Here is a 224,099-nt window from a genome sequence, read left to right on the forward strand (position 1 = left end):
TTGCGTGCGGTCATTCCCGGCTGGGAAGGCAATCTGTGGGTCAAGTGGCTGCGCCGCATCGAGGCCGGCGATCAGCCGTGGCAGACCCGCGAGGAGACGTCGAAATATACGGATCTGCTGGCCGATGGAAATTCCCGCAAGCATACATTCGTGATGGATGCGAAATCTGTGGTGACCAATCCGTCGCCGCAGGCGCCATTGAAGCACAAGGGCCGCAATGTGCTGAGCGGGCTCGCGTGGTCCGGGCGCGGCACCGTGAAGCGCGTCGATGTCTCGATGGATGGCGGCCGCAACTGGCAGACCGCGCGCATCGACGGCCCGGTCTTCGACAAATCCGTCGTGCGCTTCTATGCGGATTTCGACTGGAACGGACAGGAGCTGATGATCCAGTCTCGCGCCATCGACTCCACCGGCTACGTGCAGCCGTCGAAGGACGATCTGCGCAAGGTGCGCGGCGTCAATTCGATCTACCACAATAACGGCATTCAGACCTGGCTGGTGCGTTCGGGCGGGGAGACTGAAAATGTCGAAATCGGCTAACGCCCTGACACTAATGCTGGCGGCATGTCTGCTCGGCGGCACGAGTGGGTCAAGCGCTGCCCAGCAGATGGCGGGCCGCGAGATAGCGAAGCCCGCCGCGAAGCTCGGGCTGGGGCGGGCGGCCACGGCTGAAGAAATAGCGGCCTGGGACACCGACGTGCGGCCGGACGGGCGAGGTCTTCCGGTCGGCAAGGGCACCGTGAAGCAGGGCGACGATCTGTTTCAGGAAAAGTGCGCGTCCTGTCACGGCGAGTTCGGGCAGGGCGTCGGTCGATGGCCGGTGCTTGCCGGCGGCGCGGGGACATTGAAGGCGGACCGGCCGGACAAGACCGTCGGTTCGTTCTGGCCCGATCTGTCCACCGTGTTTGACTACATCAAGCGCGCGATGCCCTATGGTAACGCGCAGTCGCTGACCAATGACGAGGTCTATGCGCTAACGGCCTATATTCTCAGCATGAACGATATCGTCAAAGACGAGACATTCGAACTCAACGAGAAGAACTTCACGTCGATCAAGATGCCGAATGCTGCAGCATTTTTCGAGGACGACCGCGAGACGTCCGAGAAGCAGTTCTGGAACAAGAACCCGTGCATGAAGGATTGCCGGCCGGCACCGAAGGTGATCGGGCGGGCCATGGCAATCGACGTCACGCCTGACGGCAAGTCCGGCCCCAAGGTCGAATAGTGCGACGGCATTCTTGACTTGCCGCCCTCGCAGACACGCCACGACAATCACCACAATCGAGGTTTGACCAGGATGACGTTCCGCTTTCCGCTGCTCGCTTTGTCGCTCGCACTGATGACAACTGATACCATGGCGCTGGATGTTGCAGCCGGGGAGAAGTCCTTCAACAAGTGCCGCGCCTGTCATCAGGTCGGTGAGACCGCGAAGAACACCGTGGGGCCGATCCTGAACGGTCTGTTCGGGCGCAAGTCCGGCACTGTCGCGGGCTATAACTATTCCGACGCCAACAAGAATTCCGGCCTGACCTGGGATGACGCGGTATTCACCGACTATATCAAGGACCCGAAGGGCAATATCCCCGGCACCAAGATGAGCTTTGCCGGCATCAAGAACGAGCAGGAGATCAAGGATCTCGCCGCGTTCCTGAAGCAGTTCGCGGCGGACGGCAAGAAGGGCAGCTAAAGCGCTGCCGCATTTTAGGAGAGCAGCTCGCTTGATATGATCCGGACGAAATCGTTGCAGTTTTCGCTAGATGCTGCTGATCGGCAGACTGGAGATCGCATCAAGGGTGGCGTCCTGATCTCCCAATAACCATGCTCAGAATGTTGGATGATTGGCCCACGGTACGCTGGGCATCCGATGAGTGGATGATCCAACATTTCAATTGTTGGCACGACTCTTGCTGATCCCAATAAGGAGATAGGACGGCTAGCGAGAGTGAATCTTGAAAAACGTGTTGATCCATAGAGCGAGACATTGGTGTGTGAACATCTGGCGCGAAATCAGGGATTCCTTGAAACACGTACCGATGCACTAACCCGATGCCGACCGTGCGCCGCATGTCATCCGGGCCGACTTTTTCGGCCGGTTTCGATTGGTCGCCTCGCACATTTTTACCCAGCGACGGACGACGCCGCCTTCGGGCTTTTCACCTACGGCAAGAGCAACCTCTGAACCATACTGAAATCCGTCGAACCGCATAGGTTCTTTTGATTTCTGCAATGAGGCAGGTCTCTCTAAGGTTCAATTTGCGGATGCGCTGCGCCGATGCGTAGCTGCATGCGCCCTGTTGGCGAAGGGTTGAGCATCTGGGATCACCCGACGTCGCTCGTTCGTTGGTATTTTCTCCCGGTTCGGTCTTGCCTCTCAAGAATACCCGATTGCCCTCCAGACAGATGAAAGCGCGGCCATGACGTCTCCAGTTGTCTATTTCCTCAATGGTCCCAATGCCAATCTTTATGGGCTGGACAAAAGCGGCACCTATGGCCGCGAAAGTTTCGTCTCGATCAAGAAGCGCTGCGAGGATCATGCGGCTTCGCTCGGCTTGACCGTTGATTTCCGCCAATCCAACCACGAGGGCGTTCTGGTTGACTGGATTCAGGAGGCGAGGGAGAGGGCCGAGGGGATCGTCATCAATGCCGCCGGTCTCACTTACTCATCGGTACCCATTCTCGATGCGTTGCTCGCTTTCGAGGGACCGATCATCGAGGCGCATATGAGCAATATCTGGAAGCGCGAGCCGTTCCGCCATCACTCCTATGTGTCGCGCGCGGCGACCGGCGTGATCGCCGGGCTCGGCGCGCTGGGCTATGAACTGGCATTGACGGCGGTATCGCGCCTGATCGCCGAAAAGGCCGCGCAATGACATCGGAGGTGATGGCATTCTACAGCGTCCTCGATGACTTCAAAACGTGGCGTGCGGCGCTGGCCGCGGAGGGGATCGATCTTCGTCAGCCTGACGATATTTCGGATCCAGCCAGCGTGCGGCACGCGCTGGTGTGGAAGCCTCCGCATGGGTTTTTCTCGCGCTACCCAAATCTCGGGCTCGTCGTCAATCTCGGCGCCGGCGTGGATGCGCTGGTCGGACGCGACGATCTCCCGGACGTGCCGATCACGCGCCTGTCCGATTCAAAAATGGCGCGGATGATGGCCGGATACGTGCTGTGTGCCGTGATCCGTTATGCGCGGGACATTCCGGCCTTCGAGCGCGCCCAGCGCCAGCATCGCTGGCATTATATTCATCCACGCGATCCAGAGACCATCACTGTCGGCGTACTCGGCCTCGGCGAACTCGGCCTGACCGCAGCGATGGAATGCGCGCGACAGGGCTATCGCGTGCGCGGCTGGTCCAACTCCTTGAAGTCGGTGGAGGGCATCGAGACATCGGCCGGCCTGTCTGCGTTGCCGGATATCCTGGGCGATAGCGACATTCTCGTCTGCATGTTGCCTCAGACGCCGCAAACAAGCGGGTTGCTGAATGCCGAGCGCCTGGCGCAGATGAAGCGTGGCGCGGTCTTCATCAATGTCTCGCGCGGCAGCATCGTCGATGAGCCGGCGCTGATCGAGGCGTTACGTTCTGGCCATATCGCGGAAGCGACGCTGGATGTTTTCGCTACCGAGCCACTGCCGCCGGCGAGTCCGCTCTGGGCGATGGACAATGTTCTGATCACGCCGCATCTCGCATCGGTGGCGCTGCCGGGTTCCGCGGCACAGCAGATCGGCGAGAATGTACGCCGGCTGCGGTCCGGGCAGGAGTTGCTAAGCCGCGTCGATCCGCGCCGGGGCTATTGAGCCCGGCGCGAATTGGCCGCCAACAGCAAAGGCGTCGCGCGCGTAGTCGGCGAATGTCTGTACCGCCGGTCGCAGCGCGTGGCGCTTCAGACGCAGCGCCATCACATGCGTGGCCGGCAGTTTTTCGGTGATGGGCACTACGGCGACGCGGCTGCCATCATAGCCGATGGTGGTGCGCGGCACGGCATTGTGGATCGAATATCCCTGGCCATTTCCGATCAGTCCGCGGATCAGCTCGAATGATCGGGTCCGGAAGGAAATGCGTGGCTCGATACCGGATGCCGTAAACAGGCTGGCGAAGTAATCGCGTGAATGCGGCAGGTCCAGCAGGATGAACGGCTCGTCGCGCATTTCGGTCAGGCTGATCGACGACCGGTTTGCCAAAGGGTGATCTGCCGACAGCACGATATAGGGCGGCAGCTCGCAGAATTTCTCACCGACGATCTCGTCAGGGACGGCAAAGGAATAGGACAGCGCGAGTTCGGTCCGTCCAGAGACCAGCCCGTCGATGATCTCCTGCTGGTCGCCTTCCTCAAGTTTTACCGAGATGCCCGGCTGCCGTTCGCGAAAGCCGGACAGCAGCCCCGGCATGAAGCGTGTGGCGAGGGTCGAGAAGCTGCCGACCACGATTTCGCCGTGCAGCGTGCTGCCAAGCGATTGGGCGCTCTGGGCAAAATCGCGCGCATGCGCGAGCAGCAATCTCGCGTCGTTTACCAGCCGCTGGCCGGCGGGGGAGAGGGTCACGCCCTTGGCGAGATGGCGAATGAAGATCTGGACGCCGAGTTCAGCCTCCAGCTGGCTGAGTGCGGCCGAAATCGAGGGCTGCGACACGTTCAGGCGCTTGGCGGCTTCTGTCACGCTGCCCGCATCGGCCGTCTCAACCACATAACGCAGGGCCCGGAGCGAGAACCTCATCGTGTTTTCCTATGCATCTCCAAACATAAAAATATTTTCCTTATGATAGGCCCTTCGGCACCCTGTCGTCCAGTCGAACAGGAGCCGATCAATGATCCGCACGGGTGAAGAATACAAACAGGGCATTCGCGATGGCCGCGAGGTCTGGATCGATGGCGAGCGCGTCAAGGACGTGACCACGCACCCGGCGCTGAAGCCGATCATCGACGTCAAGGCCCGGATGTATGACATGGCGCGTGAGGAACGTTACGCCGCCGACCTCACTTACGTTGAAGACAACGAGACACATTCGGTCTTCTACAAGCCACCGACGGAACAGAAGGACTGGCACGACAAGATCAAGGCCGTCGATCACGTCATGAAGGACATCGGCGGCGTGGTCACCCGCGTCGGCGATGAGACCATCGGCGAGATGTGGTCGCTGACCGACGGGCGCGACGTGCTGGCCGAGATCGACCCGCGCTTCGCCGCCAATATCGATCATCACATTCGTGCCGTGATCGAGAAGGACATCTTCCACGTCTCGGCCAACACCGATCCGAAGGGCGACCGTTCGCTGCCGCCGCAGCAGCAGGATCCGGACCTGATGGTTCACGTCACCCGTGAAACCGATGCCGGCATCATCATTCGCGGCGCGAAATACGAGACCGCGGCGGCCTATGCCGATCAGGCCTATCTGAAGCCGACCGTCGGCGCCTGGGCCAATGAGAAGCTGTCCGACTATGCGGTGGGCTGCATCGTCAAGATGGGTGCGCCGGGCGTGAAACATATCTGCCGCGGCGGCTTCGCCAATCGCAGCAGCGCCAATGCCAAGGACTATCCGCTTGCCAATCGCTTCGATGAGGTCGAGGCGCTGGTGGTGTTCGACGACGTGCTGATCCCGTGGGAAGACGTGTTCTTCTATCGCCATACACGCGCTGCGCAGTTCGTGCGTTCGACGCTGCATCGCTATTCGGCGTTCCCCTACGTGCTGCGTCTGCTCTACACCGCCGACATGATGATCGGCGCGGCGATGTGGAACGCCAAGCAGACCGGTCTCGACAAGCTGCAGTCGGTGCGCGAGAAGCTCGCCGATCTCGTCTGCTACCGCGAAGGCATCAACGCGCATCTCACGGCCTCGATCGCCATGGCGGAGAAGAGCCCGGGCGGCCTTTTGATGCCGCAGCAGTCTATGCTCTATGCCGGCCGCGTGTTCGCCTGTTCGCAGCTTCCGGTGATGATGCATATCGCGCGCGAACTGTGCGGCGGCCAGATCTGCATCACCCCGAATGCCGATGCCTTCGAGGCCGAGGGATCAGGCAAGTGGCTGAACAAGTTCTATTCGCTGAACGACCAGTGGCAGGCCGACGATCGCCGCAAACTGCTCGCCTTCGCGCGCGATCTCTTGAACTCCGACTATGCCGGTCATCGCCTGACCTTCGTGCAGTTCGCACAGGCGCCGCACTTCAATCATCTGGCGGCGGTCTATAACAGCTTCGACTTTGCGGGGCCGCTGGATTTCGTGAAGAAGTCGGCGGGTCTGTCAGATCGCATCGATGGAGCGAAGTCGTGAGCGCTGCGGCGCATCCCTTGGTCGAGGTCGATATCTTCCGCGATGCCATGCGGATGACGGCCTCGGGCGTGGCAGTGGTGACAACAGATGGCGAGGCGGGCCGCGCGGGCGTTACGGTGTCGTCGCTGTGTTCGCTGTCAATGGAGCCGCCATCGGTTGTATTCAGCGTTCACCGCGACAATCGCCATCTCGAAAAGCTGCTGGCCAATGGCGTGTTCGTCGCCAACATTCTGTCCGATGTGCAGGAGCGTATTGCCAACAGCTTCGCCGGGTTGATCCCTGAACTGCGCGACAACCGTTTTCTTGCCGGTGACTGGTCGGAGTTGCTGACCGGCGCGCCTGCGCTCGATGGCGCGTTATGCAATTTCGATTGCCGTGTCGCCAGCGTGTTCGATTTCGGCTCGCATCGCATCGTCGCGGGCGAGGTGCTGAACGTTCGCAACCAAGCTGCGCTGCCCCTGATCTTCTCCGATCGCACATTCCGTCGTCTCGCCGCCTGAGGATCTGCTCCATGACCACCCATCAGCGTTTTCGCAAGTTCAACACCAAGGAAGCCTATCCCGAGCAGTCGCTCGACAACGATGTCTGCATGGTCGTGCGCGCCAACAACACCGTTTATGTGCGCGGCCAGACGGCCATGGATCTCGACGGCAAGATCGTCGGTATCGGCGATGCCGCTGCGCAGACCGAGAATGCCATGACATGCGCCAAGGTGCTGCTTGAAGAGGCAGGCTCCAAGCTCGAGGACGTGGTGAAGATCGTCATCTACATCACAGATCGCGCCTATCGCGAGCCGGTCTATCGCGTCGTCGGCAAATGGCTGAAGGGCGTCTATCCGGTTTCGACGGGGATTATCGTTCAGGGCCTCGCCAAGCCTGAATACCTGATGGAAATCGACATCATCGCGGAAATTCCGGCGTAACGACGCGTTTTTCGCCGGCACTACAGAGATCAATCGGACGTTTGTGGCTTCATCCTTCGCATGATCGATGAGTGCGGATGCGCGCGCCCGTCCGGCGGAAATTCTTGAGGTAAATCAATCGTCTGGCACGATGCTTGCTTTTCTTTCTGGGTCATAATCCTTGTGAGGTTTCGAGATGAAGCGCGCCTTGAAGTTTACTGCATTGATGTTGCTGTCGACGCTCGCGATCGGCGGGCAGGCATCCGCCCAGGAGAAGCTGGTGGTCAGCACCTGGGGTGGAAGTTTCCGCGATCTGATCGATGAAGCGATCGCCAAGAAATTCACCGCCGACACCGGCGTGAAGGTCGAATACATCACCGGCGGCACCATCGACCGCCTCAATCAGGCCAAGCTCGCTGCTGCCAAGCCCGAGAGCGACGTTACCTTCACGACGGCCCATGTCGGCTGGCTCTATGCCAACGACAATCTGTTCGAGAAGCTCGACATGGCGAAGATCCCGAATGCCAGCCATCTGGTCGAACAGGCCAAGATCAGCCCGTATCACATCGGCGCCTGGGCCTATGTCTACACGATCGGCTATCTGCCCGATCAGTTGCCGAAGGGCGTGAGCTTCGAAAGCTGGGAAGGTCTATGGAATCCCGCGCTCAAGGGCATGATCTCGTCGCCCGATTTCGATCCGAGCCATGTGATGGTCGTTGCGGCCAAGCTGTCCGGTGGCGATGCAGCGAATTGGGAAGTCGGCGAAGCCAAGATGAAGGCGCTGAAGCCGAACTACAAGGCGTTCTACACCAATGACGCCAACAGCCAGCAGCTGTTCGCGACGGGTGAGACCCCGGTGCAGGTCGTGCTGTCAATGAACGCCTATTACATGCAGGCCCAGGGCGTGCCGATCAAACTGGCGATTCCGAAGGAAGGCGCCGTGCTCGGCGTCGATACGATGGGCATCACCAAGGGCTCGACCAAGGCGGAGCTGGCCTACAAGTTCATCAACACCGCGCTTGATCCGGAAGTGCAGGCGAAGATCGCCGAACTGAAGAAGGGCAGCCCGGTGGTGGACAACGCCAAGGTCAAGCCCGAGATCGCAGCACTGCCGGGCGTGTTTACGACCGCGGATCAGTGGGCGAAGCAGACGCTGGTGATCGACGCCAAGCTGCGTGCCGAGAAGACCGGTATCTGGCGCAAGTGGTTCACCGAAAACATCATGGCTCCATAAACGAGTCCCGGTCGCGATCCGGTTGATACCGCCGGGTCGCGATCGATGACGTCACGTTCGCCCACTTCGAGTTTGTCCATGAACACACGTCCATTTCTCGGATGGTTTGTCTCGCCGGCCGGCCTCGTCGCTGTGGGCCTGATCGCGGCGATGCTGGCTGTCTTTCAGTACAGCGTGCGGGCCTATATTCCCGGAACGCTCGAAGTCGGCGGGTTCACCTGGGCCAATTTCGAAGCCATGCTGCGGCCGCTTTACGCCCTGGCATTCTGGAACACGGTGCTGATCTGTTTTGAAACGGCGGTGTTCACGCTGCTTCTTGCCTATCCGCTGGCCTATGCGTTGACGCGCACCACCAGTTCCGCGCTGCGCTCCTTCATCCTGATCGTGTCGGTCACGCCGCTGTTTCTCGGCGAGGTGGTGCGGACCTATTCCTGGATGATCGTGCTCGGCAATAACGGCTTCCTGAACACGCTGCTGCTCAAGCTCGGCCTGGTGGACCGCCCGTTACGCATGATGTTTACCTCGGGCGGCGTGATCGCGGCACTGGTGCATGTGACCATGCCGATCATGGTCATCATGCTGGCCGCGGCGCTGTCGCATATCGACCGCAATTACGAGAAAGCCGCCGAAAGTCTCGGCGCTGGCCCGATCCGAATCTTCATGACCATCACGCTGCCGCTGTCGATGCCCGGCATCGTTGCCGGCTTCTCGACCGCCTTTGCCTGGACCTTCAGCGCGTTTGCGACGCCGCAGCTGATCGGCGGCGGCCGCGTCGCCACCGTATCGACGCTGATCTATCAGCTCGGCTTCTCGTCGTTCAATTTCCCCTTCGCCGCCAGTCTCTCCATCATTGGCCTCGCGCTGTCGTTGGCCGTGATCGCGCTGCTGAAGAAAGCCGCGAGCCCGCTCGAACGTATGGCGGGCACCACATGAAACGCTCACCTGCAACCCTTGCGCTGCGCTGGTCGGGCCGCGTCCTCGTCGCTGCTATCCTGCTGTTCGTACTGCTGCCGGGCGTCGTCGTGGCGATTTCGGCTTTCAACGATCGCGCGATCCTGCAATTTCCGCCGCAGTCCTGGTCGCTGCGCTGGTTCTACCGCGCCTTCTCCTATGCCGATTTCGCCAAAGGTTTTTGGAATGGCCTGACCGTGACGGTCTGGGCATCCAGCATCGCGGTCGTCGTGGGATCGGCCTTTGCCTTTGCCATTCATCGCTACAAATTCGCGCTCAGGGATTTTCTTGAAGGCATTTTGCTGTCGCCGCTGATCATCCCGCATTACACCGTCGGTCTTGGCATTCTCATCCTCGCCTCGCAGACCGGGATTGGACGCGGCTTTCCGCTCGTCGTCTTCGCCCATGTGGTGATGGTGTTGCCCTTCGTGATGCGCAGCACTTACATCTCGCTGGAAAATCTCGACACGCGCTTGGAGCTGGCCGCGTCCAGTCTCGGTGCCACGCCGCTGCGGATCCTGTTCACGGTGACGATCCCGCTGTTGATTCCGGGCTTGCTCAGCGGCTGGCTGTTCGCGGCGATCCTGTCCTTCAACGAATTCACGGCGACTTTGTTCGTCAGCAGCCAGGCCACGCAGACGCTGCCGGTCGCCATGTATAATTACGTCCGCGAATTCGCCGATCCCACATTGGCCGCACTCTCGGTCATCTACATCGTCGTGACGGCGACTTTGCTCACGATCGCAAATTCCTTCCTGGGCCTCGGGAAAATCCTGAATGTTGATGCGCACTGATCCAATGACGGCACACACGCCAGCCGCGGCGAGCGACAATATCCGCCCGGCGGTGCAGCTGGACGGCGTCACCAAGCGCTTCGGCGATTCCATGGCGCTGCATGAGGCCTGGCTGAAGATCCGGCCGAGCGAGTTCATGACTCTGCTGGGCCCATCCGGCTGCGGAAAGACGACGCTGCTCAATCTGGTTGCCGGCTTCCTCGAAGCCGATAATGGCGAGATCTTCATCGACGGCGATCTGGTCACGGAGACGCCCGCGCATATGCGTGAGATCGGCATCGTGTTCCAGAACTATGCGCTGTTCCCGCATATGAGCGTCGCCAAGAACGTCGGTTACGGATTGAAGACCCGCGGCGTCGACAAGAAAGAGATCGCGCGCCGCGTCGATGAGGCGCTGGCGCTGGTCAAGCTGTCAGGCTTTGCCGATCGCAAGCCCAAGCAGTTGTCCGGCGGCCAGCAGCAGCGCGTCGCGCTTGCGCGGGCGCTGGTGATCAAACCGAAGGTGCTGCTGCTCGACGAGCCGTTCTCAGCGCTCGACAAGAATCTCCGCGGCTCGATGCAGGTCGAGCTCAAGCAGATCCAGCGCGAGCTCGGCGTCACCACGATCTTCGTGACGCATGATCAGGGCGAGGCGCTGTCGATGTCGGATCGTATCGCCGTGATGTCGGCCGGGCGCATCCGCCAGATCGCGGCACCCGACGATATCTATCGCCGGCCTGCCGATCGCTTCGTCGCGTCCTTTGTCGGCGATGCCAATATCCTCAACGGGCGCCTTGTCGAGAAGCGCGGCGATGTCGCGGTCGTTTCGGTCGGCGACATCAGCGCCGACGTTCCTGCGGCGCCGATTGCCGCGCTTTCGATCGGCGATGCCGTGGATGTCTTCGTGCGGCCGGAGCATCTCGCCGTCACGGCGCGTGGCGCTTCGGGATCGCTGCCCGGCACTGTGACGACGCAGGTGTTTCAGGGCGGCCATGTCGATCTCTATATCGACGCGCCTGGCAGTGCGCGTGAGCGCATCCTGCTGCGTTCGCCGGGCATTGCGGCACTGTCGTCCTGTCCGGTCGGAGCCGAGATCGGATTGACCATCGGCTCCGACGATATCGTGGCGTTTCCGCCAGGCGAGGCGGCGTGAGGCGGCCGCGTCTAGAACGACGGCGCGGCGCCCGGATTCATCGCGCGCGCGACATAGTCCTTCTGCTGCGGCCGATAGCGCTCCCACAGCGCGCGGAGTTCACCGATCGGAGCGTCGTGCCAGTCGACACGCAGGTCGACCACCGGCCAGTCGAAGCGATCCGCCACATGCAGCCCGGCCGCGTGCTCGTCGTCGGTCTCGCCGCCCGCATCGAGGCCGGCTTCCAGCGCCGACATCAGCCGCTCCGCCAGCGGTTGCCCCGCCGTAGCTTCGAACTTTGCGATCATCACGCTCGGGACTTTTTCATCGACCAGCAGATTGCCCATCGCGAGACAACCATGGCCCTGCGCAATGCCAACGATCGGCAGCGCCTGCGCGCCGGAATGCCACGCCACCTGGCCGTAGCGATCGATCACACCGACCTGCCGCCATGCGGGCTGCGGCGTGCCGATCGTGAGATTGTTGAGGACGGCGCCGGCGCCGAGGCCCTGACGCAACAGTGCGAGGCCGGTCGGGCCGAGCGACGGATCAGTGACATTCTGCGACACCACGAGACCGAGCGGCCCCACCCAGGCGCAGCGCGCCGGCACGGCAATGCTCGACGACGTGATGGCAATGCCGAACGCGCCGGTCTCCGGACAACGTGCCGAGATGGAATAGGTCATCGTGATGCTCCCGCAATCGTAAAAGTATTTGGAGTATAGATGATCGATCGAATAGCTCAAATACTTTGCGAGCTGATCAGTATTGAAAGTATAAGTTCAAATTCGAACCTCGATATCATCGCATATATCGAGCGGATACTAGCGTCGGCGGGCGTGTCTTCGCGCCGCGTGCCGTCGCCTGATGGCTGCAAGGCCTCGCTGCTCGCGACTATCGGTCCCGTGGATCGTCCTGGCGTGGTCCTGTCAGCGCATACGGATGTGGTGCCGGTGGACGGGCAGGCCTGGACCGTGCCGCCATTCGCAGGCGTGGTCCGCGATGAGCGCGTCTATGGTCGCGGTGCGACCGACATGAAGGGCTTTCTCGCCGTCGTTCTCGCTGCCGTGCCGCGTTTGAAGCAGGCCGCAACCGCTGCGCCCGTGCATCTGGCGTTTTCCTATGATGAGGAAGTGGGATGCCGCGGTGCGCCTGATCTTGTGGACGCGCTCGTGCAGTCCGTTGCAATGCCTGCACTCGCCATCATCGGCGAGCCCACCACGATGCGCGTCGTTCGCGCGCACAAGGGCAAGATCGCGCGCCGCCTGACAGTAACAGGCCGCACCGGTCATTCGGCGATGCCGCATCGTGCGGCCAATGCGGTCGATGCGGGCGTTGCGATCGCGCATGCGCTGCGTGGCTTCGCTGATGAGGAAGTCGCGCGCGGCGGCGATGCGGCATTCGATCCGCCATACACGACCATTCACGTTGGCTCGCTGCATGGCGGCAGCATGGTCAATCTGGTGCCGGAACGGGCCGTGCTGGAATACGAGATCCGCACCATGCCAGGCCGTGACGCGGGCGAGATTCTTGCGCGGGTCGATGAGGTGGTCGCGCGCGAGCGTGATCGGCTGCGCGCCAGTGCGCCGGAGGCTGACATCGTCTCCGAGGAACTGTCGGCCTATCCCGGGCTCGATACTGCTGCCGATGCCTCCATGACGCGTCTGGTCGCAGAAATGGCAGGCGATACGCAACCCGCAACCACAGTCGCCTTCGGCACTGAGGCCGGCCTCTATGCAGAGGCCGGCATCCCGACGCTGGTCTGCGGACCCGGCGACATGGCCCGCGGCCACAAGGCTGATGAATGGATCGGTTTCGACGAGCTCGCGGCTGCGAACGCGATGATGGACAGGCTGGCGGATTTGCCGCGTCGGCCGAGTGAAGAGTGGATACGCGTATCATGAAGAACGAAGTGTCGACGATCATGTCGACCATGCAGGCGATCATCGCAGCGCAAGCAGGCGGTCCTGACGTTCTGGCGCAAGTCGAACGACCGGTGCCGGTGCCCGGTCCTGGCGAAGTGCTGATCGAAGTCGCCGCCGCAGGCGTCAATCGCCCGGACCTGATGCAGCGAAGCGGTGCCGTGCCGCTGCCGCCGGGTGTCACTGACGTGCTCGGTCTCGAAGTCGCCGGCCGCGTGATCGGTGGCGACGCGGCCTTACAGGGGCAGACGGTGATGGCGCTGGTGAAGGGCGGCGGCTATGCGCGCTATTGCATCGCCAAGGCGTCGCATTGTCTTGCGGTGCCCGAGGGGCTGACGATGGAGCAGGCGGCGGCATTGCCCGAAGCGCTGTTCACCGTCTGGCACAATCTGTTCGAGCGCGGCCGGTTGTCGAAGGGCGAGACCGTGCTGGTGCATGGCGGTGCCAGTGGTATCGGCACCATTGCGATCCGCTTGGCCATCGCGCGCGGCGCGACGGCCATCGCGACTGTGGGCAGCGATGCCAAGAAGAAGGCGGTGGAAGCGCTTGGCGCCATCGCAATCAACTATCGTACCGACGACTTCGTTGTCGCAGCGCGCGACACCACAAGCGGGCGGGGTGTCGATGTTGTGCTCGACATCGTCGGCGGTTCCTATGTGGCGCGCAATCTCGATGCCCTCGCGCCGGGCGGGCGCCATGTCAGCCTGTCCTTCATGGAAGGCGGCGTGGTGCCGATCGATCTCGGTTTGGTGATGCGGAAGGGATTGTATCTGACGTCGTCGACGCTGCGGCCGAAGTCCGATGAGGAGAAGACCGCAATCGCTGCCGCGCTCCGTGCCGAGGTGCTGCCGCTGGTGGCATCCGGCGAGGTGAGGCCGCTGATCTGGCGGACGCTGCCGCTCGGTGAGGCTGCGCAGGCCCATCGCATTCTGGAAGCCAATGAAAATATCGGCAAGGTCCTGCTGCTGCCGGCTGGCGCCGCCGCATGAGCAGCGATGTCGAGCGCAAAAGCCGCATATCGATACAGGAGCAGTCCCATGGCGACGACTAAACCCTCTCTCAAGCTGACACATGAAGGCGCGCTCAAAGCGCTGGTGGGTGCCGTCGCCAAGGCAGAAGAGTTGGGCGTGGCGCAGAACATCACGATCGTCGACGACGGCGGCAATCTGCTGGCGTTCGTCCGGATGGACGGCGCCAAATTGCTGTCGCGGGAAACATCGATTTCCAAGGCCATTACGGCCGCGTCGCATCGGCAGCCGACATCGCGGCTCAATCCCGCCGACGAGATCAAGCTGGCCATCGCAGGCGGCGGCCGCCTCACCAATCTCGAAGGCGGACTGCCCATCGTGATTGCAGGCCAGTGCGTCGGCGCGGTCGGCGTTGGATCGGGCACCGGCGCGCAGGATGTCGAAGTCGCGCGGGCCGCGCTGGCAGCCATCGACGCGGAGGATCAGAAGCCATGAGCAACAAGATCGAACTGTTTTATGCGCCGACATCGCCTTATGTGCGCAAGGTGATGGCCTGCGCCATCGAACTGGGGTTGGCCGATCGCATCGTGTGGCTGCCGAGTGCGGCGCATCCGCTCAAGCGGGACGCGCGGATCGCAAGTTTCAATCCGCTGGCCAAGGTGCCGGCGGCGAAGCTGGCGGATGGCACGCTGCTGTTCGACAGCCGGGTGATCTGCGAATATCTCGACGACCTCGGACACGGTTCGCTGTTTCCGCGCGGCGCGGAGCGCTGGCAGGTGCTCACGGAGCAGGCGCTCGGAGACGGCCTGCTCGATGCTGCGCTGCTCACGCGCTATGAGAATACCTGCCGTAGCGACGAGATCAGATCGGCGGAGTGGATCGATGGTCAGATGACCAAGATCGCTGCGTCCCTAGACCAGATGGAAAACGACGTCGCAGTGTTTGGCACTCGCGTCAGCATCGGCAGCCTCACCATCGCCTGCGCGCTCGGCTATCTGGATTTTCGTTTTGCATCATTCGACTGGCGCAGCTCGCGGCCGGCCCTGACCGACTGGTTCGCAGCCGTGTCGGAGCGGCCGTCACTGCGAGATACGTTTCCGGCCGAGGGGTAATTCTGTCGTCAGCTTTCAGCCTCGACCCAGTTCAGCGTCATCCGCATCGCATGGCTGTGCCGGGCTTCGATCAACCACTGTTCTTCGCGATAGCAGATCGAGCGCAGCAGGCTCTCGATGGCGAAGGAGGCGAAGAACCGCGGCGTAATTTGCTCGACCTCGATGGGGCCGAGCGGAAAAGCGACGATCGACGCCGCCTTGAGGTGGCTGTCGTTGGGACGTGGTTCTGAGGCGCGCAGCAGATTGAGCGTCTCTATGGCAATGGTTTTCTGACCGGGCATCGGGGCATTCTGCCGAAAAACCTTACGCTGCCAGCGAGTGCTTAATTTTTCGTGGAACCGGGCGTCGCGCGGCTCAGGCGGCCAGATGAAAATCAGAAATTTGCACGCGATTTCGGCCCGCCGCCTTGGCCTGGTAGAGCGCAGCATCTGCTCGGCTAAGCAATGCCTGCAGCGTTTCAGGCTCGGCTGACCGGATCGCGATGCCCACGCTGACCGTGGCGTGGATAACACCGGCGGAAGTCGGGAACGTCTTAGTTTCGAGCGTCGATCGGATACGCTCGGCAACAGCGGCTGCTGCTTTTGGGCTCGACGCGGATAGGACAATGCAGAATTCCTCGCCGCCCAGACGCGCGGCAACGTCTTCGGCGCGAATGTTCGAGAAGATCACTTCAGCAAAGGCCCGCAGCACGCGGTCGCCGGCGGCGTGGCCGAACCGATCGTTGATCGTTTTGAAGTGATCGAGATCCATCACCAGAATTGCAGTGTTGGATGCTGTCTCCGTTACCCTTTCGCCAAACAGCGCGCGCCGATTGAGCAGGCCGGTCAAAGGATCGGTCATGGCATCGGATTTATGCCGGTTCGACGTCCGGATCTGGTTGATTGTCAGTGACAGCGCACCGATCCCGGTCAGACCGACGATCACCATCAGTGAATTGAACTGTTCTGCCCAATTCATCGGTCGATCGGTCAGCACGAATTGCCCGGTACGCAAGAGTTCGGCACCGCAAGCCACGAACGATGCGGCCGTGACGAGATAGAGTAGCGCATTTGCGACCATCAGCAGCGGTGCTTCGGCGCGCGCGTGCCAATATTGCGCAGCCGAGAGCGCAACGAGAAGGCCCGTGCCAAAATTCGCGGCCATCGTGCCGACGCCGGTGTAACCAAGCGCAAAGCCGATGATCATCGGAACGAGCCCTGCCGTGGTGACGAGGGCGGCGCGAATCCAGTGGGCCTCATTCGAGCAGAATTGCGTGGTGCCCGCATAGATCACCCCGAAGCCGACAAGCAGCAATACGAATGCAGCGAGCTGTAGCCTCGAATCATACTGCTCGAAGCCTGCATAGATGATGACGGCAACGACCGTGGTCGCGAGACCGATCGACCAAGTCAGCAGATAGGTCTCGGATCGCGCGACGAGCCAGGTGGCGAGCAATGTGAGCGCGAGCGCCGCGCTCGAGAGTCCGATCGCTGCGAAGATGGAGGACTGATCTAGCAACATGATGTCCGAACGCGGTGTAATTTATTTGATGCGCAATAAGCAGCACCCACTTACCACCGATCGCGGTCGGGGCCACCCATTTTGTATGGTGAGCAAAGCGTTACCAGGCCTGTGGACGGGATATCCGGAGATCGTCGTAAGGCCGTTTTTTGCGACGATTTGTGCCGGAACGAGACGCAGCGACCGGCGTTTTCCTGCAGGGCGTTACAGAGGGTTGAACATGAAAAAAATTCTGGCAACGGCAGCAGCCGCATTGATGATCGCGAGTTTCACGGCGACGGCGGCGTCTGCGAAGAAAGTCCATCGTGGCTACAAGGCGCACCACGGATATTACGGGGCCTATGGCCAGATGCGAGGTCCCGCAATCTTTCGTGGCAATGCGGCGATGAGCGGCAATCACGGCAATTCTGCCTATGGCAGCAACTCGCTCGGCCATATCAAGGGCGGCAATATCGGGGGCGGCAAGTAGCGCGGCATTACATTGGGGAAGGCGAGATCGATCGTTTCAATGCGACCGATCTGGTTAACGTCTTTCTGATGGGTTGGTGGTAATTGGCTATACCGCAACTTACAGTTCAGGTTTGTCATGCTCCCGGATGGCCGTTATTCGGCGTGGTTTCGTATTCCCGAGAAGGAAGGTATGGGGATTATCACGCTCGCTGATGGTCGATTGTCGGGCGGCGATACGGTGATCGCCTATAGCGGTTCCTATATCCAGAACGGCGATGCTTTCACGGCGACGATTGCGACCCGCCGGCATGCGGACGGCCAGCCAACGATCTTCGGCATCGACGAGGTCGAGATTGATCTGGTCGGGACATCCAAGACCACGACGGCGTCCTGCAGAGGTGTCGTCAAGCAACGCCCCGGCGTGCCGTTTGAGGTCGTGCTGGTGCGCATGGAAGGCTAGCCTCCGGTCTATTCGCGCAACTCGTATTGATGTCGCAACAGCTGAACCATGTCCTGGACCCGCTGGCGCCAGGCACGCGCGTCAGGCACCGCGCCGGCGGCCGGCGTGATGCGCAACATGGCGTTCCATGGGCGCGTGCCATAGACGACCACTTCGAAGCCGGCTGTCGGACAGCCATCGATACCCCTTAGCGCGCGCAGGATCACATCCGCGATTTCCGACCGGCCAAGCGTGCGGGTGCTCTCGACCGCAAGTTGCGGCTCCAGCGATGCCGCTGGATTCTCCTCTGCGACGACCGGATCGAAACCGTCTCTGGTGTCCGCGTCTGGCTCAGGCCTGATCGGTTCGGGATCGCCTGGCCTCCTCATGAGTCGTTCGACCAGACCGAGCAGGCCTCGATCGCGTTCGGGCGTCTCTTTCACATCAACGGTCCAATATCAGCGGCGACACGTGATTTCACATCCTCCGCGGGGTGTTGTCGATGGGCTTCGCGGTCATTGCGGTGCACAAATGCGCTGCGGGTTGGCTTTGTCGCAAAAGTTTCATCCGCGGCCTATAGTGGGGCGTCACGCATTCCCCTCAGACTTCTATGCGCCGGCCTTAAAGCCTGCGTCAGGATGGAGACGATCGCCGTGAAACCGTTCCGCTTGGTATTTGCTCTGTCCGCGCTGGCGCTCGCCGCCCTATCGCAGCCCGCCCGTGCTGCGGATGTCATCTGCTACAACTGTCCGCCGGAATGGGCCGACTGGGCGTCGATGATCAAGGCCGTGAAGACCGACCTCAGCATCGAGATGCCGCATGACAACAAGAATTCCGGCCAGGCGCTGGCGCAGATCCTCGCCGAGAAGGCCAATCCGGTCGGCGATATCGGCTATTTTGGCGTCACTTTCGGTATGAAGGCCAAGGCGCAGGATGCACTCGAACCCTACAAGCCTGCCGGCTGGGATCAGGTCGATGCCGGCCTGAAGGATTCCGAAGGCTACTGGACCACGATCCATTCCGGCACGCTCGGCTTCTTCGTCAACAAGGATGCCCTCGCTGGCAAGCCGGTGCCGAAGTGCTGGAAGGATCTCGCCAAGCCCGACTACAAGGGCATGGTCGGCTATCTCGATCCGACGTCTGCCGCCGTCGGCTATGTCGGCGCTGTTGCGGTCAATCTCGCCCTCGGCGGCACCGACCAGAATTTCGATCCGGCCATCGCCTTCTTCAAGGAGCTGAAGAAGAACGACGCGATCGTGCCGAAGCAGACATCCTATGCCCGCGTCGTCTCCGGCGAGATGCCGATCCTGCTGGATTATGATTTCAATGCCTATCGCGCCAAGTATTCCGAGAAGGGCAGTTTCGAATTCGTCATTCCCTGCGAAGGCTCGGTCGTGTTCCCCTATGTGGTCGGTCTCGTGAAGAACGCGCCGCACAAGGACAAGGCCAAGAAGGTCATGGATTATCTCCTGTCCGACAAGGGCCAGGCGATCTGGACCAACGCCTACCTCCGTCCGGCCCGCAAGATCGACCTGCCGGAAGCCGTGAAGGCCAAGTTCCTGCCGGACAGCGAATATGCCCGCGCCAAGAGCGTGGACTGGGGCAAGATGGAGCTGGCGCAGAAAGGCTTCAGCGACCGCTATCTCGCCGAAGTCCGTTGATGCACAATGGTGCCCCGGCGGGGGCAGGGGCACCATAATTTCATGTCGCATCGTAATTTCATCTGGATCTGCCTGCTGCCGCTCGTGGTGGTGACAGCAGCCTTCTTCCTCTTGCCGATGGCGCAATTGCTCGCCGTCGGTGCCGGTGGATCGCGCGGCGTGTCCGCCTATCTCGCGATCATTACAGAACCGCGCTATCGTGCCACGCTGATCAATACGGTCGTACTCGCTGCGGCGACGACCATCGCCACGCTGGTGATTGCCACCATCGCGGGCCTGTTTCTGCAGCGGCATCGCTTCCCCGGCCGCGCCGTGCTGATCGCGATGCTGACATTTCCGCTGGCATTTCCCGGCGTCGTGGTCGGCTTTCTCATCATTCTCCTTGCAGGACGTCAGGGCCTGATCGGCGCCATCACCGCCGCGGTGACGGGCGAGAAAGTCGTATTCGCTTATTCGATCTTCGGTCTGTTTCTCGGCTATCTCTATTTCTCGATTCCGCGCGTGATCCTCACGGTGATGGCCGCGGTGCAGAAGCTCGATATCGGATTGGAGGAGGCAGCGCGTTCGCTCGGTGCGAGCCCGTGGGCGGTCCAGCGCGACGTGGTACTGCCGGCGCTCGGGCCGGCTTTCGTAGCCTCGGGCGCGATTGCCTTCGCGACGGCGATGGGGGCGTTCGGGACAGCCTTCACGCTTGCGACCAACATCGATGTGCTGCCAATGCTGATCTATACCGAGTTCACATTGGCGGCGAATTTTGCGATCTCGGCGGCGCTGTCGATCGGACTCGGCGTGATCGCCTGGGCAATCCTCGCGCTGGCCCGCTCAATGAGCGGCGGCGCTGTCGCGGCGGCGGGGTAAGCCGATGCGCGATCGCCTGATTTTCGCTGGCCAGCTCGGCTTCACACTGCTCGTCGCGGCGTTCCTCGTCGTGCCTGTTGTGCTGTCGATTTCCGCTGGCGTCACCGTCAATTACTTCCGTGGCATCCAGTCGGGCGTCACCCTGCAATGGGTGGTACAGGTCTGGAACCTCTATGCCGGTGAAATCGGGCTGTCGTTTCTGATCGCCTTCGCGACCCTGGCGGTGACGCTGGTTGTCGGCGTGCCCGCGGCTTATGGGTTACACGTGAAGAGCGGTAGGTTGTCGCGCGTGATCGAGGAGATCATCACGCTGCCGCTGGCAATCCCTGGCCTGGCCATCGCGCTGGCGCTGCTGCTCACCTATGGCGGTTTCGGTGGCTTCAGGCAGTCGTGGGTCTTCATCCTTACTGGCCACGTGATCTTCACCATGCCCTTCATGGTGCGCTCGGTGATGGCGGTGTTCGCTTCGGTGGACATTAAGACGCTGGACGAGGGCGCTGCCTCGCTCGGCGCCTCGCCATGGACGCGGTTTTGCAATGTCATCGTGCCGAACGCCATGCCCGGCATTCTCGCCGGATCGCTGATGGTGGTGACGCTGTCGCTCGGCGAATTCAACCTGACCTGGATGCTGCACACGCCGCTCACCAAGACGCTGCCGGTCGGCCTCGCCGATAGTTACGCGTCGATGCGGCTGGAAGTGGCATCGGCCTACACACTGATCTTTTTCATCATGATTGTGCCTCTTCTGGTGGCGATGCAGATGTTTGCCGAGAAGGGCGAAAAGAAATGAGCGGGATCGCAGGCCACGGTGCGGCCGTCCATATCGAGAACTGCGGCAAGACCTTTCCGGACGGTACGCAGGCTCTGGCGCCGGCTTCGCTGGATATCGTCAGTGGTGAGACGCTGGTGCTGCTCGGTCCTTCCGGTTGCGGCAAGACCACCATGCTGCGGATCATCGCCGGGCTGGAGACGCCTGATGCGGGTGGCCGTGTGTTGTTCGACACAACCGACATGACCGCGGTGCCAATCGAGCAGCGCCATGTCGGCATGGTGTTCCAGTCCTATGCGCTGTTTCCCAACATGACCGTGGCCGAGAATATCGGCTACGGGCTGAAGATTCGCGGCGTCGACAAGGCCGCGCGCGCGGCGCGTGTCGCCGAGATGGTGGCGCTGACCAATATCGGCGGGCTCGAAAACCGCCGTATCGATCAATTATCTGGCGGCCAGCGTCAGCGCGTTGCGCTGGCGCGCGCGGTGGCCGTGCGTCCACGTGTGCTGCTGCTGGATGAGCCATTGACGGCGCTTGATGCGTCGCTGCGCGACCGGCTGCGCAGTGAACTCAACAACCTGCTGCGTTCACTCGGGATCACCGCGATCTATGTGACTCACGATCAGGCCGAAGCGATGGAGCTCGGCGACCGTATCGTTGTCATGCGCAAGGGCGCCATCGCCCAGATCGGAACGCCGCGAGAGATCTACTTTGCTCCCCAGAATCGCTTCGTCGCCGAATTCGTCGGTGCGGCCAATATCGTCGAAGGGCCGGTGGCGAGCGGTCGGCTGACGCTGCCTGGTGGCTGGCTGGCGCTCGATGATGCCGCCGACAACGCTGCGGCAGTGGCGATGATCCGGCCAGAGACCATCGGAATTGTCGCCGAGGCGGATGCTTTCCTGCGCGGCATGGTTGAAAGCGTCGCCTTTATCGGTGATCGCCAGCGCCTCGTGGTGACGGGTGCGGCGAACAAGCCGTTGACGGTGGACGCGCCGAACACCATCAATGTGCGTGCAGGGGAGCGCGTCGGCCTGTCGGTCACGCCTCAAGCGGTTCGCGTGTTGCCGAAAGAAGACTGATGTCGAAGCCCACCATCATCGCGCAGATCTCCGATCTGCATATCAAGGCGCCGGGCGAGCTGGCCTATGGCAAGGTCGACACGGCCAAGGCGCTGGAGCGCTGTGTGGCCGAGCTGAACGCACTCGATCCGCGGCCCGATCTCGTCGTCATCTCCGGCGATCTCGTGGATACGCCGACGCCCGGCGAATACGAGTATCTGTGGCGACTGCTGGCGCCGCTCAAGATCCCGTTCATCGGTGTTCCCGGTAATCACGACGCCCGCGACATGATGCGCGCGGCATTTCCCGATTGGGCCTATGCCAAGTCGTCGGGCCCGCTCGATCAGGCGCGGACGGTTGGCCCGCTCGATATCATCCTGCTGGACTCGCATGTTTCGGGCAAGCCGCGCGGCACGCTGGAAGCGGCAACGCTGGAGTGGCTGGATGCCACGCTGGCATCATCGCGCGAGCGGCCGGCATTGTTGTTCCTGCATCATCCGCCGTTCCGCACGGGCATCACCCATATGGACGTGCAGGACCTGTTCAACGCGGATGAGCTCGCTGCCATCGTCCGCAGGCATCCGCGCGTGCGCATCGTCGCCGCCGGCCACGTCCATCGCGCGACACTGACGACATTCGCCGGGACGGTTGCGACCATTTGCCCGGCGCCGAACCATGCGGTCGATCTCGACATCGCCGAATTGCGTCCGCCGTCCTTCCGTGTCGAGCCGCCGGCTTTCCACCTGCATGTCTGGTTTCCGGATGGCGAGGAGGGCGGCCATCTGGTCACGCATCAGGTGCCGATCGGCGACTTCGACGGCCCGCATCCGTTCTTCGGCGCGGATGGGAAGTTGCTCTGAGCTAGACCAGCGCGTTGGCCGCGATCAGGCTGCGATAGAATTCGGCTGACAGCTTCGGCGTTCGTTTCTGCGTCGCGAAGTCGACGTGATACAGCCCGAAGCGTTTTTCATAGCCATCCGACCACTCGAAATTATCCATCAGGCTCCAGTGGAAATACCCCCTTACGGGGATGCCTTCCGACGTCGCGCGCTGCAGATGCGTGAGATAGTTCCTGAGATACATGACGCGGTCGAGGTCGTGGATCTTGCCGTCACCGGCCGGCCGGTCGGCGGCCGATGTACCGTTCTCGCTGATATAGATCTGCTTGACGTTCCAGACCTTGGCGACATTGCGGGGCGCCCAATACAGCGCCTCCGGCCCGATCCGCAGCCAGTCCGAATCCATGCGCGGGAACGAGGTCGGGAACGGCACCAGCGCGAAGCCGTGCTGATCGCCACTCGCTACCACATAATATTGCGGCATGTAGACGTTGAGACCGACGAAATCGACGGGGGAAGAAATGATCTTCAGTTCTTCGGCGGTGAAGCTCGGCGCATTCTTGCCGGCATAGGCCAGGAATGCATCGGTGTATCTGCCTTCGAGGATGACGGTCATGTAGCCGCCATTCATCTCGCGCGTTGCGATTTCGGCTGCGCGGATATTGGCAGGCGTCTCGATGGCCGGGACGCAGGATGCGACATTCTCGGCAACGCCGACCTTGGTGTCAGCGCGTCCATTGGCGCGGATCGCCTGCACAGCCATGCCGTGGCCCAGTGCGACGTGATGGCGAACCTGGTTGAGCTGCGGCTGTGGCAGCTTCAGGCCGGGCGCGAGCTCGACCGGGCCGTGGCCATAGCCGAAATCCACGAAGGTCCCGCATTCATTGATGGTGAAGATGTTCTTGACGCGGTCGGTAATACGTTGCGCCACATGGGCGGCATAATCACCAAACGCCTTCGATGTATCTGGCGACGCCCAGCCGCCGACGCGGTCCTGCAGCGCCTGCGGCAGATCCCAGTGATACAGCGTGGCGTATGGCTCGATGCCATTGGCCAATAGCTCGTCGATGAGGCGGTTGTAGAAATCCAGCCCTTGCGGATTGGGCGTGCCCACGCCGGTCGGAAATACGCGCGACCATGACATGGAGAAGCGATAGGCCTTCCCGCCCAGCGCCTTCATCAGTTGGACGTCTTCCTTGTAGCGATGGAAATGATCCACCGCGTGGTCGCCGTTGCCGCCGCCGCGGATCTTGCTCGGTGTGTGCGAATAGCTATCCCAGATGGAGGGGCCGCGGCCTTCGGCCGCGACGGCACCCTCGATCTGATAGGCCGACGTTGCGGTGCCCCAGACGAAATCCGCCGGAAAACGCCGGTCGTTGGCAAGCATTGCCGGTGTGGCCGAGACTGTTTGAGCTTCGGCCTGCGCAGTCGGGACGGCGAGGCCGGCGGCGAGCGCGCCGGCCGCTCCGGTAAAATCGCGGCGCGTGAAACGATGGGACACCGGTACTCCCTGCTATCTGCAGATGTGACGATCAATCGTCATGCGGTTCATGATAGTTCTCTGCGCCGCCTTTCCAATAGCCCGATGCCTTGACCCATGCCTTGGGATGCTGGCGCTCGTCGACGAGAATCTTGCGGAGGCGCTTGGCGACTTCGGATTCCGCGGCGATGAAGGCGTAGCCGTCTCCAACGGGAAGTTTGAGGTTGCGCAGAGCATCTTCCATCAGGGTGGTCGATCCGGCGCTGTGCTGGCCTCGATGCAGCCAGTTGATCGTGACGGAGGCCTTCGCTGCGAAGACCTGCTCCTCGGCGGCGTCGGCGACTTCTGCGATCACGATGGCCCGCGTGGCAGGACGCAGTTCTTCAAGTCGGCGGCCGATGGCGGGCAGGGCAGTTTCGTCGCCGATCAGCAGGTACCAGTCGAAGTCGTCCGGCACCACGAACGAGCCGCGCGGGCCGCCAATACCGACTTTATCGCCTGGCTTCGCTTCGGCGGCCCAGGTCGTGGCAGGTCCCGCATCATGAATGGCGAAATCGAGGTCGAGTTCTTTCGCGGTTTCGTCATAACGCCGCGGCGTGTAGTCCCGCGCGATTGGCCGCGTGCTCTCATCGACCAGCACACGGCCTTCGCTGAAGACGGGCATCAAGGGCTCGGCTTCGCCGGGGCGCGGGAAGAACACCTTGACGTGGTTGTCATAGGACGCACTCACGAAGCCTTCGAGGTCGTCACCGGTGAGGGTGATGCGCTTCATGTACGGCGTCACCGACGTCACGCGCTTGACGGTCAGCAGACGGCGCTTCAGCTCGTGGCGAACGCGCGTGATGCGATGAAGATCGTTGGAAATGGTGTCTGAAGATGTGTCGGTCATGTGGATTCCCGGGGAATCCAGATCGGCCTGTTTGACGCGATGTCGCGCAGGTCGAGCCTGGATCAGGTTCGATCGGCGCGTTGGTTCACGTTAACGCTTACGTGCGGCCTCGCCGAGACAGCAATCACGGCAGAGGTAGCGAAACGTCCTTTTACGTGCAAGCCCGGGATTGTCGCACGTGCTGCACGATGGCGTGAGGCCGGAAGCCTTCTAAACTGGCTGACGTCACCGCATGGACATTGCGGCCTTTCCGGGGGAGAACCGTTTCCGGATATGGCGGCGTGGCCCCGAAATCATTGGACGAGATAGACCTGATGAGCACTGAAGCAAAGTCTGCCACGCGCGTGGCCATTGTTGGCCTTGGCCCGATCGGCCGCAAGGTGGCGGAAGCCCTGGACCGCGGCATCGACGGTCTGGTTCTGGCGGCGATCGCCGTGCAGAATCCGGAGAAGCATCAGGCGTTCCTGTCCGGTCTCGGCAAGGCGCCGCCGGTGCTGCCCATCGCAGGCCTCGTGGATGTCGCCGATATCGTGATCGAATGTGCGCCGGCCAAGCTGCTGCCCGAAATCGTCAAGCCGTTCGTCAGCAAGGGCAAGACCGCGATCGTGCTGAGCGCTGGAGCGCTGTTGTTCAATGAGGATCTCGTCGCGCTGGCCAAGCAGAATGGCGGTCAGATCGTAGTGCCGACTGGCGCCCTGATCGGGCTCGATGCGGTGACCGCAGCGGCCGAAGGCAAGATCAATTCGGTGAGGATGGTGACGCGCAAGCCGGTGAAGGGTCTCGCCGGCGCGCCCTATATCGTCGAGAACAAGATCGACATCGAGAGCATCACCGAACCGATGAAGATTTTCGAGGGCACGGCGCGCGAAGCCGCCAAGGGCTTTCCCGCCAATCTCAATGTCGCCGTCGCGCTGTCGCTTGCGGGCGCGGGGCCTGATGCCACGACGCTGGAAATCTGGGCCGATCCGGCGCTGACCCGCAACGTCCATCGTGTCGAGGTGGATTCGGATTCCGCACGGTTCTCGATGCAGATCGAAAACATCCCGTCAGAGAACCCGAAGACCGGCCGCATCACCGCGCTGTCGGTGATCGCCTATCTGCGCAAGCAGCGCGCGGCGCTGCGCGTCGGAACGTAAGGCCTACTTGCTGCTCTCGGCTTGATGCGCAGGGGCTATCTGCTGCGCAGTCTCGATTCCCTGGGTCCGGGCGATCCTGGCGAGTTCGCAGCCTTCGCAGTAGCGGCGATCCTTGTAGTCGATCCAGTTATGGGCGAAGACGCGCTCATTCGGGATGTCGTAGCGGGCCTGCAACACGCGGACCAGCACGCGCCAAGCCGCGATCTGGGCATCGGTGGGCGGCTTGCGGACATTCGGATAGTTGCCGACGAACTCGACCCCGATGGACGAGTCATTGTCGATCTGCTGATAGGTCCCGCTGTTGTCGATATACTTGTTGTCGTTGCGGTTGCCGCGGTTGAGATGGTTCGGCACCGCCCATTCGGGCGTCGACCAGTAAACCGTGCCGTCGGTCTCGATCCAGATGGCGACGCCGCGACGATCGGGTTTCTGCATCTGCGCGACGGCGTTACGCCAGGCGGAGCCGACCGCGCCTTCCGACTGATGCACGACGATGTTGCGCCATTCACGGGCGTGGCGGAGATCGGCCCATGGCCTCAGCCAGACCATGTTGAGACCGGGAATGTCGGGGGTACCGCGGGAGCGGGCGGCGATCTCGAAGTTTGACAGCGTCTGGGCGGTCGCCGGTGTGGCGATCGCGTACAAAACCAGCAATAGCCCGACGACCCGACCTCTCATGTCCCTCGTTTCCGAAGGCGTCTCATAACGCCTCCGGAAAGCGTAACCGAGCCGCGCTGGGAGTCAAATCCGCGGTTCGGTATGATTGTCGCGCTATGGCGGCCTGCGCGCGTAGGTTGCGCTCAGTTGAAGTATTCGGGCAGGGTGAAGCCGGCATAGAACTTGTCGTTGCGGATCGCGGTCTTGAACGTGTCCGATTGATAGGCCGCAACGATGTCCTTCGCCCACGGCGCCTCGGCATTGCCCCGGCGGACGGCCACGACATTGGTGTAGGGCTTGGTCATCTTTTCCAGTGCGAAGGCCTCGGTCAGCTTCAGCCCGCTATAGATCGCGAAATTGCCCTGCACGGCGGCGAAATCGGCATCGCCGAGGGCGCGCGGCGCCTGCGCGTTCTCGAGCGGCACGATCTTGATGCTCTTTGGATTCTTGATCACGTCGAGCTCTGTGACATCGACGGGGTTGTTGTCCTTGATCTCGATCCAGCCGAGATCACGCAGGATCCAGAGTGCGCGCTGCAGGTTCACGGGATCATTGGGAACCACCACGGTGGCGCCGGCCTTCACGGCATCGGACGTCTTGTGCTTGGTCGAATAGAGACCCATCGGCGGCGTCGGCACCGTGATGATGCCGGTCAGGTCGGTCTTCTGGCGCTGGTTATAGCTGTCGAGGAACACCGTATGCTGCATCACATTGGCGTCGATGTCGTTCTTGAACACTGCGGTGTTGGCTTCCAGGCCGGTGGAGAATTCATAGTATTTGACGGTGTAGCCCTTCTTTTTCAGCTCGGGCTCGACGCCCTTCTTGAAGCCGTCGATATAGGGGCCGGGCACGAACCCGACCTTCAGTTCAGGCTTGGTGGCGGACTGCGCATCGGCATGCTCGCCAAAGGAGACGAGTGCGAGCATCGTGGCGGCGATGACGGAGAGGGCGGTCTTCATTGTCGTTGTCTTTCAGGGAATGTCAGAATGGGATTATTTCGGCGCCCAGATCTTCACGTCGCTGGCATCGACCTTCACGGGGATGAGCTTTTCGTTGAAGAAGGCGTCGGCGATGATCTGCTGCTCGGACAGGCCGGCTTTGGTGACGGCGCCGACCTTGTAGGAGCGGTGGCTGTTGGCTTCCTCGACGGTGGCGGCGTCGATGCCCCACAGGCTTGAGAGGAGCTTGGCGGCTTCCTTCGGCTCGGTCTTGGCCCATTTGCCGGTTTCATCGAGCTTCTTGAAAATGACGTTCAGGACATCGCCGCGCTTGTCGGCATAGGCGGCCGACGACAGGTAGTAGCGCTTGTAGCTGGCAAGGCCGTTGCTGCCATCGGCAAGCACGCGGGCGTTGGACTGGCGCTGTGCGCTGGTGAGGAACGGGTCCCATGCCACCCAGGCATCGACATTGCCGCCGACAAAGGCGATTCGGCCATCCGCAGGCGGCAGATAGGCCGGCTGGATGTCCTTGAAGGTGAGGCCGGCTTTGCTCAGCGCGGCGAGCAGCAGGAAGTGGCTGCCGGCGCCTTTGGTGACCGCGACCTTCTTGCCCTTGAGGTCCGCCACGGTCTTCAGCGGCGACTCCGCCTGGACCACGATCGCCTGCGCGGCAGGCGAGGCGGCTTCCTCGGCGATGTAAGCGAGCTTGGCGCCGGCGGCCTGCGCGAACAGCGGCACGGTGTCGGCGACATCGGCGCCGAAATCGACATTGTTGGTGTTGATAGCCTCGAGCAGCGGCAGGCCGCTCGTGAATTCATGCCAGCTGATCTTCACGCCGAGCGGCGCGAGCGCCTTCTCCAATTCGCCATTGGTCTTCAGCACGGCGATCAGCGTCGACGACTTCTGATAGCCGATGCGCACCGCGTCCGGTGTCTGCGCGCAGGCGAAGGAGACCGACAGCATGGAGGCTACGGCGGCCAGTTGCAGCGCCCGGGTGTGCCGGAACACGAAGCGTTCGATGAAGCGGGCGATGTGGATCGGAAGCATGTTGGCACTGCTTTGCTGATGATGTTTCGTGAGCAGCAAAGGTGCGAGAGCGGCTCGTTTCCGTCAATGAAATGGCCAACTGTAGTTCCGGGCGCGGCGATGCAGGCATGCTGCGATGGCCTTGTTGTGCAGCGGAAACGTTCTCTGCATGCCTTCAGGGTGGCTCCGGAAGAGCAGGTTATTTCCCCGCGGCGGAGATGAAGCTGCTCCGGGAGCCGACGTCAGGATTGCAAAACTTGCAGACTGCCCGCGACCTTTGAAAGCACAATCTTCGCAATCGCGCGTAGCGTTTGACCATCACGCCCTTGCATCCCCCGGGCGCAAATGGAGCAACAGCGCATGTCCTATTCCCGACGATCCGTGGTCGCAGGTCTCTCCGCAGCCTTGTTGCTGTCCGCCGGGCTCACCGCATCGCCGGTGACTGCGCAGGAGCTGAAGGAAATCCGCATCGGCTTTCAGAAGGCCGGCATCTTCCCGGCCGTGAAGCAGCGCGCGACGCTCGAAAAGGTGTTCAAGGAAAAGGGCATCAGCGTGCGCTGGGTCGAGTTCCAGTTCGGGCCGCCGATCCTCGAAGCGATCAATACCGGCAATGTCGACTTCGGCTATGCCGGCGACGCGCCGCCGATCTTCGCGCAGGCTGCGCGTGCCAATCTCGTCTATATCGCCGCCATCCCGTCGCGGGGCTACAATCAGGGCATCGTCGTTCCCGACAATTCGCCGATCAAGACGCTCGCCGATCTCAAGGGCAAGAAGGTCGGCTTCGGCAAGGGATCGAGCGCGCATAACACCATCATTGCTGCGCTGGAGAAGGCCGGATTGACCTATGCGGATATCACGCCGGTCTATCTCGGCCCCGCCGACGCGGTGGCGGCATTCGCCGGTGGCAATATCGACGCGTGGTCGATCTGGGATCCGTATCTCGCGCTCGCCGAGGGCAAACAGGCGCGGGTGATTGCCTTCTCCAAGGATGTGCAGGATTCGATTTCGTTCTTTCTCGCCAACAAGGATTTCACCACCAGACACCCGGACATCGTCGCGCTGTTCAACAAGACCTTTGCCGATGAAGGGAAATGGGCCGAGGCCAATCGGCCGGAGGTCGCAACGAAGCTTCAGGAGGCGACCGGCGTCGACAAGGCGGCGACCACGCGCGCCGTCGAACGGTCGAACTACACGGTGGTGCCGATCAATGACCGGATCATTGCCACCCAGCAGGAAACGGCGGATCGCTTCCACAAGCTCGGCCTGATCCCCAAGGCGATCAACGTGAAGGACATCGTCTGGACCTGGACCCCGGGCTCCTGAGCTCCCGAAAACTCGCCGGGAGACGATTAGCGCTGTCACCAGCCGTCTCCCGGCACTCTTTTGCTCCCGCAGGCCATTGAAACCGCTGGATTTTCCTCATTTGTGCAGTGCGGTTGAAATAATGCCCGAAATCAGTAGGTTGCAGCCACGGCGCCCGCGACACGCAGGCCGGCCCCGTGCTTCACAACTGCGCAGAAACGTCATTCAATGAACGCTCCCCTGTCCAAGCCGACCGGAGCGCCCGTGCCAGTTCTCGATCCGCAAGATCCTGGCCAACAAGGGCGTGCCATCATCTCCTTCGATGGCGTCAGCAAGATCTTCCCGTCGCGGAAGGATTCCGCCGAGGTGAAGGCGGTCGACACGATCGACCTCGTGGTGCCCGAAGGCGCCATTGTCGGCGTGATCGGCAAGAGCGGCGCCGGCAAGTCGACGCTGATCCGCCTGATCAACGGACTTGAACAGCCGACCCACGGCAAGGTCACCGTCGACGGCCTCGACATCGGATCGCTGGATGAGAAGGCGCTGCGTCAGGCGCGCCGCTCCATCGGCATGATCTTCCAGCATTTCAACCTGCTGTCGTCGCGCACCGCCTTCGACAATATCGCGCTGCCGCTGGAGATCGCCGGCACGCCGCGCAACCAGATCAAGGGCATCGTCGAGCCGCTGCTCGACATGGTTGGTCTCGCCGACAAGCGCGACCGTTATCCCGCCGAACTCTCAGGCGGCCAGAAGCAGCGCGTCGGCATCGCACGCGCGCTTGCCACCAAGCCGAAGGTGCTGCTGTCGGACGAGGCGACCTCCGCGCTCGATCCCGAGACCACCGCTCAGATCATCGCGCTGCTCAAGCAGATCAATGCGGATCTCAACCTGACCATTCTCTTCATTACCCACGAAATGTCGGTGGTGAAGAAGCTCGCGCAGCGCGTCGCCGTGATGGAAGGCGGCCAGATCATCGAGCAGGGCACCACCTACGAGATTTTCTCGAAGCCCACACATGCGACGACCAAGCGCTTCGTCGGCGAGGTCACCGGCGGCAATGTGCCGGAATGGCTGCAGGCCAAGCTGCTTGCGGACTATGCGCCCGGCCGTCAGGCCGTGATCCGCATCGCCTTCACCGGCGCCGATGCGGACGAGCCGGTACTGTCGCGGCTGACGCGCGCCTATGGTGTGGATTTCAACATCATGCATGGCCAGATCGAATATGTTGCCGATCATCCGTTCGGCACGCTGATCGCCTCCGTCGCGGCCGAGCCGGAATTGCAGGCGAAGCTGATCGCCGATCTCACCGCGACCCGCAACACCGTGGAGCATCTCGGCTATGTCGCCTGAACTGATCAACATGATCCTGTGGTCGACGCTGGACACGCTCACCATGGTGGCGCTGGCTGGCATTTTCGGCACGCTGGCCGGATTGCCGCTCGGCATCTTCCTGGCGACCAGCCGGGCCGGTGAGCTGTTCCCGGCGCCGAACGTCAATCGGCTGCTTGGTCTCGTCGTCAATGCCACGCGCTCGACGCCCTTCATCATTCTCGTCGTCGCCATCGTGCCGCTGACGCGCCTGATCGCCGGCACCTCCATCGGCACCAGCGCCGCCGTGGTGCCGCTCACCATCGCGGCGACGCCGTTCATCGCCAGGGTCATCGAAGGCGCCATCCGCGAAGTCGATCAGGGCCTGGTCGAAGCCGCACGTGCCTTTGGCGCCAGTCCGCTGCAGATCGTCTGGAAGGTCTTGTTGCCTGAAGCGATGCCGGCGGTGACGCTGGCGCTCACGCTCGCGACCGTCAGCCTGATCGGTTATTCCGCCATGGTCGGCGCCGTCGGCGGCGGCGGGCTCGGCGATCTCGGTATCCGCTACGGCTATCAGCGCTTCATGCCGGAAGTCATGGCGACGGTCGTCGCCGTGCTGATCTGTCTCGTGCAGGGCGTGCAGAGCCTTGGCGACTTCATCTCGCGCCGCCTCGACAAGCGCACGCGACATTCCTGAGCATCTCGCTCGCGTCAGCGGGCCCGCTCACACTCGTTTACTCACAATGGAAAACACAATGTCTCTTCGTCGTTACTTTCTCTCCATCCTCGCTTTCGCCGCGCTCACCGGCGCTGCGTCAGCCGAGACCATCAAGGTCGGCGTGACGCCGGGTCCGCATGCGCAGGTGCTGGAAGCCGCCAAGGCCGTCGCCGCCAAGAAGGGCCTCGACATCCAGATCGTCGAATTCTCCGATTACGTCGTGCCGAATGCGGCGCTGGAAGCCGGCGACTTGCAGGCCAATTCGTTCCAGCATCAGCCCTATCTCGACAACCAGGTGGCCGATCGCAAATACAAGATCGTCGCTGTCGGCAACACCATCAACTTCCCGATGGGCATCTATTCGAAGAAGGTGAAGACCTGGGACGAGGTCAAGTCCGGCGCCACGCTGGCGATCCCGAACGATCCGACCAATGGCGGCCGCGTGCTGATCCTGCTGCGCGACAAGGGCATCATCAAGCTGAAGGACGGCGTCGGCTTCAAGCCGACCTTGCTCGATATCACCGACAATCCGAAGAAGCTGAAGATCACCGAGGTCGATGCCGCGCAGCTGCCGCGCACGCTGCCTGACGTCGACGTCGCCGGGATCAACACCAATTACGCGACCCAGGCCGGTCTCGATCCGGTGAAGGACGCGATCCTGCGCGAGGACCCGAAGGGTCCTTACGCCAACATCATCGCCGTGCGCACCGCCGACAAGGACAAGCCCTGGGTGAAGACGCTGGTGGAAAGCTATCAGTCGCCAGAAGTGAAGGACTTCATCGAGAAGACCTTCAAGGGCTCGGTCCTCGCGACCTGGTAAGGTCCTTCTTTTCCCTCCCCCTTGCGGGGAGGGTGGCCGGCCGCTTGGCCGGTCGGGTGGGGGTGCCACAAGCGGCGCCCTCACGTGGGGGGCAATCCCCACCCCGGCCTCCGCTTCGCTCGGCCGACCCTCCCCGCCTAGCGAAGCTTCGCTTCGCGCGGGGGGAGGGATATTTCTGGCGCCGTCGCGCCATCGCATCTCCAAAATTTCAAAGAGTCACGCGCTCGCATTCTCGCGGCGCCAATGGCGTCCGAGTTTTGCGCATTCCTTCCCACCCTCAATCGAGAGGGCGTGCGGAACGCCGGGTGCCCGTTGCACCCTTGGGCCTGATGCGATGCGGTCTTCCGCAATCTATAGAGTGCATCAGGACTTTCGGACGCGCTGGGCGAAGTGCCCGGCGTTCCGCCTGCGGTGTTTTTTCGGTTGCCTGCACATCTGCCTTGGCGAACGGCCCCATCACCAAAATTAGTGTCCCAGGGCGGAGGGACAGGGTAGCCTCAAGCACTTAAGCCGGACGCGTTTCAATTTGGTCGTCCGTCACACTGTCCAGGGATCTTTCCATCTCAAGGTCGGCCGTCTCCTTGCCAGTGGCAGTGCTGGCGCAGACCCGTCCTGCCCGAAGACAGACGTTACCCATGAACCGCGTGACGCCGCATCTCCGGCGTCCACCGCATCCAGCCCCGCGAACGTGACGATCGCGCTCGCCCCTCTCATCGAGGCTGGACGAGGGGGAATATAATCATGGTAGGGATGTTGTCAATGGCAGATAGGAAAAAATGTTTGATTGCCCCACACTCGTCATTCCGGGGCGGGACCGGCGCCGCAGGCGACGGGACCGAGCCCGGAATCCCAGCATGTTCAGCGCTAAACACTCCGGGATTCCGGGCTCAGTCCGGCCCGCTTCGCGGTCCGTCCTGCCCCGGAATGACAAAGAGGGCGGCCCGGCATTGACGGCCGGCCTACAGCCGGACATCCCATTTCCACACGCCATCCCCTTGAAATCAAACCGCAATCCGCGTGTCGCAGCGGGCAGGGGATGCGACCTCACATGAGGTTGAGACCCGCCGCGCAACGTGTTACCTGACGCGGCACGCGGGTATAGCTCAATGGTAGAGCAGCAGCCTTCCAAGCTGAATACGAGGGTTCGATTCCCTCTACCCGCTCCAATTCAACAACGGGTATATCTCCTACAATTCAGCGTGTTATGTGGTGCCCGGACTCCGCCAAGAGTCTCTGAAAGCTAGACGCCCATTTTTCTCGGACGCTCCTCGGGCGCATTTTTCAAGTGAGCCATCGATCCGCTTCGTGATCTCAGCAGAGAAGAAGATTTCGAGGAAGTGGGCTGCTGTAGGCGCGCGATATTGCTTCTGATTTTTGTGACCTAGCGGGCGCTGAGAATGGTGATCTGAATCTAGGATTCCTCACAGGCCGCTACTGGAGGCATCGTGTCGCACACAATAAACATTGATCCTCCACCACAACCACCCGGACAAGTGTTTGCGCTGGCCACCCCGGATCACATGCTTCACAAGCTTTATTGGGAAATCAAGCAGCTTGAGATGTCACTTGGCACCGAGCATAAGCTCGCGTTCGCCCACGCGCCTGCTTATCATGCCTTCAATTGTGCGATTACGGCTTGGCATCTTAGCGACTGGTCTTGGGAAAGTTCTGATGTCGAGCGGCGCGCGCTAATCGCATCGCATCTTAGTTTTTCTTTGAGCGCGTCAACAAAAGGGTCGCTTGAAATCTTTCAAGCCGCACTCCGCGGTCGGCACCGCTCGCTCCATTTGTGTTGGCAGATAGCGACCGGCTCAAAGCACATGAATATTCGTAAGCCGGATCCCGAGGTAAAGGCTGAAGGAGGATGGCAGCCGCAGTCGATGGCTGGCCGCATGCAAGCCGGGCAACCATTGGGCCTGTATCTCTATCGCTTGAGTGTAATCGACGATGGGGCGGCACGCGAAGCGCTGGACGTCTTTCGCGAGGCCTTCAAGTGCTGGGAAGATGAGCTCGGTTGTTGGGGCTTTATTGAGGGCCGTCCAGTTTACGGTGTCCTACCACGCGACATTCCCTAATTTGGCGGACGCTAGTCCTAGCGCCATCCCCCGATCAAAGTGATCGTTACCAGCGCGAGTGCAAACAGTAGAACGATAGCGAGATTGCCTTCAGCTGCAGCCTCCAAAACGAATGGGATGCGCACTTTCAGTTTGGGTTTGTTTGCCATGTCTCGACTGCGAAATGGTGGGTTCGTGCGGACGATGCCCGGTCCATCGCCGTTGCGCACGTACAATCGCGTGCAACGCTCACTCTCTAGGTTCACCTAGTGGACGCAGTTTGCCATCCTTGTCGAACCATTTTGCATGAACGTCTCGTTCCTGCTCAAACTCTCCTGGCCCAAACCAGCGCTTGACGGTACTTGGCGCTACTCCAAGCGCTTCACCAATAATCTTGAATGTGGGATTGACGCCTCGCGCCATAAGCTGTCCAGCTATCAGTCCAGCGTTTTGTTTTTTCTGCCGGATTTCTCCTTCTTTCTCGTAATGCAAGTTGGATCCACCCAGCTGCTCCCGCATAAGAACGATGAGGTCACGTGGAATCATCAGGTTATCATTCCAGCTGAGTGCATCGAGTGAGCAGCAGATCATCCAATCGATCAGCTTTTCTGGGATAGCTAGCCCACGTCGGATCAGGTGAGTTTCGCCATCGGCGGCGATCTCCCGTGCCTCGATGATCTTCTCCATGAGCCGAAGAGCCATTTCGCTGATCGCGTCCTGATCAGCATCAAGGATACCTCCGAGCAATTCGGGATCGATGCCGTATTTAGCTAGTTCTTCGCGCATGTAGAACATCGACTCGAACCCGCCGATCGTGCTGACCTCGATCTCAGCCTCCGGATTTCGGCGCCGAAGCCTCACGTAATTCTCTATCGTACTGTCTGCCTTGTATTCCTTCGTGATCTCGTTGAAACCGCCACCTTCGTTTGATCCGAAGTTCCGAGACATCCCAAGTCCTCTCACATGCCAAGGTCCGCTCAAGGGCAATCGCTAGTCTAATCCGAATGGGTGGCATCACACACGTCTCGATAGCTTGCCGTCAGTCCCTATCCGGTCAATAACCGCCGCCTGTTGCCCAAAGCGAGCCCAATACCCCATGACAGACCCCCGTTATTTCCCCGCCGCCAGCGCCTGGGACAAAATCGATCCGCGCGCCGCCGGCTACGCGCCGGACAAGCTCGCAGCAGCCGTGGCATTCGCGCAGGCCAATGAAACGCCTTGGCCGCGCGGGTTCTATTACGAGGACGGCCGCTACGCGCCGAATGTGGACTGGAATGAGGTCGGGCCATGGAGTGCCGTGCTCGGTCCGGTGCGTGAGCGCGGCGGCTCTGCGGGCATGGTGCTGCAAAATGGGCGCGTGCTGGCGTCGTGGGGCGAGACCGCGCGGGCGGATATGACCTTCTCCATCGCTAAGAGCTATCTCGCCGTGCTGGCGGGCCTCGCAGTGGATGACGGGCTGATCGGGGATATCGACGAGCCCGTGGGCAGGCGCGTGCCCGGTCCGCTATTTGCGGATGCGCATAACGCCAAGATCACCTGGCGGCATCTGCTGGAGCAGACCAGCGAATGGCGCGGCGAGCTGTTCGGCAAGCCGGACCAGATCGATCACAACCGTCTGGTCGCGCCGAATGCCGACAACAGCCGCAAGGGCGAGCTGCGCGAACTGCAAACGCCGGGCAGCTTCTACGAATATAACGATGTGCGCGTGAACCTGCTGTCGCTCTGCCTGCTGCATCTGTTCAAGCACCCGCTGCCGGAGGTGCTGCGTGCGCGCATCATGGATCCGATCGGCGCGTCCAGGGACTGGGAGTGGATCGGCTATGACAATTCCTTCGTCGAGATCGACGGTCAGCGGATGCAGTCGGTGCCGGGCGGCGGCCATTGGGGTGGTGGCATGTTCATCGGCGCGGAGGACCATGCGCGCTTCGGCCTGCTCATGGCGCGCGGCGGCGACTGGAATGGAAAGCGGCTGCTGTCGCAGGCCTGGGTCGACGCGATGTGGACGCAGTCGTCACAGCAGCCGAATTACGGCTTCCTGTGGTGGCTGAACCGCGGGCCGCATGCCAACAAGAATGCGCCGGACACGGCGGTCTATGCGCTTGGTGCCGGCGGCAACATGATCTGGATCGATCGCGACGCGGAGATGATCGCGGTGACGCGGTGGCTGCCCAGCGCGAAGGCGCCGGAGTTCATCCGGCAGTTGATCGCGGCGCGCATCTAGGGCGTTTTCGTTCGGACGTGGAGCTTTCAAGCTTCCACCTTGGCGGTGCCGCGCAAGGGAGGCAACGCAGGCAGGGCGTTGCGGGATAGCGCATTCTTCCGCTTCCGGATGAGCCGCTGCTCGGCTTCCGCGTCGCTTTATCTCAAGCCGATTCCGGTCGTGAGATAAACGGCGATCAGGAAGGCGCAACCTGCCAGTGGCAGGGCAATCAAACGTAAAATTTGTGCTTCCGAAATCATCTGAGGCACCTATGTCGGCAGCTTCGATGGGAAGATGGCAGTTTATGCTTAATGCGCGGTAAATAGCTCTCCGGCCAGTCGTTGCGTCCGGCATCGAGCAGGGCCCGTATCAACCCGTCATCTCGTCCAGCAGTGCCTACGCCAGTCCCTTCTGCGCATCCGGCAACTGATCGCGGCGCGGATCTAGGACGCTCCCATTCAGAACGCAGACGTCGCCTCCCATGCAACGGATTGCACGGGGCCGCGTTGGCATGCACAGGGAGGCACCAGCATGAATGTTCGCAAGCCAGCGGAGCGGGCTCCGGAAGGTCCGGGCGAAAAGCCGGACCCGCTCACGATTCTCGGAGATCACCCCGCTCCGGAGGATCAGTTCGGCGGCGGCGACATCTGCTCACCGGAGGCAGAGCCTCCGACCGACGACGACAAACCGCTCGACTGATCCCCCGGCAATGCGCGCTTCGCGCGGGCTACATCGGCGGCACGATGCCGTTGGTGCCGGCGACCACGTTGCCGGTGGTGAGCGTTCCGTCATCCGCCTTCTGCGACGGCACGAACACCGTCATGCCGGGCTTCAGGTCAGCCTGCGCGGCAGCCGCAAAGGTCACGACCGTGGTGTCATCCGCGACCGAGATGGTCTTTTCCTTGCCGTGAAAGGTCACAGTGATGTTGCGGCCGTCGACGTCCTTGACGGCGTTGGTGACGGTGGCGTTGGTCATGGTGCTGTTCGGCTTCAGATCCCAGGGATAGCTGCCTTCGCCGGTGCCCTTCATGCCGGCCGGGAAGATCAGGACTTCGAGGGCGCCGTCGCCGCCGCGCGACTTGGGCAGCGAGGCGATGCCGACGAAGTCGCCGGGCTTGATGTCATTGAGCGAGGCCTTGGCCACGCCGGTGACTTTCCAGTTGTCGTTCAGCTTGATCGCGGTCGAATTGCCCTCGCGGGTTTTGACCGTCAGCTTCGCGCCGTCGACACTCTCGACCGTGCCGCGCACGCGAACCGTCTCGGCTGCGCTTGCGGCGGAAATGGTGGCTGCACTCAGCAGGGCAATGCCTAGCCCGGTGATTACAGCAGAAAACGCTCTCATATTTCGTCCTTTCACGTAACGCTCTGGCTTGGTGCCGATAGCGTTACGTTCGGGGATCGCGATGATTACGTGGGCGAGGATCACGGTGCGGTGATCGGGAACACAGGGGCGCGCTTGCAGCCTCATTCCAGGTGCCAGGTGATTATCGGAACGATTTTGTCTTGCGCTGCTTGCTGAGGTCGGAGAGGTTCGAACTATGACCATCCTGTCAAAGAAGGCTGCGCTGCTCATCCTTGCTGCCGTCGCCGAACTCGCGCTCGCTGACGCGGCATCTGCCCGAGGCGGTGGCAGCAGCTTCATGAACTCGCCGGGCTACCAGCGCCGGCTGCAGGAATCGCGCGGCTACGTCACAAACCAATCGGGCTCACTCGTGTCGCAGCCGGCTGCGCCTGCGCCAGTCCAGCACTCACGCAAATCGCGGCGCCGATAGCCGGCGGCGGGGAGGGCGTCAGCCCCTGGATATGAACGTAGAGTCGCGCCACGAAGGGACAAAAATACTCATCGACAATGTCGGCTGGGTTGGTCGTGAGCGAGGTCGCGCATTCGCCATCACGAGCCGGTATGGCGCTTCGCTTCCGGCGCAGACCCATCGATGGTCCCCATCTCATCCAGCAAGGCCTGCGCCAATCCCTTCTGCGCATCCGGCAGCCCGCGATTGCGTGCGGCCTGCTCCAGCGCGAAGGTCGCTTCCATGTGAATGCGGAAATGTGCGGCGTTCTGCTCGACGCCGGTGCCCTCGGGTACATCGCCGAACACCACGTCGTGGCAGCGCGCCACCGAACGTGACGTGAAGGCGCGGCAGGTCAGTGGGCGGACCTCATAGACCGTGCAGCGATTGTCCGATCCGAGCAGCGCGCAGCGCATGCGAAGTTTCATGACGTCGGCAGCATCGCGTGCGGCAGCCGCGGCAACTTCGAGGCGGGTGCGGAGTGCCGTCTGTTCGTCCGGCGTGAAATGCGCGGCGATATGTTTGGCCATCACAGTCGCGGTGCCGGGCGGCACCTGGACATAGAGATGACAGCAGGCGGCGCAGCCGCTGGTGCAGGCATTGCCCGGCTGGTTCGGGATGTTGTCGCGAAAACTTGCGGTGGCGGCGTCCGCAATGGCGGTCGCATCGCGGGCGGCGTCTGCGATGCTGCCGGCCTGTTCGAAGGCGACGCCATAGGCGGCGCGCAGATTGCCGAAGATGCCCTCATAGCGGCCGGACAGCGAGCGCATCAGCGTGCCCACTTCCGCGATATTGTCCGACACGAAGTCGATGGCGTCCTGTGCGCTCATGCTGGGGTCCCGATCCGCTCCCGGAATACGCTGCGAATCGCGGGGGCGTCACGCGCAATCTGGGACGGGAACCGGGCTTTACCGTTCAGGCGCGCGCTTTCGCTTTGGCCGGTTCCTTCTGCGCGGCCTTGGCCGGTTTCCCCGTCAGCGCCACGACCGCGACCGCGACCACGCGGTCGGTGATCGCCTGCACATCGTTGAGGTCGCACAATCCGTCGGACATGCGCGTCAGGCGTTCGCTGTCGCGGATGGTCTGGTGCGCCATGGCCAGCGCGAAATGCAGCGCCCAAAAGATATCGGCGGGATCCTGATCGGGCAGGGATCGGCGCAATCCCGCGGCGAAGCGCTTGAGGTGATCGACCTCGCGGTTCTTGATCTTGCGGATCGGCGGCACGGATTCGATCGAGGCGCGGATCATGAAGCGCGCGGCGTCCGAGCGCTGTTTCTCGGGGCCGAGGCAGCCGCGCAGCGTCGGGCCGACGAGGGCGGCGAAGATCGCATGGATGTCGGCGCGGCCGTCGCCGGCTTCCTCCGCCGCCTTCAATTCGCGCAGGCGCTCGCGATTGGTGGCGAGGCTGCGCGTCACGAACAGTTCGGCGATCAATTCGTCCTTGCTGCCGAAATGATAATTCACCGCCGCGAGATTGACGTCCGCTGCGGCGACGATGTCACGCATGGTCACATCCGCAAAGCCGCGTTCGGCATAGAGCCGTTCGGCTGCGGTGATGATCGCCGTCCGTGTGTGGTCTGCTGCCATGCGATCGTCCTGTCAAAACGGTCCTTTTGCAACATGGCCCCATGCAAGCGGCGCGGATCGGGGTCATTGCATTTCAAACGCGTGTATGAAACTATCGTTTGAGCGTCGGGAAATGTCAATGTGCGCCTGATGGCATATTGCATCTGCTCAACGCCATCGCCCCCGCGCGGATCTGTGCCGCATCAGCAGAGACAAATTTGCTCTTGCGGTGATCCAGCGACGGGACAACAGTGCCGCCAACAATTCTAAAAAACGCGAGGATCGCCCCATGGATTTCAATATGTCGGACCGCCAGCGCGAATGGCTCGAGCGCGTGTCCTCCTTCATGACCAAGCATGTCCGCCCCGCCGTGCCGATCTATCGTCAGCAGGACGAAGCGGGCGAGCGCTGGAAGGTGATCCCGATCGTCGAGGACTTGAAGAAGAAGGCGAAGGCCGAAGGCCTGTGGAACATGTTCATGCCGCCGTCGTCGCATGAAGACGACGAATTCCACGGCGCGGGACTGAGCAATCTGGAATATGCGCTGCTCGCCGAACAGATGGGCCATATCGGCTGGGCCTCGGAAGTGTTCAACTGCTCGGCGCCTGACACCGGCAATATGGAAGTGTTCATGCGCTATGGCTCGAAAGAGCATAAGCAGAAGTGGCTGAAGCCGCTGATGAACGGCGAGATACGCTCCGCCTTCCTGATGACCGAGCCGGATGTCGCATCGTCGGACGCGACCAATATCGAGACCTCGATCAAGCGCGACGGCGACGAATACGTCATCAACGGCACCAAGTGGTGGTCGTCGGGCATGGGCGATCCGCGCTGCGCCGTGATGATCGTGATGGGCAAAACCGATCCGAGCGCGGCGAAGCACCAGCAGCAGTCGCAGATCCTGGTGCCGCGCGATGCCAAGGGTGTGACGATCGAGAAGATGCTGCCGGTGTTCGGCTTTGACGATGCACCGCACGGCCACGCGCGGGTGAAGCTGGACAATGTCCGCGTGCCCGCCAGCAATATCCTGCTCGGCGAAGGGCGCGGCTTCGAGATCGCGCAGGGCCGTCTCGGTCCGGGCCGCATCCATCACTGCATGCGCACCATCGGCAAGGCCGAGGAAGCGCTGGAGAAGATGGTGCGCCGGCTGTCGTCGCGCACCGCCTTCGGCAAGAAGATCATCGAATATTCGATCTGGGAGCAGCGCATTGCTGAAGCCCGCACCGATATCGAGATGAACCGTCTGCTCTGCCTCAAGGCCGCCGACATGATGGACAAGGTCGGCAACAAGACCGCCCAGCTCGAAATCGCGATGATCAAGGTCTCCGGCCCCAACATGGCGCTGAAGATCATCGACAATGCGATCCAGGCTTACGGCGCCGCCGGCGTGTCCGACGATGCGGGTCTCGCCCGTGACTATGCGTCGATGCGCACCATGCGTCTCGCCGACGGTCCGGACGAGGTGCACAACCGTGCCATTGCGCGGCTCGAACTGCGCAAGTATGCCAATGAGGCAAAGCACTAAGAAACGCTAAGCGGAGACTGACGTGACCGATGGTGTGAAGCGCGACGACGAGTATAACGGCACGAGGCCTGTGGAGGAGCGGCATCGCTTCGACGAGATGAGCCTCGAGGCCTGGATGCGCGAGCATGTGGAAGGCTATGAGGGGCCGCTGACCGTCCTGCAGTTCAAGGGCGGACAAAGCAACCCGACCTATCGGCTGAATACGCCGAAGCAATCCTACGTGATGCGGCGCAAGCCGTTCGGCAAGCTTCTGCCATCGGCGCACGCCGTCGATCGCGAATACAAGGTGATCGCGGCGCTCGGCAAGCAAGGCTTCCCGGTCGCCAAGGCCTACGCACTCTGCACCGATGACAATGTCATCGGTTCGGCGTTCTACATCATGTCGATGGAAGACGGCCGGATCTTCTGGGATCCGGCGCTGCCGACGGTGCCGAAGGAAGATCGCCGCGCGATCTTCACGGCGAAGATCGAGACGCTGGCGCAACTGCACAGCTACGATCCCGAAAAAATCGGGCTCGGCGACTTCGGCCGTCCCGGTAATTACTTTTCCCGTCAGGTCGATCGCTGGACCAAGCAGTACCGCGCCTCCGAGACGCAATTGATTCCGGAAATGGAGCGGCTGATCGAATGGTTGCCGACCTCCGTGCCGGAGCAGGAGCGTGTGTCGGTGGTGCATGGCGACTATCGCATCGACAACATGGTGTTCCATACGACGCAGCCGAAGGTGCAGGCGGTGCTCGACTGGGAGTTGTCGACATTGGGCGATCCGATGGCCGACTTCACTTATCTTTTGATGCAGTGGATCATGCCGGGCCTCGACGGGCTCGACTTCAAGGCGCTCAACATCCCGACCATGGACGAGGCCGCCAAGATCTATTGCGACAAGGCCGGCCGCAAGAGCGTGCCCGATCTCAACTGGTACTATTGCTACAACCTGTTCCGGCTCACCGGCATTCTGCAGGGTATTGCCGGTCGTGTTCGCGATGGCACCGCGTCGTCAGCCAAGGCGATGGAGTCTGCCAAGCGCACCGTGCCGCTGGCGCAGGCGTCGTGGAAATACGCACAGCTCGCGGGCGCGAAATAAACGATTGAAGAGGCGCGACCGACTGGGGATCGCGCCTCTTTCATGATCGCTTCAGAGATGCCCCGCTAAGAGGGCCGGCCGCAGCAAGTGCTGCTGCGTCGATCGACCTGGAAACGCACTTGTCTCTCTCTCCCAGTCTTCGCGGCAGCGTGCTGATGGCCATAGCCATGGCCGGCTTCAGCCTCAACGACGCGCTCACGAAATTCCTGACGCTGCACATGAACTTCGGCCAGGTGATGCTGGTGCGCGGTCTGTTCGCCGTCGTGCTGATCGGCGCGCTCGCCACCCAGCGGAAGGCCCTGCGTCCGCTGCGCATCCTGTTCGTGCCGTCTGTAGCACTGCGCGTATTCGGCGAGATCGGCGGCACCGTGACTTTTCTGGCGTCGCTCGCACATCTGCCCCTTGCGAATGTATCGTCGATCTTTCAATCGCTGCCACTCGCGATCACGCTCGGTGCGGCACTCATCTTCGGTGAGCAGGTGGGCTGGCGGCGCTGGCTGGCGATCGCCGCGGGCTTCGTCGGCGTTCTCATTGTGGTCCGTCCCGGCATGGAGGGATTCAACCAGTTTTCGCTGCTGGCGCTGTTGTCGGTCGCGTTCTGTACCGTGCGCGATCTCGCGACCAAGCGCATTCCGACCGAAATCCCTTCACTGTTCGTCACGTTTTTGACGACGATCGTCGTGACGATCGTTGGCGCTATCCTGCTCGTTCCGCTGGGCGGCTGGACACCGCCATCGAACGGCGCGTTGGCGCTGTTATTGCTCGCCGCTGTGCTGGTGCTGATTGGATATCAGTGTGTGATCCTGGCACTGCGCGCCGGCGATATCTCCGCTGTTGCGCCGTTCCGGTACTCGCAACTGCTGTGGGCCATGTTGCTTGGCTACCTCGTGTTCGGCGATGTGCCGGACGGCCCGATGGTTCTCGGTGCGTCGGTGATCGTGCTGTCCGGTCTTTATGCGTTCCATCGCGAGCGGGTTCGCAACCGGTTGCCGGCGGCCAGTGCGCCGAGCATGCCGCCGGATGGGTTGTAGGGCGATCACAGCGGATCCTCAGGATGGGGGTCGCTCCACTCGGCTGTCAGCGCCGGGCCCAGCGCGCAGTGAATGGCAGGGACGCGCGGGTCGTCTGGCTCGCGTTTCTGTTTTGGTGCACACGAGGCGCAATCATTTGGCCTGAGTCTTGCTCTGTTCGGAGCCTGTCCGCTCTGACCGTAACTCACCCAGGATCGTCTTGCCTCTCTCTCCCAATCTGCGCGGCAGCCTGCTGATGGCTGTGTCCATGGCAACTTTCAGCGTCAACGACGCGATCGCCAAATTTCTGACCGTGCAGATGCATTTCAGCCAGGTGATGATGCTGCGCGGGCTGTTCGCCAGCGTCATGATCGGTGCGCTGGCGGTGCATCAGGGCGCGCTACGGCCGCTGCGGCTGCTGTTCGTGCCGTCGGTGGCGCTGCGCATCTCCGGGGAGATCGGCGGCTCGGCGCTGTTCCTGGTCGCGGTGAGCGCGCTGCCGCTCGCCAATGTGACCGCCATCGTTCAATCGCTGCCGCTGGTGATGACCTGCGGCGCCGTGCTGATCCTGGGCGAGCCGGTGGGGTGGCGCCGATGGTTGGCGATTGCCGCGGGCTTCATTGGCGTGCTGATCATCGTGCGGCCGGGCGCCGAGGGGTACAGCCAGTTCACGTTGGTGGCGCTGCTGTCGGTGTTGTTCTACGCCACGCGCGATCTCGTCACCAAACGCATTCCGGCCGAAATTCCCACGCTGTTCGTCACCTTTCTCACCGCCGTTGCGGTGACGCTGGCAGGGGCAGTGTTCACTCTGCTGCACGGGGACTGGACTGCGCTATCGTTTCATTCGCTCGCTTTGCTGGCGCTGGCGGCGGTGATGACGTTGATCGGATTCCAGTGCGTCATCCTCGCGCTGCGCGTCGGCGATGTCTCGTCGGTCGCGCCGATGCGTTATTCGCAGATGCTCTACGCGATGCTGCTGGGCTATCTGGTCTTCGGTGATGTGCCCGACGCCATGATGGTGCTCGGCGCGAGCGTGATCGTGCTGTCCGGCATCTACACATTCCACCGCGAGCGCGTGCGCGACCGTTTGCTGGCGACGAATTCATCGAACGCTCCGCCTGACGGATTGTAACTGTCTGCGTTATTTCTTGACCGCTATCCGATACGCAGCGATGGCATGGCGCCGCAATCATAGGTAGCGTTCTATGGGGACGCATTGAGCGCGGCGGTGGGGAAATGCAAACGCATGCGATGGCCGAGACCGATCCGGCTGACGAGACGTCGTTGCGCTATATGGGCTGGCGGATTGTTGCCGCTCTGTGTCTGGTCCAGATCTCGATCTTCGGTTTCGGCCTGTACGGGCAGGGCATCTATGTCGCCGAACTCCGCCGCCTCAACGATTGGCCGACCGGGTTAATCGCAACGGGAAGTACGCTCTGCCTCGTACTGGGCTCCCTGCTATCGATGTTCGTCAGCGATCTGTTGCGCTGGATCGGGCCGCGCAGCCTGGTCCTCGCGGGTATCGCCGCGCTTGCGACAGGTCTTGTATTGCTGGCATCGGCGGACTCCCTGCTGCATCTCTATGCGGGCTTTGTCGTGCTCGCGCTGGCCTGGGTCGGCCTCGGGACGATCACCGCTGCGGCGATCGTCGGTGCGTGGTTCGACCGCAAGCGCGGCCTGGCGATCAGTCTCACCTTCACCGGGGCGACGTTCAGTGGCATCTTGTTGATGCCCGGTCTGGTCCTGCTGGTCGAAGCGACCGGATTTCGTCACGCGCTGGATATCGCCGCCGCCGTGTTGGCGATCGTGCTCGTGCCGGTCGTGGCAATCATGGTTCGATTCCCGCGCGCAGGGGAACGGCGGATTGCCGAAGCTGTGCATGCGGCTCCGCCATTGTCACGTGCAGACCTCCTGCGCGATCCCGGGTTCTGGAGCTTGACCGCACCATTCGCGTTCGCGATCCTGGTGCAGGTTGCGTTCATCGTGCATCAGATATCGATCCTGACGCCGGTAATCGGATTTCAGTCGGCGGGCGGCGCGGTCTCGCTCACAACGGCCATGTCGCTGGTCGGGCGCATTACGCTTGGTCTCGTTGCCGACCGCGTCGACCCACGCCGCGCTGCCGCGGTATCGATCTTCAGCCAGGCTGCGGCACTGAGCGTATTGGGATTCTCGACCAGCACGACCGGGCTATTCCTTGCCTGTGCGGTGTTCGGCTTTTCGATGGGCAATCTGATCACGCTGCCGGCGCTAATCGTTCAGCGCGAATTCCCGTCGAACGCGTTCAGCGTTGTGCTCGGGCTGTCCATCGGGATTGCCGGCGTGATCAATGCCTGTGGGCCGGCAACCATGGGGCTTCTGCGCGACCTTACGGGCGGCTACGCGACACCGATTTTCATCGGCGTCGCCATTCAGGTGGCCTCGGCGCTTGCCGTATTGGCCGCACCGCGAGGAGGCCATGCAGCAGTTGTTCTGGATCGCAGGATGAGTTGAGCGAAGCCAAACCCATCCCGCGTTCCGTCTTAGATTGGTTTGCCCGCGTAAGGCATCGACGCCGTGAGGCCGCCGTCCACCGGGATCGCCTGGCCATTCACATAGGACGCTTCGTCGCTCGCCAGAAACAATCCCATCGCCGCGAGTTCATGCGGCTGGCCGGCGCGCTTCAGCGGATTGAGCTGGCCGATCTTGCCCTGCGTGCCGCGCTCCTTGGCATTGTCGAAGATCGGCTTGGTCATGCCGGTCTCGATCAGGCCGGGGCACACCGCATTGATGCGCACGCCGGTGCCGGAGAGCGAATAGGCCGTGGTCTGCACCAGGCTGATGACGCCGGCCTTGCTCGACGCATAGGGATGGCCGGAGGCGCCGGACTTCAGGCCTGCGACAGAGGCGGTGAGGACGATGGAGCCGTGCCCCTGTTTCACCATATGCGGCATGGAATGCTTGATTGCGAGGAACGGCCCGATCAGATTGATGCGCAGGATCTCCTGCCATTGCTCGACGGTCTGCTCCAGCAGCGGCACGAGGCCGCCTGATATGCCGGCATTGGCCCAGATCGCGTCGAGCTTGCCGTATTTTGAAAGCGCCTTTTCGACATAGGCCTTCACGTCGCTCTCGGAACCGGCATCCGCCGTGATCGCTTCAATGGTGCCGCCGGCATCGCTCACAAGTTTGGCGGTCTCATGCACGCTCTCGCTGCGGTCGACGATGATGAGCTTGGCGCCTTCCAGCGAGAACAATTGCGCTGCGGCGCGGCCGATGCCGCTGCCTGCGCCGGTGATGATGACGGATTTGCCTGCGAGGCGGCCCATAACTCTCTCCCTGTATGTTTTTTGTGCGGCGTGCCGCCATATGGAATTCAATGATGCGTGCCAAGCTGCGAAGATGCTTGAGGCGCTTCGCGCTCTGACGTAGGACGGATGAAACAGTATTGAAGGGTGGTCACGATGTCCAACGCCGAGAAACCGTTCGTGGCGCAGCATACAGTCCCTCAAGGTGTGACGGCGACGCGGTGGTGGTGGGTGCGACACGCCCCGGTGCGGAGTGACGGCGGCAATATCTACGGCCAGAAGGACATGGACTGCGACTGCAGCGACCGCGTGGTGTTCGATGCGGTCGGCAAGATCCTGCCACGCAATGCTGTCTGGGTCGCCAGCAATCTCAAGCGCACGCATCAGACGGCGAGTGCGATCTGGGCCGCAGGATTTCCGAAGCCCGACGCGATGCCGCATGAAGCGGATTTCGCCGAACAGCATCTCGGCGACTGGCAGGGCATGAACCGCGCGGCGTTCTTCGCCAGCCGTCCCATCAATGTCGGCAGCTACTGGTTCGCGCCCATCGATGAACCATCGCCGAATGGCGAAAGCTTCATGGACCTCTACAACCGCGTGCGCCGTGGCATCGAGCGCATCAATGTCGAGCACGCCGGCAAGGATATTATTGCAGTGGCGCATGGCGGCACGATCAAGGCGGCCATCGGCCTTGCGCTCAACGATCAGCCGGATCGCGGTCTCGCTTTCACCATCGACAACTGCTCGGTCACGCGGCTCGATCATCTCGCTAGCGACGGCCATAGTGGCTGGCGCATCCCGATGGTCAACCAGCAGCCATGGATCGCCGATCCCTCGCATGCGGCGATGCATCAGCCGGCGGGGCCGGAAGTGACGCCGACGAAACTAGCTTAGTCATAGCCGTCATTGCGAGGAGCCTCTTGGCGACGAAGCAATCCAGTTCTTTTCGTCAACAAGAAGGACTGGATTGCTTCGTCGCTTCGCTCCTCGCAATGACGGAGGAAAACTCAAACAGAAAAAACTAGGGAGAAACACACATGAACCTGTTCGACATGACCGGAAAAGTTGCCGTCATCACCGGCTCGACGCGCGGCATCGGCCGCGCCATTGCCGAGCGCATGGCCGAGCACGGCGCCAAGGTGGTGATCTCGTCGCGCAAGCAGGACGTCTGCGACGAGGTGGCGAAGGAGGTCAACGCGCAGTTCGGCGCGGGGACGTCGGTGGCGATCGCCGCGAATATCTCCAGCAAGGAAAACCTGCAGAACCTCGTCGACGAAAGCAAGAAGGCTTTCGGCAAGATCGACGTGCTGGTGTGTAACGCTGCGTCGAATCCGTATTACGGGCCGCTGGCCGGCATTTCCGACGATCAGTTCCGCAAGATTCTCGACAACAACATCGTCGCCAACAACTGGCTGACCAGCATGGTCGTGCCGGACATGATCGAACGCAAGGATGGCTCGGTGATCATCGTGTCGTCGATCGGCGGGTTGAAGGGTTCGACGATCCTGGGCGCCTATGCGATCTCGAAAGCCGCCGACATGCAGCTCGCGCGCAATCTCGCCTGCGAATACGGCAAGTTCAATGTCCGTGTGAACTGCATCGCGCCCGGCCTCATCAAGACCGACTTTGCGAAAGCGCTGTGGGACAATCCGGAGAACCTCAAGGCCTCCACCGCACGCTCGCCGCTGCTGCGCATCGGCATCCCCGATGAAATCGCAGGCGCTGCAGTGTTCCTGGGATCTGCAGCCGGGAATTTCATGACCGGCCAGACCATGGTGATCGACGGCGGCGCGACGATTAGCTGAGATCAATCTCGTCATTCCGGGGCGAGGACGTCGCCGAAGGCGGCGGCCGCGAACCCGGAACCTCGACGTGGGAGTCTCCGTCGGTGTCAGGCCATTTCGAGATTCCGGGTTCGCGTCCGGCTTGCGCCGGCCGCGCCCCGGAATGACGAGTTTTTCTTGCTTACTCCACCGCCGCGTAGACGAGACTCCGGATCAGCGTCCTGAAATATTCCCGCTGGCCGGGTCCCTGCGACATGAACACCGCAAACAGTTCTTCCTGCGGATCGATCCAGAAGAACGTGCCGGCGACGCCGCTCCAGAAGAACTGGCCCTTCGATCCCGCATAGGGCGCGTGACCATCGTCCGTGCGCACGGCGAAGCCGAGGCCGAAGCTGTGGCCGGGCGGGACGAGATGTGTCTCCAGCTTCACGTTGGGGCTGAGGTGATTGGACGCCATCAGGTGCAGCGTGCGGCTGCCGATCACGCGGTTGCCGTCCAGCGTGCCGCCGTTCAGCAGCATCTGGCAGAAGCGCGCATAGTCCATCGTCTTTGACACGAGGCCGCCGCCGCCGGATTCCATCTTTGGAATCTCCAGCGGATCAAACAGCGCGACTTTCTCGCCGGTCCAGGGATCGGTGGGGAAGGGGTGCGCGATGCGATCCTTGTTGGATGTCGCTGTGTGGAAGCCGGTCTCGGCCATCTGCAGCGGCGCCAGAATGTTGTCGGTGAGATAGGAGCCCAGCGACTTGCCGGACACGACCTCGATGACGCGGCCGAGAATGTCCGTGGAGCGGCTGTAATTCCATTCGGTGCCGGGCTGGCAGATCAGCGGCAGACCCGCGACGATCTTGGCATGTTCTTCATTGGTGATGTCGCGATTGCGCAGATTCGACTTCTGGTACATCCGCTGCACCATGCCGTTGCCGGTGATCTCATAGGAGATGCCCGACGTGTGCCGCAGCAGGTCCTGGATCGTGATCGGGCGCAGCGGCAGCGCCAGTTCGAGCGCGCCGTTGCGCTCGACGCCGACCTTGGTGTCGGCGAATGCGGGGATGTATTTGGCGAGGGGGTCGTTGAGCAGGATATGGCCGTTCTCGACCAGCTGCATGATGCCCAATGACACGATCGGCTTGGTCATCGAGAAGATGCGGAACAGACTATCGCGCGACATCGCAGTCCCGCCGTCTGGAGTCTGCTTGCCGAAGGCCTCGAAATAGCCGATCTGGCCGCGGCGGGAGACCAGCATGGTGACGCCCGGCGTGGTGCCCTTGTCGATCTCGCGCTTGAACGCGTCCGACATGATTTGAAGACGGTTTGATGACAATCCCAGCGTTTCCGGCCGGGCCTGCGGCAGCTCGGGGGTCTCGAGGGAAATGGCGTGTTTTGCGGCAGTTTGGGCGTTCATGTGGGCTCCCGATAGTGCTTTGATTGATCTTGTCATTTGCCGGCTTACATAGGGGGCTCGCCGGCATGGTTGGACGAGCTTGGCCCAGAAGTTCGGGCTTGAACAGGGCCGTTTTCCCTTGTAACCAGCCGCCGGTTTGGTGCTGCGCACGGGCGTGGCTTAACAGGTGGATCTATGGCCAAAGCAAAATTTGAACGTAACAAGCCGCACTGCAATATTGGTACGATCGGTCACGTTGACCACGGCAAGACGTCGCTGACGGCGGCGATCACGAAGGTGCTGGCAGAGACGGGTGGTGCCACGTTCACCGCTTACGACCAGATCGACAAGGCGCCCGAGGAAAAGGCCCGCGGCATCACCATTTCGACGGCACACGTCGAATACGAGACCGCCAACCGCCACTACGCCCACGTCGATTGCCCCGGCCACGCCGACTATGTGAAGAACATGATCACCGGCGCCGCGCAGATGGACGGTGGCATTCTGGTCGTGTCGGCCGCTGACGGCCCGATGCCGCAGACCCGCGAGCACATCCTGCTGGCCCGCCAGGTCGGCGTGCCCGCGCTGGTCGTGTTCCTGAACAAGTGCGACATGGTCGACGATCCGGAACTGCTCGAGCTCGTGGAAATGGAAGTCCGCGAACTTCTCTCGAAGTACGACTTCCCGGGCGACGACATTCCGATCATCAAGGGTTCGGCGCTGGCCGCTCTCGAAAACTCGGATCAGAAGCTCGGTCACGACGCCATTCTCGAACTGATGAAGAATGTCGACAGCTACATCCCGCAGCCTGAGCGTCCGGTTGACCAGCCGTTCCTGATGCCGGTGGAAGACGTGTTCTCGATCTCGGGCCGCGGCACCGTTGTCACCGGCCGCGTCGAGCGCGGCATCGTCAAGGTCGGCGAGGAAATCGAAATCGTCGGCATCCGCGCCACGCAGAAGACGATCTGCACCGGCGTTGAAATGTTCCGCAAGCTCTTGGATCAGGGGCAGGCCGGCGACAACATCGGCGCGCTGCTGCGCGGCACCAAGCGTGAAGACGTCGAGCGCGGCCAGGTGCTGTGCAAGCCGGGTTCGGTAAAGCCGCACACCAAGTTCAAGGCCGAGGCTTACATCCTCACCAAGGAAGAGGGTGGCCGTCACACGCCGTTCTTCACCAACTACCGTCCGCAGTTCTACTTCCGCACCACCGACGTGACCGGTGTTGTGCATCTGCCGGAAGGCACCGAAATGGTGATGCCGGGCGACAACATCGCCATGGAAGTGCACCTGATCGTGCCGATCGCCATGGAAGAAAAGCTGCGCTTCGCCATCCGTGAAGGCGGCCGCACCGTCGGTGCAGGCGTGGTGGCCTCGATCATCGAGTAATGTGGTTGCGGGCTCTCTTTGCAGTGCTCGCAGTCATGGCACTATCCGCGTGGTCGACGTCTGTCGGCCACGCGGCATGCCCCGAGCGCCCTGCTTGTGAGGGCTGCGGGTGCAAGGGCGGTCCCGGCTATCGAGGGCCGGACCAAAAATGCGTCGGCTTCAAAAATCTCGATAAGGTCTGCGGCACCCCGCCGACACGTTGCGTCTTTGAAAACGCCCCCGGTACTGGCCTGAATCGTGAATGCGCGATGCCAGCCAAACGGTTGCCGGCAGATGCCGCAAAATAATCGGGTTTAAGGGGTGGTGTTCGCTTCGCCTCTTGCAAATCAGGCGTCGCATATGCTTCAAACGGCGCGGAAATGACGGTGCGCCGTTTTCCTGTAGGGGTGTAGCTCAGTTGGTAGAGTACCGGTCTCCAAAACCGGTTGTCGTAGGTTCGAGCCCTACCGCCCCTGCCATTTTATCAATGACTTAGCGGCCTTCCGCGCCGCCTGATCCGTCCACTGCCACCGGATTGCCACCGGCAAGCGGGTCCATCCGTTCTATCTCTGTGCTTTTGCTCAGCGCGGCCTCGATCGCCAGGGCCGCCTTGTCGTCGGTTTGTGGCATCAGGTGGCCGTAAATGTTCAGAGTGACCGTCGGCGAGCTGTGGCCGAGCCGTCGGCTGATCGTCAGGATATCGACGCCGGCCGCGATCAGTTGGCTGGCGTGGGTATGCCGCAGGCTGTGGAAGGTGGCCGCGACCTTGGCGGCCGCGGTAACCTTCATCCAAGTCTGCGAAGCGGTCTGCGGGAGCCGGGGCTCGCCGTCGAGGTCACAGAACACCAGCGACTTCGGGGGAGCCTTTCCGACGCCCAGCCGCAGCCGGATTTCCTGCTGAGCCTTCCAATGTGCCCGCATGTCATTCACGGACGAAACGGGCAGGGTGATGGTCCGGCGACCTCGCCGGGTCTTGGGTTCCTTGAAACGGAGCCCGGCCTTCGTCTGCTCCAGTGAGCGGGCGACGGTCACCCGGCCATTATCGAGGTCCAGATCCTGCCAGCGGAGGGCTAGGAGCTCACCGCGGCGCAAGCCGGTGGCCAGAGCCAGCCTTGCAATCGGATTGATCCAGCCCTCCCGCGCTGCCTCCATGACGGCCTTGAGCTGTTCGACGGTGAGGATATCGACCTCTTCGTCCTCAACCCGCGGCGGCTTGACGCGGGAAGCGACGTTTGTGCTCAGCAGATCCCAATCGACAGCCTGCGTCAGGGCCTGATGCAGAACCCGGTGGACGTGGCCGATTGTGCGCGGGGCGAGCTTCGCTGCCAGCTTGCCGTACAGCTCGACAAAATGCACCGCTCGTAGCTTTTGCAGGCGGACGGCTCCGAGGTGCGGCACGACGTGCAGGCGCATCAGCTCCTCGTACCGCTCGGCCGTTTTGGGCGAGACGTTCGATTTGCACCAGTCCTTATCCCAGCGGGTCAGGAATTCAGCAACGGTGAGCCGAGTGGGGTCGACCTGTTCGCCTGCGGCCGCGGCCGTCACGAGCCTTGCCAACTCGATCGCGGCCTCACGCTTCGTTCCCTTGAAGCTGGCATAGCGGGTCTTGCGCAGGCCATCGGCTCCGGTGCCGACATCGTATTTCAGCTCCCAAGATCGTTCGCCGCGCTTGCGGATGTGGCCAGTCATTCGTCGCCCTCGAATTTGAACTTAAGCTCGCCCGAACGCACGAGGCCGGTTGCAATCTGACCTTTGAGAGCCTCGATCACGAGGGCCTTCTCGTTGGGGGACTGATCAGGCATTCCCTCGATGAGCGTCATCGTCACCTTTAAAAGCGCGGTCCGATAACAGTCTTGGTCACCCATCCAGTCTTTCGGCGTCCAGTCCGCGTGTCCATTTGCAGAAGCTGCCCGCTCGCCAGCGAACCAAAACGACGACGTCAGTAGAGTGCCAAGTCGCCGGATATCCATTCCTCCAAATTCGCTCTCTTCCTGAAAAGACCTCGTGAGCCGAAATTCGATCTCCTCACTTACCGAGCGCCCGGAAGCCGCCGCAGCGGCCTGCAATTGGCCATCTAGCTGATCACGGACCCGAAACGTCCGATTCTTCGAAAGGCGTTCGTCCTTGTGACGGCTCGGACGTCCGGCTGGTTTATCGTCGTTAGTCACAGCTAGTACCTCATAATACGTTATGCACGGTATATCTCGTGCAAATGGGTTGCGGCAAGAGAACAAATCGCATACTCGTCGATTTATTCGCACGGTAAACTCCGTGCATAATCGGAGAGCTATGATGAACAGCGAACTTGAAGCGCTCTTGTCGAGGCCGACCGCGTCTGTCCCGGACGTTGGCCGCATTTGCTTCGGCTTGGCTCGAAACGCGTCCTATGCCGCGGTGCAGCGCGGCGACATTCCAAGCATACGGATCGGTGGAAAAATCACTGTCCCGACAGCGCCCCTCCGCAAGATGCTTGGCATTGAGGCCGCCTAATGTCTGGGCTCGTAGTGCCATTCCCGGCCGCGCGTAGGCGCTCGCTGGTGTGGAGCATCGGCCGACGCGCCCTGGAGCTCGGTGGTGATACGGGTGAGCGCCATATTGGCCGATCGTTGGAACTGCAAGCTGCGGTGATGCGCCGAAAGGGCATTGCTCCGGAGCTCGTGGCCAGAGACCTCTCTGCACTCGATGCCGCTGTTCGTAACCTGATGTGGGCAGCGAGTCCCCAGCCGCGTGAGAGGCGCTGATGGCGGCAAAACCCAACCGGGCTCCGAAGCATTATCGGATTTTGTGGGGCATCATGGCAGACCCGCAACTGTCTGCCTCAGCTAAGTGCTGTGCGGTTGCACTGCTTTTGAAGTTCCGCAATTCGGAAACAGAGCTCTGCAATCCTAGTTTCGATACGTTAGCGAGGGCCGTCGGCCGGAGCCGTCGGTCCGCCATCGATGCGATCGCAGAGCTTAAATCAGGAGACGATCCTTGGCTCAGCGTGAAGAGTACGAAGGGCGGCGCGAAAGCGAACACCAACAATTTCCATTTCTCATCCGCGCGGTTAACCGGTGAAGCGCGCTGCACTCCTACCGGTGCAGCAGACTTCACCGGTGAAGTAGAAGGTCAGAGGGGTGAAGCGGACCGCTCGGTACGGGTGAAGCGCGCTGCACACGAACTATCTATTGAACCATCTAATAACTATAGCACCGAAGCGCAGCGCTCTGAAGGGAGCGCGCTTCCGGCTTGGGCAAAGCCAGCGGGGAACGGCAAATACTTTGTCGAGGTCGAGAGCCCCGGTGGCGACCTGATCCGGCGCTACCACAAGGTAATCGAAAAGCCGCTGCCGATCGTCAGCCCACGGCAGAACGCTTTCATTGTTCCCTACGTGACGCCGCCAGGCTCAGCACCGGTGGTAGCATGACAGCGGCATTCAACCTAGATCACCGCCCGACCGATTGGCGCAGCGGCCTGTTGCAGCTCGAGCAGCGGGCGGAGGGGGGAGGTTTCGTCTCAACAGAGTTCGGCGCTCAGGCCGGCGCCTTAGCTCCGCGCGCAATGAGAGCAAAATCTAAAGGGGGGTATCGGGTTTTTGACGCTCTAACCAAGGGCAAGTGTCTGGTTAGTAGTCGATATTCGTTCTGTTTGAATTCGAAAACAATCAAACATTTCGCACGGCGCGTCGCGGCGGGACGCGTCGGAGTCGCTAAGTCGGGTGGGCGATCAGGTGTCTGACGTGTGGGAGAAAAAGCGCTCCGACGCGAAAGAACGAATGCGTCGGTTCAGGCAGCGCAATGCAGATGGCCGCCATGTGCGCATGGTCATGGTCGAGGTTGATGTCGATGTCTTGGTCGAAGGCCGCTGGCTCGGTGGCTGGGATGCGGAGGACGAGGCGAAGATCCGTGCCGCCGCGCAGGCCGCCTTCAACGCGCGACTGCCCAAGATGTGACGCGTAACAGCTGTCTTGTTTGGTGTCTGTACTGTGACGATCGAGAGTGCTCGCGAAGGAGTTTTACGATGCGCCACCCGCTTCTCGATGAAGGTGATCGGTTGCTTCGAACGCTGGACAACAAGCAGCGGCAACGCGCTGAACGCGAAAATAGTTTCGTCGTCATCAGTCTCGATCTCGGAGACAGCAAGGCGGGTCATGATCGCGTTCAGACCAGGCGGATACCTCGCTCTCGCGCCCGCGAGCTTGGGTTTGACGTCTGATATGGGACGACCTTCTATGCTCAAAGCACCGGTGACGCAAAAGGCCGAAATCTTCGAACTACCGCTCCAGGCTGCGATCGACGTTGCTGGGAGCGTCGGTCAGGGTGTTCGGTCATGACGGGCTTTTCGTTTGGTAAGCCATGGACGCTGACTACCGAGGCCGATCGGAGCAAGGCTCGCGAAAGCGCGCGGGTATCAAGCATTGATATGTCGTCGCCGTTCGAGCACAAGCGCTTGAAGGAAATGTATGACGATAAGCAGGCCGTATCTCTGGCATTTGTCGAAGCGATCATCGTGGACGATGTGGAAGCGCTGCGCCAGAAGCTGGCTTCTCCTGGGAAAGCTAATAGCGCAGATCAACCTGTTCTGGTCAGCCAAGCCACGTTCGCGTCTTTGAAGCACCTGCTCGCCCATCTTTGGTACACCGGTTCAGTTGTGCGCGATTTCAATCGAGAACAGCGACAATTGCTGGAGGAACGCGTCGCCAAACTGGAAGCCCGCCCGGTGTTTGAAGATGCTGGCGTGTGGGATCGAGACAAGATCTACCTTGCGGGGCAGGGCGTCACCAGTGACGGCAGTTTCTGGATTTGCAAACGGCCATCTGCGCCGGGTGAAAGGCCAGGTGCCAGTGATGCGTTCAGGCTAGCGGTCAAGCGCGGGAAGGATGCTCGCCAATGAGCATTGTTTCGAAAAGACCCAACAAAGCCTCGGAGTTTGTGACGACCACCTGCGAAGGTCAGCAAGGCGACCAGGGCGCCGGAGTGGTAACTCTCCGACTCCGCGGTGCTATCGGAAAGACCGATGCCATTTCGGTAAAGCAGGTTCTTCCGATTATCGACCAAGCTCGCTCCGCCAGGCGACTACATCTCGTTATCGATTCCGAAGGTGGCAAGGTTGATGAAGCCGAGGCGATCTACGCCTTGCTCCGATCTATTCCTGTGCCGATCAGCGCCGAGGTGAATATGAAGTGCTGGTCTGCAGCGATTATGCTACTTCTCGCGGCGGATTTTCGATGGGCGCGCCACAACGCCAGCCTATTGATCCATCGGACGAGGGCCATTCCACGCGACGTGCTCGGTGATAACTACGTCACGGCTCCCCAGCTCATCGATCAGGCACAGAAGCTTTATGCCAGCGATGAACGCGAGGTCGAGTTTCTGGCTATCCGGACAGGATACAGCCGCGCGTGGTTCGCCCGCGAACAGTCGAACGAAGATCTACTCAGGGACGATGCCGCGCTGCGCTGCGGGCTTCTCCATGCGATCGAAGGCCGAGACCCCTTCACGATGGAGAATCTTGCCCTGTTCGATCGCCTGACGACGGAGGCGCCACTTCCCAGCGAATGTCTGCTCGCCAACTATCGGGCCGCCGAGCGAGTGGCCGCAATGCCTGGAGCTTCTCATGCCTGATCAGAGCAACATCGTCTCCAGTGCCGACCTTCAAGTTTATAGGGCACGAGCCACCGCGATGCGAGCAATTGAAGCTGCCGAAGAACGGTTCGTGCGGTGCGTGACGAGGCGTGGCGCATTGACCCCGTATCAAGCCGAGCTCGCTATCCGGGATCAGCGGCCAGCAGTTATGGAGGCCCTGGACGATGCGTTGGATGAGCTCCGATCTACGATCACCAGCAGCGCTGGCGCCCCGGGGGAGGGTGAGATCCTTGTCGAGTGAGTTGGCTAGGACCGGCGCTTCTCTCACGCACAGATTTTTTCCTGACTGGATAAACGAAGGGTGCGTACCGCATGACGTTTGTAGAAAATCCTTCTATCGACTGGTCTAAGATTGCCGCCGATTATGCCGAAAACATTATATCGAACAGAGCCATAGCACGCGCGCACGGCCTCACCGAGGGTGCCATTCGTCGCCGGGCAAAGGCAGAGAACTGGAGCCGGGTACGTCGTAATGGTGACGTGTGCGTACCCGGGCGAATGACCCTGCGTACCTGGGCAACTGCGATCGCTGCCGCTGTTCGCTGCCCCTCCGACCGGATCTGTGTTTCGAACGACAATCCCCGCGTGACGCGCAGTTGAGGTGTGACTCCCGGTCCTTAGCTGCGCTCGAGCAATAGACCGACCGCGCACTGAACTCACGGCGGACGTGACGCGTAACGCACCCCGCAAGCGCGCATCGATAATGTCTCCTATCGCAGTTCTCGCGACCACCGATGTACTGGCGCGGATCAAGGAGAACGATGTGCAGCAGAAAACTCTAATTTGCCTGGCGGCGATATCCCTCGCCGCCGTCGCCTTCGCATTTATCGCGGGGCCCAAGCCGTGCACCGGAAATTATCTGCAGGATAAAATCGTCTGCAACATGCTGGAGAACCAGGAATGAGGCGCCATCACATAATTACGCTGGCGTGGCTGGCGATTTCATCGCCGGCGATTGCCGCCCAAGGCTCCGGCTGCCTGCCAACGACCGGGCAAGTCTCCGGCCTATCGATGACTCAGAAAATCAACGACGCGATGGCAGCCGTCACGTCGTTCTTCTCAGGCGCGTCGCCGCCGGCAACCGATTGTACCGGCGTCCCGGTCAAGGGGCAGGGTTGGCTCGACACGTCGGTGACGCCAAATGTCGAGCGGCGTTATGACGGCACCAATTGGGTCGCGGTCGGCGCGATCGACAGCGTCAATCACGTTTGGTCGCCGCCCGTCGGCGGCGGATCGGCGGCGGTGACCGCGGCGTCGACGACCGATATCTGCGCCGCTCCCGCTGCGCTGCAGACGATCAGCGGCACCACGACGATCACAAGCTTTGGGGCGGCCTGTCCTGCCGGTGTGACAAAGAAGCTACTGTTCAGCGCAGCAACGCCGATCACCTATAACGCCACGTCAATGATCTTGCCTGGCCAGCGCGACTACACCGCGTCCGCCGGCGATATGGCCGATGCCCTGCATCTGGGATCCGGCAATTGGCGCGTTGCGATCTCGCGCATTGATGGCAGCAGCGTGATCAATACGGCCATTCCGCTTGGGACCGCGATCTATGGTGCGTATGGTGCACCGCCTGCAAAGACAGTTTACGGAATTGGCCAGGCTCTTTCGAGGGCGACGTATCCCGACTATTTCGCCGCCGTGACGCGGACGCAGACTGGCACGCTGACGTCGGGGAATAATACGATCACCTCCGTGGCGAACACGTCGGGGCTCGGTGTCGGCATGCCGATCGAGGGCACGGGCATTCCATCCGGGACGACGATCGCGAGTGTGACATCTTCGACGATCGTTATGTCATCCCCGAACACAGCGACGGTGACTGGTTCGCAAACGGTGCGGGCTTTCATTGCCGGATACGGCGCGGGAGGTGATAGCACGACGGTGGGTGTTCAGGACTGCCGCGGTCGCATGATGGCCGGCCGGGACGATATGGGAGGCACTGCCGTCAACAGGATGACGGCGTCGTACTTCGGCGCGGGAAATCGGATCAATGCGAGCGGCGGCGTCGAAGGTTACATGATACCGCAGTCCGCACTGCCAAACGTCAATTTGCCGTTGGTGGGTACAAGTGGTGGGCAGTACTTCTTGGACTCCTTTCCATCGCAACTACTTTATCGGTTTGCCGACGTAAATTATCAGGGCGGAGGATCAGCCACTAACCTGTCTGGCGCGATGAACGCGACAGCACTTAGCGTGACGATTCCAAATCCGACCGGCAATACCCGCCTGAACGGCAATGTGCCCCAGACCGGCACGTCGAATATTCAGCCTACTGTCATCGCTGAATGCGTCGTGGCGGTTCTACCCTGACGGAGGACTGCAGCACACTATCGATCGCCAAGAGCATCGGCGATTCTTTTTAGCTCCATTGCGATGGCCTCACCCGCGCCTGGGGGGCCGTCGGATTTCTCGTAGTTAAGTCCAAGTCGGTCGAGTGCTGCGCCGGATTTTCTATGGGCTGCAGCAAGCTCCAATATCGCAAACGCAACGGCGAAAGCGCCGTCTCCCGCTCTGGCCTTTTCCTCGAAATAATCTGCTGTTTGTTTGACCATGGTGCCTCCGATTTTCCAATCACGCGCCGGTACTAAACTGTCAGCCGTAGCGTCTCATCACCTTATAAATCTTGTTCGACATCGCACCGGACTTGAAATACCGGCCTTCGGCCCATTTCCTAAACTTGGGCTCGTTTTCCATTTGTGGCGCGAAACGCTCCGCAGTCCTGATGCCTTCTTCACGGAGTAAGTCGCGGTGCACATTGAATTGAAACAAAGACTCTTCTGCTGAGTAGCCAAGCATGACCTGTTGCAGGATGGCGCGCTCCGCTTCATTCGTCGCGTTTTCAGGGGCAATGGTCACGAAGCCGGTAACGAATGAATGATCGGTCGCGCGCATACAGAAAAATGAACTAAGAAGAACGATGCTGAACCGCGCAAAATCGCGCTGGTATACGTCAACATCGTATTGCCGATGATCGAACTTGACGCCCTTTCCGGCTATCAAGCAAAAGACGATCGCGGTGAAGTAATCTGAATCGTATTGGGAGACGTCGACTACGTTGCTCGCCTTCTTTGGGTCGTAGACTGGACTATTCAAATTGGAATAGCGCTTTACGAACAACGGGGCGAACCGTCTTGAACGTAGTGCGCTTGTGACATGGTACGCATCCTTCTTCTCGCCGGTGGCGAGTATTTGATTAAAATGGAGTTGATTGTACTCAGCGCTCTCCTCGCTTGGATGCACGGAGAATTTTTGCTGCGCGATGCGAACGTTGTGATGTACTGAGCTTCCCGTAGACTCGGGCACCGAGCCAGCATCCCTTAGCTTGTTCCCGACGCCTTGCATGGTGACAATAAGTCGTCCGGAGACATGCTCCCGTACAGACAGAAACACGCGCGGTTTCCCGGATACCGTCATCGCAAATCGTGTGGAAGCTGGTGATGGCATGATCTGTCTTGTCCTCTACACGGATGGCCCGACTGCATTCGGTTCGAACGATGACTGTGAGCGCGTAACGTCAGAAATTTAGCGCCCCTTCTTTGGTGTAGCACCGTGGCGATGGTGCATTATCGCTACCGACAGTCTTGATCACCGCCAGCCCATTTAATTACCGAATACAGCCACTGGTTTTGGCCAATGCTATTTCCAGCGCGCACCGTCATGCGGGAGCCGGTCGCCATCTTTTCTATCCGGGCGGTGACGTAGTAGTTTCGAACGCCCCAGTTGATCATTGACACGGACAGCTCAGCGTACCCCAGATCCGGGTACAATTCTGCGTCGACGGCCATCGACGCATAGGCGCTCACATTGCCCGCCAGACATCGTTTTGCCGTGGACGACACCCTCCGATAAATTTCTTGGTAGTTCTCCGAATAGGTCTGCACCGTCGGCGCGACCTTGGCATCTAGATCCGCTGGCGTCGTTGAGCAACCGGCCAGAACAAGCATCAGCAGCGAAAGCAAAACCCTGCGCACCTTATCCCCCGTATCTTTTAGAAGCGCATCCAAGCGCAACAGCAGGTCGAGGTTGCGATCTTGCCGGGATTTGAAGAAAAGTTCACCAAGCTTCGTTGGGAGCAATAACCCGCCGCCAATAAAACCGCCGGCCCCGGCGATAAGCGACGGCCATATCGCGTCCCAAATTGCTTGCATGGAAATCAACCTCTGGGGTTTACGCTGCTTCCAACGACTTCGCGTAGAAATCGAAAAGCTGAGCGCTCGTTAGCGCGTTGTTGATCTTCACTAAATGTCTCTGCGTCTGTTGTCTCGCGGCCGCATACAGAAACGAGGAAAGTTGATCAATCACAGTTTCTCTGTCGCTATCTGACATGTGAAGAGCGGTTCCGAAGCATCGCGTGAGGCCTAAAGGCTTTTTGGACTTAAGCAGCTGCATATTTTGGTCATGATAAGCGAAACCTAAGAAGACCACTTGTTCGGCGCTGTGTACCGCCGACCGCATCTTGCCTAGCAGATCGCCTTCCTCGATGCGCTCGGTGTATGTCTTGATGCCCTTCGCCAGCTTGAAATAGTCAGCCTGGTTGTAGGGGTGCGCTCCATAAGGAACGTCTGCTAGATCGGCTACTGTTCCGTATGGATGAATGAGATTGATACCGCTAACGATCGAAATGGCATCATCTCTGCTTATTCCATATAGAGGCGGCAAGGCATTGATGAGAAAATGCTCGATAGCGCGATCATAGTTGAAAACGATGAATGTGATGTTCTCAAAAATCGAGTGGACATTCTCAAGCGCTGGTCCACGCGCGAGGATGCGCATGAACTTTACTAGCCAAGTGTCGGTCACGGCTGACACCCGCATAACGTTATTGGCATTTGTGGGATCTATATAAAGCAGGCTCGACTTCTCGGCCGATATGATCGAGCTGATTATCGCCGCCTTACCAAACGTGACAACGGCCTCATTGCTATTATGTATGTTTAGGAAGTCGTCGATTGAGCTCGAGAGCGGCAGCCCGTTTCTGATAAGCCTCGCCGCGCTATAGTAGGCATCAGTTTCACCGGAAAAGCGTCGTTGCATTTGGCTAAAAAGTTCATTGTCGCCAGTTGTTTCCAAGCGACCGTAGTTGACGGTAAATGCTAACTTTGCAGCCGATAATATCGGCTAAACCGCGACCGACTGGAAATCCGATTTCCGCACTCGCGCCGGCTCCTACAACGAAAACTGTCTTGCGTCGAAGCATTGTCAATCCAAGTGTAACGGGAGCGGGAGAGCAGCGGAACGTTAGCCATCGAAGCTATTGGTGAAGAACGGCCCACCAAATTAGTCCCGCAATTATGTAGACAAATATCAAAACTCTCCAGGGATGGCGCGCACGCGGTATTGCCGCTTGCTTCGGATCGCCGTCTGGGATTGCATCTTCGCCCGAAGCACGAAAGCGGTGTGAGACACTCAGGCCGGTGCCCGGGTTGCCTACCGTTACAGTGTTGCCCGCCGTGCCTGTCGTAAAGCCCAGCCCTTTCACGCCGATGCGCACGCTCGCGCTCTTCTTGCCAATGTTTAGTCTGAGACCGGGGGCGATCGAGAAACTCTTTCTGAAACGGATTGCCATGTTAGCCCCTTGCAGACAGTCACCGATCTCTGCGAACGATTTCCCGGTAACGCTTGCGGCTAAGCGGAGGGTAGCCATAAACCCAACGTGCCGAATTTAGAAACTCTCTGGCGCGCTCGTCATGACAAGCTCCAGCCTGCGCTTTCAAAACGGGGCTGCGATAATGGCAAATCTCGAAGCCCTCTCTTACGCCATTGGGATCTCCCTTTTCAGAGAACTCCTTCATTCGATCGCTTCCTCGGCATTCGGCCACCCGGAACGGGTCGGCAGCGCACGCGTCGCGACAGTACAGCATGTTGGTTCTCACGTCGGACAACATACGGTCGGTGCATCTGGCGTGAGCAGCGAGAGTAGAGGCAACTAACAATGCTAAAGCCGCGAATATCCGTTTCATGGTAATGATCCTACGGTGGTCAGATGACATTGATCGACAAGCGCGAGCGATGACGAACCCGCCCACAAAATAGAGCATGCTCGATGAGTGCTCCGAGACTTCGCGCAATACTGCGTTTGGACGGGAGTGGGGCGCTACTTTCGCTTGGAAGGCTTAGCCGCGGGCTTTGCCGGCTTCCCATCAGCGTGAGCCAAGACCGCGCCAGCCAGACGCTTTGTGTCACGTCCTGCATTTGGGTCGCGCAGCTTCTGAGCGGCGAGCTTTTCGATGCCTGGCGAATGATCCCGCGGTCCCTTAACGTTTGCCATGCTTCCCTCCCCATTATTTGAGGCATCAGAGCGCAACCAGAGCGGGAGAGCAAGGGGCAAACCTTATTAGGTGAGGCTGGCTTCTCCACTCGAATGAGTGAGGAGGGAGGCTACCGCTTTGTGGGCCGTTTCGGAGATGGCGCCAGGTCGCGTCGTCATTGCCTGTCGACTCGTACTCGCAAACAAACTTTCCGTTTGCGAAAAGTTTTTTAATCGCCATCGGACTCCCTAGATCCAAATGCTGGCGATTTGCATAGCGGTTCCTGCAATGACCGCGGCGAGTGCGAGGTAGCCATAAACAGCGTAGCGGGCTTCGAGTCGCTTCTCATCCTCGTCGATGGCATCTGTGATAATGTAAGTCACTCCCCCGGTTTTGATCTTGAAAGGCATGCCGTATCGAAAAAGCGTGATCACGCCGATAAGTGCGATCAAGATCCCAATTGTGTTTAGAGCTTGCGCCGACATACAATTATCATTCGTTTCAAAGCTGTAGCGCTGCGTTTGCGCAGCTAAATCATTTTGCAAAAGCCCCTTTTGCAAGCTCTAAAACTGCACGGAGTTTCGATGTGGTCTCTTGGTCGAAGAGCTTGTCGGCTTGAGGATCGGCACAGCTCTCAGCGAGGTACCAACCAATCTCCTTCTTTGAAGGGGCCGCTTTGCCTATACGTTCAGCAATGGCAGCTTTTGATCCAGCGGAAATGAGTGACTCGAGCTTCGCGCCGATAAAAGTCTCACCTACGGATTTCAAAGTTATGACGTTTTGATCGCCAAGGAACCACTCTTTGCTGTACCGCTCCTTCGCCTGACGGCCAGCGACATCATCATCCAGCAGAATTAAAAACCGTTCTCCTCTTCCGAGCATAGAGCTGATCAACGGGCCCGACGCGCCAGCGCCCACTCCTGGCATCAGTGAGAATGGGTAGCTCTCCTTGGGACCGTACACCGATTTCAGAGCGTAATAGTCAGTTATGCCTTCAACTATTAGGAACGGAGATGATCCAACTATCTCTGGCGTGATGTACTCGAGCTGTTCAATAACCGGCTGGAAATAGCTGACCCGATTTGGGTTATTTGAAACGAAGGCGCGATAGGGAGTTGCAACCACATTCGTCGGTTTCGTGACAAGTCCAAAAGTGTCGTCACCATCATGGTCGATTGCTGTATTCTCGACAATGTACGCGCCAGATAGCCAGTGCGGGTTGATCATGTGATGGCTGTGTGTCGAGTAAACGATCTTGTTCTCGCCGAGCGTGATTCGGCCAAAGCTCTTGAGCAGCTCCGCTTGCGCCTTAGCGTGAAGATTCGCAGCTGGTTCATCGAAAACGAAAACCGTGCTTCGGGAAGCCTGCCGCTTAAACGTTGTGAAAAGTAAGAAAGAGAAGAACCATCGAAATCCTAGTGATCGCTCGTTGATAGCGTATTTCGATGCACCGTCCGAGATTCGGAACGTGGCGTAGGGCAGATTCTGTTTCTCAGTGTCGATGTGCCATTCGACACTTATGCTTTTCGCCGATATTTTTCGACCGAATACGTTCTCCCAACTTCCGAGCACCTCGCGAGTCACGGCATCGGACAACTTTTGAAATACAGCGTCGATTGGTGCCTTACTCGGGCCACTCCAAAGCACAGACCACCAGTTAGCGGTCGCGTCCTTCGTCCGGAAAGCCTCGATGCGATCGCAAACGTGCGTTTCTAATGAAAGATTCTCATTTAAACTATTTAGAACGTCCTGAATGACCTCTCGATAATACCGATTAACAGGTAGCTCTTTTTCGTGAGCCTTGAGGTAAATCTTTTCGGGGAGATCAACGAGGAAGGTCGGGAAATAAGCTACGCGCGGGAAACGGTCTTCTATCGCATCTACGACCGCCAACCACACGTTAAGCTCTTCTTTTATCGGCGGGCTATCTGCCTCGTACTTCTTAAATTTTCTCGCGCTCTTCAGTTTGGCGTTGACCGTGAATCCCCACAAATTCATTGCCTTGGAAACGACGCTGTCCTGAAAGGTGTAGGTGCGCGTGACGTTCAATTTTCGCGGCAAAGACGATGGGTCGATAGTGACACCCTTTTTGTCCAACTCGCGCTCGACGTGCAGAATATCGTCGTCGAACAGATCGAACGTGGACACTATTTCGATGGTCCCGGTAAAGTTTGCTTTTCGGTGAATGGGAATTAGCGCTTCAACGCCGCGCGGAACGGATCCCTTGAAAAGGCTAGAAACCGCGTTGTCGCCACCAGCGGCATAAGAAAGGGCTTCGAGGATTGTTGTCTTGCCACTTTCATTGAGTCCGACGAGCGTCAAAACGGGGGTAGCTGAGCGGTTTGCGAAATGTAGTTCGACTTTGGCCGCGCCTTTAAAATTTCGAATGGAGAACCCTGAAATCGCAGCCATGACACCCCGCCGATTGATCGATGAGATATGGAAGCGCAACCGGAGGGCGAGGGCAACGAGACTTTAGCCGTCAACCGCGGTTACCCCCGGCTGCGCGCTTAGGCACCCCCGATCGGGAGTTGATTTATTAACCGAACAGGTGGAGCATGTTCGTGGGTGTGGAAACCCGGACCAGTGACTACCCGCAATCCATGTAAGGATCAGTGCACTCGCTTGCAGGCGAGGGCCGCGGATATGGGGCCTTTGTAGGCTCCAACGGGCACGCTTGGCGGCGTGGCTCCGATCGGCACGATATTGGCCGGGGGTGAGCGCGCTGTCCAGAGGGGTGACCCTTAAAACCGCTCTACCTGTCTCACTGGCAGGTTTCCACCCCCCGGCTGCCGGCCCGATGCCGGTGACGGCTGTGGAAAGCCGAAACCAGTGAGCCAAACCCATGAACCAAGCCTCAAGACAGGCCATAGACGCCATCAGTGCGTCGCCGGCCATCCGACTGCGCTACACTATCGCCGCCGCTAAAGCTCCCAGGCGTCCGGCGCAGCCCGTCCCGCCCGCCGTCGGCGGCGAGACCCAGACGCTACCGCTCCCCCCATCATCGTACTACGCGGCCGCAGCAGGGGACCCAAGGGCCGTGCTGATGCGTCTCCGGGAAGAGGCCGCCAGCGAAATCGACCGCCTCCTGGAGTTTCTCGACGCCACGGAGGGTGACGCTGACCTCGAGCCGGATCTCGGTTTCTATAACGCCCGACATTATGCCTGCGACGCCGAGGCCGATGACGCGGAAGCGGAGCCGTCCCTTTGTGGGCTGACCGCAGATCGCCGCTTCGCAACCGACAGCGGCTTCTGGACCGCCGATCGGGAGATGGAATGTGAGGACGAAGGCGCGCAGTGCGACGACGAGGGAGTCACCCAATGATCGATCAGCAGAAAGGTGGAATAGGTCGCCGAGGCTTCCTGGGCCGCGCCGCAGCTGCGTTGGCCGTCGGGGCGGGGGCCAATGTCGCGGCCATCGCCACCACACGTCCTACGCCTGCTGTGGCGGCTCCTTCCGAGGATCATAAGGTTGTCGACATCGGGCGGCGCCTCAACTCGGCGATAATGACCTATCGACAGGCGCATGACCGATACATCTCGGCGCGCGCCGAAGCACAGCGGCTTTGCCCAGCGGTGCCAGAAGAGATCGTCCGGCCCAATAACTGGCAAGATCGGCGAATGTTTGCAGGCTGCGCTGAAGAGGAAACCGACGTCGAAGGGAAGCGGCTGCCTCTCAAATTGGAGGATTGCGACGACGGGCTGAAACGCTCACCGCCGCCACGCTGGCTGATCCGCGCCGACAAACTGGAGGAGGCGATCAACGATGGCCAGATACATGCGCCGCTCCGATCTAAGCTGGGGCGACATCTCCGGAAGGTTGTTATTCCAGCGGCACGCAAATATGACGCGGAGCGTGAGGCCGCGATTGAAGCATCAGGTCTCGCCGCCAGCAGCACTGCTGCATATTGGGCCGGCCACGAACTGGAGAAGCTGGCTTACGAGGCGGTCGAAGCCCAGCCCAAGACGCTCAGTGGAGTAGTCATCATCGCTCAGGTGTTGGGGGGCTACGCCATCGCCGAGCACGCGCCTTACATGCATGGTTATCCCGGCAGATCAGCGCAGATTGTTGGTGTGTCACTGGCTCGGTCGCTGATGCGTGTTACCGAAGAGACATCTGTGCCGAGAATCCTTCTTTGAGGTTCTCGCGATAGCTTTACCTCAAGCGGAACTGTAATGCGTACCGCCAGCTGGTAGACGAAACGACAGACCCGCCGGAGCGACCCGGCGGGTTTTCTGCTTATTACTTGGGGGCAGGAACAAGCCGACCAGCACTTTTTATTATTTCAGGATACATTCGAATAATTGAGTACGGTCGGACGCCAGCGCTAAAGCTATTCCTGTGTTCAAGGGCGTACTCTTCAGTTAGCCTTCTCACAATCCACTTCGCTTCTGGGGTGCCAGGCTCTGATGGTAGGTTTGGCAGAGGCGTCAAAGACTGCTGCACCATTTGAGCGGTTAGCGCATTGATATGCGCTAGGTGAACCGTCCTCTGATAGTCATCTGCGTAAAGTGGAACTTGCCACGGAGACCCGCCTCCATCCAGCTTCTTCAAAAGCCTTCCTAGCGCATCGTGAAAGCTAGGGTTTACTGGTAGGTCAAATCGCTGCTGGTGCGCCACTGCGAGGGGAAACAAAGCGACCATCTCGATCTTCAGTTGGCTTTTCCAGACTGTGACCACGCTACGAATGATGTCGTAGGTTTGCTCGATGTCACGAAGGGGGAGATTAAAATAGTAGAAGCCGTCGGCAAGAAAATGGCTGAGTTCTGCCGTCGGCGGTAGTGATACTTTGGCGGCGTTGATAGGGGATCGCACGAGTAGTTCGTCAATGAATGCCTGCCTTGGTGTCTTCTCGAACGAATACGTGCGGTTAAAGAATCGCGCAAGGTAGCCTTCGCTATTGAAGCCAGCGCCGTAAACTGCGCCAACGGAATGACTGAGCTGGCGCGTATCGGTTGCCACCACGAAGACGACTTGATCAATATCGAAGAGGTGCTTGATGCGCTCCAACAGCGCAATAGCAAATGGAGGACGACAGCGATCGAGCTCGTCGATCAAGACGAATAGGGGGAGCGCTTGTCCTTTGTCCTTCGCTACCTTGAGGAATTCTCCAAGATTGCCCCGAAACTTCGAGATGGTCCTTTTTCCCTCACGAAACGATTCAAGCAATCTCTTGCCCTGTGCGCCCACCATTTCGCCGAGTGATTTTGACGCGTCGTCTATTGCCTTGTCCGCTCCCGAAGCTGGACCGTCGGTCACGATCGTTGCGATTTCATCAACCCCAGCGCCGAGCAGCTTTTTGGCCAGCACAACCGTGGCGCCTTTTGCAGCGGCAACGGCGATCGCACCGCCCGTTTCTTTGGTCGTTTGCCAGCGCGACCGAGCAGTCTTTTCGCGTTTCACAAGCGGGGCAACGGCTTCATCCATGGCGTCCATGACGGCCAGCAGAGGATCTTCCGCGTGATCGTCCTGCCAAGCGTTGACCTGGGCGACAAGATATCCGTCCGCTTTCAGCATTTGCCCGAAACGCGAAAGGAAGAAGGACTTGCCCTGTCCCCAATCGGCGTCGATGTTCAGCACGTAGGATGCTGTGAGGCCGGCCAAGCGACGTTCTTCGATGCGGCCGAGCAGAAAGTCCCTTAGGAAAGTGGCGTCGGCAAATCTACCGAGGCGGTCGTCTCCCCAGATCAAATCATCTGGGTCCGGTGTCGCTTCCTGCGCAGTCATAATGCCCCCGTTTCACGTCAGTGAAGCACAGAGGGCAACCTGGGGGAATATGCGACGTCCGGCCTTCTGGTGGCATTTGGAAGTTGAAACTCTAAGCGTCTCTGCTAATTTCGTGGACGGTCGGTCGTGCATTAGCACCGTGCAGAGAAACCTGCAGCGCGAGCTCTCTGTTTGGAGCCAAGAACCAGTCCCGCGGGACTGCCTGCCACACGCGAGAGAGCGTGTGCAGTCGAGTCCGCACCTCCTCTCGCAACACAACAGATGACTCGGTGAGAGAAGGAAGACCTATGCCACGAACTGATAGCAAGGAAATCGACCGCCTCAACGGATATAGCCATGGATACGGTGATCATCCGAAACGCGATCGGTGTCCGTTCGACTTCAAGAAGAATCCTGAAGCCCACACGGCCTACTGGGAGGGCTGGGCCGCAGCCGATGCCGATGCAGCAAAGGAAAGCCAAGGTTAGCACGACTGTGCCACCGCAATTGCCACCGGACGGTTGATTACGGGGTAATACAGGGAGGGATGGCGCATGGCGCGCCATCCCTAATATGTGAACGAAATCAGACGAGTGGGTATTTGTAGGCACGACGAGGTACAGCCTTCATCGCCCTCCAAAACCGGTTGTCGTAGGTTCGAGCCCTACCGCCCCTGCCATTTTAAGTATTTGAAATATCGATAAATTCTGGCCTGGGGCGTTTTTCAGGCGGGCCTCCGATTGCCGCTTCAGCTGAACTGCCGCTTTTGCGGCGCTGCCACCACGCGGTCGCGGCCGGTATCCTTGGCTCTGTAGAGCGCAAGGTCGGCGCGCGCCAAAATGTCTTCCGGCGTATCGTTGGGCCTGATGGCGCTGATCCCGGCGGATATCGTCAGAGTCAGATCCTGCGCAATCGCTGACCAATTCAGTTCCGTGATCAGGCTGCGCAATCGATCCAGCGTCTGGATCGCAAGATCAATATCGGTGTCTGGCAGGATCAGCAGAAACTCCTCGCCGCCCTGACGGCCGAACCTGTCGATGGTGCGGATATTGGCGAAGACCGAGATGGCGAAGGCGCGCAGCACTTCATCGCCCACTGGATGTCCGAAGTGATCATTGATCCTCTTGAAGTGATCGAGATCGATGATCGCGATGCAGCAGGTTGTGGCGTTGCGCTGGGCCTTGGCGATCTCGTCGTTCAGGCACTTCATGATGTAGCGCCGGTTCAATGCGCCGGTGAGTTCGTCAAGTTGCGCCAGTTCCTCGATCCGCGCATTGGCGGCCGCGAGGTCGTTGCTGCGGCGATACAGCAGTTCGCGCATCGAGCTACCGTAGAGGCCAGCGCTGGCGCAGCGGCCAAGCGCGCTGACGAAACAGACCAGCGCCAGAGCGCGCTCGGTCGCGGTGGCCATGGGAATGCCGATCGGCTTGTCGGTCATCAGAAAAAGCAGTGCGAGGCCCAGCGTTGCAGCGGACCAGACGATGCCGGTCTGGCGCGCGCTCATGCGCAGTGCGGCGAAGCCGAGCACGACGAAAATGATGGAGATGAAGTAGAAGCCGATCTGCGGCACGAGATAGATCGCGCCGATCTGGACGATGATGCTGACGATGGAGAGGGGGACCGTGAGGTACGGGTCCTTGAAACGGTCGTTGACCTGGATCTCCGAGAGATAGGCAGCAATGCCGACCACAGCGAGCCTGATGGCCAGATACACGACCCCCGTCGCCACGGTGGTCACGCCGATCACGGCGTAGAGCAGCAGGATCGCCGCATCGATCAGATAGCTCGACGCCTGCGCGATATAGGCGGTCCGGCGCCGCGCGATCCGCAATGCCGAATCCTTGCGGAGGTCCCTCGTGGAGGCGTCGGTTCCCTCGGATAAGGTGGTGATGCTGGTCATTCGTTGATGCCCGTCGCATTGCCGATCAAACAAGCAATCTGCCGATCAAAACATTTAGGTCTGCTAATACATCCACTTACTGGAGTACCTGGGTAGCTTCTCGCGTTTTAGTCTGGCCGCGGGGTTAATGGAATCTGACGATCCGCGGGGCAATTTGCGCAATAGGCTGATGGCCATGTCCGACATCGGCTTGGCCAATCATGCGCGATCGTGCTGCTCCCCGCGTTTCCGTTGCGCTGCGTCCCTGCGGCGTGCGGTCGCGGCGATGAACCTGGCTTGCCGCGCGCGCGACACACCCGTTGGGAATTCAGCCGGAAGTCGAGAATGAAATTACTTGTGACGTTCGTCGTGGGGGCCACGACGTTGCTGGTGTCGTCCTTTGGACATTTGTCATTGGGTCATGGCGCTCATGCCGCCGATCTGCTCTGGCAGGTGGAAAGTCCATTTCGCTTCTTCAAGAATGCCGCATCCTTCGCGATGTATGAGCGCGGCTATCCCGCTGCGCGCAATGAATTGGTGCTGCCGCCTGCCGATGTGGTGTGGCGCACCGAGCGGCGGCTGAACGATCCCGATTGCCGCGACATGACCAGCCCGACCAGTTGCGCCGACACCGCGCGGGCGCGCTACGATCGCTCGCGTCTCGGCTGGGCGTCGCAGACCATCGACGCCGTCTGCTACGACAGCCGGCAAGGCCGCTATCTCGCGAGTTGCGACCGGCGTTATTCGTGGGGCACGGCCAAGGAAGATTACGTGCTGCCGGATGCGCATACGGTGCTGATCCGGCTGTCGCCCGAGCGCATTGCCGAAGCCGGCGCATATGATTGCGTCTGGAGCTGGACGCCGCGGCGGCCGGGCAGCAGGACCGAGACCAGCACGCAATCCTGCGCGACGCCGCTCAAGATCACGCGCCTGCCTTATGCCGTCGATCGCAATCTGTCCGGTGCATCGGTCCAGGTCAAATTGCCCGACGGTCGAACGTTGAACGACCCGCAGGTCGTCGTTGAGGATCTGTTCATCGTGGCGCTCGGCGATTCCTTTGCCTCGGGCGAGAGCAATCCAGACGTTCCGGTGACATTCAGCGCTGTGCGCGAGATGGTCTACGATCCAACCCTGATGCGCGAGGAGATGGCGACGCGCAGCACCAGCAAATCTCTGCAGAAATTGACCCCCGCTGCCCCGGCAGGAAGTTTCGACTACAAGAACCTGCCGCGGCGCAAGCTCGCCGATGAGGAGCAGGAGCTCTATTTCCCGCTCGCTTCGGCCCAGTTCGACAAGGCGTTCAACGCTGCCAATCCGCGCTGGCTCAGCCCCGATTGCCACCGCTCGCAATACGGCTATCCGTTTCGCGTCGGGCTGCAGCTCAGTTTGGAAAATCCGCATCGGTCGATCACGCTGGTCAGCCTTGCTTGTACCGGCTCCGAGGTGACCGAAGGTCTGTTCCTCGAGAAGAAGGCGCGCGAGGGGGCCGGCAACGCGATGGTGCGTTCGCAGCTCGATCAACTCGCCGATCTGATCTGCAAAAGCCCCGCGGGTCGCACGCAGCGTGCGACCTACAATCTGCCGACCTATGCCAGCGGCAGCGTGCAGGTCGCCAATATGCCGGTGACAAAATCCTGGTGTGCGCCGAATGAGCGCAAGCGGCCGATCGACACACTGCTGCTGTCGATTGGCGGCAACGATGTCGGCTTCTCGCCGCTGATGGTCTATGCGATGACCGAGTCCGCCGGCGATCTGGCACCGATCGCGAACCTGCTCGGCAAGCAGATCCGGTTCTCGCCTGATGTGTCGCGCGCTTACATGGAGCAGCTCGACGAGCGCATGGTGGCGCTCCGCGATGCCTTGCGCGACGGCTTTGGCGTGGCGCCCGCGAAGGTGTTGCAGACGGCTTACGAGCCGATCCAGTTCGACGAGACAGGAGCCTTGTGCGGCGCGCAGCCGACGCTCGGCCTCGACGTCCACAAGAAGCTGGTGCTGTCGCGCGAGCGGCTGGGCGAGACGGTGAGCTTTCTGAACGATTTCTTCGCCCGGACCGCTTGCATCACCAACGGACGGGGCGGGGGCTGCCCGGCGCTGGCCACCGGCGCCGGAACCGGCTTCCAGCTCATCACCGATCACCAGAGCGAATTCGCCAAACGCGGGCTCTGTGCGCGCGATCCGAAGCGGCCGCAGGCGGACGGCGAGGCGATGGCGATGCCGCGGCGCTGGATCGGCAAGGAGGAGTTTACGCCGTATTCCCCGGCGGCCTATTTGCCCTATGCGTCCCGCTGGCGCCTGTTCCGGACCCCGAATGACGCGTTTCTGACCGCAAACGTCCATTCGCCGGGCTTTACCCAGTTCGACATCCTGCAGCCGGTCTATGCGGCCATGTATAGCGGCGCGGTGCATCCCACCGCAGAGGGCCACGCCATCGTCGCCGATCATGTCGTTCGGCACGTCCGTGCTGCGGTCGGCAAACCGTCGCCGGGGGTGGGCGGACGCTGATCCAGGTGGTATCCGGTGGCGGGAAGGGTTCCCACCCGTCCGGCCCGGATACCTTGACCTTTGGTCCGGTCCGAAGTAGGAAGCTGCACTCGCTGTCGGCCCGGTGACCGGATATCCGACGCGGCAAATCCCCGAACGAACGAGCCCGCTTGGCGGCTCATCCTTGAATAAAGGGTTGGGCGCAAGAGGGCTGTTCGGATTCTGAAACCAATTCAATCGTCTCACGACGGATGCGGATCACATAACGATGGCGTTCAGCCCGTTCAAATTCCTGCAGGAAGTGCGCACCGAGACCAACAAGGTCACGTGGCCCTCGCGACGCGAGACGACCATCACGACCATCATGGTTTTCGTCATGGTGGCGCTGTCGTCGATCTTCTTTTTTGCGGCGGATCAGGTCATCCGCTACCTCGTCGCCTTTTTGCTCACGATGCACTGACGGAACAGAATTATGAGCATGCGCTGGTACATCGTTCACGCCTATTCGAATTTCGAAAAGAAGGTGATGGAGTCGATCAAGGAACAGGCCAAGCAGCGTGGCCTGGAAGACCTGTTCGAACAGATCCTGGTTCCGGTCGAGAAGGTCACCGAAATACGTCGCGGTCGCAAGATGGACGACGAGCGCAAGTTCTTCCCGGGCTACGTGCTGGTGAAGATGCAGCTCACCGACGAAGCGTTTCATCTGATCAAGAACACCCCGAAGGTCACGGGCTTCCTCGGCGCGGAAAACAAGCCGATGCCGATTTCGGAAGCCGAAGCGATGCGCATTCTGCACCAGGTGCAGGAAGGCGTGGAGCGCCCGAAGGCGTCGGTGTCGTTCGAGATCGGCGAGAACGTGAAGGTGGCCGATGGTCCGTTCGCGTCGTTCTCCGGCGTCGTCGAGGAAATCGACGAAGCACGCTCGCGCGTGAAGGTCGCAGTGTCGATCTTCGGCCGCGCCACGCCGGTCGAACTGGAATTCGGTCAGGTCGAAAAGGTCTGATCGCAATAGCGTGAGGTTCGCCTCGCGTTTCTAAGGCCGTGGGAGGAAGAGGGCGGTTGCCAACCGCTTGTCGACCGAACCACGAAACCTGAAACAGCCGGTCGATGACCGGCACAACAGGAGTGACACATGGCAAAGAAAGTGACCGGATACCTGAAGCTTCAGGTGCCGGCCGGTGCGGCGAACCCTTCGCCCCCGATCGGTCCCGCGCTTGGTCAGCGCGGTTTGAACATCATGGAATTCTGCAAAGCGTTTAACGCGCAGACGCAGAAGGAAGAAAAGAACACCCCAATCCCGGTGGTGATCACGATCTACGCCGATCGTTCGTTCACCTTCGCCCTCAAGACCCCCCCGATGTCCTTCTTCATCAAGAAGGCCGCCAAGCTCACCTCCGGCTCCAAGCTGCCGGGTCGTGACAAGGCCGGCGCGGTGACCAAAGCGCAGGTGCGCGAGATCGCCGAAGCGAAGATGAAGGATCTGAATTGCGACACCATTGAATCGGCCATGAAGATGGTTGAGGGCTCTGCCCGTTCGATGGGTGTCGAGGTCGCGGGGTAAACGGTCATGGCAATTGGAAAACGTTTGAAGAAGGCCCGTGAGGGCATCGACCGCGAGAAGCTCTATCCGGTCGCCGAGGCCATCAAGATGGTCAAGGAACGCGCCAAGTCGAAGTTCGATGAGACCATCGAAATTTCGCTGAACCTCGGCGTCGATCCGCGTCATGCCGACCAGATGGTCCGTGGCGTCGTCACTTTGCCGAACGGCACCGGCCGCACCCTGCGCGTCGGCGTGTTCGCCCGTGGCCCGAAGGCTGAAGAAGCCAAGGCTGCCGGTGCAGACGTCGTCGGTGCAGAAGACCTGTTCGAGAAGGTCCAGGCCGGTCAGATCGATTTCGATCGCTGTATCGCAACCCCCGACATGATGCCGCTGGTCGGTCGCCTTGGTAAGGTGCTCGGTCCGCGCGGCATGATGCCGAACCCGAAGATCGGCACCGTGACCATGGACGTCACCGGCGCAGTCAAGGGTGCCAAGGGCGGTTCGGTCGAGTTCCGCGTCGAGAAGGCCGGCATCGTGCAGGCTGGTATCGGCAAGGCATCTTTCTCGGAAGAGAAGCTCGTCGAAAACATCAAGGCTCTGGTCGACGCCGTCTCCAAGGCGAAGCCGGCTGGCGCCAAGGGCACCTATCTGCAGCGCGTTGCTGTGTCTTCGACCATGGGCCCCGGCGTCAAGGTTGAGACGGGCACCGTGCTCGGCTAAGCCGGAACAAGGCTTGCAAGAAACCAGGGCGGAATCGGGCAACCGGTTCCGCCCTTTCTTTTGTCTTCCGCTCTTTGACCCAGCAGGAATGTCACGATGGCCGAGAAGGTTCTGATCTATTCGCGTTTCCCGAAGTCCCAGATGGTGCGTATCGGCGAGCACTTCGACCTACTAGACGCTGCAGGCAAGCCACCGCTGCAGACCTTTTCCGCTGACCAACTGAAAGACGTGCGCGCGCTGATCACCGCGGGCGGTCAGGTGCTCAAGGCAGACGTGATGGACATGATGCCGGCGCTCGGCGCCATCATCTGCTACGGCACCGGCTATGACGGCGTCGATTTCAAGGCCGCGGCCGAGCGCAAGATCGTGGTCGGCAACAGCCCCGGCGCAAATGCGGCTTCGGTGGCCGACCTCGCGCTGACCCTCATGCTTGCGGTGACGCGGCGTCTGCTGCCGGCGGATCAGTATCTGCGCGAAGGCGGCTGGTCCTCCGCAAAGCCGTCGCCGCTGATGTCGCCGCAGCCCGGCAATCCCGGTCGCAAGGTCGGCGTCTACGGCATGGGCGAGATCGGCCGCAAGATCGCATCGCGCGTCGCGGCCTTCGAATGCGACGTCGCCTATCACAGCCGCAGCAAGCATGATGTGCCGTATCGCTATGAGCCCAGCCTCGAAGCGCTGGTCGAATGGTGCGACGTGCTGATGATCGCCGTGCGGGCAGGGGGCGATACCAACCGCATCATCGATGCCGCGATGCTGAAGAAGCTCGGCGCCAATGGTGTCGTCGTGAACATCTCGCGCGGCTCGGTGATCGATCAGGCCGCGCTGACAGCGGCGCTGACGGACAAGACCATCGCCGGCGCCGGCCTCGACGTGTTCGAGAAGGAGCCCCACGCGCCCGACGCACTCACGGCTTTGCCGAATGTCGTGCTGACGCCGCATATCGGCGGCCACACGCTCGATTCGCACACGGCGATGCAGGACTGCGTCATTGCCAATCTCGACGCGTTTTACGCGGGCAAGGGGCTGCCCTATGCGGTGGCGGTTTAGGGCAGCTATTCGGTGATCTGGAAACTGGTGAACAGGTCAACCACGCTCTGAGGCGCGTTGTCGTTGAAGAATAGCTTCAGATTCCGGTCGGTCTCCGCAGCAACAGACGCGCTGCGGGGAAAGAGGTCGGTTTCATACGCGATGAGCGCGGCTTCAACATTTTCCGGATTGGCGGCAAGTGCCCGTCCGAGTTCGGCGCCGTCATACATTGCGAGATTGGCGCCTTCGCCGGCGAATGGTGACATCAGGTGCGCCGCATCGCCGAGCAGTGTTACCCCCGGTACGCGCTCCCATCGGTGTTCGATCGGCAGCGCATAGATCGGGCGAAGCACAGGGGCGGCCTCACTGTTGGCGATGAGCGCTGTCAGTTCCGGAGCCCAGTCCTCGAATTCCGCGGCGATGCGGGCGAGGGCACTCGTCCGGTCGGAGAAATCGATGCGGGCAATCCAGTCCTCCGGCCTGTTCAGGGCCACGTAGCCTTGCAGTGTTCCATCGGCGTGTCGGTGCGCAAAGATTCCCTGGCCCGGCGCAATCGCCATCAGTGTGCCCCCGCCAACCGCTTCCGCGCTGGCCTTGTGGCGGGTGTCGGCGTCGAAAAGAAACGTCTCGATGAATGACGTGCCGACATAGGCCGGTTTCTCCCCGGAGAGGAGCGGGCGAACGCGTGACCAGGCGCCGTCGGCACCTATGAGGAGATCGGTCGTGACCGTTGAGCCATGGGAGAAAGTCAGTGCGTGCCGCCCGCCGCCGAGCGGAGACGCCGCTGCAAGTTTATGTCCCCAGCGGATCGTGTCGGCAGGAAGGGAATCGAGCAGAATCTGGCGAAGCTCTCCTCGATCCACCTCAGGTCGACCGCCGTTGCCCATGTCGGGCCTGTCAAACAGCAGCTTGCCGTCCTTGTCGCGTATCCGCTTGGCGTCGGCACCGACGACGATGATGTCGCGGAAAGCTTCGAACAATCCCGCAGCCTTGAGTGCGAGCTGCCCGTTGTATTCGTGAATATCGAGCAGGCCTCCTTGTGCTCGCGAGTCGGCCGAGGCTTCAGCTTCATAGATCGTCGCTGCGATACCGTGAACATGGAGCACGCGGGCAAGCGTCAGGCCGCCGAGCCCCGCGCCGACAATCGCCACATGAGTATTCATCTCGCCACCTTCGCAGTCGCAGGCTGTCCCGGGACATTCCCCAAGACCTGGAATGGAACGTCATTCCATTCTATTGGAACGTCGTTCCATTTATGTCAAGGTGGGGACATGGCCAAGAAAACTCGCAGTAGCCCACGACGCGAAGACTCGCTCTCCCGGGATCGCATCATCGAAGCGTCGATCGCGATCCTGGACGGCAGCGGGGAAGATGGTCTGACATTCCGTGCCCTGTCGGAGCGGCTCGCCACGGGTCCCGGGGCTATTTATTGGCACGTGCCCAACAAGGGCGATCTGCTGACTGCCGCCTGCGACGCCATCATCGCCCGCGCGATGAACGCGCCCCTGGTCGGCGCGACGCCTCAGGCCATCATTCGCACCCTCGCGCTGGGCATGTTTGACGCGATCGACGCGCATCCGTGGGTTGGGTCGGCGCTCACACGCGCTCCCGGGCAGTTACCCATGGTGCGAATACTCGAACGCATCGGCCGGCAGGTGAGCGCCCTTGGCGTGCCTGACGAGGAACAGTGGGCGACGGTGGGTGCGTTGCTGAACTACATCCTCGGCGTCGGTGCGCAGAACGCGGCCAATGGGCAGCTCGGCCGGACGCGAGGAATCGACAGGTCTGACTTTCTGGACGCGGTCGCAACCACCTGGTCTCAGCTCGATCCGGACGCGTATGCATTCACCCGCAGCATGGCTGCACATTTGCGGGGGCACGACGACCGCAGGGACTTTCTCGCCGGAATCGATCTCATCCTGAGCGGCATCGAAGCGTCGCGGCGCCTCTGAAAAGCTGACGACTGGTCTGAAGAGCCGTTTCGCAAGAACCAATTTCGTTCCCGCGCGGTACAAAAATAATTGAATGGGTTATTCCGCAATGCGGATGTAGATGTCGGCTGTTTAGAACAACTCGAATGTAGGCGTACATTCGACGACATAGGACATCAGCGATGGCTGCGTTCACTCTCAAGATCAACGGTCAGGCCCGTCAGGTCGACGTCGATCCCAACACACCTCTGCTCTGGGCAATTCGAGATGGGGCCGGTCTCACCGGCACCAAATATGGCTGCGGGGTCGCGCAATGCGGCGCCTGCACGGTCTATGTGGACGGCCAGACCGTCCGCTCGTGTTCAATGCCCGTCTCGGCCATCGGCACCAGCGAAATCACCACCATCGAAGGGCTCAACTCCAAGGAAGCCAAGGCAGTGCAGGCCGCCTGGGTCGCGCTTGACGTGCCGCAATGTGGCTACTGTCAATCCGGCCAGGTGATGAGCGCCACCGCGCTGCTTAGCGTCAATCCGACCCCCACCGACAACGATATCGATCTGGCGATGAACGGCAACATCTGCCGCTGCGCCACCTATGTCCGCATCCGCGCCGCCATTCATGGCGCCGCCAAATCTCTGGAGGGTTGAGCCATGACCGTTCATGACACCAAACTCTCCCGTCGTACGCTGCTCAAGGGCAGCGCTGGCCTCGTGCTCGGCGCCTATGTTGCGCGCGCCGACAAGCTGTTTGCGCAGGCGGCGGCAAAGCCGTCGGTCAATATCGCGCCGAACACCTTCCTGATCATCAAGCCCGACAGCACCGTCACGGTGCTGTGCAAGGGCATCGAATTCGGGCAGGGGCCGTTCACCGGCATGGCGACGTTGGTCGCCGAAGAACTCGACGCGGACTGGGCGCAGATGCGTGCCGATCACGCGCCGTCAAATCCGCAGCTCTACAAGAATCTGGCGTTCGGCATGCAGGGCACCGGTGGCTCGACCGCCATCGCCAATTCCTACATCCAGATGCGCCAGGTCGGCGCCGCCGCGCGCCAGATGCTGGTCGCGGCTGCTGCCGATGCGTGGCAGGTGCCGGCGGGCGAGATCACTGTCGATAACGGTGTGATCAAACATGCGTCTGGCCATGAAGGTCGCTTCGGCGAATTCGCCGACAAGGCGATGGCCATGCCGGTGCCGGCTGATCCGAAACTGAAGGATCCGTCGCAGTTCAGGTTGATCGGCAAGGAAGGCGTCGTGAAACGCCTCGACAGCGCCGACAAGACCAATGGCAAGGCCTTCTACACGCTCGATATCAACGAACCGGACATGCTCACGGTGGTCGTGGCGCGTTCGCCGAAATTCGGCGGCAAGGTCGCGTCATTCGATGCGACGGCTGCGAAAGCCGTGGCTGGTGTCGTCGACGTCAAGCAGGTGTCGAATGGCGTCGCTGTCTACGCCAAGGGTTTCTGGCCCGCGAAGATGGGCCGCGAAGCGCTGAAGATCACCTGGGACGACAGCAAGGCGGAGAAGCGTGGCAGCGCCGAACTGCTGCAGCAATTCCGCGGCCTGTCGAAGACGGCCGGCAAGCTCGTCAAGGCCGAGGGCAAGTTCGAAGAGTCGATGGCCAAAGGTGGCCGCGTGATCGAGGTTGAATACGTCTTCCCGTATCTGGCCCATGCCGCGATGGAGCCGCTCAACGCCTATCTGAAATGGGACGGCGACACCGCCTATGCGCGCTATGGCTGCCAGTTTCCGACGCCTGACCATATGGCGATCTCCAAGGTGCTCGGGCTGCCGATCGAGAAGGTCAAGATCGACGTTCTTCTGGCCGGCGGCAGCTTCGGCCGCCGCGCCCAGCAGAGCACGCATCAGGCCATCGAGCTCGCCGAAGTCGCGAAAGCGATCGGACCGGGCAAGCCGGTCAAGCTGGTGTGGACGCGCGAGGACGATATGCGCGGCGGCTACTATCGGCCGTATTGCATCCACCGTATGCGCGGTGCGGTGCGCGACGGCAAGATCGAAGCCTGGAGCGACACCATCGTCAGCCAGTCCATCATGAAGGGCTCCTTCTTCGAGTCCATGATGTTCAAGGACGGCCTCGACCCGACGTCCTATGAAGGCTCGAACGAAATCCCGTACGACGTCGAGAACTTCCGCTGCGACATGCATCAGGTCGATGTCGGCGTGCCCGTGTTGTGGTGGCGCTCGGTGGGCCACACCCACACGGGTTATGTCGTCGAAGCCTTTGTCGATGAACTGCTCGAGGCCGCCGGCAAGGATCCGATCGAAGGCCGGCTTGAACTCCTGAGCAAGAAACCGCGCCATGCGGGCGCGCTGAAGGCCGTCGCCGAACTCGCCGACTGGAAGAACTACAAGGTGCCGGCAGGCCGCGCGCGCGGCGTTGCGGTGGTCGAGAGCTTCAACACCTTCGTTGCGCAGGTCGTCGAACTGTCCATGACCGACGACGGTCCGAAGGTGCACAAGGTGTGGTGCGCGGTGGATTGCGGCGTCGCCGTGAACCCCGACATCATCCGCGCACAGATGGAAGGTGGCATCGGCTTCGGCCTCGGTCACATCCTCTATGCGGAACAGACGCTGGATGCCGGCGCGCCGGTGTCCGGCAATTTCGATACCTATCGTTCGCTGCGCATCAACGAGATGCCGGAGATCGAGGTGGTGATCGTGAAATCGACCGAGAAGCCATCAGGCGTCGGCGAACCCGGCGTGCCTCCGCTCGGGCCTGCCGTTGCCAACGCGCTGGCGAAACTCGGAGTGGGAAGACCGCGGCAGTTGCCGATCGTACCAGGAGCCTCAGCATGAGCTTGTTTAAGAACTCGATGTTGGCGCTGGTCGCCGGCGGCCTCGCGGCGGGTCTCCTCGCATTCGCGGAGCCGAGCTTCCAGGAGGCCGATGCAGCGGTCAGCAATCCGACCAAGCTGCAGTCGGTTTCGGGCTTCGCCAAGATCAAGAACAAGAACGAGCGTGCGGTGGCGTTGTTTACGGAGGCCGGCAAGGTCATCCAGTCGCCGCGCTGCATGAACTGCCATCCGGCCACCGAACGCCCGACCCAGACCGACCGCATGCGGCCGCATATCCCGCTGGTCGTGCGCGGCGAGGGCGGTGTCGGCGCAGCCGGTGGTCTCGCTTGCGCCACCTGCCACCACGAGAACAACTTCGATGCCGCCAACGTCCCTGGCAATCCGAAGTGGGCGCTGGCGCCCATCGAGATGGCCTGGCAGGGCAAGACGCTTGGCCAGATCTGCACCCAGATCAAGGACAAGGAGCGCAATGGCGGCAAGGACATGGCCGCGCTTGTGAAGCACATGGCCGAAGACGAACTGGTCGGCTGGGGCTGGCATCCCGGTGGCAACCGGACCCCGGCGCCGGGCACCCAGAAGCAGTTCGGTGAGCTGATCAAGGCCTGGGCCGATGCGGGAGCGGCCTGCCCGAAGGGGTGATGCAATCAAAAGTGGAGCCGGTTCAGCCGGTTCCACTTTTGCGCTCTGGGTGCCCTGAACGGCTCCCCTTGCAGAAAAGATGCCACATCGGCATTTCGCGCTTGGCAACACGAAAAAGACTCGTTAAACAACCGTTTCCGGGCGTGCTGGCTGGTAGCTGGCGCGTCTGTGTTCGCACTCCGACAACCCACATCGCAGGAGACTTTTCCTTTCAGGCTGTCCATACGGATCGCTCGACGGGGATGGGACGCGCGACGCGGATTTGAGGAAGGCGGGCAGGGGTCACCAATAGGCCGGATGATGGCTTATCGATGATCCTGAATCCTGTCCGAGACTGCTGGCGCCTTAGATAAACGCAAGTTTCATCAACGGCTTAATCGTAAAACTTGATGCAGCCAGCATAGACGGGTGAAGACTGGATTTCGCCAATGTCGTTTTGTGCGACATGACGCGTATTTGGTTCGAACCTCGACACCCCGCGCCAATGCTGGTTCGCCAGGACGGTTCGGGAGGGCAGGCTATCATATCGTCTCGCCCGACGTGTCTTTAGACCATGTGTTTTAACGAGCATGGGTCTTGAGGTCAGGTTCAGGTGGGACGGTGGGTGTAACCCGGCGGTCCTATCTCGATAGAGGCCGCCAACCGGAGAGAGCTTGCTGTGGAAAGAGCGGCTAAAAAGGACGCGGTCGACGCGCTGAACGGGGTCTTCAAGACCACCAGCGTTGCGGTTGTCGCCCATTATTCCGGCCTCACCGTTGCCCAGATGCAGAACCTGCGTTCGCAGATGAAGCTGGCTGGCGCCTCGGTGAAGGTCTCGAAGAACCGTCTCGCCAAAATTGCTCTTGAAGGCACGGATGTTGCTGCCATCGGTTCCCTGTTGAAGGGCCCGACTGTGATCGCCACTTCGGACGATCCGGTAGCTGCGCCGAAGGTTGCCGTCGAATTTGCCAAGGCGAACGAGAAGTTCGTCATCCTTGGCGGCTCGATGGGTAAAACCGTCCTGAACGTCGACAGCGTCAAGGCCTTGGCCGCGCTGCCCTCGCTCGACGAGCTGCGCGCGAAGATCCTCGGCCTCCTTGTGGCGCCGGCGACCAAGATCGCTCAGCTCTCGACAGCTCCCGCGGCGAAGCTCGCGCGTGTTGTTCAGGCCTATGCCTCAAAGAGCGAAGCGGCCTGACGCCCTTCGCATTCAAACCCTGGTTCGAACCAAATACGCTTAAGGAAATAGACAATGGCTGACCTACAGAAAATCGTTGACGATCTCTCGAGCCTGACCGTGCTCGAAGCTGCCGACCTCGCCAAGATGCTCGAAGAAAAGTGGGGCGTTTCGGCTGCTGCTGCTGTTGCAGTTGCTGGTCCGGCTGCTGGCGGCGGCGGTGCTGCTGCTGCTGAAGAAAAGACCGAGTTCACTGTCGTCCTGGCTTCGGCCGGCGACAAGAAGATCGAAGTCATCAAGGAAGTCCGTGCGATCACGGGTCTTGGCCTCAAGGAAGCCAAGGACCTGGTCGAAGGCGCTCCGAAGCCCGTCAAGGAAGGCGTTGCTAAGGACGAAGCCGAGAAGATCAAGGGTCAGCTCGAGAAGGCTGGCGCGAAGGTCGAACTCAAGTAAGACCCTTTATGGGTTCCATCTGGAGGGCGGCCATTTGGTCGCCCTCTGGGCCGGAACCCGATGGACTACACAGGAATGTGTGGGGATGCGCTGGGAACCACCCTCGAATCTCCATGATTGCCATCCCATATCGGGACGGCAGCACGAAAAGCACGGTCTGACAGCGGAAACGGCGACGTTTCCGGTTAAGCCGTTGGGAGATGGGCAATTTTCGGGCTTTTCGGTCCGTAGCTAGACGGTTTGGACGGGCGAGATGCAGTCGGGCATCGCGCACGTCGTTTTGCGTTCTGCGATTCAAATGCTCGGGAGAGGGATTTTGTTCCTCACATTGGGCGCTGAATTCGGAACGTTCTTGGAAATTCAACCCGGAGGCGATGGCAGTCGCGCTCTGGAAGGTTCGCCCCTTTCGGGCGACGCAATGAGAGGCCACGATGGGTCAGCAGACGTTCACAGGTCGCAAGCGCGTTCGCAAGTTCTTCGGTCATATTAAAGAAGTCGCAGAGATGCCGAACCTCATCGAGGTTCAGAAGGCGTCCTACGACCAGTTCCTGATGGTCGATGAGCCGACCGGCGGTCGCCTCGACGAAGGTCTGCAGGCTGTTTTCCGTTCGGTGTTTCCGATCTCGGATTTCTCGGGCACCTCGATGCTGGAATTCGTGCGCTACGAATTCGAGCCGCCGAAATATGACGTCGATGAGTGCCGCCAGCGCGGCATGACCTATGCTGCGCCGCTGAAGGTGACGCTGCGCCTGATCGTGTTCGATATCGACGAAGAAACCGGCGCCAAGTCCGTCAAGGACATCAAGGAGCAGGACGTGTACATGGGCGATATCCCGCTCATGACCATGAACGGCACCTTCGTCGTCAACGGCACCGAGCGCGTCATCGTCTCGCAGATGCATCGTTCGCCGGGCGTGTTCTTCGATCACGACAAGGGCAAGACCCATTCGTCGGGCAAGCTGCTGTTCGCCGCCCGCGTGATCCCGTATCGCGGTTCCTGGCTGGACATCGAGTTCGACGCCAAGGACATCGTGTTCGCGCGTATCGACCGTCGCCGCAAGATTCCGGTGACGTCGCTGATGTTTGCGCTGGGTCTGGACGGCGAGGAAATCCTCTCGACGTTCTACAAGAAGATCCAGTTCAAGAAGATCAAGGAAGGCTGGCGCGTTCCGTTCGACGCCACCCGTTTCCGTGGCTACTCCACCGTCAACGACCTGATCGATGCCGACACCGGCAAGGTCGTGCTCGAAGCCGGCAAGAAGCTCACTGTGCGCGCTGCCCGTCAGCTTGCAGAGAAGGGCCTCAAGGCGCTGCGTCTGACCGACGAAGAGTTGGTCGGCAACTATCTCGCCGAGGACCTTGTCAACGTGAAGACCGGTGAAATCTACGCCGAAGCCGGCGAGGAAATCACGGAGAAGTCGCTGAAGGCGCTGAACGAGGAGGGCTACAAGGAACTCCCGCTGCTCGACATCGACCACGTCAATATCGGTGCCTATATCCGCAACACGCTCTCGGCAGACAAGAACCTGACGCGTGAAGACGCGCTGTTCGACATCTATCGCGTGATGCGTCCGGGCGAGCCGCCGACGCTCGAATCCGCGCAGAACATGTTCCAGTCGCTGTTCTTCGACAGTGAGCGTTATGATCTCTCGGCCGTGGGCCGCGTGAAGATGAACATGCGCCTCGAACTCGACGCGCCGGACACTCATCGCACGCTGCGCAAGGAAGACATCCTCGCCGTCATCAAGACGCTGGTGGACCTGCGCGACGGCAAGGGCGAAATCGACGACATCGACCATCTCGGCAACCGCCGTGTGCGTTCGGTCGGCGAGCTGATGGAAAATCAGTATCGTGTCGGCCTGCTGCGCATGGAGCGCGCCATCAAGGAACGTATGTCGTCCGTCGACATCGACACCGTGATGCCGCAGGACTTGATCAACGCGAAGCCCGCGGCTGCCGCGGTGCGCGAGTTCTTCGGTTCGTCGCAGCTGTCGCAGTTCATGGACCAGACCAACCCGCTCTCGGAAATCACCCATAAGCGTCGTCTTTCGGCGCTTGGCCCCGGTGGTCTGACCCGCGAGCGCGCCGGCTTCGAAGTCCGCGACGTCCATCCGACCCACTACGGCCGTATCTGCCCGATTGAGACGCCGGAAGGCCCGAACATCGGTCTGATCAACTCGCTCGCCACCTTCGCGCGCGTCAACAAGTACGGTTTCGTCGAGACCCCTTACCGCAAGGTCAAGGACGGTCGCGTCACCGATGAAGTCGTGTACCTCAGCGCGATGGAAGAGGGCCGCTACTCGGTCGCGCAGGCGAACGTGTCGCTCGACGCCAAGGGCAAGTTCACCGAAGACATGATCATCTGCCGTCATGCCGGCGACGTGTTGCCGCTGCCGGCCGACAAGGTCGACTACATGGACGTGTCGCCGAAGCAGCTCGTTTCGGTCGCTGCGGCGCTGATCCCGTTCCTCGAGAACGACGACGCCAACCGCGCGCTGATGGGCTCGAACATGCAGCGTCAGGCCGTGCCTCTGGTGCGCGCTGAAGCGCCGTTCGTCGGTACCGGCATGGAAGCCGTCGTGGCCCGCGACTCCGGTGCTGCGATCGCTGCCCGCCGTTCGGGTGTCATCGACCAGATCGACGCAACCCGCGTGGTTATCCGCGCGACAGAAGATCTCGATCCGACCAAGTCGGGCGTCGATATCTATCGCCTGATGAAGTACCAGCGTTCGAACCAGTCGACCTGTATCAACCAGCGTCCGTTGGTGAAGGTTGGCGACGTCATTCGCAAGGGCGACATCATTGCCGACGGTCCGTCGACCGATCTCGGTGAACTCGCACTCGGCCGTAACGTGCTCGTCGCGTTCATGCCGTGGAATGGCTACAACTTCGAAGACTCGATCCTCCTCTCGGAGCGGATCGTGAAGGAAGACGTCTTCACCTCGATCCACATCGAGGAATTCGAAGTCATGGCCCGCGACACCAAGCTCGGTCCTGAGGAAATCACCCGCGACATTCCGAACGTGTCGGAAGAAGCGCTGAAGAACCTCGACGAAGCCGGCATCGTCTATATCGGCGCTGAAGTCCGCGCCGGCGACATCCTGGTCGGCAAGATCACGCCGAAGGGCGAAAGCCCGATGACGCCGGAAGAAAAGCTTCTGCGCGCCATCTTCGGTGAGAAGGCGTCGGACGTTCGCGACACCTCGCTCCGCGTGCCTCCGGGCGTGCAGGGCACGATCGTCGAAGTCCGCGTATTCAACCGGCACGGCGTCGACAAGGACGAACGTGCTCTGGCGATCGAGCGGGAAGAAATCGAACGTCTCGCCAAGGACCGTGACGACGAACAGGCCATCCTGGATCGTAACGTCTACGGCCGTCTGGCTGATCTTCTGGAGAACAAGGTCGGCATCGCCGGTCCGAAGGGCTTCAAGAAGGACGGCAAGATCACGCGCGCCGTGCTCGACGAAAATCCGCGGTCGCAGTGGTGGATGTTCGCCACCGCGAACGACAAGCTGATGACCGAAATCGAAGCGATGCGGAAGCAGTACGACGAATCGAAGAAGGGCCTTGAACAGCGCTTCCTCGACAAGGTCGAGAAGCTGCAGCGTGGCGACGAACTGCCGCCAGGCGTGATGAAGATGGTCAAGGTCTTCGTCGCGGTGAAGCGCAAGATCCAGCCCGGCGACAAGATGGCCGGACGTCACGGCAACAAGGGCGTGGTGTCGAAGATCGTTCCGATCGAAGACATGCCGTTCCTTGAAGACGGTACGCATGCGGACATCGTGCTGAACCCGCTCGGCGTGCCGTCGCGCATGAACGTCGGTCAGATCTTGGAGACGCATCTTGGCTGGGCCTGCGCAGGCATGGGCAAGAAGATCGGTCAGACCATCGACGCCTACTACCAGAAGCAGGATCTGAAGCCGCTGCGCGACACCCTGAAGAAGGTTTACGGCGAAGACGAAGTCATCAAGTCGCTGAACGACACCGAGCTGCTTGAACTGGCGCGTAACCTGAAGCCCGGCGTGCCGATTGCGACGCCGGTGTTCGACGGTGCGAAGGAAGCCGACATCGAAGAGATGTTGAAGATGGCTGGCTTCGACGCGTCCGGTCAGTCCACCGTCTATGACGGCCGGACCGGCGACCAGTTCGATCGCAAGGTGACTGTGGGCTACATCTACATGCTCAAGCTTCACCATCTCGTGGACGACAAGATCCACGCGCGTTCGATCGGTCCGTACTCGCTCGTCACGCAGCAGCCGCTGGGTGGTAAGGCGCAGTTCGGCGGTCAGCGCTTCGGTGAAATGGAAGTGTGGGCGCTCGAGGCTTATGGCGCGGCGTACACGCTCCAGGAAATGCTGACGGTGAAGTCGGACGACGTCGCGGGCCGTACCAAGGTCTACGAGGCGATCGTGCGCGGCGACGACACGTTCGAGGCCGGTATTCCGGAATCGTTCAACGTGCTGGTCAAGGAAATGCGCTCGCTCGGCCTCAACGTCGACCTGCACAATTCCAAGCTGCCGGGGCCGACCTCCGAAGCTGCCGAGTAAGAACAAGCGTTACGCCCGGCCTGATGGCCGGGCGTCCGCACCCAGCCGGGACGTGGGGCAGGGTGTGTGGTCTAAAGAATTTCGAATTTGCTGCTGATGGCGATCGGCACGCGAGGAGAAGACGATGAACCAAGAAATTATGAATCTCTTCAATCCGACGACTCCGGCTCAGGTCTTCGACCAGATCCGGATCTCGATTGCGTCCCCGGAGAAGATTCTGTCGTGGTCCTACGGCGAGATCAAGAAGCCGGAAACCATCAATTACCGTACCTTCAAGCCCGAGCGCGACGGCCTGTTCTGCGCCCGTATCTTCGGGCCCATCAAGGATTACGAGTGCTTGTGCGGTAAGTACAAGCGCATGAAGTACAAGGGCATCATCTGCGAGAAGTGCTCGGTCGAAGTGACCTTGTCGCGCGTCAGACGCGAGCGCATGGGTCATATCGAACTGGCCGCTCCGGTTGCGCACATCTGGTTCCTGAAGTCGCTGCCGTCGCGCATCGGCCAGTTGCTGGACATGACGCTCAAGGATCTCGAGCGCATCCTGTATTTCGAATACTATGTCGTTCTCGAGCCGGGTCTCACCGCGCTCAAGGACCGTCAGCTGCTGTCTGAAGAAGAATATCTGAAGGCGCAGGACGAATACGGCCAGGACTCGTTCACCGCGATGATCGGTGCCGAGGCGATCCGTGAACTGTTGAAGGGTCTGGAGCTTGAGAAGCTCGACGAGCAGCTGCGCGTCGAGATGAAGGAGACCGAATCCGACATCAAGCACAAGAAGCTCGCCAAGCGCCTGAAGATCGTCGAGGCCTTCCGCTATTCCGGCAACAAGCCGGAATGGATGATCCTCACGGTGGTGCCGGTGATCCCGCCGGATCTGCGTCCGCTGGTGCCGCTCGATGGCGGCCGCTTCGCGACGTCGGATCTGAACGATCTGTATCGCCGCGTCATCAACCGTAACAACCGCTTGAAGCGTCTGATGGAGCTCCGCGCGCCGGACATCATCATCCGCAACGAAAAGCGCATGCTGCAGGAGGCCGTCGACGCACTGTTCGACAACGGCCGCCGTGGCCGTGTCATCACCGGCGCCAACAAGCGTCCGCTGAAGTCGCTGGCCGACATGCTGAAGGGCAAGCAGGGTCGTTTCCGTCAGAACCTGCTCGGCAAGCGCGTCGACTATTCGGGCCGTTCGGTCATCGTCGTCGGTCCGGAACTGCGTCTGCATCAGTGCGGCCTGCCGAAGAAGATGGCGCTCGAACTGTTCAAGCCGTTCATCTATTCGCGTCTCGACGCCAAGGGTCTGTCCACCACGGTGAAGCAGGCGAAGAAGCTCGTTGAAAAAGAACGTCCCGAGGTCTGGGACATTCTCGACGAGGTCATTCGCGAGCATCCCGTACTGCTGAACCGCGCGCCGACGCTGCATCGTCTGGGCATCCAGGCGTTCGAGCCGGTGTTGATCGAAGGCAAGGCGATCCAGCTGCATCCGCTGGTCTGTTCGGCCTTCAACGCCGACTTCGACGGTGACCAGATGGCCGTGCACGTTCCGCTGTCGCTCGAAGCGCAGCTGGAAGCGCGCGTCCTGATGATGTCGACCAACAACATCCTGCATCCCGCGAACGGTCAGCCAATCATCGTGCCGTCGCAGGACATCGTGCTGGGTCTGTACTACCTGTCGACCATGCGTGCGGGTCTCCCGGGCGAAAACAAGCTGTATCGTGAGATGGCGGAGATCGAGCATGCGCTGCATGCGAAGGTCATCCACCTCCACACCAAGATCAAATACAGCTGGTCCGGTCTCGACGCGGACGGCAAGCCGGTCACGCGCATGGTGGAAACCACTGCCGGTCGTGCGATGCTCGGTCAGGTTCTGCCGAAGTCGCCGAAGATGCCCTTCGACGTCATCAACAAGCTGATGACCAAGAAGGAAATCTCGGGCGTCATCGATCAGGTCTATCGTCACTGCGGTCAGAAAGAGACCGTGATCTTCTGCGATCGCATCATGGCGCTCGGCTTCTACAACGCGTTCAAGGCCGGCATCTCGTTCGGCAAGGACGACATGGTCGTGCCGGGTTCGAAGTGGAAGATCGTCGACGCCACCCGTGCGTTCGCGAAGGACTTCGAACAGCAGTACAATGACGGTCTGATCACCCACGGTGAGAAGTACAACAAGGTCGTCGACGCCTGGTCGAAGGCGGGTGAAGAAGTCGCCAAGGAGATGATGAAAGAAATCTCCTCGGTGAAGAGGAATGCGGCGGGTGAAGAAGCCCAGATCAACTCGATCTACATGATGGCGCATTCCGGTGCCCGTGGTTCGCCGGCCCAGATGCGTCAGCTCGGTGGTATGCGCGGCCTGATGGCCAAGCCGTCGGGCGAGATCATCGAAACGCCGATCATCTCGAACTTCAAGGAAGGTCTGTCGGTTCTCGAATACTTCAACTCGACCCACGGCGCTCGTAAGGGCCTCGCGGACACCGCGTTGAAGACCGCGAACTCGGGCTATCTGACCCGCCGTCTCGTCGACGTGGCGCAGGACTGCATCATCACGCAGACCGATTGCGGCACCAATCTCGGCATCAAGATGCGCGCCATCATCGACTCCGGCTCGGTGGTCGCATCGCTGGCGTCGCGTATCCTCGGTCGTTCGGCCTGCGAAGACATTCGCGATCCCGCGACCAACAAGGTGTTGATCAAGCGCAACACGCTGATGGAAGAGAAGGACGTCGATCTTCTCCAGCAGGCCGGCATCCAGGAAGTGAAGATCCGTTCGGCTCTCACTTGCGAACTGGTCAACGGCATCTGCGGCACCTGCTACGGCCGCGATCTGGCCCGCGGCACGCCCGTCAACCACGGTGAGGCCGTCGGCGTCATCGCGGCGCAGTCGATCGGTGAGCCTGGCACGCAGCTGACGATGCGTACCTTCCACATCGGCGGCGCGGCGCAGCTCAACGAGCAGTCGGTGATCGAGTCGAACTTCGACGGCAAGATCACGATCAAGAACGAGAACATCGCCAAGAACGGCGAAGGCCACATGGTTGCAATGGTGCGCAACATGGTCATCGCCATCTCTGACGCCGATGGCACCGAGCGTGCGACGTACCGTATCCAGTACGGTGCTCGCGTTCACGTGGCCAACGGCGACATGATCAAGCGTGGCCAGCGTATCGCGGAATGGGATCCGTATTCCCGTCCGCTGCTGACCGAAGTCGACGGCACGATCGGGTTTGAGGACCTGATCGACGGCCAGTCGATTACGGAAACGCTGGACGAGTCCACCGGTATCGCCAAGCGCGTCGTTACCGATTGGCGTTCGTCGCGTGGCGGTGCGGACTTGCGTCCGGCTATCGTCATCAAGGGCAAGGACGGCAAGGTCCTCAAGCTCGCACGTGGCGGCGACGCCCGTTACATGCTGTCGCCCGACGCCATTCTGTCGGTCGACGTCGATGCCAAGGTGACCTCGGGCGACATTCTTGCCCGTGTCTCGATGGAAAGCGCGAAGACGCGTGACATCACCGGCGGTCTGCCGCGGGTGGCCGAACTGTTCGAGGCGCGCAAGCCGAAGGACGCGGCGATCATCGCGGAAATCGGCGGCACCATCCGCTTTGGACGCGACTACAAGAACAAGCGTCGCATCTCGATCGAGCCGCTCGACAAGAACGAGGAGACCCGCGAGTACCTCATTCCGAAGGGCAAGCAGATCCATCTGCAGGACGGCGACATCGTCGAGAAGGGCGATTACATCGTCGAAGGCAATCCGGCGCCGCACGACATTCTGGCGATCAAGGGCATCGAGGAACTCGCTGCCTATCTGGTCAACGAAATCCAGGAAGTTTACCGGTTGCAGGGCGTGCTCATCAACGACAAGCACATCGAAGTGATTGTCCGTCAGATGCTGCAGAAGGTCGAGATCACCGATCAGGGCGAGACCGACATGATCTCGGGCGAGCAGATCGACAAGATCGAGTTCGACGCGCTGAATCTGAAGGCGAAGGAAGAAGGCAAGAAGATCGCGACCGGAAACCCTGTGCTGCTGGGCATCACCAAGGCCAGCTTGCAGACCCGTTCGTTCTTCTCGGCAGCGTCGTTCCAGGAGACCACGCGCGTGCTCACCGAAGCTGCCGTCAACGGCAAGGTGGACCCGCTCGAAGGCCTCAAGGAAAACGTCATTGTCGGCCGCCTGATCCCGGCCGGTACCGGCGCCTCGATGGCGAAGATCCGCGAAGTCGCAATGAAGCGCGACAAGATGATCCTCGACGAGCGCGAGAAGCAGGCGGCGATCGTGCCGTCGGCTCCGGCAGAAGAACCGCTGATGCTGCCGTCGGCCGAGTAATCGGGCCGGGCAGACTTAAGAAACGAAAGGGCCGGCGCAAGCTGGCCCTTTCTCGTTTTGATCTGTTCATTCGGTTGGAAACGGAGAGCGGTCAGATGACATGCGATATTCGGCCGGCTCAAGCCGGCGATGCGGCAGATATCAGCCGCGTCATCATCCGTGCGCTGCGCGAAACCAATGCGAAGGATTACACGCCCGATATCATCGCACGCGTTGAACTCAGTTTCAGCTCCGCGGCTGTCGAACGATTGATCGACCAGCGCGAGGTGTTCGTTGCCGAGATGGACAATCGTGTTGTCGGCACGGCGAGCCTGGATGGGCACGCCCTGCGGACCATGTTCGTCTTGCCGGACGTGCAAGGGCGCGGCATCGGCCGTTTGCTGGTGCAGCGGATCGAGAGGGTCGCCCGCGAACGACAGCTTGCGATTCTGACGGTTCCGGCGACGGTCACCGCAGAGGCTTTTTACGCGAGACTGGGCTTCACGGCCGTTCGCGAGGCCTATCACGGTGAGGAGCGGACCATCGTTATGGAGCGTGTCTTGTCGCCGACCAACTGACCTGCCACTGCAGATCACATCAATGCCATGGAAAAGGCCGGCGAAAGCCGGCTTTTTTCGCGTCTGACGTGTGTTGCGGCGCACTACATGCTTTTGTTCATCTTTCCTTCAGCTGAAAAATGTTTTCACTTGGAGGGGGTTAGCGCGAGTCGACGGGGTCGACGGGCCAGCCTTGCAGCGTCAGCGGATTCCGCTTTGGCTGGGAATACGTTACATCGACCGTTGCCGGATATTGCCGCCGGCAAACACGACGCGTGAAAGAAACCTATGCTTGATCTAGCAATTGTTGGTGGTGGTCCAGGCGGCCTGATGAGCGCCTGGTATCTCAAGAAGAAGCTCGGCGATCTCTGTCGTGTCACCATCTACGAGGCGTCCGACCGCGTCGGCGGCAAGATTCTCACGCGCAAGTTCGATACAGCGCCAGCCATGTACGAAGCTGGCGTTGCGGAAATCTACGATTACTCGATGACCGGGCCGGATCCGCTGCGCGAGCTGATCCAGCATTTCGGCCTGCAGACCATCCCTATGGATGCCGAGCAGGTGCAGCTGGACGGCGAGCTGCTCAACGACGTGCCGGGCATGCGCAAGAAATACGGCCCGAAGACCGCAGCCGCCATTGAAGCTTTCCGCAAGAAGTGCGCGAGCATGGTGTCGCCGATCGAATATTACGAAGGCGTCGGTTCGCACGACAACGAACACCCCTGGGCATGGATAAATGCCGAGGAGCTGCTTGATAAGGAAGTCAGCGATCCCATTGCCAAGCGCTTCCTGAAGGTGATGGCGCGCTCCGACATCGCGACCGAGACGCACAACACCAACGGCCTCAATGCGCTGAAGAACTTCGTGATGGATGTCGATGGCTATATCGGGCTCTATTCGATCCAGAACGGCAACGAGCAGCTGATCTCCTGCCTGCAGTCGGAAGTCGATGCCGACATCCGGCTGAATCACCGTGTGCTCAAGGTCGGCAAGACCGAGCAGGGCCGCTATCAGCTCGACATGATGAACGGCAAGGGGCCGGACACCCGCGATTTCGATCTCGTGGTGATGTGCCTGCCGCATTCATGGCTGGCGACCATGCGCTGGGACGGCGAGCAGCTGCGCAAGTCGATGGTCAAGCATGTCTCTTACTTCGACCGCCCGGCCCATTATCTGCGGATATCGCTGCTGTTCGATACGCCGTTCTGGGGCGAGCAGATTTCCGGCGCCTGGTTCATGTCCGAAGCCTTCGGCGGCTGCTGTGTCTATAACGAGGGCGCGCGCCACGATGTCGGCAAGCACGGTGTGCTGAACTGGCTGGTGCCAGGCTCCGACGCGCTGGCCTTTGCCAATCTCACAGATGATGAGTTGATCGATGCCGCGCTGAAGTCGTTGCCGGCCTCGTTTGGCGATGCGCGTGCGCATCTGCTGGAAGGCAAGATTCATCGCTGGCTCTCGTCGGTCAACGCGATCCCCGGCGGCATGCCGGTGCGCGACGTCATGACCAATCACCGGCCGGAGCCCAAGGAGCACCCGGGTCTCGTCGTGGTCGGCGATTATCTGTTCGACTCGACGCTGAACGGTCTGCTCGACTCCTCGGATGCCGCCACCGACATCATCCTCACCGAGATGATGCGCCTGCGCCGCGCGCAGGGTCAGAATGGCACGACGATCTCCGACAAGATCGATCGCGACTATTTCCAGAACTATCGCGGCGTCGGTCCCTACAGCGAGGTCTGGAGCCAGTTTACCGACCCGGCCTATCTGACAAATCTCATCAAGATCGTCTGGGGCCGCGCCAAGGGCTACAAGCTGCTGGTCGCCGGCTCGGCATCAGGCGAACTGGTCGGCGCGCTACGTGCCAGGGGGATCGACGCCTGGGGTGTCGAGAACAACAAGGCAATCCACGCCAGGACGCCGAAGGCGTTGCAGAAGTTCAACAAGCTCGGCTCGATCACCGATCTGCCGTTCAAGGCCGGGCAGTTCGATTTCGTGTTCGAGACCAGCCTGTGTCACGTGAGCGACAAGCAGGTGGTGACGGCCGTGCAGGAGCTCAACCGCGTCGTGAAGACCGGCCTCGTCTTCGGCTCGGTCACATCAGACATGGCGCCGGCGGTGATCGATCGCTACGACCTGCTGCGCGGCGTCAAGAAGCTCGGCACCTGGTGGGAGTGGTCGGAACTGTTCTTCGGCAACGGCTTCGACCTGTCGATGCATCGCCGCGACTGCACCGAGGCGGTGTGGGAAGCCACATTGGCCGCCGGCAAGGGACCGGGCCACTGGTATGCCGACGCGGACAGCCTGCGTTACTCGTTCTTCGACAAGGTCGATGCCGAGGATTGATCTTTGGCATCCGCCCTCGGTTGCTTTGCCGAGGACATTCTGATCGCATAGGATCATTGCCGTGGCTGTCCGGGCCGCTTCATTGATTCTTGCGGTCGAAGGACCGTGCAGCAACGGTTCGTTCCATGGCGTCGAAGCCACCTCCAAAGCCTCCATCTGACGACAAGAACGCGGCCGAGCCGGCCACGCCGCTCGATGACAAGTTCGCGCTCCCGGTTGGCGCTGCCGCCGCTTCGGTTCCCAGCACGAAACCGCCGGCTGTCGAGAAGACGGCAAAAGCCAAGCCTGCCGTCGATGATGACGACGAGGATGAAGACGACGAGCTCGATGACGATGATGACGAGGAACTCGTCGTCTTCACCGCGCGCGAGGCCGCCGGCGCATTCGGAACGGTCTATCGTTTCACGCGGCCATTGCTCGGCAAGTACCGCAAACTGCTTGGTTTCGTTGGCTTCGGCGTTCTGGTCGAGACGCTGTTCAACGTCATCATGCCGCTCAGCCTCAAATATCTGATCGACGACGCGCTCGGCGAGGAAGATTTCGACGCGCTGTTCAAGATCCTGTCGGTGCTGGCCGTCGCCGGCATTGTCACGTCTATCGTTGCGATCTGGTATGAGCGCTGGGACGCTAAACTGGCTGCCTCGATCATCACGGACGTCCGCTCGCGTCTGTTCGATCACGTGCAGGATCTGCCGTCGGCCTATTTCGCCCGCACCAAGCGCGGCGAGATCCTGTCACGCTTCTCGATCGATCTGTCGTCTTTCGAGACGGCCATCAAGAGTTTCGCCAACAGCGCATTGCTGCCGTTCCTCGAACTGATCGCCGGCATCGGGCTGATGCTGTATCTGAACTGGCAGCTTGCCGCTGTCGCGCTATTGATTTTCCCGATCACACTGATCGGCCCGCGCATCCTGACGCCGAAGGCCGTGCAGGCCAATTACGACCAGAAGCTCAGCGAAGCTTCAGTGCTCGGCATGGTGCAGGAGAACATCGCGGCACAGGCGGTGATCAAGGCCTTCAGCCTGCAGCGCCGTACCATGGGCTGGTTCCGGCTGCGCAACAACGAAACGCGCGACAGGATCGCGGCGGCGACCTTCCTGTCGACCATGGTCGAGCGCTCGGTCACCGTCTCGGTATTGCTGCTGCATTTGGTGGTTCTGGCGATCGGCGCCTATCTCGCCACCAAGGGCCAGATCACCGTCGGCACCTTTGTCACCTTCGAAAGCGCGTTCTGGGAGGTGTCCTACAACATCGCCCATGTGATGCACTTTATCCCGGTGTCGATCCAGGCAGCGGCCGCCGTGCGGCACATGGAGGAGATGCTCGACGAGCCCACCCGCGGTGCCGACAAGCCTGGCTCGCCGGAGCTGCCGCGCATCGTCAACGACATCACGTTCGATCGCGTCTCGTTCAAGTATGAGAACAGCCAGCAGCCGGTGCTGGACAATCTCAGCCTCAAGATCAATGTCGGCAAGACCGTCGCCATTGTCGGCCCGTCCGGTTCCGGCAAGAGCACGTTGCTGAACCTGATCCTGCGGCTCTATATGCCGGACGAGGGCAGGGTGACCATTGACGGCGTCGATATCCGCAAGATCACGCGCGAGTCCCTGCGCGGCCACATGGCCGTGGTGTTCCAGGAGAACATGCTGTTCAACATGTCGATCCGCGAGAACATCCGGCTCGGCAAGGAAGGCGCCACCGACGAGGAAGTCGAGCAGGCGGCGCGCAAGGCCGAGATCCATCGCTACATCATGAGCCTGCCGGACAAATACGATACGCAGGTCGGCGAGCGCGGCGATACGCTATCCGGCGGCCAACGCCAGCGCATTGCGATCGCGCGGGCCGTCGTCCGCAATCCGTCGGTGCTTCTGTTGGATGAGGCGACATCCGCCCTCGACCAGACAACCGAGGCGGCGCTCAACAAGACGCTGTTCAAACTCGCCAAGGGCCGCACCCTGATTTCGTCGACGCACCGGCTGGCCGCCGTGGTGGATATGGACGAAATCATCGTCATCAATGGCGGCAAGGCGATCGAGCGTGGCTCGCACAAGGAGCTGCTGGCGCTGAACGGTACCTATCGCCAGCTTTGGGACGACCAGCGGCACAGGTCATCTGCCAGCGACGATGATGATGACGAGGATGACGACGACGAGTGAGCGCATCTGAAGATGTGTGAGGCGATCATCCCGCCGTTCGCAGCAAGCCTGCCGTGAGCTGGCGGAAAGCCTCGACAGCTTTCGTAAGGACCGCGTGGGGATCGTCGGCGGCAGCGATCCAGAGCGCGGCGTTGAGCGCGGCGCCATTGATCAGACGGGCCGCCGCTTCGGCATCGACAGGCTTGACCGTTCCATCGTCGATCAGCCGTTGAATGGCCTGTGTTGTCGTGCGCAGACACGCCGTCTGGTTCGGCCATTGTGAGGGATCGCCGAGCACGGCGGGGCCATCCAGCAGCATGATGCGCTGAATCTCCGGCTCGAGGGACATTTCGATATAGGCGACGCCCTCGTTGAGAAACCCGTCCCATGCGGTGTCCGCCTGACCGCGGGCAGCGCGCATGCGCGCCAACATTTCTGCGTCGATCTGGTCGATGACGGCCTGCAGCAAACCCTTCTTGTCGCCGAAGTTGTGATAGAGCGCGCCCCGCGTCAGGCCGGCTTCGGCGGTCAGATCGTCCATCGATGCCGCCGCATAGCCTTTGGCGGCGAAAGCCGTCCGGGCCGCCCGGATGAGTTTGGCCCGGGTTTCCTCCACCATTTCCGCTCGTCGTCTCGCGACCACTGTCATCTCCGCAAAGTAACATACGCGCTGTATGCGTATTGACATACGAGGCGTATGCCTGAATATCCTGACATACGGGACGTATATAATCTTTGAACAGGACTGACACCATGACCAAACGCGACGCGATTTTCCCGGCCGGCCGGCAGGCGCTTTACGAGATCAACCGGTATTCGGCGGCGATACGATCGGGCGACCTCTTGTTTGTCTCCGGCCAGGTTGGCAGCCGGGAAGACGGGTCGCCGGAGCCGGTCTTCGAAAAGCAGGTCCAGCTGGCATTCGATAACCTCGCGGCCGTGCTGAAGGCTGCAGGTTGCACATTCGACGACGTGGTCGACGTCACCACCTTCCACACCGACCCGGCCACCCAGTTCGCGGCGGTCAATGCCGTCCGATTGGCCGTGATTGGCGAGCCGCCTTACCCGAATTGGACCGCGGTCGGGGTCAACTGGCTGGCGGGCTTCGATTTCGAGATCAAGGTCATCGCACGCGTCCCTGTATCCGCCTGATTGGCTGGTCGCGAGTGTCGGGTGGGGTGGGCTGTGTCCCTCTCCATTCGACCTCCGGTAATATTTGCTGCTGATCGATGCTGGCCCGGTGTGTCGATTCGGGACGCGATACGATTTGCATCGGATGCGAGTCGGCGGGGCAGGGCGCAAAAAATCCGCAACCCAGGCGATTCTCTTTCATCAAACTGCAACGAATCCGAGTCGCGGATTCTTTCGTGGATGACATGGCGGGCATCGAAATCGCGTATGTTCTGTCATGATCCACATGCTAGAAGATGCAGTGCGAGAAGCGTTTCTTTCATCGCGCTTTGTTGTTGACTTGGGTATCCCCTGCGGATACAACCCGGCCATTCAACGACAGGCGGTGAGCTTCGCCAGTGTCGGAACGGATCACCCGGTCGGCTTTTCGGAGCTGATTGGGCACCAACCTCGACCAAGAAGCTCAAACGCTGTCGCTATATCAAGGCAATGCCAAAACGACGTTTGTCTCCTGAGAGACTTCTCTCTTGAGATTAAATTCGAATGCATGACCTCGGTGCAGACCTAAAGACGTAAGTCTGGCGGTCATGATCGCGGTCCTCTGTGGCGTTAAGCGCTTTCCGTTCAGCAATGAATGGTTGGCGTGATTTCGTTTTGCGTGAAGCTTTTCACGTGATGCGAACCGTGGGGCAGGTTGCTCCGATGTGATTTTGAGGAAGCCGTTACGGCTTCGAGCGAACTAAAGGGTGAAGGCTGACATGCCGACGATCAACCAGCTGATCGCTACTCCGCGCGCAATTCAGAAGTCGCGCAAGAAGGTTCCTGCGCTGCAGCAGTCGCCGCAGAAGCGCGGCGTTTGCACGCGCGTCTACACGACGACTCCGAAGAAGCCGAACTCGGCGCTTCGTAAGGTTGCCAAGGTGCGTCTGACCAATGGCTTCGAGGTCATCGGTTACATTCCGGGTGAAGGTCATAACCTTCAGGAGCACTCCGTGGTCATGATCCGCGGCGGTCGCGTCAAGGATTTGCCCGGCGTGCGTTACCACATTCTCCGCGGCGTGCTGGATACCCAGGGCGTCAAGAACCGTAAGCAGCGTCGTTCGAAGTACGGCGCGAAGCGTCCGAAGTAAGCCGGGGTCTGATCGATGTCTCGTCGCCATTCTGCTGAAAAGCGTGAAGTTAACCCGGATCCGAAGTTCGGGAACGTCATCGTCACCAAGTTTATGAATTCGATCATGTATGACGGCAAGAAGTCTGCCGCCGAAACCATCGTTTACGGTGCTTTCGAAATGATCGAAGCGAAGACCAAGCAGGGTCCGCTCGGCGTGTTCGAGCAGGCTCTGGAAAATGTGATGCCGACGATCGAAGTTCGTTCGCGTCGCGTCGGTGGCGCTACCTATCAGGTGCCGGTTGAAGTCCGCAGCATTCGGCGCCAGGCGCTGGGCATTCGCTGGCTGATCACCGCTGCACGCGCTCGCAACGAGAAGACCATGACCGAGCGTCTCTCGGCTGAGCTGCTTGATGCGTCGAACAACCGTGGTAACGCCGTGAAGAAGCGGGAAGACGTGCACAAGATGGCGGAAGCCAATCGCGCATTCTCGCACTATCGCTGGTAACGGCGAAACTCCGGAATTTAAGGAACATCCCATGCCTCGCGTACATGCCATTGAGGACTACCGTAACTTCGGTATCATGGCGCATATCGATGCCGGTAAGACGACAACGACCGAGCGCATCCTCTATTACACCGGCAAGAGCCACAAAATCGGCGAAGTGCACGAAGGTGCCGCGACGATGGATTGGATGGAGCAGGAGCAGGAGCGTGGCATCACCATCACGTCCGCTGCCACCACTGCATTCTGGAACGGCCATCGCCTGAACATCATCGACACCCCCGGCCACGTCGACTTCACGATTGAAGTCGAGCGTTCGCTGCGCGTGCTCGACGGCGCCGTGTGCGTTCTCGACTCCAACCAGGGCGTCGAGCCGCAGACCGAAACCGTCTGGCGTCAGGGCGACAAGTACAAGGTTCCGCGGATCGTTTTCGCGAACAAGATGGATAAGACCGGCGCTGACTTCTACAAGTGCCTGCAGGACATCATCGACCGTCTCGGCGCGAAGCCCGTTGCGATCCAGCTGCCGATCGGCGCTGAGAACGACTTCGTCGGCATGGTCGATCTCGTGATCATGAAGGCCTATATCTGGAACAACGAGGCCCTCGGCGCGAAGTACGAGACCGTCGACATTCCGGCTGACCTGGTCGAGAAGGCCAAGGAATATCGCGAGAAGCTGCTCGAAGCCGCCGTCGAGCTCGACGATGAGGCGATGACTGCTTACCTCGACGGCACCGAGCCGGACGAGGCGACCCTCAAGCGTCTGATCCGTAAGGCCGTGCTGACTGGCGCGTTCTACCCGGTTCTCTGCGGCTCGGCCTTCAAGAACAAGGGCGTGCAGCCTTTGCTCGACGCGGTTGTCGATTATCTGCCGTCGCCGGTTGACGTTCCTGCCATCAAGGGCACGGACGAAGACGGCAACGAGATCCTCCGCAAGGCGGACGACAAGGAGCCGCTGGCTCTGCTCGCATTCAAGATCATGGACGATCCGTTCGTCGGCACCATCACGTTCTGCCGCATCTATTCGGGTGTTCTGCAGAGCGGCACCGGTGTCGTGAATTCGACCCGTGAGAAGAAAGAACGTATCGGCCGCATGCTGTTGATGCATGCGAACAACCGCGAAGACATCAAGGAAGCCTTTGCCGGCGACATCGTCGCTCTGGCTGGCCTCAAGGAAGCCCGCACCGGTGACACGCTTTGCGATCCGGACAAGCAGGTCATTCTCGAGCGCATGGAATTCCCGGAGCCGGTGATCGAAATCGCGATCGAGCCGAAGTCCAAGGCCGACCAGGAAAAGCTGGGCGTCGCTCTGGCGAAGCTCGCTGCAGAAGATCCGTCGTTCCGCGTGTCGACCGACCACGAGTCCGGCCAGACCATCCTGAAGGGCATGGGCGAACTCCATCTCGACATCAAGGTCGACATTCTGCGTCGTACCTACAAGGTCGATGCGAATATCGGCGCACCGCAGGTGGCGTTCCGTGAGAAGATCACCAAGCGCGCTGAAGTCGACTACACCCATAAGAAGCAGACCGGTGGTACCGGCCAGTTCGCCCGCGTCAAGTTCGTGGTCGAGCCGGGCGAGCCGGGTTCGGGCTTCGTGTTCGAATCCAAGGTCGTCGGTGGTTCGGTTCCGAAGGAATACATCCCCGGCGTCGAAAAGGGTCTCAACAGCGTCATGACCTCGGGCGTGGTCGCGGGCTTCCCCGTGGTCGACGTTCATGTCCAGCTGGTTGACGGCGCCTATCACGACGTCGACTCGTCGGCACTGGCCTTCGAAATTGCTTCGCGCGCGGCACTCCGCGACGCGCTGCAGAAGGGCAAGTCCGTTCTGCTCGAGCCGATCATGAAGGTCGAATGCGTGACCCCGGAAGACTACACCGGTTCGGTCATCGGCGACTTGAACTCGCGGCGCGGTCAGATCCAGGGTCAGGACATGCGCGGCAACGCCAACGTCATCAACGCGATGGTGCCGCTCATGAACATGTTCGGTTACGTGAACACGCTGCGCTCGATGAGCCAGGGTCGTGCAACGTTCTCGATGTCATTCGATCACTACGCGGAAGCGCCGGCCAATGTGTCGGCAGAAGTCCAGAAGAAGTTTGCCTGATTGTCGTTAGCGACAGTTGACGACTAAACGGAGAGAGTCATGGCCAAAGCAAAATTTGAACGTAACAAGCCGCACTGCAATATTGGTACGATCGGTCACGTTGACCACGGCAAGACGTCGCTGACGGCGGCGATCACGAAGGTGCTGGCAGAGACGGGCGGTGCCACGTTCACCGCTTACGACCAGATCGACAAGGCGCCGGAAGAGAAGGCCCGCGGCATCACCATTTCGACCGCGCACGTCGAATACGAGACCGCCAACCGCCACTACGCCCACGTCGACTGCCCTGGCCACGCCGACTATGTGAAGAACATGATCACCGGCGCCGCGCAGATGGACGGTGGCATCCTGGTCGTGTCGGCCGCCGACGGCCCGATGCCGCAGACCCGCGAGCACATCCTGCTCGCCCGCCAGGTCGGCGTGCCCGCGTTGGTCGTGTTCCTGAACAAGTGCGACATGGTCGACGATCCGGAACTGCTCGAACTGGTCGAGATGGAAGTGCGCGAACTGCTCTCGAAGTACGACTTCCCGGGCGACGACATTCCGATCATCAAGGGTTCGGCGCTGGCCGCTCTCGAAAACTCGGACCAGAAGCTCGGTCACGACGCCATTCTCGAACTGATGAAGAACGTCGACAGCTACATCCCGCAGCCGGAGCGTCCGGTTGACCAGCCGTTCCTGATGCCGGTGGAAGACGTGTTCTCGATCTCGGGCCGCGGCACCGTTGTCACCGGCCGCGTCGAGCGCGGCATCGTCAAGGTCGGCGAGGAAATCGAAATCGTCGGCATCCGCGCCACGCAGAAGACGATCTGCACCGGCGTTGAAATGTTCCGCAAGCTCTTGGATCAGGGGCAGGCCGGCGACAACATCGGCGCGCTGCTGCGCGGCACCAAGCGTGAAGACGTCGAGCGCGGCCAGGTGCTGTGCAAGCCGGGTTCGGTAAAGCCGCACACCAAGTTCAAGGCCGAGGCTTACATCCTCACCAAGGAAGAGGGTGGCCGTCACACGCCGTTCTTCACCAACTACCGTCCGCAGTTCTACTTCCGCACCACCGACGTGACCGGTGTTGTGCATCTGCCGGAAGGCACCGAAATGGTGATGCCGGGCGACAACATCGCCATGGAAGTGCACCTGATCGTGCCGATCGCCATGGAAGAAAAGCTGCGCTTCGCCATCCGTGAAGGCGGCCGCACCGTCGGTGCAGGCGTCGTCGCTAGCATCATCGAGTAAGGACGCGAACAGGAAGTCGTGAGTAGCGGGTCTCGCTACTCGCTACTCGCAACAACCATTCGCTTTCAAAGAAAGACACGGCAATGAACGGCCAGAATATCCGCATTCGTCTCAAGGCGTTCGATCATCGTATCCTCGATGCTTCGACCCGTGAGATCGTAAGCACCGCGAAGCGCACGGGTGCACAGGTCCGTGGACCCATCCCGCTGCCGACGCGCATCGAGAAGTTCACGGTCAACCGTTCGCCGCACGTCGACAAGAAGAGCCGCGAGCAGTTCGAGATGCGCACCCATAAGCGTCTTCTCGATATCGTCGATCCGACCCCGCAGACAGTCGATGCTTTGATGAAGCTCGACCTGGCCGCCGGTGTCGACGTCGAGATCAAGCTCTAAGTATTTAGGTCCCGTCCGGTCAAACGGACAGAAAGAACAGGAAGCACGCCGATGCGCTCCGGAGTGATCGCACAAAAGGTCGGGATGACCCGGGTCTTCACAGACGCCGGTGAACATATCCCTGTGACCGTGCTCAAGCTGGGTAACTGCCAGGTGGTTGGCCACCTCACCAGCGAGAAGAACGGTTACGTCGCGCTGCAGCTCGGATCGGGCTCGCGCAAGACCGTGTATTTGCCCAAGGCTGAACGCGGCCAGTTCGCGGTCGCCAAGGTTGAACCCAAGCGGAAGGTCGCGGAATTCCGCGTGTCGGAAGACGCGCTGATCCCGGTCGGCGCCGAGATCCAGGCAGACCACTTCGTGGTTGGCCAGTTCGTCGATGTCACCGGCACCTCGGTCGGTAAGGGCTTCGCCGGTGGTATGAAGCGCTGGAATTTCGGCGGTCTTCGCGCCACGCACGGTGTGTCGGTTTCGCATCGTTCGATCGGTTCGACCGGTGGTCGTCAGGATCCCGGCAAGACCTTCAAGAACAAGAAGATGCCCGGTCACATGGGTGTCGATCGTATCACCACGCTCAACCTGCGCGTCGTGCAGCTTGATGTCGAGCGCGGCCTGATCCTCGTCGAAGGTGCCGTTCCCGGCTCCAAGGGCGGTTGGATTTCGGTTCGCGATGCGGTGAAGAAGGCTTTGCCGAAGGACGCGCCGAAGCCCGGCAAGTTCAAGCTGGCAGGAGAGGGTGCGACCGTTGAAGCACCTGCGGCCGAGCAGGAAGGAGCGTGAGATGAAACTGAACGTCACCACGCTTGAGGGCAAGGACGCCGGCTCGATCGAGCTGTCGGATGCCATCTTCGGTCTCGATCCGCGCGCCGATATCATCCAGCGTTGCGTCAACTGGCAGCTCGCAAAGCGCCAGTCGGGCAACCACAAGGCCAAGGGCCGCGCCGAAATCTGGCGCACCGGCAAGAAGATGTACAAGCAGAAGGGCACCGGCGGTGCTCGTCACGGTTCGGCTCGCGTTCCGCAGTTCCGCGGCGGCGGTCGTGCCTTCGGTCCGGTCGTTCGCTCCCATGCGTTCGATCTACCGAAGAAGGTCCGTGCACTCGCGCTGAAGCATGCTCTGTCGGCGAAGGCCAAGGACGGCGGCTTGATCGTGATCGAGAACGCCAACCTGGAAGCCGCCAAGACCAAGGCTCTGCTCGGTCACTTCTCGGGTCTCGGCCTGACCAATGCGCTGATCATCGACGGCGCCGAGGTTCATGTCGGTTTCGCTCAGGCGGCCCGTAACATTCCGAACATCGACGTGCTGCCGATCCAGGGCATCAACGTCTATGACATTCTGCGTCGTCAGAAGCTGGTTCTGACCAAGGCGGCGCTTGATGCGTTGGAGGCGCGCTTCAAATGAAGAATATCGACCCGCGCCATTACGACGTGATCGTCGCCCCTGTGGTGACGGAAAAGGCCACTGTCGCTTCTGAATTCAACAAGGTTGTTTTCAAGGTCGACGGCAAGGCCACCAAGCCGCAGATCAAGGAAGCCGTCGAAAAGCTGTTCGACGTCAAGGTAAAGAGCGTGAACACGCTGGTTCGCAAGGGCAAGACGAAGATCTTCCGTGGCAACCTCGGTTCACAGTCGAACGTCAAGCGTGCGATCGTGACCCTCGAAGAGGGCCACCGCATCGACGTTACGACCGGACTGTAAGGGCGATCAACGATGGCACTTAAGACATTCAACCCAACGACACCCGGCCAGCGTCAGCTGGTCATGGTGGATCGTTCCGCGCTGTACAAGGGCAAGCCTGTCAAGGCTCTGACCGAAGGCAAGCACTCGGCTGGCGGTCGTAACAACACCGGTCGCATCACGGTGCGCTTCCGTGGCGGTGGCCACAAGAAGTCCTATCGTATCGTCGACTTCAAGCGTTCCAAGGTCGACGTTCCGGCCGTGGTCGAGCGTCTGGAATACGATCCGAACCGCACCGCGTTCATCGCGCTGATCAAGTACACCGATGGCGAGCAGGCTTATATCCTGGCGCCGCAGCGTCTGGCCGTTGGCGATACCGTCATCGCCGGCAGCTATGTCGACGTGAAGCCGGGCAATGTCATGCCGCTCGGCAACATGCCGATCGGCACGATCATCCACAACGTCGAGATGAAGATCGGGAAGGGCGGCCAGATCGCTCGTTCCGCCGGCACCTATGCCCAGCTCGTCGGTCGTGACCATGATTACGTGATCATCCGTCTGAACTCGGGCGAACAGCGCCTGGTTCACGGTCGTTGCACCGCCACCATCGGCGCTGTGTCGAACCCGGATCACATGAACATCTCGATCGGCAAGGCCGGTCGTACCCGCTGGCTCGGCTGGCGTCCGCACAACCGCGGCGTCGTCATGAACCCGATCGACCATCCGCACGGTGGTGGTGAAGGTCGTACCTCGGGTGGTCGTCACCCGGTTACGCCCTGGGGCAAGCCGACCAAGGGCAAGAAGACCCGGTCGAACAAGTCGACCAACAAGTTCATTCTCATCAGCCGCCACAAGCGGAAGAAGTAAGGATCGCCGGACATGGTTCGTTCAGTCTGGAAAGGCCCGTTCGTCGAGGGTTCGCTGCTCAAGAAGGCAGATGCCGCTCGTTCGTCTGGTCGTCATGATGTGATCAAGATCTGGAGCCGTCGCTCGACGATCTTGCCGCAGTTCGTGGGTCTCACCTTCGGCGTTTACAACGGCCAGAAGCATGTACCTGTCGCTGTGAACGAGGAAATGGTTGGTCACAAGTTCGGCGAGTTCTCGCCGACCCGTACCTTCCATGGCCACGCCGGCGACAAGAAAGCCAAGAAGGGCTGAGGACTAAGTCATGAGCAAGCCAAAGCGCGAACGGAGCCTCCCGGATAACGAGGCCAAGGCGATCGCCCGCATGTTGCGCGTGAGCCCGCAGAAGCTGAACCTGGTTGCGCAGATGATCCGCGGCCGCAAGGCTTCGGCTGCACTCGCCGACCTGCAGTTCTCGCGCAAGCGGATCGCGGTCGACGTGAAGAAGTGCCTGGAATCGGCGATCGCTAACGCCGAGAACAACCATGACCTCGACGTTGACGCACTGATCGTCTCCGAGGCGCATGTCGGCAAGGGCATCGTGATGAAGCGTTTCAGTCCGCGCGGCCGTGGCCGTTCGGGCCGTATCTTTAAACCGTTTGCGCAGCTGACGATTGTCGTTCGTCAGGTCGAAGCAGAAGCAGCAGCGTAAGCAGGCGCAGGAGAATAAGATGGGTCAGAAGATCAATCCAATCGGTCTGCGTCTTGGCATCAACCGTACGTGGGATTCACGTTGGTATGCCGGCAAGAACGAATACGGCAAGTTGTTGCACGAAGACGTCAAGATCCGCGAGATCCTGCACAAGGAGCTCAAGCAGGCTGCCGTCGCCAAGATCATCATCGAGCGCCCGCACAAGAAGTGCCGCGTGACCATTCAGTCGGCTCGTCCGGGTGTTGTCATCGGCAAGAAGGGCGCCGACATCGACAAGCTTCGCAAGAAGGTTGCCGATATCACCTCGTCGGACGTGGTGATCAACATCGTCGAAATCCGCAAGCCGGAGCTCGATGCGACCCTGGTCGCCGAGTCGATCGCGCAGCAGCTCGAGCGCCGCGTTGCGTTCCGCCGTGCGATGAAGCGGGCAGTGCAGTCGGCCATGCGTCTGGGCGCCGAAGGCATTCGTATCAACTGCTCGGGTCGTCTGGGCGGTGCGGAAATCGCGCGTATGGAATGGTATCGCGAAGGTCGCGTGCCGCTGCACACGCTGCGTGCGGATATCGATTACGGCGTAGCCACCGCGTTCACGACGTTCGGCACCTGCGGCGTCAAGGTCTGGATCTTCAAGGGCGAAATCCTCGAGCACGATCCGATGGCTCAGGACAAGCGCATGGCCGAGGGTGACAATTCCCGGCCGCGTCGCGACGCTGCTTGAGCGTTTAATTAGAAGGTTTGAGGGCGTAAGCCATGATGCAACCAAAGAAGACCAAGTTCCGGAAGGCGCATAAGGGCCGGATCCACGGCGTTGCGACTTCGGGCGCCACGCTGGCTTTCGGTCAGTTCGGCCTGAAGGCAATGGCGCCGGAACGTCTGACCGCGCGTCAGATCGAAGCTGCCCGTCGCGCGCTGACCCGTCACATGAAGCGTGCCGGCCGCGTCTGGATCCGCGTGTTCCCGGATCTCCCGGTTTCGAAGAAGCCCGCTGAAGTCCGAATGGGCTCCGGCAAGGGTACCCCGGAACTGTGGGTTGCGCGCGTCAAGCCAGGCCGAGTGATCTTCGAGATCGACGGTGTCACCACGCAGATTGCCAAGGAAGCGATGACCCTCGCTGCCGCCAAGCTGCCGATCAAGACGCGTTTCGTTACGCGCATTGCGGAGTAGAGCCATGGCCGAAATGAAAACCAGCGATATCCGCGCAATGAGCCCCGATCAGATGGACGACGCCGTCCTCAATCTGAAGAAGGAGCGTTTCAACCTGCGCTTCCAGCGCGCCACCGGGCAGCTGGAAAACACCTCTCGCCTTCGTGAGGCGCGTCGTGATATTGCACGAATCAAGACCATCGCCGCGCAGAAGCGCGACGGTAAGTCGAAGTAAGGGGCCGAACATGCCGAAACGTACTCTGCAGGGCGTGGTCGTCAGCGACAAGCAAGCCAAGACGGTTGTTGTTCGCGTTGACCGTCGCTTTACGCACCCGATCTACAAGAAGACCATTCGCCGTTCGAAAAATTACCATGCCCACGACGAGAACAACGAGTTCAAGCCGGGCGACATGGTGTGGATCGAAGAGAGCAAGCCGATGTCGAAGCTGAAGCACTGGACGGTTGTCCGGGGCGAACAGAAGAAGACTGCCTAAAAATCGCGCATTAGCGCATAAACAGAGGACGAGGTGCATCAATGATTCAGATGCAGACCAACCTCGACGTGGCCGATAATTCAGGCGCACGCCGTGTCATGTGCATTAAGGTGATTGGTGGATCCAAGCGCCGTTATGCATCCGTTGGCGACGTAATTGTCGTATCGATCAAGGAAGCCATCCCACGTGGGAAGGTGAAGAAGGGCGACGTCATGAAGGCGGTCGTCGTGCGCGTCCGCAAGGACATTCGCCGCCCGGATGGCTCTGTCATCCGCTTCGATCGCAACGCTGCCGTGCTGATCAACAATCAGTCCGAGCCGATCGGTACCCGTATCTTCGGGCCCGTGCCGCGTGAGCTGCGCGCCAAGAACCACATGAAGATCATCTCGCTTGCGCCGGAGGTGCTGTAATGGCTGCCAAAATTCGCAAGGGTGACAAGGTCATCGTGCTGAACGGTCGCGACAAGGGCCGTACCGGCGAAGTGTTTGAAGTGCGCCCGACCGAGGGCAAGGCGCTGGTTCGCGGCGTCAACCTGGTCAAGCGTCACCAGAAGCAGACCCAGGCACAGGAAGGCGGCATCATCTCGAAAGAGGCGCCGATCCAACTGTCCAACATCGCGATCGTCGGCAAGGACGGCAAGCCGACTCGCGTTGGTTTCAAGATCCAGGCTGATGGCACCAAGGTGCGCATCGCCAAGCGTTCGGGAGCAGAGATCGATGTCTGAGACCGTCTACATTCCGCGCCTGCGCGTCGAATACGACAAGTCCATTCGTGCCAAGCTGACTGAACAGTTCGGCTACGAAAACGTCATGCAGGTTCCGCGCCTCGACAAGATCGTCCTGAACATGGGCGTTGGCGAAGCTGTGAACGACCGCAAGAAGGCCGAAACCGCTGCCAGCGACCTGTCGCTGATCGCCGGTCAGAAGGCCATCGTGACCTATTCGCGCGTTGCTATCGCGACCTTCAAGCTGCGTGAAAACCAGCCGATCGGCGCCAAGGTGACTCTCCGCAAGACGAAGATGTACGAGTTCATCGATCGTCTGGTGAACGTCGCTCTGCCGCGCGTGCGAGATTTCCGTGGCCTGAACGCCAAGAGCTTCGACGGCCGTGGCAACTACTCGCTCGGTCTCAAAGAGCACATCATTTTCCCGGAAATCGATTTCGACAAGGCCGGGGATACGCCGCTGGGCATGGACATCACGGTGTGCACCACTGCGCGCACCGACGACGAGGCCCGCGCTTTGTTGACCGCTTTCAATTTCCCGTTCCGGCAGTGAGTAGCTGAAAAGCTTCTCAAACGCGGTAACCCAGGAGCCAAGCATGGCAAAGAAGAGTTCGATCGAGAAGAACAACCGTCGGAAGAAGATGTCCGCGAACGCTGCGCCGAAGCGCGCGCGTCTCAAGGCCATCATCGCCGACAAGACCAAGCCGATGGAAGAGCGGTTCGCCGCAACGCTGAAGCTCGCCGAGCTTCCGCGCAATTCATCGCCCGTTCGGATCATGAACCGTTGCGAAATCACCGGTCGTCCGCATTCGGTCTATCGTATCAACAAGCTCAGCCGTATCGCGCTGCGTGAATTGGGCTCGAAGGGCCTGGTTCCCGGGCTCGTGAAGTCCAGCTGGTAAGGGGGGCGGAACATGTCGACCCACGATCCAATCAGCGATCTCATCACCCGTATCCGCAATGCGCAGATGCGTACCAAGTCCAAGGTTTCGACCCCGGGCTCCAAGATGCGCGCCAACGTGCTCGAAGTGCTGAAGAACGAAGGCTACATCCGTGGCTTCGCCAGCGTCGAGCATTCGTCGGGCCGCTCGGAACTCGAGATCGAACTCAAGTATTTCGATGGCGAACCGGTCATCCGCGAAATCGAGCGTGTTTCGAAGCCAGGACGTCGCGTTTACGTCTCGGTGAAGAACCTGCCGCGCGTGAAGAACGGCCTCGGTATCTCCGTTTTGTCGACGCCCAAGGGAATTATGGCCGACCACGACGCGCGCGACGCGAATGTGGGCGGTGAAGTTCTCTTCACGGTGTTCTGAGGAAGGATCAGTCATGTCACGAGTTGGCAAGAAGCCAGTGGCGGTGACCGCGGGAGTTACCGCGTCCGTCGAAGGCCAGACCGTCAAGATGAAGGGCCCCAAGGGCGCTCTTCAGTTCGTCGTGCACGACGACGTGGTGGTGAAGATGGAAGAGGGCGCAATCAAGGTTGCTCCTCGCGTCGAAACCAACCGCGCCCGTGCACTGTACGGTACCGCTCGCGCGCAGATCGCGAATCTGCTCGAAGGCGTTACCAAGGGTTTCGAGAAGAAGCTCGAGATCACCGGCGTCGGTTATCGTGCGGCCCTGCAGGGCAAGAACCTGCAGCTGGCGCTCGGTTACAGCCACGATGTCGTCTACGCGATCCCGGAAGGCATCACCATCACGGTGCCGAAGCCGACCGAGATCAACGTCGCCGGCAACGACTCGCAGCGCGTCGGTCAGGTAGCAGCGGAGATCCGCAGCTATCGTCCGCCAGAGCCTTATAAGGGCAAGGGCGTACGTTATTCCGACGAGTTTATCTTCCGCAAGGAAGGCAAGAAGAAGTAACGGAGCCGGTCATGTCGAAACTCAAGATTACGAATGCCCGGCGCAAGCAACGCGTGCGGCTCTCGCTCCGCCGGACTGCCAATGGCCGTCCGCGCCTGTCGATCTTCCGCTCGTCGAAGCACATCTACGCGCAGGTCATCGACGACCTGAAGGGCGAGACGCTCGCTTCCGCGTCGTCGCTGGAGAAGGCGATGCGCGAAACCGGCAAGACCGGTGCGGACGTCGATGCGGCGCAGGCTGTCGGCAAGCTGCTGGCAGAGCGCGCGGTCAAGAATGGCGTCAAGGAAGTGGTGTTCGACCGTGGTCAGTATCTGTACCACGGCCGCGTCAAGGCGCTGGCAGATGCAGCTCGCGAAGGCGGGCTCAGCTTCTAAGCGATTTCACTTTCGTTGATTTGCAAGTTGCAGATTTGAACGGACACAGGGTTAGAAGCGAAAGCTTCGCAAGGATTGGAAAACACCATGGCAGGTGAACGCGAACGCGGCGGACGCGACCGGGGCCCCCGGGAAGAGCGTGATAGTGAGTTCGTCGACAAGCTCGTCCACATCAATCGTGTGGCGAAGGTCGTCAAGGGCGGTAAGCGCTTCGGCTTTGCAGCTCTGGTCGTCATTGGCGATCAGAAGGGCAGGGTCGGATTCGGTCACGGTAAGGCCCGTGAAGTTCCGGAAGCAATCCGCAAGGCAACCGAGTCGGCCAAGCGCAACCTGACGCGCGTCGCTCTGCGCGAAGGTCGCACGCTGCATCACGACATCGCTGGCCGTCATGGCGCGGGTCGCGTGTATCTGCGTGCTGCTCCGGCTGGTACCGGCATCATCGCCGGCGGTCCGATGCGCGCTGTGTTCGAAACGCTGGGTATCCAGGACGTGGTGGCCAAGTCGATCGGTTCGTCGAATCCCTACAACATGGTTCGCGCCACTTTCGACGCGCTGAAGCATCAGGATTCGCCGCGTTCGGTTGCTGCTCGCCGCAACATCAAGGTGTCCACCCTGCAGTCGCGCCGCGTTGGCGGTGACGCCGAGCTGGTTGCCGAATAACAGGCATGATTCGGAAAAGTGGATCTCCACTTTTCTGATAAGGATCACGCCCTCTAAAAAGACTTTTTGGAGTTATCACGATGGCCAAGGCCGCAAAGATGATCAAGGTCGAGCAGGTCGCCAGCGCAATTCGCCGGCACCACTCGCAGCGTTCTACGCTGATCGGCCTCAAGCTCAACAAGATCGGTCGCGTCAGCGAATTGCAGGACACCCCTGAAGTTCGCGGCATGATCACCAAAGTGCAGCACCTCGTCCGCGTGGTCGAGGATAAGTAAGTTCACGTCGTCTCACTGCGGCCGCCAGGTTGCCGCAGGGATGACACTGTTGACCTTCGAGGTCCGGATCTGCCGGTAAGCCTCGGGAAGACAGGGCGAAACAGGGAAAAGAACGATGAAGCTCAGCGATATCGCCGATAACGCCGGCTCCCGTAAGAAGCGTATGCGCGTCGGCCGTGGCATCGGCTCCGGCAAGGGCAAGACCGCGGGCCGCGGCGGCAAGGGCCAGACCGCGCGTTCAGGCGTCCGCATCAAGGGCTTCGAGGGCGGCCAGATGCCGTTGCATCGTCGTCTGCCGAAGCGCGGCTTCAATAACATCTTCCGTCTCGATTACGCCGAGATCAACCTGGACCGCCTCCAGGACGCGATCGATGCGAAGACCATCGACATCAAGGCCGTGATCAACGCTGAATCGCTGGTGAAGGCTGGCGTTCTGCGCCGCTCGAAGGCTGGTGTGCGTGTTCTCGGCCGTGGCGAGATCAAGGCCAAGATCAACATCGAAGTGCACGGCGCCACCAAGACGGCGATCGAAGCCATCGAGAAGGCTGGCGGTTCGGTGAAGATCATCGCGCCGAAGAAGGCCGACGGCGAAGCTGCGTAACATCTGCGGCATCGCCTGCGTCTGTGGGCGGCCTTGCGTGATGTGGCAGTAGATTTTATCAATGCCGAGCACCAAATAATGTCCGGCCTCCGCTGCATGCCCCGCTCTTTCGGGGCATGATGGCGAAAGGGGCGCGGGAGAAAGCCAAACATGGTCTCTGCAGCAGAGCAATTAGCAGCAAACCTCAACTTTTCGGCCCTCGGCAAGGCCGATGAACTGAAGAAGCGCATCTGGTTCACACTGGGTGCGCTGCTTGTTTATCGGCTCGGCACCTATATTCCGCTGCCCGGCATCGATCCGGCCGCGTGGGAGCAGGTGTTCAAGCAGCAGGCCGGCGGCATCCTCGGCATGTTCAACATGTTCGCGGGCGGCGGCATCAACCGCATGGCGATTTTTGCGCTGAACATCATGCCGTATATTTCGGCATCGATTATCATTCAGCTGCTGACCACCGTGTCGCCCCAGCTCGAAGCTCTCAAGAAAGAGGGTGAGGCGGGCCGCAAGACGCTGAACCAGTATACCCGTTACCTGACTGTCATCCTCGCTGCATTCCAGTCCTATGCCATTGCGGCGGGTCTGCAGGGCGCAGGCAATGTCGTCAGCGAGCCCGGCATGTTCTTCCTGATCTCGACCTCGGTCACGCTGACCGGCGGCACGATGTTCCTGATGTGGCTGGGTGAGCAGATCACCTCGCGCGGCATCGGCAACGGCATCTCGCTGATCATTCTGGCCGGCATCGTGGCAGAGCTCCCGTCGGCGATCGCCAATATGCTCGAACTGGGTCGTCAGGGCGCACTGTCGACCGGTCTGATCCTGGTCGTCATCGTGATGGCCGTGGTCGTGATCGCCTTCATCGTGTTCATGGAGCGCGCCCAGCGCCGCCTGCTGATCCAGTATCCGAAGCGCCAGGTCGGCAACAAGATGTTCGAGGGCCAGTCCTCGCATCTGCCGCTGAAGCTCAACACCTCAGGCGTGATCCCGCCGATCTTCGCGTCATCGCTGCTGTTGCTGCCGGCGACCATCGCAAGCTTCAACGCAGGCAAGGGGCCGGAGTGGTTCCAGTGGCTGACCACGCAGCTCAGCCATGGTCGTCCGCTGTTCCTGATCATGTATGTGTCGCTGATCGTGTTCTTCGCGTTCTTCTATACGGCGATCGTGTTCAACCCGACCGAGACTGCCGACAATCTGAAGAAGCATGGCGGCTTCATCCCAGGCATTCGCCCGGGTGAGCGGACCGCGGAATACATCGACTATGTGCTCTCGCGCATCACTGTGCTCGGCGCTGCCTATCTCGCCGTGGTCTGCTTGATCCCCGAGATCCTGATTTCCTACGCCTCGGTGCCGTTCTACTTCGGCGGCACGTCGCTGCTGATCGTGGTCAGTGTCACCATGGATACTGTGGCGCAGGTGCAGGGCTATCTGCTGGCGCACCAGTATGAAGGTTTGATCCGCAAGTCGAAGCTGAGGGGCCGGCGCAAATGAGGTTGATTCTTCTCGGGCCGCCGGGGGCGGGCAAGGGAACTCAGGCACATCGTCTTGTCGAGCGTCACAACATCGTTCAGCTGTCCACCGGTGACATGCTGCGTGCTGCCGTGGCCGCCGAGACCGAAGTTGGCCTCAAGGCCAAGGACATCATGGCCGCTGGTGGCCTGGTGCCCGATGATATTGTGATCGGGATCATCTCGGATCGCATCGAGCTGCCGGATGCCGCCAACGGCTTCATCCTGGACGGCTTCCCGCGTACCGTGCCGCAGGCCGAAGCGCTGGATGCGCTGCTGAAGTCCAAGGGGCTTCATCTCGATGCTGCCGTTGAGCTCCGCGTCAATGAGAGCGCGCTGTTGCAGCGTGTCGAAGCCCGTGTCGCGCAGATGATGGAGCGCGGCGAGACCGTGCGCATCGACGATACGCCGGAAGTACTTTCGAAGCGCCTGGCGAGCTACCGCACGTCGACCGAGCCGCTGGTGCATTATTATTCGGAGAAGCGGAAGCTGGTGACCATCGATGGCATGATGACCATCGAAGAGGTAACCGCTGAGATCAACCGCGTGCTGGCAGCGATTCTCGCCGCCGATGAGTCGGCGAAGAAGCCGGCCCGCAAGCCCGCCAAGAAGGCTGCTGCCGCCAAGCGTGGATCTGCTCCGGCCAAGAAAGCGGCCAAATCGGCCAAAAAAGCTGTGAAGGCCGTCAAGAAGGCCAAGAAGGCGCCGGTAAAGGTCGCCAAGAAGGCAAAGGCGGCCAAGAAAGCCGTAAAGAAGACTGTCAAGAAAACGGTCAAAAAGGCGGTAAAAACAGCCAAAAAGGCTGTAAAATCGGCTTCGAAGGCCAAAATCAGCAAGTCGGCCAAAAAGCCGGCCAAGAAGGCCGGTAAAGTGGCCAAGAAAGCCGGCAAAAAGCGCGTCAAACGCTAGAGCAGGTTGACGAAACGAAGTCGAATACTTTAATAAGGCCCTCATCCAGTCGGAAGATTCCAACGATGCCGGGCCCCACTGAAATCCAGGGGACGGGCGTCGTGTTCGCGTTTGTGAATACCCGCCCGACAAATGATGATAATGCCGGTTCGTGATGGACTGGTGACAGGAGAGAAGTTGTGGCCCGTATCGCCGGTGTAAACATCCCGACCAACAAGCGCGTGCTGATCGCGCTGCAGTACATTCATGGCATCGGCCAGAAGAACGCCGCCGATATCATCGAGAAGGTAAAGATCACTCCGGAACGCCGCGTCAATCAGCTCAGCGACGCGGAAGTTCTGCAGATCCGCGAAGTCATCGACCGCGACTATCTGGTCGAGGGCGATCTTCGTCGTGAGACGGGCATGAACATCAAGCGTCTGATGGACCTCGGCTGCTATCGCGGCCTGCGTCATCGTCGCGGTCTGCCGGTTCGTGGCCAGCGCACGCATACCAATGCGCGTACCCGCAAGGGTCCGGCCAAGTCGATCGCCGGCAAGAAGAAGTAAGCTTTCGAATACGAGTTTGCGGAAGCGGATGATCATCCGCTTCTGCAATTATTTTTTGGTGTAGCCGCTGGCATTACGGCGGCGTTGAGATCCTCAGAAAGGTTAGAGATGGCAAAGGAAGCCGGACGTATTCGTCGCCGCGAGCGCAAGAACATTGCATCGGGCATCGCGCACGTGAATTCGTCGTTCAACAACACGACCATCACCATCACCGACGCGCAGGGCAACACGATTGCCTGGTCGTCGGCTGGCACGATGGGCTTCAAGGGCTCGCGCAAGTCGACCCCGTACGCAGCGCAGGTTGCTGCTGAAGACGTGTCGAAGAAGGCGCAGGAACACGGCATGCGCACGCTGGAAGTCGAAGTCGGCGGTCCGGGTTCGGGTCGTGAATCGGCTCTCCGCGCTCTGCAGGCCGCGGGCTTCACGGTCACCTCGATCCGCGACGTGACCTCGATCCCGCATAACGGTTGCCGCCCGCGCAAGCGTCGGCGCGTTTGATACTTTTTGATCGCGGGTGGCTCGGCTGCCCGCGATCGCTTTTGCGATGCGACTTACGCGGACTGATCCGCGATCTCCAACGCCAGTGAGTTTGATGGCATGGGTGACACAGTGACGATCCAGAAAAATTGGCAAGAACTTATCCGGCCGAACAAGCTGCAGGTAACCCCTGGCAGCGATCCAACCCGTTTTGCGACCCTGGTCGCCGAACCGCTCGAGCGTGGTTTCGGCCAGACCCTCGGTAACGCACTCCGCCGCATCCTGCTGTCCTCGCTGCAGGGCGCTGCCGTGCAGTCGGTGCACATCGACGGCGTGCTGCATGAATTCTCCTCGATTGCCGGCGTGCGTGAAGACGTCACCGACATCGTGCTGAACGTGAAGGACATCTCGATCAAGATGCTGGGCGAAGGCCCGAAGCGCATGGTCGTGAAGAAGCAGGGCCCGGGCGTCGTGACCGCCGGCGACATTCAGACTGTCGGCGATGTGACCGTTCTCAATCCCGACCTGCAGATCTGCACCCTCGACGAGGGCGCCGAGATCCGCATGGAATTTACCGTTGCCGGCGGCAAGGGCTACGTCGCTGCCGAGCATAACCGTCCGGAAGACGCGCCGATCGGCCTGATCCCGATCGACAGCCTGTACTCGCCGGTTCGCAAGGTGTCGTACAAGGTCGAGAACACCCGTGAGGGCCAGATCCTCGATTACGACAAGCTGACGATGACCATCGAGACCAACGGCGCGCTGACGCCGGATGACGCGGTCGCTTACGCCGCGCGCATCCTGCAGGACCAGCTCAACGTGTTCGTGAACTTCGAAGAGCCCCGCAAGGAAGTTGCTCAGGAAGTCATTCCGGATCTCGCTTTCAACCCGGCTTTCCTCAAGAAGGTCGACGAACTCGAGCTCTCGGTGCGTTCGGCAAACTGCCTGAAGAACGACAACATCGTTTACATCGGCGACCTCGTTCAGAAGTCGGAAGCAGAAATGCTCCGCACTCCGAACTTCGGCCGCAAGTCGCTGAACGAAATCAAGGAAGTGCTCGCCCAGATGGGTCTGCACCTCGGTATGGAAGTGCCCGGTTGGCCGCCGGAAAATATCGACGAGTTGGCCAAGCGCTTCGAAGATCACTACTAAGCATCACGAGCGGCGTGGCCGGGTTGTCCCGGCCATGTCGTTATGGGCGAACGCAGGCAGCCCACCTGCAACATGATGTCCGACGAACCGTCGCGGCAAACTGAAATATAAGGAATATTCCAATGCGTCACGGCAAGGTTCATCGCAAGCTCAACCGCACCGCAGAACATCGCAAGGCGATGTTCGCCAACATGTGCGCGTCGCTGATCAAGCACGAGCAGATCATCACCACGCTTCCGAAGGCCAAGGAGCTCCGCCCGATCGTGGAGAAGCTCGTCACCCTCGGCAAGAAGGGCGGCCTCCACATGCGCCGCCAGGCTATCAGCGAGATGAAGGACCAGGATCAGGTTCGCAAGCTGTTCGACGTGCTGGCCAAGCGCTACGCTGATCGTCAGGGTGGCTACACCCGCATCATCAAGGCCGGCTTCCGCTACGGCGACAACGCCCCGATGGCTCTGATCGAATTCGTCGATCGCGACGAAGATGCCAAGGGCAAGGATTCGGGTCCGGTGCAGGGCTCGGCAGAAGCGGCGTAAGCCACGTCACATCAGAATTTCGGAAAAGCGGCGCCTTGTGCGCCGCTTTTTTGTTGTGCTTTCGTCTTTTGGATGCAGTTGCATCTTTCAATCCGCGTTCCGATATCAGCTCCGTCATTCAAACCGGAGTACGCATATGAAAATCGATCTGACGGGCAAGACGGCACTCGTGACGGGCTCGACCTCGGGCATTGGTCACGCCATTGCCAAGGGCCTGGCCGCCACTGGCGCTCAGGTTGTTGTGAACGGCCGCAGTCAGGGCAAGGTGGACGCGGCAATCGCTGCGATCACCAAGGCCGTGCCCGGGGCCAAGGTGAAAGGCGTCGCTGCCGACGTGTCGACAGCGGAGGGCTGCAATGCGCTCGCGTCGGCACTCCCCGAGGTCGATATCCTCATCAACAATGCCGGTATCTTCGAGCCCAAGGGCTTCTTCGACATTCCCGACGAGGACTGGACGCGCTTCTTCGAGGTCAATGTGATGTCGGGCATCCGTCTATCGCGCGCCTACATGCAGGGTATGCTGAAGCGCAACTGGGGCCGCATCGTTTTCATCTCATCGGAGTCCGGACTGAACATTCCCGGCGAGATGATCCACTACGGGATGACGAAGACAGCACAGCTCGCGATCTCGCGTGGTCTCGCGGAGCTCACCAAGGGCACGGCGGTGACAGTCAACTCGGTGCTGCCCGGACCGACCATGTCGGAGGGCGTGGAGACCTTCGTCAAGGATCTCGCCAAACAGAATGGGCAATCGGTCGAAGAGGCTGCTTCCAACTTCGTCAAGCAGCACCGCTCGACGTCGCTGATCCAGCGCTTCGCCACCGTCGAGGAGATCGCGAACATGGTCGTCTATGTCTCGTCGAAGGAGGCGTCAGTGACCAACGGTGCAGCGCTGCGTGCGGAAGGCGGGATCGTCCAGACCATCGCATAAGCCTACGCCCCGCAAAGATAAAAAGGCGGCGCCGAAGCGCCGCCTTTGTTCGTTGTGGGACCGTGGGCATGCAGCCCCGAACCTGGAGGATTACAGAAGCGTTTTGCGCTTAGAAGGCTACCTGGGTGCGCATCGCGAACACGTCGTAGTCAGCACCGGTATTCACGTTGCTGTTGACGGCGAACTTGTCGACGGTGCCGTGGATCCAGTTGAACATGAAGCGCATGTTCTGGTTCACATACCAATTCACGCCGACCGTGGTGTTCTTCAGTTCACCGCCACGAATGACGCCGTCATTCAGGCTGGCATAGCTGTAGCGCACCGCCAGTTCCCACGCACCGAGATCGCCGGTTGCGAAGTTGACCGGGCGAGCCGGGTTGATGCCGCCGAAGGCACCGGCCGATGTGTTGTACTTGTGCTGTTCGCCGGTGATGACGTAGCTGGCCTGGCCGTAACCGCCATTGAAGCTCAGGTCGGACAGACCGTTGCTGCGCTGGATGTTGTAGTCGAAGTATTCGCCCGATGCCATGAAGCTGCCGAACTTGACGGCGGCTTCACCGCTCAGCACACGGGCATTGTTCACGAAGTTCATAGTGCCGGTGTTAAGCAATGCGTTGGTCGCCGGATCGACGCGAACTTCGATGCGATCGGACATGCCGAGTGTGTTGTTGGTCACTCCACCGGTCTGGGCGAGATACAGCGCGTCGAAACCGACGAGGACGGTGCCGACTTCGTTGTTGATCGGCAGACCGACGGCGCGGAAGGTGGCGCCGAGCGGCTGCGGCTGGCTGTGATTGACGTTGAGGCCGGTCGTCGGACCGGTCACGTAAGCGCCGACCCAGTATTGATCGCCGAATACCTGACCACCGAACGCGGCGCGGTTGTCGCCTGCCGCGAGGCTGGTCGCGAGAACCTGTGAAGCTGCGCGTTCCATGAACATGATGTTGTTCGAGCTGGTCGCTTCATCCAGCGTATACGGCACGTCGATATAGCCGCCCTGGATCAGCAAGCCCTTGATGCCCTTATAGGCGACATAGGCGTTGTTGAGCGTGACGTCGCCATCGGTGGTGCCGCCGGCATCGACGATCACGCCGTATTCCCAATCCTTGTTGAAGGTGCCGATCAGGCCGAGGCGGGCACGACGGGCGTTGATGCCGTCATTCACGCTCTGGGGACTGGTGCCGGCGGACTTCGGCGAGAACGAATAGGCGGCGGTGTCGAGGTGCAGACGGCCGGTGATGGCGATGCAGTTCAGACCGTCGTCGGTGCAGAAGGTCGGACGGTTGCCGGGCATCGTCAGGTTCGCGTTGATGAAGGGCACAGCCTTCTTGTGCATGGCAGCGTTGGCATTCGCAAAATTCTGCTTGACCGATTCCGTCTGCTTTTGCGTGGTGTTGGCCTGCTTCTGAACGTTATCGAGCTTCTTTTCCAGCGCGCGGAGCTGCGCTTTCAATACGGCGATCTCATCATTCGATGACTGCGCATGCGCCGGGCCTGCGGCCAGCGCGCCGATCACGCCGAGTGTGCCCAGGATTTTGTGTGTCGTGAAAGACATGGAGTACCCCTGTAGAAGACAAAATCCGACACGCCCCGCGAATTGCTCCGCAGGTGATGGACGCGTATGGATCTGTGTTTGTGATCTTGCGAAAGAGAACGTCCGGAGGCTCTCGCCAGGCGCCGTTCACATTTAACAAGCGAGCTACCGTTGAGCTCGCGGGCAAATTAGGCAAGCTTTGCGACAGTTCTGTAAAACCCGCATCGCATTGTAGTGAACGACACCGCGGTGTCGCTTTTCGATCACAAGCGATTTAGATAATTAGCTATCGTAATTAGCTATTATATGAGAAGAGCGCATCCATGGATGCGCTCTGTTATCGTAGGTGTCTCCAGGCGGGAATTTCGTGGGTAGCAGTTCCGTGATCACCAGCCTTCGAGCACGATCTTGCCGTGCGACTTGCCGGATTCGAGCAGCGCATGCGCGCGCTTGAGATTCGCGGCATTGATGGTGCCGAAGGTCTTGTCGAGCGTGGTGCGCAGCACGCCCTTGTCGATGAGATCTGCGACGTCGTTGAGGAGGTAATGCTGCGCGATCATGTCGGGCGTCTGGAATGACGATCGCGTGAACATGGATTCCCAGTGCACCGAGACGGCCTTGCCCTTGAACGCGGACATGTTGAATTCAACGGGATCGTCGATCAGCCCCAACTTGCCCTGCGGTGCGATCAGGTCGGCAAGCGCCTTGTAGTGCTGTTCCGTCCCCGTGAGGCTGGCGACGAGTGAGACCGGCGGCAGTTTCAATGCGTCGATCTGCTCCTTCAGCGGCTTGCTGTGATCGATCACCGCATGTGCGCCGAGATCCTGGCACCACTTGATCGTCTCGGGCCGCGATGCCGTTGCCACAACGGTGAGGCCGGTGAGGCGGCGTGCGAGCTGGACGAGGATCGAGCCGACACCGCCGGCACCGCCCATGATGAGCAGCGTGCGTGGATCGAGGCTCTTGCCGGGTGCGACGCCGAGCCGATCGAAAAGCAGTTCCCAGGCGGTGATCGCGGTGAGCGGCAACGCCGCGGACTGTGCGAAGGAAAGCGAGGAGGGCTTGCGGCCGACAATGCGCTCATCGACCAGATGGAACTCTGCATTGGTGCCCTGGCGCTGGATCGAGCCGGCATAGAACACCTCGTCGCCCGGCTTGAACATCGTCACATCGGGGCCGACAGCATCGACGACGCCGGCAGCGTCATAGCCGAGGATCTTGGTTTCGCCGGTCGGCGGCGCCGCGCGCTTGCGCACCTTGAAATCGACGGGATTGGCCGAGATCGCCTTTACCGATACGCGGATGTCGCGACCGGTCGGTTCGGGCTTCGGAGCCTCGAAATCGACCAATGCGTCAGTTGCGTCGATCGGGAGGGATTTGGTGTAGCCGACTGCCTTCATTGGGTGCGCTCCATGCTCCTGGCGGGAATGTCCCGAAGAGGTGTCCCGAGGCGACAATAATTGCAAGTACTGTCATTTCAGGGATATAGTCACCGAATGGATACTATTGGGTATTTGCGATGAAACGGCGTGATTTCGGCAATGGGCCGGGCTGTCCGGTCGAGGTGACGCTCGATCTGATCGACGGCAAATGGAAGGGCGTGATCCTGTACCATCTGCAGCAGGGGCGGCTGCGTTTCGGCGAGCTGCGCAAGCTGATGCCACGGATCACCCAACGCATGCTGACCAAACAGCTGCGCGCGCTCGAGGAGGATGGGCTGATCGTCCGGACGGTCTATGCCGAGGTCCCGCCGCGGGTCGAATATGCACTGTCGGAAACCGGGCTAGGATTGCGCCCGGTCATCGATGCCCTCAAGGCGTGGGGTGATGCGCACAAGATGCGCCAGAAGTCGGCCGCGGCCGTAGCGCCCCAGCCGCGCAAAAAGGCGCCGGTGGAGAAGGATGTGCCGGCGGACGCAAGCTAGTTCCCGCCCTTCTATTGCCCCGCTCAGCAGCCTATATTCGCCGCGATTTCCTCAAAGAGGCCATGATGATCCCATTTTTCCGCAACGCTGCGACCGCTTCCGCTCTGTGCGCCATAGTCCTGTCGTCCGCACTCGCGCCGGCTGTTGCACAAGATCGCCGGGTCCCGACTTCGCCCACGGAAATGAAGTTGTCCTACGCGCCGATCGTGCAGCGGGTGCAGCCGGCCGTGGTGAATGTCTATGCGGCCAAGACGGTGCAGAATCGCAATCCGTTGCTGGACGATCCGGTGTTCCGCCGCTTCTTCGGCGGCCAGGGCATGCAGCCGGAGCAGATGCAGCGTTCGCTCGGTTCGGGTGTGATGGTCGACGCATCGGGCCTCGTCGTTACGAACAACCACGTCATCGAAGGCGCCGACCAGGTGAAGGTGTCACTGGCGGACAAGCGCGAGTTCGAGGCCGAGATCGTGCTCAAGGACAGCCGCACCGATCTGGCGGTGCTGCGCATCAAGGACAGCAAGGAGAAATTCCCGACGCTGGATTTCTCCAACTCCGACGATTTGCTGGTCGGCGATGTCGTGCTCGCGATCGGCAATCCGTTCGGCGTTGGCCAGACCGTGACCCACGGCATCGTGTCCGCGCTGGCGCGCACGCAAGTCGGCATCACCGACTATCAGTTCTTCATCCAGACCGATGCTGCGATCAATCCCGGCAATTCCGGTGGCGCGCTGGTCGACATGACCGGCAAGCTGGTTGGCGTGAACACCGCGATCTTCTCGCGCTCCGGCGGTTCGCAGGGTATCGGCTTTGCGATCCCGGCGAATATGGTGCGCGTCGTCGTGGCCTCCGCCAAATCAGGCGGCAAGGCCGTGAAGCGTCCGTGGCTCGGCGCGCGGCTGCAGAACATCACGCCCGAGATCGCCGAGACGCTCGGGCTCAAGACGCCATCCGGCGCGCTGGTCGTCAACGTCACCGCGAACAGCCCGGCTGCGAAGGCCGGCCTCAAGGTCTCCGATCTCGTGACTGCCATCGATGGCCAGGCCATCGAGGATCCGAATGCGTTCGAGTATCGCTTCGCGACGCGGCCGCTCGGCGGCACCGCGCAGCTCGATGCGCAACGCAGTGGCAAGCCGGTGAAGTTGACCGTTGCGCTCGAAGCTGCGCCCGACACCGGCCGCGATGAGATCACGCTGACGGCGCGTTCGCCGTTCCAGGGCGCCAAGGTCGCCAATATCTCGCCGGCCGTTGCCGACGAGTTGCGGCTGGATTCCAGCACCGAAGGCGTCGTCATTACAGAGTTGACCGATACGGCCACTGCGGCTGGCGTCGGCTTCCAGAAGGGCGATCTGATCATCGCGGTCAACGGCACCAAGATCGGCAAGACCAGCGATCTCGACAAGGTGACGCGCGAGGGCGCGCGGCTGTGGCGCATTGTGGTAGTGCGCGGCGGTCAGCAGATCAACGTTACACTCGGCGGATGAGCCCGAAACAACCCACGCCTTCTGCAAACCTGTTTGCCGCAGCCGGGCTGGAGCAGGACGCGCCGCGTCCGCTGCCGGAGCGGCTGCGGCCGCGTGTGCTGTCCGATGTGGTCGGGCAGGATCACATCCTCGGGCCCGATGGTGCGCTGACGCGCATGCTGGAAACCCGCACGCTGGGTTCGCTGGTGTTCTGGGGACCGCCAGGCACCGGCAAGACCACCGTCGCGCGCCTGCTGGCCGATGCCACTGAATTGCAGTTCGAGCAGATTTCGGCGGTGTTCTCCGGTGTTGCCGATCTGAAGAAAGTATTTGAAGCCGCGCGCGCCCGCCGCGAGATGGGCAAGGGCACGCTGCTGTTCGTCGACGAGGTGCATCGCTTTAACAAGGCGCAGCAGGATTCATTCTTGCCGGTCATGGAAGACGGCACCGTGGTATTGGTCGGCGCCACCACCGAGAATCCATCCTTCGAACTTAACGCCGCTCTTCTGTCGCGCGCGCGTGTGCTGGTGTTCCAGTCGCTGGATGCGGCCGCCATCGAGAAACTGTTCGCGCATGCGGAGAAGGTCGAAGGCCGTGCATTGCCGCTCGATGCCGAGGCGCGCGCCGTGCTGGTGCGCATGGCCGATGGCGATGGCCGCGCTGCATTGACTTTGGTGGAAGAAGTCTGGCGCGCCGCGCGGACCAATGAGATCTTCAATGCCGCGCAACTGCAGGACATCCTGCAACGCCGTGCGCCGATCTACGACAAGTCGGCCGATGGCCACTACAATCTGATCTCGGCGCTGCATAAGTCGGTGCGCGGCAGCGATCCCGACGCAGCGCTGTATTACCTGTGCCGGATGTTAGACGCCGGCGAGGATCCGCTGTTCCTGGCGCGCCGCGTGGTGCGGATGGCGGTGGAGGACATCGGTCTCGCCGATCCGCAGGCGCTGGTGATCTGCAACGCCGCCAAGGATGCCTATGATTTTCTCGGCCATCCCGAAGGCGAACTCGCCATCGCCCAGGCCGTGATCTACATCGCCACCGCGCCGAAATCGAACGCTGCCTATATGGCCTACAAGGCCGCGATGCGGGCTGCGAAAGAGGGTGGCTCGCTGCTGCCGCCGAAACACATCCTCAACTCGCCGACCAAGCTGATGAAGTCCGAAGGCTATGGCGACGGGTACCAATACGACCACGACACGCCCGAAGCTTTCTCTGGCCAAGACTATTTCCCGGAAGCCTTGGGGCGTCAGACCTTCTATGATCCGCCGGAGCGCGGGTTCGAACGCGAGATTCGCAAGCGGCTGGATTACTGGACCAGACTGAGGAACGAGAGACAATCATGAGCCGTCGCGACAAGAAGCCTCTCGCCAAGCGTGGTCCCGGTGGTGAGCGCAGCAAGGCACCGCGGAAAGGGGCTGCGCCGAAGGGCGCTGCCTCCAAAGCCGCCGCGTCGAAGGGCGAGCGGCCGTCGTTCGGCAAGGCCGGCCGCGTGAGCAGCGATCGCCCGATGAGCGCGCGTCCGCCGCGTGCGCGCGCCGGTGAACGCTCGGAGTGGGCCGAGCGGCCGGAGCGGTCCGAGCGATCCGAACGCCCTCAGCGTGCCGAACGAGCCGAGCGCTTCGATGCGCCGCAGCGCTCCGAGCGTCCGGCCGGCAAGCGTCCACCAAGCCCGCGTCCTTCCGGTTCGCGTCCGGGCGGCAAGGCCGCGCCGCGTTATGGCAACGCGCCGCTGCGTGAGCCGCGGATGCCCGCGCCTTATCTCGATGAAGAACCGGCGAAGCCGGAAGTTGCGCCGGCGCCGCTGCCCACCGCCGTGCAGAACGTCATTGTTACGCCTGATGAGAATGGCATGCGCGTCGATCGCTTTCTCGAAGCGCATTTCCCCGGCCTGTCATTCTCCCATATTCAGCGCATCGTCCGCAAAGGCGAGCTGCGCGTGAACGGCAAGCGTGCTGACAGCAAGGATCGGCTGGAAGAGGGGCAGACTGTCCGTATTCCGCCGCTGAAGCTCGATGCGCCGAAGGTCGTCGGTGAACTCTCCGAAGCTGCCAACAAGACTCTGCAGGCGCTCAAGGAGATGACGATCTACGAAGACGCCGACGTCATGGTGCTGAACAAGCCGGCCGGCCTCGCGGTGCAGGGCGGCTCGGGCATGACGCGTCACGTCGACATGATGCTGGAGGTGATGCGCGACGCCAAGGGACAGAAGCCGCGCCTGGTGCACCGTCTCGACCGGGAAACGTCGGGCTGCCTGCTGATCGCCAAGACGCGGTTTGCGGCGACCAAGCTCACCGGCGCGTTCCGCGAGCGCTCTGCGCGAAAAATCTACTGGGCGCTGGTTGCCGGCGTACCGAAGCCGAAGCAGGGACGCATCTCGACCTACCTGGCGAAGGAAGAAAACGAAGAAGACACCATCATGCGCGTCGCCAAGCATGGCGACGAGGGCGCGAGCCACGCGGTGACCTATTACGCGGTGGTCGAAACATCGGCGCAGAAACTCGCATGGGTGTCGCTGAAGCCTGTGACGGGGCGTACGCATCAGTTGCGCGCGCATATGGCGCATATCGGCCACGCCATCGTCGGCGACCCGAAATATTTCAACATCGAGAACTGGCAGTTGCCGGGCGGCATTCAGAAGCGTTTGCATCTGCTGGCGCGCCGCATTGTGATCCCGCATCCGCGTGGCGGCGTGATCGACGCGACGGCGCCGCTGCCGCCGCATATGCTGCAATCGTGGAACTTGCTCGGTCTCGAACACGACCGGTTCGATCCGATCGAGAACGCACCGGAAGAGTAGGGCGTTGTCGGGCTCCGACAACATCCCGTGCGCGACGTCGGCAACCGCCGACGTGCCCGATTTCGACGCCGCGTTTCGCGCGCGTCTGCATGATCTGTTTGTGTGGCGCCGCGATATCAGGCGCTTCAAGTCCGATCCACCGCCTGCGGGCTTTCTCGATCGCCTGCTCGATACCGCGTGCCTCGCGCCTTCGGTGGGCCTGAGCCAGCCATGGCGCTTTGTCATCGTCGACGATGCGTCACGTCGTCAGGCGGTGCTGGAGAATTTCAGCGCCTGCAATGCCGAGGCGTTGAGCGCCTATACCGGCGAACTCGCGCAGAGCTATGCGACGCTCAAGCTCGCCGGTCTGCGCGAAGCGCCATGCCACCTCGCGGTATTTGCAGACCACGCGACGGATGTTGGCCACGGCCTTGGCCGCCGCACCATGCCGGAGATGGCGGACTATTCGGTGGTGACGGCGATCGCAACCATGTGGCTTGCCGCGCGCGCTGAAGGCATCGGCATGGGCTGGGTCTCGATCCTCGATCCTGCTGCGATTGCCGTGACACTCGATATACCTCGTGACTGGCGGTTGATCGGCTATTTCTGCATCGGTTATCCGGAGATCGACGACGATCGGCCGGAACTCGAGCGCGCCGGATGGGAACGCCGTCATTCGGCAGCGGATCACATTGTCCGGCGCTGACACTTGATGCGATACGGGATCGTGACAACATGAGACGAATGAGACATCGCTCCATCCCATTCGCTCTGTTGGTCGCCGTTGCGGCGGCGCTCTCTGCTGCGCCTGCGGTCGCGCAGGTTATCGGAGTGCCCGGCAACCCGGCTTTGATCACGCCACTGCCGCCCGCACCGCCACCGCCGCGGATAGAAGTACCTGTCGTGCCGCAACTCGGCGATCTGCCACGACAACAGAATGTGCCGCAGGCGCGGCGCTCCTTCAGTGATCGCATCACCGACTGCCTTCAGGACGGGGCCGCTGCGGGTCTCGGCCCGAATGATCGTGCGACCTATTCGCGGGCCTGTGCCAATCGCTGACACGAGCGATTTGGTCTCGCGTGGCGCCCGTCTGTCGCGTAAATTGACGGCTGGCGAATAGGAATTGAGACCATCGATGCGTGAATTGTTTGACGAAGTGTACGGCCAGTCGCAGCTCGATCCGCAAGAGGCGGTGCGACGGTCGACGCGTGGTCCGCAGCGCAAGCGCTTCTACAAGACCGTTGGGATGAGCGAGACGCCGGATGGCTTTGCCATCATGCTCGACGACAAGACCGTACGCACGCCGTCGCGCCATCCGCTGGTCGTTCCTACATCAGCCATTGCCGAAGTCATGGTCGCGGAATGGGATGCGCAGCAGGATGTCATCGACCCCACGAGCATGCCGGTGACGCGCCTCGCCAACAGCGTGATCGATGCGATCCGCGACGAGGCGCAGACCCTGGCGGTGGCTGACGATATGGCCAAATACTTCGGCACCGATCTGCTGTTCTATCGCGCGGGCTATCCCGAGGCGCTTATCGCGCGCGAGGCTGCGGCATGGGACCCTGTCTTGTTCTGGGCTGCCGATGATCTCGGCGCGCATTTTATCCTGGCTGAGGGCATCGTGCATGTCAGCCAGCCCGAACAGGCCATCGCATCTGCCCGTGCGGCGCTGCCGAGCGATCCATGGGCGATCGCCGCGCTGCATCTGGTGACGACGATCACCGGTTCGGCGCTGCTTGCGCTGGCGCTGCTCCATGGCCATCTGAATGCCGATCAGGTCTGGACCGCCGCCTTTGTCGACGAGGACTGGAATATCGAGAAGTGGGGCCTCGATGAGGAAGTCGCTGCGCGGCGTGCGGCGCGGCAGGTGGATTTCAAGGCTGCCGTGCTGGTGCTGAAGGCGGTCGCACCGTCAGCGGGTTAATCGGAAGTTAACAACCGTTAACTAGCGTGGCTGCACCATTGTCCGGTGCCGCTCACCATGCCGACTCCCGTCAACTCGATCTTACCGGTTGTCTCCGCGCAGGGCGTGGCGAGCGAAGTCGCGTTTCAGCCCGGTAGCGTGATTGCCGGCCGCGTGCTGTCGGTCTCGCCAGACAATCAGGTCCGTATCGCCATCGGGCACAGCACGATCGACGTGCAATCGCAGGTGCCGTTGCAGGCCGGGCAGGTGCTGCAATTCGCAGTGTCGAAGACGGACAACGGCAATGTCCAGCTTGCCGTCGTCACGCCGCAGAATACGGGTGCAGGGCAGGCGGGGGGCGCATCTTCCGGCAATGTGACGCTCGCGCCAGACGTGCCAATCAATCTCGCCAATGCGATTGCCACTTCCAAGATCCAGCTGACATCGCTGGAAGCACAGGCGGTGTCCACCGCCACGCAAAGTGCCGTGACGCAGCAGGCGAGCTTGGCCACGCTGTTTGCCAATCTCGGAGCCGCCACCTCGCTGAAGGGGCTGCCGCAGCAGTTGCAGCAGGCGGTCGCGCAGGTACTGGCGCAGCGCCCGCCGCTCGACGCCCAGCTCACCGGCGAGGAAGTCAAATCGGCGTTCCAGAATTCCGGCCTGTTTCTGGAATCATCGCTGGCCAAGGGATCTCTGCCGCAAGGCGGGCTGCCCGATATGAAGGCGGCATTGATCGTGTTGCGCCAGGCGTTGGCGACCACGCTCGCCACAGCGAGTCCGACCCAGAGCACAACGCCAGCGACGGCGAATGCAACGACACCGGTGGCTACGCCGGAGCAGCCAGCATCGACATTGGCAAACGCGCTCCCCAATGTCGTGGCGCAGGTCACCGCACAGCAGGCGCAAGCCGCTGCAGTGACCGCGGCCATGTTGCCCAAGGCCAGCATCGAGAACGATCCGCTGCAGCAGGCTGGACTTCTCGCCGCAGACCAGCCCGTGCTCGATGTTGTGGCTCAAAGCGCGCCGGCCGTGGCAAAAGCCCCCGAAGCGGCTGCACAACTGACGGCGAACCGGGCCGCGTTCAACTTGCTTCGCGACGCGCTGCAGACGGCTCCCAAGGGCATGGGTAGTGCGGCATCGCTGGTGTTCGACGACAGCATGATGATGGATCTGCTGCCCGCTACGAAGGCGCCAGCGGGCCAGCCGGGTGCCGAAACGAACATCGCGCGCAACACCCTGCCGCCGCCGCCGTTGCGCGGCGGGTTGCCGACGGCACAGCCGATGGCTTTGCCGACACTCCCGGCAAATGCGCCGCTGGGCACCACCGTGCATCATCTGCTCGCGGATACCGATGCGGCGCTGGCGCGCCTGACCCTGCTGCAGGTGGCATCCTTGCCGGATCGCGCGGACGGTCTTGCAGCGCCGCGGCTCGATCAGGCATCGCCGCGCTGGAGTTTCGAAATTCCGTTTGCGGTGCCGGCCGGCACCGCAATGGCGCAGTTCGAGATTTCGCGTGATGGCGGCAATGGCAGCGAGGCTGAAGCGGCCAAGCAGGTCTGGCGTGCGCGCTTTTCGCTCGATGTCGAGCCCGCTGGCCCGGTCCATGCGCTGGTCTCGCTGACCGGCGACAAGACCTCGGTGCGGATGTGGGCGGAACGGCCGGCGACGGCACTGCAATTGCAAGCCGGGACGGCGCAGCTCAATCAGGCGCTGATCCGCGCCAATCTGCAGCCCGGCGATATCGTGGTCCGCGAGGGCGCACCGATGCAGCCCGCACCGGCATCGGCGGGGCATTTTCTGGATCGCGCGCTATGATCGTGCAGCCTAAAAGATCGCTCGTCGTCGCGCTGCATTACGACAAGACCGGCGCGCCTGTTGTCACCGCGAAAGGTAAGGGCGCGATCGGTGAGAAAATCATCGAGGTCGCCAAGGCCCACGACATTCCGATCGAGGAAAACGAAGTGCTGGCTGGTGCACTCTCCAATGTAGAGCTCGGCGATGAAATTCCGGCCGAGCTCTACAAGGCCGTTGCCGAAGTGCTCGTCTTCGTGCTCAGGCTGTCGGGCCGCGCGCACTAGCCGCGCTATCCGGCGACGATAGTCGTCAACGCGTTGGTGACTGTTTTGCGCCGGTCTTTCAAGGCTGGTGATCTCGCATCCGCGAGCTATCAACGCTCAGTCCGCCCGGTATGAATGTAGATTTGTTGCAGCGCATTTCCTATCGCGCACAAGCTGATGCTTGCCAAGTTCCAGCATTGTGCAACTATGAAACCCGGGAAAGCCTAGTGCTCGCCTGACGCTGTTGGAATGGGGGATCATGTGAGTGAGACGCTGCATCCAAACGCTCCACATCATCTGCCTGGTTTCATTACCGCTCCCGGCGAGACTGACATGCTCATGGTCGTGGTCGGAATCTTTCTGATCGTCGCCGTCATGATAGCGGGCAATCTGTATCTGCGTCTGCACAGCATGCCTGAGCGCATGGCGCACAAATCGCAGAAGCTGCAGTTTGAAATCGTCGCCGTGCTGGGCCTGCTCGCATTGTTCACCCATATCCATCTGTTCTGGGTGGTCGGGCTGTTACTGGCGATGATCGATTTGCCGGATTTCAGCACGCCACTGCGCAGCATCGCGGGATCGGTTCAGAAGATTGCCAACGGTGATGCTACCAGCGAAGCCACCGAGCTGTCCGCTGAAGCGCCATCGCGCCCCATCACGGCGGAAATATCGAGCCGTCCCGGCGAAGCCGGAGGGCATGGTCATGCTTGAGCTTCTCCTCTGTTCACTGCTAACGGTTTTTCCGGATTATCTCTATCGCCGCTACAGACAAGGCAAGCGCCTGGGGCGCGAGATCACGTTTTATTCCGTGTGGTTCGAACTCAGATGGGGGATCACAGCCTGCGTGATGCTGACGGTCGCTCTGATCACGGTGATCTTCTATTTTCATCCATCTACGACAAGCGCGACCTTGTTCTATCGGACCGTGCCGATCCTTCCCGAGGTCAATGGCCGGGTAGCGGAGGTGCACGTTGAGTTCAGTGCCCCGGTCAGGAAAGGCGACGTGATCTTCCGGCTCGATAACGCCAAGCAGGAAGCGTCGATGGAGACCGCGCGGCGCAAGATTGCCGAGGTCGATGCAGCCATGCTGGCGGCGCAGGCCGATATTCTGAAGGCTGAAGGACAGGCGCAGGAGGCCAAGGGGTCTTATCAGCAGACCTCGGACGAACTCGATACCAAGCGTGAGCTGCAGAAGCGCAATCCCGGCATGGTGCCGCAACGCGATATCGAGAAACTTGAGGTGCTGCTGACCGGCCGCCAGGGGGCGCTTGATGCGGCCATGGCCGCGCGACAATCCGCGATGACGCGTATCTCCGCGCTGCTGCCGGCGGAGAAGGCCAGCGCGCAGGCGGCACTCGCGGAGGCGCAAGTCGATCTCGACAAGACGTTCATTCGCGCAGGCGTGGACGGGCGCGTCGAGCAGTTCACGCTCCGCGTTGGCGATGTCGTCAATCCCGTCATGCGATCGGCGGGCATTCTCATTCCGGAGAATGCGGGCCGCGTGCTCTCGGCAGGATTCGGGCAGATCGAAGCGCAGGTGATGAAGGTCGGCATGGTTGCCGAGGCGACCTGTATTTCGAAGCCGTGGACCGTCATCCCAATGGTGGTGACCGGCGTCCAGAACTATATCGCGGCCGGTCAGTTCCGCGGCGGCGAGCAGTTGGTGGAAGCGCAGCAAGTCCGCGCGCCGGGCACCATCCTCACGTTCCTGGAGCCGATCTATCAAGGCGGCCTTGACGGCGTGACGCCTGGCAGCAGTTGTATCGTCAATGCCTATACCAGCAATCATGACGCCATCGCCGCGAAGGGGATCGGCTCTTTCAAGTGGCTGGCGCTTCATGCCGTCGATGCCGTTGGGGTCGTCCACGCGATGTTGCTGCGGATCCAGGCGTTGTTGCTTCCAGTCAAGACGCTGGTGATGAGCGGGCACTGAGCTCAGCTCGTCTTGCGTGGCGACATGGCTATTCCGGGACGCTTCGGAACTGGCGCTGTTATGCCCGTTGAACTAGCCTCCGTGAACAATAAAAAAGCTCACGGAGGAAATCATGAAATCGACGCTCTGGATGTCGTCCATCGGACTGTCGTCGCTTGCAGTTGCAGCGGCCAGTGGCTGGTTTGCCGCCACCATGTTTGCCCAGCCTGCCACCAGCAAGGAGCCGCGTTTTCCGCAGCTCACCATGGATCAGCTCGACGCCAGGCAGAAGCCGCTCGGCGAGCAGGTGATGAAGGTCTCAAGCGTGGGGCTCGCCGGTCCCTATAATCCGATGATGCGCAGCCCGGTGCTCGGGCAAAAGCTGTTTGATCTGTTCGCGTATCTGCGCTGGGACACGTCCGTTCCCGTCAAGCTCAACGAATTCGCGATCATCATCATCGGCCGGCAATGGCGATCGCAGGTCGAATGGTTCGCGCATGCACCGCTGGCGCAGAAGGCCGGGCTGTCGCCCGATATCATCGCCGATCTCAAGGCCAACAAGCGGCCCGCGAACATGGCGGAGGATGAGGCGACGGTCTACGACTTCGTCACCGAGCTGACGACCACGCACAAGGTCTCCGACGAGACCTATACGCGCGCCAAGAAGATCTTCAACGATCAGCAGATGGTCGATCTCACGGCCGTGGCCGGCAATTACGTGATGGTGGCGATGTTGCTGGCGATGGCCGAGGAGAGCACTCCGCCCGGCAAGGAGGCGCCGTTCAAGCCCGGCGAGCCATGAGGCCGCGCGTCAGGCAGCCTTGATCGGGTTGCCGGTTGTCGGGTTTTCCGCCGTGGCCGGTGCGGTCGCATCCTTGCCGATGCGGCCGAGATGGGTGAAGCGGAAACCGGCGTCGTATTTGAGGCCGTAGCCGAGCGCGCGGTCGAAGCCGATATGGGCGAACCAGACCAGTGCGATCGAACCGGCGATCGGCTCGGCGGTGGCGATACCGGCCAGCGCGAGCAGCAGCGGCGCGATGGTCGCATGCACCAGATTATAGACCCCAGCGCCGATCCGCGGGCCGGCCAGATAGGCCAGCATGCTGAGGTCCGGGACGAAGAAAAACAGGGCGTAGATCTGCCAGGGCGCGCCCGAGATCCAGTAGAACAGCGTCATTCCGACAAACAGCGCCACGCCTTCCCAGCGCAGCAGATCGCGTACGCCACCCGTGGCTGCGCCACTGTTTTCATTGATCACGATATTGGTCATCCGGCGCTCTCCCTTGTCTGACCCGATATAGGCAGGATCGTCGCCGGCGCCATGCGATTTTGGGGGATTCAACCCTTCCTGATGGGCGTTTCCACCGCCGAAAACCCCATGCTAGAACCTCGCCCAAACCCTGCGGTCGCCGCGGGCGATAACACGTGACATTGACGGGCTGGAGCACATGAAAGACATCCTGGACACCCTCGAAGCGCGTCGCGCGGGCGCCAAACTGGGCGGCGGCGAGAAGCGAATCGAGTCGCAGCACAGCAAGGGCAAGCTGACCGCCCGCGAGCGCATCGAGCTTCTGCTCGACAAGGGGTCTTTCGAGGAATTCGACATGTTCGTCGAACACCGCTCCGTGGAATTTGGCATGGAAAAGTCCAGGATTCCCGGCGACGGCGTTGTCACCGGCTGGGGCACCGTGAACGGCCGCAAGACCTTCGTCTTCGCCAAGGATTTTACCGTGTTCGGTGGCTCGCTGTCCGAGACCCATGCGCTCAAGATCACCAAGCTGCAGGACATGGCGATGAAGGCGCGGGCGCCGATCATCGGCCTCTATGACGCCGGCGGCGCGCGCATCCAGGAGGGCGTCGCGGCCCTCGCGGGCTATTCCTACGTGTTCCGCCGCAACGTGCAGGCCTCGGGCGTGATCCCGCAGATCTCGGTCATCATGGGCCCCTGCGCCGGCGGCGATGTCTACTCGCCGGCCATGACCGACTTCATCTTCATGGTGAAGAACACCAGCTACATGTTCGTCACCGGTCCCGACGTGGTGAAGACCGTGACCAACGAGGTCGTCACCGCCGAGGAGCTCGGCGGCGCCAGCGTGCATGCGACGAAATCCTCGATCGCCGACGGCGCCTTCGAGAACGATGTCGAGACGCTGTTGCAGATGCGCCGGCTGATCGACTTCCTGCCCGCCAACAACACCGAAGGCGTGCCGGAATGGCCGAGCTTTGACGATATCGAGCGTACCGACCTGTCGCTGGACACGCTGATCCCCGACAATCCGAACAAGCCCTACGACATGAAGGAGCTGATCCTCAAGGTCGTGGACGAGGGTGACTTCTTCGAGATCGCCGAGACCTTCGCCAAGAACATCGTCACCGGCTTCGGTCGCATTGCCGGCAAGACTGTGGGCTTCGTCGCCAACCAGCCGATGGTGCTGGCCGGCGTGCTCGACAGCGACGCCTCGCGCAAGGCCGCGCGCTTCGTGCGGTTCTGCGACGCCTTCAACATTCCGATCGTGACCTTTGTGGACGTGCCGGGCTTCCTGCCGGGCACCGCGCAGGAATATGGCGGCCTCATCAAGCACGGCGCCAAGCTGCTGTTCGCCTACAGCCAGTGCACCGTCCCCCTGGTGACCGTGATCACCCGGAAGGCCTATGGCGGCGCCTTCGACGTGATGGCCTCGAAGGAAATCGGCGCCGACATGAACTATGCGTGGCCGACGGCGCAGATCGCGGTGATGGGCGCCAAGGGCGCGGTGGAGATCATCTTCCGTCAGGACATCGGCGACGCCGACAAGATCGCCGCGCGCACCAAGGAATATGAAGACCGCTTCCTGTCACCCTTCGTCGCCGCCGAGCGCGGCTATATCGACGACGTGATCATGCCGCACTCCACCCGCAAGCGCATCGCCAGGGCGCTGGCGATGCTGAAGGACAAGCATCTGGAAGTGCCGATGAAGAAGCACGACAATATGCCGTTGTGAGGGGACTAGGTTCATCAATGACGCCATAGCGGTCGACGTTGATGTCCTTTCTTTATGGTAGCATTCGTCTCTGACAAGGACCTGCGAGGATGCGCATGATGATGAAAGCCCGTAGCCGGATCTTCAGCATTCTTGCCATGCTCGTTGGCCTCGCGAGCACCGGCGCTCTTGCCGACGAAACCGTCACCGTCGGTGGCTCACGCGCCGTGCTCATCAAACCCGCATCGCCGCGCGCCAGCGTGATCCTGATGCCGGGCGGCAGCGGCGCCATCAGCCCGGGAGAGCATGGCGAGATCAACGGGCTGAAGGGCAATCAGCTGGTGCGGACCCGCGGCGCCTATGCGGCGCGGGGGCTGGCGGTGCTGGTGGTGGATGCTGGGACCGATCTGTCGAGCGCGGTGCAATACATGGCCGCGATCAAGCGTCCGGTGACGGTGGTGGCGACCAGTCGCGGCACCCAGCGTGCCGCCGAGGGGATCGCGCGGGGCGCGCGGCCGGATGCGCTGGTGCTGACCTCGGGCTTTCTCAGTGCGGAATCGGGTAGTGGCAGCAATGTGATGTCGATTATCGGCTCGCCCTCGGCATTGCCGCGCACGCTGGTCATCCATCATCGCAATGACGGCTGCAAGTTTACCGCGCCGGCCGGCGTCGATCCGTTCGTCAAATGGTCGGTCGGGCGCGCTCGCGTGGCGTGGCTGAGCGGCGGACGCAATGACGGTGATCCGTGCGAGGCGCGGGGATATCACGGCTTCAGCGGCCTCGACGGTCAGGTCGTCGGATTGGCCGTCGGCTTTCGATAACGGCGAGATGCCAAATGTGTGAGTTCCCACGCACATTCAGTTTCCATTCATGCCGCGGGTCCGATCCTGATCTCCTCACGGATATCAGGAGGGATCGCGATGGAACGCCGTCATTTTCTGAAGATCGCCTTCGGCTTTGCCGCGGGCGTCGGCTTGGCCGCTCAGACCATCACGCAGGCTCAGGCCGCGCCGCTGCTGCCGGCCAATCCGCTCGACAACCACAAACTGGACACAGAACCTCAAGCCGCGGTGGCGTCGCAGGACGACGTCGATCGTCTCCAGCCCGAGCAAGTCCAGTGGCGTCGCCGCGGCTGGCGTCGGCGTCGTTTCTGGGGTTATCGCCGCCGGCATTGGGGCTGGCGTCGCCGTTATCGGGTCCGTCGTCGGTACTGGCGCCGCCGGTACTGGTAGGGCAAGCCCGTTTGTGCTGACGCTCAGTCTCTCCAGGGCGTCAGCGGTTTGGTCTGGCCGGGTTCAATGCCGCTCAGATGGCGACGCACGTTGTCATAGCTGCGATCGCCGGGGGCAAAGGTCTGCGAGCCGTCAGCCGGTTTGCCGTCCACCGTGCGGGTGAAATGCAGCACCAGGCTGTCATCGGCATTCATGGTGGCACTGCCGTAATAGGGCATCGACAGCCGCGCGTCCTCCGCCATGGCCGCGCCAGCCATGAGTAGAATGGGGAAAGTGAGAAACAGACGGGTCATGACACCTCCTGCTGTGAGGTTGTGATGGAGGCTCAGGAAGATGGCGGGGATTTGTCCGCCGCCGGTCACCGCATGCACGGATTTGTGTTACAGGTCGCCGTCATCCGCTGCCGACGAGTCCCATGCCCCATACCGAAGCCCTGCTGTTTCCGCTTGCCATGATCGCGCTCGTTGCCGAAGCGATGACGGCTGCGCTGGCGGCCGGACGGCGCAAGATGGACTGGCTCGGCGTTGCCATGCTCGGTTGCATCACTGCGCTCGGCGGTGGTTCGGTGCGCGACATGCTGCTCGGGCACTATCCGCTGTGGTGGGTGAAGAGCCCGTATCTGCTGCTGCTGACCGGCGGTGCGGCGCTGGTGACCATCGGGCTTGCGCGCGTGGTGCATCGCTTCCACGCGCTGTTTCTGGTGCTCGATGCCATCGGTCTCGTGGTTTTCACCATCATGGGCTGCAACATCGCGCTCGCGATGGATCAGCCGCTGCTGATCGTGGTCGTGGCCGGGATGATCACCGGCTGCGTCGGCGGCGTGCTCCGCGACGTGCTGTGCAACGACGTGCCGCTGCTGTTTCGCGCCGAACTCTATGCGAGCGTCTCGATCGTCACGGGGCTTCTCTATATCGGCGGCATCAAATACGGATTCAGTCCCGATCTGGTGACGCTCGTTGCCGCCGTTATCGGACTGACGTTCCGCCTGCTGGCAATCCGGCTGAAGCTGGAAATGCCGAAATTCGTCTATGACAGCGACACCAAATAGCGCCTGCTATCAGCGCAGTCCCATGCAGCTGGCATAGAAGGTCGTGGTCGCCGGCCAGTCGGAAAACACGCCGCGGACGCCGACGTCCTTCGCCAGTACGTCCAGCACCGTCAGCGTGTCGCCATCGCGGTCGATGGCGGGTTTGACCGAGCGATGGAAGAAACCGCCGCCGTTTGCGAGCGGCCCATCGCGCTCCAGCGACCAGGTGATCAGATCGAGCCCTGCGTCGCGCGCTGCCTTGGCATAAGGGGAGGGCACGATCTTGTTGGTGCCATCAAGCGTCAGCAGCATGTAGATCGGCGGTGCGAGAATCTTGACACCGGCAGCCTTGAGTTCGGCCATCGACGGTTTCCACGTTTCCGCGCGCATGTGATCGAAACCCGGTGTTTCATAGCGGCCGTCGAGATAGACCGCCCGCGCGCCGAATTCCGGCGCGGTGCGGATCCAGAACTTGATGTCGTTGAGATCGAAGCTCTGGGCAAATACGTCGCCAGGCGGAATGCCGGCGGCGCGATATTCGTCGAGCATCTGGGTCGCGTATTTCTCCTGACTATAATCGCCGTCGAACGGCATCGGCACCTCTGGAGCCTTCAGCTCCGGCGTGAATTTGGCGCCGAGGCTCTTGATCAGCGCGATGCTTTCCGCATGGGTCATCAGCGTGCCCGAGCTGGCATAGAGGTCGGTGCGCCAGCGCGGCGTGCCGTTCTGATAGTCCGCAACGGTGGTCGCTGATGTGTTGGCGGCATCCATCTTCGCCGTCAGCGTCCTGAACTCCGCCAGCGTGATGTCGCTGGTACAGCATTTTGCCGACGCCTTCTTGCCGGTGGCGGGATCGGCGGGGCTGAAGGGTTGCGTGCACTTCGCTGCAAGCGATGGCACCGACAGGATGTTCGTTGTCGTATGCAGGTCGCATTGCGAATGCCGGCAGACCAACTGGCGGTCCTTCGTAAAGGTCACGTCGCATTCGATTACGCCGGCGCCCATGCGCGCCGCAGCGAGATAGGACTCCCGTGTATGCTCGGGAAATTGCAGCGGCGCGCCGCGATGGGCGATGGAGAAATCGCTCTTGCGAAACGGCCCGGTGCAGGTGCTCAGCTTTGCCTTCAGCGGGCCGTCTTTCATCTTGTCGACGAGATAGAACGGCCGCGGACCCAGCTGTGGCTCGGGCAGTGCGATGGTGTCGGCGCGGCCGGTCGTCAGCGATGAGAGGCCGAGCAGCCCGGCCAGTATGAGACGACGCAAAGCGCGCGACATGACGATCTCCAGAATAGCGAAGTGCCATTCTGTCATCTTCGTGTGACGGCTGTAACCGGCGCGTGGGCAACAAAAAACCCCGCCAGTGGCGGGGTCTTCGTCGTTAGGATTGTGCAGCGATCACCAGCGGCGGATGCAGCGGCCGTAGGGATTGCGGAAAAAGCCGGGGGGGCAGTAACCCGGGCCGCGCGGCGGCGGGCCGCGGAACATCGGGCGGCAACCGCCATAGGGACCACGGGCATAGCCGGGGCCGCAGCCCTGAGCGACCTGGATCACGCCTGCCGTGTCTGCAGCGCTCAGCGGAGCCAGAGGCATTGCGCTGGCGGCACCGATGCCCCCGACGCTAACGGCAAACAAGGCTGCCGCAAAGATCGTCTTCATTCGTGTTCTCCCTCGATGGTGCCGCGATGCGGCGCAGAGAATAATGATGGCATCGCATCACCCGCTGCAGGACTCTTACGGGCAAGAAAATTGCTGGGGATCAACGCTGCACAGCACGATTAAGCCGATTCGATCTGAATACAGCATGAATGTTTCGGGATATCCGCGTAGCAGGGCGCGGCAGTTGCTACTTCGCCGCGAGGAAGCCCAGCATCAATTCGTTGAATTTGGCCGGTGCATCGAGAAACACGATATGGCCCGCGTCCGGAAGCACCTCGGCCTTCGCGTTCGGCATCTTCGCCGCCAGCGCCTTGGCGAGATCGGCGTTCTGGCCCATCTTTGGCCGCAACGCTTCCGGCGCATTCGGCTTGCCCGGTGCGTTGTGATCGTCGGCGCCCATGATGAACAGGGTCGGCAGGGCGATCAGCGGAATTTCGTGGACCACGGGCTCGCGATAAATGAGCTGCGCCGAACTGACGAAGGCGCGCAGCCAGCGCGGATATTCCGGCGATCCCTTGATGTTGAAACGCGCGTCGATGAAGGGCGTTACCTGGTCGGGCTGCATCTTCAGCGAATAGTTCACCTCAAGCTGCTTTCGGTAACCTTCCGCCGTCAGCTTGTCTTCGTTCTCCAGGATCTTCTCGGTTGGTGTCGGTGGCACATAGAACCGATAGTCCTCAAGCCCGATCGGCGCCGCGAGCAGTAGGTGATCGATACGATCGGGATAAGCGCGGACAATGCGCACGCTCAACATGCCGCCCAGGGAATGAGCGACGATGTCGAATTTCGCGATCCCGAGGTGATCCATCAGCGCAACAGTGTTGCGGGCAAGGTTGTCGAAATGCAGATCGCCTGATGGCTTCGATGATTTGCCGAAGCCGATCTGATCGGGGACCACGACGCGGTAGCCGGCTTCGTTCAACGTGCCGATCACCGGCGCCCAGTAGCTCGATGGAAAATTGCGGCCGTGCAATAGCACCACGGTTCGGCCGTTCGGCTTGGTCGATGGCACGTCCATATAGGCCATGCGCAGCTGCTCGCCGTCATTGACCAGCGGCAGCATGTTGACGGGGTAGGGGTAAGGGAAGCCTTCGAGGCCGATGCCGTAAGGCTCGCGCGCCGCAGGAGGCTCGGCCGCCTGCGATGAGGTGAACGGCAGGGTTGCAATCAGCGCAGCGAGCAGCAGGCGGTTCATCGGGGGGCTCCGGGAGAAGGAAGGTCCGGCGCGGTTTCAAGCTGCATTGCGGCGAAGGTAAGCCGGCGTCTTCACGTTTTCCGGATGGCGTTGCCGGTGGTGCCGAACAATGCCTCGAAGCGCTTCTCGCCGCTGCGGGTGAAATGCACCACGCGGCTGCCGGGCGAGGGGTCTCTAGCCGCCCATTTCATGGCAGTAAATGAGATCATGATGGCGGCGCCGAGTGTGCCGGCCAGATGATGGCGCCGCTCGCTCCAGTCGAGGCAGGCCTTGCAGACCGGCCGGCGCGGATGCGCCAGCGTCGCCGGATCTATCTTCAATTCTTCAGCAACGAACCGGCTGCCCTGAGTCGTGAGTTCGATGACCCGCTCGGTCTGCCGGATCAGCTTCTGTGCCCGCATACTGTCGAGCATCTGCACGCCAAGATCGCCGGCGAGATGATCGTAGCAAATCCGTGCGCGGCGCAACGCGGGTTCTTTCGGCCCGGTGCGAACGCGGAGATGGCCCGCGCGGGCTGCCAGGCCGGCCAGACCTTCCAGCACACCGGCGACATCGGGCCCGGTGAGGCGATAATAGCGATGGCGCCCTTGTTTTTCCGGCTCGATCAGGCCGCCGGCTTCAAGCTTGGAGAGGTGTGAGCTCGCGGTCGGCGCCGTAATCCCGGCTTCCTGGGCGAGCTCGCTCGCAGTCAACGCACGGCCTGTCATGAGTGCCGTCAGCATATTGGCGCGTGCAGGATCGCCAACAAGTGCAGCGACCATGGCGATGTCCGGGCCTGCTTTCATACTTCGACGCTAATCAAAGTATTGCGGTCGAGCAAGCGGCTATATCCAGGTATCTGCAGAGGGAGCCGCCATGACGATCACTGTCTTCATTCGCTATCAGATCGATCCGTTCAAACGCACATTGTTCGAGGCCTATGCCAAGCGCTGGCTGACGATTATTCCCAAATGCGGTGGTGATCTGCAGGGCTATTGGATGCCGCATGAAGGAACGAACAACATCGCATTCGGCCTGATCTCGTTTCCAAGTCTCGCGGCCTATGAGGCATACCGCGCCAGACTGCGCACTGACGCTGACGGCGTCGCGAATTTCGCGTCGGCCGAGGAGCACCAGTTCATCCTGGCGGAAGAGCGCACATTCCTGCGCCAGGTGACCGCATAGTCATGCGCGACAAAGCCGCGGGCATTGATGTCCGCAGCTTTGTCTGCCCGTCGCGCCGTTACTTCGGCGCGCCGCCCTTCGAGCTGTCGATCTCGGTGCCGGTCGGAGCCGATTGCGGGGCCTGCGGTCGCGCAGGTGCCGCACCGGTGGTGACACCGGGCTGATTGTTGGTCGGCGTCACGTCACGTACGCCGGGAGCCACTGGCGGCTTCGAATAGGAATCCGCGACGTTGTTGGTTGGCGCCGGCGCCTTTGGCGTGCTGTCCTGCGTCGCCGGGGCGGATTGGGATGCGGTCTTCGTCGCGTCGCCCGGATTCATCGATGTATTGTTCAGGCCGTAGAATACGGCGCCGAGCAAGACAACAATACCAAGTGCATAAATAGCCATGCGGCTACCGCTGGCTGGCCCTTCCGCGAGTTCGGGATCGGCCTGCAGCTCATTATCGAGCCGCGCAGGATTGCGGATGTCATCGGCGGGATTTGGACGATACGGATCATTGGGATTGGGAATGTTCGCCATGTCGTGTCCTCCTGTGCGGCCAGACAACCGTCAGATGAGGTGCATGTTCCAGAGATTGTGCATTCCAGAGCCACGTCCTATGTGGCAATGCAGCGTGATCGGGCCTGCTCATCAGATGTTAAGGCCTGGCTGCGACGCTGGGGCGATTATTGATTCGCAGAAGCGCGTGGCAGCCCGAATGTTCGATACGATTATCCTCCTGACGGGTCCTGCTGAGCACTCGGTCTTCACAACTTTGCTCCGTGGTCACAATCCGGCCCTTACAGTCCTTCCTGTTTTCACAGCTGAAGATCTGGCGGCGATCGAGCCCGACTGGCTGCGCCGGGCGCGGATGATTTCGTTCACCACCGGCGTGATAGTCCCCGGCGCGGTGCTCGATCAGCTTGGCTTTGGCGCCTACAATTTCCATCCGGGTCCGCCGCAATATCCCGGCTGGGCCCCGGCACATTTTGCGCTCTACGATCATGCGACCGACTTCGGCTGCACGGTCCATCGCATGATTGCACGTGTCGATGCCGGACCGATCGTGGATGTCGAGGCGTTCCCAATTCCGGCGGATATCAGTGTCGCGGGTCTGGAAGAGATTGCCTATACGAAGCTGGTGCAGACTTTCTGGCGGATGGCACGCGTTCTGGCCACACAGCCGGAGCCGCTGATCGAGCGGGCGCTGCGCTGGGGCAGCACGCGTCATACACGTAAGGCCTATGAGCAGATCTGCGATATCCCTGTAAGCATCGAGAAAGACGAATTGCAGCATCGGGTCAAAGTCTTTGGCACCGACCATTTCGGCATCGTGCCGACGATCGGTCTGCACGGCTTCCAGTTTCGGGTCGTCGCGCCCGAGACTGAAAGCGCTATTGCGGACGAAGCTGCCGAAGCCTAGCGGTTAGCCGCGAAGCTCTGGTGCTGCGCGGGCGGGTTCGCTGACGTGTGCGTCTTGGACACCTTGCCGTTGAATTCATAGAGCAGGAAACTCAGCACCACGAGTAGTCCCACGCCGATGATGGCCTTGGTCGGCTTGTGATCGTGCTCTTCGCCGCAATCCGGATGATAGGAACCGTCATTCGTCGGCACCATATCGTTGCCGGCGAGTTCAGGCTGCGACGTCCAGGTATTCAGCTTCTGATCCATTTCCGTCCTCCATGCCTGATGTTGTCAGGGTGACCGGACAGCAATGGCCCGTAAAGGCCGATGTTCCGTTTCGGGTGCGCTATTAGCGGGATGCTGCCTTGCTGAGAGGCAGCGTTTCGAAATATTTCTGAAAAAGCTTTGGAACCCATCGCTCCCCGACACGTTTCAGCATCTCACCGGTATAGGTGACACGTTAGGGGCAGTTTCGGAATGAGTGGCGATAACGGCCGGTTTGCAACCGGCGTACCGGGTCTCGATGCGATCCTGGGCGGGGGCGTTTTCGACGGCGGCATCTACATCATTCAGGGCGCCCCGGGCGCCGGAAAGACGATTCTGGGCAACCAGATCTGTTTCGCGCAGGCCGCGCAGGGGCGGAACGCGCTTTACATCACGCTGCTTGCCGAGAGCCACGCCCGCATGATCGGGCACATGCGGCGGATGACCTTCTTCGATGAAGCGGCGATTCCCGACCGCATGTCCTATGTCGGCGCCTTCAAGACGCTGGAAGACGACGGGCTGCGCGGACTGCTGGACGTGGTCCGCCGCGAGGTCCGCACCCGCAAGGCCAGCATCCTCGTGCTCGATGGTCTCATCACCGTGCACGAAAAGGCGCGCTCCGAGCTTGAGCTGAAGAAGTTCATCCACGAATTGCAGACCCAGGCCGCCTTCAGCAACTGCACCATGTTCCTTCTGACCAGCGCCTTCGACGCCGATGCGCATCCGCCTGAGCATACGATGGTGGACGGTCTCATCGAACTGCAGTCGGCACTGCATGGCCGCCGCGCCGAGCGGTCGCTTCAGGTCCACAAGCTGCGTGGCACCTGGTTCATGGGCGGCAAGCACTCCTATCGCATCACCGAGAATGGGCACGCCATCTATCCGCGTATCGAGGCGCTGCTGGAGACGCCCAGCGTCTGGGACAGCGCCGACGGTCCGATGGTGTCGGTCGGCATTGGCGGCGTCGACAAGATGCTCGGCGGCGGCGTCGATACGCATTCGGTGACGGTGGTGCTCGGGCCTTCCGGGTCGGGCAAAACCACGGCCGGTCTTCAGTTCCTGACCGGCGGTCCCGCCAATGAACCGGCGATGCTGTTCGGGTTTCACGAGAATCCGATGGCGCTGCGGATCAAGGCCGACAGCCTCAAGCTGCCGCTGAAATCGCGGGCCGACAAGGTCACGCTGATGTGGCGCCCGCAGACAGAAGCGGTGCTCGACGAGGTCGCAACCGAGCTGCTCTCGACCATCAGGCAGAACGGCGTGCGCCGTCTGGTGATCGATGGCATCGAAGGCTTCTCGAAGCTCACCGACGAAAAGGAGCGCATCGGCTCTTTTTTGTCGGCGCTGTGCAACGAGTTGCGCGCACTCGGTGTTACCACGCTGGCGACGGCAGAAACCGATCACGCTGGCATGACACCCGGGCAGCCGCTCAAGGGTGTCAACCAGACGGGTCTCTCCGCGGTTGCCGAGAACATCATCGCGCTGCATCTCGCAGCCTTGCGCTCGGAAAACCATCGTCTGATGACCATTCTGAAATCGCGTGACCGCCGGACCGATATGCGCATGCGCCGCTTTGAAATTCTCGACGGCGGCATCGTTCTCGATGCCGATTTCCAGAGTGCGGAGCGCATCCTCAGGGACATTTCTAGTCAGGGACCTGCACCAACTCCATCGACGGATCTTAAGTTGACTGGAGAATAGCGGTGCGAACTGTCCTGATTGTCGAGGACGAATGGGCGATCGCCGACTGGCTCGAAGTCCTGTTGAGCGAATATGCCTTCAATGTCCTCGTGGCCGGCAACGGCCGTGAGGCGCTCGACATTCTGCATCGGGACACGCCCGATCTCGTGCTAACCGATTTCATGATGCCGTTCCTCGACGGAGCCGGCCTGATCGCAGCGATGGGGCAGGACGAGCGGCTGAGCGGAATTCCGGTGGTCGTCATGACCTCGTTGCTGGAGCATGTCGTGCGCGACCGGGCTGGGCGTTTTCGCGCCTATCTGCGCAAGCCGTTTCGCGAGGCCGATCTGATGAAGATCATCAGCGAGATATTCCCGGGCGAGGCCTGAGCCTCCTTTGGCAGATCTTGCTGCATCGCACTGCAGCGTGAAGCCGTTACGTCCTTGCGCCAAAGGCCTTTGCGGCGACACAACGTGACAAGCCTACCGGCCGCATTCATCACGAAATTGCGTTCTTTGGACGCGGGGCTCCATTGCCCAGAATTGTGGTGCGTCCCGTTCAAAATCCAACATAGACTGTTTCTAAGGGAGTCGAACGACCCCAGATAATAGGCGCGAGCAGGCCGGGCGACAGCTCAGTGGCCGCAGTGACGAGGGTGGGAATGGGAATCAATCAAGGCGCGATCAGTCTCGATCAGAAATACACCCAGGGCTCTGGCCACATTTTCCTGACCGGCATTCAGGCGCTGGTTCGGCTGCCGATGGCACAGGTCCGCAGGGACCGCGCGGCGGGTCTGAACACCGCAGCCTTTATTACCGGCTATCGCGGCTCGCCGCTCGGCGGCTACGACCAGCAGCTCGTGGCCGCGCGGAAACATCTCGATCAGTACGGCGTCAAATTCCAGCCCGGCGTCAACGAAGATCTCGCAGCCACCGCGATCTGGGGCACCCAGCAGCTCAATCTCTCGCCCGGCGCCGAATATGATGGCGTGGTCGGCATCTGGTACGGCAAGGGCCCCGGCGTCGATCGCTGCGGTGACGTCTTCCGTCACGGCAATGCTGCCGGCTCCGCGAAATTCGGTGGCGTGCTCTGTCTCGCCGGCGACGATCACGGCGCCAAGTCGTCGACCGTTCCGCATCAGTCCGACCATGCGTTCATATCGGCGCTGATGCCTTATCTTTATCCTTCGAGCATCCACGAGATGATCGAGATGGGTCTGCTCGGTATCGCGATGTCGCGCTATTCCGGCTGCTGGGTCGGCATGAAGGTGATCACCGAAACCGTGGAGACCACGGCGGAGATCAACCTCAATGACGAGATGACGCCGTTCAATATTCCCACCGATTTCGAACTACCGCCGGATGGTCTGAACCTGCGCTGGCCGGACGACCGCTATGTGCAGGATCGCCGCTTGCAGGACTACAAGGGCTTCGCGGCGATTGCCTTTGCCCGGGCCAACAATATCAACCGCGTTACCATGGACTCGCCAAATGCGCGCTTCGGCATCATGGCCTCCGGCAAGAGCTATGAGGACGTGCGCCAGGCACTGCGCGAGCTCGGCATTACCGAAGAGGTGGCCGCGAAGATTGGTCTGCGGCTGTACAAGATCGGCATGCCGTGGCCGCTGGAGCCGGAAGGCGTGCGCAAGTTCGCGGTGGGTCTCGATGAGATCTTCATCGTCGAGGAGCGTCGCGAGATCGTCGAGAACCAGGTCAAGCAGGAGCTGTTCAACTGGCGCGACGATGTGCGGCCGCGCATCGTCGGCAAGATGGATTCCCACGATCATCGCTTCCTGCCATTCGCCGAAGAGCTGAGCGTCGCCAAGGTAGCGACCTCGCTGGTGGATCGCCTGCTGGCGATGGAGATCGACCCGGAGATTGCAGCACTCCTGCGCGCCAAGGCCGACTGGTTTCATGGACGCGAAGCCTCGCAGGTGCAGAACGTCGTGCCGATCACGCGCACGCCGTATTTCTGTTCGGGCTGTCCGCACAATACTTCCACCAAGGTCCCGGAGGGCTCGCGCGCGCTAGCCGGCATTGGCTGTCATTTCATGACGCTGTGGATGGATCGCTCCACCGAGACCTTCACCCATATGGGCGGCGAGGGCGTGCCATGGACCGGCATTGCGCCGTTCACCAAGGAGAAGCATATCTTCGCCAATCTCGGCGATGGCACATACTTCCATTCCGGTTCGCTGGCGATCCGCCAGTCGATCGCCTCCAAGGCGAACATCACCTACAAGATCCTCTACAACGATGCCGTGGCGATGACCGGTGGTCAGCACCATGACGGTGACCTGTCGCCGCAGAAGATCACGTTCCAGCTCCACAGCGAGGGCATCCGCGAGATCTATCTCGTGTCGGAGAATCCCGATGCCTATCCCGCCAGCACCATCGCGCCGGGCGTGAAGCTGGCGCATCGCGACGAACTCGACAAGGTCATGAAGGCCTGCCGCGAAGTGCCGGGCTGCTCGGCCATCGTGTTCGTGCAAACCTGCGCCGCCGAGAAACGTCGCCGCCGCAAGAAGGGCATTCTGGAAGACCCGCAGCGCCGCGTGCTCATCAACCCGGCAGTCTGCGAAGGCTGCGGCGATTGCTCGGTGCAGTCGAACTGCATTTCGGTGGAGCCGCTGGAGACCGCACTAGGTCGCAAGCGCACCATCAATCAGTCGTCCTGCAACAAGGACTATTCGTGCCTCAAGGGCTTTTGCCCGTCCTTCGTCACGGTCGATGGCGGCAAGCTGAAGCGCAAGGCGCCGGTCGAACTCGGCGCCATCGGTGCATTGCCGGAGCCGGCCACGCGGCCAACGCTCGACAAGCCCTATAATGTCGCCGTCGGTGGCGTCGGCGGCACCGGCGTGCTGACCATTGGTGCACTACTCGGCATGGCCGCGCATATCGAAGGCAAGGCCTCGATGATCCTCGACATGTCTGGGCTTGCGCAGAAGGGCGGTGCGGTGCTCAGCCATGTGCGTCTCGCCAACGACACCGGCGACGTCACCTGCTCGCGCATCGTCACCGGCACGGCGGATGTCCTGATCGCGGCCGATGAAGTGGTGGCCATCGCCAAGGACACGATCTCGCTCTGCGAGAGCTCGCGCACCACTGGCATCGTCAACACCCATCTCATTCCGATCGCGGATTTCGTGCGCAACCGCGATTTCAATTTCCAGTCCCGCAAGGTCAACAATGTGCTGGAAATGTCGCTGCGCAACGAATCGACATTCCTCGATTTCACCAAGGCGGCCGAAGCGCTGCTTGGCGATTCCATCGCCACCAACATGATGATGATGGGCTTTGCCTATCAGCAGGGGCTGCTGCCGCTGCAGGCAGCGTCCATCGAACAGGCCATCGAGCTCAATGGCGTCTCGATCAAGATGAACATGCTGGCGTTCCAGCTTGGCCGTCTTGCCGCCGCCGATCCGGCACGGCTCGCGGGCATGCTCAAGGGGGCCGATGAGACAATCGCGCCAAAGACGCTGGATGAGATGAGCCTCGATGAGATCGTCGCTCATCGCAGCGGATTGCTGACGGACTATCAGAACAGCAAGCTCGCTGAGCGCTATCAGGCGATGGTCGATCTGGTCCGCGAGGCCGCCATGCGTGGTGGCTATGACGATGAACTGCCGCGCGCGGTGGCGATCAACTATGCCAAGCTGCTCGCCTACAAGGACGAATACGAAGTCGCGCGGCTCTATACCGATGGCAAGTTCGAGAAGCAGTTGCGCGATCAGTTTGAGGGTGACGTCAAGATCAGCTTTAACCTCGCACCGCCGATGCTGCCCGGCACCGATGCGTCGGGCCGCCCGAAGAAGCGCGCCTTCGGCGCCTGGATGCTGCCGCTGTTTCGCATTCTGGCGAAGCTGCGCACCTTGCGCGGCACGCCGCTGGATGTGTTCGGCTATAGCGCCGACCGCAGACTGGAGCGCGATCTGATTGCGGGGTACGAGAAGGACGTCGCGACGGTGTTGAACCTGCTGTCGCCGCTCACGGTGGATACGGCCGTGCAGCTCCTCTCGCTGCCCGACAGCATTCGCGGTTACGGCCCGGTGAAGGAAGCCTCGGTCGTGGCGGCGAAGGTGCGTTACGCCGAACTCGCCAAGGACCTCGCCAATCCGCCGCCGGCGCCGCGCCAGATCGCAGCGGAGTAGGGGAAGCGATCGTAGGACGGGTAGAGCGTCTTCGCGAAACCCATCGCCTTTCGGAGCTTGTGTGGTTGATGGGTTTCGCTTAGGTGCGATGCGCCTGCCATCCTACGATCTCGCGTAACGCTCTCGGTCGTCATGGCCGGACTTGTTCCGGCCATCCACGTCTTCCTTTGTCCGCCAAGACGTGGATACCCGGCATGCGCCGGGCATGACGACGTTTGGTTTGGGCGTTCGCGCGTCACGTTATTTCAGATTCAAATGTCAAACAGCCACTGCTCTTCAGACATGCGTCATCACCCCCATTGTTTGCGGCGCGGGGGCGCCGTCGTCTCTTGCATTCCCGCCCCTTGTGAGAGGGCGTGCGGAACGCCGGGTGCCCGTTGCACCCTTGGGCCTGATGCGAATGCGGTCGTCCGCAATTGAGAGTGCATCAGGACTTTCGGAGGCGCCGAGCAAGTGCTCGACGTTCCGCCTGCGGTGTTTTTTCGGTTGCTTGCACTTTGCCTCGACGAACGCTCCGATCGCGAATTAAAGTCCCAAGGCGATGGGAAGGGAGCCTCAAGCGAATAGGCCGGACACGTTTTGACTTGGTCGTCCGTCACACTGTCCAGGGCTCTGTCCATCCCAAGGTCGGTCGTCTCCTTGCCAGTGGCAGTGCTGGCGCAGATCCGTCCTGCCCGAAGACAGACGTCCCCCATGAACCGCGCGACGCCGCATCTCCGGCGTCCACCGCATCCTGCCCCGCGAACGTGACGATCGCGATCGCCCCTCTCGATGGGGCAGGACGGAAGGGAATATAAACCTGGCGAAGATGCTGTCAATGGGGATAGGAAAAAATGTTTGGGGTGCGTTCAGCCCGAGTCCATCCCACACTCGTCATTCCGGGGCGCGGCCGGCACTTGCCGGACGCGAACCCGGAATCTCGGCATGGGAGTCTCTAGTCAGTGCAAAACACTCTGGGATTCCGGGTTCGCACTTCAGCGGCTTCGCCGCTTTCGTGCGCCCCGGAATGACGGGTCAGGACGAAAGCCTCACACCCCGATATTGTCGATCAGCCGCGTCTTGCCGATCCTCGCGGCCACCAGCAGTCGCACCGGGCCGTCCTTCATCGAACTGACCGGCGCCAGTGACTCCGCGTGGCGCGCCTCGAAGTAGTCGAGTGCGAAGCCTGCCGCGGTGATCATCGCGGCGCCACCGGCCATGGCGGCTTCAAGGTCATCGCCCGCCTTCAGGCGCTTGGCGGTTTCTTTCATCGCGCGATACAGCACCGGCGCCGTGGCGCGGTCGTCCGGCGAGAGATAGACGTTGCGCGACGACATCGCGAGACCGTCGCGCTCGCGCACCGTGGTTGCGCCGGTCACCTTGACGCCGAGATCGAGATCCCGCGCCATGCGCGTCACGACCTTGAGCTGCTGGTAGTCCTTCTCGCCGAAGAACGCCATGTCCGGCCGCACCTGCGTGAACAGCTTGCCGACGACTGTCGCGACGCCGCCGAAGAAATGCGGGCGGAAGCGGTCTTCGAGGTCGGCGGTGGCCGGGCCTCCGGTCGTGATCTTCGTTGCGAAGCCTTCCGGATACATCACCTTGGCGTCGGGATTCCAGATCAGGTCGACGCCGGCTTCGGTGAGTTTGGCGACGTCGCTTTTCCAGGTGCGCGGATAGGAGCCAAAGTCCTCGGTCGGCGCGAATTGCGTTGGATTGACGAAAATCGACACCACGACCTTGCTGGTGCGGCGCTGGGCGAGGCGCACCAGGGAGACGTGACCGTCATGCAGTGCGCCCATGGTCGGCACCAGGCCGATGGTCGCCTTGCGCGCGCGCAGGCCGTCGAGCGCCTTGCGGAGGGCGGGCAGGGTGCGGGCGACGATCGGGGTGCGGGGCATTGCGGCTCGTTCTTGTTGTTGGCTGCTACGGGTGAGGGCGTGCGCGCCCTGCTTATCAAAGCTCGCGGGATCACCCAAGCCTCACGATACCAGGCTGCCGGGTGTCCTGATGCCGCAACCGGCCGCCGGGATTCATGATTAAGCGCGGCTGATCGCCCGCAGAGCAGGATGCCCCTGTATTTAGCTTGACCCTTGCCACGCCTCGCGATTTGAAGATGATCGAAGGATCGCGCGATGTTGATGCAAACCACCCAGGGACAGTCCGGCACGGCGCATGTGATCGTGCTCGGCAATGAGAAGGGCGGGTCGGGCAAATCGACCACTGCGCTTCATATTGCCGTGGCGCTGCTGAAGGCCGGTCAGCGCGTCGCCACCATCGATCTCGACAGTCGCCAGCAGAGCTTCACGCGCTATATCGCCAACCGCGCAGCCTGGGCGCAGAGCGCCGGACTTGCGCTGGAAGTGCCGACCCATAGCTGCGTCAAGCTCGGCGAGACGATGCAGATCGCCGACAACGAAGCCTTCGAACTCGATCAGTTCATGACCGCGGTGAGCGCGGTGGAACGTACTCACCATTTCATCGTCATCGACACGCCTGGCAGCGATACCTATCTGATGCGTCTGGCGCATTCGATGGCCGATACGCTGGTGACGCCGATCAATGACAGCTTCCTCGATTTCGACGTGCTCGGCGCCGTCGATGCTACAAGCTACAAGGTGACCGGCGAGAGCCACTATTCGAAGATGGCGCGCGAAGCCCGGCGCAAGCGCCGCCAGCACGATGGCTCCACCACGGACTGGATCGTGGTGCGCAACCGGCTCTCGATGCTCGGCTCGCACAACAAGATGCTGGTCGCCGGCGTCCTCGATCAACTCTCGTTGCAGCTCGGTTTCCGCGCCATCGACGGTCTCGCCGAGCGCGTGATGTATCGTGAGTTCTTCCCGCGTGGCCTGACGGCGCTCGACGATCTCAACGAAGCTACGCTCGGGCGACGCCCGAGCATGGGCCATGTCACGGCGCGCGAGGAAGTCATCGAACTGCTGCGCAAGTTGAAGCTGCCGCTCGATGAGCGTGGCCGTCGCCGCGCCGCCAACCGCGCCGAGTGGTTTGCCCAGGTCGACAAGCCGCTGGACGTTCACGACATCCTTGGCAACTGAGTCGCGCTCACTGTGCAAAGCCAGTGCTGCCCGTTCGGCAGGCTATGAACGATCCCGCACTCAACTTCACGCTGATACCACAGGTATCATTTTCTTTTACCGGGGAACGAGTCACCCGTTCGACAGTTGGTTTGTCGTTGAAAACAGGACGTTTTTGAAATTCCAATCCCTTGCGAAACTTGTTCAAAATCGCTCAATTCGACCGTGGCTTTCTTTAGCAACTGCACAAGAAACGGGTGCGGCGCACAATAACATGGCTCGGAATTCACAATATTTAGCCTTTCTGTCACCGGGCTGTGACATATATGCTGTTGAAGCAGCCGCTTGAGGCCATTCCGGTCCATAAGTGCTGTAGCCGGCTGAGACCTATCTCTAGCTGGCCGATCAGGGACGAACATGAAACGCGGACTTCTCATTCTGCTTTCGGTTTGCGTACTGGCCACCGCCGCGTACTTCACCGCGTCGAAGTGGGCTATTCGGCATGAGACGCTGACGTTCTTCGACGCGTCGCGTAATCGTCCTGTGCAGGTAGACATCGCCGTTCGCCGCGACAAGGAAATGCAGGCCAATGCCGGCATGATCACTCTGCCGGTCGCGGTCCTCAATCACGGTAACACCGTCAAGTTCACCGAATACTCGTTTCTCGCGAACGTGTTTGCGGCGCGCGGCTATATGGCCGTCAGCATCCAACACGATCTCGATACCGACGCTCCGCTCGTGACCAAGGTCGGCGAGCTCTATGTCGGCCGTCTGCCGGTCTATGAGCGTGGCGTGCAGAACATCAAATACGCGGTGAAAGAGCTGAAGAAGATTCAGCCGAACTCCGACTACGATCATCTGACGCTGGTTGGCCATTCCAACGGCGGCGACATCTCGATGTTCTACGCCAAGGAATTCCCGGATGACGTCAAGAAGGTCGTGACGCTGGATAACCTGCGTGTGCCGTTCATGACCGATGGCAAATTCAAGATCCTGTCGTTCCGTTCGCACGATACGGTGTTCAAGCCGGATCCCGGTGTCGTGCCGGATGACGAGATCTGCGAGAAGGCCGGTATCACGGTCGTCAACACCGGCGCGCAGCACACCGACATGAGCGATCGCGGTCCGGAAACCCTGAAGACCAAGATTCAGGGGCTGCTCGACAAGTTCCTAGACGACGACAGCAAGCTGTCGCCGGTCACCGGCAAGCCGAAGATCATCGAGCAGTCTGCGCAGCAGAGCAGTGCGACTGACCCGAACAAGATCGCGCAATATACGCCGAGCGTGAATTGAGTTCTGCGCTGCGCGGTTGACCGCGTGGCCTATGCTCGCCACATGAAGCTTGCAGAAAACGCGAGTTATCATGGCCAGCGACCCCACCATTCCCACGTCCAAGACCGATACGCTGACCCAGCCGTCGGCATCGGCCGACATCGCGGCATTTGTAGCAAAAGCGAAAGCGATGGCACCGCATGCAGCGGGTGGGCGCGGGCGCCTGGTATTCGCACTCGATGCCACCATGAGCCGGCAGCCGACCTGGGATATGGCCTGCACGCTGCAGGCCGACATGTTTCGCGAGGCCGCATCGATCGGCAGTCTCGATATCCGTCTTGTCTATTTCCGTGGTCTCAGCGAGTGCCGCGCGACCGGCTGGATTTCGGACACCGCGCAACTGGCGCGGCTGATGGGCAAGATCGCTTGCCAGGGCGGTCAGACCCAGATCGGCAAGGTGCTGTCGGAGACCCGGCGCGAGGCGGTGGCCTCAGGCGTGCGTGCATTGGTGTTCGTGGGCGACGCCATGGAGGAGTCCGTTGACGAGCTCTGTGCACGAGCCGGCGAGCTCGGCCTGCTGAAAGTACCGGTCTTCATGTTCCAGGAAGGGCAAGACCCCGCGGCCGAACAGGCGTTTCGCGAGATTGCCCGGCTGACCGGTGGCGCCTGGTGCCGGTTCGATCCGGGAGCTGCTGCGCAGCTCCGCGAATTGCTGCGCGCGGTAGCCGCCTATGCCGCTGGCGGACGTGAGGCGCTGACGCGGCTGGCGTCGTCGGCGCCGGGTGCGGCAAAGCTGCTCGGCCAGATGCGATAAACGGTCTGCAAAACCGTTTCGCGGATCGCAGCAACCGACTATCTAAAGCTCATGCCTACTTTGATCGCCGGCGCGCTCGCCGTCTTCGTGCTTTACATGCTGCTGCAGATGTTTCGCTCGGCCAACCCGGCGCTGCTGGCGCGCGGCATCAAGCTGGCCGGCGGTGTGCTGGCGCTGGCGGTGGCGGCGTTCACGGGGATCAAGGGCGAGCTGGCGGTGGCGATCCCGCTTGGAATCTTCGGGGCGGGTCTCTTGGGCTGGGCGCCGTTCGGCACCGCGGGCTTCAGCAATATCGGCGGCATGTTCGGGGGCGGGACCAAATCGTCCGGCCAGACCTCGCAGGTCCGCTCGGCGTTTCTCGACATGACCCTCGATCATGACAGTGGCCAGCTCAGCGGACGGATCGTCGCCGGCCCCTATGCCGGTCAGTCGCTCGATGCATTCGACCTGCCGCAACTGGCGGCGATGATGGCCGGCTTCGATGCGGAGAGCGTGGCGCTACTTGAAAGTTATCTTGACCGCCGGTTTCCCGCTTGGCGTCAGAACGCGCAGGGCGATACGGCAGGGCGGCACGACCGCGCGGCGTCTGGCAGTAAAATGACGGAAGAGGAGGCTTATCAGATCCTTGGCGTGAAGCCGGGTGCGACCCGCGACGAGATCAGCCGCGCGCACCGATCCCTCATGAAGAAACTGCATCCCGACCAGGGGGGCTCGACGTACCTGGCGGCCCGGGTCAACGAGGCCAAGGACACTCTGCTTCGCACGCATCGCAGCTAACTCCAGCACGCTTTTACGCTACAACTGCGAGCAGCTTCCGTTTCTCTGAGAACGCCCCATCGCCCACCGTTGCCCGGCGTGGTCGATCAATCCCCGTCTGTATTTTGTAGCGGCTAAGTCTTGACGAGAAGTTGTCGCCACGGGGATTTATGGTGACCAAAAGCAAAATGGCCGGGACAATGTCCCGGCCATTTGCGTATCCGACGGTATCAGTCGATCAGTTCTTGATGGTGATGCAGGAAATCTCGGAACGCTTCAGCGTCTTGCAGACGGCTTCGGCCTTTTCGCGGTCGAGGCCGGCGAAGCGGGCGCGGTAGAGTTTCCTGTCGCCCTTGCCGACGACGGCTTCAGTGAACGGGTCGGCCTTGCCGAGCAGGCCACGGGCCTGTTCACGCGCGGCGTCAAGGCGGATCCGTGCTTCGCTCTCGCTCTCCAGTGCACCGACCTGAATGATCCAGCCGGTGTGGATCGCGGCGGGTTTGATGGCGCCGCCCTGTTGTACCGTCTGCGGAGCGGGAGCCTGAGGGGCTGGCACGTTACGCGGGGCAGGGTCGGCATAGGCCATCTGGGTGCCGCCCTGAGCGCTTCCCTGGGCCGGCAAGACGCCGAGAAGCCCATTGCCGGTCCCGAAGCCCGCCGGCTGGCGCGGCATCTCCGAGCGGGCATAGAGCGAATTGGTGGTCTCGGGCGAGCGGGCGGTGGGCTCAGCGCGCGCCGTGATGGCATTGGTGGCGGCCGGAGGGGCGGGTTGCTCGCCGCCGGCGGAGGCCAGCTTGTACTGGCCGGACTTGACCTGAACGGTGCGGACACGAACCGGCTTCATCGGCTCTGACGAGCCCGGAATGGTCGAGATGGGCTCGGACTGGATGACGCCGCTGTTGAGCGGGCCGGGCTCGGGCTTGCGGGGCTGCGGCATCGGCGCTGCCGGGGGCAGCGCTGCGGTGGCGGCGGCGAAGACGGACGGGCGCGCCGCTGGCGCGGCGGGACGAGCCGGGGGCTCGGAGAGCGGTTCAGCGGCCACCGGCGTTGCAGCAGCCACCTGGATGGCGCCGTTGACCTGTTTGGTGTCGGTGGGACGCGCCTGGGCCTCGGCTTCGGCGACCTCGGTTGCGGATTCGGATGGATTGCGCTCGGTGATCGCGGCCACGGTACGGCGGGTGGCACCCTTGTCCAGGTTCTCGGCAAGCAGGTTGCGCATGGCCGCGTCACGGGCGCCGCCGCTGCGGCCGCCGAGTACGACGCCGACCAGATGGCGGTTGCCGCGCTTCATCGACGAGACGAGGTTGAAGCCGGAGGCGCGGGTGTAGCCGGTCTTGATGCCGTCGACGCCTTCGACTGACCCGATCAGGCGGTTGTGGTTGCGGATGTTGCGGCCGCGATAGTTGAACGAGGCGGTGGCAAAGTAGCGGTAGTAGCGCGGGAAGCGATCCTGGATGGCGCGGCCGAGCACCGACTGGTCGCGTGCGGTGGTCACCTGCGCATCATCAGGGAGACCGGAGGCATTGCGATACACCGTGCGGCTCATGCCGAGCGCGCGGGCCTTCTTGGTCATCAGCTTGGCGAAATCGTCTTCATCGCCGGCAATGGCCTCGGCGATCACAACGGCGGCGTCGTTGGCGGAGCGGGTCACCAAGGCCTTGATGGCGTCCTCGACGCGCAGCGTCTGACCAGGGCGCAGGCCCAGTTTGGTCGGAGCCTGCACGGAGGCGTGCTGCGAGACGTCCATTTCGCTGTCCAGCGTGAGCTTGCCGGATTCCAGCTTCTCGAACAGCATGTACAGCGTCATGATCTTGGTCAGCGACGCCGGATGGCGCGAACCGTCGGGATTGTTGGACGAGAGAACCGCACCGGAATTGCCATCGACGATGATCGACGAGAAAGCGGGATTGTAGCTCGAGACGCGCGCGACGTGGCTTCGCGATTTATGTCGCCGGCGGGCATCCGCACTGTCAGTCGTAAAGATGACCGCGATGCTGAGAGTTGCCAGCCCAAGAGCGCACACCCGCAAGGTGCGCGACGAAGCAAACGTTGTGCGAAGCATGGACTTCCCCGTCAGATCAGTCTCATTCCCCGGATCGTGAGGCTAAATTATGCCCAACAACCGGGGATGTGTCTCAGTTTTAAGCGTCAGCCTGAGCGGTTCTCTCGGCGGGATGGCAGAAGCATACGCGGCCATTCTGGCTAAGAGTATGTACTCATGCAGTTTTTGGGCTTTTTGGCCCCAACGCACCAATGCAAGAAATCAGGGTAGGTCCGGCGAGTTTCCAAAAGGTTAAGCAACCCTTGCCAGTTACCCGTGCATTTATTGCCAATGGTAAAAATTGTGCATCGCACAGGATTCTTGACGTCATTGTGCACTGCACGATAGATGAGCGGGTCAGATCAGACCGGGGTCCACCCGGCCGCGGCTGACCCGTCCAATCCGGGAAAGGATTTGCAGTGATCAAGGTCGAAGACATCCAGCAGTACGGCAAGGAGCAGTTCGAGAGTGCAGTCGCATCGGCGGCCACGCTTCAGAACGGTGCACAGGCTATCGCTGTCGCGGTTGGCGACTACACCAAGAAGTCGTTCGAGGACGGCAACGCCTTCGTGACCAAGCTGTCCGGCGTGCAGTCGCTCGACAAGGTGCTCGAAGTGCAGACCGAATACGCCAAGTCGGCCTATGAATCCTTCGTCGCTGAATCGCACAAGATCAGCGAACTCTATGTCGATCTCGCCAAGCAGGCGTACAAGCCGTTCGAAGGCTTCGTCGCCAAGATGACCCCGGCGCGCTAAGCGATACGGTCTTCAAATCAAAACGCCCGGCCTGATGGCCGGGCGTTTTTGTTTGAAGGTGTCGCCGCCGCTTTACTTTGACACGCGCAATGCGTTGAGCGAGTTGCCGATTGCCTTGAAGGCGTCGGCGATGCCGGCGTTGGTGCTTGTAGGAAAGAAATTGCCGGGATCGGCGCAGGATTTCAAAACTGCGGACTCCGGATCGCCGCCCGTGTTGACCTGGATCGTATAGATCACGGTGTCCTGCTTGTTGGTCACCGGGTTCAGCTTTTTGATATTGGCACACAGTAACTTCTGTCGATCGTCAACCAGTGTCGACCAATTGGCGCCGTCACCGTACCATCGGTCCTTGGTATTCATGCCGTCCGACAAGATGATAAGTGCATCTGTGTATTTGTAGTTCGAATCCTTGGCCGGTGCCGGGAATGGATCGCTACCGATCTGCAAGGTGCGCCAGGCCCAGGCCATGCCGATCGGCTGGTTGGTGCCGCCATTCGCCGACAGGGCATCGATCTTGTCTGTCAGCGTCTTAACGTTGGCAGGACCATAAGCCGATGTCATCCCAAGAATGGCTGAGGGGCATGCATTGTACTGGTAGGCCGGATAACGTGCTGTGCCCGACGGGGCTTCGTTGGTGGTGTCGTAAGGCTGATCACGGTCAGTGACGCAGCCATTCCAGGCGTTCTTGTTGGAGCTCGCGTTCCAGGTTTGGCCAGCCGCTTGGCACTCGGCTTTGGTGTCGTAGTACGGATAGCTGCAGGATCCATATTCGTCCCATTTGAGCCAGGTCGCGTTCTTGTTCGACGCGCCGACATTGACCATCTGCGCAAACGGAATGATCGAGATATAAGTGTCCTCGGTCATGCGCGAGTTGGCGCTCAGCGTCTTGATGAGACCCGTTGCTGCGTCCTGCATCGCCTTCAATTTGCCGGTCCCCATACCCATCGACCCGGTGACGTCGAGCGCCATGGCGACGCGCATGCGCGTCGAGCCCCAGGTCGTGGTCGAGCCGCTGCCGATCCCTAGTTGCGGGAGGCCGACCATCTTCATGAAATCGGTTGCGACGGCGCCGGAGCCGTTGACCGTGACCGTGGAGCCGTCCTTGGTGTTGGTCGTGTAGCTCGCCGTCACCGTGATCTGGCCGGCATTCGTGTTGGTGTACAGCGCGTTGAAATAGGCCTTCGCCTTGTCGGTGACATCGGTCGCCGACATGGTCGGATTGGCGGACAGGTCCTTCGAAACCATCAAGGCTGCAGAGTCGAGCGCCGCTTGCATCGCCGAGCGGGCAGCGTTGGCCCGGGAGTAGTCGACGGCGGCGCCCACGAAGCCGAGCAGGGGCACCAGAGCGACGGCGAAGGTCATCGCGATATTGCCGCCATCGTGGCGTGCAAATCGGGATGCGATGCGCTTCGCCTGGCTTGAAATCGATTGAATAAACATCGTGACCGCCAATGGTGAGTTTCTGGAGGTCATTTCGGGGGCGGCGGCTGAACAGGTGGTAAAGGCGTCCTCAGAAAATCGGTAAAAGGCCAACTATTGGCGTGCCGCTGCGTCAGCGCCCGGTATTATCGTGAACGACGGTTAAATGGCTCGTTTGCTTGTCCGGTCAAATCGAGCACGATCGGTTAACCCTGACCGGACCGGGGGCCATCAGGGGGGGGCGCGGCGAGCCATTCCAGGTGCTTGCAGTGTGCTTGCGAGAACGGCCACAGGAACCCATATTGGCTCCATCGGTCCTGTAACGGACAGCGTCGCACCCATGCGGCGACCCGGGGCGCCTCTGTGCCCGAGGCGTCCGGCAGCACGTCGTGGCTGGGGACGCTGTCAATTCGGGGCTGGCCAATATCGGCTAGGGACTTTTATACAGGCGCTATGTTCCAGAAACCTTCGAAATTCATGCCTGACGGCATCCTGATGCCTGTGGCCGGCGCCCTCGACGATCGCCGCCGGCGGCCGCGTGGCATGGCAGAGGACGACAACCGGTCCAATGCGCCCGGTGGGCCGGCCACCTCGGTCATCACCAAGGTCAAACCCAAGACCAAGCGTCCCAACCTGTATCGCGTGCTGATCCTCAACGACGATTACACGCCGATGGAATTCGTCGTGCATGTGCTGGAAAAGTTCTTCCAGAAGGACGCCGAGGCGGCGACGCAGATCATGCTCCACGTTCATCATCACGGGATCGGGGAATGCGGCGTTTTCACCTATGAGATCGCCGAAACCAAAGTGACGCAGGTGATGGATTTTGCGCGCAAGCACCAGCACCCTTTGCAATGCGTGATGGAAAAGAAGTAGCCTCGCGTGAATTCCCGGAAACTGGGAACGGGTCTTGCATTGAACTGATGTGAGTCGAACGCGGTCGTTCGGCTGCGTCAACAGCGCATGTGACAATGCGCTGGAATGAACAGACGTGCTCTGCGGACGCGTCACAACAAGCAGCGGGAACCAGCCTTTCACCACGATCAGACATCACTATATGTGAGAAAGGTTCTTGTTGCCTGACCCGGCAACGACGATCATGATGGTGGGGGCCAACGAGGACGCGGAATGCCAACTTTTTCTCAAAGCCTTGAACAATCGCTGCATCGGGCGCTCTCGATTGCGAACGAGCGGCACCACCAATATGCGACGCTGGAGCATCTCCTGCTGTCGCTGGTGGATGACAGCGACGCAGCGGCAGTGATGCGGGCGTGCAGCGTCGATCTCGACAAGCTGCGCGGCAGTCTGGTCAATTATCTCGAAACCGAATTCGAAAACCTGGTGACGGATGGCGCAGATGACGCCAAGCCGACTGCCGGTTTCCAGCGCGTGATCCAGCGCGCCGTCATTCATGTGCAGTCGTCGGGTCGCGAAGAAGTGACCGGCGCCAATGTGCTGATCGCGATCTTCGCCGAGCGCGAAAGCCATGCCGCGTATTTCCTGCAGGAGCAGGATATGACGCGCTATGACGCAGTGAATTACATCAGCCACGGCATTGCCAAGCGGCCGGGCGTTTCCGAGGCGCGGCCGGTGCGCGGCGTCGATGAGGAGACCGAGACCAAGAACGGCGACGACGCCAAGAAGAAGGGCGAGGCGCTCGATACCTATTGCGTCAACCTCAACAAGAAGGCGCGTGACGGCAAGATCGATCCGGTGATCGGGCGTACGGCCGAGATCAATCGCGCGATCCAGGTCCTGTGCCGCCGGCAGAAGAACAATCCGCTGTTCGTCGGCGAAGCCGGCGTCGGCAAGACGGCGATTGCCGAAGGTCTGGCCAAGCGCATCGTGGACAGCGACGTGCCGGAAGTGTTGTCGGCGGCTACCGTGTTCTCGCTGGACATGGGCACGCTGCTGGCCGGCACGCGTTATCGCGGTGACTTCGAAGAACGCCTGAAGCAGGTGCTCAAGGAACTCGAAGCGCATCCGAATGCGATCCTGTTCATCGACGAAATCCACACGGTGATCGGCGCCGGCGCCACCTCGGGCGGCGCGATGGATGCCTCGAATCTGCTCAAGCCCGCGCTGGCTTCGGGTGCGATCCGTTGCATGGGTTCGACCACCTACAAGGAATATCGCCAGCACTTCGAGAAGGATCGCGCATTGGTGCGCCGGTTCCAGAAGATCGACGTCAACGAACCGACTGTTGAAGATGCGATCTCGATCCTGAAGGGCCTCAAGCCGTATTTCGAGGATTACCACAAGCTCAAATACACCAACGAGGCCATCGAGGCTGCGGTGCAGCTCTCGTCGCGCTATATCCACGACCGCAAGCTGCCGGACAAAGCGATCGACGTGATCGACGAGTCGGGTGCGGCGCAGATGCTGGTGGCCGAGAGCAAGCGCAAGAAGACAATCGGCATCAAGGAAATCGAGACCACGATCGCGACCATGGCGCGAATCCCGCCCAAGAGCGTGTCGAAGGACGATGCCGAGGTGCTGCGGCATCTTGAGTCGACTTTGAAGCGCGTGGTGTTCGGGCAGGACAAGGCGATCGAAGCCTTGGCGGCATCGATCAAGCTGGCGCGTGCCGGCCTGCGCGAGCCGGAGAAGCCGATTGGCAGCTACCTGTTCTCGGGCCCCACCGGCGTCGGCAAGACCGAAGTGGCGAAGCAGCTGGCGTCGTCGCTGGGTGTCGAGCTCATTCGGTTCGACATGTCCGAATATATGGAGCGGCACACCGTGTCGCGCCTGATCGGCGCGCCTCCCGGCTATGTCGGCTTCGATCAGGGCGGTCTGCTCACCGATGGCGTGGACCAGCATCCGCATTGCGTGGTGCTGCTCGACGAAATCGAGAAGGCGCATCCGGATCTGTACAATGTGCTGCTGCAGGTGATGGATCACGGCCGGCTGACCGACCATAACGGCAAGCAGGTCTCGTTCCGCAACGTGATCCTGATCATGACGACCAATGCCGGCGCTGCCGACATGGCGCGTGCGGCCTTCGGCTTTACCCGCGGCAAGCGGGAAGGCGAGGATCAGGAGGCGATCAACCGGCAGTTCGCGCCGGAATTCCGCAACCGCCTCGATGCGGTCGTGTCCTTCGCACATCTGAATTCGGATGTGATCGGCATGGTGGTGGAGAAGTTCGTGCTGCAGCTGGAAGCCCAGCTCGCAGACCGCGACGTCACCATCGAACTGTCCGACCCCGCCAAGGCCTGGCTGATCCAGCACGGCTATGACGAGCAGATGGGTGCGCGCCCGATGGGTCGCGTGATCCAGGAGCACATCAAGAAGCCGCTGGCCGACGAACTGCTGTTCGGCAAGCTCAAGAATGGCGGCCATGTCCGCGTCATCCTGAAGAAGGACGAGGCGGTGCTCGGTGTCGAGCAGGAAAGCATCGGCTTCGAATTCGTCGATGGTCCCGTGACGCCGAAGCCGGAGAAGCTGCCGGCCAAGCGCGGCGCGGCGAAGAAGCCGAAGTCGGGCAAGGGCTCGGGTTCGGCCAAGGGACCGCTGGAGAAGGCGTAAGCCATCGGGCGATTGAACAAATGAAAGCGGCCGGTGAGAGATCACCGGCCGTTTTTGTTTTGGGGGATACGCTCTCTGTCCTCATGGTGAGGAGGCGCCTCTTCGGCGCCGTCTCGAACCATGAATGCATATGCACCCATCCTTCGAGACGCGCGCAAGCGCGCTCCTCAGGATGAGGGCTGAGTTTGCGGTTTTGTTATTTGGCCAAACGCCTTACTGCCCCAGCAGTTTCTGAATCTGCTTTTGCAATTCGCGCTTTTTCTTCTCGCTCTTGCGCAGGCGCTCTTCGATGTCGGAGCTTTCCTTGCTCTCCACCGGCGGATCGGTGAAGGCGACGCCGACGATGTTGTCGCGCCACCAGACGATCCTGGCGAGGAACGAACGGCCCTTTCGCGCGATGTTGAGCGTCAGCTCATCCTTCGGCAGTCGCGCGCCGCTTCCAAATTCGATGCGGGCGCCGTCTTCGGAAATGTCGCGCACGACACATTCCTTGGCCTTCTGGTCCTTGGACGCGACGGCACCGTAGATCACCTTGTCCCTGACGTTCTTGCGCCGCTCGTCCATGTCCTGAGGTCCCCTGAGGTTGCAGGCGGGGACTGTACGCAGTTCCATCCGCCGGGGAAGGCTCTCGCGCGGATTGAGCGGATTTAACGTAAACCAAAGTTAAGGGCGATCGCCGAAAGACGGGGTGATCGGCCTCAGGGCGGGCTCAGGCCGCCGTCTCGCGCAATCCGCGGGCAATGTCCTTCTGCTTGTCGAATTCGGCCCGGCGGCGCGCCAGTTCCTCGGCGCTGAGCAGGGCGACATTGTTGTAGTCGCGCTTCCATACCGCGTCCGTTGCCCAGCGCTGCGGCGATTGCAGGGTGGTCTGCGGACCCACAGCGGATTCCAGCAGGCGCAGCGCCAGTTCCAGGGTTTGCGCCTGCGAGGCCTTGTCATGCGGCTTGCCGGCGGCGTTGCCGAGCGGGAAGTCGCTGAACAGGAAACGGGGCACGGCAGCGTGTTCGACAATGTCCTTGGCGCAGCCCGCTACCACAGTGGAGATGCCATTGGCCTCCAGCTCACGGGCGACGAGGCTGATGGTCTGGTGGCAGACCGGGCAATTCGGCACCAGGACGGCGACATCGACACCATCGGCTTTGGCGCGCGTCACGATCTCCGGCGCATCGGTCTCAAGGGTCACGCGATGGCTGCGATTGGTCGGCGCGCCGTAGAAGCGCGGCGCGACGCTGCCGATGCGGCCCGACGCCGCGAGTGCGCGTAGCGCGGGCAGGGGAAACCAGGTGCCGCTGTCGTCCGCCCTCGTGTGCACGCGGTCATAGGCGATGTGCGAGATGCGCAGGTCATGATCGACCGACGTATCGCCGTCATAGACCTGATAGAATTTGGCGCCGCCGTTATAGAGCGCGCCCGGACCCTGATCGCCCTTGGCGGGATCGAAGGGCGCTGCGGTGGTGACGATGGCGACGCGCGACTGCGCCAGCGGTTTCCTGAGCGGCTGGAACGGCGCGTCGATGTGATGGGCCCAGCGATAGGGAACGTCGTAGCCGATCGCCTGATAATAGGCGCGGGTGCGGGCCATATACTGGATCGGAACATCGTCGTCGCTGGCAAAGCCGGATGTGTCGTCGCGCGCGTCGGCCATTGTTTGCACTCCCGCTTTTGCCGTCTTTCATTCATAGCTAGCTGCTGGGGTCCCGCTGTCAAGGCGCGGGGAATCCGCGCGGGATCAGGCATGGCGTTCGGAAGCATCATCGGCCGGATAATTTGCCTCGCGGCGCTGTTGCTTGCGCCGGTCGCGGGCGTGCGCGCCGAACAGCTCCCGATCAGCGAATTGGCGAAGCCGGGTGCAGACCGGATGCTGTCAATGGCGGCTCCGGAGAAGCCCAATCTGAAACGTGACAGTGACGCCCGCGAGTCGATGTGTCTGATGATCGAGTCTGCAGCGCGAGCCAATGACTTGCCGCTGGAATTCTTCGCCCGTGTGATCTGGCAGGAAAGCCGGTTTCAGCCCGATGCCGTGGGTCCCGTGACGCGCAATGGCCAGCGCGCGCAGGGCATCGCGCAATTCATGCCGGGCACGGCCAATGAGCGGCGTCTGCTCGATCCGTTCGATCCGGTGCAGGCGCTGCCGAAATCGGCAGAGTTTCTCAGCGAGCTGCGCAACCAGTTCGGCAATCTCGGCCTCGCGGCTGCGGCCTATAATGCAGGACCGCGCCGTGTGCAGGACTGGCTCGACGGCAAGGGATACATGCCCGGTGAGACCCGCAACTACGTCTCCGCGATCACCGGTGTGACGGTCGAGGACTGGCAGGCTGCAGGCCGCAACGGCAAGACGCCGCCGCGTGCCGCGACGTCGAGCTGCCGCGAACTGATGGCACTGCTGCAGCGCGCGCCCAATCCCTTCGTCACGCAACTGGAAGCGCGCGTGAAGCTCGGCGAAGCACGGCCATGGGGTGTGCAACTGGCGGCAGGCTTCAATCGTGATCGTGCGTTGATGTCCTATGCACGCGTGATGCTGCGCTTGCGCACGGTGGTCGGCGAACGCGATCCCAACCTGCTGAGTTCGCTGTTCCGAAGCCGCGGCACGCGAACCTTCTACCAGGTGAGGATCGGGACCGACACGCGTGACGAGGCCAACGATCTCTGCGGCAAGATTCGCCGGGCCGGGCAAGGCTGTCTGGTGCTGCGCAACAGCAGAGCGTGACTGCTGGCACCCCATGCATTGGCGCCTCTTGACGCCGACGGCTTTCGGCAGCCTATGACAGGCCGGATCAACCAAGAAGAAAAAAAACCACGTGTCGCTTCCTGCACTGGATTCACCGAGATGGCAGGGCAGTGCGGCGGCCTTCCTTTACGGCATGCGGTCGATCACCACGACCATCCTGACGCTGGTCTTGTTCGCGACCTATATCGGCATCGGCGCGCTGGCCCATGACACACATTTCAGCCTGTTCTGGGCGTTGGCCAGCACATTGTTCGTCTGGGCCGGTCCCGCACAGATTATTCTTCTCGTCGCGCTCGGCTCGGGCGCCACAGTGATCCAGGCGGCGCTCGCGGTGACCGTGAGCGCGATCCGTCTGTTTCCCATGGTGGTGTCGGTGCTGCCGATGCTGCGCATGCCGGATACCAAAAAGCGGCAACTGATCTTGCCGTCGCATTTCATCGCAGTAACGCTGTGGGTGGAATGCTTCCGGTTAATGCCGCTGGTCCCGCGCGAGCGACGCATCGCCTTCGTCAACGGGCTCGGCCTCGGACTCGTGTTGTCGTCGCTGACCGCGACGTTCATTGGCTATCACCTCGCGGCCAATCTGCCGCCGCTGTTCGGTGCGGCGATCCTGTTGCTGACGCCGTTGGCGTTTCTGCTGTCGACGGCGCGCAACTGCAAGCAGCTCGCCGATATCGTGGCGCTCGTGCTCGGTCTCGCGCTGTTTCCTCTCGTGTCGCTCTTCAACACCGGCGTCGATATTCTGATCTCCGGCGTCTCGGCCGGGACGATCGCCTATGGCGTGCATCGCTGGAGGCGGCGATGAGCGACTTCATCGGCGACTGGCACGCGCTCCTTGTGCTGCTGCTGGCGGGTTTCCTCCCCAATGAGGTCTGGCGCATGCTCGGCCTGTGGCTCGGCGGTGGTGTCGATGAAGAGTCCGAGATCCTGATCTGGGTGAGGGCGGTGGCTACTGCGATCCTCGCCGGTGTCATCGCGCAAATTCTTGTCGTGCCGCCCGGCGCGCTGGCGAGTATTCCACCGCCGTTGCGCTATGGCGCGGTCGCTGTCGGTCTCGTCGTCTTCGTCGCTTTCAGGCGCTCGATCTTTCTCGGCGTCGCATGCGGCGAGCTGGTGATGGTCACCGGCAAATACATCCTCGGTTGATAGACGACAGCGTCAGGCTGTATCGGCCTTGTATGACTGCGTGAACGCGATAGTCTCCGCTCAACTTAAAAATAATGCGTTGGGAGACGATATGAGATTGCGCGCAAGTTCTGCCTTGATAACCGGCATCGTTATCGCTGCGCTGGGTTTTGCCGCGCCGCTCGCCCGTGCGGCGGAATATCCAACGCGCACGATCAAGCTCGTGGTGCCCTATGCAGCCGGCGGGCCGACCGACGTGCTCGCGCGTCTCGTGGCGGATTATCTCGGCCGCGACCTCAAGCAAGCGACGATCGTCGAGAACAAGCCGGGCGCGCAGGGCGCCATCGCCGCCGAAATGGTGACGCGTGCAGAGCCCGATGGCTACACGCTGTTTGTCACGGCTGCGTCCATCATGGTGCTCAATCCGCTGCTCTACAAAAAGCTGTCCTACGATCCGCAGAAAGATCTGCGGATGCTGACGGTGGTGACCGATCTGCCCGTCGTGATGGAAGTGCATCCGTCCGTGCCGGCCAAGACGGTGAAGGAATTCGTGGCCTACGCGAAGGCCAATCCCGGCAAGCTGAATTTCGGATCGGCCGGCACCGGCGGCACGATTCACTTGGCTGGCGAGATGTTCAAGCAGATCGCCGGCGTCGAGATGACCCATGTGCCTTACAAGGGCGCCGGGCCGGCGCTGACCGATCTCCTCTCCGGCAATATCCAGGTGATGTTCGATACGCTCTCCACGGCGCTCCCGCCCGTGAAGGCCGGGTTGTTGCGGCCGCTCGGTGTCAGTTCGAAAGAACGCAGCCCCGATCTGCCTGATGTACCCACCGTCATCGAAAGCGGCTATCCCGACTATCAGGTCGGCGTATGGTTCGGTCTGGCGGGATCGTCGAAACTGCCGGACGATGTCGTGAAGACGGTGATGGCCAGCATGGACCGTGCCTTGAACGACACTACGTTCCGTGCCTCGCTGGAAAAGATCGGCTTCCCCGTACTGCGACCGAAGACGGTCAAGGAGATCAACGAATTCGTTGACGAAGACCGGGCCCGGTGGTCGAAGGTGATCAAGGCGCAGAATATCTCGCTGGATTGATCGACGGGATACAAGAACGGTGACCAATGGTTCGTGAAAGTGAAATCCGCGCCGGCGAACTCGCCGTCGATGCACCGAAGCCGAACCATGCGGGCCTCGTCTATATCGGGCGCATCCGCACGCCCTGGACGTCGCGGCTGGAAACGCCGCGGCAGGGCCGCCATGACGGCCCGGTGTGCCGGCTCGAGATCTTCGAGCCCTGGGTGCCGGGGCTGAAGGATCTCGACCTCTACAAACATCTCGAAGTGATCTACTGGCTGCATCTGTCGCGCCGCGACCTGGTGCTGCAGAGTCCGAAAAACGACGGCAATGCGCGTGGCATCTTCTCACTGCGTACGCCGGTGCGGCCGAACCCGCTCGGCACATCCATGGTGAAGCTGGTGGGGATCGAGGGATCGACCGTGCTGGTGCGCGGGCTCGATTGCCTCGACGAGACGCCGCTGCTGGACGTGAAACCCGACCGCTGCGAATTCACGCCGCTGGCGCCGCCACAGCCGGGGGACTTTCAGACGGAGTAGGGGACTTAACCTCTCCCCGCTCTTTGCGGGGAGAGGTCGCCGCGTCTTCGCGGCGGGTGAGGGGCTGTGCACCACGTTGACGCGAGTAAACGCTCTCGGGTCGGTAATTTGAAGCCGCAGGCAGCGATCCGATAGATCACTATTGCGATTGGCTGTGTGCCTTGCCCCTCACCCCACCCCTCTCCCCGCGCAGAGCGGGGAGAGGGAGCGCACGGCCGGTGCGTAGCCTACAGCGCTGCCAGTGCCGCGATCAGTTTCGTCGCGTTGTCTTCCAGCACTTTCGGGTCTTCCTTGCGCGACGCCGGCGGCAGCAGGCCGACATTGTCGTGGCGGGGCATCACATGCATGTGCAGGTGAAACACCACCTGGCCGCCGGCGGCTTCCGAATATTGCGCGACGGTCATACCGTCGGCCTTGAAGGCCTGTTTGCAGGCAGCGGCGATCTTGTGGGCGGCGCGGATCACATGGGCATAGTCGTCCGGCGTGATGTCGAAGATGTTGCGCGCGGGCGCCTTGGGGATCACCAACGTATGGCCGGGGGAGCGCGGCATGATGTCCAGGAACGCCAGCACGTGGTCGTTCTCATAGACCTTGTAGCAGGGGAATTCGCCGCGCAGGATCTTGGCGAAGATGTTGTTCGGGTCATACGCGGTCATGGAATCCTCCGGAAAATTTAGGCGCAAATTTGGACGACTGTCGCCGCCAGAGGGGAGCCGGTCAAGACGGCTTAATCCTGCTCGTCGCCCTTCCTGAACGGGCCGGCTTCGGTCAATTCGCGGACAGCCTCCGCGACATATTCGCGCTCGCGCTGAAGATATTCGCCGACGGCCTGACGCAGTCCGCGATCGGCGATGTAATGCGCCGAATAGGTGGTCTGCGGCAGATAGCCCCGTGCGATCTTGTGTTCGCCTTGCGCGCCGGCCTCCACGGTCTTCAACCCGCGGCGGATCGCGAAGTCGATGGCCTGATAGTAGCAGACCTCGAAATGCAGGAACGGGTGATGCTCGACGGCGCCCCAGTGGCGGCCGAACAGCGTATCCGAGCCTATGAAATTGATGGCGCCGGCGATCCACTTGCCATCGCGCCTGGCCATGATCAGCGCGACGTCATTGCTCATGCTCTCGGCGATCAGCGCATAGAACTCGCGTGTCAGATATGGCCGGCCCCATTTGCGCGAGCCGGTCTCCATATAGAAGGCGAAGAACGCATCCCAGGCATCCTCGGTGATCTCGCTGCCGGTGAGGGGATGGATGGTGAGGCCATTGGCCAGCGCATCGCGGCGCTCGCGCTTGATCGCCTTGCGATGGCGCGAATTCAGCGTCGCCAGGAAATCGTCGAAGGTGCCGTAGCCGTCATTGCGGAAATGAAACTGCTGGTCGGTCCGCTGCAGGAAGCCGCGTGCGGCGAGAAATTGCCATTCGCTCTCGCGCGCGAAAGTGACATGGACGGACGATGCATCGGTGGCCTCGCAGAGACCGACGAGGCCGCCGGCCAGCGCCGCGCCGACGCGTTCCACATCGACGCCGTCGCGGATCAGTAGGCGCGGGCCGGTGGCGGGCGTGAACGGAACCGAGGCCTGCAGCTTCGGGTAATATTGCCCGCCGGCGCGCTCATAGGCATCGGCCCAGCCGCGGTCGAACACGTATTCGCCCTGCGAGTGCGACTTCAGATAGCAGGGCACGACACCGACGATGCGGCCCTCGCTCTTGGCGATCAGATGTCGCGGTCCCCAGCCGGTGCGGGCGCAGGCCGAGTTCGATTTTTCGACAGCCGTGAAAAAGGCGTGGGACACGAACGGGTTGTAAGTGGGCTTCGAGGCGCAACCATTGGCCGCCGGGGCCAGCGTATCGAGGCTCTCAATGCCACCGAGATCGGCATGGCCGGTGGCACAGGCATCCCAGTCCGTGGCCGGAATCTGGCTGATGGACGCCACTGCTTCGAGCGTAATTTCCGATGACGTCATCAATCACTTGAACCGGTCATATGCGATCAACCGTCGCGGTGACCGCTCCTAAGATTGTGCATCGCGCCGGACAGTTCAAGTCCCACTCCGTCATGCCCGGGCTTGTCCCGGGCACCCACGTCTTGGTCACAAGCGCCGTAAGCAAGAGAGGCGTGGATGGTCGGGACAAGCCCGGCCATGACGGCGTTCTTTTCAATTTACGGCACGAAGCCCTCGAAGGTCATCTGGTCGGCATAGCGGGCGGTGATGGCGCGCTGTTCCGGCGTGCGCACGGTCCAGGTCAGCAGCGCGCAGCCGAACAGGTTGCGCGCGATCCAGGGCGCTGGGGCCGGCAGTTCCTTGACCCAATAGGAGACGAAATGCGGGCGGGTGCGGAAGGCGTGGCGGAGATGGCGCATGCCGTCGCGCTGGGCCTGCGTCAGCGTCAGCCATTCGCCGTCGTCATAAGTGCGCTGGGCGGTGATACCGCGCGGGATCTCGGGGGCGATTTTGCGCATCGCAAGAACCTGATCGGGATCGAACGACATCCAGGCAACCGGTCCGCGATAGGTTTTGAGAATCTCGGCGACGCGGGTGACCAGTTTGCGGTCGCCGTCGAAATGGCTCTTGATCTCGATCACGAGCCCGACGCGGCCATCGATCAGAGCGAGCAGATCGCCGAGCGTCATCATGCGCTCCGGCGTGTCCTTGAAGGCAATTTTCTTGAGTTCGGTGGAGGTCTTCGCGCGCAAGGGGCCGGAGCCCTCGGTCAGGCGTCCCAACTCATCGTCATGATGCACCATCGCCTCGCCGTCGGCGCTGAGCTGCACATCGGTCTCGATGCTGAAATTGCCTGATATGGCGGCGTGCATGGCGCCGGGCATGTTCTCGACAATGCCGCGGGCAGGGTCGTGCAGGCCACGATGCGCGACCGGCCGGGCGATGAGCCAGTCAGGTGCGCGCATCGGGATTGTCCTGCATCAGAGCGTTTTCAAGCGAAGTGAATACCGGTTCGCGTGAAGAAAACGCGTCAAAACGAAAAGCTAGATGACTTCGAACACCGCGTCGACCTCGACCGCGCAATCGGCGGGCAGCGAAGCGACGCCGACAGCGGCGCGGGAGTGACGGCCCTTGTCGCCGAAGGCTGCGACCATCAGATCCGAGGCGCCGTTGATGACGGTCGGTGCGTCGATGAAATCCGGCGTCGAATTGACGAAGCCGCCGAGGCGGACGACGCGTGCAACCTTGTCGAGATCGCCGAGGGCAGCCTTGACCTGAGCGAGCAGGTTGATCGCGCAAACGCGGGCGGCATTGACGCCCTGTTCGATGGTCACGCTGGCGCCGAGCTTGCCCTTGGCGATCAGCTGGCCGTTCGCGTCCTTGCAGATCTGACCGGAGACGAACAGCAGATTGCCCGTGCGGACGAAGCCGACATAATTCGCCACGGGGCTGATGGGCTCGTGAAGCTTGACCCCCAGATCCGCAAGTTTCTGCTCGACAGTGCCTGCCATTATGATTCCCCAAATGATTGATGAAGTGCCCGAACAAAACTCCCCAAAGGGTTCAGGCACCGTCTGTTTCACCCATACCGCGTCGCCGCGCAAGTGACGATCCGGCGACGCCGGGCCGCCCCGCAATAGTGCGGTTCTGGCAAGATTTGCTGCAGAATGTGGCATTTGCGCAGTGCGAATCCGGCGCGGCCGTAGTTGCGACGCAATAGGACGCTCTCTATTGTTGTAGTTCCAGAATCCAGGGAAAACCCATGCGCCGCATTTCCTCCGTTTCGCGATTCCAGGCTGCCTCGCTGGCACTGACCATGGCGGCCTTTGCGGCGCCGGTGTCGGCATTCGCGGCTCCGCCTGCTGCGGGCACGCCGTTCGTGGCGCATCAGGCGCTGTATGAGCTGAAGCTGTTGAAGTCGCGCGGCAATGCCAGCGTCAACAGCGCCAGCGGCCGCATCCTCTATAATTTTACCGGCAGTGCCTGCGAAGGCTACACGTCGGATTTCCGTCAGGTCTCGGAGCTGAACAGCGGCGAGGACAAGACCACGCTGAGCGATCTGCGCTCCACCAGCTGGGAAGCCGGCGACGGCAAGAGCTATCGGTTCAAGATCGACACCCGCATGAATGACGGCGATGTCAGCGCCGTTGACGGCATAGCGGAGCGCGAAGGCGATCACGTCACCGTCAAGCTGAAGCAGCCGGTGGCGAAGACCTTCACGCTGGAGGGCTCCACGGTGTTTCCGACCGAGCAGATCCACCGCATCATTGCTGCCGCACGCGAAGGCAAGTCGGTGCTGGAACTGAATGTCTATGACGGGTCGGATACAGGCGAGAAAGTCTACAGCACGCTCACGGTGATCGGGCAGGCGATCCCTGGGGATCGCAAGGTGAGCGAACCCGATCCTTCGACGGGCGATGACGGGATGAAGAAGCTGACGCGCTGGCCGGTCACCGTCAGCTATTACGACAAGTCAGCCAAATCGTCCGACGGCGGTGAGCAGACCCCGGTCTATGCGATGTCGTTCGAACTCTATGAGAACGGCGTCTCGCGGTCGCTGATGCTGGACTACAATGACTTCGTCATCGGCGGCGCCATGAGCAAGTTCAATGTGAAGGACAGCAAGCCTTGTAAGTGAGGAGTATGAGCTTTTTGCTCGGTTCTCTCAATTGTCATCCCCGCGTAGGCGGGGATCCATAACCACTACTTCTAAAAATTGAAACGTGGTCGAAACCATAGCGCTCCGATTTGAATTCGGAGTCTATGGGTCCCCGCCTTCGCGGGGACGACAGCCATAAACCTAAAAGCCTATCTCACTCCGCCCGCGACAACCGCATGCTGTCCAGCAAACGCAGGCCACCGCCGCTTTCACTCTTCAGCAGCTTCTTCACCGCGCTCGATGCCGCGATCTCGTAATGGTCGGCATAGGCTTCGTGGTTCTTCTCGATATCGTCGAGACGATACAGATAGTTCACCATCAGGCTGGCGGACTCGCGCAGGCCCTTGGCCGACGTGTCGCCGAGCCAGTCGATGCGCTCCAGCCGTGCGCCGTTGCCGAGATGGAAACGGGCGACGGAATCGATCGGGCCGCCGCGCGGGCTCTTGGCCTTCAGGAAGTAATGCGCAGCGAGCTGCTCCATCACGGGCTTGAGCTGCGCCGTCAGCGCGGTGTCGTTGACCCATAGCGGATCGGCGAGCATGTCGACCAGCGCCTGATCCTCATTGGACAGGTTGAGGTCGTCGGCCTTCTTGAGCCACTTCATGAAACCCGGCACCGGCGACAGTGTTACGAACGTGTCGAGCTTCGGCAATTCGCGGCGCAGTTCCTCGACCACCTGCTTGATCAGGAAGTTGCCGAAGGAAATGCCGCCGAGGCCGCGCTGGCAGTTGGAGATCGAATAGAACACCGCGGTGCGCGCGCGCTCGATCGGCACCGGCTGGCGATCGACGGCCAGCAGCGGCGCGATGGCGCCCGGAATGGTTTCGGTGAGCGCAACTTCGACGAAGATCAGCGGTTCATCGACAAGGGCAGGGTGGAAGAACGCATAGCAGCGGCGATCCACGGGATCGATCCGGCGGCGCAGATCGTCCCAGTCGTGAATCTCATGCACCGCTTCATATTTGATGACTTTTTCGAGCACATTGGCGGGCGTGGACCAGTCGATCTTGCGCAGCACCAGAAATCCCCTGTTGAACCACGATGCCAAGAGATGAACGACGTCGCGATCGACGGCGTTGAGGTCTTTGTTACCATTCTTCAGATCGAGAAGATCTTCACGCATCTTCACGAGTTCGCTGGTCGCGTTCGGCGCGCGGTTCAGCCGGCGAAACAGTTCCTGCCGCTGCGGCTCGGATGCAAAATGCAATTCGCCGGAGACGTCACCGGTCGGCTTGGCACGCCATGCCGCGATGGCCTTCTCAAGCTTGTCACGATCGGGACCGTAATTCTGTGCGAGGTTCTCGAAGAAGGTGAGGCGACCGGCATCGTCGAGACTCTTGTAGCGATCGAGCACGCCGCGCGCGAGGGCCGTGCCCGACGCTTCGCCGCGTCCTGACAACAGCTCCGCACAGAGTTCGATCAAATCCGATGCGTTCTGTTTGGGATCGACAGATGCGGGACCGAGCCGCAGCAGAGTGCGTCCGCGTTCCGAGATGGATGCGAGGAGGTCGGAGAAGAAGGAGTCATTGCTCATGGTGAATCAATTCCCGGGCTGGCAGTCGAACCAGTCTGCTTCAATATAGCCCATAGCGAGGCATATTGCGCGATCATTTGAAGCATGAAACAATTGTGAGTGGGGAGCGCTTCGGCAAGAGAATTGCATTCGTTTCTGACTGCGGCCGGGTCGCTGAAAACAGAGGAATTCAGGATGAAGCGGATCGCATCGAAGCGTGGCGTTGTGGCGGCTCTGGCACTCGGAGCGTTGCTGAGCAGTGGCTCGGCATTTGCCCAACAAACCATCAAGGTTGGCTGGACCATCCCGGCCGAAGAATCCAAATACTGGATGATGAAGCGTCCGCAGGAATTCGCGGATCTCGGCAAGAAATACAATATCGAGTGGGTGCAGTTTCAGGGCACCGCGCCGATGACGCAGGCACTCGCGGCCGGCGCGCTGGATTGCGCGACGCAATCGGTGCTGGCACTGGCGCAGGGCGTGCAGAGCGGCAACCTCAAGGCTTCGATCGTTGCGCAGCACGTGTTCGAAAAGCCGGGCAGCTTTTCGGTCTATTGGGCGGTGAAGGACGACTCGCCGATCAAGACCATCGCCGACCTCAAGGGGAAGACGATGTCGATCAATACGCTCGGCTCCGGCATCTATGGCCCGATGGCGATCCTGCTGAAGCAGGCCGGTCTCGATCCGGCCAAGGACGTCAAGCTGGTTGAAGTCGGCTTCGCGCTCTCGGAAGAAGCACTGCGTTCGGGCCGTGTCGACTCCGCCGTGATGAACCAGCCTTTCGCCGCGCGCATGGAAGCGAAGGGCGGCACCCGCAAGCTGTTCTCGCTGTCGCAGCAGCAGGACGGCATCGTGCACATCCTCGAAGCCTGCCGTGCCGACTTCATCGAGAAGAATCCGGAACTGGCCAAAATGTATGTGCGCGATCTGACGCTGGGTATGCAGAAGGCGCTGGCCAATCGCGATGAAACGCTGAAGGTTGTCAACGAAGTGATGAAGGCGCCGATCCCGGTGCTGGAAACCTACCTGTTGAAGGATAACGACTTCGCACGCGACCCCGGCGCCGCGCCGAATTTCGACGCGATCCAGAAAATGCTCGACACCTATGTCGAGTCCGGAATGCTGCCGAAGAAGCTCGACGTCTCCGAGCTGAAGGGCAAGGTCGTCGCGCCGATCAAGTAACGGCGAGCTACATCGATAATGACGTGATGGTCGGGCATGTCCCGGCCATTTTCGTTTGAATTGTAGGATGGGTAGAGCGGCGTTACGCGCAGCGTAGCGTTGCGAAACCCATCGCCCACATACACTGAAAGTGATGGGTTTCGCTGCGCTCTACCCATCCTACGCTGGGAGCTTTTCTACTCGCCCGTGACGTCCGACATGCCGCTGTCGATCAGGAGATCCAGCGTGTATTTGATCGTTGCGCGCTCGTCGTCGCTGAAGCGGCTCAGCACCTCTGTCTCATGTTCGAGCGCCGCCTTCTGCACGGGCTTGACGCGCGCGCGGCCTTTCGCGGTCAGGTAGAGCGTGACGCGGCGCCGATCGTTCGAGGTGCTCTTGCGCTTAAGCAGATCGTCACGCTCCATGCGGTCGAGCACTTTCGTCAGGCCCGGCTGCTTCATCAAAGCCATTGCGGCGAGTTCGCCGACTGACAGGCCCTCGACATCGGCGAGGCAGGCCAGCACACGCCATTCCGGCACGGTGAGGTCCCATTCTTTCAGCCGCGCGTGAAACGAACTGGACACGTTGAAGCTGGCGCGCGCCAGCAGATAGGACAGGTAGCTGCGCGCAAAACTGTTGCTGGCCAGAGCCGGCGCCCGTGGCTGCGCCTTGTCGATGCGGCGGAGTTGTCCGGAGTGGAAGACGAGGGGGTCGTGATTGCGCTCGACGAAGTGCACGACTTCACCGACCAGGATCGTGTGGTCGCCGCCGGGATAGCGCGCCCAGGTCTTGCATTCGAAGATCGGTGCGAGGCCTTCGATCAGCGGTGCGCCGCTGATGCCCGGCGCATGGGCGATATCAGCAAACTTGTCGGAGCCGCGACGGCCGAAACGCATCGCGAGCTCGCCATGATCGGCACCGAGAAAGTGAATGGCGAAAGCGTCGGCTTCGACGAAGGGATCGTGGCTCGGCGAAGATTTTGCGACGCTCCACAGCACCAGCGGCGGATCGAGCGAGACCGATGAAAACGAATTGGCGGTCATGCCGACGGGATGGTCGCCATTGGTGGCGGTGACGACGGTGACGCCGGTCGGGAATTGGCCCAGCGCCTGACGGAAGGTGGCGGGGTTGACCGCCTGCGTCTTGTCCGGGAGCTTGTTATCCGCGACCTTGTCCTGCGCCGTCTTGTCAAACGCCATGGAATTCGCCGCTCCGCGACACCCGCGACTGCCCAAAATACAGCGCCGGATTGTCCTTCAAGATTAAAAATATTCCTTTTCATATAACATGACCGCGCCTATCATCCAACCATAATCGCTTTAAAACACGGAGAAACGGCATGCTGGCGGATCGCATCGAGGCGAAATGGATCGACGCATTCTGCGAGATCTTCGAACGCTGCGCGGTCAAGCCCGGCGACACTGCCGCCATCCTCTCCGAGACGCAATCGCGTGCGCTGAATGTGCACATTGCCGAATTGGCATTGCTCCGCATGGGCGCGCGGCCGTTCCACGTCGTGGTGCCGACGCCGCGCAACAAGCAGGTCGTGCCGATCCGCTCCACCGGCGCGTCCGAAGCGATCCAGCAACTCGGGCCGGTTGTATCAGCGCTGCAGCAGGCCGGCTTCGTCGTCGACTGCACCATCGAAGGCCTGATGCATGCCAAGGAAACACCGGAGATCCTGAAGGCCGGCGCGCGCATTCTGGTGATCTCCAACGAGCATCCGGAAGCGCTCGAGCGCATGGTGCCGGACTCGGCGCTCGAGAAGCGCGTGCGCGCGGCGGCGAAGATGCTGCGCGGCACGAAGCACATGAAGGTGACCTCGAAGGCGGGCACCGATCTCGACGTCAAGATGGAAGGCGCGGCCACCGTCGGCGTCTGGGGCTGGACCGACAAGCCGGGCACGCTGGCGCATTGGCCGGGCGGCATCGTGGTTTCGTTCCCGAAGAGCAAGACCATCAACGGCACGGTGGTGATGGATGCAGGCGATATCAACCTGACCTTCAAGCGCTATCTGACGTCGCCGGTGCGTATGCTGTTCAAGGATGACTATCTCACCGAGCTGACGGGCGAGGGCGCCGACGCCGAGATGATGAAGCGCTATCTCGCCGCCTGGGGCGACCGCGAGGCCTATGCCGTGTCGCATGTCGGCTGGGGCATGAACCCCAATGCGCGTTACGAGGCGCTGCAGATGTATGACCAGCGCGATACCAACGGCACGGAAATCCGCGCGGTGGCCGGCAACTTCCTGTTCTCGACCGGTGCCAATGAATTCGCGGGCCGCTACACCGCGGGGCATTTCGATCTGCCGATCTTCAAGACCACAATCACGCTCGACGGCGTGGATGTGATCAAGGACGGCGTGGTGCAGGACGTGTTCGGCTGAGTCCGAACACGTCCCTCCAAGCTCCGGGCTATCTGGTCACGGCCACTATCCCTTTGGCCGAGATCAAGCCGGCCTGAGGCAGCCCATAGCCCTTAACAATTGCATAGATCGCGGGGATCACAATCAACGTCAGCAGCGTCGACGAGATCATGCCGCCGATCATCGGCACCGCAATGCGCTGCATGATCTCCGAGCCCGTGCCGGTGCTCCACATGATCGGCAGCAGGCCCGCCATGATAGCGACCACCGTCATCATCTTGGGACGGACGCGTTCGACCGCTCCCTCCATGATCGCATCGTACAGGTCGTTGCGCGTCAGCGGCCGTCCTTCAAGGTCCCGTCGCGCCTGGATCGCGGTCAATGCCTGATTCAAATAGATCAGCATCACCACGCCGGTCTCGGCGGCAACGCCGGCCAACGCAATGAAACCGACCACGACTGCAACCGACAGGTTGAAACCGAGCCACCACATCAGCCAAAGGCCGCCGACCAGCGCGAACGGCAGCGACAGCATGACGATCATGGTTTCGGTGATCGACCGGAAGTTCAGGTACAGCAGCAGGAAGATGATCAAAAGCGTCACCGGCACGACGATCTTCAGGCGCACCGTCGCGCGTTCGAGATATTCGTACTGGCCGCTCCACATCACGTAATAGCCAGGCGGAAATTGAATGCTCGCCTGGACCCCGCGCTGCGCGTCGCCCACGTAGCCGCCGAGGTCGCGGTCGCGGATGTCGACATAGATGTATGTGGCCAACTGTCCGTTCTCGGTCCGGATCGACGTCGGCCCTCTCGCCAGCGTAATCCTGGCCACTTCGCCGAGCGGGACCGCGCCACCTCCGGGCATCGGCACCAGCACGTCACTGGCGATGGCCTGCGGACTGTCTCTGAGGTCGCGAGGGTACCGCATGTTGACGGTGAAGCGTTGCCGGCCTTCCACGGTCGTCGTTACCGTCTGGCCGCCGAGCGCGGTTCCGATCACGTCCTGAACGTCCTGGATCATGATGCCGTAGCGCGCCAATGCCTCGCGATCCGGCGTCACATCGAGGTAGTAGCCGCCAATGCCGCGCTCGGCATAGGCCGACGATGTGCCCGGTACCGCCTTGAGCACCTGCTCGATCTGCTTGGCAAGCCGGTCGATCTCGACGAGGTCGGTGCCGATCACCTTCACGCCGATGGGTGTGCGGATGCCTGTCGACAGCATGTCGATGCGGGCCTTGATCGGCATGGTCCAGGCATTCGACACGCCCGGAAACTGCAGCGCCTTGTCCATCTCGGCGATCAGTCCATCGACCGTGAGACCGGATCGCCACTCTTCCTTCGGTCTGAGGTTGATGATTGTCTCGAACATTTCGGAGGGCGCCGGATCAGTCGCCGTGGCAGCGCGCCCCGCCTTGCCGTAGACCGAAGCCACCTCCGGAAACGACCGAATGATCCTGTCCTGTGTCTGCAGCAGTTCTCCGGCCTTCGTAACGGAGATGCCCGGCAGCGTCGTCGGCATATACATGAGTGTGCCCTCGTTCAGACTGGGCATGAACTCGGTCCCGAGCTGACGTGCCGGCCAGACACTGGCCGCGAGAACGGCGACTGCGAGCAGGACGACCAGCGTCTTCGCGCGCATCACAACGGTGATGACAGGCCGGTAGACCCAGATCAGGAAGCGGTTGATCGGATTCTTGTGTTCCGGAACGATCCGGCCGCGAACGAAGATGATCATCAGGGCCGGGACCAGCGTCACCGACAGGATGGCGGCGGCTGCCATCGCAAACGTCTTGGTGAACGCCAGAGGGCTGAACAGACGTCCTTCCTGGGATTCCAGCGTGAAGATCGGCATGAACGACACGGTGATGATCAACAGGCTGAAGAATAGCGCCGGGCCGACTTCTGAGGCTGCCTCGATCAGGACCTCGACGCGCGACTTGCCGGGATCCGCGCGTTCGAGATGTTTGTGGGCGTTCTCGATCATGACGATGGCGGCATCGACCATGGCGCCGATGGCGATCGCGATGCCGCCGAGACTCATGATGTTGGAGCCAAGACCGAGCAGTTTCATGGCGCCGAACGCCATCAGCACGCCGACCGGCAGCATCAGGATCGCAACCAGGGCACTGCGGACATGCAGCAAGAATAAGATGCAGACGAGTGCGACGACCACGCTTTCCTCCAGCAATGTGTGCTTGAGCGTGGCGATGGCAGCGTTGATCAGATTCGAGCGATCATAGACCGGGACGATCTCGACGGAATTCGGCAGACTGCTGGCGATCTCCTTGAAACGCTTCTTGACGTTCTCGATCACGTCGAGCGCGTTGACGCCGAAACGCTGCAGCACGATGCCGCTGGCGACTTCGCCTTCACCATTGAGTTCGGTGATGCCGCGCCGCTCGTCGGGGCCCAGTTCGACGCGCGCGACATCGCGCAGCAGGACCGGCGTGCCGTTATTCGTCTTGAGCACGACATTGCCGAGGTCGTTGATCGACTTCAGATAGCCCTTGCCGCGGATGACATATTCGAATTCGGACAGCTCCACCGTGCGACCGCCGACATCGGCGTTGCTGGCGCGGATGGCATCGCGCATCTTCTGCATGGTGATGCCGAGGTCGCGCATCCGAAGTGGATCGAGCACGACGTTATATTGCTTGACGAAGCCACCGACACTGGCGACTTCGGCGACGCCTTCGGCTTTTGCGAGCGCAAACTTCAAATTCCAGTCCTGGATCGCCCGTGTGTCGGCAAGGTTCAATTCCCTGGACATGATCGCGTATTGGTAAACCCAGCCGACGCCGGTGGCATCGGGGCCCATCGTCGGCGTGACGCCGGCGGGCAGGCGGGACGTGGCTCCGTTCAGGAATTCGAGAACGCGCGACCGGGCCCAGTAGATGTCGGTCCCGTCTTCGAAGATGACATAGACGAACGACACGCCGAAGAACGAGAACCCGCGCACCACTTTCGACTTCGGCACCGTGAGCATTGCCGTCGTCAACGGATAGGTGACCTGATCCTCGATCACCTGCGGCGCCTGGCCGGGGTACTCGGTATAGACGATGACCTGCGTGTCGGAGAGATCCGGGATGGCGTCGAGCGGCAGATGCGCCAGCGCGTAGATGCCAACGGCTGCGGCGAACCCTGTGCCGAACAACACCAGCAGCAGATTACGCGCCGACCATGCGATGATGCGGGCGATCATTGTGGGCTCCTCGCGTCGGAAAAGCCCTTCAACGCGGCCTTCAGATTGCTTTCTGCATCGATCAGGAAATTGGCCGAAATGACGACTGGTTCGCCGTCTGCGACTCCCTCGCGGATTTCGACGTAGCCGCCGCCGCGACGGCCGAGTCCGACGCTGCGCGGTTCGAAGCGCCCCTGTCCTTTGTCGATGAACACCGATTGCTGGGTGCCGGTGTCGATCACAGCGCTCTCCGGGACGGACACGACCGGATCCGCACTTCCGGTCTCGATCGAAGCGTCGATATACATGTCCGGTAGCAGAGCGAGATCGGCGTTTGTGAGTTCGATACGGACGCGTGTCGTCCGGGTCTCGCGATTGACCTGCGGGTAGATCACGTTGACCTTGCCTGCAAACTGCCTGCCGGAGAGGCTACGCGTCCGGACATTCACCGGCTGTCCGACGGCGATGGCTCCAAGATCGCGCTCCGCGACATCGACCATCGCCCAGACCAGCGACGTGTCGGCGATACGAAAGAGGATGTCGCCGGGTTGCGCCCGCATCCCTTCGATGGCGTTGCGCTCAAGAACGATGCCGTCCCGCGGGGCGGCCCACGCGATGGAGATCGGGACGATGCGACTCTTCTCGATTTCCGCAATCACCGTGTCCGGAACGTCGAGATTCATGATCCGTTGACGCGACCCGCGCCCATACAGTCCATCGCCGCCCGTCGTCTTCGATGTGATCGTAGCGACGTATTCCGCCGCAGCGGACGAGATTGCGGGGCTGTAGATATCCATCAAAGGCTGCCCGCTGCGGACCTTCGTGCCGGTGGTGACGTCGGCAACCTTCTGCACCCAGCTTTCCGCACGCATCGAGATCACGGAGATGCGCCGCTCGTCGAGCTGGATCGTGCCGGGTGCGCGGATCTGCGTCCGGATCACGCGCCTGGTGGCTGGCTCGGACTTCACGCCCGTGCGCTGTATCTTGCCCGGAGAGAGCTTGACCGATCCATCGTCGGAATCGTCGCCGTCGAAGACCGGGATGTAATCCATCCCCATGGAGTCCTTCTTCGGCGTTGGCGACGCGTCAGGAAGTCCCATCGGATTGCGGTAATACTTGATCTTGCGGCTCGTGTCGGTGCCAGCCGACGCTGGCTCCGAAATCGGCATGGTCTCCGTGAGGTCTTCGAAGCTGACGTCGGCCCCGGCGGGCACGGCGCGGTAGTCGCGACCTGACGCCGTTTTCTTCGGCGTCAATGAATAAGCCGGCTTTCCGTCCGGATCTTGATAGTAGATGGGCGCGCCGGCTTCCTGCGCATCGGCGGAGGTGACTACGGCGAGGGCGTGCGTCAACGGTCGCTGCGCGATGATGAATCCGCCTCCGGCCGCCGCGATGAACGCGGCGGCGGTACCAGCTAAAACGGCGCGGTTCATTTCTGCGCCGTGATGACGAGCTTGTTCTCGACGGAGCCGGTTTCTCCCTGCACCTTGGCGCCGAGAGAAAGCTGCCAGCGACCGGCCATTCCGAAAGTGGCCTTGAACTTGTAGGTGCCGGGCTCGATCCCCGATACTGGCGTGACCTTGGTGGCCATCTCCTGCATGCCGTCAGGAGCCATGTCGAGACGGGATGCGAAAATGACGGCATCAGGCACAGGCTTGCCGGTCTTGGTGTTCATCAGGCGGACGGTGATGATCTTGTCGGGGCCGGCCTGTACGGACTGATCGACGAGTTCGAACGTGTAGTCCTTGATGTCAGCCAGTGCAGCCGTGCTTGCGCCGCCCAAAGCGATAGCGATCAACGCAGCCCCGAAGGCGCGCGGGGAGTTAGACGTCTTCATGGTTTGGTATCCTCGATTGAATCTGATGCCGCGAACGGCATTCGTCATCCGCGCGCCTGGAGGCACGCGGCAGCGACGGCGCTCAGCGCCGCTCAGATCGAAGTGCGAGGAGGGTGGTCCGGAGGGGGACGGTTGACGCCATCGGTCAGCGCGTCGTTCAGCAACGAGTGGTAGGTTCGGACGGCGTGGCGAACCGTCATGGGTGGCGCCAGGGAAGGCCCAGCCTGGGCGGTCTTCAACACGCAAATCGCGAGAAGGGGACAGTCCTGGCAATCCTTACTCTTCTGTTCGGATGGGCAGCAGGGCATGTCACCGGACATCGCCGACATGTCGGTCATCGTGGCCGACGGGCTCTTGGCAGCCGCCGGAGTCACCATTGGCGCCACCGACAGGCCGATGGTCACGACAATCGCCAGAAAGAGTTTCAGGAGCCGACGAATATCCATATTCGACCATCTCACGGCCACCACAGCGTGGGAAGCCCGGGCACATCACAAGTTCGCAATCCCTATGGGGATTATGTCCTTGGCTTCTCCGGCCCGTCATAGGCAATGCCGCGGATCACCGCGGCACTGCCGAACTTCTTCCTGAGATCGTCCATCGCGCGTTCGGCATGCGATGAACGGCGGTCGAGCATGTTGTCGTCGCCGGCCTCGTTGCCGGGCTTGAGAGCGCTGACGCCAGTGCCGATCAGGCGAAAGGCCGTGCCGTCGATCTCCTTTGCCAGCATCTCGCGACTGATATCGAAGATACGCGCCGCCATTTGCGTCGGCGACTGGATCGACTGCGAGCGGGTGCGCTGGCGGAAATCCGCGGTCTTGAGTTTCAGTGTGACTGTGGTGCCGGACAATTCGCTGCTCTTCAGCCGCGACGAGACCTTCTCCGATAGTCGCCACAGAATCTTTTCCAGTGTGGCGTAGTCGCGGATGTCTTCGTTGAACGTCGTCTCGTTGGAAATCGTCTTGGCGCCGCGATCGGCGACGACGAGGCGATCGTCGATGCCGCGGGCGAGGCGCCACAGCCTGCGGCCTTCGCCGCCGAACTGTTTCATGAGGTCGGTCTCATCGGCGCGCTGTAGATCGCTGATCTTGCGAAAGCCGCGCTGCGAGAGTTTCTCCGCGGTCGCCGGGCCGACGCCGTAGATGAAGCTGACGGGCCTGTCGGCGAGCATGGCCACAGCGTCGTCCTGATCGAGCGTGGCGAAGCCGCGCGGCTTGTCGAGATCGCTGGCAATCTTGGCGAGAAACTTGTTCACCGACAGGCCGACAGAGACCGTGATGCCGACCTGGCGTTCGATATCGGCGGCGAATTTCGCCAGCACCTTGGCCGGGATCATGCCGTGGACGCGCTGCGTGCCTGAGAGATCGAGAAAGGCTTCGTCGATCGACAATGGTTCGACCAGCGGCGTCAGCGCCTGCATGGCATGGCGGACCTCGCGGCCGACGCGGACATATTTCGCCATGTCGGGCCGCACAACGACGGCGTCGGGGCAGAGATCGAGCGCCTTGAACATGGGCATCGCCGAGCGCACGCCAAAGGTGCGTGCGATGTAGCAGGCCGCGGACACCACGCCACGCTTGCCGCCGCCGATGATGACGGGCCGATCGACGATGTCGGGATTGTCGCGCTTCTCAACGGTGGCGTAGAACGCATCGCAGTCGATATGTGCCAGCGTCAGCGACGGCAGCGCGTGGTGTCGCACCAGGCGCGGTGACCCGCATGACGTGCAGCGCTTGACGCGTGCATCCAGATCGACAAAGCAATCCCGGCAGAAGCAGCGCGGTCCGCTCAGCTCTGCCGGAGAGGGGCTCACGTAAAGTCCTGCCCGCGGGGATCGAGCGCCTGTCGCGCGGCGGCGATCGTGGTGGGATCCAGTTGCGACGACGCCGAAAACGCCTTCACGGTCTCGTCGTCGCGCAGCACGAAATCGAGCACGCTGACGAGGAACTGTGGATCCTTTGCAGCCGAGCGGAGGGTCTCCGGACCGATTCCGCTCTCGGACAGGAACAGGCCCAGCCGCTCGGGGTCACCGGCAACGAAGGACAGCGCCTGAATCGCAACGATTTCAGCGACTTCGCTGGGGTGGCGCTGGTTTTTTTTCATCACGCGTGTTTGCCTTTCCGTAACTTATCGTCTCTATTTTAAGTCATCATGCCCGAGTCACCGGGGCGATTCCAGTTGCAGGGATATGCGCGGTACACGGGCACTTCGGCGGGGTGGCCGAAGTGAATTTGGAAGTTCGCTTCGAACATCACATTGGCCGGTGACGCAGGGCAATCATGCCCAGCGAAACAAGAACGCTCGTGTTCTGGATTGGAGGGCGGGATGGCAAAAACCGTCCTGATCGTGGAGGACAACGAGCTCAACATGAAGCTCTTCCGTGACCTGCTGGAAGCCCATGGCTATCAGACAGTCGGCACGAGCAATGGTTATGAAGCGCTCGATCTTGTCCGCTCGCTCCGCCCCGATCTCATCCTCATGGATATTCAGCTACCGCAGGTCTCCGGTCTCGAAGTGACCGGCTGGATCAAGAAGGATCCTGCGATCAGCATGATCCCCGTCGTCGCCGTCACAGCCTTCGCCATGAAGGGCGACGAAGAACGTATCCGCGAAGGCGGCTGCGAAGCCTATTTATCAAAGCCCATTTCGGTCGGAAAATTTATCGAAACCGTGCGTCGGTTCATCGGTTAGGGAGTTCCCTATGTCAGCGCGTATTCTTGTCGTCGATGACATCCCCGCCAACGTGAAGCTTCTGGAAGCCCGTCTCTCGGCGGAGTATTTCGACGTCATCACCGCGTCCAACGGCGCACAGGCGCTGGAAGTCTGCGCGCGTTCCGAATGCGACCTGATCCTGCTCGACGTCATGATGCCCGACATGGACGGCTTCGAGGTCTGCCGTCGCCTGAAAGCCAATCCGAAGACGCATTTCATTCCGGTGGTGATGGTCACCGCGCTGGATTCGCCGTCGGATCGCGTGCGCGGCCTCGAAGCCGGCGCCGATGACTTTCTCACCAAGCCCGTCGCCGATGCCGTGCTGGTGGCGCGCGTGCGCTCGCTGACGCGTCTGAAGATGATGACCGATGAGCTGCGCATGCGCGCCATCACCTCGCTGGAAATCGGCGTGCAGGCGCCCGAGCGCAGCGCCGTGTCTGATCTGGGCATCGGCGGACGCATCCTGCTGGTCGACGATCGTCCGTCATCCTATGAGCGGCTGGCGCCCGTCCTGTCGGCCGAACACACCGTCGATGTCGAACCCAATCCGACCGAGGCGCTGTTTCATGCCGCCGAGGGCAATTACGATCTGCTCATTGTCTCGCTGAGCCTCGAGAATTACGACGGATTGCGGCTGTGCAGCCAGGCGCGTTCGCTGGAGCGCACGCGGCAGATTCCGATTCTCGCGATTGCTGATGCCGATAACAATCCGCGGCTGTTGCGTGGTCTCGAGATCGGCGTCAACGACTACCTGATGCGCCCGGTGGACAAGAACGAGCTGCTGGCCCGCGCCCGCACGCAGGTGCGCCGTCGCCGTTACACCGATCATCTGCGCGACAACGTTCAGCACTCCATCGAAGCCGCGATCACCGACGGTCTGACCGGACTGCACAACCGTCGCTACATGGAAAGCCATCTGGAAACGCTGGCAGAGCAGGCGGCCACCCGCGGCAAGCCGCTGGCGCTGATGATGCTCGATATCGACTTCTTCAAGTCGATCAATGACAATCATGGCCATGATTGCGGTGACGACGTGCTGCGCGAATTCGCCGTGCGCATTCGCAAGTCGATCCGTGGCATCGATCTAGCCTGTCGTTACGGCGGTGAGGAATTCGTCATCGTCATGCCCGAGACGGACATGCATGTCGCCAGCATGGTGGCCGAGCGTCTGCGTCGTTCGATCGCCGGCGAACCGTTTTCCATCGACAAGGGCAACAAGCGCATCGAGGTCACGATCTCGATCGGGTTGTCGACGCTGGAGAAGAAGGGCGAGCCCGTCGCCGACGTACTCAAGCGTGCCGACGTGGCGCTGTATCGCGCCAAGCACGACGGCCGCAACCGCGTGGTTGCTGCGGCGGCTTAAGTTACTATCAAAGACGCGTTCGTGCAGACGGTTGCGACCATCGCGACGGCGGCGAGATCGGGCGTGATCCCGTATCGAAAGTCTGCGTGACCTGCCGGGCCGCGCAGTAAGCCGGGCGCGTCATGCGTGCGCGCAGATAGGCGTCGGCTTCTTTCGTCGGCAATTCCTTATCGATCACAAGTTTGTCGAGCGCGCAGGCGAGGGCATCTGCGCCCGGCTTGGTGCCGGTGGCGTCGCAGGTCCAGCCGGAAAGGAACACAGCCCTGGTATCGAAGCGCGAGCTGAAGGCGAGGCACTGTTTCCAGCGGCCATCGGTCTCGACGCGCGTTTCGACGGCATGGACAGGGCCGTAGCGCGTTTCCAGATCGAAGTGCGTGGAGAGCGTCTGGAAGCGCATGTTGCGCAAAAGCTTTGTTTCGCGCGGTTCGAAAGTCGGCCGCGTCTGCAGGCCGCCCGGGGGCGGGAATGCGATCGCCACGGTGAGATCGATCCCGCGATGATCCAGTGCCCCGTATTGCATGACCTCAACACGGCCAAGCAGTCCACTGGTGATGATATCGGAGCTGACGGGTAACCGTGTGAAGCTGCCGTCAGTGATCCTGAAAGCTGGCTTGTCCTGGACCACCTGGACGCGATTACCCCAGAGCCAGATCACCCCGAAGGCGATGAGCCCGAACACGATCATTCCGAAAAAATAGAATGCGTAGCGGACGAAAACGCCCGCCAGAGACACCGCAGACGTGAACTGGCCAGCCGTCGTGTCTGAATCGCGGAAAGACAAGGGTTGCTCCCGATGCAAATCAATTGCGTCGAATGATACCGACTTGTCGCACGAAATGACGTGAATACCGTTTCAATCACAGGCTTCATGCCCGCCATAGTTGTGGCAGGGTAAATACGGTGCTGTGCGCATCGCTAAAATTGAAACGATTGGGCCGGGCTTCCTACTTAACGTCGCCCCGCCTAGCGAAGCTTCGCTTCGCCGGGAGCGAGGAGAGGTTAAAAGAAAACGGGACCCGAAAGGGCCCCGTTCAAAATCCGTCAGCGGCTGTGTTCAGCGCTTACTTGATCTTGGCTTCCTTGAATTCAACGTGCTTGCGCGCGACCGGGTCGTACTTCTTCTTGACCATCTTGTCGGTCATGGTGCGCGAATTCTTCTTGGCGGTGTAGTAGAAGCCGGTGTCCGCGGTGGAAACGAGCTTGACCTTGATGGTGACCGCTTTGGCCATGGCAGAACCTCTGAATGTCGGGAATCGGGTGACAGCCAGAGAACTGGCCGTATTGGGGCGCAACCTAGCCCCGAACGCCCCAAAGTCAAGGTTTTCTGGGTGGAAAAACCACTCCAATTCAGGCTGGTATCCCGGAAAGAGCCGGTTTTCAGGCTACGGCTGGCCTGAATCTCCGGTCAATCGACATCAGAGCGTCTTGTAGAAAAAGCTGGCCCCATCCCGGGTGCTATTGTCCGGGTTGGTGGCGTAGCCGGGAACTTCGCCGAATTTGGTCCAGCCGAGCCTGGCGTAGAGTCGTTCGCCGGCGCCGCCTGTGGCGGTATCCAGTGTCAGCAGCGTATGGCCGATCCGCTGCGCTTCATGTTCCGCCGCCAACAGCAGCGCGGCGCCCAGTCCCTGACATCGCGCACGGCGGTGCACCAGCATCTTGGCAATGTCCGCGCGGAAGGCCTGATTCTCCTGTGGCGCCGGGATCAATTGCACGGTCCCGTCGATGCGATCCCCGGCCTCTGCCGTAAAGATCAATCGCTCGCCGCGGGTGTGGCTCGCGAGCGTACCGTCCCACCACGCCTCGGCCTTTGCGCGAGTCATCGGCCAGACAAAATTGACCGAGGCGCCGCCTTCGACCGAGTCGACGAGAAGATCGATCAGGCTATCGCGTCTGGCCCACGCCTCGTGCGGCGTGAGGAGATGGATGGCATGCGCACTCATGGATTTGTCCGGGTGGGATCGCAGCATAACAGGCGGGAGCAGTAGCTGATGCGATCCCCCACAGCGGAGTCAAGTCGCGGGAGGGAAGAACCGATTTTCGGGCCGCGGGAGCCCTAGGTTCTCTCTGAGCGTCTTCCCCTCATACTCGGTGCGGAAAATACCCCGTCGCTGCAGTTCCGGAATAACCCTGTCGACGAACTCGTTCAGGCCCTCCGGCAGGTAGGGGAACATGATGTTGAAACCGTCCGAGGCCTCGGTTTCCAGCCATTCCTGCATCTGGTCGGCGATGGTCTGGGGCGTGCCGACGAAGGCGGAGCCGCCATAGCCGCCGAGGCGCTGGGCAAGCTGGCGTACGGTCAGGTTCTCGCGCCGGGCGAGGGCGATGACGCGCTCGCGGCCGCTCTTGCTGGCATTGGTTTCGGGAATCTCGGGCAGCGGGCCATCGGGATCGAAGACGGAGGCGTCGGTGCCGAGATTGATCGAGAGCGACGCGATGGCATTGGCGTAATGCACCTTGCTGTCGAGCAAAGCGCGTTTCTCTTTGGCTTCCTCGACGCTGTCGCCGACCACCACGAAGGCTCCGGGCAGGATCTTGAGATGATCGCGGTTGCGGCCGAGCTTCTCCATGCGGCCCTTGATGTCCGCATAGAGCTTCTGTGCATCGCTGATCGCCCCGCCGCCGGTGAACACCGCTTCTGCGGTTTCGGCGGCAAGCTGCTTACCGTCTTCGGATGCGCCGGCCTGCACGATGACGGGCCAGCCCTGCACGGGCCTGGCAATGTTCAGTGGGCCGCGTACCGAGAGATGTGGGCCCTTATGATTGAGCACATGCATCTTCTCAGGGTCCATGAAGATGCCGGTCTCGACGTTGCGGATGAAGGCATCGTCGGCGAAGGAATCCCACAGGCCGGTGACGACATCATAGAACTCGCGCGCGCGCTTGTAGCGCTCGGCATGCTCCATGTGATCGTCCAGGCCGAAGTTGAGCGCGGCATCGGGATTCGATGTGGTGACGATATTCCAGCCGGCGCGTCCGCCCGAGATGTGATCGAGCGACGCAAAGCGGCGGGCGACGTGATAGGGCGCGTCAAAGGTGGTGGAGCCGGTGGCGACGAGGCCGATGTTCTCGGTGACGGCAGCGAGTGCCGATAGCAGTGTGAATGGCTCGAACGACGTCACCGTATGGCTGCGCTTCAGCGCCTCGACGGGCATGTTCAGCACGGCAAGATGATCGGCCATGAAGAAGGCGTCGAACTTGCCGGCCTCGAGCTTGCGGATCATCTGTTTGAGGAAGGGAAAGTTGAAGTTGGCGTCAGGCTGAGCGCTGGGATAGCGCCATGCGCCGGTATGGATGCTGATCGGGCGCATGAAGGCCCCGAGCTTCAACTGACGCTTCGCCATCTGGAATTCCCCGTGATGCTGGTCGGGAACAGATAGGGACGCCGACGCGCGCAGGTAGATGCTGCTCACGAGAAGATTATTGCGATTTGTGGATTATCTGCAGAACCTCATCCTGAGGAGCGGCGTCTTCGCCGCGTCTCGAAGGATGGAGGCCGGCGCTCATGGTTCGAGACGGCGCTGAAGTAGCGCCTCCTCACCATGAGGACGGAGCTCACCCCCTTCGCGGATTCAGCGTCGGGTCCATCGCAAATTGCGTTTCCAGGTAGTCGATCATGGCGCGGGTCTTTTGCGGCACGAAGCGGCGCGAGGGATAGACCGCGCTGATCGGCACCGGTTTCGGTTCGAAGGCTTCGAGCAACACAATGAGACGACCGGTCTCGATCTCATCCCTGAAATGCCAGATCGGCACAAACCCGATACCGAGGCCGGACATCACGGCTTCGCGAATGCCTTCCGAACTCTGGGTGCGCACCGGTCCCGTGGCTTCGATAGCGATCGGGCCGTCCGGACTTTCGAAGCGCCAGGTCACGCCGCCGGTGAAGCGCGTATAGGGGATGCAATCATGCCCGATGAGATCGTTCGGATGCGCAGGCTGCGTCTTGCCGCGCAGATAGGACGGCGAGGCCACCAGGATACGGCGTGTCACGCCGATTTTCCTGGCGATCAGGTTTGGGTCGGTCACGACGCCGGAGCGGATCGCGAGATCGATGCCGTCCTCGACCAGATCGCTGAAGCCGTCACTCATCACGAGGTCGACACTGACGTCGGGGTAACGCGCCAGAAAGCCCTTGAGATGCGGGATCACCCGCAGCCGTCCGAACACCACCGGGAGGGCCAGTTGCAACGTGCCTGATGGTCTGGCTCGGCGGCGTCCCACGGCGCCCTCGGCCTCGGCAACGGCTTCCAGCGCCAGTTTGGCGCGCTCATAGAAGCTGCGGCCGTCATCGGTGAGCGTCAGCTTGCGCGTGGTGCGGGTGAACAATCGGGTGCCGAGATGGTCTTCCAGCGTTGCCACCTGGCGGCTGACGGTCGGCTGGCTGGAATTCTGCTCTTCAGCCACACGGGTGAATGAGCCTGCTTCGACGACGCGGATGAAAGCCTGGAAAAGGGCGACGGTATCGGTCATTCATCCAAAATACGGATAAATAATATCCGAACAAGCCCATAACCGCTAGTGAGCGAATGGACGATGTTCTCCATGTCGGACGGCGATGGCGCCGCCCCAGATCAGATGGAGAGCATCATGACCCGCAAACTCGAAGGCAAAATCGCAGTCGTTACCGGTGGCAGCGCCGGCATTGGTCTGGCCGCGGCGCAGCGTTTTATCGACGAAGGCGCCACCGTGTTCATCACCGGCCGCCGCCAGGCCGAGCTCGATGCCGCCGTGAAGCAGCTCGGACCGAAGGCGGTCGGCGTGCAGGCGGACGCTGCCAAGCTCGCCGATCTCGCGCATCTGTTCGATACGGTGAAGGCTGCCAAGGGCAAGATCGACGTGCTGTTCGCCAATGCCGGCGGCTATGAATTGAGCGCGTTCGGCCAGATCACCGAAGACGTCTATGACAAGATGTTCGACATCAATGTGAAGGGCGTTTTGTTCACGGTGCAGCAGGCACTGCCGCTGCTCTCCGACGGTGCCTCGGTGGTTCTCACCGGCTCGGTGTCGGGATCGAAGGGCATGGAGTCCTTCAGCGTCTACAACGCCACCAAGGCAGCGATCCGCTCGTTCGCGCGCAGCTGGACCTCGGACCTCAAGGCGCGCAAAATTCGCGTGAATGTGGTCAGCCCCGGACCGATCCAGACCCCCGGCCTCGACGTCTTCGCCAATGACGATGTGAAGGGCTACCTCAAGACCATCGTGCCGCTCGGCCGTCTCGGTACCGCGGACGAAGTCGCGAAGGCGGTTCTGTTCCTGGCATCGGATGACTCCAGCTTCGTCGCCGGCGCAGAATTGTTCGTCGACGGTGGTCTCGCTCAGATCTGACGATGGGCTTGGCAGAGCAGGAAGGCGCCGCGTATGCGGCGTCTTCTCGTGTCAGAAACTGTGCATGTGTGCGCTGGCGCGATACTCGCTCGCCATCAGCTCTTCGTTTTCAGCAACCTGAATCCACGAGATGGCGAGTTGTAGCAATGCACGAATTTTGCGTGGGTCAGCTTCCACGCTGGCGCGCTGGCTGAGTGCCGACGCCTTGCGACGATATTCCAGTGACGCGCGCGTAAATGTCGAAGACTCGACCTGCGGCGTCCAATTCATCTGTCCCATAACTGGGAATTCCTGTGAGCAAGACAACGGTAGCTTACCGTGCCTCACCAGTTATCCCACTACGGAAACAGTTAGAATTAGAATAGATCGAAAAGCGAGACGTCTTACTTGATTAACTCAGCTTTCGCCGGGCAGCATATCGAGTTGCATCTTTCCGCTGTACCAATGGAAGAAGGGCAGTGGCGCGTCGTGACGGAGCGGGCCGGTGGCGAGACGCTGCTGCAATTGATTGAGCACGTTCTTCGTCATTGCGTGCGCGTCGGCGAGATGCGCGGAGCCGAGTTCGACCCAGACCAGTTCCACCAGTTCGGCATCGGCATGCACGACGCCCTCGACGCGATGCGCGATCGACGATGCGTCCGCCGTGAAGAAACGCGTATCGAAACGCTTGATACGGCCGGGTGGTGTGATGGCGCGCGCAATCAGAAACAGGCCCGAGGGATCGGGCAGGAGACCTGCATCGCTAAAAGCCTCCCATACGCCGGGGAGCTTCCTGGTCGCGCCATCAACCTTGCGGCCGAGGCAGAGGCCGGTTTCTTCGCAGGCTTCGCGGATCGCAGCAACGGCAAGCGAACGCGCGCGCGACGGCGGCGTCTTCGGGCTGCCTTTCATCAGGTTGGCTTCAAGCTCCGGCGGCAAAGGTGCAGCCACCGGAATCTTGTTGTCGGTCGTGTCGACGCTGCCGCCGGGGAAGACGAACTTGCCGGGCATGAACACGACCTTGTCGTGACGCTTGCCGACAAGCACTTTCGGAATCGGGCCGGAGCGATCGACCAGCATCAGGGTCGCTGCGTCGCGCGGACGCTTATAGGGATGGTGGTCGGCTTCTTTGCCGATCTCGACCGCGTCGCTCATTCCGTCTCCTGAAATTCTTCTTATTACGTGCTGTTCAAGGGGACGGAGAACGTATCAGTCAGCCGGGCCGTCGCCAAATCCATGCATGCGGAATGCCCACTGCAATCCAACCACGGCGCCCTTGACCGGCTGCAACAACAACAGCGACGCGATCAGTGTGATCGGCAGGTAGATCGCAAGTTGCAGCGCGACCGATGGCGAATAGTTGGTCTCGATCCACAATGCGATCGGTACGACGATGTGACCGACGATGACGATCACGAGATAGGCGGGAAGATCATCGGCGCGGTGTGCAGAGAAATCCTGTCCGCACTTGTCGCAGTGATCGGCGGTTTTGAGGAAGGCGCGAAACATCTTGCCTTCGCCGCAGTTCGGGCAGCGACAGGCGAAGCCGCGCTTCATCGCGGTCCACACATTGCGTTTGGCGGAGGAATCCAGCGTCGCGCTCCAGATCTTCGGTGTGGTCAATGTCATCATGACGTTACCCCTTTTTCGGCTTGCCGGGGTTACCACCGGCGCGAGCCTTGTCAGCTTTGGCAGCCTGCCGGGCATTGCGACCGGGTTTGGCTTTCTTGGGCGCCTTGAGCTTCTTCGACGATTTGAACTTCGTCGCACCAGAAGGTTTGGCACCCGGATGACGCGGCCGGTCTGCAGCGTCATTGCTGCGGGCATGTTCGCGTCGGCGGTTCCGTGGGGCGGTATTGCCCTCGGAAAGCATTTCGAACCGCAAGGCACCAGCAACGGGAGCGGCTTCGACCAGACGGACATCGACGACGTCGCCCAACCGATGCATGGCACCACTGCGTGTACCGACGAGGGCGTGGCGAGCTTCGTCATAGTTGAAGTATTCGGTGCCCAACGTGCGGATCGGGATCAGGCCATCGGCGCCGGTCTCGGTCAATCGGACAAAGAGTCCAGCCCTGGTGACACCGGAGATCCGGCCCCGGAAGGTAGCGCCGATCTTGTCCGCCAAGAAGTGCGCAATCAGCCGGTCGGACGTCTCGCGCTCGGCCTTCATGGCCCGGCGTTCGGTGGCCGAAATCTGTGCCGAGATTTCGCTCAGCGTTTCCACGGTTTCGGTCTCGGGTAGCGCGCCTTCGCCGAGCCCGAGCGCACGGATCAATGCGCGATGCACGATCAGATCTGCGTATCGCCTGATAGGTGAGGTAAAATGCGCGTAGCGGCGCAGGTTCAGACCGAAATGTCCGTAATTCTCGGCGGCATATTCCGCCTGGGCTTGCGAGCGCAAAACCACTTCATTCACCAGCGGTTCGGAATCCTGGCCTTTGACCTGTGACAGCACCCGGTTGAATACCGATGGCCGCAACGCGCCAGCTTTGGCGAACGGCATGTCGAGGGTCTTGAGGAATTCCTGCAGGTTGTGAACCTTCTCCACCGAAGGCTCATCATGTACCCGATAGATAAGCGGCAGCGCCTTCTTTTCAAGCGTTTCGGCTGCGGCGACGTTGGCCAGGATCATGAACTCTTCGATGAGCTTATGCGCGTCGAGCCGCTCCGGTACGATGACGCGATCGACGGTACCGTCCTTCTTCAGCAGGATTTTTCGCTCGGGGATGTCGAGATCCAGCGGTTCACGTTCGTCGCGCGCGAGCTTTACCTGCGCATAGGCCGCATAGAGCGGCTTCAGGATCGGTTCGAGCAGCGGGCCGGTAGTATCGTCGGGATGGCCATCGATGGCGGCTTGCGCCTGTGCGTAATTCAGCTTGGCCGCCGAGCGCATCAGGATGCGATGGAACGTGTGCGACTTCTTGCGGCCATCTACACCGATCACCATGCGTACGGCGAGGGCGCCGCGCGGTTCGCCCGGCACCAGCGAACACAGGTCGTTGGAGATGCGCTCCGGCAGCATCGGCACGACGCGGTCGGGGAAGTAGACGGAGTTGCCGCGGATCAGTGCGTCGCGATCCAGCGCAGAGCCGGGACGCACATAGAAGGCGACATCGGCGATGGCGACGGTGACGATGTATCCACCTGCATTGTGCGGATCGGGATCGAGTTCGGCATAGACGGCGTCGTCATGATCCTTGGCGTCCGGCGGATCGATGGTGGCCAGCGGCACATCACGCCAGTCTTCGCGTCCTTGCAATGTCGCAGGCTGCGCGGCTTCCGCTTCCTTCAGCGCATCGCGGGAGAACGCCTGCGGGATATCGTGCGAGTGGATCGCGATCAGGCTGACCGCTTTCTCGGAGGAGAGCGAACCGAGCCGTTCCTTGACCTTGCCGGAGCCGAGGCCATAGCCACGCGTGCGAATGAGATCGACACTGACGAGATCGCCGTCCTCGGCGCCGTTGGCGTCTGACGCGGCGATGTTGAGTTCGCGCCCGGCCTGCTTCTTGTCGACCGGGATCAATCGTCCGCCGCCATTCGGTAGCGCGCGATAGATGCCGAGCAGGCGCGTGCGGGCACCTTCGAGGACGCGTACGACGCGGCCCTGATAGCTGGCTAATTCGCCCTCGTTCTCGATTTTCTCGATACGCAGCAGCGCACGGTCACCGACGCCGGCGGCGGTGCCGGGCAGGGGACGGCGCGGCGCGTGAATGCGAATTTTTGGCACCGTGCCGTCTGCCTCGTCCCATTCGACGGGCGTGGCGATCAACTCGCCATCGGCATCCCTGGAGGTGATGTCGACCAGCACTGTCGGTGGCAGCGCTGCGGGCTCGCGCACGCTGCGGCCCTTTTTGGCGATGGCGCCTTCGTCGGCGAGTTCGCGCAGCATGCGCTTGAGCTCGACACGGGCGGCGTTCTTCAGTCCGAATTCACGCGCGATCTCGCGGGTGCCGATCTTGCCGGGATACGCGCGAACGAACGCGACGATGGCATCCCTGGTTGGAAAGCTGCTGTCACGTTTCTTGTTCACAATTATCCGTTCTAGCCAGCGCTCTTCTTCGCGACCGTTTTCGCGGCCTTCTTCTTGGCAGGCGATGTCTTCGCCTTCACCGGCGCGCGCGCCTTGCTGGCGGCAGCCGTTTCAGCCTTTGGCTTTGCCGCGGCTTTCTTCGCAACGGCCTTCTTGGCCGCCGGCTTCTTCTCGGCCGCGTCGGCCTTCTTGGCGACGGCCTTCTTCGCCGGTGCTTTCTTAGCGCCGCGCTTCGGCTTGATGCCGCCCTTGGCCACACGCTCATCGATCAGCGCGATGGCCTCTTCGAGCGTGATCGTTTCCTGGGTCTTGTCGCTCGGGATCGTCGCATTGACGCCGCCCGCGGTGACATAGGCGCCATAACGCCCGCCCTTCACGGCAACGCCGCCGAGGGTCGGATGGTCGCCGAGCGGCTTGCCGGGATCGGCGCCGAAGCGGCGGCCTGATGGCCCCTTGGCGATCTTCTCGGCGATCAGCGTGACCGCGCGGTTGAGGCCGATATCGAACACCTCGTCGCCGGCCTCCAGGCTGGCATAGGTTTTCTCATGCTTCACGAACGGTCCGAAACGTCCGAGGCCCGCGGTGATCGGCTCACCGGTTTCCGGGTGCTTGCCGATCTCGCGCGGCAGCGACAGGAGCTTGAGTGCCAGATCGAGTTCGACATCGCTGGGCGACGTGTTCTTCGGAATGCCGGCACGCTTCGGCTTCTCGCCTTCTTCGTAATCCTTGGCGTCGCCGAGCTGGATGTAAGGCCCGAAACGTCCGGCCTTCACCGCGACTTCGAGACCTGACACCGGATCGGGGCCGAGCACGCGGTCGGCATTGGCGCCGCTATCGGCGGCGAGCGGACGCGTGTAGCGGCATTCCGGATAATTCGTGCAGCCGACGAAAGCGCCGAACTTGCCGGCCTTCAGATTGAGGCGACCGGTGCCGCAGGTCGGGCACTGGCGCGGATCCCCGCCATCTTCGCGCGGGGCGTAGATGTGCGGGCCGAGCATCTCGTCGAGCGCGTCGAGCACCTGCGCCACGCGCAGATCCTTGATCTCGTTCACGGCGCCGATGAAGTCGGTCCAGAAATCCTTGAGCACCTGCTGCCAAGAGATCTCGTTGTTGGAGATCCTGTCGAGGTTCTCTTCCAGCGCCGCGGTGAAATCGTATTCCACATATTTGGCGAAGAAGTTTTCGAGGAAGGCGACGACGACGCGGCCCTTGTCCTCGCCGTACAGGCGCTTCTTTTCGAGCCGAACGTAGCCGCGATCCTTCAGCACCTGCAGGATCGATGCATAGGTCGAGGGACGGCCGATGCCGAGCTCTTCCATGCGCTTCACCAGCGAGGCTTCCGAGAAGCGCGGCGGCGGTTCGGTGAAATGCTGGGTAACCGCGAGGTTTTCTTTCTTCAACGCTTCACCTTCGCTCATGGCGGGCAGGCGGCGTGAATCTTCATCCTCGGCGTCGTCGTCCTTGCCTTCCTGATAGACGGCAAGGAAACCATCGAACTTCACGACCTGACCGGTGGCGCGCAATTCGAGCAGGCGCGATCCTGCCTTGGCAGCGATATCGACGGTGGTGCGCTCCATCTCGGCGGATTCCATCTGGCTGGCGATGGTGCGCATCCAGATCAATTCATAAAGCCGCGACTGATCGCTATCGAGACGGCCGCGCAGGCTCGCCGGGCGACGCGACATATCGGTCGGACGGATCGCTTCATGCGCTTCCTGCGCGTTCTTGGCCTTGCTCGTATATTGCCGCGCGGCGTCCGGCACATATTGCTTGCCGTAGTCTTCGCCGATGACAGAGCGGGCCTGCGTGATGGCGGAGGGGTCGATCTGCACGCCGTCGGTTCGCATATAGGTGATGAGACCGGTGGTCTCGCCGCCGATGTCGATGCCTTCATACAGACGCTGCGCGATGCGCATGGTGTGCGCCGGCGCGAAGCCGAGCTTGCGGCTGGCTTCCTGCTGCAGCGTGGAGGTGGTGAACGGCGCCTGCGGATTGCGGCGGGCCGGCTTGGCATCGACGGTGGAGACCGTGAAGTTTGCGGCTTCGATGGCCTTCTTGAAGTCCTCGGCTTCGGCGCCGGTGCCGATATCGAGACGCTGGATCTTCTTGCCGTCAGCGCCGACCAAGCGGGCTTCGAAACTCTCGCCGCGCGGCGTCGCCAGCGTGGTCACCAGCGACCAGTATTCGCGCGGGATGAACTTCTCGATTTCCTGCTCGCGGTCGCAGACCAGGCGCAGCGCGACCGATTGCACGCGGCCCGCGGAGCGGGCGCCGGGCAGCTTGCGCCACAGCACAGGAGAAAGCGTAAAGCCCACCAGATAATCGAGTGCACGGCGCGCCATATAGGCATCGACCAGTGCACCATCGATCTCGCGCGGGTTCTTCATCGCGTCGGTAACGGCCTGCTTGGTGATCGCGTTGAACACCACGCGCTCGATCTTCTGGTCCTTCAGCGCGCGCTTCTGCTTGAGGACTTCGAGCACGTGCCAGGAGATCGCTTCGCCTTCGCGATCAGGGTCGGTCGCGAGGATGAGCTTGTCGGCGCCTTTGACGGCCTTGGCGATGTCGTTCAGCCGGCTGGCGGCCTTGGGGTCGATCTCCCAGATCATCTGGAAATTGGCGTCGGGATCGACCGATCCGTTCTTGGCGGGAAGGTCGCGGACATGGCCGAACGACGCCAGGACCTCATAGTCCTTGCCCAGATACTTGTTGATCGTCTTGGCCTTTGAAGGCGACTCGACAATGACGAGATTCATGTGATTCCAATAACTTACAGGGGGAATCCGGCTTGGGTCTGCGAGAGTCGCGCCAGCCGTTTCGCGGCGAACATGGGTGCGAAGGGGTCTCGTGTCAAATCGTGAGTTGTTGATGGCCACGCCTGTTGGTTCCCAATCACTTACCAAGGGTTGTAAAATGCAACCATTGGGGGTATGATTTGATGCTTCGTTGGTGCTGATTTCGCCCGGACTGCCCGGGTAGGGAATGCCTATGACACCGCCCATTCCGGACGATCAGGCGCAGGGCGATGGCGGGCCCGAGGAGGCGGCTCTTTATATGAGGAGGCGGCTCTTTATATAAAGAGTGCGGTCCGCGATCTGTCGCGGATGGCGCGCCGCCATCGCCACGACATGCTCGCTTACCTGCTCGACATGGCGCATCTCGAAACCGAGGAGATCCTGCGGCTGTGTGACTTGCGCAAGCCGTCAGACCGTTGAGGGCACAATCGTGGTGTCGCCATAGCCGAGCAGCCTGCCGTCGGCCGCATGCAGTTCCAGCTTCTTGATCTGCTTGCCACGCTTGCGATCGACCATGATGGTCGTCGGTTCGCCGGGCTTGAACGCATAATCCTCGCCCCACTGGCGCAGCGCCACCATGATTGGATGAACCGCCTGGCCTTTCGGGGTCAGGACATAGTCCTGATAGGCGCTGCCGTCGGCTGCCGGCTCCAGTTTCAGGATGCCGTCCTCCACGAGGGCTTTCAGCCTGACGGCGAGAATGTTCTTCGCCAGTCCGAGACTCTTCTGGAATTCGCCGAAGCGCCGGGCGCCCAGCATGGCGTCGCGGATGATCATCATCGTCCAGCAGTCGCCGATCACCTCCATGGAGCGGGCGACGGGGCAGGTGGAGTCCTTGAGACTGGTGCGTTTGGCCATGCGACTTTCCAGCGGCGGGAAAAAGAAATGCAGTGATTAGCGGACATGTGGTTGCATTATGAAACCATCCGCCCTAAATGGCAATGTGGTTTTAAAAAGCAACCACTTGATCATCAGGAGATCACCATGCGTTTGGCGAACAAGACGGCGCTCATCACGGGCGGCAATAGCGGTATTGGACTGACCACGGCGAAGCTCTTCGTCGCTGAGGGCGCCAAGGTGGCCATCACTGGTCGCGACAAGGCGAGGCTCGACGCGGCGGTGGCCGAACTCGGCCCGAATGCGATCGGCATCGTGGCTGATGCGACTGACATTGCTGCCACCGAGAATGCCGTGGCCAAAGCTGTCGAGAAATTCGGCAAGCTCGACATCGTATTCGCCAATGCAGGCATCAGCGCGCATACGCCAGTGGGTGGCACCGCGCTCGATGTGTTCGAGTCCGTCTTGAAGACCAACATCACCGCCGTGTTCTTCACCGTGCAGGCGGCAGCCGCGCATCTCAACGATGGCGCGTCCATCATTCTCAACGGTTCGGTGATCTCCGTGCTCGGAAATCCCGGCTATGCTGCCTATGCCGCGAGCAAGGCCGGCGTGCGCGCGATGGCCCGCGTGATGGCGTCCGAACTGTCGCCGCGCAACATCCGCGTAAACGTGGTCTCGCCGGGCGCGACCGCGACGCCGATCTGGGACCGTGTTGCGCCGACGCCGGAAGCTTTCAACGCATTCGAGAAGCGCCTGTCGCAGACCATTCCGCTCGGGCGTTTCGGCAAGCCGGAAGAAGTTGCGAAGACCGTGCTGTTTCTCGCGTCGGATGATGCATCGAACATCCAGGGCGCCGAGATTTTCGTCGATGGCGGCGTGACATCGGCCCCGGCAGGTGCACCGGCCTATCGTAGCTGAATGATCGCAACGCGCATCGTCATCCCGGGGCAGGCCGAACGCGCAGCGGACGGCATGAACCCGGGATCTCGATATGTGAATCTCATTTCGAGGTTCCTCGCCACTCCAATTGGAGTGGCTGAGGTTCGCGCATTCAGCTGCGCTGAAAACGCGCCCCGGAACGACGCGTTAGTTAAGCCGCGTGCAGATCTGTCGCTGCCTGCAAGGCACCGGCAACGGCTTTCTCGCGTAGCTCCGGTCCCATCATGATGCCGTCGGCGGCGATGAATTCGAGATTGGTGACGCCGATGAAGCCGAACACCCAGCGCAGATAGGTTTCGAGATGTTCGCCGGCAGCCGTTGGCATGTCCGCGCCGTAGAAGCCGCCGCGTGAAATGGCGACGATGACGCGCTTGCTGCCCGCGAGGCCTTCGGCACCCTTGTCGCCGTATTTGAATGTCTTGCCGGCGACGAGGATGCGATCAATCCACGCCTTGAGCTGGCTCGGAATGGTGAAGTTGTACATTGGTGCGCCGATCACCACGATATCGGCAGCAAGAAACTCCTCCAGCACGGCACTACCGGCGGCGAGATCGGGCTGAAGCGCCGCATCGGGCGCTGCGCCCTGTGCGACGGCGAGATGGGAGCCGGACAGATGCGCCAGCGGCGTGGTGGTGAGATCGCGATAGGTGGTCTCAAGGCCGGGATTGGCCTTGGCCAGCCGGTCGGTAATGGCGGCGGAAACCTGCCGGCTGACGGAGTGGGGGCCGAGAACGCTGGAATCGATATGGAGCAGTTTCATGTGGTCACCTCATGGTATAGGTTTGTAACTGACGCTACATGAGTGACTGGCCGAAACCGCACAAGAAGGCACAATTTTGAAACCCGAGCACAAAAAGGTGCCTGCTTTGCCGGCGATTCCGCATCAGGAGAGCGACTGTCGCGGCGTCGCCTCGGTGCTGGCGCGGGTCGGCGACAAGTGGAGCGTGCTGGTGATCATGCTGCTCGGCGACGGTCCACGGCGCTTCAACGAGTTGAAACGGATGGTCGGCGGCATCTCGCAGCGGATGCTGACCCTGACCTTGCGCGGGCTTGAACGCGACGGTCTGGTGACGCGTACCGTGTTTCCGACCGTGCCTCCGCGTGTGGACTATGAACTCACGGATCTCGGCCGAGGCCTGAGCGATCCGGTCATAAAGCTCGGCGAATGGGCGCAGCAACATCTGCCCGATATCGACACCGCACGAAAAAACTTCGACGGGCGCAATTCGGAGGACTGAGTCCTCAGATCATCGACACCAACCCTCCGCCATGACGCTCCAGCCGTCCGGCAAGCTCGAGCTCCAGCAGCACGATGCGTACGGTGGCAGCCGATGTACCGGCAAGGCGAATAAGATCGTCGATGCCGACCGGGCTTGGACCGAGCAATGCGATCACGCGTGCGCGGTCGCTGCTGTCTGGTTCATCGAATGACGTGGCGTCATCAGGTTCACGGCTCGGCAATTCGATCGGCCGCTCCATGATCGGCGCGACCGCATTGATGACGTCGGATGCTTCGGTGACCAGCGCCGCGCCTTGCTTGATGAGGTCGTTGGTGCCGGCGGCGCGGGGATCGAGCGGCGAGCCCGGCACGGCAAACACTTCGCGGCCCTGTTCGGCGGCCATCCGCGCGGTGATCAGCGAGCCCGAGCGATGCGCCGCTTCGATGACTACGACGCCGAGTGCTGCACCCGAGATCAGGCGATTGCGACGCGGGAAATCGCGAGCACGTGGGACATGGCCGAGCGGCATCTCGGAAATCGCGCCGCCGTTGTCCAGCAGGGCGAACAGCAGGTCCTCGTGTTCGGGCGGATAGATCTTGTCATGACCGCCAGCCAGCACAGCCACGGTGCCGCCATTCAGACTGGCGCGATGCGCGGCCTGATCAACGCCGCGTGCGAGGCCCGACACGATCACGAAACCGGCATCGCCGAGATCGCGCGCCAGTCTCTCCGCGAATTTCAGTCCCGCGCCGGACGCATTGCGCGAGCCGACGATGGCGATCATCGGCCGCGTCAGTGCGTCCACTTTGCCGCGGATGCCGAGCAGCGGCGGTGCATCGTCGATCCCCGCCAATCGCGGCGGGTAGCCGGGCTCACCAGGCGCGACAAGCGCGACATCCATCTTGCGTCCGAGGTCGAGTTCACGCTGTGCGTCGTCGGCGCTGCAGATCCGGCCGGCGCGGGCAGCGCCGCCGCGGCGCGCCAGATCGGGCAGTCGCTCCAGCGCGGCGCGTGCGCTGCCGAAATGGTTGATCAGCGATCGAAAAGTACGCGGCCCCACATTGTCGCTGCGGATCAGCCGCAACCAGTCGAGCCGCTGGGCGTCCGTGAGCTGTGTGCTGCCCTGTGAGATGCTGTCCAAGCCATGCTCCCCCGGTGGGGAGTGTCTATCAACTTAAGGATGCATTCAATTGACATTCGCACTTAAGGTGCGAGAGTAGGGGTGAGCCCTGATGGCTTGTGTTCAGTGATGGCAATGCTTTGGGACGTGAACAACTTCCAGCGGATCGGCGCATCGAGCAACGCCGCCGTTGGGCGTGAGTTCGAGGAAGCGGCGCAGATCTTCTTTCATTCCGAGGGCGTGCAGCTTGCGCGCAATTTCGTCGTACCCGTCGGCCACCGGCTACAGAAGAACAAGCGCTTCGATCTCGGCAGCGCCAGCCCGCGCATCCTGGTGGAGTGCAAGTCCTACACCTGGACAGTGTCCGGCAATCGGCCGAGCGCCAAGATCCGCGGCATGAACGAAGCCATGCTGCTGTTCGGTGCGGCGCCGCGCGACTATCGGAAGATTCTGTTCGTGCTCAAACATCTTCACCCGCATTCGAAGGTGAGTCTGATCTCGCACTATATCAAGAACAACGGTCACCTGATCAGCCGCGGTGTCGAGATCTGGGAGTTCGATCTCGACGCGAAGCAGGGCGCGCGGGTGTTTTAAACTGACACTGACGCCGGGTTGGCCGCGGCTAGCTTCGTTTGCCGAATTCCTCAGCCGCGATCCGGACCGCCTGTTGGACGGCAGGATAGCCGCTATAGGGTGCTAGGTTGAGCAATGTCTCCAGAATTTCGTCTCGGCTGGCTCCCACATTCAGGGCGGCATTGATGTGCACGCGAAGCGGTGTCTCGGCGGTCTTCGATCCGACGGCGGCGAGGGCTGCGCAGGCGGTTAGCTCTCGCGTCCTAGCGTCAATCCCCGTGCGCGAAAAGATCTCGCCATAGGAGTGTTCGACAATCATTCGCCCGAGGTCAGGGGCGATATCGTCAAAGCTTCGGACTACGGCATCTCCGGATGCGCCCGAGGTCTTTCCGAGCGCCGCGCGTCCGCGCTCCAATCGCATCTGCCGGGTTTCGGCATTGGCCGGGCGGAACGATATTGGCTGGCTTGCGGCGGTGTCGCCAAAGGCTTCCTTGGCAACCGCAAAGGCATTCAAGGCGCACGGAAAGCCGCGATAGACGCTAACCTGCATCAAAAGTTCGACCACTTCGTCTCGCGTTATGCCTAGGGCTAGTGCGCCTTGGATGTGCTGGCGAAGGGCAGCTGCATGATTGCCACCCGCCGCCAGCATGGCGACGATCACAAGCGCCTTGGCCTTGAAATCCAGACCCTGTCGGGAAAGTGCTTCGCCGAAAGCGAACTCGACCGAGAGCCGCGCCAGATCGGGCGAGGCTTTTTCAAACTCGCCGAAATATGCCTGCATGTCGCCGCCGGTGAGGCGGCTTGCAGCTTCGCTGCCGTTCTGCGCACGTCCGGTTCCATCGTCCGTGGCGGGCTCGACCGGCACAAAAGCGAGCTTTCGTTCGGCGAAAATGCTGCGCAACAGTCCGACCGCATTGATGGTCGGAGGAAAACCGAGCAAGGCGACGGAGACGAACATCAGTTCGATGAGGACGCGCGGCTCGCCGCCGACATTGAGATAGCCCGCCATATGATACTTCAGTTGCGGCTGGGCACTCCCATCGGCGAGCAGCATTGCCGCCGTACAAAGTTGTCGCAGCGGAAGCGCGAGCCCGGGGCGAGACAGCACGTCGCCATACGGATACTCAACAGTGAAGCGCGCGAGATCCGCAGATACTTCCGCCAGGCTGTTGACGGGGCCGTCGAAATTCTCGCCGCCGACCTTGCGCAGTATGTCGAGGCCGCGTGCGAATCGCTCATTGCCCATTGCTGTTGTTCCTGCATTGGCTTCTTGCGCGCGAACGGCCAACGAAGCCCCCGCTGCGCCGAGCGCTGTGAGAAAGTTGCGGCGGGAGGCAATTTTGTCCGGCGGACTGTCCTCGCTGGCGGGGGCGTCCGCGTTCTCCTGCGGGGCGATCTCAATCTTTAAGGGCGCGCGCGAGCGTTTCGCGGATGTGCCGTGTCTGGTGATCCGTGGCAGCGTCATTGTCCTTCTCCACCGTGTTCAGGCCGGAATAGCCGGCGATTTTGGTGTCGAGGACGGCAAGGCAGTCATGAAGTTCGGCCAGACGAGCACGGACGTTGGTCCGATGTTGCTCGAGGATGAGCCGGCGGTCTTCCGTGGTTTGCGAACCTCGCTCGCGCAGCTGAGCGTATCGCAGCATGTCGCGGATCGGCATCCCGGTCGTCCTGAGGCGTCCGAGAAAGGCAATCCACACCAAGATGGAAGCGTCATATTCGCGTTGACGGGAGGCGTTGCGCGGTGCGCCAGGAAGCAGCCCGATCCGCTCGTAATAGCGGATCGTGTGTGCTGACAAGCCGGCGCGCTTAGCGAGTTCTCCGATTTTCATGTTCTGTCTTCTCGTCACGACGCTGACCTTGCTACAGGTTAGAGTGCGCTCTAAGTCAACAGCAAATACTTCTTCGCTCGGAGCTGACGAAGCGGCATTCGCATGCAGTTATCGGCATCAAAAGCGGTGATGCCGGATCGGGATCAGGCCGTGCAGGCAGCACGGTGGTGAAGGATATCGACCGTTCGCGATCACGAACATAGGCAGCCTGACTCAATTTTTCGCGCCGATCTTGCCTTCGGTGCCGTTCAGCAGTCGCTTGATGTTCTCGCGGTGCATGAACCACAGCAGCAGCGTCAGCACGGTGGCCAGCACGGCGAGCTGTGGCGCCTTGGCCCACCACAGGAAGATCGGCGTGATGGCGCTGGCGGTCAGCGCGGAGAATGACGAGTAGCGCGAGGTGAAGGCGCAGGCGAGCCAGGCAAGGCAGAACACGATGGCGGCAGGCCAGTACAGGCCGAACATGATGCCGATATAGACGGCGACACCCTTGCCGCCCTTGAAGCCGAGCCAGACCGGGAAGAGGTGGCCCAGGAACGCGAAGAGACCGGCGATCATGGCCGGGATTGGACCACCGACGCTGCCGGCGATGATCACGGCGACGGTGCCCTTGAGGGCATCGAGCAGCAGCGTCGCCGCGGCGAGGCCTTTGCGGCCGGTGCGCAGCACATTGGTGGCGCCGATATTGCCCGAGCCGATGGTGCGGATGTCCTGCGTGCCGGCGAGCTTGGTCAGCACCAGTCCGAAAGGAACCGAGCCGAGGAAATAACCGAGCGCGGCAGCGAATATGTAGAGAACGATCATCGGACCTCTATTCTAAGACGCGCTTCGCACTTTCGTGTTCGCAGACGCGCTTATCGCGTCAGACGTGCTCGTAAACGGTGCGTCCGCCGACAATAGTGCGTGCGACGCGCCCCGTGAAGCGGGCTTCGTCGAATGGTGTATTCTTGCATTGCGATTTCAGATCCGCGGGATCCAGCACCCACGGCACATCGGCGTCAATGACAATGATGTCGGCGACAGCGCCGGGGCGCAGCGTGCCCCCCGGCAGGCCGAGCAGTTCGGCCGGGCGTGTCGACATCGCACGGATCAACTGGGTGAAGGTGAGCTCGCCGTTGTGGATCAGCCGCAATCCCGCCGACAGCATTGTTTCGAGGCCGATGGCGCCCGGCGCGGCTTCTGCAAATGGCAGGCGCTTGGTTTCGACGTCCTGCGGATTGTGGTCGGACATGATGACGTCGATCAATCCTGACGCGACGGCCTCGACCAGCGCGCGGCGGTTCTCTTCGGTGCGGAGCGGCGGCGACAATTTGAGATAGGAGCGATAGGGCCCGATATCGTTTTCGTTCAGCGTCAGGTGATTGATCGACGCGGAGGCGCTGACACGCAAGCCGGCGTCGCGGGCACGCTTCAGGATCTCGATGGATTCGATGCAGGTCAGTGAGGCCGCATGGTAGCGCCCGCCGGTGAGGGCGACGAGACGCATGTCGCGCTCCAGCATGATGGCTTCGGCCGCATTGGGAATTCCCATCAGGCCGAGCCGTGACGCGCGCTCGCCTTCATTCATCACGCCTTCGCCGACGAGGTCGGGATCCTCGGTGTAATGCACGATCAGCGCGTCGAAATCGCGTGCATAGGTCAGCGCGCGGCGCATGATCTGCGCGTTGGTGATGCTCTTGTCGGCATCTGTGAAAGCGACGGCGCCGGCCGCTTTCAGCAGCCCGATCTCGGTCATCTCGTGGCCTTCGAGGCCCTTGGTCAGGGCGGCCATCGGATGGATGTTGACGATGGCGGTGTCGCGGGCGCGGCGCAGGACGAAGTCGACGGTGGCAGAATTGTCGATGGTCGGCGAGGTGTCCGGCTGGCAGATGATGGTGGTGATGCCGCCGGCTGCGGCTGCACGGCTGGCGGAGGCGAAAGTCTCGCGGTGGCTGGCGCCGGGTTCGCCGACGAAAGCGCGCATGTCGACGAGGCCGGGGGTCACGACCTTACCGACGCAATTGATGATGTCGGTGCCTTCAGGCACGCCGGCCGCGCCGATGCCACGGCGGGCATCGCGGATAACGCCGTCGGCGATCAGGACGTCACCGACGCCGTCGAGATCGCTGGATGGATCGATCAGGTGCGCATTGGCGAGGAGGATAGGGCGGCGATCTGTCAGCATGGGCATCACGCGTTCGGCAGGTTGCGCGCGAGCGCTTCGAGCACGGCCATGCGGACCGCTACGCCCATCTCGACCTGTTCGCGGATCAGCGACTGCGCGCCGTCCGCGACGAGGGAGTCGATCTCGACACCGCGGTTCATCGGGCCGGGATGCATCACCAGCGCATCGGGCTTGGCGTAAGCGAGCTTCTTCTGGTCGAGGCCGAAATACTGGAAGTATTCGGCGGACGACGGCACGAAGGAGCCGTTCATGCGCTCGCGCTGCAGCCGCAGCATCATGACGATGTCGGCGCCGTTGAGGCCCTCGCGCATATCGCGCGCGACCTCGACGCCCATGCGCTCGATGCCCGGCGGCAGCAGCGTGGAGGGCGCGACCACGCGGACGCGCGCGCCCATGGTGTTGAGCAAGAGAATGTTGGAACGCGCGACCCGCGAATGCAGCACGTCGCCGCAGATCGCGATCACGAGACCTTCGAGGCGGCCCTTGTTGCGACGGATGGTCAATGCGTCGAGCAGGGCTTGCGTCGGATGTTCATGGGCGCCGTCGCCGGCATTGATGACGGAGCCGTCGACCTTGCGGGCCAGCAGTTCGACCGCGCCGGAAGCGTGATGGCGCATCACCAGAATGTCCGGATGCATCGCGTTCAGCGTCATCGCGGTGTCGATCAGCGTCTCGCCCTTTTTGATCGAGGACGATGACACCGACATGTTCATGACGTCGGCGCCGAGCCGCTTGCCGGCCAGTTCGAACGACGACTGGGTGCGCGTCGAATTCTCAAAAAACAGATTGATCTGGGTACGACCGCGCAGCGAGGAGCGCTTTTTGTCGACCTGGCGGTTCAGCTCGACATATTCCTCGGACAGGTCGAGGAGGCCGGTGATATCCGCGGCGGAAAGGCCCTCGATGCCCAGCAAATGCCGGTGTCCGAGGACGAAAGAGGATTTCGTGGCTTGGGTCATTAAAACGAAAGCTATAGGCAGAGTTGAAAAGCGGAGCAAGCGCGATTCGCCCGCTTTTCGGTTATCCCCCGGTCAGTCCGACCACATTCTTGCCGTCATGCCCGACGAATGCCGGGTATCCTCTCCACGGCGTACCGTTTTGGGACCACCTTCAGCGAGGGGCGACGCCGAGGCCGACAAGCCGCGTCCAAAGAGCTGACAGCGGCTGGGCAGTCTCGGCATCGTTCTATTCCGTTACGAAGTACACGACCGCCACGACGGGGAACGCGAAACCGACCCATGAGGCGAGTGTCCATCCTCCCTGCGCGTAGGCCCATCCGCCTGCCGCCGAGCCAACCGCCCCGCCGACAAAAAACGTCGCCATGTAGAGCCCGTTGAGACGGCTGCGGAATTCCGCACTAAGTGAGAAGATCGCGCGCTGCCCGAGAGTCAGATTAGCCGAGACGCCGAAATCGAGGAGGATCGCTGCTGCGACGAGGAGACCGAGGGCCAGCATCGAACCTTCAGGCGCGATGTGCGTCATCAGGAAAGCACCGGCCACCGCAAGCATGGCGACAGCGGTCGCAGGGCGACTCCATCCGCGATCGGCAATCCGGCCCGCGATCGGGGCGGCGACAGCACCGGCAACACCCGCCAGCGCGAAAAGCGCGATCCCGCCTTGCGACAGGTGGAATTCCGGCCCCGCGAGCAACAGCGGCGTCGTGGTCCAGAACAGACTGAACGCACCGAACAGGCAGGCGTGATAGAGCGCACGCCTTTGCAGGATCGGCGTCGTCACCGCCAGATGCCCCATCGAGGCCAGCAGTTCTCCGTAACGAAGTTTCGACGTCGGCATACGCCGTGGCAGCGCGTGGCTGAGAACCAATGCGAGGACAATCATCGCACCCGCCGACAGGAAGAACACGGCGTGCCATGACGACAATTCAGCGATGAAACTGGACACCGGGCGGGCCAGCATGATGCCAAGCATCAACCCGCTCATGACGTTGCCGACAACGCGGCCCCGGCTCGCTTCAGGAGCCATATGAGCTGCATAGGGAACGAGAACCTGCACCGCGACCGACCCGAGGCCGATGAAGAGGGCTGCGATCAGGAACGGAAGTGCGTGAGGTGACAGTGCCGCGCCCAGCAGCCCTAGGGTGGCGACGCCAAGCATAATGAGGGTGAGACGACGGTTCTCGATGAGATCGCCGAGCGGCACGATCAGCAGCAGACCCGCCCCGTATCCGATCTGCGTCAAGGTGACGATAAGTCCCGTCGCCTGCGGCGAGAGGCCGAGCGCGGCACTGATCGGCCCGGCCAGTGGCTGGGCATAATAAACATTGGCCGCGATAAGCCCGCAGGCGGCGGCGAGGAGGAAAGTCATTCCAGTGGAAACAATCCGCCTGTCGGGCAGGTGGTCGGTGATGGTGGTCACGGTCGTCCTCACAATAGGAAACGTTCGTTTTCTAATTTGGCAAAAAAAATCAGGTGAGCGTGCGCATGGCAACCTCCACTACGGCTGCCATCTCCGCGCGGGTTCGCCCGGTCTTCCCGATGACCCTCATGCCTTGAAGCAGGCAGAGCATCAGCCGGGCGGTTGCCTTGCTGTCGATCCCGGTGGGAATGGAGCCGTCAACCTGCCCTTGTTGAATCAACTCGGCCATCATGGCCTCATTCCGCTTGAAGGATGCCGTGACACGCTCGGCGACTTCCTTGTCGAAGATCGCAAGTTCCGTTGCGCTCCCGACGACAAGGCATCCCTGCAACCCCTCCGCGCCGTGTGACGATTCGACGTAGAAGGCCAGGGCATTACGAATACGCTCCAGTCCCGTTGCGCCATTTTTGATGGCGCGAGCTAGCTTTTCATTGCGAACCGCCTTGTTCCGATCGAAGGCGGCAATAAAAACCGCGCGCTTGTCTTTGAACGCCTTGTAGATGCTGCCTTGGGTCAGTTCCATTGCATCTGTCAGATCGCCGATCGACGTGGCGTGATAGCCACGCTCACAAAACACCCGAACGGCTTTATCGAGAGCTTCGTCCACGTCGAACTCACGCGGTCGGCCGGGGCCTCGGGAAGCGGATGATGGTACGGCGTTCGACATCACTCTTTATAGAAAATGAACGTTTCCAAATCAAGGGCTTTGAGCAGGTAAAGCGCCAAGCTTTCGGTCCTTTCCAAACGGTCAGCACGCCGATACGACTGTCTCCTGACGCGGGGGGCGCCCTGTTCGGTCAATCATTGGCGGCGGGTCCGTCAGCTCGAACCACTTGACCCGACTTATCGGCGCGTTCGCCCCAGCCGCCTTTGCATCAAGTCGCCCCGATTGGATGGCGGAAGCCCTGATGATCAATTGTCTCAAACGATCCGTTGCGATGATGTGGGGCCTTTCCGCGATCATGCTTGGCGTTACGCCCGCGCAATCACAGACGCTGCCCGATGATTTCGTGTTCCTGCGCGATATCGATCCCTCGATCCGGCAGGACATCCGCTATGCCGACGTCAACAATTTTGTCGGCCGCAAGCTCAGTGGCTATGATAGCGCGGAATGCGTGGTGAAGCGCCCGGTCGGCCTCGCGCTGCAGAATGTGCAGCGTGAGTTGATGGCGCAAAACCTGTCGCTGAAAATGCTGGATTGCTATCGGCCGGTGCGGGCGTCGCGCGACATGGTGGCGTGGGCGCGCGATGGCAACGAGACACCGGCGCAGAAGCGTTACAATCCATCCTTCAGCAAGGTGGATCTGTTCAGGCTCGGCTACATCGCCGAGCGCTCAGGCCACTCCACCGGTGCGGCGCTCGATCTGACGCTGGTCGATCTGCGTGCGCCTGCGTCGCCGGCATTCGATCCGAACAAGGCCTATGCAAGCTGCATCGCGCCGGAAGCACAGCGCGCGCCCGAGGGCAGCGTCGACATGGGCACGGGTTACGATTGCTCCGATGCCAAGGCGCATACCGGATCGCGCGCGATTTCACCCGCGCAGCGGCGCTGGCGGGATCTCCTGGTAACTGCGATGGGCAGGCAGGGCTTTGTGAATTATTCCAAGGAATGGTGGCACTTCTCGCTGCCGGGCATAGGCGCGCGCGCCTACGATTTCCCGATTGCGCGGCAGGCAAGATAGCCCCGTGAAATCCCGGCCGATCCGGCGTAAAATGATTCGCAATACCGCCTCCAGCCGGAACTGATTCATGACCGACGCCACCTCTGCCATTCATGCGGTGCTTAACCAGTCGCCTCCCTTCGAGGACGTCAATCTGTTCGAGCTGGACCGGCCGCTCGTGGAAGCGGTCGCGATGAATGAGGGCTCGTTCGCCTATGTCGACCACGCCGAATTCGGTCAGCTCTGGGGATCGGCCGAGATGGCACAGCGCGCGCGGCTGGCCAACGAGAATACGCCGAAGCTGCGGACTTTTGATGCACGCGGTAACCGGCGCGACGAGATTGAGTTTCATCCAGCCTATCACGAGCTGATGGCACAGAGCGTTGCAGCGGGAATTCACAATTCGACATGGACGCGTGACGGCAAGTCCGCACGCGGCGCGTCCGAAGTGGCGCGCGCCGCAAAATTTTACATGGCGGCGCAGGTCGAGACCGGACATCTATGCCCGATCACCATGACACGCGCTGCCGTCGGCGCGCTGGCGATGCAGCCGGATGTGCTGGCGCAGGTGATGCCGGTCATTGCCAGCCGCGATTACGATCCGAGCTTCGCGCCATGGTCGGCCAAGCGTGGCATGACGCTGGGCATGGGCATGACCGAGCGGCAGGGCGGCACGGACGTGCGCAGCAACATGACGCGCGCGGTGCGCGACGGCGATGCGTATCGGATCAGCGGCCACAAATGGTTCATGTCGGCACCGATGTGCGACGCGTTTCTGGTGCTGGCGCAGGCTGATGACGGGTTGAGCTGTTTCTTCATGCCGCGGTTCCGGCCCGACGGTTCGCTCAATGCGCTGAATTTCCAGCGTCTGAAGGACAAGCTCGGCAATCGCTCCAATGCCTCGTCGGAAGTCGAGTTCAACGATGCCTATGCACTGCGCGTCGGCGACGAGGGCAAGGGCATCCGCACCATCATCCAGATGGTGCAGCTGACGCGGCAGGATTGCGCCACAGCATCCGCCGGTTTGATGCGCTCGGGTCTGGTCCATGCGCTGCATCACGCCAGGCATCGCAGCGTGTTCCAGAAACACCTCGCCGACCAGCCGATGATGCAAAGTGTGCTCGCCGACATGGCCCTGCATGTCGAGGCATCGACGGCGCTGGTGATGCGGCTGTGTCGCGCCTTCGATTTGGCGCCGGAAGATTCATCCGAGGCCGCCTATATGCGTTTCCTGACGCCGGTGGTGAAATACTGGGTCTGCAAATCGGCGCCGGGCTTCCTCTATGAGGCGATGGAATGCATGGGCGGCAACGGCTATGTCGAGGAGGGCATTCTGGCGCGGCATTATCGCGAGGCGCCGGTCAATGCGATCTGGGAAGGCTCCGGCAACGTGATGTGTCTCGATGTGCTGCGGGCGCTGTCGCGCGAAGGCGACGCATCGACCGCGGTGCTGCAGGATCTGATGCTGGAGACGCGCGGACTGCCCGGCGCGGCCGACACTGCGGCCTTTATCATTCGCACCTTGCTGCGGCCCGATAGCGAGCGTGTAGCGCGGCAAGCAGTGGAATCGCTGGCGTTGCTGGCAGCCTGCGCCGCGCTGAACATGGTACATCCGCCCCATGCCGAACTGTTTGCGCGGACACGCCTCGATGGTGCGCGCAACGCGATCTACGGCACCGCTGAATTGACCGAAGCTCAGGGGCGGGGACTGCTCGAGCGGGCGTTGCCGCAGTGAGTGCACTAGAGACGCCGATCGCTCCCGTCGCACCCTCGGATCTGCCACCCGCGACAAAGCTGCCGCGGGTCTGGAAATTCTGGGGCACTTGCCTCTGGGGTCTGTTCGCTTTTGCCGCGATGTTCGTCGGCCAGTTGACCGTCGTCGCCTATTACCTGCTGATCAAACATGCGCCACTCGATGCGACGCTGCTGATCAAGGCGATGAGCAGCGGTACGACCATCGCCGCGTCCGTTCTCATGGGGCTTCCGGCAGTGTGTCTGGCGCTGTGGCTGGCGACGCGCATGGCGCGGCAATCCTTCGCCGACTATCTGGGGTTACGCGGCACGTCCTGGAAAAACTATGTCATTGGCACGGTGGCGCTGATCGTGCTGGTCGGCGCCTGGGAGCTGGTCGCAAAAGGCATGGGGCGCGACTCCGCGCCGACTTTCATGCTGGAAGTGTTGAAGTCGGCCCGCGCCGACGGCGCGCTGTGGTTGCTCGTGATCGCGTTCTGCGTCGGGGCGCCGATGACCGAAGAGTTTTTCGCGCGTGGCTTCCTCTATCGCGGCTGGTCGGAATCGTTCTTGCGGCCGTTTGGCGCCATCGTGGCGTCATCGCTGGTCTGGACGGCGATGCATCTGCAATACGATTGGTTCTTCTTCGTCGAGATTTTCACCATCGGCCTGCTGTTCGGCTATATGCGTTACCGCAGCCACTCGACATTGCTGACGATCTTTCTGCATGGCCTCAACAATCTGGCGGCGACTGTTCAGACGCTGCTGATCGCGAACGGTGTGATATCGCCGTAGCTATTCCGCCAGTGCAATGAAGATGGGCATGGTCAGGACCGCCAGCGTGGTTTGAATGGTCAGGATCTGCGCCAGGAGGGGCGCGTCGCCGCCCATCTGCCGCGCCAGAATATAGCCGTTCGATGCCGACGGCACCGACGCGCAGCAGACGACCACCGCGAGGTTGGTGCCGGACAGGCCGAAGGCGATGCCGAGGCCCATGGCGATCAGCGGCATCACGGCGAGTTTCAAGACGACCGTCAGTGCTGCAGCCATGCCGGGTCGGTGCAGGCCTTCGAGTTGAAGACCTGCGCCGACAATGAGCAGGCCCATCGCCAGAGAGCAGCGCCCGAGTGCATCGAGGAATTCGTGTGCGGGGCGCGGCACGGGCAATCCGGCCAGGTTGATCGCGAGGCCGATCACGCAGGCCCAGATCAGCGGGTTCTTGGCGATGGTTAGCAGCAGCGCCGGCCAGGACAGCCGCTGCGGCGAGGCATAATGCGCCAGCACCCAGACCGCTAGAATATTCAGCAGCGGGATCATCGCGACCATACCCACGGACGCCAGCGTGATGCCGAGGTCGCCCCACAGATTGCCGGCGACCGATAGTGCCACGAAGGTCTGCCAACGCGTGGCGCCCTGAAACAGCGACGTAAATGCCGGCCCATCGAGGCCGATGGCCCGCGCCAGCAACGGACGCAGCGCCAGACATAGCGCGGACATCAGGATGACGGAGAGCAACAAGGCACCGCCGACACCTGCAATGGGTACCGAGGACAGATTGGCGCGCGCCAGCGTGTCGATGAGCAGGGCGGGGAACAGCACGTAATAGACGAGCTGTTCCAGCCCGACCCATTCGATGTTCTGTTTCAGTAGCAGGCGCCGCAGCGCGTAGCCGAGCACGATGAGCAGGAAGACCGGGACGAGAGCGGCAAATACCGTCAGCATGGGGTCAGCGAATATCCGGCGTGCGCAGCAAGGCGGCGAGGCGATCTAGCGCACCCTGAAGAATGAAGATCGCGGCATGTTCGTCGATGACTTTGGCGCGTTTGGCGCGGCTGACATCATTGGCAATCAGTTCGCGCTCGACCGCAGATGTGGAGAGCCGCTCGTCCCAGAAGGCGATCGGCAGTTCGGTCAGTTTCGAGAAGTTGCGGGCGAAGGCGCGTGTCGATTGCGCGCGCGGTCCCTCGCTGCCGTCCATATTGATGGGAAGACCAAGGACGAAGCCGCAGATATTTCGCTCAGCGGCAAGCTTGATGAGGCGTGCGGCATCCGCCTTGAAGGCAGTTCGCTCGACAGTCTCAATGCCGGTGGCGAGACGGCGATCGGGATCGGACACCGCGACACCAATGGTCTTGGTGCCGAGATCGAGACCGATCAGCGCACCGCGGGCCGGAAGATGTGCGGCGGCTTCGACGAGGGGAAGGATGACTGCAGGCATGGTCCCGCATAACATGCGGAGCCATCAGATCAAACGCTGCGCCGCAATTATCGGGGCGGACGGCGGCTGCGCCATTCCTCGGCGGTCATTTCCCAGATTTCCGAGGGCCAACGGCCGGAGACGTAGTCGCGATCCTCGGTGGCGATCACGCGCATGCCGGAGGTTTCCGAAATCCGGCGTGAAGCCGTGTTGGCGATGGCCTTGATGACGCGCAGGACGGGCCGCTGCAGGGTGTCGAACCAGTAATCGGTCACGGCATCGCTGGCCTCGGTCATCAGCCCTTGCCCGTGCCAGGCGGGATCGAGCCAGAAGCCGCGGTTGTCGTCGACGCCGTCCCTGACATTGATCATGCCGATCAACTGGTCCGGTGCGCTCTTCAGACGGATTGACCAGTGCCATTCGGTGCCACGCTCGATGCCTGGCAGCACGACATCGCGCAGGAAAGTGAAGGCGCCATCAGCCGGGTAGGGCCATGGCACGCGGCTGGCCAGGAAACGCACCACCTCTATTCGCGGGAAAAGCCTTTGCACGGCATCGGAGTCAGCCAGCACGAGTGGGCGCAGGATCAGCCTGGGCGTGGTGAGTTCGGGAATGGCAGCGGTCATCGGTCGCGTTTCACATCGGTGGTGATTTGCGGCAAGGTAGCATCGTTCCCGCGTTTCTGCGTCTTATGTCACGAGCTCGATCTATGGACGCTCTCAGCCTGTTTGGACTGTTCGCCGTCAGCGCCATGCTGGTCTGCTACGCGCTGGAGGCACGCAGTCCGTGGTTCACGTTGGCCTTTGCCGGCGCCTGCGGGCTCGGATCGCTCTATGGCTTCCTGCAGGGCGCCTGGCCGTTCGGGCTGGTGGAGGCGATCTGGGCCGGCGTGGCGCTGCGCAAGTGGATGCTCATCCCCCGCGCAACCGCATAGCTTACGCGGGTGCGGCCGTGTTAGCCTGAGCAAGGCTCGGCAATGATGCGCGTGCCATTTCCTCACGTTTGTCTCAAGATCGTTACTGCTTTGCCGCTGGATTCAGAGGCATTGCCGCAAGATTGTCGCAAGAATCCGGAGATCCCCCATGTGGCCCGACCGCCGACTGATCGACTTATTCGGCACCGAATTTCCCATCGTGCAGGCGCCAATGGCAGGTGTGCAGGATGCCGACATCATGATCGGCGCAGCGGAGGGCGGCGCACTGGCCTCGTTGCCGTGCGCTATGATCTCGCCGGAGAAAGCCCGTGAGCAGATCAATATCGTGCGCCAGCGCGTCTCCGCGCCGGTCAACATGAATTACTTCTGCCATACGGCGGTGGACGCCGATCCGGCACGCGAGGCCAACTGGCGCAAGCGGCTGTCGTCCTATTACGCCGAACTCGGGCTCGATCCGAATGCAGACATCAATGCGGCCAACCGCGCGCCGTTTGACGAGGCGATGTGCGCGCTGGTGGAAGAGCTGAAGCCCGAAGTGGTCAGCTTTCACTTCGGCCTGCCGGACCCGGCGCTCTTGAAGCGCATCAAGGCAGCCGGCTGTCGGGTCATTGCCTCTGCGACCATCGTCAAGGAAGCCGTCTGGCTCGAAGAGCGCGGCGTCGACGCGGTCATTGCGCAGGGGGCGGAGGCCGGCGGTCATCGCGGCATGTTCCTGACCGAGGATATCGCCACGCAGCCCGGCCTGTTCGCGCTGTTGCCGCAGGTGGTGGATGCGGTGAAGGTGCCGGTGATCGCGGCCGGCGGTATCGCCGATGGGCGTGGCATCGCGGCAGCCTTTGCGCTCGGCGCGGCCGGTGTGCAGATCGGCACCGCCTATCTGCGGACGCCGGAATCCAAGGTGAGCGGGCCGGGTCGTGCAGCCCTGGCCGGGGCGTCGGATGCCTCCACCGTCATTACCAATGTCATGACCGGGCGACCCGCTCGCGGCGTCATCAATCGCGTGATGCGCGAGGTCGGGCCGGTCTCGCCCGATGCGCCGGCATTCCCGCATTCGGCAACCGCGCTAGGGCCTCTGAAAGCCGCCGCCGAGAAGCTCGGTCGGACCGATTTTACCAATCTCTGGGCCGGACAGTCGGTCGGAATGGGCAGCGAACGGCCTGCGGCGGAGCTGACACGGTCGCTGGCGGCGGCCGCATTGGCGCGGATGGCTGAATTGCGGGGCTAAGGCGCCAAACAAGGCGGAGGCGTCCGCCGGTTGCGGCGCGAAACCTCCGTCTGCTATACGGCGGGCAGATTTTGCCTGAGGCCCTATATAATGTCCGTCGATGCTGCCACCGTTCGCCGTATCGCGCATCTCGCGCGGATCGCGGTTACTGACGCTGAAGTTCCCCATCTGCAGGGCGAGCTGAACGCGATGCTGGCCTTTGTCGAGCAGTTGCAGGAAGTGAATGTCGACGGCGTCGAGCCGATGACCTCGGTGATGCCGATGGAAATGAAGAAGCGCGCCGATGTCGTCACTGATGGCGAGATCGTCGATGCGGTGACGGCGAATGCGCCGGAGTCGGAGGATCACTTCTTCCTGGTGCCGAAGGTCGTCGAGTAATCGAGCAAGAACCGTTTGGACGGAAACCGCCATGTGCCTGCTTTGCGACGATGAAAAGTCCTATCAGCTCTATATGGACTACCTCGACGAGATGGAGCGTCAGGGGAAGGTCAAGAACGTCGACGCGGCCTTGGATGCCATCCTCGACAAGGTTCAGGCCGCACAGGAGGCTGACGACAAGCTCCGCCGCAGCTCTTTCAAAAAAGATGCACCTGAAAACGACAAGACGCTCTCTCCCTTCTTTTGCAGCCCGGTCAATAAATAGATGACAGATCTGACGTCGCTGACACTCGCCGAGGCGCGTGACGGCCTTGCGACCAAATCCTTCACGTCAGTCGAACTGACCGATGCGCATCTCAAGGCGATGGAAGCCGCGCGCGTGTTGAACGCCTATGTGCTGGAGACGCCGGATCAGGCGCGCGCCATGGCGCAGGCGGCCGACGCTAAACTCGCCAAAGGCGAGGGTGGCTGGCTTGGCGGCATTCCGCTGGGGATCAAGGATCTGTTCGCCACCAAGGGCGTGCGCACAACCGCATGTTCGAAGATACTTGGCAATTTCGTGCCGCCTTACGAGTCGACCGTGACCGCACAGCTATGGCGTGACGGTGCCGTGATGCTCGGCAAGCTGAACAATGATGAATTCGCCATGGGCTCGGCGAACGAGACTTCGTTCTTCGGTCCGGTGATCAATCCGTGGCGGCGCGACGGCTCCGACGTCAATCTGGTGCCCGGCGGCTCGTCCGGCGGTTCGGCATCGGCCGTTGCCGCAGGTCTCTGCCTTGGCGCCACTGCGACCGACACCGGCGGTTCGATCCGCCAGCCTGCGGCGTTCGCCGGCATCGTCGGTATGAAGCCGACCTATGGCCGCTGCTCGCGCTGGGGCACGGTCGCTTTCGCGTCCTCGCTCGACCAGGCCGGGCCGATCGCGCGCACCGTGCGCGATACCGCGATCCTGATGCGCTCGATGGCCGGCTACGATCCGAAGGACTCGACGTCCGTGGATCGCGACGTGCCGGACTACGAGGCGGCGATCGGCAAGTCCGTGAAGGGTATGAAGATCGGCATTCCCAAGGAATATCGCATCGACGGCATGCCGGCCGAGATCGAAAAGCTTTGGTCGGAAGGCGCTGCGCAGCTCAAGGCCGCCGGTGCCGAACTCGTCGACGTGTCGTTGCCGCACACTAAATACGCGCTGCCGGCCTATTACATCGTGGCGCCCGCCGAAGCCTCGTCGAACCTCGCGCGCTATGACGGTGTGCGCTACGGCCTGCGCGTGCCCGGCCGCAGCATCAGTGACATGTATGAGAATACCCGCGCTGAAGGCTTTGGCGCGGAAGTGCGCCGCCGCGTGATGATCGGGACCTATGTGCTCTCCGCCGGCTATTACGACGCCTATTATCTGCGCGCGCAGAAGGTGCGCACGCTGATCAAGCGCGACTTCGAAGAATGCTTCGCCAAGGGCATCCATGCGATCCTGACGCCGGCGACACCGTCGGCCGCCTTCGGCATTGGTGAGAAGGGCGGCGCCGATCCGATCGAGATGTATCTCAACGACATCTTCACGGTGACGGTGAACATGGCCGGCCTGCCGGGCATCGCGGTTCCCGCCGGCAAGGACGCGCAGGGATTGCCGCTCGGGCTGCAGCTGATCGGGCGTCCATTCGACGAGGAAACGCTGTTCTCGCTCGGCGAAACCATTGAGCAGGCATCGGGGCGTTTCACGCCGCCCAAGTGGTGGGCCTGACATCATCCGCCTGGAGTTCTTGTGTGGCGCGCGTTTTCTTGACGCGAGCCAGCTGCCACTCCGCTCAAGAACGCTTTAGGGTGTTGCGCGTTTGACATTGCGTTTTGCGGTGCACTTGGCCATGGTTTGCCTATGAGCATGGACCGTGCATGAGCACCGACGACGGGCTTCCGCCTTCCCAACAGGTCGATCAGATTCTGGGTTCCCCGAAGCTTGCGCAGGCGATCGAGAATGATCGCTACAAGCATCTGCTGGATCATGTTCCCGTTGCGCTCGCCATCTCGCGCGGGTTGGGCAGCGATCAGCAGGTTGTCTATATCAACAAGGCCTTCGAGCAACTGATGACAATGGCGCCGGCCGATGTCGAAGGCCAGAGCTGGACCTGTCTCGACGGCTTTCTCAACGAAGACAACCAGAGCCAGACGCTGGGCGAAGCGATCCGCGACGGCGAGGATTTCATCGGTGTTTTCCGTCCGTCGGTGCCGGTCGATCGGCTGGTGATCGTGCAGGCCTATGCCTCGGTGATCGAGAGTGACGACGGCGTCGAGAATTTCCGGATCGCCGCGCTGGTCGATGTCGGCGGCCGCGAGCGGGCGCAGATCGAGCAATTCGAGAACCAGATACGCGACCGCGACATGCTGATGCGCGAGCTGCAGCATCGGGTGAAGAACAATCTGCAGCTCATCACGGCGCTGGTGCGGCTCGAAGCCCGCTCGGCCGTGGAAGGCGAGGCTGTTGCGCTTGGCCGGCTGGCGAGCCGGATCGATGCGCTGACAGTACTGTACCGGACGCTGTCCGACGAGAATGCGACGCCCGAGATCGATCTTGGCCAGTATCTGTCGGACATCGCCAATGCCGTGATGGCTGCGAGCGCGACGGCGGATATCACGCTCGATCTGCAGGTTGGCTATTGCCCGATGTCGATCAATATCGCGATGCCGGCGGGACTGCTGGTCAACGAGATGCTCACCAACGCGCTGAAATACGCCTTCGTCGGCCGTGCCGACGGTCAGATCAAACTGATCTGCAAGCTGGAAGGCGGCCTCGTCACGGTGGTTGTCGCCGATGACGGTATCGGCCTTGGCGAAGGTCAGGAGTGGCCGTCGCCGCGCAAGCTCGGCGCGCTGATCCTGCAGACGCTCAAAGAGAATGCGCCGAACGTGAAGTTCAACGCCGAGAGCATTCGCGGGCAGGGCAGCTGGTTCACGCTGGTATTTGATGCCGCGCCGGGCACGCAGCTGAACTGAGGATTGGCGCCGCGCCATTTGGCGCGCACCTTGTTTCACCATTCATTAGCCACGTTGCTGGCGCGATTGGTGCCGGATCGTCAGTTTGCATCGAATTGCAACGCTTTACGGTAATATCTGATTGAGATTCCGGATTGGGGACCGTCCGGACACGGTCCGTGCCGTTTGGTGCGGCCGTCTTGTGGGATCGGTAGAGAAGTGATGAGTGCGTTGCGTTCGATCGGTGTCGTGGTCACGACCTGTGCGCTGCTGCTGGGCTGTACGTCGGTCTACAACCTTCCCGCCAACGTGCCGCTGGCCGGCGCCTCCCTCGATCCCAATCTCGACGCCGTTTTCAAGGATGCTGCCGAGCAGGACGACCTGCTGATCGGTTTTTCGTTCTCCGGCGGTGGCACGCGCGCTGCGGCGTTTTCGTTCGGTGTCCTGGAAGAACTGGGCAGCATCCGCATGCGCGGTGCATCCGACACCATGCTGGAGCGCATCGATTTTCTGTCCGGCGTTTCCGGCGGTTCGGTCACGGCGGCTTATTACGGTTTGAAGAAGCGCGCGGCGCTGTCGGACTTCCGTGAACGTTTCCTGCTGCAGAATGCCGAGGCCGGACTGACGACGCAGTTGTCGCTAGGTACTATCGGCCGTGCCTTGGGCGGCGGCATCAATGACTCCAAGGGCTTCACCAGTTGGCTCGACGCCAACCTGTTCCAGAATGCGACTTTTGGCAGCCTGCGAAATAGCGGGTCGCCACGGGTCTGGATCAACGCCTCGGATATCTATAACCGCGTGCCGTTCGTGTTCGACAACACGGCCTTCGCCGCGATCTGCAGCGATCTCAGCAAGTATCCGCTGTCGGGCGCAGTGGCTGCGTCGGCCGCGGTGCCGCTCGCCTTTGCGCCGGCCGTGGTGCAGGCCTTCCCCGGCACATGCAACGAGCCGCTGCCGCCTTGGGTCGCGCGCGCAGCCGCGAACCGCAATGCGTCGCCGATGTTGAGTGCCTATTCCAAGGCAGTGATGCGTTACCGCGACGGCGCGGTGCCCTACATCAAGCTGATGGATGGCGGGCTGGTCGACAACTATGGCGTCTCTGCGCTGACCATCGTGCGCGAATCCTCCGAGACACCCTATGGCCCGATGACACCGCAGCAGGCGGTCCGGCTGCGCCGCGGGATATTTATGGTGGTGGATTCCAAAGTCGGTCTCTCCGGCAACTGGATCAATACGGTGGAAGGGCCTGAAGGCGTCGATCTGATCAAGGCTGCGGTGGACACCACCATGGATGCCAGCATCGGCTCCAGCTACACCGCATTCGACCGAACCATGAAGGATTGGCAATCGTCGCTGATCAAGTGGCGCTGCGGCTTGTCGGCGGCAGAGCGTGCCCGTTATGGCGCGCGGCCCGGCTGGCGCTGTACCGATCTGCAGCTCTTCGTCGGCCGGCTTGGGTTCGATCAGCTAGATCCGGCGCGTGCCGCAGTGCTCGAAGCCGTTCCGACGCGTTTCCAGCTGCCGCAGGGACAGGTCGATGACTTGATCCTGGCCGGTCGCGAGACGTTGCGTG

At 61.4% G+C, this 224,099-nt stretch carries 233 protein-coding genes and 2 tRNA genes (2 of these 235 cut by a window edge); 156 read left to right on the forward strand and 79 right to left on the reverse strand.

What is annotated here, in order from left to right:
* The 5 genes from soxC to AB7951_RS09120 form a co-directional block, all read left to right on the forward strand.
* Positions 1–540, forward strand: the 3' end of a protein-coding gene (soxC, locus tag AB7951_RS09100; RefSeq protein WP_120293066.1) for a sulfite dehydrogenase. The gene continues 741 nt to the left of window position 1, outside the view; the window shows 540 of its 1,281 coding nt (coding positions 742–1,281); the start codon falls outside the window, past its left edge; the stop codon is at positions 538–540.
* Positions 524–1,225, forward strand: coding sequence for a c-type cytochrome (locus AB7951_RS09105; RefSeq protein ID WP_120293068.1), 702 nt, complete (start codon positions 524–526; stop codon positions 1,223–1,225). Before soxC ends, AB7951_RS09105 begins: the two co-directional genes overlap by 17 nt.
* A 72-nt stretch (positions 1,226–1,297) precedes the next feature.
* A complete protein-coding gene (locus AB7951_RS09110) occupies positions 1,298–1,687 on the forward strand; it encodes a c-type cytochrome (protein WP_120293070.1) in 390 nt (129 codons plus the stop codon).
* Positions 1,688–2,414: 727 nt separating this feature from the next.
* Positions 2,415–2,870: a type II 3-dehydroquinate dehydratase gene (locus tag AB7951_RS09115; protein WP_120293072.1), complete on the forward strand. Its 456-nt coding sequence runs from the start codon at positions 2,415–2,417 to the stop codon at positions 2,868–2,870.
* Between the two features lie 11 nt (positions 2,871–2,881).
* Positions 2,882–3,796 (forward strand): 2-hydroxyacid dehydrogenase, encoded by a 915-nt coding sequence (locus tag AB7951_RS09120; RefSeq protein WP_439061725.1) that lies wholly within the window; start codon positions 2,882–2,884, stop codon positions 3,794–3,796.
* Here AB7951_RS09120 and AB7951_RS09125 read toward each other — a convergent pair.
* Positions 3,764–4,711 (reverse strand): LysR family transcriptional regulator, encoded by a 948-nt coding sequence (locus tag AB7951_RS09125; protein WP_068732018.1) that lies wholly within the window; start codon positions 4,709–4,711, stop codon positions 3,764–3,766. The two genes, AB7951_RS09120 and AB7951_RS09125, sit on opposite strands and share 33 nt — an antisense overlap.
* Before the next feature lie 91 nt (positions 4,712–4,802).
* Between AB7951_RS09125 and AB7951_RS09130 the strand changes: the two genes are divergently transcribed.
* From AB7951_RS09130 to AB7951_RS09160, 7 genes are all read left to right on the forward strand, one after another.
* Entirely contained in the window at positions 4,803–6,263 is a 1,461-nt protein-coding gene (locus AB7951_RS09130) for a 4-hydroxyphenylacetate 3-hydroxylase family protein (RefSeq protein WP_120293076.1), read from the forward strand.
* Complete coding sequence (locus AB7951_RS09135) at positions 6,260–6,763, forward strand: flavin reductase family protein (RefSeq protein WP_089264771.1); 504 nt, start codon at positions 6,260–6,262, stop codon at positions 6,761–6,763. Before AB7951_RS09130 ends, AB7951_RS09135 begins: the two co-directional genes overlap by 4 nt.
* Before the next feature lie 11 nt (positions 6,764–6,774).
* Positions 6,775–7,185 (forward strand): RidA family protein, encoded by a 411-nt coding sequence (locus AB7951_RS09140; protein ID WP_089264770.1) that lies wholly within the window; start codon positions 6,775–6,777, stop codon positions 7,183–7,185.
* 175 nt (positions 7,186–7,360) lie between these two features.
* Positions 7,361–8,398, forward strand: coding sequence for an ABC transporter substrate-binding protein (locus tag AB7951_RS09145; RefSeq protein WP_120293078.1), 1,038 nt, complete (start codon positions 7,361–7,363; stop codon positions 8,396–8,398).
* 78 nt (positions 8,399–8,476) lie between these two features.
* Positions 8,477–9,331, forward strand: coding sequence for an ABC transporter permease (locus AB7951_RS09150; protein ID WP_120293080.1), 855 nt, complete (start codon positions 8,477–8,479; stop codon positions 9,329–9,331).
* Positions 9,328–10,143, forward strand: a complete 816-nt coding sequence (locus AB7951_RS09155; protein WP_120293082.1) for an ABC transporter permease — start codon at positions 9,328–9,330, stop codon at positions 10,141–10,143. Before AB7951_RS09150 ends, AB7951_RS09155 begins: the two co-directional genes overlap by 4 nt.
* The gene (locus AB7951_RS09160; RefSeq protein ID WP_199712133.1) at positions 10,127–11,275 is read left to right on the forward strand and encodes an ABC transporter ATP-binding protein; all 1,149 of its coding nucleotides are present in this window, start codon (positions 10,127–10,129) and stop codon (positions 11,273–11,275) included. Before AB7951_RS09155 ends, AB7951_RS09160 begins: the two co-directional genes overlap by 17 nt.
* Positions 11,276–11,286: 11 nt before the next feature.
* Here AB7951_RS09160 and AB7951_RS09165 read toward each other — a convergent pair whose 3' ends face one another.
* The gene (locus AB7951_RS09165) at positions 11,287–11,940 is read right to left on the reverse strand and encodes a DUF1028 domain-containing protein (RefSeq protein ID WP_120293084.1); all 654 of its coding nucleotides are present in this window, start codon (positions 11,938–11,940) and stop codon (positions 11,287–11,289) included.
* A gap of 39 nt (positions 11,941–11,979) precedes the next feature.
* On the opposite strand from AB7951_RS09165, the gene argE reads away from it, so the two are divergent.
* The 4 genes from argE to AB7951_RS09185 are packed head-to-tail and all read left to right on the forward strand — an operon-like array spanning position 11,980 to position 15,256.
* A complete protein-coding gene (gene argE, locus AB7951_RS09170) occupies positions 11,980–13,158 on the forward strand; it encodes an acetylornithine deacetylase (protein ID WP_120293086.1) in 1,179 nt (392 codons plus the stop codon).
* Positions 13,155–14,165 carry an NAD(P)H-quinone oxidoreductase gene (locus tag AB7951_RS09175; RefSeq protein WP_439061724.1) on the forward strand — a complete coding sequence of 337 codons (1,011 nt, stop codon included), beginning with the start codon at positions 13,155–13,157 and terminating at the stop codon, positions 14,163–14,165. Before argE ends, AB7951_RS09175 begins: the two co-directional genes overlap by 4 nt.
* Positions 14,166–14,213: 48 nt before the next feature.
* Positions 14,214–14,639: a heme-binding protein gene (locus AB7951_RS09180; protein ID WP_120293088.1), complete on the forward strand. Its 426-nt coding sequence runs from the start codon at positions 14,214–14,216 to the stop codon at positions 14,637–14,639.
* Between the two features lie 8 nt (positions 14,640–14,647).
* Positions 14,648–15,256, forward strand: a complete 609-nt coding sequence (locus tag AB7951_RS09185; protein ID WP_120293154.1) for a glutathione S-transferase — start codon at positions 14,648–14,650, stop codon at positions 15,254–15,256.
* 8 nt (positions 15,257–15,264) lie between these two features.
* On the opposite strand, the gene AB7951_RS09190 is transcribed toward AB7951_RS09185, so the two are convergent.
* Positions 15,265–15,537, reverse strand: a complete 273-nt coding sequence (locus AB7951_RS09190) for a hypothetical protein (RefSeq protein WP_089264763.1) — start codon at positions 15,535–15,537, stop codon at positions 15,265–15,267.
* Between the two features lie 73 nt (positions 15,538–15,610).
* The gene (locus tag AB7951_RS09195; RefSeq protein WP_120293090.1) at positions 15,611–16,756 is read right to left on the reverse strand and encodes a GGDEF domain-containing protein; all 1,146 of its coding nucleotides are present in this window, start codon (positions 16,754–16,756) and stop codon (positions 15,611–15,613) included.
* Between the two features lie 220 nt (positions 16,757–16,976).
* On the opposite strand from AB7951_RS09195, the gene AB7951_RS09200 reads away from it, so the two are divergent.
* Entirely contained in the window at positions 16,977–17,225 is a 249-nt protein-coding gene (locus AB7951_RS09200; protein WP_089264761.1) for a hypothetical protein, read from the forward strand.
* A gap of 171 nt (positions 17,226–17,396) precedes the next feature.
* Positions 17,397–17,666: a hypothetical protein gene (locus tag AB7951_RS09205; protein ID WP_231080251.1), complete on the forward strand. Its 270-nt coding sequence runs from the start codon at positions 17,397–17,399 to the stop codon at positions 17,664–17,666.
* A gap of 8 nt (positions 17,667–17,674) precedes the next feature.
* Here AB7951_RS09205 and AB7951_RS09210 read toward each other — a convergent pair whose 3' ends face one another.
* Positions 17,675–18,088: a hypothetical protein gene (locus AB7951_RS09210; protein ID WP_120293092.1), complete on the reverse strand. Its 414-nt coding sequence runs from the start codon at positions 18,086–18,088 to the stop codon at positions 17,675–17,677.
* A gap of 210 nt (positions 18,089–18,298) precedes the next feature.
* Here AB7951_RS09210 and AB7951_RS09215 point away from each other — a divergent pair, with 210 nt between their 5' ends.
* From AB7951_RS09215 to AB7951_RS09235, 5 genes are read left to right on the forward strand one after another with little or no spacing between them, the layout of a single operon-like run.
* Complete coding sequence (locus AB7951_RS09215) at positions 18,299–19,306, forward strand: ABC transporter substrate-binding protein (RefSeq protein ID WP_120293156.1); 1,008 nt, start codon at positions 18,299–18,301, stop codon at positions 19,304–19,306.
* A 42-nt stretch (positions 19,307–19,348) separates the two neighbouring features.
* Positions 19,349–20,164, forward strand: coding sequence for an ABC transporter permease (locus AB7951_RS09220; protein WP_068732044.1), 816 nt, complete (start codon positions 19,349–19,351; stop codon positions 20,162–20,164).
* 4 nt (positions 20,165–20,168) lie between these two features.
* Complete coding sequence (locus tag AB7951_RS09225; protein ID WP_120293094.1) at positions 20,169–20,954, forward strand: ABC transporter permease subunit; 786 nt, start codon at positions 20,169–20,171, stop codon at positions 20,952–20,954.
* The gene (locus AB7951_RS09230) at positions 20,951–22,012 is read left to right on the forward strand and encodes an ABC transporter ATP-binding protein (RefSeq protein WP_120293096.1); all 1,062 of its coding nucleotides are present in this window, start codon (positions 20,951–20,953) and stop codon (positions 22,010–22,012) included. The genes AB7951_RS09225 and AB7951_RS09230 overlap by 4 nt, the downstream gene beginning before the upstream one ends.
* Positions 22,009–22,851: a phosphodiesterase gene (locus AB7951_RS09235; protein ID WP_120293098.1), complete on the forward strand. Its 843-nt coding sequence runs from the start codon at positions 22,009–22,011 to the stop codon at positions 22,849–22,851. The genes AB7951_RS09230 and AB7951_RS09235 overlap by 4 nt, the downstream gene beginning before the upstream one ends.
* Before the next feature lies 1 nt (position 22,852).
* On the opposite strand, the gene AB7951_RS09240 is transcribed toward AB7951_RS09235, so the two are convergent.
* Positions 22,853–24,331, reverse strand: coding sequence for a GH1 family beta-glucosidase (locus AB7951_RS09240; protein WP_439061723.1), 1,479 nt, complete (start codon positions 24,329–24,331; stop codon positions 22,853–22,855).
* Positions 24,332–24,362: 31 nt separating this feature from the next.
* Positions 24,363–25,199 (reverse strand): siderophore-interacting protein, encoded by an 837-nt coding sequence (locus tag AB7951_RS09245; RefSeq protein WP_120293100.1) that lies wholly within the window; start codon positions 25,197–25,199, stop codon positions 24,363–24,365.
* 314 nt (positions 25,200–25,513) lie between these two features.
* Between AB7951_RS09245 and AB7951_RS09250 the strand changes: the two genes are divergently transcribed.
* The gene (locus tag AB7951_RS09250) at positions 25,514–26,335 is read left to right on the forward strand and encodes an aspartate dehydrogenase (protein ID WP_120293102.1); all 822 of its coding nucleotides are present in this window, start codon (positions 25,514–25,516) and stop codon (positions 26,333–26,335) included.
* Positions 26,336–26,338: 3 nt separating this feature from the next.
* On the opposite strand, the gene AB7951_RS09255 is transcribed toward AB7951_RS09250, so the two are convergent.
* From AB7951_RS09255 to AB7951_RS09265, 3 genes are all read right to left on the reverse strand, one after another.
* Positions 26,339–27,013: a peptidoglycan recognition protein family protein gene (locus tag AB7951_RS09255; protein ID WP_120293104.1), complete on the reverse strand. Its 675-nt coding sequence runs from the start codon at positions 27,011–27,013 to the stop codon at positions 26,339–26,341.
* A 122-nt stretch (positions 27,014–27,135) separates the two neighbouring features.
* Positions 27,136–27,951 carry a MetQ/NlpA family ABC transporter substrate-binding protein gene (locus tag AB7951_RS09260; protein WP_120293106.1) on the reverse strand — a complete coding sequence of 272 codons (816 nt, stop codon included), beginning with the start codon at positions 27,949–27,951 and terminating at the stop codon, positions 27,136–27,138.
* A 33-nt stretch (positions 27,952–27,984) separates the two neighbouring features.
* Entirely contained in the window at positions 27,985–28,893 is a 909-nt protein-coding gene (locus AB7951_RS09265) for an aliphatic sulfonate ABC transporter substrate-binding protein (protein ID WP_120293160.1), read from the reverse strand.
* Positions 28,894–29,316: 423 nt separating this feature from the next.
* Here AB7951_RS09265 and AB7951_RS09270 point away from each other — a divergent pair, with 423 nt between their 5' ends.
* The 6 genes from AB7951_RS09270 to AB7951_RS09295 all read left to right on the forward strand — a co-directional run bounded on the left by AB7951_RS09270 (position 29,317) and on the right by AB7951_RS09295 (position 35,179).
* Positions 29,317–30,279, forward strand: a complete 963-nt coding sequence (locus tag AB7951_RS09270; protein ID WP_120293162.1) for an aliphatic sulfonate ABC transporter substrate-binding protein — start codon at positions 29,317–29,319, stop codon at positions 30,277–30,279.
* Between the two features lie 207 nt (positions 30,280–30,486).
* The gene (locus AB7951_RS09275; protein WP_120293109.1) at positions 30,487–31,608 is read left to right on the forward strand and encodes a methionine ABC transporter ATP-binding protein; all 1,122 of its coding nucleotides are present in this window, start codon (positions 30,487–30,489) and stop codon (positions 31,606–31,608) included.
* The gene (locus AB7951_RS09280) at positions 31,598–32,263 is read left to right on the forward strand and encodes a methionine ABC transporter permease (protein ID WP_068732062.1); all 666 of its coding nucleotides are present in this window, start codon (positions 31,598–31,600) and stop codon (positions 32,261–32,263) included. Before AB7951_RS09275 ends, AB7951_RS09280 begins: the two co-directional genes overlap by 11 nt.
* 46 nt (positions 32,264–32,309) lie before the next feature.
* Positions 32,310–33,104, forward strand: coding sequence for a MetQ/NlpA family ABC transporter substrate-binding protein (locus AB7951_RS09285; protein ID WP_439061722.1), 795 nt, complete (start codon positions 32,310–32,312; stop codon positions 33,102–33,104).
* 1,092 nt (positions 33,105–34,196) lie between these two features.
* Positions 34,197–34,270: transfer RNA gene (locus AB7951_RS09290), tRNA-Gly, on the forward strand.
* Positions 34,271–34,549: 279 nt separating this feature from the next.
* Complete coding sequence (locus AB7951_RS09295; RefSeq protein WP_147421761.1) at positions 34,550–35,179, forward strand: hypothetical protein; 630 nt, start codon at positions 34,550–34,552, stop codon at positions 35,177–35,179.
* 228 nt (positions 35,180–35,407) lie between these two features.
* On the opposite strand, the gene AB7951_RS09300 is transcribed toward AB7951_RS09295, so the two are convergent.
* Positions 35,408–36,106 carry a hypothetical protein gene (locus AB7951_RS09300; RefSeq protein WP_120293116.1) on the reverse strand — a complete coding sequence of 233 codons (699 nt, stop codon included), beginning with the start codon at positions 36,104–36,106 and terminating at the stop codon, positions 35,408–35,410.
* Positions 36,107–36,254: 148 nt separating this feature from the next.
* Here AB7951_RS09300 and AB7951_RS09305 point away from each other — a divergent pair, with 148 nt between their 5' ends.
* Together AB7951_RS09305 and AB7951_RS09310 are read left to right on the forward strand one after the other, a co-directional pair.
* Positions 36,255–37,379: a serine hydrolase gene (locus AB7951_RS09305; RefSeq protein WP_120293118.1), complete on the forward strand. Its 1,125-nt coding sequence runs from the start codon at positions 36,255–36,257 to the stop codon at positions 37,377–37,379.
* A gap of 510 nt (positions 37,380–37,889) precedes the next feature.
* Entirely contained in the window at positions 37,890–38,057 is a 168-nt protein-coding gene (locus AB7951_RS09310) for a hypothetical protein (RefSeq protein WP_158596884.1), read from the forward strand.
* A gap of 28 nt (positions 38,058–38,085) precedes the next feature.
* Here AB7951_RS09310 and AB7951_RS09315 read toward each other — a convergent pair whose 3' ends face one another.
* Positions 38,086–38,700 carry a DUF5666 domain-containing protein gene (locus tag AB7951_RS09315; protein ID WP_120293164.1) on the reverse strand — a complete coding sequence of 205 codons (615 nt, stop codon included), beginning with the start codon at positions 38,698–38,700 and terminating at the stop codon, positions 38,086–38,088.
* Positions 38,701–38,896: 196 nt separating this feature from the next.
* Between AB7951_RS09315 and AB7951_RS09320 the strand changes: the two genes are divergently transcribed.
* On the forward strand, positions 38,897–39,130 hold the full coding sequence (locus AB7951_RS09320; RefSeq protein ID WP_120293120.1) for a hypothetical protein: 234 nt from the start codon (positions 38,897–38,899) through the stop codon (positions 39,128–39,130).
* A gap of 119 nt (positions 39,131–39,249) precedes the next feature.
* On the opposite strand, the gene AB7951_RS09325 is transcribed toward AB7951_RS09320, so the two are convergent.
* Both AB7951_RS09325 and AB7951_RS09330 read right to left on the reverse strand, forming a co-directional pair.
* Complete coding sequence (locus tag AB7951_RS09325) at positions 39,250–39,978, reverse strand: YkgJ family cysteine cluster protein (RefSeq protein ID WP_120293122.1); 729 nt, start codon at positions 39,976–39,978, stop codon at positions 39,250–39,252.
* 85 nt (positions 39,979–40,063) lie between these two features.
* On the reverse strand, positions 40,064–40,735 hold the full coding sequence (locus AB7951_RS09330) for a TetR family transcriptional regulator (protein ID WP_120293124.1): 672 nt from the start codon (positions 40,733–40,735) through the stop codon (positions 40,064–40,066).
* A 268-nt stretch (positions 40,736–41,003) separates the two neighbouring features.
* Between AB7951_RS09330 and AB7951_RS09335 the strand changes: the two genes are divergently transcribed.
* The 5 genes from AB7951_RS09335 to AB7951_RS09355 all read left to right on the forward strand — a co-directional run bounded on the left by AB7951_RS09335 (position 41,004) and on the right by AB7951_RS09355 (position 46,826).
* Positions 41,004–42,239, forward strand: a complete 1,236-nt coding sequence (locus tag AB7951_RS09335; protein ID WP_120293126.1) for an acyl-CoA dehydrogenase family protein — start codon at positions 41,004–41,006, stop codon at positions 42,237–42,239.
* Between the two features lie 22 nt (positions 42,240–42,261).
* Positions 42,262–43,323: a phosphotransferase family protein gene (locus AB7951_RS09340; RefSeq protein ID WP_068731551.1), complete on the forward strand. Its 1,062-nt coding sequence runs from the start codon at positions 42,262–42,264 to the stop codon at positions 43,321–43,323.
* A 119-nt stretch (positions 43,324–43,442) separates the two neighbouring features.
* Positions 43,443–44,354 carry a DMT family transporter gene (locus AB7951_RS09345; protein WP_120293128.1) on the forward strand — a complete coding sequence of 304 codons (912 nt, stop codon included), beginning with the start codon at positions 43,443–43,445 and terminating at the stop codon, positions 44,352–44,354.
* A gap of 199 nt (positions 44,355–44,553) precedes the next feature.
* On the forward strand, positions 44,554–45,465 hold the full coding sequence (locus AB7951_RS09350; protein WP_120293130.1) for a DMT family transporter: 912 nt from the start codon (positions 44,554–44,556) through the stop codon (positions 45,463–45,465).
* A 119-nt stretch (positions 45,466–45,584) separates the two neighbouring features.
* Positions 45,585–46,826 (forward strand): MFS transporter, encoded by a 1,242-nt coding sequence (locus tag AB7951_RS09355; RefSeq protein WP_441255740.1) that lies wholly within the window; start codon positions 45,585–45,587, stop codon positions 46,824–46,826.
* 29 nt (positions 46,827–46,855) lie between these two features.
* Here AB7951_RS09355 and AB7951_RS09360 read toward each other — a convergent pair whose 3' ends face one another.
* Entirely contained in the window at positions 46,856–47,641 is a 786-nt protein-coding gene (locus AB7951_RS09360; RefSeq protein WP_120293134.1) for an SDR family NAD(P)-dependent oxidoreductase, read from the reverse strand.
* 135 nt (positions 47,642–47,776) lie between these two features.
* Between AB7951_RS09360 and AB7951_RS09365 the strand changes: the two genes are divergently transcribed.
* Both AB7951_RS09365 and AB7951_RS09370 read left to right on the forward strand, forming a co-directional pair.
* Complete coding sequence (locus AB7951_RS09365) at positions 47,777–48,514, forward strand: histidine phosphatase family protein (protein ID WP_120293136.1); 738 nt, start codon at positions 47,777–47,779, stop codon at positions 48,512–48,514.
* 143 nt (positions 48,515–48,657) lie between these two features.
* On the forward strand, positions 48,658–49,425 hold the full coding sequence (locus AB7951_RS09370) for an SDR family oxidoreductase (protein ID WP_120293138.1): 768 nt from the start codon (positions 48,658–48,660) through the stop codon (positions 49,423–49,425).
* Between the two features lie 160 nt (positions 49,426–49,585).
* Here the strand turns inward: AB7951_RS09370 and AB7951_RS09375 are convergent, their stop codons facing one another.
* On the reverse strand, positions 49,586–50,809 hold the full coding sequence (locus AB7951_RS09375) for a serine hydrolase domain-containing protein (protein WP_120293140.1): 1,224 nt from the start codon (positions 50,807–50,809) through the stop codon (positions 49,586–49,588).
* A 174-nt stretch (positions 50,810–50,983) separates the two neighbouring features.
* Between AB7951_RS09375 and tuf (AB7951_RS09380) the strand changes: the two genes are divergently transcribed.
* The gene (gene tuf, locus AB7951_RS09380; RefSeq protein ID WP_184517871.1) at positions 50,984–52,174 is read left to right on the forward strand and encodes an elongation factor Tu; all 1,191 of its coding nucleotides are present in this window, start codon (positions 50,984–50,986) and stop codon (positions 52,172–52,174) included.
* A gap of 382 nt (positions 52,175–52,556) precedes the next feature.
* Positions 52,557–52,632, forward strand: a tRNA-Trp gene (locus AB7951_RS09385).
* Positions 52,633–52,645: 13 nt separating this feature from the next.
* Here AB7951_RS09385 and AB7951_RS09390 read toward each other — a convergent pair.
* The gene (locus AB7951_RS09390) at positions 52,646–53,842 is read right to left on the reverse strand and encodes a tyrosine-type recombinase/integrase (protein ID WP_441255741.1); all 1,197 of its coding nucleotides are present in this window, start codon (positions 53,840–53,842) and stop codon (positions 52,646–52,648) included.
* Positions 53,839–54,321 (reverse strand): hypothetical protein, encoded by a 483-nt coding sequence (locus tag AB7951_RS09395; protein ID WP_441255742.1) that lies wholly within the window; start codon positions 54,319–54,321, stop codon positions 53,839–53,841. The genes AB7951_RS09390 and AB7951_RS09395 overlap by 4 nt, the downstream gene beginning before the upstream one ends.
* 124 nt (positions 54,322–54,445) lie before the next feature.
* Here AB7951_RS09395 and AB7951_RS09400 point away from each other — a divergent pair, with 124 nt between their 5' ends.
* The 9 genes from AB7951_RS09400 to AB7951_RS09440 all read left to right on the forward strand — a co-directional run bounded on the left by AB7951_RS09400 (position 54,446) and on the right by AB7951_RS09440 (position 60,093).
* On the forward strand, positions 54,446–54,643 hold the full coding sequence (locus AB7951_RS09400; protein ID WP_441255743.1) for a DNA-binding protein: 198 nt from the start codon (positions 54,446–54,448) through the stop codon (positions 54,641–54,643).
* The gene (locus tag AB7951_RS09405; RefSeq protein ID WP_441255744.1) at positions 54,643–54,894 is read left to right on the forward strand and encodes a DUF6074 family protein; all 252 of its coding nucleotides are present in this window, start codon (positions 54,643–54,645) and stop codon (positions 54,892–54,894) included. Before AB7951_RS09400 ends, AB7951_RS09405 begins: the two co-directional genes overlap by 1 nt.
* Positions 54,894–55,559 (forward strand): helix-turn-helix domain-containing protein, encoded by a 666-nt coding sequence (locus AB7951_RS09410; protein ID WP_441255745.1) that lies wholly within the window; start codon positions 54,894–54,896, stop codon positions 55,557–55,559. Before AB7951_RS09405 ends, AB7951_RS09410 begins: the two co-directional genes overlap by 1 nt.
* 291 nt (positions 55,560–55,850) lie before the next feature.
* Complete coding sequence (locus AB7951_RS09415; RefSeq protein WP_441255746.1) at positions 55,851–56,084, forward strand: hypothetical protein; 234 nt, start codon at positions 55,851–55,853, stop codon at positions 56,082–56,084.
* 68 nt (positions 56,085–56,152) lie between these two features.
* Complete coding sequence (locus tag AB7951_RS09420) at positions 56,153–56,347, forward strand: hypothetical protein (RefSeq protein WP_441255747.1); 195 nt, start codon at positions 56,153–56,155, stop codon at positions 56,345–56,347.
* Between the two features lie 114 nt (positions 56,348–56,461).
* A complete protein-coding gene (locus tag AB7951_RS09425; protein ID WP_441255748.1) occupies positions 56,462–57,025 on the forward strand; it encodes a hypothetical protein in 564 nt (187 codons plus the stop codon).
* Positions 57,022–57,756 (forward strand): ATP-dependent Clp protease proteolytic subunit, encoded by a 735-nt coding sequence (locus AB7951_RS09430; protein WP_441255749.1) that lies wholly within the window; start codon positions 57,022–57,024, stop codon positions 57,754–57,756. Before AB7951_RS09425 ends, AB7951_RS09430 begins: the two co-directional genes overlap by 4 nt.
* Positions 57,757–58,480: 724 nt before the next feature.
* On the forward strand, positions 58,481–58,681 hold the full coding sequence (locus tag AB7951_RS09435; RefSeq protein ID WP_441255750.1) for a hypothetical protein: 201 nt from the start codon (positions 58,481–58,483) through the stop codon (positions 58,679–58,681).
* Positions 58,678–60,093 (forward strand): hypothetical protein, encoded by a 1,416-nt coding sequence (locus tag AB7951_RS09440; RefSeq protein ID WP_441255751.1) that lies wholly within the window; start codon positions 58,678–58,680, stop codon positions 60,091–60,093. Before AB7951_RS09435 ends, AB7951_RS09440 begins: the two co-directional genes overlap by 4 nt.
* A gap of 17 nt (positions 60,094–60,110) precedes the next feature.
* Here AB7951_RS09440 and AB7951_RS09445 read toward each other — a convergent pair whose 3' ends face one another.
* The 7 genes from AB7951_RS09445 to AB7951_RS09475 all read right to left on the reverse strand — a co-directional run bounded on the left by AB7951_RS09445 (position 60,111) and on the right by AB7951_RS09475 (position 66,443).
* A complete protein-coding gene (locus AB7951_RS09445) occupies positions 60,111–60,335 on the reverse strand; it encodes a hypothetical protein (protein WP_441255752.1) in 225 nt (74 codons plus the stop codon).
* Between the two features lie 40 nt (positions 60,336–60,375).
* Complete coding sequence (locus AB7951_RS09450; protein ID WP_441255753.1) at positions 60,376–61,227, reverse strand: hypothetical protein; 852 nt, start codon at positions 61,225–61,227, stop codon at positions 60,376–60,378.
* Positions 61,228–61,352: 125 nt separating this feature from the next.
* On the reverse strand, positions 61,353–61,931 hold the full coding sequence (locus AB7951_RS09455; RefSeq protein ID WP_441255754.1) for a hypothetical protein: 579 nt from the start codon (positions 61,929–61,931) through the stop codon (positions 61,353–61,355).
* Between the two features lie 19 nt (positions 61,932–61,950).
* Entirely contained in the window at positions 61,951–62,817 is an 867-nt protein-coding gene (locus AB7951_RS09460; RefSeq protein WP_441255755.1) for a hypothetical protein, read from the reverse strand.
* A 217-nt stretch (positions 62,818–63,034) separates the two neighbouring features.
* The gene (locus AB7951_RS09465) at positions 63,035–63,427 is read right to left on the reverse strand and encodes a DUF4236 domain-containing protein (RefSeq protein ID WP_441255756.1); all 393 of its coding nucleotides are present in this window, start codon (positions 63,425–63,427) and stop codon (positions 63,035–63,037) included.
* Between the two features lie 852 nt (positions 63,428–64,279).
* A complete protein-coding gene (locus AB7951_RS09470) occupies positions 64,280–64,591 on the reverse strand; it encodes a hypothetical protein (RefSeq protein WP_441255757.1) in 312 nt (103 codons plus the stop codon).
* A complete protein-coding gene (locus tag AB7951_RS09475; protein ID WP_441255758.1) occupies positions 64,566–66,443 on the reverse strand; it encodes an AAA family ATPase in 1,878 nt (625 codons plus the stop codon). Before AB7951_RS09475 ends, AB7951_RS09470 begins: the two co-directional genes overlap by 26 nt.
* A 628-nt stretch (positions 66,444–67,071) precedes the next feature.
* Here AB7951_RS09475 and AB7951_RS09480 point away from each other — a divergent pair.
* Both AB7951_RS09480 and AB7951_RS09485 read left to right on the forward strand, forming a co-directional pair.
* On the forward strand, positions 67,072–67,356 hold the full coding sequence (locus tag AB7951_RS09480; protein WP_441255759.1) for a hypothetical protein: 285 nt from the start codon (positions 67,072–67,074) through the stop codon (positions 67,354–67,356).
* Positions 67,353–68,171, forward strand: a complete 819-nt coding sequence (locus tag AB7951_RS09485; RefSeq protein ID WP_441255760.1) for a hypothetical protein — start codon at positions 67,353–67,355, stop codon at positions 68,169–68,171. The genes AB7951_RS09480 and AB7951_RS09485 overlap by 4 nt, the downstream gene beginning before the upstream one ends.
* Before the next feature lie 103 nt (positions 68,172–68,274).
* On the opposite strand, the gene AB7951_RS09490 is transcribed toward AB7951_RS09485, so the two are convergent.
* Positions 68,275–69,759 (reverse strand): P-loop NTPase fold protein, encoded by a 1,485-nt coding sequence (locus tag AB7951_RS09490; protein WP_441255761.1) that lies wholly within the window; start codon positions 69,757–69,759, stop codon positions 68,275–68,277.
* A gap of 287 nt (positions 69,760–70,046) precedes the next feature.
* On the opposite strand from AB7951_RS09490, the gene AB7951_RS09495 reads away from it, so the two are divergent.
* Entirely contained in the window at positions 70,047–70,226 is a 180-nt protein-coding gene (locus AB7951_RS09495) for a hypothetical protein (protein ID WP_441255762.1), read from the forward strand.
* Between the two features lie 260 nt (positions 70,227–70,486).
* Here the strand turns inward: AB7951_RS09495 and AB7951_RS09500 are convergent, their stop codons facing one another.
* A complete protein-coding gene (locus AB7951_RS09500) occupies positions 70,487–71,638 on the reverse strand; it encodes a GGDEF domain-containing protein (RefSeq protein ID WP_120286927.1) in 1,152 nt (383 codons plus the stop codon).
* 324 nt (positions 71,639–71,962) lie between these two features.
* Here AB7951_RS09500 and AB7951_RS09505 point away from each other — a divergent pair, with 324 nt between their 5' ends.
* The 6 genes from AB7951_RS09505 (at position 71,963) to AB7951_RS09530 (ending at position 77,405) form a co-directional block, all read left to right on the forward strand.
* On the forward strand, positions 71,963–74,119 hold the full coding sequence (locus AB7951_RS09505) for a hypothetical protein (RefSeq protein ID WP_120286928.1): 2,157 nt from the start codon (positions 71,963–71,965) through the stop codon (positions 74,117–74,119).
* A gap of 247 nt (positions 74,120–74,366) precedes the next feature.
* Positions 74,367–74,558, forward strand: coding sequence for a preprotein translocase subunit SecE (gene secE, locus AB7951_RS09510; RefSeq protein WP_068731532.1), 192 nt, complete (start codon positions 74,367–74,369; stop codon positions 74,556–74,558).
* Positions 74,559–74,570: 12 nt separating this feature from the next.
* Positions 74,571–75,101 carry a transcription termination/antitermination protein NusG gene (gene nusG, locus AB7951_RS09515; protein ID WP_441255763.1) on the forward strand — a complete coding sequence of 177 codons (531 nt, stop codon included), beginning with the start codon at positions 74,571–74,573 and terminating at the stop codon, positions 75,099–75,101.
* A 129-nt stretch (positions 75,102–75,230) separates the two neighbouring features.
* The gene (gene rplK, locus AB7951_RS09520) at positions 75,231–75,659 is read left to right on the forward strand and encodes a 50S ribosomal protein L11 (protein WP_068731528.1); all 429 of its coding nucleotides are present in this window, start codon (positions 75,231–75,233) and stop codon (positions 75,657–75,659) included.
* A 6-nt stretch (positions 75,660–75,665) separates the two neighbouring features.
* A complete protein-coding gene (gene rplA / locus AB7951_RS09525) occupies positions 75,666–76,358 on the forward strand; it encodes a 50S ribosomal protein L1 (protein WP_089268281.1) in 693 nt (230 codons plus the stop codon).
* Between the two features lie 96 nt (positions 76,359–76,454).
* Positions 76,455–77,405, forward strand: a complete 951-nt coding sequence (locus AB7951_RS09530) for a 2-hydroxyacid dehydrogenase (RefSeq protein WP_120286929.1) — start codon at positions 76,455–76,457, stop codon at positions 77,403–77,405.
* 5 nt (positions 77,406–77,410) lie between these two features.
* On the opposite strand, the gene AB7951_RS09535 is transcribed toward AB7951_RS09530, so the two are convergent.
* On the reverse strand, positions 77,411–78,547 hold the full coding sequence (locus AB7951_RS09535; protein WP_120286930.1) for an FAD-dependent oxidoreductase: 1,137 nt from the start codon (positions 78,545–78,547) through the stop codon (positions 77,411–77,413).
* Positions 78,548–78,655: 108 nt separating this feature from the next.
* On the opposite strand from AB7951_RS09535, the gene AB7951_RS09540 reads away from it, so the two are divergent.
* From AB7951_RS09540 to AB7951_RS09590, 11 genes are all read left to right on the forward strand, one after another.
* A complete protein-coding gene (locus tag AB7951_RS09540; protein WP_120286931.1) occupies positions 78,656–79,336 on the forward strand; it encodes a TetR/AcrR family transcriptional regulator in 681 nt (226 codons plus the stop codon).
* A 161-nt stretch (positions 79,337–79,497) separates the two neighbouring features.
* The gene (locus AB7951_RS09545) at positions 79,498–79,962 is read left to right on the forward strand and encodes a (2Fe-2S)-binding protein (protein ID WP_093762207.1); all 465 of its coding nucleotides are present in this window, start codon (positions 79,498–79,500) and stop codon (positions 79,960–79,962) included.
* A 3-nt stretch (positions 79,963–79,965) separates the two neighbouring features.
* On the forward strand, positions 79,966–82,131 hold the full coding sequence (locus tag AB7951_RS09550) for a xanthine dehydrogenase family protein molybdopterin-binding subunit (RefSeq protein ID WP_120286932.1): 2,166 nt from the start codon (positions 79,966–79,968) through the stop codon (positions 82,129–82,131).
* Positions 82,128–82,769, forward strand: a complete 642-nt coding sequence (locus AB7951_RS09555; protein WP_120286933.1) for an Isoquinoline 1-oxidoreductase subunit — start codon at positions 82,128–82,130, stop codon at positions 82,767–82,769. The genes AB7951_RS09550 and AB7951_RS09555 overlap by 4 nt, the downstream gene beginning before the upstream one ends.
* Before the next feature lie 658 nt (positions 82,770–83,427).
* The gene (gene rplJ, locus AB7951_RS09560) at positions 83,428–83,946 is read left to right on the forward strand and encodes a 50S ribosomal protein L10 (RefSeq protein ID WP_089268275.1); all 519 of its coding nucleotides are present in this window, start codon (positions 83,428–83,430) and stop codon (positions 83,944–83,946) included.
* 54 nt (positions 83,947–84,000) lie between these two features.
* Positions 84,001–84,378, forward strand: a complete 378-nt coding sequence (gene rplL, locus AB7951_RS09565) for a 50S ribosomal protein L7/L12 (protein ID WP_089268274.1) — start codon at positions 84,001–84,003, stop codon at positions 84,376–84,378.
* 431 nt (positions 84,379–84,809) lie between these two features.
* Complete coding sequence (gene rpoB, locus AB7951_RS09570; RefSeq protein ID WP_120286934.1) at positions 84,810–88,925, forward strand: DNA-directed RNA polymerase subunit beta; 4,116 nt, start codon at positions 84,810–84,812, stop codon at positions 88,923–88,925.
* 124 nt (positions 88,926–89,049) lie between these two features.
* A complete protein-coding gene (gene rpoC, locus AB7951_RS09575; RefSeq protein WP_093762211.1) occupies positions 89,050–93,249 on the forward strand; it encodes a DNA-directed RNA polymerase subunit beta' in 4,200 nt (1,399 codons plus the stop codon).
* Between the two features lie 95 nt (positions 93,250–93,344).
* Entirely contained in the window at positions 93,345–93,806 is a 462-nt protein-coding gene (locus AB7951_RS09580; RefSeq protein WP_120286935.1) for a GNAT family N-acetyltransferase, read from the forward strand.
* A 267-nt stretch (positions 93,807–94,073) separates the two neighbouring features.
* On the forward strand, positions 94,074–96,128 hold the full coding sequence (locus tag AB7951_RS09585; RefSeq protein WP_120286936.1) for an FAD-dependent oxidoreductase: 2,055 nt from the start codon (positions 94,074–94,076) through the stop codon (positions 96,126–96,128).
* A 125-nt stretch (positions 96,129–96,253) separates the two neighbouring features.
* A complete protein-coding gene (locus AB7951_RS09590) occupies positions 96,254–98,284 on the forward strand; it encodes an ABC transporter ATP-binding protein (RefSeq protein WP_089268284.1) in 2,031 nt (676 codons plus the stop codon).
* Between the two features lie 25 nt (positions 98,285–98,309).
* On the opposite strand, the gene AB7951_RS09595 is transcribed toward AB7951_RS09590, so the two are convergent.
* Positions 98,310–98,882, reverse strand: a complete 573-nt coding sequence (locus AB7951_RS09595) for a TetR/AcrR family transcriptional regulator (protein ID WP_120286937.1) — start codon at positions 98,880–98,882, stop codon at positions 98,310–98,312.
* A gap of 134 nt (positions 98,883–99,016) precedes the next feature.
* Here AB7951_RS09595 and AB7951_RS09600 point away from each other — a divergent pair, with 134 nt between their 5' ends.
* From AB7951_RS09600 to AB7951_RS09760, 33 genes are all read left to right on the forward strand, one after another.
* The gene (locus AB7951_RS09600) at positions 99,017–99,415 is read left to right on the forward strand and encodes a RidA family protein (RefSeq protein ID WP_093762221.1); all 399 of its coding nucleotides are present in this window, start codon (positions 99,017–99,019) and stop codon (positions 99,413–99,415) included.
* A gap of 737 nt (positions 99,416–100,152) precedes the next feature.
* A complete protein-coding gene (gene rpsL, locus AB7951_RS09605) occupies positions 100,153–100,524 on the forward strand; it encodes a 30S ribosomal protein S12 (RefSeq protein WP_068731626.1) in 372 nt (123 codons plus the stop codon).
* 15 nt (positions 100,525–100,539) lie between these two features.
* Positions 100,540–101,010, forward strand: coding sequence for a 30S ribosomal protein S7 (gene rpsG / locus AB7951_RS09610; RefSeq protein ID WP_068731502.1), 471 nt, complete (start codon positions 100,540–100,542; stop codon positions 101,008–101,010).
* A gap of 31 nt (positions 101,011–101,041) precedes the next feature.
* On the forward strand, positions 101,042–103,114 hold the full coding sequence (gene fusA / locus AB7951_RS09615) for an elongation factor G (RefSeq protein ID WP_089268268.1): 2,073 nt from the start codon (positions 101,042–101,044) through the stop codon (positions 103,112–103,114).
* Between the two features lie 39 nt (positions 103,115–103,153).
* Complete coding sequence (tuf, locus tag AB7951_RS09620; protein ID WP_184517871.1) at positions 103,154–104,344, forward strand: elongation factor Tu; 1,191 nt, start codon at positions 103,154–103,156, stop codon at positions 104,342–104,344.
* A gap of 83 nt (positions 104,345–104,427) precedes the next feature.
* Positions 104,428–104,736, forward strand: a complete 309-nt coding sequence (gene rpsJ / locus AB7951_RS09625; protein WP_013166261.1) for a 30S ribosomal protein S10 — start codon at positions 104,428–104,430, stop codon at positions 104,734–104,736.
* 51 nt (positions 104,737–104,787) lie between these two features.
* Positions 104,788–105,513 carry a 50S ribosomal protein L3 gene (gene rplC / locus AB7951_RS09630; RefSeq protein ID WP_068731496.1) on the forward strand — a complete coding sequence of 242 codons (726 nt, stop codon included), beginning with the start codon at positions 104,788–104,790 and terminating at the stop codon, positions 105,511–105,513.
* A 1-nt stretch (position 105,514) separates the two neighbouring features.
* Entirely contained in the window at positions 105,515–106,135 is a 621-nt protein-coding gene (gene rplD / locus AB7951_RS09635; protein WP_120291944.1) for a 50S ribosomal protein L4, read from the forward strand.
* Positions 106,132–106,431 (forward strand): 50S ribosomal protein L23, encoded by a 300-nt coding sequence (locus AB7951_RS09640; protein ID WP_068731492.1) that lies wholly within the window; start codon positions 106,132–106,134, stop codon positions 106,429–106,431. Before rplD ends, AB7951_RS09640 begins: the two co-directional genes overlap by 4 nt.
* A gap of 12 nt (positions 106,432–106,443) precedes the next feature.
* Positions 106,444–107,277: a 50S ribosomal protein L2 gene (gene rplB, locus AB7951_RS09645; RefSeq protein WP_068731490.1), complete on the forward strand. Its 834-nt coding sequence runs from the start codon at positions 106,444–106,446 to the stop codon at positions 107,275–107,277.
* 12 nt (positions 107,278–107,289) lie between these two features.
* Entirely contained in the window at positions 107,290–107,568 is a 279-nt protein-coding gene (gene rpsS, locus AB7951_RS09650) for a 30S ribosomal protein S19 (RefSeq protein WP_089268170.1), read from the forward strand.
* A 10-nt stretch (positions 107,569–107,578) separates the two neighbouring features.
* A complete protein-coding gene (gene rplV, locus AB7951_RS09655) occupies positions 107,579–107,965 on the forward strand; it encodes a 50S ribosomal protein L22 (RefSeq protein WP_068731486.1) in 387 nt (128 codons plus the stop codon).
* A gap of 19 nt (positions 107,966–107,984) precedes the next feature.
* Positions 107,985–108,683 (forward strand): 30S ribosomal protein S3, encoded by a 699-nt coding sequence (rpsC, locus tag AB7951_RS09660; protein WP_068731624.1) that lies wholly within the window; start codon positions 107,985–107,987, stop codon positions 108,681–108,683.
* A 32-nt stretch (positions 108,684–108,715) separates the two neighbouring features.
* Entirely contained in the window at positions 108,716–109,129 is a 414-nt protein-coding gene (gene rplP, locus AB7951_RS09665) for a 50S ribosomal protein L16 (protein ID WP_089268171.1), read from the forward strand.
* A gap of 4 nt (positions 109,130–109,133) precedes the next feature.
* Entirely contained in the window at positions 109,134–109,343 is a 210-nt protein-coding gene (rpmC, locus tag AB7951_RS09670) for a 50S ribosomal protein L29 (RefSeq protein WP_089268172.1), read from the forward strand.
* A 10-nt stretch (positions 109,344–109,353) separates the two neighbouring features.
* Positions 109,354–109,602, forward strand: a complete 249-nt coding sequence (gene rpsQ, locus AB7951_RS09675; protein ID WP_089268173.1) for a 30S ribosomal protein S17 — start codon at positions 109,354–109,356, stop codon at positions 109,600–109,602.
* Positions 109,603–109,643: 41 nt separating this feature from the next.
* Entirely contained in the window at positions 109,644–110,012 is a 369-nt protein-coding gene (gene rplN, locus AB7951_RS09680) for a 50S ribosomal protein L14 (RefSeq protein ID WP_068731479.1), read from the forward strand.
* Positions 110,012–110,326 (forward strand): 50S ribosomal protein L24, encoded by a 315-nt coding sequence (gene rplX / locus AB7951_RS09685; protein ID WP_068731477.1) that lies wholly within the window; start codon positions 110,012–110,014, stop codon positions 110,324–110,326. Before rplN ends, rplX begins: the two co-directional genes overlap by 1 nt.
* Positions 110,319–110,879, forward strand: a complete 561-nt coding sequence (gene rplE, locus AB7951_RS09690) for a 50S ribosomal protein L5 (protein ID WP_120291946.1) — start codon at positions 110,319–110,321, stop codon at positions 110,877–110,879. Before rplX ends, rplE begins: the two co-directional genes overlap by 8 nt.
* A 43-nt stretch (positions 110,880–110,922) precedes the next feature.
* The gene (gene rpsN, locus AB7951_RS09695) at positions 110,923–111,228 is read left to right on the forward strand and encodes a 30S ribosomal protein S14 (protein ID WP_089268175.1); all 306 of its coding nucleotides are present in this window, start codon (positions 110,923–110,925) and stop codon (positions 111,226–111,228) included.
* Positions 111,229–111,240: 12 nt separating this feature from the next.
* Complete coding sequence (gene rpsH / locus AB7951_RS09700) at positions 111,241–111,639, forward strand: 30S ribosomal protein S8 (protein WP_089268176.1); 399 nt, start codon at positions 111,241–111,243, stop codon at positions 111,637–111,639.
* 13 nt (positions 111,640–111,652) lie between these two features.
* Positions 111,653–112,186 carry a 50S ribosomal protein L6 gene (rplF, locus tag AB7951_RS09705; RefSeq protein ID WP_089268177.1) on the forward strand — a complete coding sequence of 178 codons (534 nt, stop codon included), beginning with the start codon at positions 111,653–111,655 and terminating at the stop codon, positions 112,184–112,186.
* Between the two features lie 11 nt (positions 112,187–112,197).
* On the forward strand, positions 112,198–112,560 hold the full coding sequence (gene rplR / locus AB7951_RS09710; protein WP_068731467.1) for a 50S ribosomal protein L18: 363 nt from the start codon (positions 112,198–112,200) through the stop codon (positions 112,558–112,560).
* Between the two features lie 87 nt (positions 112,561–112,647).
* Positions 112,648–113,220 carry a 30S ribosomal protein S5 gene (gene rpsE, locus AB7951_RS09715; protein ID WP_068731465.1) on the forward strand — a complete coding sequence of 191 codons (573 nt, stop codon included), beginning with the start codon at positions 112,648–112,650 and terminating at the stop codon, positions 113,218–113,220.
* Positions 113,221–113,300: 80 nt separating this feature from the next.
* A complete protein-coding gene (gene rpmD / locus AB7951_RS09720) occupies positions 113,301–113,495 on the forward strand; it encodes a 50S ribosomal protein L30 (protein ID WP_068731463.1) in 195 nt (64 codons plus the stop codon).
* A 115-nt stretch (positions 113,496–113,610) separates the two neighbouring features.
* Positions 113,611–114,096, forward strand: coding sequence for a 50S ribosomal protein L15 (rplO, locus tag AB7951_RS09725; protein WP_068731461.1), 486 nt, complete (start codon positions 113,611–113,613; stop codon positions 114,094–114,096).
* 150 nt (positions 114,097–114,246) lie between these two features.
* A complete protein-coding gene (gene secY / locus AB7951_RS09730) occupies positions 114,247–115,578 on the forward strand; it encodes a preprotein translocase subunit SecY (protein WP_089268179.1) in 1,332 nt (443 codons plus the stop codon).
* Complete coding sequence (locus AB7951_RS09735; RefSeq protein WP_120291948.1) at positions 115,575–116,504, forward strand: adenylate kinase; 930 nt, start codon at positions 115,575–115,577, stop codon at positions 116,502–116,504. Before secY ends, AB7951_RS09735 begins: the two co-directional genes overlap by 4 nt.
* Positions 116,505–116,683: 179 nt before the next feature.
* The gene (gene rpsM / locus AB7951_RS09740) at positions 116,684–117,052 is read left to right on the forward strand and encodes a 30S ribosomal protein S13 (protein WP_068731455.1); all 369 of its coding nucleotides are present in this window, start codon (positions 116,684–116,686) and stop codon (positions 117,050–117,052) included.
* 108 nt (positions 117,053–117,160) lie between these two features.
* The gene (gene rpsK, locus AB7951_RS09745; RefSeq protein WP_068731453.1) at positions 117,161–117,550 is read left to right on the forward strand and encodes a 30S ribosomal protein S11; all 390 of its coding nucleotides are present in this window, start codon (positions 117,161–117,163) and stop codon (positions 117,548–117,550) included.
* Between the two features lie 99 nt (positions 117,551–117,649).
* The gene (locus AB7951_RS09750) at positions 117,650–118,681 is read left to right on the forward strand and encodes a DNA-directed RNA polymerase subunit alpha (protein WP_089268181.1); all 1,032 of its coding nucleotides are present in this window, start codon (positions 117,650–117,652) and stop codon (positions 118,679–118,681) included.
* A 122-nt stretch (positions 118,682–118,803) separates the two neighbouring features.
* Complete coding sequence (gene rplQ, locus AB7951_RS09755; RefSeq protein WP_068731449.1) at positions 118,804–119,217, forward strand: 50S ribosomal protein L17; 414 nt, start codon at positions 118,804–118,806, stop codon at positions 119,215–119,217.
* 136 nt (positions 119,218–119,353) lie between these two features.
* Positions 119,354–120,148 (forward strand): SDR family NAD(P)-dependent oxidoreductase, encoded by a 795-nt coding sequence (locus tag AB7951_RS09760; protein ID WP_120291950.1) that lies wholly within the window; start codon positions 119,354–119,356, stop codon positions 120,146–120,148.
* Positions 120,149–120,257: 109 nt separating this feature from the next.
* Here the strand turns inward: AB7951_RS09760 and AB7951_RS09765 are convergent, their stop codons facing one another.
* Positions 120,258–121,703 carry a porin gene (locus AB7951_RS09765; protein ID WP_439058841.1) on the reverse strand — a complete coding sequence of 482 codons (1,446 nt, stop codon included), beginning with the start codon at positions 121,701–121,703 and terminating at the stop codon, positions 120,258–120,260.
* Positions 121,704–122,068: 365 nt separating this feature from the next.
* Positions 122,069–123,082 carry a zinc-binding alcohol dehydrogenase family protein gene (locus AB7951_RS09770; RefSeq protein WP_115029369.1) on the reverse strand — a complete coding sequence of 338 codons (1,014 nt, stop codon included), beginning with the start codon at positions 123,080–123,082 and terminating at the stop codon, positions 122,069–122,071.
* 119 nt (positions 123,083–123,201) lie between these two features.
* Here AB7951_RS09770 and AB7951_RS09775 point away from each other — a divergent pair, with 119 nt between their 5' ends.
* From AB7951_RS09775 to AB7951_RS09830, 12 genes are all read left to right on the forward strand, one after another.
* The gene (locus tag AB7951_RS09775; RefSeq protein ID WP_093761224.1) at positions 123,202–123,606 is read left to right on the forward strand and encodes a winged helix-turn-helix transcriptional regulator; all 405 of its coding nucleotides are present in this window, start codon (positions 123,202–123,204) and stop codon (positions 123,604–123,606) included.
* 65 nt (positions 123,607–123,671) lie between these two features.
* Positions 123,672–125,084 carry a DegQ family serine endoprotease gene (locus AB7951_RS09780; RefSeq protein WP_120292498.1) on the forward strand — a complete coding sequence of 471 codons (1,413 nt, stop codon included), beginning with the start codon at positions 123,672–123,674 and terminating at the stop codon, positions 125,082–125,084.
* The gene (locus AB7951_RS09785) at positions 125,081–126,412 is read left to right on the forward strand and encodes a replication-associated recombination protein A (RefSeq protein WP_120291952.1); all 1,332 of its coding nucleotides are present in this window, start codon (positions 125,081–125,083) and stop codon (positions 126,410–126,412) included. The genes AB7951_RS09780 and AB7951_RS09785 overlap by 4 nt, the downstream gene beginning before the upstream one ends.
* Positions 126,409–127,866, forward strand: coding sequence for an RluA family pseudouridine synthase (locus AB7951_RS09790; RefSeq protein ID WP_120291954.1), 1,458 nt, complete (start codon positions 126,409–126,411; stop codon positions 127,864–127,866). Before AB7951_RS09785 ends, AB7951_RS09790 begins: the two co-directional genes overlap by 4 nt.
* A gap of 52 nt (positions 127,867–127,918) precedes the next feature.
* Positions 127,919–128,551 carry a 5,6-dimethylbenzimidazole synthase gene (gene bluB, locus AB7951_RS09795; protein WP_439062670.1) on the forward strand — a complete coding sequence of 211 codons (633 nt, stop codon included), beginning with the start codon at positions 127,919–127,921 and terminating at the stop codon, positions 128,549–128,551.
* 29 nt (positions 128,552–128,580) lie between these two features.
* Positions 128,581–128,904, forward strand: coding sequence for a hypothetical protein (locus tag AB7951_RS09800; RefSeq protein WP_231080296.1), 324 nt, complete (start codon positions 128,581–128,583; stop codon positions 128,902–128,904).
* Positions 128,905–128,980: 76 nt separating this feature from the next.
* Positions 128,981–129,772 (forward strand): ATP12 family protein, encoded by a 792-nt coding sequence (locus AB7951_RS09805; RefSeq protein WP_441255764.1) that lies wholly within the window; start codon positions 128,981–128,983, stop codon positions 129,770–129,772.
* 57 nt (positions 129,773–129,829) lie between these two features.
* Positions 129,830–131,566 carry a flagellar hook-length control protein FliK gene (fliK, locus tag AB7951_RS09810; RefSeq protein WP_441255765.1) on the forward strand — a complete coding sequence of 579 codons (1,737 nt, stop codon included), beginning with the start codon at positions 129,830–129,832 and terminating at the stop codon, positions 131,564–131,566.
* A complete protein-coding gene (locus tag AB7951_RS09815) occupies positions 131,563–131,829 on the forward strand; it encodes an EscU/YscU/HrcU family type III secretion system export apparatus switch protein (protein ID WP_441255766.1) in 267 nt (88 codons plus the stop codon). The genes fliK and AB7951_RS09815 overlap by 4 nt, the downstream gene beginning before the upstream one ends.
* Before the next feature lie 240 nt (positions 131,830–132,069).
* Positions 132,070–132,519 (forward strand): hypothetical protein, encoded by a 450-nt coding sequence (locus AB7951_RS09820; RefSeq protein WP_441255767.1) that lies wholly within the window; start codon positions 132,070–132,072, stop codon positions 132,517–132,519.
* A complete protein-coding gene (locus AB7951_RS09825) occupies positions 132,512–133,741 on the forward strand; it encodes an HlyD family secretion protein (protein ID WP_441255768.1) in 1,230 nt (409 codons plus the stop codon). The genes AB7951_RS09820 and AB7951_RS09825 overlap by 8 nt, the downstream gene beginning before the upstream one ends.
* A gap of 112 nt (positions 133,742–133,853) precedes the next feature.
* Positions 133,854–134,522 (forward strand): carboxymuconolactone decarboxylase family protein, encoded by a 669-nt coding sequence (locus tag AB7951_RS09830; RefSeq protein ID WP_441255769.1) that lies wholly within the window; start codon positions 133,854–133,856, stop codon positions 134,520–134,522.
* Positions 134,523–134,531: 9 nt separating this feature from the next.
* Here the strand turns inward: AB7951_RS09830 and AB7951_RS09835 are convergent, their stop codons facing one another.
* Entirely contained in the window at positions 134,532–134,990 is a 459-nt protein-coding gene (locus AB7951_RS09835; protein WP_093761539.1) for a DUF4260 domain-containing protein, read from the reverse strand.
* 178 nt (positions 134,991–135,168) lie between these two features.
* On the opposite strand from AB7951_RS09835, the gene AB7951_RS09840 reads away from it, so the two are divergent.
* From AB7951_RS09840 to AB7951_RS09850, 3 genes are all read left to right on the forward strand, one after another.
* Positions 135,169–136,701 (forward strand): carboxyl transferase domain-containing protein, encoded by a 1,533-nt coding sequence (locus AB7951_RS09840; protein ID WP_441255770.1) that lies wholly within the window; start codon positions 135,169–135,171, stop codon positions 136,699–136,701.
* Positions 136,702–136,838: 137 nt separating this feature from the next.
* Complete coding sequence (locus tag AB7951_RS09845) at positions 136,839–137,501, forward strand: alpha/beta hydrolase (RefSeq protein ID WP_244558592.1); 663 nt, start codon at positions 136,839–136,841, stop codon at positions 137,499–137,501.
* 99 nt (positions 137,502–137,600) lie between these two features.
* Positions 137,601–137,912 carry a twin-arginine translocation (Tat) gene (locus AB7951_RS09850; RefSeq protein WP_439061713.1) on the forward strand — a complete coding sequence of 104 codons (312 nt, stop codon included), beginning with the start codon at positions 137,601–137,603 and terminating at the stop codon, positions 137,910–137,912.
* Between the two features lie 23 nt (positions 137,913–137,935).
* Here AB7951_RS09850 and AB7951_RS09855 read toward each other — a convergent pair whose 3' ends face one another.
* Positions 137,936–138,205 carry a hypothetical protein gene (locus tag AB7951_RS09855; RefSeq protein ID WP_139285956.1) on the reverse strand — a complete coding sequence of 90 codons (270 nt, stop codon included), beginning with the start codon at positions 138,203–138,205 and terminating at the stop codon, positions 137,936–137,938.
* A gap of 122 nt (positions 138,206–138,327) precedes the next feature.
* Between AB7951_RS09855 and AB7951_RS09860 the strand changes: the two genes are divergently transcribed.
* On the forward strand, positions 138,328–138,960 hold the full coding sequence (locus AB7951_RS09860; protein WP_439061712.1) for a trimeric intracellular cation channel family protein: 633 nt from the start codon (positions 138,328–138,330) through the stop codon (positions 138,958–138,960).
* Between the two features lie 9 nt (positions 138,961–138,969).
* On the opposite strand, the gene AB7951_RS09865 is transcribed toward AB7951_RS09860, so the two are convergent.
* The 4 genes from AB7951_RS09865 to AB7951_RS09880 all read right to left on the reverse strand — a co-directional run bounded on the left by AB7951_RS09865 (position 138,970) and on the right by AB7951_RS09880 (position 142,575).
* The gene (locus AB7951_RS09865; protein WP_439061711.1) at positions 138,970–140,214 is read right to left on the reverse strand and encodes a glycerophosphodiester phosphodiesterase family protein; all 1,245 of its coding nucleotides are present in this window, start codon (positions 140,212–140,214) and stop codon (positions 138,970–138,972) included.
* Between the two features lie 120 nt (positions 140,215–140,334).
* The gene (locus tag AB7951_RS09870) at positions 140,335–140,595 is read right to left on the reverse strand and encodes a GCG_CRPN prefix-to-repeats domain-containing protein (RefSeq protein ID WP_089268198.1); all 261 of its coding nucleotides are present in this window, start codon (positions 140,593–140,595) and stop codon (positions 140,335–140,337) included.
* A 187-nt stretch (positions 140,596–140,782) separates the two neighbouring features.
* Positions 140,783–141,790, reverse strand: coding sequence for an alpha/beta fold hydrolase (locus tag AB7951_RS09875; RefSeq protein ID WP_120291978.1), 1,008 nt, complete (start codon positions 141,788–141,790; stop codon positions 140,783–140,785).
* A 71-nt stretch (positions 141,791–141,861) separates the two neighbouring features.
* Positions 141,862–142,575, reverse strand: coding sequence for an ArsR/SmtB family transcription factor (locus AB7951_RS09880; RefSeq protein WP_439061710.1), 714 nt, complete (start codon positions 142,573–142,575; stop codon positions 141,862–141,864).
* A 70-nt stretch (positions 142,576–142,645) separates the two neighbouring features.
* Here AB7951_RS09880 and AB7951_RS09885 point away from each other — a divergent pair, with 70 nt between their 5' ends.
* Positions 142,646–142,954, forward strand: a complete 309-nt coding sequence (locus AB7951_RS09885; protein WP_093761259.1) for an NIPSNAP family protein — start codon at positions 142,646–142,648, stop codon at positions 142,952–142,954.
* Between the two features lie 58 nt (positions 142,955–143,012).
* On the opposite strand, the gene AB7951_RS09890 is transcribed toward AB7951_RS09885, so the two are convergent.
* Positions 143,013–143,474 carry a hypothetical protein gene (locus AB7951_RS09890; protein ID WP_093761261.1) on the reverse strand — a complete coding sequence of 154 codons (462 nt, stop codon included), beginning with the start codon at positions 143,472–143,474 and terminating at the stop codon, positions 143,013–143,015.
* Positions 143,475–143,517: 43 nt separating this feature from the next.
* Here AB7951_RS09890 and AB7951_RS09895 point away from each other — a divergent pair, with 43 nt between their 5' ends.
* Complete coding sequence (locus tag AB7951_RS09895) at positions 143,518–144,357, forward strand: formyltransferase family protein (RefSeq protein WP_439061709.1); 840 nt, start codon at positions 143,518–143,520, stop codon at positions 144,355–144,357.
* Here the strand turns inward: AB7951_RS09895 and AB7951_RS09900 are convergent.
* Positions 144,354–144,605 (reverse strand): hypothetical protein, encoded by a 252-nt coding sequence (locus AB7951_RS09900; RefSeq protein WP_120291985.1) that lies wholly within the window; start codon positions 144,603–144,605, stop codon positions 144,354–144,356. The genes AB7951_RS09895 and AB7951_RS09900 overlap by 4 nt on opposite strands.
* Positions 144,606–144,815: 210 nt before the next feature.
* On the opposite strand from AB7951_RS09900, the gene AB7951_RS09905 reads away from it, so the two are divergent.
* The 3 genes from AB7951_RS09905 to AB7951_RS09915 all read left to right on the forward strand — a co-directional run bounded on the left by AB7951_RS09905 (position 144,816) and on the right by AB7951_RS09915 (position 150,432).
* Positions 144,816–146,303 carry an ATPase domain-containing protein gene (locus tag AB7951_RS09905; RefSeq protein WP_120291987.1) on the forward strand — a complete coding sequence of 496 codons (1,488 nt, stop codon included), beginning with the start codon at positions 144,816–144,818 and terminating at the stop codon, positions 146,301–146,303.
* Positions 146,304–146,305: 2 nt separating this feature from the next.
* Positions 146,306–146,671 (forward strand): response regulator, encoded by a 366-nt coding sequence (locus tag AB7951_RS09910; RefSeq protein WP_068731403.1) that lies wholly within the window; start codon positions 146,306–146,308, stop codon positions 146,669–146,671.
* Between the two features lie 272 nt (positions 146,672–146,943).
* Entirely contained in the window at positions 146,944–150,432 is a 3,489-nt protein-coding gene (locus AB7951_RS09915; protein ID WP_439061708.1) for an indolepyruvate ferredoxin oxidoreductase family protein, read from the forward strand.
* Positions 150,433–151,460: 1,028 nt separating this feature from the next.
* Here AB7951_RS09915 and panC read toward each other — a convergent pair.
* Positions 151,461–152,312, reverse strand: coding sequence for a pantoate--beta-alanine ligase (gene panC, locus AB7951_RS09920; protein ID WP_089263720.1), 852 nt, complete (start codon positions 152,310–152,312; stop codon positions 151,461–151,463).
* A 234-nt stretch (positions 152,313–152,546) separates the two neighbouring features.
* Here panC and AB7951_RS09925 point away from each other — a divergent pair, with 234 nt between their 5' ends.
* The 4 genes from AB7951_RS09925 to AB7951_RS09940 all read left to right on the forward strand — a co-directional run bounded on the left by AB7951_RS09925 (position 152,547) and on the right by AB7951_RS09940 (position 156,312).
* On the forward strand, positions 152,547–153,470 hold the full coding sequence (locus AB7951_RS09925) for a division plane positioning ATPase MipZ (RefSeq protein ID WP_184517799.1): 924 nt from the start codon (positions 152,547–152,549) through the stop codon (positions 153,468–153,470).
* A gap of 396 nt (positions 153,471–153,866) precedes the next feature.
* Complete coding sequence (locus AB7951_RS09930) at positions 153,867–154,742, forward strand: alpha/beta fold hydrolase (protein WP_439061707.1); 876 nt, start codon at positions 153,867–153,869, stop codon at positions 154,740–154,742.
* A gap of 70 nt (positions 154,743–154,812) precedes the next feature.
* On the forward strand, positions 154,813–155,535 hold the full coding sequence (locus tag AB7951_RS09935; protein WP_068734381.1) for a hypothetical protein: 723 nt from the start codon (positions 154,813–154,815) through the stop codon (positions 155,533–155,535).
* 51 nt (positions 155,536–155,586) lie between these two features.
* Positions 155,587–156,312 (forward strand): DnaJ domain-containing protein, encoded by a 726-nt coding sequence (locus tag AB7951_RS09940; RefSeq protein WP_093761279.1) that lies wholly within the window; start codon positions 155,587–155,589, stop codon positions 156,310–156,312.
* 217 nt (positions 156,313–156,529) lie between these two features.
* On the opposite strand, the gene AB7951_RS09945 is transcribed toward AB7951_RS09940, so the two are convergent.
* Positions 156,530–158,353 carry a serine hydrolase gene (locus AB7951_RS09945; RefSeq protein WP_439061706.1) on the reverse strand — a complete coding sequence of 608 codons (1,824 nt, stop codon included), beginning with the start codon at positions 158,351–158,353 and terminating at the stop codon, positions 156,530–156,532.
* A 398-nt stretch (positions 158,354–158,751) separates the two neighbouring features.
* Between AB7951_RS09945 and AB7951_RS09950 the strand changes: the two genes are divergently transcribed.
* Positions 158,752–159,087, forward strand: coding sequence for a phasin family protein (locus AB7951_RS09950; protein ID WP_068734393.1), 336 nt, complete (start codon positions 158,752–158,754; stop codon positions 159,085–159,087).
* Positions 159,088–159,159: 72 nt separating this feature from the next.
* Here the strand turns inward: AB7951_RS09950 and AB7951_RS09955 are convergent, their stop codons facing one another.
* Positions 159,160–160,527: a TadE/TadG family type IV pilus assembly protein gene (locus AB7951_RS09955; protein ID WP_116661847.1), complete on the reverse strand. Its 1,368-nt coding sequence runs from the start codon at positions 160,525–160,527 to the stop codon at positions 159,160–159,162.
* A 522-nt stretch (positions 160,528–161,049) separates the two neighbouring features.
* Here AB7951_RS09955 and clpS point away from each other — a divergent pair.
* Positions 161,050–161,382, forward strand: a complete 333-nt coding sequence (gene clpS / locus AB7951_RS09960) for an ATP-dependent Clp protease adapter ClpS (RefSeq protein WP_068734422.1) — start codon at positions 161,050–161,052, stop codon at positions 161,380–161,382.
* Between the two features lie 252 nt (positions 161,383–161,634).
* A complete protein-coding gene (gene clpA / locus AB7951_RS09965; protein WP_089263729.1) occupies positions 161,635–164,034 on the forward strand; it encodes an ATP-dependent Clp protease ATP-binding subunit ClpA in 2,400 nt (799 codons plus the stop codon).
* Positions 164,035–164,247: 213 nt separating this feature from the next.
* On the opposite strand, the gene AB7951_RS09970 is transcribed toward clpA, so the two are convergent.
* Together AB7951_RS09970 and AB7951_RS09975 are read right to left on the reverse strand one after the other, a co-directional pair.
* On the reverse strand, positions 164,248–164,598 hold the full coding sequence (locus AB7951_RS09970; protein WP_068734400.1) for a PilZ domain-containing protein: 351 nt from the start codon (positions 164,596–164,598) through the stop codon (positions 164,248–164,250).
* Between the two features lie 145 nt (positions 164,599–164,743).
* Entirely contained in the window at positions 164,744–165,679 is a 936-nt protein-coding gene (locus AB7951_RS09975) for a glycine/sarcosine/betaine reductase selenoprotein B family protein (RefSeq protein ID WP_120292007.1), read from the reverse strand.
* Between the two features lie 90 nt (positions 165,680–165,769).
* Here AB7951_RS09975 and AB7951_RS09980 point away from each other — a divergent pair, with 90 nt between their 5' ends.
* The 5 genes from AB7951_RS09980 to tsaA all read left to right on the forward strand — a co-directional run bounded on the left by AB7951_RS09980 (position 165,770) and on the right by tsaA (position 169,504).
* Positions 165,770–166,741 carry a transglycosylase SLT domain-containing protein gene (locus AB7951_RS09980; protein ID WP_120292009.1) on the forward strand — a complete coding sequence of 324 codons (972 nt, stop codon included), beginning with the start codon at positions 165,770–165,772 and terminating at the stop codon, positions 166,739–166,741.
* Positions 166,742–166,832: 91 nt separating this feature from the next.
* On the forward strand, positions 166,833–167,567 hold the full coding sequence (locus AB7951_RS09985) for an AzlC family ABC transporter permease (protein ID WP_199712113.1): 735 nt from the start codon (positions 166,833–166,835) through the stop codon (positions 167,565–167,567).
* On the forward strand, positions 167,564–167,908 hold the full coding sequence (locus AB7951_RS09990; RefSeq protein ID WP_120292013.1) for an AzlD domain-containing protein: 345 nt from the start codon (positions 167,564–167,566) through the stop codon (positions 167,906–167,908). Before AB7951_RS09985 ends, AB7951_RS09990 begins: the two co-directional genes overlap by 4 nt.
* Before the next feature lie 91 nt (positions 167,909–167,999).
* Positions 168,000–168,986 (forward strand): tripartite tricarboxylate transporter substrate binding protein, encoded by a 987-nt coding sequence (locus AB7951_RS09995; protein ID WP_120292015.1) that lies wholly within the window; start codon positions 168,000–168,002, stop codon positions 168,984–168,986.
* A gap of 26 nt (positions 168,987–169,012) precedes the next feature.
* Entirely contained in the window at positions 169,013–169,504 is a 492-nt protein-coding gene (gene tsaA / locus AB7951_RS10000; RefSeq protein ID WP_092144388.1) for a tRNA (N6-threonylcarbamoyladenosine(37)-N6)-methyltransferase TrmO, read from the forward strand.
* Between the two features lie 227 nt (positions 169,505–169,731).
* Here tsaA and AB7951_RS10005 read toward each other — a convergent pair whose 3' ends face one another.
* The 4 genes from AB7951_RS10005 to AB7951_RS10020 all read right to left on the reverse strand — a co-directional run bounded on the left by AB7951_RS10005 (position 169,732) and on the right by AB7951_RS10020 (position 172,957).
* A complete protein-coding gene (locus AB7951_RS10005; protein WP_089263737.1) occupies positions 169,732–170,160 on the reverse strand; it encodes an HIT family protein in 429 nt (142 codons plus the stop codon).
* Positions 170,161–170,231: 71 nt separating this feature from the next.
* On the reverse strand, positions 170,232–171,467 hold the full coding sequence (locus tag AB7951_RS10010) for a GNAT family N-acetyltransferase (protein ID WP_120292017.1): 1,236 nt from the start codon (positions 171,465–171,467) through the stop codon (positions 170,232–170,234).
* Between the two features lie 197 nt (positions 171,468–171,664).
* Positions 171,665–172,411 carry a glycerophosphodiester phosphodiesterase gene (locus tag AB7951_RS10015; RefSeq protein ID WP_120292019.1) on the reverse strand — a complete coding sequence of 249 codons (747 nt, stop codon included), beginning with the start codon at positions 172,409–172,411 and terminating at the stop codon, positions 171,665–171,667.
* 78 nt (positions 172,412–172,489) lie between these two features.
* Positions 172,490–172,957, reverse strand: coding sequence for a RidA family protein (locus tag AB7951_RS10020; protein ID WP_120292021.1), 468 nt, complete (start codon positions 172,955–172,957; stop codon positions 172,490–172,492).
* Between the two features lie 251 nt (positions 172,958–173,208).
* On the opposite strand from AB7951_RS10020, the gene AB7951_RS10025 reads away from it, so the two are divergent.
* Entirely contained in the window at positions 173,209–174,084 is an 876-nt protein-coding gene (locus tag AB7951_RS10025; protein WP_120292023.1) for a cell envelope integrity EipB family protein, read from the forward strand.
* Between the two features lie 175 nt (positions 174,085–174,259).
* Here the strand turns inward: AB7951_RS10025 and AB7951_RS10030 are convergent, their stop codons facing one another.
* Positions 174,260–175,639: a malonyl-CoA decarboxylase gene (locus AB7951_RS10030; RefSeq protein ID WP_120292025.1), complete on the reverse strand. Its 1,380-nt coding sequence runs from the start codon at positions 175,637–175,639 to the stop codon at positions 174,260–174,262.
* Positions 175,640–175,813: 174 nt separating this feature from the next.
* Between AB7951_RS10030 and AB7951_RS10035 the strand changes: the two genes are divergently transcribed.
* On the forward strand, positions 175,814–176,800 hold the full coding sequence (locus AB7951_RS10035) for an ABC transporter substrate-binding protein (protein WP_120292027.1): 987 nt from the start codon (positions 175,814–175,816) through the stop codon (positions 176,798–176,800).
* A gap of 176 nt (positions 176,801–176,976) precedes the next feature.
* Here AB7951_RS10035 and AB7951_RS10040 read toward each other — a convergent pair whose 3' ends face one another.
* Positions 176,977–177,978: a flavin reductase gene (locus AB7951_RS10040; RefSeq protein ID WP_441255771.1), complete on the reverse strand. Its 1,002-nt coding sequence runs from the start codon at positions 177,976–177,978 to the stop codon at positions 176,977–176,979.
* A gap of 140 nt (positions 177,979–178,118) precedes the next feature.
* Between AB7951_RS10040 and AB7951_RS10045 the strand changes: the two genes are divergently transcribed.
* Entirely contained in the window at positions 178,119–179,165 is a 1,047-nt protein-coding gene (locus tag AB7951_RS10045; RefSeq protein ID WP_120292031.1) for a peptidase M29, read from the forward strand.
* A gap of 28 nt (positions 179,166–179,193) precedes the next feature.
* Here the strand turns inward: AB7951_RS10045 and AB7951_RS10050 are convergent, their stop codons facing one another.
* The 6 genes from AB7951_RS10050 to AB7951_RS10075 form a co-directional block, all read right to left on the reverse strand.
* Entirely contained in the window at positions 179,194–182,349 is a 3,156-nt protein-coding gene (locus AB7951_RS10050) for a CusA/CzcA family heavy metal efflux RND transporter (protein WP_120292033.1), read from the reverse strand.
* Positions 182,346–183,761, reverse strand: a complete 1,416-nt coding sequence (locus tag AB7951_RS10055) for an efflux RND transporter periplasmic adaptor subunit (RefSeq protein ID WP_120292035.1) — start codon at positions 183,759–183,761, stop codon at positions 182,346–182,348. Before AB7951_RS10055 ends, AB7951_RS10050 begins: the two co-directional genes overlap by 4 nt.
* Positions 183,758–184,165, reverse strand: a complete 408-nt coding sequence (locus tag AB7951_RS10060; protein ID WP_120292037.1) for a FixH family protein — start codon at positions 184,163–184,165, stop codon at positions 183,758–183,760. Before AB7951_RS10060 ends, AB7951_RS10055 begins: the two co-directional genes overlap by 4 nt.
* Positions 184,166–184,257: 92 nt before the next feature.
* Positions 184,258–184,611 carry a hypothetical protein gene (locus AB7951_RS10065; RefSeq protein WP_120292039.1) on the reverse strand — a complete coding sequence of 118 codons (354 nt, stop codon included), beginning with the start codon at positions 184,609–184,611 and terminating at the stop codon, positions 184,258–184,260.
* Between the two features lie 71 nt (positions 184,612–184,682).
* The gene (locus AB7951_RS10070) at positions 184,683–185,978 is read right to left on the reverse strand and encodes a DNA polymerase IV (RefSeq protein WP_120292041.1); all 1,296 of its coding nucleotides are present in this window, start codon (positions 185,976–185,978) and stop codon (positions 184,683–184,685) included.
* Complete coding sequence (locus AB7951_RS10075; protein ID WP_120292043.1) at positions 185,975–186,268, reverse strand: DUF3572 domain-containing protein; 294 nt, start codon at positions 186,266–186,268, stop codon at positions 185,975–185,977. Before AB7951_RS10075 ends, AB7951_RS10070 begins: the two co-directional genes overlap by 4 nt.
* Positions 186,269–186,490: 222 nt before the next feature.
* Between AB7951_RS10075 and AB7951_RS10080 the strand changes: the two genes are divergently transcribed.
* Both AB7951_RS10080 and AB7951_RS10085 read left to right on the forward strand, forming a co-directional pair.
* On the forward strand, positions 186,491–186,856 hold the full coding sequence (locus tag AB7951_RS10080; RefSeq protein WP_068732379.1) for a response regulator: 366 nt from the start codon (positions 186,491–186,493) through the stop codon (positions 186,854–186,856).
* A gap of 10 nt (positions 186,857–186,866) precedes the next feature.
* Positions 186,867–188,240: a PleD family two-component system response regulator gene (locus AB7951_RS10085; RefSeq protein ID WP_120292045.1), complete on the forward strand. Its 1,374-nt coding sequence runs from the start codon at positions 186,867–186,869 to the stop codon at positions 188,238–188,240.
* 7 nt (positions 188,241–188,247) lie between these two features.
* On the opposite strand, the gene AB7951_RS10090 is transcribed toward AB7951_RS10085, so the two are convergent.
* The 5 genes from AB7951_RS10090 to AB7951_RS10110 form a co-directional block, all read right to left on the reverse strand.
* Positions 188,248–189,021, reverse strand: a complete 774-nt coding sequence (locus AB7951_RS10090) for a hypothetical protein (protein ID WP_068732383.1) — start codon at positions 189,019–189,021, stop codon at positions 188,248–188,250.
* A gap of 280 nt (positions 189,022–189,301) precedes the next feature.
* Positions 189,302–189,469, reverse strand: coding sequence for a 50S ribosomal protein L33 (gene rpmG, locus AB7951_RS10095; RefSeq protein ID WP_068732385.1), 168 nt, complete (start codon positions 189,467–189,469; stop codon positions 189,302–189,304).
* 186 nt (positions 189,470–189,655) lie between these two features.
* Positions 189,656–190,180, reverse strand: coding sequence for a GNAT family N-acetyltransferase (locus AB7951_RS10100; protein ID WP_093761319.1), 525 nt, complete (start codon positions 190,178–190,180; stop codon positions 189,656–189,658).
* Positions 190,181–190,249: 69 nt separating this feature from the next.
* Positions 190,250–191,581, reverse strand: coding sequence for an LLM class flavin-dependent oxidoreductase (locus AB7951_RS10105; RefSeq protein ID WP_120292047.1), 1,332 nt, complete (start codon positions 191,579–191,581; stop codon positions 190,250–190,252).
* A 211-nt stretch (positions 191,582–191,792) separates the two neighbouring features.
* On the reverse strand, positions 191,793–192,707 hold the full coding sequence (locus AB7951_RS10110; RefSeq protein WP_120292049.1) for a LysR family transcriptional regulator: 915 nt from the start codon (positions 192,705–192,707) through the stop codon (positions 191,793–191,795).
* A gap of 117 nt (positions 192,708–192,824) precedes the next feature.
* Here AB7951_RS10110 and AB7951_RS10115 point away from each other — a divergent pair, with 117 nt between their 5' ends.
* Positions 192,825–193,562, forward strand: a complete 738-nt coding sequence (locus tag AB7951_RS10115) for an SDR family oxidoreductase (RefSeq protein WP_089264610.1) — start codon at positions 192,825–192,827, stop codon at positions 193,560–193,562.
* A 51-nt stretch (positions 193,563–193,613) separates the two neighbouring features.
* On the opposite strand, the gene AB7951_RS10120 is transcribed toward AB7951_RS10115, so the two are convergent.
* From AB7951_RS10120 to AB7951_RS10145, 6 genes are all read right to left on the reverse strand, one after another.
* On the reverse strand, positions 193,614–193,841 hold the full coding sequence (locus AB7951_RS10120) for a hypothetical protein (RefSeq protein ID WP_092144352.1): 228 nt from the start codon (positions 193,839–193,841) through the stop codon (positions 193,614–193,616).
* A 117-nt stretch (positions 193,842–193,958) separates the two neighbouring features.
* Entirely contained in the window at positions 193,959–194,696 is a 738-nt protein-coding gene (locus AB7951_RS10125; protein ID WP_089263756.1) for an NUDIX hydrolase, read from the reverse strand.
* A 54-nt stretch (positions 194,697–194,750) separates the two neighbouring features.
* Positions 194,751–195,173, reverse strand: a complete 423-nt coding sequence (locus AB7951_RS10130) for a DUF983 domain-containing protein (protein WP_089263757.1) — start codon at positions 195,171–195,173, stop codon at positions 194,751–194,753.
* Between the two features lie 4 nt (positions 195,174–195,177).
* On the reverse strand, positions 195,178–197,574 hold the full coding sequence (gene rnr / locus AB7951_RS10135; RefSeq protein ID WP_120292051.1) for a ribonuclease R: 2,397 nt from the start codon (positions 197,572–197,574) through the stop codon (positions 195,178–195,180).
* An 11-nt stretch (positions 197,575–197,585) separates the two neighbouring features.
* Entirely contained in the window at positions 197,586–200,330 is a 2,745-nt protein-coding gene (gene topA, locus AB7951_RS10140) for a type I DNA topoisomerase (protein WP_089263759.1), read from the reverse strand.
* Positions 200,331–200,777: 447 nt separating this feature from the next.
* Complete coding sequence (locus AB7951_RS10145) at positions 200,778–201,227, reverse strand: winged helix-turn-helix transcriptional regulator (protein ID WP_120292055.1); 450 nt, start codon at positions 201,225–201,227, stop codon at positions 200,778–200,780.
* Between the two features lie 126 nt (positions 201,228–201,353).
* On the opposite strand from AB7951_RS10145, the gene AB7951_RS10150 reads away from it, so the two are divergent.
* Positions 201,354–202,127, forward strand: a complete 774-nt coding sequence (locus AB7951_RS10150; RefSeq protein WP_120292057.1) for a glucose 1-dehydrogenase — start codon at positions 201,354–201,356, stop codon at positions 202,125–202,127.
* 172 nt (positions 202,128–202,299) lie between these two features.
* Here AB7951_RS10150 and AB7951_RS10155 read toward each other — a convergent pair whose 3' ends face one another.
* Positions 202,300–202,908 carry an FMN-dependent NADH-azoreductase gene (locus AB7951_RS10155; RefSeq protein ID WP_120292059.1) on the reverse strand — a complete coding sequence of 203 codons (609 nt, stop codon included), beginning with the start codon at positions 202,906–202,908 and terminating at the stop codon, positions 202,300–202,302.
* A gap of 97 nt (positions 202,909–203,005) precedes the next feature.
* On the opposite strand from AB7951_RS10155, the gene AB7951_RS10160 reads away from it, so the two are divergent.
* Positions 203,006–203,386 carry a winged helix-turn-helix transcriptional regulator gene (locus AB7951_RS10160; RefSeq protein WP_244528459.1) on the forward strand — a complete coding sequence of 127 codons (381 nt, stop codon included), beginning with the start codon at positions 203,006–203,008 and terminating at the stop codon, positions 203,384–203,386.
* Positions 203,387–203,390: 4 nt separating this feature from the next.
* Here AB7951_RS10160 and dprA read toward each other — a convergent pair whose 3' ends face one another.
* Positions 203,391–204,509, reverse strand: a complete 1,119-nt coding sequence (gene dprA / locus AB7951_RS10165) for a DNA-processing protein DprA (RefSeq protein WP_120292061.1) — start codon at positions 204,507–204,509, stop codon at positions 203,391–203,393.
* Positions 204,510–204,617: 108 nt separating this feature from the next.
* Here dprA and AB7951_RS10170 point away from each other — a divergent pair, with 108 nt between their 5' ends.
* On the forward strand, positions 204,618–205,082 hold the full coding sequence (locus tag AB7951_RS10170) for a hypothetical protein (protein ID WP_081421847.1): 465 nt from the start codon (positions 204,618–204,620) through the stop codon (positions 205,080–205,082).
* Positions 205,083–205,110: 28 nt separating this feature from the next.
* On the opposite strand, the gene AB7951_RS10175 is transcribed toward AB7951_RS10170, so the two are convergent.
* The 7 genes from AB7951_RS10175 to AB7951_RS10205 all read right to left on the reverse strand — a co-directional run bounded on the left by AB7951_RS10175 (position 205,111) and on the right by AB7951_RS10205 (position 212,037).
* On the reverse strand, positions 205,111–206,307 hold the full coding sequence (locus AB7951_RS10175) for a carboxymuconolactone decarboxylase family protein (protein WP_158596846.1): 1,197 nt from the start codon (positions 206,305–206,307) through the stop codon (positions 205,111–205,113).
* A 151-nt stretch (positions 206,308–206,458) separates the two neighbouring features.
* Positions 206,459–206,890, reverse strand: a complete 432-nt coding sequence (locus tag AB7951_RS10180) for a MerR family transcriptional regulator (RefSeq protein WP_120292065.1) — start codon at positions 206,888–206,890, stop codon at positions 206,459–206,461.
* A 213-nt stretch (positions 206,891–207,103) separates the two neighbouring features.
* Positions 207,104–207,694 (reverse strand): glycerol-3-phosphate 1-O-acyltransferase PlsY, encoded by a 591-nt coding sequence (gene plsY, locus AB7951_RS10185; RefSeq protein WP_120292067.1) that lies wholly within the window; start codon positions 207,692–207,694, stop codon positions 207,104–207,106.
* Positions 207,695–207,752: 58 nt separating this feature from the next.
* Positions 207,753–209,060, reverse strand: coding sequence for a dihydroorotase (locus AB7951_RS10190; protein ID WP_439061705.1), 1,308 nt, complete (start codon positions 209,058–209,060; stop codon positions 207,753–207,755).
* Complete coding sequence (locus AB7951_RS10195; protein ID WP_089263769.1) at positions 209,060–210,013, reverse strand: aspartate carbamoyltransferase catalytic subunit; 954 nt, start codon at positions 210,011–210,013, stop codon at positions 209,060–209,062. Before AB7951_RS10195 ends, AB7951_RS10190 begins: the two co-directional genes overlap by 1 nt.
* Positions 210,014–210,239: 226 nt before the next feature.
* Positions 210,240–211,379, reverse strand: a complete 1,140-nt coding sequence (locus tag AB7951_RS10200) for an MFS transporter (RefSeq protein ID WP_120292069.1) — start codon at positions 211,377–211,379, stop codon at positions 210,240–210,242.
* A 100-nt stretch (positions 211,380–211,479) separates the two neighbouring features.
* A complete protein-coding gene (locus tag AB7951_RS10205; RefSeq protein WP_120292071.1) occupies positions 211,480–212,037 on the reverse strand; it encodes a TetR/AcrR family transcriptional regulator in 558 nt (185 codons plus the stop codon).
* A 331-nt stretch (positions 212,038–212,368) separates the two neighbouring features.
* Between AB7951_RS10205 and AB7951_RS10210 the strand changes: the two genes are divergently transcribed.
* The 3 genes from AB7951_RS10210 to AB7951_RS10220 all read left to right on the forward strand — a co-directional run bounded on the left by AB7951_RS10210 (position 212,369) and on the right by AB7951_RS10220 (position 215,617).
* Positions 212,369–213,112: a M15 family metallopeptidase gene (locus AB7951_RS10210; protein ID WP_439062669.1), complete on the forward strand. Its 744-nt coding sequence runs from the start codon at positions 212,369–212,371 to the stop codon at positions 213,110–213,112.
* Positions 213,113–213,179: 67 nt separating this feature from the next.
* The gene (locus AB7951_RS10215; protein ID WP_120292073.1) at positions 213,180–214,826 is read left to right on the forward strand and encodes an isovaleryl-CoA dehydrogenase; all 1,647 of its coding nucleotides are present in this window, start codon (positions 213,180–213,182) and stop codon (positions 214,824–214,826) included.
* A complete protein-coding gene (locus AB7951_RS10220; RefSeq protein WP_338117600.1) occupies positions 214,823–215,617 on the forward strand; it encodes a CPBP family intramembrane glutamic endopeptidase in 795 nt (264 codons plus the stop codon). Before AB7951_RS10215 ends, AB7951_RS10220 begins: the two co-directional genes overlap by 4 nt.
* On the opposite strand, the gene AB7951_RS10225 is transcribed toward AB7951_RS10220, so the two are convergent.
* From AB7951_RS10225 to AB7951_RS10235, 3 genes are read right to left on the reverse strand one after another with little or no spacing between them, the layout of a single operon-like run.
* Positions 215,618–216,544 (reverse strand): AEC family transporter, encoded by a 927-nt coding sequence (locus AB7951_RS10225; protein ID WP_120292075.1) that lies wholly within the window; start codon positions 216,542–216,544, stop codon positions 215,618–215,620.
* Positions 216,545–216,548: 4 nt separating this feature from the next.
* Positions 216,549–217,040: a Holliday junction resolvase RuvX gene (gene ruvX / locus AB7951_RS10230; RefSeq protein WP_089263773.1), complete on the reverse strand. Its 492-nt coding sequence runs from the start codon at positions 217,038–217,040 to the stop codon at positions 216,549–216,551.
* A 47-nt stretch (positions 217,041–217,087) separates the two neighbouring features.
* The gene (locus AB7951_RS10235) at positions 217,088–217,645 is read right to left on the reverse strand and encodes a GNAT family N-acetyltransferase (protein WP_120292079.1); all 558 of its coding nucleotides are present in this window, start codon (positions 217,643–217,645) and stop codon (positions 217,088–217,090) included.
* Between the two features lie 83 nt (positions 217,646–217,728).
* Here AB7951_RS10235 and AB7951_RS10240 point away from each other — a divergent pair, with 83 nt between their 5' ends.
* From AB7951_RS10240 to AB7951_RS10270, 7 genes are all read left to right on the forward strand, one after another.
* Positions 217,729–217,953, forward strand: coding sequence for a hypothetical protein (locus AB7951_RS10240; protein WP_068732430.1), 225 nt, complete (start codon positions 217,729–217,731; stop codon positions 217,951–217,953).
* A gap of 148 nt (positions 217,954–218,101) precedes the next feature.
* Positions 218,102–219,178 (forward strand): NAD(P)H-dependent flavin oxidoreductase, encoded by a 1,077-nt coding sequence (locus AB7951_RS10245; protein WP_120292081.1) that lies wholly within the window; start codon positions 218,102–218,104, stop codon positions 219,176–219,178.
* Positions 219,179–219,268: 90 nt separating this feature from the next.
* The gene (gatC, locus tag AB7951_RS10250) at positions 219,269–219,556 is read left to right on the forward strand and encodes an Asp-tRNA(Asn)/Glu-tRNA(Gln) amidotransferase subunit GatC (protein ID WP_068732434.1); all 288 of its coding nucleotides are present in this window, start codon (positions 219,269–219,271) and stop codon (positions 219,554–219,556) included.
* 31 nt (positions 219,557–219,587) lie between these two features.
* Complete coding sequence (locus AB7951_RS10255) at positions 219,588–219,821, forward strand: hypothetical protein (protein WP_120292083.1); 234 nt, start codon at positions 219,588–219,590, stop codon at positions 219,819–219,821.
* On the forward strand, positions 219,822–221,300 hold the full coding sequence (gene gatA, locus AB7951_RS10260) for an Asp-tRNA(Asn)/Glu-tRNA(Gln) amidotransferase subunit GatA (protein ID WP_120292085.1): 1,479 nt from the start codon (positions 219,822–219,824) through the stop codon (positions 221,298–221,300).
* A 149-nt stretch (positions 221,301–221,449) separates the two neighbouring features.
* Positions 221,450–222,547 carry a histidine kinase dimerization/phosphoacceptor domain -containing protein gene (locus tag AB7951_RS10265; protein ID WP_120292087.1) on the forward strand — a complete coding sequence of 366 codons (1,098 nt, stop codon included), beginning with the start codon at positions 221,450–221,452 and terminating at the stop codon, positions 222,545–222,547.
* Between the two features lie 201 nt (positions 222,548–222,748).
* Positions 222,749–224,099: the 5' portion of a patatin-like phospholipase family protein gene (locus tag AB7951_RS10270; RefSeq protein ID WP_170849819.1), read on the forward strand. 38 nt of this gene lie beyond the right edge of the window; the window shows 1,351 of its 1,389 coding nt (coding positions 1–1,351); it begins with the start codon at positions 222,749–222,751; its stop codon lies beyond the right edge, outside the window.

Origin of the sequence: Tardiphaga sp. 285_C5_N1_2, from assembly GCF_052076065.1 — a bacterium.
Taxonomy (GTDB): Bacteria; Pseudomonadota; Alphaproteobacteria; order Rhizobiales; family Xanthobacteraceae; genus Tardiphaga; species Tardiphaga robiniae.

Coding starts and splice junctions, on each gene's coding strand:
- AB7951_RS09190 (WP_089264763.1), bottom strand. CDS start 15,537: ATGCCCGGTCAGAAAACCATTGCCATAGAGACGCTCAATCTGCTGCGC.
- AB7951_RS09855 (WP_139285956.1), bottom strand. CDS start 138,205: ATGACCCGTCTGTTTCTCACTTTCCCCATTCTACTCATGGCTGGCGCG.
- AB7951_RS09315 (WP_120293164.1), bottom strand. CDS start 38,700: ATGAGAGCGTTTTCTGCTGTAATCACCGGGCTAGGCATTGCCCTGCTG.
- AB7951_RS09830 (WP_441255769.1), top strand. CDS start 133,854: ATGAAATCGACGCTCTGGATGTCGTCCATCGGACTGTCGTCGCTTGCA.
- AB7951_RS09540 (WP_120286931.1), top strand. CDS start 78,656: ATGGCCAAGAAAACTCGCAGTAGCCCACGACGCGAAGACTCGCTCTCC.
- AB7951_RS09155 (WP_120293082.1), top strand. CDS start 9,328: ATGAAACGCTCACCTGCAACCCTTGCGCTGCGCTGGTCGGGCCGCGTC.
- AB7951_RS10190 (WP_439061705.1), bottom strand. CDS start 209,060: ATGCCCATGCTGACAGATCGCCGCCCTATCCTCCTCGCCAATGCGCAC.
- clpS (WP_068734422.1), top strand. CDS start 161,050: ATGGCAGAGGACGACAACCGGTCCAATGCGCCCGGTGGGCCGGCCACC.
- AB7951_RS10030 (WP_120292025.1), bottom strand. CDS start 175,639: ATGAGCAATGACTCCTTCTTCTCCGACCTCCTCGCATCCATCTCGGAA.
- AB7951_RS09860 (WP_439061712.1), top strand. CDS start 138,328: ATGCCCCATACCGAAGCCCTGCTGTTTCCGCTTGCCATGATCGCGCTC.
- tsaA (WP_092144388.1), top strand. CDS start 169,013: ATGGTTCGTGAAAGTGAAATCCGCGCCGGCGAACTCGCCGTCGATGCA.
- AB7951_RS09200 (WP_089264761.1), top strand. CDS start 16,977: ATGAAAAAAATTCTGGCAACGGCAGCAGCCGCATTGATGATCGCGAGT.
- AB7951_RS09845 (WP_244558592.1), top strand. CDS start 136,839: ATGCTCGTTGGCCTCGCGAGCACCGGCGCTCTTGCCGACGAAACCGTC.
- clpA (WP_089263729.1), top strand. CDS start 161,635: ATGCCAACTTTTTCTCAAAGCCTTGAACAATCGCTGCATCGGGCGCTC.
- plsY (WP_120292067.1), bottom strand. CDS start 207,694: ATGATCGTTCTCTACATATTCGCTGCCGCGCTCGGTTATTTCCTCGGC.
- AB7951_RS09500 (WP_120286927.1), bottom strand. CDS start 71,638: ATGACCAGCATCACCACCTTATCCGAGGGAACCGACGCCTCCACGAGG.
- AB7951_RS10055 (WP_120292035.1), bottom strand. CDS start 183,761: ATGAACCGCGCCGTTTTAGCTGGTACCGCCGCCGCGTTCATCGCGGCG.
- AB7951_RS09885 (WP_093761259.1), top strand. CDS start 142,646: ATGACGATCACTGTCTTCATTCGCTATCAGATCGATCCGTTCAAACGC.
- AB7951_RS09280 (WP_068732062.1), top strand. CDS start 31,598: ATGTCGCCTGAACTGATCAACATGATCCTGTGGTCGACGCTGGACACG.
- AB7951_RS10075 (WP_120292043.1), bottom strand. CDS start 186,268: ATGAAAAAAAACCAGCGCCACCCCAGCGAAGTCGCTGAAATCGTTGCG.
- AB7951_RS09805 (WP_441255764.1), top strand. CDS start 128,981: ATGCGTGAATTGTTTGACGAAGTGTACGGCCAGTCGCAGCTCGATCCG.
- AB7951_RS09735 (WP_120291948.1), top strand. CDS start 115,575: ATGAGGTTGATTCTTCTCGGGCCGCCGGGGGCGGGCAAGGGAACTCAG.
- rplP (WP_089268171.1), top strand. CDS start 108,716: ATGATGCAACCAAAGAAGACCAAGTTCCGGAAGGCGCATAAGGGCCGG.
- AB7951_RS09490 (WP_441255761.1), bottom strand. CDS start 69,759: ATGACTGCGCAGGAAGCGACACCGGACCCAGATGATTTGATCTGGGGA.
- AB7951_RS09595 (WP_120286937.1), bottom strand. CDS start 98,882: ATGGTGGAGGAAACCCGGGCCAAACTCATCCGGGCGGCCCGGACGGCT.
- AB7951_RS10105 (WP_120292047.1), bottom strand. CDS start 191,581: ATGGCGAAGCGTCAGTTGAAGCTCGGGGCCTTCATGCGCCCGATCAGC.
- AB7951_RS09790 (WP_120291954.1), top strand. CDS start 126,409: ATGAGCCGTCGCGACAAGAAGCCTCTCGCCAAGCGTGGTCCCGGTGGT.
- AB7951_RS10100 (WP_093761319.1), bottom strand. CDS start 190,180: ATGAGTGCGCATGCCATCCATCTCCTCACGCCGCACGAGGCGTGGGCC.
- AB7951_RS09915 (WP_439061708.1), top strand. CDS start 146,944: ATGGGAATCAATCAAGGCGCGATCAGTCTCGATCAGAAATACACCCAG.
- AB7951_RS09130 (WP_120293076.1), top strand. CDS start 4,803: ATGATCCGCACGGGTGAAGAATACAAACAGGGCATTCGCGATGGCCGC.
- rpmG (WP_068732385.1), bottom strand. CDS start 189,469: ATGGCCAAAGCGGTCACCATCAAGGTCAAGCTCGTTTCCACCGCGGAC.
- rplN (WP_068731479.1), top strand. CDS start 109,644: ATGATTCAGATGCAGACCAACCTCGACGTGGCCGATAATTCAGGCGCA.
- gatC (WP_068732434.1), top strand. CDS start 219,269: ATGTCCGTCGATGCTGCCACCGTTCGCCGTATCGCGCATCTCGCGCGG.
- AB7951_RS10065 (WP_120292039.1), bottom strand. CDS start 184,611: ATGGATATTCGTCGGCTCCTGAAACTCTTTCTGGCGATTGTCGTGACC.
- AB7951_RS09125 (WP_068732018.1), bottom strand. CDS start 4,711: ATGAGGTTCTCGCTCCGGGCCCTGCGTTATGTGGTTGAGACGGCCGAT.
- AB7951_RS09775 (WP_093761224.1), top strand. CDS start 123,202: ATGAAACGGCGTGATTTCGGCAATGGGCCGGGCTGTCCGGTCGAGGTG.
- AB7951_RS09890 (WP_093761261.1), bottom strand. CDS start 143,474: ATGGCGAACATTCCCAATCCCAATGATCCGTATCGTCCAAATCCCGCC.
- AB7951_RS09465 (WP_441255756.1), bottom strand. CDS start 63,427: ATGGCTACCCTCCGCTTAGCCGCAAGCGTTACCGGGAAATCGTTCGCA.
- topA (WP_089263759.1), bottom strand. CDS start 200,330: ATGAATCTCGTCATTGTCGAGTCGCCTTCAAAGGCCAAGACGATCAAC.
- AB7951_RS10200 (WP_120292069.1), bottom strand. CDS start 211,379: ATGACTTTCCTCCTCGCCGCCGCCTGCGGGCTTATCGCGGCCAATGTT.
- AB7951_RS10265 (WP_120292087.1), top strand. CDS start 221,450: ATGAGCACCGACGACGGGCTTCCGCCTTCCCAACAGGTCGATCAGATT.
- AB7951_RS09245 (WP_120293100.1), bottom strand. CDS start 25,199: ATGACCGACACATCTTCAGACACCATTTCCAACGATCTTCATCGCATC.
- AB7951_RS10060 (WP_120292037.1), bottom strand. CDS start 184,165: ATGAAGACGTCTAACTCCCCGCGCGCCTTCGGGGCTGCGTTGATCGCT.
- rplR (WP_068731467.1), top strand. CDS start 112,198: ATGTCGAAACTCAAGATTACGAATGCCCGGCGCAAGCAACGCGTGCGG.
- AB7951_RS09495 (WP_441255762.1), top strand. CDS start 70,047: ATGCCACGAACTGATAGCAAGGAAATCGACCGCCTCAACGGATATAGC.
- AB7951_RS09320 (WP_120293120.1), top strand. CDS start 38,897: ATGACCATCCTGTCAAAGAAGGCTGCGCTGCTCATCCTTGCTGCCGTC.
- rplK (WP_068731528.1), top strand. CDS start 75,231: ATGGCAAAGAAAGTGACCGGATACCTGAAGCTTCAGGTGCCGGCCGGT.
- rpmD (WP_068731463.1), top strand. CDS start 113,301: ATGGCCAAGGCCGCAAAGATGATCAAGGTCGAGCAGGTCGCCAGCGCA.
- AB7951_RS09840 (WP_441255770.1), top strand. CDS start 135,169: ATGAAAGACATCCTGGACACCCTCGAAGCGCGTCGCGCGGGCGCCAAA.
- AB7951_RS10050 (WP_120292033.1), bottom strand. CDS start 182,349: ATGATCGCCCGCATCATCGCATGGTCGGCGCGTAATCTGCTGCTGGTG.
- AB7951_RS10180 (WP_120292065.1), bottom strand. CDS start 206,890: ATGAAAATCGGAGAACTCGCTAAGCGCGCCGGCTTGTCAGCACACACG.
- AB7951_RS09335 (WP_120293126.1), top strand. CDS start 41,004: ATGGATTTCAATATGTCGGACCGCCAGCGCGAATGGCTCGAGCGCGTG.
- rpsH (WP_089268176.1), top strand. CDS start 111,241: ATGTCGACCCACGATCCAATCAGCGATCTCATCACCCGTATCCGCAAT.
- rplO (WP_068731461.1), top strand. CDS start 113,611: ATGAAGCTCAGCGATATCGCCGATAACGCCGGCTCCCGTAAGAAGCGT.
- rplB (WP_068731490.1), top strand. CDS start 106,444: ATGGCACTTAAGACATTCAACCCAACGACACCCGGCCAGCGTCAGCTG.
- AB7951_RS10125 (WP_089263756.1), bottom strand. CDS start 194,696: ATGAGCGACGCGGTCGAGATCGGCAAAGAAGCCGACCACCATCCCTAT.
- AB7951_RS09310 (WP_158596884.1), top strand. CDS start 37,890: ATGAATGTTCGCAAGCCAGCGGAGCGGGCTCCGGAAGGTCCGGGCGAA.
- AB7951_RS09150 (WP_120293080.1), top strand. CDS start 8,477: ATGAACACACGTCCATTTCTCGGATGGTTTGTCTCGCCGGCCGGCCTC.
- rpoB (WP_120286934.1), top strand. CDS start 84,810: ATGGGTCAGCAGACGTTCACAGGTCGCAAGCGCGTTCGCAAGTTCTTC.
- secE (WP_068731532.1), top strand. CDS start 74,367: ATGGCGTTCAGCCCGTTCAAATTCCTGCAGGAAGTGCGCACCGAGACC.
- AB7951_RS10255 (WP_120292083.1), top strand. CDS start 219,588: ATGTGCCTGCTTTGCGACGATGAAAAGTCCTATCAGCTCTATATGGAC.
- AB7951_RS09445 (WP_441255752.1), bottom strand. CDS start 60,335: ATGGTCAAACAAACAGCAGATTATTTCGAGGAAAAGGCCAGAGCGGGA.
- AB7951_RS09555 (WP_120286933.1), top strand. CDS start 82,128: ATGAGCTTGTTTAAGAACTCGATGTTGGCGCTGGTCGCCGGCGGCCTC.
- AB7951_RS09265 (WP_120293160.1), bottom strand. CDS start 28,893: ATGCTGTCGGTCTCCTTCGCCTGCGCGCAGACACCGGACGCGGTGCGC.
- AB7951_RS09300 (WP_120293116.1), bottom strand. CDS start 36,106: ATGTCTCGGAACTTCGGATCAAACGAAGGTGGCGGTTTCAACGAGATC.
- AB7951_RS09390 (WP_441255741.1), bottom strand. CDS start 53,842: ATGACTGGCCACATCCGCAAGCGCGGCGAACGATCTTGGGAGCTGAAA.
- ruvX (WP_089263773.1), bottom strand. CDS start 217,040: ATGCCTGCAGTCATCCTTCCCCTCGTCGAAGCCGCCGCACATCTTCCG.
- AB7951_RS09260 (WP_120293106.1), bottom strand. CDS start 27,951: ATGAAGACCGCCCTCTCCGTCATCGCCGCCACGATGCTCGCACTCGTC.
- AB7951_RS10110 (WP_120292049.1), bottom strand. CDS start 192,707: ATGACCGATACCGTCGCCCTTTTCCAGGCTTTCATCCGCGTCGTCGAA.
- AB7951_RS10005 (WP_089263737.1), bottom strand. CDS start 170,160: ATGACCGCGTATGACCCGAACAACATCTTCGCCAAGATCCTGCGCGGC.
- AB7951_RS09905 (WP_120291987.1), top strand. CDS start 144,816: ATGAGTGGCGATAACGGCCGGTTTGCAACCGGCGTACCGGGTCTCGAT.
- AB7951_RS10210 (WP_439062669.1), top strand. CDS start 212,369: ATGATGTGGGGCCTTTCCGCGATCATGCTTGGCGTTACGCCCGCGCAA.
- AB7951_RS09800 (WP_231080296.1), top strand. CDS start 128,581: ATGAGACGAATGAGACATCGCTCCATCCCATTCGCTCTGTTGGTCGCC.
- panC (WP_089263720.1), bottom strand. CDS start 152,312: ATGCCCCGCACCCCGATCGTCGCCCGCACCCTGCCCGCCCTCCGCAAG.
- AB7951_RS09875 (WP_120291978.1), bottom strand. CDS start 141,790: ATGAACCGCCTGCTGCTCGCTGCGCTGATTGCAACCCTGCCGTTCACC.
- rpsS (WP_089268170.1), top strand. CDS start 107,290: ATGGTTCGTTCAGTCTGGAAAGGCCCGTTCGTCGAGGGTTCGCTGCTC.
- AB7951_RS10215 (WP_120292073.1), top strand. CDS start 213,180: ATGACCGACGCCACCTCTGCCATTCATGCGGTGCTTAACCAGTCGCCT.
- AB7951_RS09355 (WP_441255740.1), top strand. CDS start 45,585: ATGGCCGAGACCGATCCGGCTGACGAGACGTCGTTGCGCTATATGGGC.
- AB7951_RS09140 (WP_089264770.1), top strand. CDS start 6,775: ATGACCACCCATCAGCGTTTTCGCAAGTTCAACACCAAGGAAGCCTAT.
- AB7951_RS09485 (WP_441255760.1), top strand. CDS start 67,353: ATGATCGATCAGCAGAAAGGTGGAATAGGTCGCCGAGGCTTCCTGGGC.
- AB7951_RS09325 (WP_120293122.1), bottom strand. CDS start 39,978: ATGAGCGCACAGGACGCCATCGACTTCGTGTCGGACAATATCGCGGAA.
- AB7951_RS09175 (WP_439061724.1), top strand. CDS start 13,155: ATGAAGAACGAAGTGTCGACGATCATGTCGACCATGCAGGCGATCATC.
- AB7951_RS09750 (WP_089268181.1), top strand. CDS start 117,650: ATGGGTGACACAGTGACGATCCAGAAAAATTGGCAAGAACTTATCCGG.
- AB7951_RS09330 (WP_120293124.1), bottom strand. CDS start 40,735: ATGGCAGCAGACCACACACGGACGGCGATCATCACCGCAGCCGAACGG.
- rplA (WP_089268281.1), top strand. CDS start 75,666: ATGGCAATTGGAAAACGTTTGAAGAAGGCCCGTGAGGGCATCGACCGC.
- AB7951_RS09475 (WP_441255758.1), bottom strand. CDS start 66,443: ATGGCTGCGATTTCAGGGTTCTCCATTCGAAATTTTAAAGGCGCGGCC.
- AB7951_RS09180 (WP_120293088.1), top strand. CDS start 14,214: ATGGCGACGACTAAACCCTCTCTCAAGCTGACACATGAAGGCGCGCTC.
- AB7951_RS09205 (WP_231080251.1), top strand. CDS start 17,397: ATGGGGATTATCACGCTCGCTGATGGTCGATTGTCGGGCGGCGATACG.
- AB7951_RS10080 (WP_068732379.1), top strand. CDS start 186,491: ATGGCAAAAACCGTCCTGATCGTGGAGGACAACGAGCTCAACATGAAG.
- AB7951_RS09550 (WP_120286932.1), top strand. CDS start 79,966: ATGACCGTTCATGACACCAAACTCTCCCGTCGTACGCTGCTCAAGGGC.
- AB7951_RS10170 (WP_081421847.1), top strand. CDS start 204,618: ATGGCAATGCTTTGGGACGTGAACAACTTCCAGCGGATCGGCGCATCG.
- AB7951_RS09420 (WP_441255747.1), top strand. CDS start 56,153: ATGCGCCACCCGCTTCTCGATGAAGGTGATCGGTTGCTTCGAACGCTG.
- rpmC (WP_089268172.1), top strand. CDS start 109,134: ATGGCCGAAATGAAAACCAGCGATATCCGCGCAATGAGCCCCGATCAG.
- AB7951_RS09455 (WP_441255754.1), bottom strand. CDS start 61,931: ATGCAAGCAATTTGGGACGCGATATGGCCGTCGCTTATCGCCGGGGCC.
- AB7951_RS09995 (WP_120292015.1), top strand. CDS start 168,000: ATGAGATTGCGCGCAAGTTCTGCCTTGATAACCGGCATCGTTATCGCT.
- AB7951_RS09230 (WP_120293096.1), top strand. CDS start 20,951: ATGAGCGGGATCGCAGGCCACGGTGCGGCCGTCCATATCGAGAACTGC.
- AB7951_RS09505 (WP_120286928.1), top strand. CDS start 71,963: ATGAAATTACTTGTGACGTTCGTCGTGGGGGCCACGACGTTGCTGGTG.
- AB7951_RS10085 (WP_120292045.1), top strand. CDS start 186,867: ATGTCAGCGCGTATTCTTGTCGTCGATGACATCCCCGCCAACGTGAAG.
- AB7951_RS09145 (WP_120293078.1), top strand. CDS start 7,361: ATGAAGCGCGCCTTGAAGTTTACTGCATTGATGTTGCTGTCGACGCTC.
- AB7951_RS09870 (WP_089268198.1), bottom strand. CDS start 140,595: ATGAAGACGATCTTTGCGGCAGCCTTGTTTGCCGTTAGCGTCGGGGGC.
- AB7951_RS09275 (WP_120293109.1), top strand. CDS start 30,487: ATGAACGCTCCCCTGTCCAAGCCGACCGGAGCGCCCGTGCCAGTTCTC.
- AB7951_RS09880 (WP_439061710.1), bottom strand. CDS start 142,575: ATGAAAGCAGGCCCGGACATCGCCATGGTCGCTGCACTTGTTGGCGAT.
- AB7951_RS09895 (WP_439061709.1), top strand. CDS start 143,518: ATGTTCCAGAGATTGTGCATTCCAGAGCCACGTCCTATGTGGCAATGC.
- AB7951_RS09585 (WP_120286936.1), top strand. CDS start 94,074: ATGCTTGATCTAGCAATTGTTGGTGGTGGTCCAGGCGGCCTGATGAGC.
- rplE (WP_120291946.1), top strand. CDS start 110,319: ATGTCTGAGACCGTCTACATTCCGCGCCTGCGCGTCGAATACGACAAG.
- rplV (WP_068731486.1), top strand. CDS start 107,579: ATGAGCAAGCCAAAGCGCGAACGGAGCCTCCCGGATAACGAGGCCAAG.
- AB7951_RS09955 (WP_116661847.1), bottom strand. CDS start 160,527: ATGTTTATTCAATCGATTTCAAGCCAGGCGAAGCGCATCGCATCCCGA.
- AB7951_RS09850 (WP_439061713.1), top strand. CDS start 137,601: ATGGAACGCCGTCATTTTCTGAAGATCGCCTTCGGCTTTGCCGCGGGC.
- AB7951_RS09410 (WP_441255745.1), top strand. CDS start 54,894: ATGGCGGCAAAACCCAACCGGGCTCCGAAGCATTATCGGATTTTGTGG.
- AB7951_RS09305 (WP_120293118.1), top strand. CDS start 36,255: ATGACAGACCCCCGTTATTTCCCCGCCGCCAGCGCCTGGGACAAAATC.
- AB7951_RS09930 (WP_439061707.1), top strand. CDS start 153,867: ATGAAACGCGGACTTCTCATTCTGCTTTCGGTTTGCGTACTGGCCACC.
- rplX (WP_068731477.1), top strand. CDS start 110,012: ATGGCTGCCAAAATTCGCAAGGGTGACAAGGTCATCGTGCTGAACGGT.
- AB7951_RS09460 (WP_441255755.1), bottom strand. CDS start 62,817: ATGCAACGACGCTTTTCCGGTGAAACTGATGCCTACTATAGCGCGGCG.
- AB7951_RS09450 (WP_441255753.1), bottom strand. CDS start 61,227: ATGCCATCACCAGCTTCCACACGATTTGCGATGACGGTATCCGGGAAA.
- AB7951_RS09825 (WP_441255768.1), top strand. CDS start 132,512: ATGCTTGAGCTTCTCCTCTGTTCACTGCTAACGGTTTTTCCGGATTAT.
- AB7951_RS09105 (WP_120293068.1), top strand. CDS start 524: ATGTCGAAATCGGCTAACGCCCTGACACTAATGCTGGCGGCATGTCTG.
- AB7951_RS09270 (WP_120293162.1), top strand. CDS start 29,317: ATGTCCTATTCCCGACGATCCGTGGTCGCAGGTCTCTCCGCAGCCTTG.
- AB7951_RS09865 (WP_439061711.1), bottom strand. CDS start 140,214: ATGTCGCGCGCTTTGCGTCGTCTCATACTGGCCGGGCTGCTCGGCCTC.
- rplL (WP_089268274.1), top strand. CDS start 84,001: ATGGCTGACCTACAGAAAATCGTTGACGATCTCTCGAGCCTGACCGTG.
- AB7951_RS10025 (WP_120292023.1), top strand. CDS start 173,209: ATGCGCCGCATTTCCTCCGTTTCGCGATTCCAGGCTGCCTCGCTGGCA.
- AB7951_RS09760 (WP_120291950.1), top strand. CDS start 119,354: ATGAAAATCGATCTGACGGGCAAGACGGCACTCGTGACGGGCTCGACC.
- AB7951_RS09970 (WP_068734400.1), bottom strand. CDS start 164,598: ATGGACGAGCGGCGCAAGAACGTCAGGGACAAGGTGATCTACGGTGCC.
- AB7951_RS09975 (WP_120292007.1), bottom strand. CDS start 165,679: ATGGCCGACGCGCGCGACGACACATCCGGCTTTGCCAGCGACGACGAT.
- AB7951_RS09195 (WP_120293090.1), bottom strand. CDS start 16,756: ATGTTGCTAGATCAGTCCTCCATCTTCGCAGCGATCGGACTCTCGAGC.
- AB7951_RS09360 (WP_120293134.1), bottom strand. CDS start 47,641: ATGGGCCGCCTCGCAGGCAAATCCGTCATCATCACCGGCGCAGGCAGC.
- AB7951_RS09780 (WP_120292498.1), top strand. CDS start 123,672: ATGATCCCATTTTTCCGCAACGCTGCGACCGCTTCCGCTCTGTGCGCC.
- AB7951_RS10175 (WP_158596846.1), bottom strand. CDS start 206,307: ATGGGCAATGAGCGATTCGCACGCGGCCTCGACATACTGCGCAAGGTC.
- AB7951_RS09815 (WP_441255766.1), top strand. CDS start 131,563: ATGATCGTGCAGCCTAAAAGATCGCTCGTCGTCGCGCTGCATTACGAC.
- AB7951_RS09900 (WP_120291985.1), bottom strand. CDS start 144,605: ATGGATCAGAAGCTGAATACCTGGACGTCGCAGCCTGAACTCGCCGGC.
- AB7951_RS10010 (WP_120292017.1), bottom strand. CDS start 171,467: ATGACGTCATCGGAAATTACGCTCGAAGCAGTGGCGTCCATCAGCCAG.
- AB7951_RS10045 (WP_120292031.1), top strand. CDS start 178,119: ATGCTGGCGGATCGCATCGAGGCGAAATGGATCGACGCATTCTGCGAG.
- gatA (WP_120292085.1), top strand. CDS start 219,822: ATGACAGATCTGACGTCGCTGACACTCGCCGAGGCGCGTGACGGCCTT.
- AB7951_RS09980 (WP_120292009.1), top strand. CDS start 165,770: ATGGCGTTCGGAAGCATCATCGGCCGGATAATTTGCCTCGCGGCGCTG.
- argE (WP_120293086.1), top strand. CDS start 11,980: ATGATCGATCGAATAGCTCAAATACTTTGCGAGCTGATCAGTATTGAA.
- fliK (WP_441255765.1), top strand. CDS start 129,830: ATGCCGACTCCCGTCAACTCGATCTTACCGGTTGTCTCCGCGCAGGGC.
- AB7951_RS09225 (WP_120293094.1), top strand. CDS start 20,169: ATGCGCGATCGCCTGATTTTCGCTGGCCAGCTCGGCTTCACACTGCTC.
- AB7951_RS09405 (WP_441255744.1), top strand. CDS start 54,643: ATGTCTGGGCTCGTAGTGCCATTCCCGGCCGCGCGTAGGCGCTCGCTG.
- AB7951_RS09945 (WP_439061706.1), bottom strand. CDS start 158,353: ATGCTTCGCACAACGTTTGCTTCGTCGCGCACCTTGCGGGTGTGCGCT.
- AB7951_RS09255 (WP_120293104.1), bottom strand. CDS start 27,013: ATGAGAGGTCGGGTCGTCGGGCTATTGCTGGTTTTGTACGCGATCGCC.
- AB7951_RS09425 (WP_441255748.1), top strand. CDS start 56,462: ATGACGGGCTTTTCGTTTGGTAAGCCATGGACGCTGACTACCGAGGCC.
- AB7951_RS09935 (WP_068734381.1), top strand. CDS start 154,813: ATGGCCAGCGACCCCACCATTCCCACGTCCAAGACCGATACGCTGACC.
- AB7951_RS09115 (WP_120293072.1), top strand. CDS start 2,415: ATGACGTCTCCAGTTGTCTATTTCCTCAATGGTCCCAATGCCAATCTT.
- AB7951_RS09435 (WP_441255750.1), top strand. CDS start 58,481: ATGTCTCCTATCGCAGTTCTCGCGACCACCGATGTACTGGCGCGGATC.
- rpsN (WP_089268175.1), top strand. CDS start 110,923: ATGGCAAAGAAGAGTTCGATCGAGAAGAACAACCGTCGGAAGAAGATG.
- rpoC (WP_093762211.1), top strand. CDS start 89,050: ATGAACCAAGAAATTATGAATCTCTTCAATCCGACGACTCCGGCTCAG.
- AB7951_RS09430 (WP_441255749.1), top strand. CDS start 57,022: ATGAGCATTGTTTCGAAAAGACCCAACAAAGCCTCGGAGTTTGTGACG.
- AB7951_RS09165 (WP_120293084.1), bottom strand. CDS start 11,940: ATGACCTATTCCATCTCGGCACGTTGTCCGGAGACCGGCGCGTTCGGC.
- AB7951_RS10245 (WP_120292081.1), top strand. CDS start 218,102: ATGTGGCCCGACCGCCGACTGATCGACTTATTCGGCACCGAATTTCCC.
- rpsQ (WP_089268173.1), top strand. CDS start 109,354: ATGCCGAAACGTACTCTGCAGGGCGTGGTCGTCAGCGACAAGCAAGCC.
- AB7951_RS10145 (WP_120292055.1), bottom strand. CDS start 201,227: ATGGCCAAACGCACCAGTCTCAAGGACTCCACCTGCCCCGTCGCCCGC.
- rpsL (WP_068731626.1), top strand. CDS start 100,153: ATGCCGACGATCAACCAGCTGATCGCTACTCCGCGCGCAATTCAGAAG.
- AB7951_RS10235 (WP_120292079.1), bottom strand. CDS start 217,645: ATGACCGCTGCCATTCCCGAACTCACCACGCCCAGGCTGATCCTGCGC.
- AB7951_RS10040 (WP_441255771.1), bottom strand. CDS start 177,978: ATGGCGTTTGACAAGACGGCGCAGGACAAGGTCGCGGATAACAAGCTC.
- AB7951_RS09535 (WP_120286930.1), bottom strand. CDS start 78,547: ATGAATACTCATGTGGCGATTGTCGGCGCGGGGCTCGGCGGCCTGACG.
- AB7951_RS09785 (WP_120291952.1), top strand. CDS start 125,081: ATGAGCCCGAAACAACCCACGCCTTCTGCAAACCTGTTTGCCGCAGCC.
- rplD (WP_120291944.1), top strand. CDS start 105,515: ATGAAACTGAACGTCACCACGCTTGAGGGCAAGGACGCCGGCTCGATC.
- AB7951_RS09770 (WP_115029369.1), bottom strand. CDS start 123,082: ATGAAGGCAGTCGGCTACACCAAATCCCTCCCGATCGACGCAACTGAC.
- AB7951_RS10155 (WP_120292059.1), bottom strand. CDS start 202,908: ATGAAACTGCTCCATATCGATTCCAGCGTTCTCGGCCCCCACTCCGTC.
- AB7951_RS10015 (WP_120292019.1), bottom strand. CDS start 172,411: ATGCGCGCACCTGACTGGCTCATCGCCCGGCCGGTCGCGCATCGTGGC.
- AB7951_RS09120 (WP_439061725.1), top strand. CDS start 2,882: ATGGCATTCTACAGCGTCCTCGATGACTTCAAAACGTGGCGTGCGGCG.
- AB7951_RS10020 (WP_120292021.1), bottom strand. CDS start 172,957: ATGGCAGGCACTGTCGAGCAGAAACTTGCGGATCTGGGGGTCAAGCTT.
- AB7951_RS09765 (WP_439058841.1), bottom strand. CDS start 121,703: ATGTCTTTCACGACACACAAAATCCTGGGCACACTCGGCGTGATCGGC.
- nusG (WP_441255763.1), top strand. CDS start 74,571: ATGAGCATGCGCTGGTACATCGTTCACGCCTATTCGAATTTCGAAAAG.
- AB7951_RS10225 (WP_120292075.1), bottom strand. CDS start 216,544: ATGCTGACGGTATTTGCCGCTCTCGTCCCGGTCTTCCTGCTCATCGTG.
- AB7951_RS09285 (WP_439061722.1), top strand. CDS start 32,310: ATGGAAAACACAATGTCTCTTCGTCGTTACTTTCTCTCCATCCTCGCT.
- rpsE (WP_068731465.1), top strand. CDS start 112,648: ATGGCAGGTGAACGCGAACGCGGCGGACGCGACCGGGGCCCCCGGGAA.
- AB7951_RS09160 (WP_199712133.1), top strand. CDS start 10,127: ATGTTGATGCGCACTGATCCAATGACGGCACACACGCCAGCCGCGGCG.
- AB7951_RS09250 (WP_120293102.1), top strand. CDS start 25,514: ATGAGCACTGAAGCAAAGTCTGCCACGCGCGTGGCCATTGTTGGCCTT.
- rpsJ (WP_013166261.1), top strand. CDS start 104,428: ATGAACGGCCAGAATATCCGCATTCGTCTCAAGGCGTTCGATCATCGT.
- AB7951_RS09580 (WP_120286935.1), top strand. CDS start 93,345: ATGACATGCGATATTCGGCCGGCTCAAGCCGGCGATGCGGCAGATATC.
- AB7951_RS09370 (WP_120293138.1), top strand. CDS start 48,658: ATGAACCTGTTCGACATGACCGGAAAAGTTGCCGTCATCACCGGCTCG.
- AB7951_RS09375 (WP_120293140.1), bottom strand. CDS start 50,809: ATGAACGCCCAAACTGCCGCAAAACACGCCATTTCCCTCGAGACCCCC.
- AB7951_RS10240 (WP_068732430.1), top strand. CDS start 217,729: ATGGACGCTCTCAGCCTGTTTGGACTGTTCGCCGTCAGCGCCATGCTG.
- tuf (WP_184517871.1), top strand. CDS start 103,154: ATGGCCAAAGCAAAATTTGAACGTAACAAGCCGCACTGCAATATTGGT.
- AB7951_RS09365 (WP_120293136.1), top strand. CDS start 47,777: ATGTCCAACGCCGAGAAACCGTTCGTGGCGCAGCATACAGTCCCTCAA.
- AB7951_RS10150 (WP_120292057.1), top strand. CDS start 201,354: ATGCGTTTGGCGAACAAGACGGCGCTCATCACGGGCGGCAATAGCGGT.
- AB7951_RS09835 (WP_093761539.1), bottom strand. CDS start 134,990: ATGACCAATATCGTGATCAATGAAAACAGTGGCGCAGCCACGGGTGGC.
- AB7951_RS09440 (WP_441255751.1), top strand. CDS start 58,678: ATGAGGCGCCATCACATAATTACGCTGGCGTGGCTGGCGATTTCATCG.
- AB7951_RS09940 (WP_093761279.1), top strand. CDS start 155,587: ATGCCTACTTTGATCGCCGGCGCGCTCGCCGTCTTCGTGCTTTACATG.
- tuf (WP_184517871.1), top strand. CDS start 50,984: ATGGCCAAAGCAAAATTTGAACGTAACAAGCCGCACTGCAATATTGGT.
- AB7951_RS09530 (WP_120286929.1), top strand. CDS start 76,455: ATGGCCGAGAAGGTTCTGATCTATTCGCGTTTCCCGAAGTCCCAGATG.
- AB7951_RS10120 (WP_092144352.1), bottom strand. CDS start 193,841: ATGGGACAGATGAATTGGACGCCGCAGGTCGAGTCTTCGACATTTACG.
- rpsK (WP_068731453.1), top strand. CDS start 117,161: ATGGCAAAGGAAGCCGGACGTATTCGTCGCCGCGAGCGCAAGAACATT.
- AB7951_RS09925 (WP_184517799.1), top strand. CDS start 152,547: ATGTTGATGCAAACCACCCAGGGACAGTCCGGCACGGCGCATGTGATC.
- rplQ (WP_068731449.1), top strand. CDS start 118,804: ATGCGTCACGGCAAGGTTCATCGCAAGCTCAACCGCACCGCAGAACAT.
- fusA (WP_089268268.1), top strand. CDS start 101,042: ATGCCTCGCGTACATGCCATTGAGGACTACCGTAACTTCGGTATCATG.
- AB7951_RS09640 (WP_068731492.1), top strand. CDS start 106,132: ATGAAGAATATCGACCCGCGCCATTACGACGTGATCGTCGCCCCTGTG.
- AB7951_RS10130 (WP_089263757.1), bottom strand. CDS start 195,173: ATGATGACATTGACCACACCGAAGATCTGGAGCGCGACGCTGGATTCC.
- rpsC (WP_068731624.1), top strand. CDS start 107,985: ATGGGTCAGAAGATCAATCCAATCGGTCTGCGTCTTGGCATCAACCGT.
- rplF (WP_089268177.1), top strand. CDS start 111,653: ATGTCACGAGTTGGCAAGAAGCCAGTGGCGGTGACCGCGGGAGTTACC.
- AB7951_RS09990 (WP_120292013.1), top strand. CDS start 167,564: ATGAGCGACTTCATCGGCGACTGGCACGCGCTCCTTGTGCTGCTGCTG.
- rplC (WP_068731496.1), top strand. CDS start 104,788: ATGCGCTCCGGAGTGATCGCACAAAAGGTCGGGATGACCCGGGTCTTC.
- AB7951_RS09545 (WP_093762207.1), top strand. CDS start 79,498: ATGGCTGCGTTCACTCTCAAGATCAACGGTCAGGCCCGTCAGGTCGAC.
- AB7951_RS10195 (WP_089263769.1), bottom strand. CDS start 210,013: ATGACCCAAGCCACGAAATCCTCTTTCGTCCTCGGACACCGGCATTTG.
- AB7951_RS10035 (WP_120292027.1), top strand. CDS start 175,814: ATGAAGCGGATCGCATCGAAGCGTGGCGTTGTGGCGGCTCTGGCACTC.
- rpsG (WP_068731502.1), top strand. CDS start 100,540: ATGTCTCGTCGCCATTCTGCTGAAAAGCGTGAAGTTAACCCGGATCCG.
- AB7951_RS09590 (WP_089268284.1), top strand. CDS start 96,254: ATGGCGTCGAAGCCACCTCCAAAGCCTCCATCTGACGACAAGAACGCG.
- AB7951_RS09110 (WP_120293070.1), top strand. CDS start 1,298: ATGACGTTCCGCTTTCCGCTGCTCGCTTTGTCGCTCGCACTGATGACA.
- AB7951_RS09220 (WP_068732044.1), top strand. CDS start 19,349: ATGTCGCATCGTAATTTCATCTGGATCTGCCTGCTGCCGCTCGTGGTG.
- AB7951_RS10115 (WP_089264610.1), top strand. CDS start 192,825: ATGACCCGCAAACTCGAAGGCAAAATCGCAGTCGTTACCGGTGGCAGC.
- AB7951_RS09400 (WP_441255743.1), top strand. CDS start 54,446: ATGAACAGCGAACTTGAAGCGCTCTTGTCGAGGCCGACCGCGTCTGTC.
- AB7951_RS09600 (WP_093762221.1), top strand. CDS start 99,017: ATGACCAAACGCGACGCGATTTTCCCGGCCGGCCGGCAGGCGCTTTAC.
- secY (WP_089268179.1), top strand. CDS start 114,247: ATGGTCTCTGCAGCAGAGCAATTAGCAGCAAACCTCAACTTTTCGGCC.